Origin of the sequence: Shouchella rhizosphaerae (genome assembly GCF_036700015.1) — a bacterium.
GTDB classification, from domain to species: Bacteria; Bacillota; Bacilli; order Bacillales; family Bacillaceae_D; genus Shouchella; species Shouchella rhizosphaerae.
In genome coordinates this window covers 3394549-3625234 of the sequence record NZ_CP144921.1, presented here as the reverse complement: position 1 = coordinate 3625234, position 230686 = coordinate 3394549, and the positions used below count along the sequence as shown (strand labels likewise).

At 45.2% G+C, this 230686-nt stretch carries 234 protein-coding genes, 1 other RNA gene, 3 riboswitches and 2 other annotated features (2 of these 240 running past the window's edge); of the genes, 70 read left to right on the top strand and 165 right to left on the bottom strand.

Going from position 1 to position 230686, the window contains the following annotated elements:
• Both V5G21_RS17940 and ispG read left to right on the top strand, forming a co-directional pair.
• Window positions 1-147, top strand: the 3' end of a protein-coding gene (locus V5G21_RS17940) for a hypothetical protein (RefSeq protein ID WP_073304017.1). Its footprint begins 210 nt before the window's first position; 147 of the gene's 357 nt are visible here — the last part of the coding sequence; its start codon lies off the left edge, out of view; its stop codon occupies window positions 145-147.
• Between the two features lie 99 nt (window positions 148-246).
• A complete protein-coding gene (ispG, locus tag V5G21_RS17935) occupies window positions 247-1350 on the top strand; it encodes a flavodoxin-dependent (E)-4-hydroxy-3-methylbut-2-enyl-diphosphate synthase (RefSeq protein ID WP_011246552.1) in 1104 nt (367 codons plus the stop codon).
• Between the two features lie 41 nt (window positions 1351-1391).
• On the opposite strand, the gene V5G21_RS17930 is transcribed toward ispG, so the two are convergent.
• Window positions 1392-1814: a DUF4190 domain-containing protein gene (locus V5G21_RS17930; RefSeq protein WP_011246551.1), complete on the bottom strand. Its 423-nt coding sequence runs from the start codon at window positions 1812-1814 to the stop codon at window positions 1392-1394.
• A gap of 96 nt (window positions 1815-1910) precedes the next feature.
• On the opposite strand from V5G21_RS17930, the gene V5G21_RS17925 reads away from it, so the two are divergent.
• A complete protein-coding gene (locus V5G21_RS17925) occupies window positions 1911-2495 on the top strand; it encodes a 5' nucleotidase, NT5C type (protein ID WP_095255087.1) in 585 nt (194 codons plus the stop codon).
• Between the two features lie 202 nt (window positions 2496-2697).
• On the opposite strand, the gene V5G21_RS17920 is transcribed toward V5G21_RS17925, so the two are convergent.
• From V5G21_RS17920 to V5G21_RS17895, 6 genes are all read right to left on the bottom strand, one after another.
• Window positions 2698-2922: a DUF1540 domain-containing protein gene (locus V5G21_RS17920; protein WP_011246549.1), complete on the bottom strand. Its 225-nt coding sequence runs from the start codon at window positions 2920-2922 to the stop codon at window positions 2698-2700.
• 125 nt (window positions 2923-3047) lie between these two features.
• On the bottom strand, window positions 3048-3464 hold the full coding sequence (locus tag V5G21_RS17915) for a Fur family transcriptional regulator (protein WP_011246548.1): 417 nt from the start codon (window positions 3462-3464) through the stop codon (window positions 3048-3050).
• A gap of 46 nt (window positions 3465-3510) precedes the next feature.
• The gene (locus V5G21_RS17910; protein ID WP_338464993.1) at window positions 3511-4386 is read right to left on the bottom strand and encodes a metal ABC transporter permease; all 876 of its coding nucleotides are present in this window, start codon (window positions 4384-4386) and stop codon (window positions 3511-3513) included.
• The gene (locus tag V5G21_RS17905) at window positions 4379-5152 is read right to left on the bottom strand and encodes a metal ABC transporter ATP-binding protein (RefSeq protein WP_011246546.1); all 774 of its coding nucleotides are present in this window, start codon (window positions 5150-5152) and stop codon (window positions 4379-4381) included. Before V5G21_RS17905 ends, V5G21_RS17910 begins: the two co-directional genes overlap by 8 nt.
• A gap of 211 nt (window positions 5153-5363) precedes the next feature.
• Window positions 5364-6080, bottom strand: a complete 717-nt coding sequence (locus V5G21_RS17900) for a lytic transglycosylase domain-containing protein (protein ID WP_095316126.1) — start codon at window positions 6078-6080, stop codon at window positions 5364-5366.
• A gap of 237 nt (window positions 6081-6317) precedes the next feature.
• Complete coding sequence (locus tag V5G21_RS17895; RefSeq protein WP_011246544.1) at window positions 6318-7457, bottom strand: sensor histidine kinase; 1140 nt, start codon at window positions 7455-7457, stop codon at window positions 6318-6320.
• Between the two features lie 172 nt (window positions 7458-7629).
• Here V5G21_RS17895 and V5G21_RS17890 point away from each other — a divergent pair, with 172 nt between their 5' ends.
• A complete protein-coding gene (locus tag V5G21_RS17890; protein ID WP_063609677.1) occupies window positions 7630-7896 on the top strand; it encodes a DUF2624 domain-containing protein in 267 nt (88 codons plus the stop codon).
• Between the two features lie 86 nt (window positions 7897-7982).
• Here the strand turns inward: V5G21_RS17890 and V5G21_RS17885 are convergent, their stop codons facing one another.
• Together V5G21_RS17885 and V5G21_RS17880 are read right to left on the bottom strand one after the other, a co-directional pair.
• Entirely contained in the window at window positions 7983-8861 is an 879-nt protein-coding gene (locus tag V5G21_RS17885) for a deoxyribonuclease IV (protein ID WP_095236199.1), read from the bottom strand.
• Between the two features lie 16 nt (window positions 8862-8877).
• On the bottom strand, window positions 8878-10239 hold the full coding sequence (locus V5G21_RS17880; RefSeq protein WP_011246541.1) for a DEAD/DEAH box helicase: 1362 nt from the start codon (window positions 10237-10239) through the stop codon (window positions 8878-8880).
• Window positions 10240-10487: 248 nt separating this feature from the next.
• Between V5G21_RS17880 and vrrA the strand changes: the two genes are divergently transcribed.
• The 3 genes from vrrA (at window position 10488) to V5G21_RS17865 (ending at window position 12721) form a co-directional block, all read left to right on the top strand.
• Window positions 10488-11033 (top strand): VrrA/YqfQ family protein, encoded by a 546-nt coding sequence (vrrA, locus tag V5G21_RS17875; protein ID WP_160162509.1) that lies wholly within the window; start codon window positions 10488-10490, stop codon window positions 11031-11033.
• A 106-nt stretch (window positions 11034-11139) separates the two neighbouring features.
• A complete protein-coding gene (locus V5G21_RS17870) occupies window positions 11140-11631 on the top strand; it encodes a CarD family transcriptional regulator (RefSeq protein WP_035203984.1) in 492 nt (163 codons plus the stop codon).
• A gap of 145 nt (window positions 11632-11776) precedes the next feature.
• Window positions 11777-12721, top strand: a complete 945-nt coding sequence (locus V5G21_RS17865; protein WP_063609681.1) for a 4-hydroxy-3-methylbut-2-enyl diphosphate reductase — start codon at window positions 11777-11779, stop codon at window positions 12719-12721.
• A 50-nt stretch (window positions 12722-12771) separates the two neighbouring features.
• Here V5G21_RS17865 and V5G21_RS17860 read toward each other — a convergent pair whose 3' ends face one another.
• The 25 genes from V5G21_RS17860 to rpsU all read right to left on the bottom strand — a co-directional run bounded on the left by V5G21_RS17860 (window position 12772) and on the right by rpsU (window position 35717).
• On the bottom strand, window positions 12772-13893 hold the full coding sequence (locus V5G21_RS17860; RefSeq protein WP_095316127.1) for a Nif3-like dinuclear metal center hexameric protein: 1122 nt from the start codon (window positions 13891-13893) through the stop codon (window positions 12772-12774).
• Window positions 13890-14594 carry a tRNA (adenine(22)-N(1))-methyltransferase gene (locus V5G21_RS17855; RefSeq protein WP_179289576.1) on the bottom strand — a complete coding sequence of 235 codons (705 nt, stop codon included), beginning with the start codon at window positions 14592-14594 and terminating at the stop codon, window positions 13890-13892. The genes V5G21_RS17860 and V5G21_RS17855 overlap by 4 nt, the downstream gene beginning before the upstream one ends.
• Window positions 14595-14689: 95 nt before the next feature.
• The gene (locus V5G21_RS17850; protein WP_011246535.1) at window positions 14690-15073 is read right to left on the bottom strand and encodes a c-type cytochrome; all 384 of its coding nucleotides are present in this window, start codon (window positions 15071-15073) and stop codon (window positions 14690-14692) included.
• A gap of 264 nt (window positions 15074-15337) precedes the next feature.
• The gene (rpoD, locus tag V5G21_RS17845; protein WP_011246534.1) at window positions 15338-16459 is read right to left on the bottom strand and encodes an RNA polymerase sigma factor RpoD; all 1122 of its coding nucleotides are present in this window, start codon (window positions 16457-16459) and stop codon (window positions 15338-15340) included.
• Between the two features lie 32 nt (window positions 16460-16491).
• Window positions 16492-18303 carry a DNA primase gene (gene dnaG, locus V5G21_RS17840; RefSeq protein WP_011246533.1) on the bottom strand — a complete coding sequence of 604 codons (1812 nt, stop codon included), beginning with the start codon at window positions 18301-18303 and terminating at the stop codon, window positions 16492-16494.
• Between the two features lie 18 nt (window positions 18304-18321).
• Window positions 18322-18786 (bottom strand): YaiI/YqxD family protein, encoded by a 465-nt coding sequence (locus tag V5G21_RS17835; protein WP_011246532.1) that lies wholly within the window; start codon window positions 18784-18786, stop codon window positions 18322-18324.
• Between the two features lie 258 nt (window positions 18787-19044).
• Complete coding sequence (locus V5G21_RS17830) at window positions 19045-19860, bottom strand: pyruvate, water dikinase regulatory protein (protein WP_011246531.1); 816 nt, start codon at window positions 19858-19860, stop codon at window positions 19045-19047.
• Between the two features lie 24 nt (window positions 19861-19884).
• A complete protein-coding gene (locus V5G21_RS17825) occupies window positions 19885-20529 on the bottom strand; it encodes a helix-turn-helix transcriptional regulator (protein WP_011246530.1) in 645 nt (214 codons plus the stop codon).
• A 27-nt stretch (window positions 20530-20556) separates the two neighbouring features.
• Complete coding sequence (glyS, locus tag V5G21_RS17820) at window positions 20557-22638, bottom strand: glycine--tRNA ligase subunit beta (protein WP_095293622.1); 2082 nt, start codon at window positions 22636-22638, stop codon at window positions 20557-20559.
• The gene (glyQ, locus tag V5G21_RS17815) at window positions 22631-23518 is read right to left on the bottom strand and encodes a glycine--tRNA ligase subunit alpha (protein WP_035203976.1); all 888 of its coding nucleotides are present in this window, start codon (window positions 23516-23518) and stop codon (window positions 22631-22633) included. The genes glyS and glyQ overlap by 8 nt, the downstream gene beginning before the upstream one ends.
• 311 nt (window positions 23519-23829) lie before the next feature.
• The gene (recO, locus tag V5G21_RS17810; protein ID WP_011246527.1) at window positions 23830-24600 is read right to left on the bottom strand and encodes a DNA repair protein RecO; all 771 of its coding nucleotides are present in this window, start codon (window positions 24598-24600) and stop codon (window positions 23830-23832) included.
• Window positions 24601-24628: 28 nt separating this feature from the next.
• The gene (locus V5G21_RS17805) at window positions 24629-24772 is read right to left on the bottom strand and encodes a YqzL family protein (protein ID WP_011246526.1); all 144 of its coding nucleotides are present in this window, start codon (window positions 24770-24772) and stop codon (window positions 24629-24631) included.
• 199 nt (window positions 24773-24971) lie between these two features.
• Entirely contained in the window at window positions 24972-25883 is a 912-nt protein-coding gene (gene era, locus V5G21_RS17800) for a GTPase Era (RefSeq protein ID WP_011246525.1), read from the bottom strand.
• Window positions 25858-26274: a cytidine deaminase gene (gene cdd, locus V5G21_RS17795; protein ID WP_011246524.1), complete on the bottom strand. Its 417-nt coding sequence runs from the start codon at window positions 26272-26274 to the stop codon at window positions 25858-25860. The genes era and cdd overlap by 26 nt, the downstream gene beginning before the upstream one ends.
• A gap of 18 nt (window positions 26275-26292) precedes the next feature.
• Entirely contained in the window at window positions 26293-26682 is a 390-nt protein-coding gene (locus tag V5G21_RS17790; protein WP_011246523.1) for a diacylglycerol kinase family protein, read from the bottom strand.
• Complete coding sequence (gene ybeY, locus V5G21_RS17785) at window positions 26657-27139, bottom strand: rRNA maturation RNase YbeY (RefSeq protein WP_035203969.1); 483 nt, start codon at window positions 27137-27139, stop codon at window positions 26657-26659. Before ybeY ends, V5G21_RS17790 begins: the two co-directional genes overlap by 26 nt.
• Complete coding sequence (locus tag V5G21_RS17780) at window positions 27136-29307, bottom strand: HD family phosphohydrolase (protein ID WP_011246521.1); 2172 nt, start codon at window positions 29305-29307, stop codon at window positions 27136-27138. Before V5G21_RS17780 ends, ybeY begins: the two co-directional genes overlap by 4 nt.
• 37 nt (window positions 29308-29344) lie before the next feature.
• Entirely contained in the window at window positions 29345-30310 is a 966-nt protein-coding gene (locus V5G21_RS17775; RefSeq protein WP_011246520.1) for a PhoH family protein, read from the bottom strand.
• Between the two features lie 5 nt (window positions 30311-30315).
• Window positions 30316-31503: a sporulation protein YqfD gene (yqfD, locus tag V5G21_RS17770; protein WP_011246519.1), complete on the bottom strand. Its 1188-nt coding sequence runs from the start codon at window positions 31501-31503 to the stop codon at window positions 30316-30318.
• Window positions 31504-31521: 18 nt separating this feature from the next.
• Window positions 31522-31815: a sporulation protein YqfC gene (gene yqfC, locus V5G21_RS17765; RefSeq protein ID WP_011246518.1), complete on the bottom strand. Its 294-nt coding sequence runs from the start codon at window positions 31813-31815 to the stop codon at window positions 31522-31524.
• A 128-nt stretch (window positions 31816-31943) separates the two neighbouring features.
• Window positions 31944-32498 (bottom strand): hypothetical protein, encoded by a 555-nt coding sequence (locus tag V5G21_RS17760; RefSeq protein WP_035203961.1) that lies wholly within the window; start codon window positions 32496-32498, stop codon window positions 31944-31946.
• A 16-nt stretch (window positions 32499-32514) separates the two neighbouring features.
• Window positions 32515-33537 carry a flotillin-like protein FloA gene (gene floA, locus V5G21_RS17755; protein ID WP_011246516.1) on the bottom strand — a complete coding sequence of 341 codons (1023 nt, stop codon included), beginning with the start codon at window positions 33535-33537 and terminating at the stop codon, window positions 32515-32517.
• 3 nt (window positions 33538-33540) lie between these two features.
• A complete protein-coding gene (locus tag V5G21_RS17750) occupies window positions 33541-34905 on the bottom strand; it encodes an NfeD family protein (RefSeq protein ID WP_011246515.1) in 1365 nt (454 codons plus the stop codon).
• A gap of 158 nt (window positions 34906-35063) precedes the next feature.
• Window positions 35064-35522 (bottom strand): GatB/YqeY domain-containing protein, encoded by a 459-nt coding sequence (locus V5G21_RS17745; RefSeq protein WP_011246514.1) that lies wholly within the window; start codon window positions 35520-35522, stop codon window positions 35064-35066.
• Between the two features lie 21 nt (window positions 35523-35543).
• Window positions 35544-35717, bottom strand: coding sequence for a 30S ribosomal protein S21 (rpsU, locus tag V5G21_RS17740; RefSeq protein WP_011246513.1), 174 nt, complete (start codon window positions 35715-35717; stop codon window positions 35544-35546).
• 187 nt (window positions 35718-35904) lie between these two features.
• On the opposite strand from rpsU, the gene V5G21_RS17735 reads away from it, so the two are divergent.
• Together V5G21_RS17735 and V5G21_RS17730 are read left to right on the top strand one after the other, a co-directional pair.
• The gene (locus V5G21_RS17735) at window positions 35905-36831 is read left to right on the top strand and encodes a Na/Pi symporter (RefSeq protein WP_035203958.1); all 927 of its coding nucleotides are present in this window, start codon (window positions 35905-35907) and stop codon (window positions 36829-36831) included.
• 87 nt (window positions 36832-36918) lie between these two features.
• Window positions 36919-37851, top strand: coding sequence for an aldo/keto reductase (locus V5G21_RS17730; protein WP_011246511.1), 933 nt, complete (start codon window positions 36919-36921; stop codon window positions 37849-37851).
• Window positions 37852-37962: 111 nt separating this feature from the next.
• Here the strand turns inward: V5G21_RS17730 and deoC are convergent, their stop codons facing one another.
• Window positions 37963-38637 (bottom strand): deoxyribose-phosphate aldolase, encoded by a 675-nt coding sequence (gene deoC / locus V5G21_RS17725; protein ID WP_035203955.1) that lies wholly within the window; start codon window positions 38635-38637, stop codon window positions 37963-37965.
• A 157-nt stretch (window positions 38638-38794) separates the two neighbouring features.
• On the opposite strand from deoC, the gene V5G21_RS17720 reads away from it, so the two are divergent.
• Window positions 38795-40045, top strand: coding sequence for a dicarboxylate/amino acid:cation symporter (locus V5G21_RS17720; protein ID WP_063609686.1), 1251 nt, complete (start codon window positions 38795-38797; stop codon window positions 40043-40045).
• A gap of 46 nt (window positions 40046-40091) precedes the next feature.
• Here V5G21_RS17720 and V5G21_RS17715 read toward each other — a convergent pair whose 3' ends face one another.
• The 13 genes from V5G21_RS17715 to gpr form a co-directional block, all read right to left on the bottom strand.
• The gene (locus V5G21_RS17715; RefSeq protein ID WP_095255083.1) at window positions 40092-40856 is read right to left on the bottom strand and encodes a class I SAM-dependent methyltransferase; all 765 of its coding nucleotides are present in this window, start codon (window positions 40854-40856) and stop codon (window positions 40092-40094) included.
• A 114-nt stretch (window positions 40857-40970) separates the two neighbouring features.
• Entirely contained in the window at window positions 40971-42308 is a 1338-nt protein-coding gene (gene mtaB, locus V5G21_RS17710; protein ID WP_338464991.1) for a tRNA (N(6)-L-threonylcarbamoyladenosine(37)-C(2))-methylthiotransferase MtaB, read from the bottom strand.
• Window positions 42309-42319: 11 nt separating this feature from the next.
• The gene (locus V5G21_RS17705; protein WP_338464990.1) at window positions 42320-43066 is read right to left on the bottom strand and encodes a 16S rRNA (uracil(1498)-N(3))-methyltransferase; all 747 of its coding nucleotides are present in this window, start codon (window positions 43064-43066) and stop codon (window positions 42320-42322) included.
• Window positions 43067-43080: 14 nt separating this feature from the next.
• Window positions 43081-44028 carry a 50S ribosomal protein L11 methyltransferase gene (gene prmA / locus V5G21_RS17700; RefSeq protein ID WP_338464989.1) on the bottom strand — a complete coding sequence of 316 codons (948 nt, stop codon included), beginning with the start codon at window positions 44026-44028 and terminating at the stop codon, window positions 43081-43083.
• A gap of 23 nt (window positions 44029-44051) precedes the next feature.
• Entirely contained in the window at window positions 44052-45170 is a 1119-nt protein-coding gene (gene dnaJ / locus V5G21_RS17695) for a molecular chaperone DnaJ (RefSeq protein WP_035203938.1), read from the bottom strand.
• A 158-nt stretch (window positions 45171-45328) separates the two neighbouring features.
• Complete coding sequence (gene dnaK, locus V5G21_RS17690; RefSeq protein ID WP_095326038.1) at window positions 45329-47164, bottom strand: molecular chaperone DnaK; 1836 nt, start codon at window positions 47162-47164, stop codon at window positions 45329-45331.
• Between the two features lie 18 nt (window positions 47165-47182).
• Window positions 47183-47761, bottom strand: coding sequence for a nucleotide exchange factor GrpE (gene grpE / locus V5G21_RS17685; protein ID WP_011246502.1), 579 nt, complete (start codon window positions 47759-47761; stop codon window positions 47183-47185).
• A gap of 104 nt (window positions 47762-47865) precedes the next feature.
• Window positions 47866-48894 (bottom strand): heat-inducible transcriptional repressor HrcA, encoded by a 1029-nt coding sequence (hrcA, locus tag V5G21_RS17680; RefSeq protein WP_011246501.1) that lies wholly within the window; start codon window positions 48892-48894, stop codon window positions 47866-47868.
• 91 nt (window positions 48895-48985) lie between these two features.
• Entirely contained in the window at window positions 48986-50152 is a 1167-nt protein-coding gene (gene hemW / locus V5G21_RS17675) for a radical SAM family heme chaperone HemW (protein WP_338464987.1), read from the bottom strand.
• Between the two features lie 219 nt (window positions 50153-50371).
• Window positions 50372-52195 carry a translation elongation factor 4 gene (gene lepA, locus V5G21_RS17670; protein WP_011246499.1) on the bottom strand — a complete coding sequence of 608 codons (1824 nt, stop codon included), beginning with the start codon at window positions 52193-52195 and terminating at the stop codon, window positions 50372-50374.
• A gap of 70 nt (window positions 52196-52265) precedes the next feature.
• A complete protein-coding gene (locus V5G21_RS17665; protein WP_011246498.1) occupies window positions 52266-52613 on the bottom strand; it encodes a hypothetical protein in 348 nt (115 codons plus the stop codon).
• A complete protein-coding gene (locus V5G21_RS17660) occupies window positions 52610-53788 on the bottom strand; it encodes a stage II sporulation protein P (RefSeq protein ID WP_095316132.1) in 1179 nt (392 codons plus the stop codon). Before V5G21_RS17660 ends, V5G21_RS17665 begins: the two co-directional genes overlap by 4 nt.
• A gap of 98 nt (window positions 53789-53886) precedes the next feature.
• Window positions 53887-55005 (bottom strand): GPR endopeptidase, encoded by a 1119-nt coding sequence (gene gpr / locus V5G21_RS17655; protein WP_011246496.1) that lies wholly within the window; start codon window positions 55003-55005, stop codon window positions 53887-53889.
• A 195-nt stretch (window positions 55006-55200) separates the two neighbouring features.
• On the opposite strand from gpr, the gene rpsT reads away from it, so the two are divergent.
• Window positions 55201-55467, top strand: a complete 267-nt coding sequence (rpsT, locus tag V5G21_RS17650; RefSeq protein WP_011246495.1) for a 30S ribosomal protein S20 — start codon at window positions 55201-55203, stop codon at window positions 55465-55467.
• Window positions 55468-55550: 83 nt separating this feature from the next.
• Here the strand turns inward: rpsT and holA are convergent, their stop codons facing one another.
• Window positions 55551-56573, bottom strand: a complete 1023-nt coding sequence (holA, locus tag V5G21_RS17645; RefSeq protein ID WP_338464986.1) for a DNA polymerase III subunit delta — start codon at window positions 56571-56573, stop codon at window positions 55551-55553.
• 550 nt (window positions 56574-57123) lie between these two features.
• On the opposite strand from holA, the gene V5G21_RS17640 reads away from it, so the two are divergent.
• Window positions 57124-57261, top strand: a complete 138-nt coding sequence (locus tag V5G21_RS17640; protein WP_011246493.1) for a YqzM family protein — start codon at window positions 57124-57126, stop codon at window positions 57259-57261.
• A 109-nt stretch (window positions 57262-57370) separates the two neighbouring features.
• Here the strand turns inward: V5G21_RS17640 and V5G21_RS17635 are convergent, their stop codons facing one another.
• Genes V5G21_RS17635 through V5G21_RS17625 form a run of 3 tightly spaced genes read right to left on the bottom strand, consistent with a single transcriptional unit; the run spans window position 57371 to window position 60933 of the window.
• Window positions 57371-59677 carry a DNA internalization-related competence protein ComEC/Rec2 gene (locus V5G21_RS17635; protein WP_338464984.1) on the bottom strand — a complete coding sequence of 769 codons (2307 nt, stop codon included), beginning with the start codon at window positions 59675-59677 and terminating at the stop codon, window positions 57371-57373.
• Window positions 59674-60264 carry a ComE operon protein 2 gene (locus V5G21_RS17630; protein ID WP_035203931.1) on the bottom strand — a complete coding sequence of 197 codons (591 nt, stop codon included), beginning with the start codon at window positions 60262-60264 and terminating at the stop codon, window positions 59674-59676. The genes V5G21_RS17635 and V5G21_RS17630 overlap by 4 nt, the downstream gene beginning before the upstream one ends.
• 54 nt (window positions 60265-60318) lie before the next feature.
• Window positions 60319-60933 carry a helix-hairpin-helix domain-containing protein gene (locus tag V5G21_RS17625; protein ID WP_095236184.1) on the bottom strand — a complete coding sequence of 205 codons (615 nt, stop codon included), beginning with the start codon at window positions 60931-60933 and terminating at the stop codon, window positions 60319-60321.
• A gap of 79 nt (window positions 60934-61012) precedes the next feature.
• Between V5G21_RS17625 and comER the strand changes: the two genes are divergently transcribed.
• Window positions 61013-61843 (top strand): late competence protein ComER, encoded by an 831-nt coding sequence (gene comER / locus V5G21_RS17620; protein WP_095316134.1) that lies wholly within the window; start codon window positions 61013-61015, stop codon window positions 61841-61843.
• A 60-nt stretch (window positions 61844-61903) separates the two neighbouring features.
• On the opposite strand, the gene V5G21_RS17615 is transcribed toward comER, so the two are convergent.
• The 9 genes from V5G21_RS17615 to V5G21_RS17575 are packed head-to-tail and all read right to left on the bottom strand — an operon-like array spanning window position 61904 to window position 67802.
• A complete protein-coding gene (locus tag V5G21_RS17615; protein WP_338464982.1) occupies window positions 61904-62644 on the bottom strand; it encodes a class I SAM-dependent DNA methyltransferase in 741 nt (246 codons plus the stop codon).
• Complete coding sequence (locus V5G21_RS17610; protein ID WP_212929954.1) at window positions 62641-63498, bottom strand: CvfB family protein; 858 nt, start codon at window positions 63496-63498, stop codon at window positions 62641-62643. Before V5G21_RS17610 ends, V5G21_RS17615 begins: the two co-directional genes overlap by 4 nt.
• A complete protein-coding gene (gene rsfS, locus V5G21_RS17605) occupies window positions 63492-63827 on the bottom strand; it encodes a ribosome silencing factor (RefSeq protein WP_035204205.1) in 336 nt (111 codons plus the stop codon). Before rsfS ends, V5G21_RS17610 begins: the two co-directional genes overlap by 7 nt.
• A gap of 10 nt (window positions 63828-63837) precedes the next feature.
• Entirely contained in the window at window positions 63838-64422 is a 585-nt protein-coding gene (gene yqeK, locus V5G21_RS17600) for a bis(5'-nucleosyl)-tetraphosphatase (symmetrical) YqeK (RefSeq protein WP_011246485.1), read from the bottom strand.
• Complete coding sequence (locus V5G21_RS17595) at window positions 64403-64981, bottom strand: nicotinate-nucleotide adenylyltransferase (RefSeq protein WP_011246484.1); 579 nt, start codon at window positions 64979-64981, stop codon at window positions 64403-64405. The genes yqeK and V5G21_RS17595 overlap by 20 nt, the downstream gene beginning before the upstream one ends.
• A gap of 18 nt (window positions 64982-64999) precedes the next feature.
• Window positions 65000-65296, bottom strand: coding sequence for a ribosome assembly RNA-binding protein YhbY (gene yhbY, locus V5G21_RS17590; RefSeq protein ID WP_011246483.1), 297 nt, complete (start codon window positions 65294-65296; stop codon window positions 65000-65002).
• 18 nt (window positions 65297-65314) lie between these two features.
• Window positions 65315-66142 carry a shikimate dehydrogenase gene (gene aroE, locus V5G21_RS17585; protein WP_011246482.1) on the bottom strand — a complete coding sequence of 276 codons (828 nt, stop codon included), beginning with the start codon at window positions 66140-66142 and terminating at the stop codon, window positions 65315-65317.
• A 23-nt stretch (window positions 66143-66165) separates the two neighbouring features.
• Window positions 66166-67284, bottom strand: coding sequence for a ribosome biogenesis GTPase YqeH (gene yqeH / locus V5G21_RS17580; protein WP_073304003.1), 1119 nt, complete (start codon window positions 67282-67284; stop codon window positions 66166-66168).
• Window positions 67281-67802 carry a YqeG family HAD IIIA-type phosphatase gene (locus tag V5G21_RS17575; RefSeq protein ID WP_011246480.1) on the bottom strand — a complete coding sequence of 174 codons (522 nt, stop codon included), beginning with the start codon at window positions 67800-67802 and terminating at the stop codon, window positions 67281-67283. The genes yqeH and V5G21_RS17575 overlap by 4 nt, the downstream gene beginning before the upstream one ends.
• Before the next feature lie 391 nt (window positions 67803-68193).
• On the opposite strand from V5G21_RS17575, the gene V5G21_RS17570 reads away from it, so the two are divergent.
• From V5G21_RS17570 to thiD, 10 genes are all read left to right on the top strand, one after another.
• Window positions 68194-68334: a sporulation histidine kinase inhibitor Sda gene (locus V5G21_RS17570; RefSeq protein ID WP_035203910.1), complete on the top strand. Its 141-nt coding sequence runs from the start codon at window positions 68194-68196 to the stop codon at window positions 68332-68334.
• 489 nt (window positions 68335-68823) lie between these two features.
• Window positions 68824-71235 carry a Na+/H+ antiporter subunit A gene (locus tag V5G21_RS17565; protein WP_338464981.1) on the top strand — a complete coding sequence of 804 codons (2412 nt, stop codon included), beginning with the start codon at window positions 68824-68826 and terminating at the stop codon, window positions 71233-71235.
• Complete coding sequence (locus V5G21_RS17560; RefSeq protein WP_011246478.1) at window positions 71232-71666, top strand: Na(+)/H(+) antiporter subunit B; 435 nt, start codon at window positions 71232-71234, stop codon at window positions 71664-71666. Before V5G21_RS17565 ends, V5G21_RS17560 begins: the two co-directional genes overlap by 4 nt.
• On the top strand, window positions 71666-72004 hold the full coding sequence (locus V5G21_RS17555; protein WP_095255073.1) for a Na(+)/H(+) antiporter subunit C: 339 nt from the start codon (window positions 71666-71668) through the stop codon (window positions 72002-72004). Before V5G21_RS17560 ends, V5G21_RS17555 begins: the two co-directional genes overlap by 1 nt.
• Window positions 71997-73478 carry a Na+/H+ antiporter subunit D gene (locus tag V5G21_RS17550; RefSeq protein ID WP_095255072.1) on the top strand — a complete coding sequence of 494 codons (1482 nt, stop codon included), beginning with the start codon at window positions 71997-71999 and terminating at the stop codon, window positions 73476-73478. The genes V5G21_RS17555 and V5G21_RS17550 overlap by 8 nt, the downstream gene beginning before the upstream one ends.
• 4 nt (window positions 73479-73482) lie before the next feature.
• On the top strand, window positions 73483-73971 hold the full coding sequence (locus V5G21_RS17545) for a Na+/H+ antiporter subunit E (RefSeq protein ID WP_011246475.1): 489 nt from the start codon (window positions 73483-73485) through the stop codon (window positions 73969-73971).
• The gene (locus V5G21_RS17540; protein ID WP_011246474.1) at window positions 73964-74239 is read left to right on the top strand and encodes a Na(+)/H(+) antiporter subunit F1; all 276 of its coding nucleotides are present in this window, start codon (window positions 73964-73966) and stop codon (window positions 74237-74239) included. The genes V5G21_RS17545 and V5G21_RS17540 overlap by 8 nt, the downstream gene beginning before the upstream one ends.
• Window positions 74226-74648, top strand: coding sequence for a monovalent cation/H(+) antiporter subunit G (gene mnhG / locus V5G21_RS17535; RefSeq protein WP_095255071.1), 423 nt, complete (start codon window positions 74226-74228; stop codon window positions 74646-74648). Before V5G21_RS17540 ends, mnhG begins: the two co-directional genes overlap by 14 nt.
• A gap of 240 nt (window positions 74649-74888) precedes the next feature.
• Window positions 74889-75164, top strand: coding sequence for an HU family DNA-binding protein (locus V5G21_RS17530; RefSeq protein ID WP_011246472.1), 276 nt, complete (start codon window positions 74889-74891; stop codon window positions 75162-75164).
• Between the two features lie 17 nt (window positions 75165-75181).
• Window positions 75182-75280: riboswitch (TPP riboswitch) on the top strand.
• Window positions 75281-75365: 85 nt separating this feature from the next.
• Window positions 75366-76193, top strand: coding sequence for a bifunctional hydroxymethylpyrimidine kinase/phosphomethylpyrimidine kinase (gene thiD, locus V5G21_RS17525; protein WP_011246471.1), 828 nt, complete (start codon window positions 75366-75368; stop codon window positions 76191-76193).
• Here the strand turns inward: thiD and V5G21_RS21480 are convergent.
• On the bottom strand, window positions 76183-76413 hold the full coding sequence (locus V5G21_RS21480; protein ID WP_350006515.1) for a WYL domain-containing protein: 231 nt from the start codon (window positions 76411-76413) through the stop codon (window positions 76183-76185). The genes thiD and V5G21_RS21480 overlap by 11 nt on opposite strands.
• A gap of 350 nt (window positions 76414-76763) precedes the next feature.
• On the opposite strand from V5G21_RS21480, the gene V5G21_RS17520 reads away from it, so the two are divergent.
• Complete coding sequence (locus V5G21_RS17520) at window positions 76764-78425, top strand: BCCT family transporter (RefSeq protein ID WP_011246470.1); 1662 nt, start codon at window positions 76764-76766, stop codon at window positions 78423-78425.
• A gap of 75 nt (window positions 78426-78500) precedes the next feature.
• Here V5G21_RS17520 and V5G21_RS17515 read toward each other — a convergent pair whose 3' ends face one another.
• The 7 genes from V5G21_RS17515 to V5G21_RS17485 all read right to left on the bottom strand — a co-directional run bounded on the left by V5G21_RS17515 (window position 78501) and on the right by V5G21_RS17485 (window position 88965).
• Window positions 78501-79706, bottom strand: a complete 1206-nt coding sequence (locus V5G21_RS17515; protein ID WP_011246469.1) for a nitrate/nitrite transporter — start codon at window positions 79704-79706, stop codon at window positions 78501-78503.
• On the bottom strand, window positions 79703-81862 hold the full coding sequence (gene nasC, locus V5G21_RS17510; protein ID WP_011246468.1) for an assimilatory nitrate reductase catalytic subunit NasC: 2160 nt from the start codon (window positions 81860-81862) through the stop codon (window positions 79703-79705). Before nasC ends, V5G21_RS17515 begins: the two co-directional genes overlap by 4 nt.
• Window positions 81863-81973: 111 nt before the next feature.
• The gene (gene nirB / locus V5G21_RS17505; protein WP_011246467.1) at window positions 81974-84202 is read right to left on the bottom strand and encodes a nitrite reductase large subunit NirB; all 2229 of its coding nucleotides are present in this window, start codon (window positions 84200-84202) and stop codon (window positions 81974-81976) included.
• A gap of 23 nt (window positions 84203-84225) precedes the next feature.
• Entirely contained in the window at window positions 84226-84549 is a 324-nt protein-coding gene (gene nirD / locus V5G21_RS17500; protein WP_011246466.1) for a nitrite reductase small subunit NirD, read from the bottom strand.
• The gene (gene nirB / locus V5G21_RS17495; RefSeq protein WP_338464980.1) at window positions 84549-86990 is read right to left on the bottom strand and encodes a nitrite reductase large subunit NirB; all 2442 of its coding nucleotides are present in this window, start codon (window positions 86988-86990) and stop codon (window positions 84549-84551) included. The genes nirD and nirB (V5G21_RS17495) overlap by 1 nt, the downstream gene beginning before the upstream one ends.
• 41 nt (window positions 86991-87031) lie before the next feature.
• Window positions 87032-88405, bottom strand: coding sequence for a uroporphyrinogen-III C-methyltransferase (gene cobA / locus V5G21_RS17490; RefSeq protein ID WP_011246464.1), 1374 nt, complete (start codon window positions 88403-88405; stop codon window positions 87032-87034).
• A gap of 209 nt (window positions 88406-88614) precedes the next feature.
• Window positions 88615-88965 (bottom strand): hypothetical protein, encoded by a 351-nt coding sequence (locus tag V5G21_RS17485; protein WP_011246463.1) that lies wholly within the window; start codon window positions 88963-88965, stop codon window positions 88615-88617.
• A 387-nt stretch (window positions 88966-89352) separates the two neighbouring features.
• On the opposite strand from V5G21_RS17485, the gene V5G21_RS17480 reads away from it, so the two are divergent.
• The 3 genes from V5G21_RS17480 to sigK all read left to right on the top strand — a co-directional run bounded on the left by V5G21_RS17480 (window position 89353) and on the right by sigK (window position 90906).
• A complete protein-coding gene (locus V5G21_RS17480) occupies window positions 89353-89517 on the top strand; it encodes a hypothetical protein (RefSeq protein WP_160162508.1) in 165 nt (54 codons plus the stop codon).
• Window positions 89518-89656: 139 nt separating this feature from the next.
• Window positions 89657-89827: a hypothetical protein gene (locus V5G21_RS17475; RefSeq protein ID WP_011246462.1), complete on the top strand. Its 171-nt coding sequence runs from the start codon at window positions 89657-89659 to the stop codon at window positions 89825-89827.
• Window positions 89828-90198: 371 nt separating this feature from the next.
• Window positions 90199-90906 carry an RNA polymerase sporulation sigma factor SigK gene (gene sigK / locus V5G21_RS17470; protein WP_011246461.1) on the top strand — a complete coding sequence of 236 codons (708 nt, stop codon included), beginning with the start codon at window positions 90199-90201 and terminating at the stop codon, window positions 90904-90906.
• A gap of 21 nt (window positions 90907-90927) precedes the next feature.
• On the opposite strand, the gene V5G21_RS17465 is transcribed toward sigK, so the two are convergent.
• Window positions 90928-91890 (bottom strand): bile acid:sodium symporter family protein, encoded by a 963-nt coding sequence (locus V5G21_RS17465; protein ID WP_011246460.1) that lies wholly within the window; start codon window positions 91888-91890, stop codon window positions 90928-90930.
• Window positions 91891-91980: 90 nt separating this feature from the next.
• Window positions 91981-93153 (bottom strand): M20 family metallopeptidase, encoded by a 1173-nt coding sequence (locus tag V5G21_RS17460; protein ID WP_035204568.1) that lies wholly within the window; start codon window positions 93151-93153, stop codon window positions 91981-91983.
• Between the two features lie 122 nt (window positions 93154-93275).
• Here V5G21_RS17460 and V5G21_RS17455 point away from each other — a divergent pair, with 122 nt between their 5' ends.
• The 3 genes from V5G21_RS17455 (at window position 93276) to V5G21_RS17445 (ending at window position 96595) form a co-directional block, all read left to right on the top strand.
• Window positions 93276-94682 carry a YfcC family protein gene (locus V5G21_RS17455; RefSeq protein WP_011246458.1) on the top strand — a complete coding sequence of 469 codons (1407 nt, stop codon included), beginning with the start codon at window positions 93276-93278 and terminating at the stop codon, window positions 94680-94682.
• A 124-nt stretch (window positions 94683-94806) separates the two neighbouring features.
• Window positions 94807-95799, top strand: a complete 993-nt coding sequence (locus V5G21_RS17450; protein WP_011246457.1) for a lipoate--protein ligase — start codon at window positions 94807-94809, stop codon at window positions 95797-95799.
• Between the two features lie 181 nt (window positions 95800-95980).
• On the top strand, window positions 95981-96595 hold the full coding sequence (locus tag V5G21_RS17445; protein WP_035204566.1) for an NUDIX hydrolase: 615 nt from the start codon (window positions 95981-95983) through the stop codon (window positions 96593-96595).
• A gap of 10 nt (window positions 96596-96605) precedes the next feature.
• On the opposite strand, the gene V5G21_RS17440 is transcribed toward V5G21_RS17445, so the two are convergent.
• Window positions 96606-96749: a hypothetical protein gene (locus V5G21_RS17440; RefSeq protein ID WP_244153277.1), complete on the bottom strand. Its 144-nt coding sequence runs from the start codon at window positions 96747-96749 to the stop codon at window positions 96606-96608.
• A 180-nt stretch (window positions 96750-96929) separates the two neighbouring features.
• Window positions 96930-99752 (bottom strand): alpha-amylase family glycosyl hydrolase, encoded by a 2823-nt coding sequence (locus tag V5G21_RS17435; protein ID WP_051881221.1) that lies wholly within the window; start codon window positions 99750-99752, stop codon window positions 96930-96932.
• 486 nt (window positions 99753-100238) lie between these two features.
• On the opposite strand from V5G21_RS17435, the gene V5G21_RS17430 reads away from it, so the two are divergent.
• The 7 genes from V5G21_RS17430 to V5G21_RS17400 all read left to right on the top strand — a co-directional run bounded on the left by V5G21_RS17430 (window position 100239) and on the right by V5G21_RS17400 (window position 106399).
• A complete protein-coding gene (locus tag V5G21_RS17430; RefSeq protein WP_011246454.1) occupies window positions 100239-100850 on the top strand; it encodes a TetR/AcrR family transcriptional regulator in 612 nt (203 codons plus the stop codon).
• A 16-nt stretch (window positions 100851-100866) separates the two neighbouring features.
• Window positions 100867-101781: an ABC transporter permease gene (locus tag V5G21_RS17425; protein WP_011246453.1), complete on the top strand. Its 915-nt coding sequence runs from the start codon at window positions 100867-100869 to the stop codon at window positions 101779-101781.
• A gap of 16 nt (window positions 101782-101797) precedes the next feature.
• On the top strand, window positions 101798-102694 hold the full coding sequence (locus tag V5G21_RS17420) for an ABC transporter permease (RefSeq protein WP_011246452.1): 897 nt from the start codon (window positions 101798-101800) through the stop codon (window positions 102692-102694).
• Window positions 102684-103487 carry an ABC transporter ATP-binding protein gene (locus tag V5G21_RS17415; protein WP_095236176.1) on the top strand — a complete coding sequence of 268 codons (804 nt, stop codon included), beginning with the start codon at window positions 102684-102686 and terminating at the stop codon, window positions 103485-103487. The genes V5G21_RS17420 and V5G21_RS17415 overlap by 11 nt, the downstream gene beginning before the upstream one ends.
• A gap of 75 nt (window positions 103488-103562) precedes the next feature.
• On the top strand, window positions 103563-104393 hold the full coding sequence (locus V5G21_RS17410; protein ID WP_011246450.1) for an ATP-binding cassette domain-containing protein: 831 nt from the start codon (window positions 103563-103565) through the stop codon (window positions 104391-104393).
• A 3-nt stretch (window positions 104394-104396) separates the two neighbouring features.
• On the top strand, window positions 104397-105929 hold the full coding sequence (locus V5G21_RS17405) for an ABC transporter substrate-binding protein (protein ID WP_212929945.1): 1533 nt from the start codon (window positions 104397-104399) through the stop codon (window positions 105927-105929).
• A 20-nt stretch (window positions 105930-105949) separates the two neighbouring features.
• Window positions 105950-106399 carry a hypothetical protein gene (locus V5G21_RS17400; RefSeq protein WP_011246448.1) on the top strand — a complete coding sequence of 150 codons (450 nt, stop codon included), beginning with the start codon at window positions 105950-105952 and terminating at the stop codon, window positions 106397-106399.
• A 243-nt stretch (window positions 106400-106642) separates the two neighbouring features.
• On the opposite strand, the gene V5G21_RS17395 is transcribed toward V5G21_RS17400, so the two are convergent.
• From V5G21_RS17395 to V5G21_RS17385, 3 genes are all read right to left on the bottom strand, one after another.
• On the bottom strand, window positions 106643-106882 hold the full coding sequence (locus V5G21_RS17395) for a YrhC family protein (RefSeq protein WP_035204561.1): 240 nt from the start codon (window positions 106880-106882) through the stop codon (window positions 106643-106645).
• A 90-nt stretch (window positions 106883-106972) separates the two neighbouring features.
• A complete protein-coding gene (gene mtnN / locus V5G21_RS17390) occupies window positions 106973-107668 on the bottom strand; it encodes a 5'-methylthioadenosine/S-adenosylhomocysteine nucleosidase (RefSeq protein WP_011246447.1) in 696 nt (231 codons plus the stop codon).
• Between the two features lie 146 nt (window positions 107669-107814).
• Entirely contained in the window at window positions 107815-108651 is an 837-nt protein-coding gene (locus tag V5G21_RS17385; protein WP_011246446.1) for a Ku protein, read from the bottom strand.
• An 87-nt stretch (window positions 108652-108738) separates the two neighbouring features.
• Here V5G21_RS17385 and V5G21_RS17380 point away from each other — a divergent pair, with 87 nt between their 5' ends.
• Window positions 108739-110547, top strand: coding sequence for a DNA ligase D (locus tag V5G21_RS17380; RefSeq protein WP_011246445.1), 1809 nt, complete (start codon window positions 108739-108741; stop codon window positions 110545-110547).
• A 71-nt stretch (window positions 110548-110618) separates the two neighbouring features.
• Here the strand turns inward: V5G21_RS17380 and V5G21_RS17375 are convergent, their stop codons facing one another.
• From V5G21_RS17375 to cymR, 18 genes are all read right to left on the bottom strand, one after another.
• Window positions 110619-111242, bottom strand: coding sequence for a YrrS family protein (locus V5G21_RS17375; protein WP_050748964.1), 624 nt, complete (start codon window positions 111240-111242; stop codon window positions 110619-110621).
• A gap of 146 nt (window positions 111243-111388) precedes the next feature.
• Window positions 111389-111865, bottom strand: a complete 477-nt coding sequence (gene greA / locus V5G21_RS17370; protein ID WP_011246443.1) for a transcription elongation factor GreA — start codon at window positions 111863-111865, stop codon at window positions 111389-111391.
• Between the two features lie 52 nt (window positions 111866-111917).
• Window positions 111918-112562, bottom strand: a complete 645-nt coding sequence (udk, locus tag V5G21_RS17365) for a uridine kinase (protein WP_011246442.1) — start codon at window positions 112560-112562, stop codon at window positions 111918-111920.
• 24 nt (window positions 112563-112586) lie between these two features.
• Window positions 112587-113237 (bottom strand): O-methyltransferase, encoded by a 651-nt coding sequence (locus V5G21_RS17360; protein WP_011246441.1) that lies wholly within the window; start codon window positions 113235-113237, stop codon window positions 112587-112589.
• A 53-nt stretch (window positions 113238-113290) separates the two neighbouring features.
• Window positions 113291-114430, bottom strand: a complete 1140-nt coding sequence (mltG, locus tag V5G21_RS17355; RefSeq protein WP_011246440.1) for an endolytic transglycosylase MltG — start codon at window positions 114428-114430, stop codon at window positions 113291-113293.
• A gap of 130 nt (window positions 114431-114560) precedes the next feature.
• A complete protein-coding gene (locus V5G21_RS17350) occupies window positions 114561-114848 on the bottom strand; it encodes a DUF1292 domain-containing protein (RefSeq protein ID WP_011246439.1) in 288 nt (95 codons plus the stop codon).
• Between the two features lie 32 nt (window positions 114849-114880).
• Window positions 114881-115309 carry a Holliday junction resolvase RuvX gene (ruvX, locus tag V5G21_RS17345; protein ID WP_011246438.1) on the bottom strand — a complete coding sequence of 143 codons (429 nt, stop codon included), beginning with the start codon at window positions 115307-115309 and terminating at the stop codon, window positions 114881-114883.
• Window positions 115306-115578, bottom strand: coding sequence for an IreB family regulatory phosphoprotein (locus V5G21_RS17340; protein WP_011246437.1), 273 nt, complete (start codon window positions 115576-115578; stop codon window positions 115306-115308). The genes ruvX and V5G21_RS17340 overlap by 4 nt, the downstream gene beginning before the upstream one ends.
• Before the next feature lie 83 nt (window positions 115579-115661).
• Window positions 115662-118292 carry an alanine--tRNA ligase gene (gene alaS / locus V5G21_RS17335; RefSeq protein ID WP_011246436.1) on the bottom strand — a complete coding sequence of 877 codons (2631 nt, stop codon included), beginning with the start codon at window positions 118290-118292 and terminating at the stop codon, window positions 115662-115664.
• Between the two features lie 53 nt (window positions 118293-118345).
• Window positions 118346-118558: a binding site (T-box leader), on the bottom strand.
• Window positions 118559-118611: 53 nt separating this feature from the next.
• Window positions 118612-119688 (bottom strand): AI-2E family transporter, encoded by a 1077-nt coding sequence (locus V5G21_RS17330; RefSeq protein ID WP_011246435.1) that lies wholly within the window; start codon window positions 119686-119688, stop codon window positions 118612-118614.
• 94 nt (window positions 119689-119782) lie between these two features.
• The gene (locus tag V5G21_RS17325; protein WP_035204549.1) at window positions 119783-119962 is read right to left on the bottom strand and encodes a hypothetical protein; all 180 of its coding nucleotides are present in this window, start codon (window positions 119960-119962) and stop codon (window positions 119783-119785) included.
• Window positions 119963-119982: 20 nt separating this feature from the next.
• Window positions 119983-120171, bottom strand: coding sequence for a hypothetical protein (locus V5G21_RS17320; RefSeq protein WP_011246434.1), 189 nt, complete (start codon window positions 120169-120171; stop codon window positions 119983-119985).
• A gap of 12 nt (window positions 120172-120183) precedes the next feature.
• Window positions 120184-120654, bottom strand: coding sequence for a PRC-barrel domain-containing protein (locus V5G21_RS17315; protein WP_035204546.1), 471 nt, complete (start codon window positions 120652-120654; stop codon window positions 120184-120186).
• A 50-nt stretch (window positions 120655-120704) separates the two neighbouring features.
• Window positions 120705-122990, bottom strand: a complete 2286-nt coding sequence (locus V5G21_RS17310) for an ATP-dependent RecD-like DNA helicase (RefSeq protein ID WP_095294591.1) — start codon at window positions 122988-122990, stop codon at window positions 120705-120707.
• A 4-nt stretch (window positions 122991-122994) separates the two neighbouring features.
• Window positions 122995-123654, bottom strand: coding sequence for a tetratricopeptide repeat protein (locus V5G21_RS17305; protein ID WP_011246431.1), 660 nt, complete (start codon window positions 123652-123654; stop codon window positions 122995-122997).
• A gap of 39 nt (window positions 123655-123693) precedes the next feature.
• Window positions 123694-124788, bottom strand: a complete 1095-nt coding sequence (gene mnmA / locus V5G21_RS17300; RefSeq protein ID WP_011246430.1) for a tRNA 2-thiouridine(34) synthase MnmA — start codon at window positions 124786-124788, stop codon at window positions 123694-123696.
• 29 nt (window positions 124789-124817) lie between these two features.
• The gene (locus V5G21_RS17295; protein ID WP_095294614.1) at window positions 124818-125978 is read right to left on the bottom strand and encodes a cysteine desulfurase family protein; all 1161 of its coding nucleotides are present in this window, start codon (window positions 125976-125978) and stop codon (window positions 124818-124820) included.
• 33 nt (window positions 125979-126011) lie between these two features.
• On the bottom strand, window positions 126012-126431 hold the full coding sequence (cymR, locus tag V5G21_RS17290; protein ID WP_011246428.1) for a cysteine metabolism transcriptional regulator CymR: 420 nt from the start codon (window positions 126429-126431) through the stop codon (window positions 126012-126014).
• 282 nt (window positions 126432-126713) lie between these two features.
• On the opposite strand from cymR, the gene V5G21_RS17285 reads away from it, so the two are divergent.
• Window positions 126714-127976, top strand: a complete 1263-nt coding sequence (locus V5G21_RS17285) for a replication-associated recombination protein A (RefSeq protein WP_063609715.1) — start codon at window positions 126714-126716, stop codon at window positions 127974-127976.
• 157 nt (window positions 127977-128133) lie between these two features.
• Window positions 128134-128763 (top strand): RsfA family transcriptional regulator, encoded by a 630-nt coding sequence (locus V5G21_RS17280; RefSeq protein WP_063609716.1) that lies wholly within the window; start codon window positions 128134-128136, stop codon window positions 128761-128763.
• Between the two features lie 59 nt (window positions 128764-128822).
• Here V5G21_RS17280 and V5G21_RS17275 read toward each other — a convergent pair whose 3' ends face one another.
• Window positions 128823-129590 (bottom strand): tRNA threonylcarbamoyladenosine dehydratase, encoded by a 768-nt coding sequence (locus V5G21_RS17275; RefSeq protein ID WP_035204541.1) that lies wholly within the window; start codon window positions 129588-129590, stop codon window positions 128823-128825.
• Window positions 129591-129876: 286 nt separating this feature from the next.
• A riboswitch (SAM riboswitch) is annotated at window positions 129877-129979 on the top strand.
• Between the two features lie 132 nt (window positions 129980-130111).
• On the opposite strand from V5G21_RS17275, the gene V5G21_RS17270 reads away from it, so the two are divergent.
• Window positions 130112-131218, top strand: a complete 1107-nt coding sequence (locus V5G21_RS17270) for a 5-methyltetrahydropteroyltriglutamate--homocysteine S-methyltransferase (protein ID WP_073303976.1) — start codon at window positions 130112-130114, stop codon at window positions 131216-131218.
• 438 nt (window positions 131219-131656) lie between these two features.
• On the opposite strand, the gene ssrS is transcribed toward V5G21_RS17270, so the two are convergent.
• Window positions 131657-131836, bottom strand: a non-coding RNA gene (gene ssrS / locus V5G21_RS17265) — 6S RNA.
• Between the two features lie 201 nt (window positions 131837-132037).
• Between ssrS and V5G21_RS17260 the strand changes: the two genes are divergently transcribed.
• Window positions 132038-132343, top strand: coding sequence for a hypothetical protein (locus V5G21_RS17260; RefSeq protein ID WP_011246423.1), 306 nt, complete (start codon window positions 132038-132040; stop codon window positions 132341-132343).
• Here the strand turns inward: V5G21_RS17260 and V5G21_RS17255 are convergent.
• From V5G21_RS17255 to V5G21_RS17185, 15 genes are all read right to left on the bottom strand, one after another.
• Window positions 132338-133537: a homoserine dehydrogenase gene (locus V5G21_RS17255; protein ID WP_011246422.1), complete on the bottom strand. Its 1200-nt coding sequence runs from the start codon at window positions 133535-133537 to the stop codon at window positions 132338-132340. The genes V5G21_RS17260 and V5G21_RS17255 overlap by 6 nt on opposite strands.
• 59 nt (window positions 133538-133596) lie before the next feature.
• A riboswitch (SAM riboswitch) is annotated at window positions 133597-133707 on the bottom strand.
• 49 nt (window positions 133708-133756) lie between these two features.
• Complete coding sequence (gene aspS / locus V5G21_RS17250) at window positions 133757-135526, bottom strand: aspartate--tRNA ligase (RefSeq protein WP_011246421.1); 1770 nt, start codon at window positions 135524-135526, stop codon at window positions 133757-133759.
• Between the two features lie 3 nt (window positions 135527-135529).
• Window positions 135530-136810: a histidine--tRNA ligase gene (gene hisS, locus V5G21_RS17245; protein ID WP_011246420.1), complete on the bottom strand. Its 1281-nt coding sequence runs from the start codon at window positions 136808-136810 to the stop codon at window positions 135530-135532.
• A gap of 51 nt (window positions 136811-136861) precedes the next feature.
• Window positions 136862-137085, bottom strand: a binding site (T-box leader).
• Window positions 137086-137435: 350 nt separating this feature from the next.
• Complete coding sequence (locus tag V5G21_RS17240) at window positions 137436-138488, bottom strand: serine hydrolase domain-containing protein (RefSeq protein ID WP_235360824.1); 1053 nt, start codon at window positions 138486-138488, stop codon at window positions 137436-137438.
• Between the two features lie 159 nt (window positions 138489-138647).
• Window positions 138648-139661 carry a Gfo/Idh/MocA family protein gene (locus V5G21_RS17235; RefSeq protein ID WP_011246418.1) on the bottom strand — a complete coding sequence of 338 codons (1014 nt, stop codon included), beginning with the start codon at window positions 139659-139661 and terminating at the stop codon, window positions 138648-138650.
• Entirely contained in the window at window positions 139658-140380 is a 723-nt protein-coding gene (locus V5G21_RS17230; protein ID WP_011246417.1) for a ThuA domain-containing protein, read from the bottom strand. Before V5G21_RS17230 ends, V5G21_RS17235 begins: the two co-directional genes overlap by 4 nt.
• Before the next feature lie 36 nt (window positions 140381-140416).
• Window positions 140417-141424 (bottom strand): LacI family DNA-binding transcriptional regulator, encoded by a 1008-nt coding sequence (locus tag V5G21_RS17225; RefSeq protein WP_011246416.1) that lies wholly within the window; start codon window positions 141422-141424, stop codon window positions 140417-140419.
• Window positions 141425-141650: 226 nt separating this feature from the next.
• Complete coding sequence (dtd, locus tag V5G21_RS17220; RefSeq protein WP_011246415.1) at window positions 141651-142091, bottom strand: D-aminoacyl-tRNA deacylase; 441 nt, start codon at window positions 142089-142091, stop codon at window positions 141651-141653.
• 21 nt (window positions 142092-142112) lie between these two features.
• Window positions 142113-144320 (bottom strand): RelA/SpoT family protein, encoded by a 2208-nt coding sequence (locus tag V5G21_RS17215; protein ID WP_011246414.1) that lies wholly within the window; start codon window positions 144318-144320, stop codon window positions 142113-142115.
• Window positions 144321-144433: 113 nt separating this feature from the next.
• Window positions 144434-144949 (bottom strand): adenine phosphoribosyltransferase, encoded by a 516-nt coding sequence (locus tag V5G21_RS17210; protein ID WP_011246413.1) that lies wholly within the window; start codon window positions 144947-144949, stop codon window positions 144434-144436.
• The gene (recJ, locus tag V5G21_RS17205; protein ID WP_095236169.1) at window positions 144939-147296 is read right to left on the bottom strand and encodes a single-stranded-DNA-specific exonuclease RecJ; all 2358 of its coding nucleotides are present in this window, start codon (window positions 147294-147296) and stop codon (window positions 144939-144941) included. Before recJ ends, V5G21_RS17210 begins: the two co-directional genes overlap by 11 nt.
• Window positions 147297-147358: 62 nt before the next feature.
• A complete protein-coding gene (locus V5G21_RS17200) occupies window positions 147359-147661 on the bottom strand; it encodes a LapA family protein (protein WP_011246411.1) in 303 nt (100 codons plus the stop codon).
• Between the two features lie 15 nt (window positions 147662-147676).
• A complete protein-coding gene (secF, locus tag V5G21_RS17195; RefSeq protein ID WP_073303973.1) occupies window positions 147677-148612 on the bottom strand; it encodes a protein translocase subunit SecF in 936 nt (311 codons plus the stop codon).
• A complete protein-coding gene (gene secD, locus V5G21_RS17190; protein ID WP_011246409.1) occupies window positions 148602-149903 on the bottom strand; it encodes a protein translocase subunit SecD in 1302 nt (433 codons plus the stop codon). Before secD ends, secF begins: the two co-directional genes overlap by 11 nt.
• A 34-nt stretch (window positions 149904-149937) precedes the next feature.
• On the bottom strand, window positions 149938-150228 hold the full coding sequence (locus tag V5G21_RS17185) for a post-transcriptional regulator (RefSeq protein ID WP_011246408.1): 291 nt from the start codon (window positions 150226-150228) through the stop codon (window positions 149938-149940).
• 168 nt (window positions 150229-150396) lie between these two features.
• On the opposite strand from V5G21_RS17185, the gene spoVB reads away from it, so the two are divergent.
• Window positions 150397-151947, top strand: a complete 1551-nt coding sequence (spoVB, locus tag V5G21_RS17180) for a stage V sporulation protein B (protein ID WP_011246407.1) — start codon at window positions 150397-150399, stop codon at window positions 151945-151947.
• Between the two features lie 36 nt (window positions 151948-151983).
• Here spoVB and V5G21_RS17175 read toward each other — a convergent pair whose 3' ends face one another.
• Together V5G21_RS17175 and V5G21_RS17170 are read right to left on the bottom strand one after the other, a co-directional pair.
• Complete coding sequence (locus tag V5G21_RS17175) at window positions 151984-152223, bottom strand: hypothetical protein (protein ID WP_011246406.1); 240 nt, start codon at window positions 152221-152223, stop codon at window positions 151984-151986.
• Window positions 152224-152361: 138 nt separating this feature from the next.
• Window positions 152362-152826 carry a YetF domain-containing protein gene (locus tag V5G21_RS17170; RefSeq protein WP_011246405.1) on the bottom strand — a complete coding sequence of 155 codons (465 nt, stop codon included), beginning with the start codon at window positions 152824-152826 and terminating at the stop codon, window positions 152362-152364.
• Between the two features lie 134 nt (window positions 152827-152960).
• Between V5G21_RS17170 and V5G21_RS17165 the strand changes: the two genes are divergently transcribed.
• Window positions 152961-153341: a TIGR04086 family membrane protein gene (locus V5G21_RS17165; RefSeq protein ID WP_011246404.1), complete on the top strand. Its 381-nt coding sequence runs from the start codon at window positions 152961-152963 to the stop codon at window positions 153339-153341.
• A gap of 107 nt (window positions 153342-153448) precedes the next feature.
• On the opposite strand, the gene yajC is transcribed toward V5G21_RS17165, so the two are convergent.
• The 7 genes from yajC to V5G21_RS17130 all read right to left on the bottom strand — a co-directional run bounded on the left by yajC (window position 153449) and on the right by V5G21_RS17130 (window position 158491).
• Window positions 153449-153712 carry a preprotein translocase subunit YajC gene (gene yajC, locus V5G21_RS17160; protein WP_011246403.1) on the bottom strand — a complete coding sequence of 88 codons (264 nt, stop codon included), beginning with the start codon at window positions 153710-153712 and terminating at the stop codon, window positions 153449-153451.
• A gap of 45 nt (window positions 153713-153757) precedes the next feature.
• Window positions 153758-154909, bottom strand: a complete 1152-nt coding sequence (gene tgt / locus V5G21_RS17155) for a tRNA guanosine(34) transglycosylase Tgt (RefSeq protein WP_011246402.1) — start codon at window positions 154907-154909, stop codon at window positions 153758-153760.
• A 13-nt stretch (window positions 154910-154922) separates the two neighbouring features.
• On the bottom strand, window positions 154923-155951 hold the full coding sequence (gene queA / locus V5G21_RS17150; protein WP_011246401.1) for a tRNA preQ1(34) S-adenosylmethionine ribosyltransferase-isomerase QueA: 1029 nt from the start codon (window positions 155949-155951) through the stop codon (window positions 154923-154925).
• Window positions 155952-156029: 78 nt separating this feature from the next.
• On the bottom strand, window positions 156030-156233 hold the full coding sequence (locus V5G21_RS17145) for a DUF2905 domain-containing protein (RefSeq protein WP_011246400.1): 204 nt from the start codon (window positions 156231-156233) through the stop codon (window positions 156030-156032).
• Window positions 156226-157227 carry a Holliday junction branch migration DNA helicase RuvB gene (gene ruvB, locus V5G21_RS17140; protein ID WP_011246399.1) on the bottom strand — a complete coding sequence of 334 codons (1002 nt, stop codon included), beginning with the start codon at window positions 157225-157227 and terminating at the stop codon, window positions 156226-156228. Before ruvB ends, V5G21_RS17145 begins: the two co-directional genes overlap by 8 nt.
• Before the next feature lie 15 nt (window positions 157228-157242).
• Complete coding sequence (ruvA, locus tag V5G21_RS17135; RefSeq protein WP_011246398.1) at window positions 157243-157842, bottom strand: Holliday junction branch migration protein RuvA; 600 nt, start codon at window positions 157840-157842, stop codon at window positions 157243-157245.
• A gap of 130 nt (window positions 157843-157972) precedes the next feature.
• Window positions 157973-158491 (bottom strand): intercompartmental signaling factor BofC, encoded by a 519-nt coding sequence (locus tag V5G21_RS17130; RefSeq protein WP_011246397.1) that lies wholly within the window; start codon window positions 158489-158491, stop codon window positions 157973-157975.
• A 153-nt stretch (window positions 158492-158644) separates the two neighbouring features.
• Here V5G21_RS17130 and V5G21_RS17125 point away from each other — a divergent pair, with 153 nt between their 5' ends.
• Complete coding sequence (locus V5G21_RS17125) at window positions 158645-159019, top strand: hypothetical protein (protein WP_073303969.1); 375 nt, start codon at window positions 158645-158647, stop codon at window positions 159017-159019.
• 94 nt (window positions 159020-159113) lie between these two features.
• Here V5G21_RS17125 and V5G21_RS17120 read toward each other — a convergent pair whose 3' ends face one another.
• The 5 genes from V5G21_RS17120 to nadB all read right to left on the bottom strand — a co-directional run bounded on the left by V5G21_RS17120 (window position 159114) and on the right by nadB (window position 165318).
• Entirely contained in the window at window positions 159114-159950 is an 837-nt protein-coding gene (locus tag V5G21_RS17120; RefSeq protein ID WP_035204507.1) for a YhcN/YlaJ family sporulation lipoprotein, read from the bottom strand.
• Between the two features lie 78 nt (window positions 159951-160028).
• On the bottom strand, window positions 160029-161558 hold the full coding sequence (safA, locus tag V5G21_RS17115; protein ID WP_095316918.1) for a SafA/ExsA family spore coat assembly protein: 1530 nt from the start codon (window positions 161556-161558) through the stop codon (window positions 160029-160031).
• Between the two features lie 313 nt (window positions 161559-161871).
• Window positions 161872-162966 carry a quinolinate synthase NadA gene (nadA, locus tag V5G21_RS17110; protein ID WP_063609904.1) on the bottom strand — a complete coding sequence of 365 codons (1095 nt, stop codon included), beginning with the start codon at window positions 162964-162966 and terminating at the stop codon, window positions 161872-161874.
• Window positions 162957-163805, bottom strand: coding sequence for a carboxylating nicotinate-nucleotide diphosphorylase (gene nadC, locus V5G21_RS17105; RefSeq protein ID WP_304527615.1), 849 nt, complete (start codon window positions 163803-163805; stop codon window positions 162957-162959). Before nadC ends, nadA begins: the two co-directional genes overlap by 10 nt.
• A complete protein-coding gene (gene nadB, locus V5G21_RS17100) occupies window positions 163786-165318 on the bottom strand; it encodes an L-aspartate oxidase (protein WP_338464977.1) in 1533 nt (510 codons plus the stop codon). Before nadB ends, nadC begins: the two co-directional genes overlap by 20 nt.
• An 87-nt stretch (window positions 165319-165405) precedes the next feature.
• On the opposite strand from nadB, the gene V5G21_RS17095 reads away from it, so the two are divergent.
• Both V5G21_RS17095 and V5G21_RS17090 read left to right on the top strand, forming a co-directional pair.
• On the top strand, window positions 165406-166521 hold the full coding sequence (locus tag V5G21_RS17095) for a cysteine desulfurase family protein (RefSeq protein ID WP_011246390.1): 1116 nt from the start codon (window positions 165406-165408) through the stop codon (window positions 166519-166521).
• Between the two features lie 7 nt (window positions 166522-166528).
• Window positions 166529-167065 (top strand): transcription repressor NadR, encoded by a 537-nt coding sequence (locus V5G21_RS17090; protein ID WP_338464976.1) that lies wholly within the window; start codon window positions 166529-166531, stop codon window positions 167063-167065.
• A 16-nt stretch (window positions 167066-167081) separates the two neighbouring features.
• On the opposite strand, the gene pheA is transcribed toward V5G21_RS17090, so the two are convergent.
• The 4 genes from pheA to V5G21_RS17070 all read right to left on the bottom strand — a co-directional run bounded on the left by pheA (window position 167082) and on the right by V5G21_RS17070 (window position 170452).
• The gene (gene pheA, locus V5G21_RS17085; RefSeq protein ID WP_035204497.1) at window positions 167082-167957 is read right to left on the bottom strand and encodes a prephenate dehydratase; all 876 of its coding nucleotides are present in this window, start codon (window positions 167955-167957) and stop codon (window positions 167082-167084) included.
• Between the two features lie 15 nt (window positions 167958-167972).
• Window positions 167973-168416 (bottom strand): ACT domain-containing protein, encoded by a 444-nt coding sequence (locus V5G21_RS17080; protein WP_011246387.1) that lies wholly within the window; start codon window positions 168414-168416, stop codon window positions 167973-167975.
• Between the two features lie 185 nt (window positions 168417-168601).
• Window positions 168602-169888: a GTPase ObgE gene (gene obgE / locus V5G21_RS17075; protein ID WP_035204495.1), complete on the bottom strand. Its 1287-nt coding sequence runs from the start codon at window positions 169886-169888 to the stop codon at window positions 168602-168604.
• Window positions 169889-169906: 18 nt separating this feature from the next.
• Window positions 169907-170452, bottom strand: a complete 546-nt coding sequence (locus V5G21_RS17070; protein WP_160162507.1) for a Spo0B domain-containing protein — start codon at window positions 170450-170452, stop codon at window positions 169907-169909.
• Window positions 170453-170968: 516 nt separating this feature from the next.
• Between V5G21_RS17070 and V5G21_RS17065 the strand changes: the two genes are divergently transcribed.
• Entirely contained in the window at window positions 170969-171118 is a 150-nt protein-coding gene (locus V5G21_RS17065) for a YrzI family small protein (protein WP_082112011.1), read from the top strand.
• A gap of 30 nt (window positions 171119-171148) precedes the next feature.
• Here the strand turns inward: V5G21_RS17065 and hemY are convergent, their stop codons facing one another.
• From hemY to V5G21_RS17045, 4 genes are all read right to left on the bottom strand, one after another.
• Entirely contained in the window at window positions 171149-172525 is a 1377-nt protein-coding gene (gene hemY, locus V5G21_RS17060) for a protoporphyrinogen oxidase (RefSeq protein WP_338464975.1), read from the bottom strand.
• Entirely contained in the window at window positions 172522-173460 is a 939-nt protein-coding gene (gene hemH / locus V5G21_RS17055) for a ferrochelatase (RefSeq protein ID WP_011246383.1), read from the bottom strand. The genes hemY and hemH overlap by 4 nt, the downstream gene beginning before the upstream one ends.
• Window positions 173461-173464: 4 nt before the next feature.
• Complete coding sequence (gene hemE / locus V5G21_RS17050) at window positions 173465-174517, bottom strand: uroporphyrinogen decarboxylase (RefSeq protein ID WP_011246382.1); 1053 nt, start codon at window positions 174515-174517, stop codon at window positions 173465-173467.
• Between the two features lie 279 nt (window positions 174518-174796).
• The gene (locus tag V5G21_RS17045) at window positions 174797-176944 is read right to left on the bottom strand and encodes a transglycosylase domain-containing protein (protein ID WP_035204489.1); all 2148 of its coding nucleotides are present in this window, start codon (window positions 176942-176944) and stop codon (window positions 174797-174799) included.
• A gap of 298 nt (window positions 176945-177242) precedes the next feature.
• Between V5G21_RS17045 and V5G21_RS17040 the strand changes: the two genes are divergently transcribed.
• On the top strand, window positions 177243-177968 hold the full coding sequence (locus V5G21_RS17040) for a cytochrome c biogenesis CcdA family protein (RefSeq protein WP_011246380.1): 726 nt from the start codon (window positions 177243-177245) through the stop codon (window positions 177966-177968).
• Window positions 177969-178117: 149 nt separating this feature from the next.
• Here V5G21_RS17040 and V5G21_RS17035 read toward each other — a convergent pair whose 3' ends face one another.
• From V5G21_RS17035 to V5G21_RS17025, 3 genes are read right to left on the bottom strand one after another with little or no spacing between them, the layout of a single operon-like run.
• On the bottom strand, window positions 178118-178828 hold the full coding sequence (locus V5G21_RS17035) for an EcsC family protein (protein ID WP_095326886.1): 711 nt from the start codon (window positions 178826-178828) through the stop codon (window positions 178118-178120).
• A 25-nt stretch (window positions 178829-178853) separates the two neighbouring features.
• Window positions 178854-180080: an ABC transporter permease gene (locus V5G21_RS17030; protein WP_011246378.1), complete on the bottom strand. Its 1227-nt coding sequence runs from the start codon at window positions 180078-180080 to the stop codon at window positions 178854-178856.
• Window positions 180073-180810: an ABC transporter ATP-binding protein gene (locus tag V5G21_RS17025; protein WP_011246377.1), complete on the bottom strand. Its 738-nt coding sequence runs from the start codon at window positions 180808-180810 to the stop codon at window positions 180073-180075. Before V5G21_RS17025 ends, V5G21_RS17030 begins: the two co-directional genes overlap by 8 nt.
• A gap of 171 nt (window positions 180811-180981) precedes the next feature.
• Here V5G21_RS17025 and V5G21_RS17020 point away from each other — a divergent pair, with 171 nt between their 5' ends.
• From V5G21_RS17020 to V5G21_RS17005, 4 genes are all read left to right on the top strand, one after another.
• Window positions 180982-181407 carry an HIT family protein gene (locus tag V5G21_RS17020; RefSeq protein WP_011246376.1) on the top strand — a complete coding sequence of 142 codons (426 nt, stop codon included), beginning with the start codon at window positions 180982-180984 and terminating at the stop codon, window positions 181405-181407.
• Between the two features lie 284 nt (window positions 181408-181691).
• On the top strand, window positions 181692-182786 hold the full coding sequence (gene serC / locus V5G21_RS17015) for a 3-phosphoserine/phosphohydroxythreonine transaminase (protein ID WP_011246375.1): 1095 nt from the start codon (window positions 181692-181694) through the stop codon (window positions 182784-182786).
• Window positions 182783-183139 (top strand): YtxH domain-containing protein, encoded by a 357-nt coding sequence (locus tag V5G21_RS17010; RefSeq protein ID WP_011246374.1) that lies wholly within the window; start codon window positions 182783-182785, stop codon window positions 183137-183139. Before serC ends, V5G21_RS17010 begins: the two co-directional genes overlap by 4 nt.
• A 119-nt stretch (window positions 183140-183258) precedes the next feature.
• The gene (locus V5G21_RS17005; protein ID WP_035204480.1) at window positions 183259-183849 is read left to right on the top strand and encodes an HTH-type transcriptional regulator Hpr; all 591 of its coding nucleotides are present in this window, start codon (window positions 183259-183261) and stop codon (window positions 183847-183849) included.
• Between the two features lie 15 nt (window positions 183850-183864).
• Here the strand turns inward: V5G21_RS17005 and V5G21_RS17000 are convergent, their stop codons facing one another.
• Both V5G21_RS17000 and V5G21_RS16995 read right to left on the bottom strand, forming a co-directional pair.
• Window positions 183865-184482 (bottom strand): YpmS family protein, encoded by a 618-nt coding sequence (locus V5G21_RS17000; RefSeq protein WP_011246372.1) that lies wholly within the window; start codon window positions 184480-184482, stop codon window positions 183865-183867.
• 133 nt (window positions 184483-184615) lie between these two features.
• Window positions 184616-184717, bottom strand: a complete 102-nt coding sequence (locus tag V5G21_RS16995; protein ID WP_035204477.1) for a YjcZ family sporulation protein — start codon at window positions 184715-184717, stop codon at window positions 184616-184618.
• A gap of 360 nt (window positions 184718-185077) precedes the next feature.
• On the opposite strand from V5G21_RS16995, the gene V5G21_RS16990 reads away from it, so the two are divergent.
• Entirely contained in the window at window positions 185078-186115 is a 1038-nt protein-coding gene (locus V5G21_RS16990; protein WP_011246371.1) for a peptidylprolyl isomerase, read from the top strand.
• 41 nt (window positions 186116-186156) lie between these two features.
• Here V5G21_RS16990 and V5G21_RS16985 read toward each other — a convergent pair whose 3' ends face one another.
• The 5 genes from V5G21_RS16985 to V5G21_RS16965 all read right to left on the bottom strand — a co-directional run bounded on the left by V5G21_RS16985 (window position 186157) and on the right by V5G21_RS16965 (window position 190355).
• A complete protein-coding gene (locus tag V5G21_RS16985; protein WP_070104799.1) occupies window positions 186157-186435 on the bottom strand; it encodes a sporulation YhaL family protein in 279 nt (92 codons plus the stop codon).
• Between the two features lie 222 nt (window positions 186436-186657).
• On the bottom strand, window positions 186658-187617 hold the full coding sequence (gene yhaM / locus V5G21_RS16980) for a 3'-5' exoribonuclease YhaM (protein WP_011246369.1): 960 nt from the start codon (window positions 187615-187617) through the stop codon (window positions 186658-186660).
• Between the two features lie 90 nt (window positions 187618-187707).
• On the bottom strand, window positions 187708-189111 hold the full coding sequence (locus tag V5G21_RS16975) for a HAMP domain-containing sensor histidine kinase (protein ID WP_338464974.1): 1404 nt from the start codon (window positions 189109-189111) through the stop codon (window positions 187708-187710).
• A complete protein-coding gene (locus V5G21_RS16970) occupies window positions 189108-189788 on the bottom strand; it encodes a response regulator transcription factor (protein ID WP_011246367.1) in 681 nt (226 codons plus the stop codon). Before V5G21_RS16970 ends, V5G21_RS16975 begins: the two co-directional genes overlap by 4 nt.
• A gap of 246 nt (window positions 189789-190034) precedes the next feature.
• Window positions 190035-190355: a hypothetical protein gene (locus tag V5G21_RS16965; protein ID WP_011246366.1), complete on the bottom strand. Its 321-nt coding sequence runs from the start codon at window positions 190353-190355 to the stop codon at window positions 190035-190037.
• A 111-nt stretch (window positions 190356-190466) separates the two neighbouring features.
• On the opposite strand from V5G21_RS16965, the gene V5G21_RS16960 reads away from it, so the two are divergent.
• Window positions 190467-190646: a YhzD family protein gene (locus V5G21_RS16960; RefSeq protein ID WP_011246365.1), complete on the top strand. Its 180-nt coding sequence runs from the start codon at window positions 190467-190469 to the stop codon at window positions 190644-190646.
• Between the two features lie 147 nt (window positions 190647-190793).
• Here V5G21_RS16960 and V5G21_RS16955 read toward each other — a convergent pair whose 3' ends face one another.
• From V5G21_RS16955 to V5G21_RS16945, 3 genes are all read right to left on the bottom strand, one after another.
• A complete protein-coding gene (locus V5G21_RS16955; protein ID WP_035204474.1) occupies window positions 190794-191645 on the bottom strand; it encodes an HAD-IIB family hydrolase in 852 nt (283 codons plus the stop codon).
• A 154-nt stretch (window positions 191646-191799) separates the two neighbouring features.
• On the bottom strand, window positions 191800-192156 hold the full coding sequence (locus V5G21_RS16950) for a YlbF family regulator (RefSeq protein ID WP_011246363.1): 357 nt from the start codon (window positions 192154-192156) through the stop codon (window positions 191800-191802).
• 74 nt (window positions 192157-192230) lie between these two features.
• On the bottom strand, window positions 192231-193376 hold the full coding sequence (locus V5G21_RS16945; protein WP_338464972.1) for a DUF445 domain-containing protein: 1146 nt from the start codon (window positions 193374-193376) through the stop codon (window positions 192231-192233).
• Window positions 193377-193528: 152 nt separating this feature from the next.
• Between V5G21_RS16945 and V5G21_RS16940 the strand changes: the two genes are divergently transcribed.
• The 7 genes from V5G21_RS16940 (at window position 193529) to V5G21_RS16910 (ending at window position 198504) form a co-directional block, all read left to right on the top strand.
• Window positions 193529-193762 (top strand): YheE family protein, encoded by a 234-nt coding sequence (locus V5G21_RS16940; protein ID WP_338464971.1) that lies wholly within the window; start codon window positions 193529-193531, stop codon window positions 193760-193762.
• 36 nt (window positions 193763-193798) lie between these two features.
• Window positions 193799-193960, top strand: a complete 162-nt coding sequence (locus V5G21_RS16935; RefSeq protein WP_011246360.1) for a hypothetical protein — start codon at window positions 193799-193801, stop codon at window positions 193958-193960.
• 142 nt (window positions 193961-194102) lie between these two features.
• Window positions 194103-194966 carry a PucR family transcriptional regulator gene (locus tag V5G21_RS16930; RefSeq protein WP_338464970.1) on the top strand — a complete coding sequence of 288 codons (864 nt, stop codon included), beginning with the start codon at window positions 194103-194105 and terminating at the stop codon, window positions 194964-194966.
• A gap of 111 nt (window positions 194967-195077) precedes the next feature.
• Window positions 195078-196175, top strand: a complete 1098-nt coding sequence (locus V5G21_RS16925) for an ABC transporter ATP-binding protein (RefSeq protein WP_011246358.1) — start codon at window positions 195078-195080, stop codon at window positions 196173-196175.
• A gap of 279 nt (window positions 196176-196454) precedes the next feature.
• Entirely contained in the window at window positions 196455-196910 is a 456-nt protein-coding gene (locus V5G21_RS16920) for an RNA polymerase sigma factor (protein ID WP_338464969.1), read from the top strand.
• A gap of 1 nt (window position 196911) precedes the next feature.
• Complete coding sequence (locus tag V5G21_RS16915) at window positions 196912-198105, top strand: hypothetical protein (RefSeq protein WP_035204465.1); 1194 nt, start codon at window positions 196912-196914, stop codon at window positions 198103-198105.
• Between the two features lie 249 nt (window positions 198106-198354).
• Window positions 198355-198504, top strand: coding sequence for a YrzI family small protein (locus V5G21_RS16910; protein WP_082111792.1), 150 nt, complete (start codon window positions 198355-198357; stop codon window positions 198502-198504).
• Window positions 198505-198688: 184 nt separating this feature from the next.
• On the opposite strand, the gene V5G21_RS16905 is transcribed toward V5G21_RS16910, so the two are convergent.
• Genes V5G21_RS16905 through V5G21_RS16885 form a run of 5 tightly spaced genes read right to left on the bottom strand, consistent with a single transcriptional unit; the run spans window position 198689 to window position 203747 of the window.
• On the bottom strand, window positions 198689-200218 hold the full coding sequence (locus V5G21_RS16905) for an acyl-CoA carboxylase subunit beta (RefSeq protein WP_095294570.1): 1530 nt from the start codon (window positions 200216-200218) through the stop codon (window positions 198689-198691).
• A 14-nt stretch (window positions 200219-200232) separates the two neighbouring features.
• Complete coding sequence (locus V5G21_RS16900; protein ID WP_082369073.1) at window positions 200233-201021, bottom strand: enoyl-CoA hydratase-related protein; 789 nt, start codon at window positions 201019-201021, stop codon at window positions 200233-200235.
• Entirely contained in the window at window positions 201008-201220 is a 213-nt protein-coding gene (locus V5G21_RS16895) for an acetyl-CoA carboxylase biotin carboxyl carrier protein subunit (protein ID WP_011246352.1), read from the bottom strand. The genes V5G21_RS16900 and V5G21_RS16895 overlap by 14 nt, the downstream gene beginning before the upstream one ends.
• On the bottom strand, window positions 201217-202578 hold the full coding sequence (locus tag V5G21_RS16890; RefSeq protein WP_035204461.1) for an acetyl-CoA carboxylase biotin carboxylase subunit: 1362 nt from the start codon (window positions 202576-202578) through the stop codon (window positions 201217-201219). Before V5G21_RS16890 ends, V5G21_RS16895 begins: the two co-directional genes overlap by 4 nt.
• Window positions 202575-203747, bottom strand: a complete 1173-nt coding sequence (locus tag V5G21_RS16885) for an acyl-CoA dehydrogenase (RefSeq protein WP_095316147.1) — start codon at window positions 203745-203747, stop codon at window positions 202575-202577. Before V5G21_RS16885 ends, V5G21_RS16890 begins: the two co-directional genes overlap by 4 nt.
• A gap of 248 nt (window positions 203748-203995) precedes the next feature.
• Between V5G21_RS16885 and V5G21_RS16880 the strand changes: the two genes are divergently transcribed.
• The 3 genes from V5G21_RS16880 (at window position 203996) to V5G21_RS16870 (ending at window position 207169) form a co-directional block, all read left to right on the top strand.
• Window positions 203996-204544, top strand: a complete 549-nt coding sequence (locus V5G21_RS16880; RefSeq protein ID WP_011246349.1) for a LemA family protein — start codon at window positions 203996-203998, stop codon at window positions 204542-204544.
• A gap of 12 nt (window positions 204545-204556) precedes the next feature.
• The gene (gene htpX, locus V5G21_RS16875; protein WP_011246348.1) at window positions 204557-205432 is read left to right on the top strand and encodes a zinc metalloprotease HtpX; all 876 of its coding nucleotides are present in this window, start codon (window positions 204557-204559) and stop codon (window positions 205430-205432) included.
• Between the two features lie 195 nt (window positions 205433-205627).
• Window positions 205628-207169 (top strand): IS1182-like element ISBcl1 family transposase, encoded by a 1542-nt coding sequence (locus tag V5G21_RS16870; RefSeq protein WP_338464968.1) that lies wholly within the window; start codon window positions 205628-205630, stop codon window positions 207167-207169.
• Here the strand turns inward: V5G21_RS16870 and V5G21_RS16865 are convergent.
• From V5G21_RS16865 to V5G21_RS16830, 8 genes are all read right to left on the bottom strand, one after another.
• A complete protein-coding gene (locus tag V5G21_RS16865; RefSeq protein ID WP_338465527.1) occupies window positions 207117-208319 on the bottom strand; it encodes a PLP-dependent aminotransferase family protein in 1203 nt (400 codons plus the stop codon). The two genes, V5G21_RS16870 and V5G21_RS16865, sit on opposite strands and share 53 nt — an antisense overlap.
• Before the next feature lie 166 nt (window positions 208320-208485).
• Window positions 208486-210300, bottom strand: coding sequence for an ABC transporter ATP-binding protein (locus tag V5G21_RS16860; protein WP_011246346.1), 1815 nt, complete (start codon window positions 210298-210300; stop codon window positions 208486-208488).
• Window positions 210301-210314: 14 nt separating this feature from the next.
• A complete protein-coding gene (locus V5G21_RS16855; protein ID WP_035204459.1) occupies window positions 210315-212063 on the bottom strand; it encodes an ABC transporter ATP-binding protein in 1749 nt (582 codons plus the stop codon).
• 184 nt (window positions 212064-212247) lie between these two features.
• Complete coding sequence (locus V5G21_RS16850; RefSeq protein WP_011246344.1) at window positions 212248-213639, bottom strand: SpoVR family protein; 1392 nt, start codon at window positions 213637-213639, stop codon at window positions 212248-212250.
• 104 nt (window positions 213640-213743) lie between these two features.
• Complete coding sequence (locus tag V5G21_RS16845) at window positions 213744-215498, bottom strand: phospho-sugar mutase (protein ID WP_422397347.1); 1755 nt, start codon at window positions 215496-215498, stop codon at window positions 213744-213746.
• Between the two features lie 62 nt (window positions 215499-215560).
• Window positions 215561-217168, bottom strand: a complete 1608-nt coding sequence (locus tag V5G21_RS16840; RefSeq protein ID WP_011246342.1) for a glycerol-3-phosphate dehydrogenase/oxidase — start codon at window positions 217166-217168, stop codon at window positions 215561-215563.
• Window positions 217169-217233: 65 nt separating this feature from the next.
• Window positions 217234-217932 (bottom strand): DNA/RNA nuclease SfsA, encoded by a 699-nt coding sequence (gene sfsA, locus V5G21_RS16835; protein WP_011246341.1) that lies wholly within the window; start codon window positions 217930-217932, stop codon window positions 217234-217236.
• 58 nt (window positions 217933-217990) lie between these two features.
• Window positions 217991-219529, bottom strand: coding sequence for a bifunctional GNAT family N-acetyltransferase/carbon-nitrogen hydrolase family protein (locus tag V5G21_RS16830; RefSeq protein ID WP_011246340.1), 1539 nt, complete (start codon window positions 219527-219529; stop codon window positions 217991-217993).
• A 611-nt stretch (window positions 219530-220140) separates the two neighbouring features.
• On the opposite strand from V5G21_RS16830, the gene V5G21_RS16825 reads away from it, so the two are divergent.
• Complete coding sequence (locus tag V5G21_RS16825) at window positions 220141-220680, top strand: hypothetical protein (RefSeq protein WP_338464966.1); 540 nt, start codon at window positions 220141-220143, stop codon at window positions 220678-220680.
• 428 nt (window positions 220681-221108) lie between these two features.
• On the opposite strand, the gene V5G21_RS16820 is transcribed toward V5G21_RS16825, so the two are convergent.
• The 6 genes from V5G21_RS16820 to nagA form a co-directional block, all read right to left on the bottom strand.
• Window positions 221109-221840 carry a glycerophosphodiester phosphodiesterase gene (locus V5G21_RS16820; RefSeq protein ID WP_011246338.1) on the bottom strand — a complete coding sequence of 244 codons (732 nt, stop codon included), beginning with the start codon at window positions 221838-221840 and terminating at the stop codon, window positions 221109-221111.
• Between the two features lie 61 nt (window positions 221841-221901).
• On the bottom strand, window positions 221902-222537 hold the full coding sequence (locus V5G21_RS16815; RefSeq protein WP_338464965.1) for a fumarylacetoacetate hydrolase family protein: 636 nt from the start codon (window positions 222535-222537) through the stop codon (window positions 221902-221904).
• A 49-nt stretch (window positions 222538-222586) separates the two neighbouring features.
• A complete protein-coding gene (locus V5G21_RS16810) occupies window positions 222587-223759 on the bottom strand; it encodes a pyridoxal phosphate-dependent aminotransferase (RefSeq protein ID WP_082111795.1) in 1173 nt (390 codons plus the stop codon).
• An 18-nt stretch (window positions 223760-223777) separates the two neighbouring features.
• The gene (gene nfsA / locus V5G21_RS16805; protein WP_035204451.1) at window positions 223778-224521 is read right to left on the bottom strand and encodes an oxygen-insensitive NADPH nitroreductase; all 744 of its coding nucleotides are present in this window, start codon (window positions 224519-224521) and stop codon (window positions 223778-223780) included.
• Between the two features lie 165 nt (window positions 224522-224686).
• The gene (gene nagB, locus V5G21_RS16800; protein WP_011246334.1) at window positions 224687-225430 is read right to left on the bottom strand and encodes a glucosamine-6-phosphate deaminase; all 744 of its coding nucleotides are present in this window, start codon (window positions 225428-225430) and stop codon (window positions 224687-224689) included.
• Window positions 225427-226614, bottom strand: coding sequence for an N-acetylglucosamine-6-phosphate deacetylase (nagA, locus tag V5G21_RS16795; protein ID WP_011246333.1), 1188 nt, complete (start codon window positions 226612-226614; stop codon window positions 225427-225429). Before nagA ends, nagB begins: the two co-directional genes overlap by 4 nt.
• Window positions 226615-226749: 135 nt before the next feature.
• On the opposite strand from nagA, the gene V5G21_RS16790 reads away from it, so the two are divergent.
• The 4 genes from V5G21_RS16790 to V5G21_RS16775 all read left to right on the top strand — a co-directional run.
• On the top strand, window positions 226750-227472 hold the full coding sequence (locus tag V5G21_RS16790; protein ID WP_011246332.1) for a GntR family transcriptional regulator: 723 nt from the start codon (window positions 226750-226752) through the stop codon (window positions 227470-227472).
• Between the two features lie 190 nt (window positions 227473-227662).
• Entirely contained in the window at window positions 227663-229159 is a 1497-nt protein-coding gene (gene argH / locus V5G21_RS16785) for an argininosuccinate lyase (protein WP_338464964.1), read from the top strand.
• A gap of 24 nt (window positions 229160-229183) precedes the next feature.
• Window positions 229184-229888, top strand: coding sequence for a GntR family transcriptional regulator (locus V5G21_RS16780; protein WP_011246330.1), 705 nt, complete (start codon window positions 229184-229186; stop codon window positions 229886-229888).
• An 86-nt stretch (window positions 229889-229974) separates the two neighbouring features.
• On the top strand, window positions 229975-230686 hold the 5' portion of the coding sequence (locus V5G21_RS16775) for a sodium:solute symporter family protein (RefSeq protein WP_304450342.1). It continues 710 nt past the right edge of the window; 712 of the gene's 1422 nt are visible here — the first part of the coding sequence; its start codon is at window positions 229975-229977; the stop codon falls past the right edge of the window.

The following is a 230686-nucleotide window of genomic DNA, read 5'->3' as shown; positions in this document are numbered from 1 at the left end:
GTTGAACATTTGCATGGCCGCCAAGTCGACCGTCCAATCGAATCAATCATCGCAGACTTCCGCGAATTAAATGAACAAATGGAGCCAAACGCGCTTCAAGTCGGCCACCGTTACCGATTTCCTTTGTATGATGGTGAACCTGAGTGAATATCCTTGCCAGCCCTAGTTAATCATTGATAGAATAGAACAGACTCCATAGGAGACAAAAGATGGGCACAACTGCCCCTCAAAGGAGCGATTAGGTCTATGGCCGAGAGAGTTCACCGCAAAAATACGCGCCCTGTTAAGGTAGGAAACCTGACAATAGGGGGAAATGATGAAATTATTATCCAAAGCATGACGACAACAAAAACGCATGATGTCGAAGCGACTGTTGCGGAAATTAATCGATTAGAAGAAGCGGGCTGCCAGATTGTACGTGTAGCTTGTCCAGATATGCGAGCTGCAGAAGCAATCTCTGAAATAAAAAAACGCATCAATATCCCCCTTGTCGTTGATATTCATTTTAACTACAAGTTTGCGCTTAAAGCAATTGAAGGCGGCGCTGACAAAATCCGTATCAACCCTGGCAACATCGGCAAGCGCGAAAATGTAGAAGCAGTCGTAAAGGCAGCAAAAGAAAAAGGCATTCCGATCCGTATTGGCGTCAACGCCGGCTCGTTGGAACGCCATTTGCTTGAGAAATACGGCTATCCAACTGCTGACGCGATGGTCGAAAGTGCATTGCACCATATCCGTATTTTAGAAGAACTCGATTTTTACGATATTATCGTATCGATGAAAGCCTCGGATGTGCGTTTAGCAATCGAAGCTTATGACAAAGCGAGCAGAGCATTCGACTACCCGCTCCATCTAGGCATTACTGAATCAGGCACGCTTTTTGCCGGGACGGTCAAAAGCGCAGCTGGAATTGGTGCTCTTCTGCATATGGGTATTGGCAACACATTGCGGATATCGCTGTCGGCTGATCCGGTTGAAGAAGTAAAAGTGGCACGTGAACTTTTGAAATCGTTTGGCCTAGCTGCTAATGCAGCGACACTCATCTCCTGCCCGACGTGCGGCCGGATTGAGATTGATTTGATTAGCATTGCCAACGAAGTGGAAGAATACATTTCAAAAATTAAAGCACCGATCAAAGTCGCTGTTCTCGGTTGCGCCGTAAATGGCCCAGGCGAAGCCCGAGAAGCAGATATCGGCATTGCCGGAGCACGGGGCGAAGGACTTTTGTTCATGAAAGGCGAGATTGTCCGTAAAGTTCCAGAAGAAACAATGGTGGAAGAGCTAAAGAAAGAAATCGATAAACTTGCAGAAGAGCATTATGCAAAACAACGCGAAGCTCAGCCGAATTAAACCATTTAAAAGCCGACTCGGGTCCGAGCCGGCTTTTTCGTTTAAAAAAAGGGTGAAAAGATAAGCGTAGAGAGAACAGAAACAATGCCGATTGCGGTGGCCCAAATGCCTAACCCTCTTGCCCCTCTTGAAATGGCAACAGCGCCGCAAATAATGCCGGCTGTCCCTAACAATAATGGGACAAGAAACAAGGAAGTAAGCGAGAGGACGAGCGCCAACGTACCTATCCCTTTCCCCGCATCTGTTCGGTCTGTCTCTTCTTCTGTATCTTGTTCTCGCAACCTTTCGTCCGCCGAAAATTCACTTGCCGTTTCCTCGTTAAAACGGTTTTCATCCTGATTGTCCAGCAAGTAGTCTGAGCCTTCTTCGCCATCATGGCCATCCACATGCGTATTTAAAAAGGTTAGCGACGGATCATTTTCATCGACTAGTTTAACCGTTTCTTTCTGTTTGTTTTCTGCCAAAATGCTTCCCCCGCTTTCTTATGAAGATTGTCGTTAGTTTGCCGTAAAAGGAAACGATACATGCTGCCAAGTATTACTAAAAGAGGTGTAATTGTAATGAAAAAACGGATTGGACTCGATATTGACGGTACGATTACAGACCCAGCTACGTTTGTCCCTTATTTAAATAAAGATTTTAATAAGAAATTCACACTAGCTGATTTGTCTGAATACGACTTGACTAAAATCCTTCGCATTTCAGACAAAGAATTTTGGGATTGGATGGAAATAAATGAACCTACAATCTATGCTGAAGCAGAGCTCGCTTATGGTGCCAAACAGGCCCTTCTAAATTGGAGTAAAGAACATGAGCTCATTTACATCACAGCCAGACGTAAACACTTGACAGACGTTACGACCTCTTGGTTCGCGAATCGCCAAGTGCCTTATCACCATATTGAACTTGTCGGCAAGCATGATAAACTTGAGGCCGTTAAAGCGCAAAAGCTTGACGTTTTTCTTGAAGACAAACATGATAATGCCGTCATGATATCTGAAGAATTTGCGATTCCTGTCCTCTTATTCGATACGCCATACAACCAAATGCCAACCCCACAATCTGTCGTACGCGTGCGAAACTGGCAAGAAGCATATCATTGGATGGAACGCTGGCTTAAAAGCGGGAAGGCGTCTCCTATATAAAAGGGGGCTTGCTTGGCAAGCCCCTCAGACTGCAGACAAACGCTCGCATACTTCGTCGTTTGCCTCACTCATATGCTTTGAAACGGTCGTTTCATGTGCAAGAAAACCGCTGCTCATGAACCCCCGTTCTATTCGCATCTTCCCTCGGCCGCACTCCTCGTCTGACAAGCGTTTGAGCGGTTATTGACTTAGTTGGTAAGCCTTAGTGTTCTTTTTTTGGTTTGAAGGTTTGGCAACACGTCTCTGCGCTTTGTTCGGCATGTTCGTGTACGTCCTCTTTTGCATCGGCATGCCATTCACTACTTGCCTCGATATCATAGTCTGCTGCGTAAGGATCGGTTTCCACAAGAATTTCTTCAGCGCCGCATTTGTTTCCCTCTGCCCAAAAGGTGCAGTTAGATACTCGGCAATGGACAATTGGACTCATTGATTATCCCCTCCTGCTCTTAGCTTTCGCGCTAAAACAAGCCGGAATACATGGCAACGCTTGCCTATTTCTTAAACGACTTTCCTCCCAAACGTAAAAAAGCTTAAGGGCTCTCCCTTAAGCTTTTACTGCTGGCATTGTTCGCACATGCCGTATATTTCAAATTTATGTCCAGTAACATGGAAATGGGGAAATCGTTTTGCAAGCGACTCGTCCATTGGGCAATTGTGAAAATGCTCTGTTTTCCCACACTCTAAGCAGATAAGATGGTGATGATGGTCCGACGTTTCGCAACTGAATCGAAAACGTTTTTCCCCGTCCAGCTCTGTCGTTTCCAACAAACCAATCTCAGCAAAAAGGGAAAGGTTCCGATAAATGGTATCGAAACTTAGTCCTGGATAGCGGTCTTGCATTGCTTCCAACACCCCTCGTGCACTTAAATAACGGGAGTTAGCCGCAAACAGCTTTAGCATCTCTTCCCGCTTGCCCGTATACTTATACCCTTCTTCTTTTAGACGATTAAGTGCAGTTGATACATCCATGCAATCGACCCTCTTTTTAGACTTTCTTTTAGTTTAACGGATTTTTTTAAGCTTGACTAGGTGTGTTTCCCCTACCGAATAAGAATAAGCCTTTTTTGCGATTTCGCCCAAATGCTAGTGACAAAAGCAAAATGATGACAGCAATTATGACAATCGCCCCACCTGGTGCTATTTGCAGTTGGTAAGCAGCAATTAAACCGCCAATCACGGCCATTTCGCCAAAGGCAACAGCAAACACAAACAATTGTTTAAACCCTTTAGCAAAACGCATGGCGCTCGCAACAGGCAGTGTCATAAGCGAGGAAACAAGCAGAATCCCCACAACCCGCATCGAAGCGGCAATCACAAGGGCAACCATTACCATAAACACGAGATGGACCAGGCGCCGGTTAATTCCTGAAACAATTGCTTGCTCCTCATCAAATGACAAAAAGAACAATTCTTTATAAAAAAAGATCAGCACAACAAAAACGACAACCGTTATGATCGTGATCGTAATAAAGTCACTGCGATTGACGGCAATGACTGAACCAAACAAATAATTGAGCAAGTCATTGTTAAAGCCATTGGCCAAAGAAATAAAAATAACCCCAAGACCAATCCCAGCAGACATGATAATTGGAATCGCGATTTCTTTGTAATGGACGTATACTTGGCGAAGTTTCTCAATAAAAAGGGACCCGCCTACAGAAAATGCCATTCCTAAGTAAAGAGGGTTCGCCCCGCTCATAAATGGAAAGTAACTGCCAAGCAATAAGCTAAAAGCAATTCCTGAAAGGGTGATATGTGATAGAGCGTCAGCGATGAGCGACATCCGCCTGACCACTAGAAATACTCCTAGAAGTGGAGCTAACACACCGATGAGCATCCCTGTAAAAAAAGCATATCGTAAAAAATCATAAGTCAAGAACGCGCTAAACATGGGCAACTCCTTCATGGTTATGGGTTAGAAGTTGAACGTCATGCCCATAAAATTCAAGTTTATCGTTTTTGGCAACAAATTCATCTGACGTCCCATGAAAATGGATTGTTTTATTTAAGCAGGCAACTTCGTTTACGTATTGCGTCATTGCTCCAATATCATGGGAAATCAACAGCAATGTTTTCCCGTCTTCTTTATGCAGCTTTCTTAATAACCCATAAAAATCACTAACACTTTTGGCATCGACCCCAACGGTCGGCTCATCTAAAATAAGGAGTTCTGGGTCGCTCACAAGGGCTCTCGCAATAAAGACGCGTTGTTGTTGGCCCCCTGACAATTCACCGATGTTTTCATGCATATACTCTGACATGCCTACTTGGCGAATGGCCTCATTAATTTTGTCTTTATCCTGTTTGCGCAAAAAGCGAAACAACCCGACTTTGGCGTACAATCCCATTGACACTACTTCAAAAACAGTCGCCGGGAAGCCGCTAGAAAAGCTATTTGCTTTTTGGGAAACATAGCCGATTTTATCCCATTGTTTAAACTTGTCTTGTGGTTGATTGAATAAAGAAATGCTGCCTTCATCTGGGCGCAGAAGCCCAAGAAGCAATTTTACTAGCGTCGATTTCCCTGACCCATTGGGACCGACAATCCCTAAAAAGGCGCCTTTTTCAATTGTTAACGAAATATTGCTTAAAACGGGACGCTTCCCGTAATGAAATGATACGTTTTTTAACTCTGCCAGCGGAGCATAGCGGTCCATGTTTTCACCGTCCTACTTATTCAGAATGCTTCCGATTTAATCCTTCTCCTATTATAACGATTATTTTTTAAATGTCTAGAGAAAAAAACAATCGGTTGGACCATTAAAAAAAGAGCGCTAGGCGCTCTAAGACTGTAGACAAACGCTCGATACGTCGTCGTTTGCCCGATACACACGTTTTTCGTCCTTTCCATTCGACTCATGTTGCTTGTTACTCATCGCCTGCGTAAACGACGGCAGGTGCTCCATGTCGTTCTGCTGCCGTTTGGATCTTTACCGCATAACTGCTTTTTGCATCGCCGTTTTCATTGATATACGATTCTAAACCACCCATGCCGCGGTTATAGGCAGTCAATGCTTTATCCCAATCGCCATATTGATCATAAAGAAAATCCAAATATTCAACGGAAAGCTGAATCGCGTAGAATGGATCAAAAAGCAGGTCTTGGCGATATTCTACGCCAGCCATTTCAGCAATCCACGGAGCCGTATTAGTCATAAACTGCGCCATTCCATAAGCATGACCATATTTTGTCTTTGGACCGACCGCATTTGTATCAAACTGTTCTCCGCTCTCAACTTTGAGCAATTCATACACAAGGTAGGGATTCATTTGCTTTTGTTCTGCTAAATGAGCTAAATACATCCCCCACTCTTTTTTAAAATGGCCATCGCTGTCTTCATATAATTCATCCGCAAGCTTCATTGCTTCGGACCAGACTTGATGATTGTCTTCAAATGACAATTCTTCGGCAACAGCACCTGTTTCTTGCAACTCCTCTTCCATCGAGCCAAAAAGCTGCCTCATTTCCTCATTTTCCTTGGCCAGCTCCTTGTTTGTTTCGCGGTAATCATGTATAAGTAAAAAGGCGCCACCAACTAAAGCCGCTAAAGCAGCTGCCAACAGTACTTTCATTGTTCGCTTCACACTGTCTCACTCCTTTGTTCTTTGAACGCTGAAAGCATAAGCGATTGCGCCATCAGGAACAAGGAGACAAACAGTGGCTAGAAGCGGCAAATACCTAAAAATCAATTAAAAACCTTGCATTTCCTCCACAATACTCTCTCAAAGGGCGAATTGCTGCCTTATTTCACTTGATCCGCTCCAATAAAAGGCTCATTCAGGCTCGAAAAATGATTGGAACAAAACCAATAAATATCCTTTTTAAACTAATAATGGCAATATCATCTCAATTCGCGTCCCAACATTGGCTTCACTCTGAATATCAAATGTGCCTCCATGGTCTTCAATAATCTTTTTGCATAACGGGATACCGACGCCCGTGCCTTTTTCTTTTGTCGTAAAAAATGGTTTTCCAAGTTGGCTTAAAACAGTATCAGGCATGCCTTTGCCATTATCGATCAGCTCAATAACGACTTGCTCGCCAACTTCCCTGCTTCTTATTTCCAGCCGCCGTCCAGTTGACTGCTCTTCATAAGCTTCAATTGAATTGCGCAACAAATTAAGCATAACTTGCTTAAACATCGATTCGTTTACATGGCATATCGCAAACGTTTCTTCAATGTCAAGTTGAAATTCAACACTGTGCAGAGAGCATTCTGCCCGCATCAGTTCAGCAAGTGATTGGAGCAACTGTGCTGGCGATTGCCATTTACGGTCGTTCTTTTTGCGTGAAACCGATAGAAAATCTTCAATAATGACATTCATACGGTTTAGCTCTGAAATAATCGTATTGTAATACTTCTGAAAATCGCTCGTCAAATGGGATAATTGCAAAAAACCCTTAATGACAGACAACGGGTTCCGGAGCTCGTGGGCGACACTGGCAGCAATATGCGATACTGCTTGCATTTGATGTTGAAATGTGACTAATTCCTCGAATTTCCGTTTCACCGTCAAATCTTCTAAAAGCACATAGTACACAAAAGCATACGTCCCTCTCTCAGGAAATACAGTCACTTTGATTGTCGCATCGTCATCTTCATAACAGTTTTTAACAATCTGGTTGCCTCGCCCGACTGAGATGCTTAATTGTTCATTAATAAAATGCAGCAAATGATCAGAAACGCCTAACTCTGCCAGTGTTTGTTCTTCAAGGTCTTTTTCTGCCAAATCGGTGAGATGAACAAAGGATTCGCTCCAGTGGAGCTGTCGAAAGCACTCGTCTACCTTTAAGTAAGGAATATCCATTGCTTTAATAAAAGAAAACATTGAATGTGCGACGTCAGGCGGTTCTTTTATGTAAAGTAAATGGTCATCGTGTACATCTACGCTTTTTGCCATTTGCCGCACTTGGTTACTCCCTATAGGGGCTGCTTTTTGATTTTGGGAAAGCTTGCACATCCTTGCCCCTCCTTCTTCAGTAGTGATCCTTATCTAACAACCATGGCCGTAAACATTCCCCGCTACTCTATTCTTATTCGAGATAATGGCGTTTTTTCCTGTTTTTGTTCTAATTAAAATTCCCGATCATATAGTAACAAGACTTTCTTTATAAAGGGGGCGGTTTTGCACAGTGAATATCATTATGCAGCAGCTCATTAACCAAAAAATCAATTCGATTACTGAATCCGAATTTATTCAATTAGCGCACAAACATGGTTACCAAGTAACGCCAGCACAAACAAAAGCAATTTTCAAAATCATAAAGGCACAACGGATCGACATCGGAAACCGAGCACAAATCGACCAAATTTTAGAGAGGCTGCGAACGGAAACAGACCCGTATATTGCCGGTGTTGTCGACGAATTGTTTGAGCAATTTCAACATTATTTGGATTAACACAAAAAGCTCACGTCTTATATAAGAACGTGAGCTTGAAAAATTTTAGCCACACCGCCTATTAAAAAATCTTTGTGTTGGGAACTTTATTTTTCAATAGGATCTAGCAACTCCCGGCGCAACAAGGCAATTTCATGTTTGTATGGAGGCCTTTTATCTTTTTTGTCTTTGCCTATGAAAGGCGTTTCTAGAATTTTAGGAATGTCTTTAAATTGGTCATGATGGACAATATAATCAAGCGCTTTAAGGCCAATATGGCCATGGCCAATGTTTTCATGGCGGTCTTTCCGAGCACTGCGTTCATTTTTAGAATCATTGACATGGACGACTTTAATCCGTTCTGCTCCGATGATCCGGTCAAATTCATCAAGCACGCCGTCAAAATCATTGACAATATCATAGCCTGCATCGTGCGTATGGCATGTATCGAAACAAACCGATAAACGCTCATTGTGCGTGACGCCGTCTATGATTTTAGCAAGTTCCTCAAACGTACAGCCGCACTCAGACCCTTTCCCAGCCATCGTCTCAAGAGCGATTTGTACATCGCGCTTTTCAGTAAGAACTTCGTTTAAACCTTCAATGATCTTTTTAATGCCTTCCTCTGCCCCTGCACCTACATGAGCACCTGGATGAAGTACAATCTGTTTTGCACCTATCGCTTCAGTACGTTCAATTTCAGATCGCAAAAAATCAACGCCGAGGCGAAAGGTTTCTGGCTTTTGCGTATTGCCAATATTGATGATATATGGAGCATGGACGACAATGTTTGATAGGCCATGCTCCGCCATATGGGCTTTCCCCGCTTCAATGTTTAAATCCTCAATCGCTTTGCGCCGTGTATTTTGAGGCGCCCCTGTATAAATCATGAATGTCGTTGCACCGTAAGAGGCTGCTTCCTCACTCGATTGCAGCAACATTTTCTTTCCGCTCATCGACACATGGGAACCAATTAACAATGACATGAAATCTCCCTCCGTATTATTTCTCTTTACGCGCGTTTAAGCGTCTCTCCCGTTTTTTCTGTTTGGCAATAGCGGCTTTCGCTTTTTGTTTATACCCAGGCTTTACTTTTTTAGGCCTAGCTTTTGCCTTGCCGCCGGTCCGAATGGGCCGATTACCTGTTTGCTTTTCAACAGTGGCTTTCCCTTTGTCTGTTGGTTGCTTTCGATTGATCCGACCCGCTCCCACAGGAGGCTTAACGAGCTCTGTCCATTCACCATCTTTGAATTCCACAAATGAAAAAACAATCCCCCGACTGGCAAGCTTCGCACACGCCGCTTCATCACTTTGCTCATACAGCGACAAGGCAATGCCGTCTGCGCCAGCCCGCGCTGTCCGACCGACCCGATGGACATAAAAATCCAAGTCTTGCGGAAACGCGTAATTGATGATGTGTGTCACGCCTTTAATGTCAATGCCTCGCGCAGCCAAATCGGTTGCAACCAAATACTGGATTGATAAATCCTCAACCCGTTTCATTACTTTTTTGCGTTCCCGCGGTGCGAGGCCACCATGGAGGCAATCAACAAGTATATCCTCAGTAGCTAAAGCTGCTGTCACTTCGTCGGCTTGCTCTTTTGTATTGGTAAAGATGATCGCCAAATACGGGTTTAAGCCGCGAATAGTCTCTTTCAACACAGTCAACTTGTCCCGGTGGCGCACTGGAACAAGCTGGTGGGTAACACGCTCTGCCGCCAGCTTTTCTGGTTGAACATGAACATGCCGTGGGTTATTCATATATTTTTTTAAAAATGGTTGCAGCTTTTCAGGAACGGTTGCCGAAAAGACAAGCATTTGCAGGTCCTCGGCTAACCTTCCGGCAACCTTGTCCACGTCTTCTAAAAAGCCCATATCAAGCATCTGATCCGCTTCGTCAACGACAAGCGTCTTAGCCGTATATACAAGCAAGGAAGATGTATTGACAAGGTCAGCAATCCGCCCTGGCGTGCCGATGACAATGTGCGGTTGCTTAGTGGACAACCGCTGTGCTTGCCGTTTTCTGTCCGTGCCGCCAACGAAAAGCTGCGCATCTACTTGCCCGTCATAATAGACAATCAGCTTTTTTAACTCATCAAATAATTGGGCGCAAAGTTCTCGTGTAGGGGCAGTGATCACTGCCTGTACCTCGTTTTGCTCGATATCGAGCTGTTCGATGATCGGCAGTAAAAACGCAAATGTTTTTCCTGTCCCTGTTTGCGACTGGCCAATCACATCTTTTCGATTTAAAATCGCTGGAATCAATCGTTCCTGAATCTCGGTTGGACGCTTGACGCCAATAGCGCTCAATCCTTTGAGCAGTCGCTCGTTTAAACCTAAACGGCTAAAATGTTCAGCATTCATTTTTAACTCCTACTTTCCGTTCGATTGCAATACTTCATTTTACCACACTGGCATGTAATTCGTCCATTTGCATTTAAAGACACGATTTATACGACTGCTGCATAGGTTGCAGGTAAGAGACTATATAAAGATGGGGGAAAATTGACATGCACTCTTTTTTAGGCCCTCCCGCAAGTTCCCTTCCGATGCAACCGTTCCCGGCAACACCCAATCCCTTTTTTGGGCCTAGCTCAATGATGGGGTCAGGCATGGCACCAAGATTGGTCCAGTCTGCCGCCCGGCCTCTGGCAACCATTCCTGGGCAGGTGGCGCCTTCCTTTGCGACGCAAAGAGTCGGCGGTGGTTTATTATCGCGCTTATTTGGCGGCGCCGCCTCTCGTGTTGGCGCTGGCAGCTTTACAGCTGGCAGCAGGTTGTTCGGTAGTGGCATGAACTTAACCACGATCCTGAATAATACGCAACGTGTGTTAGGCATCACCCAACAAGTCGCACCGATGATCCAACAGTACGGGCCACTAATTAAAAATGCGCCGACGCTTTGGCGGATTTTGCGTTCTTCTTCTCAGTCGGCAGATGAAGATCCAACAGGCACGGAAGAAACAATAGAGCCAGAAGCCCAATCGACTGGCGGTGAAGAAACAGCCGAACTAAAAACCGCTTCTGCTGACAGTGAGGAAACAGAACGACAAGTTGACGTCGAAACGCAAGCCAAACCTTTAGACACAGCGGTGATTGTCACAAAAAGAAAGAAGCCTGCTGGAGATGAACTTCCAAAGCCTAAACTTTATGTGTAAAAATTTCGTTTTGGTTATTGACAAGTTTCTGCCCACAGTAGTATAATTTGAAATTTATCTTTAAATGTGGTATACTGACTTCTATCACTTGATTGGAGGAATGTCCATGTTTAAAGTTGGCGACAAAGTTGTTTACCCCTACCATGGTGCAGGGACGATCCAAGAGGTGGAGGAGAAAGATGTATTGGGTGAGACGCATTTGTATTTCATCCTTCATTTCCCATTGGTAGATATAACGCTTATGCTTCCAGAGTCTCGAATCGAGCAATCAGGGCTCCGAAAGGTCATTCCCTCCTCTGATCTTGAAAAGGTCGCAAAAGCATTGCAAAACGGGCCTGATACGCCGCCTTCAACGAGTCAATTTTCTCGAGATACGGAAAATTTATTAAAGACAGGCAGCATTATCGACGCTGCTCATTTAGTGTCGTCACTCTCGAAAAAACAGGCAGAACGGTCAAACGGACTCCATATCCAAGATCGCCATCATTTGCAAAAAGCACGGCAAGTGTTAGCCAGCGAACTTGTAGCGGTCCAAGATTTTTCGGAAGAACAGGCCTATGAATTTATTGACAACAATTTGCTCGATACCGCTAATTAAGCCATTATTGTTCGACGAAATCATAAGGCTTCCTGATTGTCAGGCTCCTTGATCTCCATTACAATAGAAGAGAAATCATCAAAACAGGGCTCTCACTTTTTTAGAAAGTAAGCAGCCCCGTTTTTTTAGGAGGCCTCTAAATTAAATGGACGTTTTAAAAATTTCGCCAAGAGGATACTGTTACGGCGTAGTGGATGCAATGGTGATGGCGAGACAAGCGGCGCAAAACTTGGACTTACCAAGGCCTTTATATATATTGGGGCAAATTGTTCATAATCAACATGTGACGGACGCGTTTAAAGAGGATGGCATTATTTCATTAGACGGGCCGAACCGCCTTGAAATTTTAAAAAACGTCACTCATGGAACGGTCATTTTTACAGCGCACGGTGTATCTCCTGAAGTTCGCCGCCTCGCTAAAGAAAAAGGACTGACTTGCATTGATGCGACATGCCCGGACGTGACGCGAACACATGATTTAATACGGGAAAAAGCAGAAGAAGGCTATCAGTTTATTTACATTGGAAAACAAGGTCATCCTGAACCAGAGGGGGCAATGGGTGTTGCTCCTGACTCTGTGCACCTTGTCGAGACAATGGAAGACCTGGAGCAGCTGACATTGGATGACCGTGACATTATTATTACCAACCAAACGACGATGAGCCAATGGGATGTAGCCGATATTATGAAGCGCGCTATGGAGCTCTATCCAAACGCAGAAGTACACAATGAAATTTGTTTAGCAACGCAAGTCCGCCAAGAGGCGGTTGCGGAACAAGCTTCTCAATGTGACATTGTGATTGTTGTCGGCGATCCAAAAAGCAACAATTCCAACCGATTGGCGCAAGTTTCCGAGCAAATTGCCGGTACACCCGCTTACCGTATTGGCGATTTGTCTGAACTAAAGCTAGAGTGGATCAAAGACGCCAAGAAAGTCGGTGTGACGTCAGGCGCGTCAACGCCGACACCGATTACAAAAGAAGTGATAACCTTTATCGAGAACTATGACCCAAATGATGAATCGACATGGGACACGGCGAAAAAAGTGCCGATCGAGAAAATCCTTCCAAAAGTGCGTGTCAAAAAATAATGTTCAACAAGCAAGCGACGCGAAAGCGCGGCTTGCTTGTTTTTTTATTCTCATAAAAATTGAAAAGGCTCTGTGCTCTGGGCAGAAGCGAATATATCAATGTGGTAGCCGTTTTCGCTCAATAGTGCTGCGATTTTCTCCGCAACGCCTTCTTTCATAATCGCCTCGATATGATGGCCAGCATCAATGACACACATGCCTGCCATTAATGCGTCTTGAGCAACGTGGTAATACAAATCTCCAGTGATGAGCACGTCTGCGCCAGCTCGTTTGGCTTGCATCACATACTTATTGCCATCGCCTCCGAGCACAGCGGCTTTTCTAATTTTCGTATCCAACTCACCAACAACACGGACCGTTTTTACACCTAGCGCCTGTTTAACAAATTCAACATATGAGGCTAGCGTATGGTCGCCCTCCACTTTTCCGATACGACCGAGTCCTCGTTGAAATTGTGGTTGATCAAGTGGATACAAGTCGTAGGCAGGTTCCTCATACGGATGCGCCTTAATCAAAGCCGCAATGACCTTGCCGCTCCTATTGGCAGGTACAATGGTTTCAATGCGTACTTCGCCTACTTCTTCTTCTTTCCCTATCGTGCCAATATAAGGGTTTGTTCCTTCTTGTGGACGAAAACGCCCAATTCCCTCCGCCGAAAAGGAACAGTGGCTATAGTGGCCAATGTGGCCAGCACCAGCAGCGCCAAGGGCCTCACGGATTTGTTTCGCATGGGAAGCCGGAACAAAAGCAACGAGCTTTTGCAATGTTTCTGTATAGGTCGGCGCCAGCACATTGCTATCTTTGAATTGAAGGCGTTCTGCAAGCAAATCATTAACGCCCCCTTCGGCCACATCAAGATTCGTATGGGCAGCATAAATAGTAATCTCATGTTCAATTGCTTTTTTTATCATTCTCCCCATCGGCGTGTCTACATCGATTTGTTTAAGAGGATGGAACAACAACGGATGGTGGGCCAGGATAAAGTCAACGTCCTTTTCAATCGCTTCATCGATCGTTTTTTCCAGTACATCAAGGGCGACCATTGCTTTTTTGACCTTTTTTTTCAGTGACCCAACCATTAAACCGTTTTTATCGCCTTCCAGCGCATAAGACTTTGGGGCAAACGACTCAAAGTATTGAATAAGCGTATTTGCTGCAATCGTGTTTTTCATTCTCCCAATGCCTCCTTCACAAGCTGCAACTTTCTTTCAAGCTTTCTTTGTTTGTCGCTCATTTCCTTTGTCTGTTTCCCTTTTTTTAGTTCCTCTAATACTTGAAGCCAGCTTTGTTGTTCACGGCGCCACTTTTTTTGAAAAGCCGACCCTTGTTCACGCCGCAAAATCGGGCCAAGCAGCAAGTCTGCTTCTGTAAGAGACGATGTGCCTTTTTCTGGCACCGCCACAATAATTTCATATATTTTGCCGTCTTCTTCTATGATTTCTTCGGCTGAAATCGAAAATTCGTGATGTGAAAGCCACTCCCGCACTGCATGGGCGGCGATATTGGGCTGAAGCACAAGGGTTTGAACACCTCGCAACTTTGTTTTGCCCTCTTCTAAGATCGAAGCAATTAACGGCCCACCCATACCTGCAATCGCAATAGCTTCAACCTTATCATCGCTTCTCAGTACTTCTAAGCCATTTCCTTTACGGACTTCTACCGCATCAGAAAGACCTGAGCGACTCACTTGCGCACAGGCCGATTGATACGGCCCTTCATTCAGCTCACCGGCAATTGCAGTCAAACCGGGGCACCGCAATGCCAGATAGCAAGGGAGGTACCCATGATCGGATCCGATGTCTGCTATGCGCTTAAAATGGTATAGGTAAGAGGCTACCCGCTCAAGGCGCAAGGATAGCTGTTTGTCATTCATTTTGGAACCCCCAATGTATACGGATTGCAATAAATCTCTAACCGTTCCTAAGAACGCTAAAGCGAAATGGAAAAAGAGCAAGGTTTCCCCTGCTCTTATTGGGAAGCGTCAAGCAAATACTCTGCTACGGCTTCAATTTCATTCTCTTGCAATTGGCCTCCGAAAGCCGGCATGCCGCCGTCTAGCCCATTGGTGACAATTTCAACAATTTCTTCATGAGACAAACGTCCCTCTAAATTATTGATAGCCGGAGCATTTCCGGTGCCTGATAAGTCATTGGCATGGCAGGCAATGCACGATTCTGAGACAACTGTTTCGCCGTATTCGATTGGATCATCAATCACGACTTCCTCTTGTGCCCCTTCTCCGCCTTCCTCAGCGATGTTGCGCATATGGTTGCCAACAGCTGAAAGCGCAACCATTAAAACGACACCAAGCAATGCAATAATGGCAAAAGGGATTAATGGGCGTCCTTTCATTAAAAGTGCTCTCCTTTCTAAGTTAGAGGTCTTTTTCTTATGTAAAAAAGCACGAATCTTCTTTAGTTTACTGTATATGGACACTTCTGAAAAGGGCTCGTCCCTATTTTAATTGAAAAACCAACAATTTGCCAGATGATACTATTAAGAAAATTTCAAATGGCGATTTGCATTTCCCTTTCATACCCAGTAAAATAGGAATTAAGCAAAATAGAATCGTTTGGCTTGCAAAGGGGCAAGCCAAACGATCAGCGATCTCTTTAATTAATCAAGAAAGTCTTTTAAACGCTTGCTGCGGCTAGGATGGCGCAATTTACGGAGCGCTTTTGCTTCAATTTGGCGAATTCGCTCTCTCGTAACGCCAAACACTTTGCCTACTTCTTCAAGCGTTCTTGTCCGGCCGTCATCAAGCCCGAAACGTAAGCGCAATACGTTCTCCTCACGGTCAGTTAGTGTATCGAGGACGTCTTCGAGTTGTTCTTTCAGCAGCTCGTACGCGGCTGCATCCGATGGCGCTAGAGCTTCTTGGTCTTCGATAAAGTCGCCTAGATGGGAATCATCCTCTTCGCCAATTGGCGTCTCTAGCGATACAGGCTCTTGGGCAATTTTTAAAATCTCTCTTACTTTGTCGGGGCTTAAATCCATCTCTTTGCCGACTTCTTCTGGGGTTGGCTCGCGCCCATAATCTTGTAAAAGTTGGCGCTGTACACGGATCAGCTTATTAATCGTTTCAACCATATGCACAGGAATGCGGATCGTACGGGCTTGGTCTGCAATGGCCCGTGTGATTGCTTGGCGGATCCACCAAGTGGCATATGTGCTAAATTTAAAGCCTTTGTCATAATCGAACTTTTCAACAGCTTTAATTAAACCCATATTGCCTTCCTGAATTAAATCAAGGAATAGCATGCCGCGGCCAACATAACGTTTTGCAATCGAAACAACGAGGCGCAAATTCGCTTCCGCTAACCGTTTTTTCGCCTCTTCGTCGCCTTGTTCAATTCGTTTAGCCAAATCGATTTCTTCTTCCGCTGAAAGCAATGGAACACGGCCAATTTCTTTCAAATACATACGGACTGGGTCATTTATTTTAATCCCTGGAGGGACGCTTAAATCATTTAAATCAAACTCTTCTTCGTCTTTGGCTACTTGTGCAAGCGATGGCACGTCGTCTTCACTTTCGTTCAAAAGTTCCACGCCTTGTTCACCAAGATACTCGTAAAATTCATCCATTTGGTCTGAATCTTGTTCAAACGCAGCCATTTTCTCTGTAATTTCGGCATACGTCAATGTACCACGTTTTTTCCCAGTTTCCACCAGTTGTTCTTTTACTTGATCGATGGTAAGGTCACCTTCTGTTACAGGACGCAACGGTTTGTCAGCCATTCGATCCCCTCCTTCCAAAATTAAACCATACATTACTGGCTTTGGAGCTCTTTTTTTAAGCGAATCAACTCCATTTGCAGTTTTGCCGCCCGGATTGGGTCTTGTTCAAACCGCGCAGCCTGCTGCTGTTCTTTCAGTTTTACCCATTTTGGGTATTGCTCAATCCGCTTTATATAATCAGCAAGCTCCTCGTCTGAACACTCATTTTTTAATGGTTGCATGAGCAAATATGCCGCCAGCTTTGCAAGCCTTCGATCTTCAAGGCTTTCTACAAAACGCTTCATGCTCGCATCAGGCTCTCTAGTTACAAATGAAAGCAAATAAGCATAAAGGGCTTGGTGTTCTTCGAGGTTAAAGCCAGTTCCTAGCTTTTCTGAGACGCGCCACACCATTTCCGTATCTTGGAGCATATAAGCTAGCAAGATCCGTTCGGCTTTGACATGAGCTGGTACAGGCCGTGCGCTTCCTTGCTTTCGGCCGGAAGTTGGCTTTTCCGCTCGCGGCAGCGCTTTAGGTGTCTCTTTTGTTTGTTTGAGTAGGCGTTCGGCCCGGCTTAACTCTTGGCGCAACACATCCATCGGCAGTGTAAAACTTTCTGCAAGTTGCTGCAAATAGTATTCTTGTTCGACAGAATGCTCGAGTTTTGCCAACATCTGTACGATTTCTTCGATATATTGGAGCCGATCTCCTTCATTTTGCATATTCTTGCCTTGCTTTAAATCCAACATTCGAAAGGCCATTACAGATAAACATTCGTTGTCGAGTATGCGCACAAATGCCTCTTCGCCATGCTGCTTCACATAATCATCTGGGTCGAGCCCTTCGGGAAGTAGGCAAATCGACACTTTGCAGCCAGCTTCCTCCAACACGGGAATCGCTTTGCGAATCGCTTCTCTCCCGGCACGGTCGCCATCATAACATAAAATGACTTCTTCTGCATTGCGGCGAAGAAGTTTGGCATGATCGCTGCTTAAAGCAGTGCCTAGCGTAGCAACAACATTTGTCACTCCAGCTTTCCAAGCGGCCATTACGTCAAATGCCCCTTCTACTAACAGGGCTTTGTTTTGTTTACGGATGCTCGGACGAGCTTCATGCATATGGAATAACGTCTTTGCTTTGTGGAAAATCGGCGTTTCCGGGCTGTTCAAGTATTTCGGTTGGCCTTCGCCAATGGCCCTACCGCCAAATGCCACTACGCTTCCTTGACTATCCGTAATCGGAAACATAAGTCGCTCGCGAAACAAGTCATAATAACCCGTTCCTTGTTTGCGTTTCGCCAAAAGGCCTGATTCTGCCATTACAGCTAAGTCAAGGCCATTTGTTTCAAAGATCACAGCGAGCGTTTCCCAATCATTAAGGGCATAGCCGATTCGGAAATGTTCAATCTGGTCTTGCGTGAAAAGCCTCTCTTGTGCATAAACACGCCCTGGAGCCCCTTCTTCTGTTAGCGTCAAAATGCTATGGTAAGTAGAGGCAGCGAGCTCGTGGCCTTTTTTCATTTGCCTGATGCGCGCATCTTCAGGTTTGTCCGTCTCTGTTTTTTGCATTTGCGGCAAAGCTATTTTTGCACGTTCTGCGAGGTGGGAGACGGTTTCAGAAAAAGACCAGCCCTTCAATTCCTGCAAAAAAGTAAACACATTCCCACCGGCTCCACAGCCAAAACAATGGTACACTTGTTTGTCTTCCGATACAGAAAAAGACGGCGTTTTCTCGTCATGAAACGGGCAAAGGCCTCCGTACTGACGCCCTTGCTTTTTTAGCTGCACATATTCGCCGATGACCTCAACAATATCACTTGCTTCCCTGACCTCTGTAAGTTTTTCATCGGGTATTTTCACAGCCACTAGGCAATCACCACAATTCTATTCCTTTGCTATCTTTTCAAGTACAGCATATAGAGCATGATAGAACGCGGCTCGGTCAGATGCTGTAAATTTTTTCGGGCCACGCGTCTTTTTCCCAGCTCTCCGGGCTTTCTGTGAGGTATGCCTCCATGCAAGCATAGCTGGCATTTCCTCCTCTTTATACACATGCCCACGGGGCGACAACACGATCACACCTTTTACAAGAAGGAGCGACGCTAACGCATGATCTTGCGTCACACAGACATCTCCGCGGTTGACAGATTGCAGCAAATAAAGATCTGCTGCTTCTTTACTCGTATCGACAATAGCCGTTTCTACATCCTTTGGCAAACTCATGGTATGCGCATAAGAATAAACAAAGACCATTTTTTTGCCGAATGTCCGCGCAAGTGAAATGACTTCTTCTTTTACTGGGCAAGAATCCGCATCAACGTAGACAGTCGTGTTAGATGGAATCACCATACACTATCATTCAACATTTTCAACAGATCTCCTTCTTCCTTGGCGAAAAAAATAAAAATGTGTCGAAAAAAGCGCTACAGCTATCCTTCCTTCAGTTCTATCATTGCCAAAAAAATAAGAATAAGTCTTGACTTTTTAAATTTATTTGTTCTCTTAGGATTTTATACATAAAAACAATGAAACATCAATGATAAAATCCCCAATGTTCAATTATACTTGATTGGGGATCATTTGAACAGTAAGAAATATCAATGCTACTTAATTTCGTTGAAACATGCTTGAAATTAAATTGGCTGTTTCTTCAACTGCTTTATTTGAAACATCGATAACAGGGCAATTGACTCGATCCATTACCTTTTTCGCATACTCGAGTTCTTCTTTAATACGATCGATGTTTGCATAGTTGGCTTCCGATTTAAGCCCGAGCGCTTTTAATCGTTCCGTGCGAATGCTATTTAGTTTTTCTGGGCTGATTTTTAAGCCAATGCATTTTTTGGAAGAGATTTTGAACAATTCTTCTGGTGGCTCGACCTCAGGAACAAGAGGGACATTCGCCACTTTTAGCCGTTTATGGGCTAAGTATTGAGAGAGCGGCGTTTTCGAAGTACGGGAAACACCGATCAGCACAATGTCGGCAAGAATAATACCACGGGGGTCCCGGCCGTCATCGTATTTGACCGCAAATTCAATAGCTTCAACTTTGCGGAAATAATCTTCGTCCAACCGGTAGATCAACCCAGGTTCATAGCGTGGCTTCGCATTGGTTAAGTCGGTAATTTTTGAAAGTACTGGCCCAATGATGTCCACCGTTTCTACATTCGCCGCCTTTGCGCTTTCCAACAAAAAGTCCCTTATTTCTGGGACGACAAGCGTAAACGCGATCAGCGCCTTGGCTTTGCGTGCAATTTGCACCACTTCTTGGATCGTCCCTTTGTCCTCTACATAGGGAATCCTTCTAAGCTCCACATTGGAGCCACTAAACTGGCTGACAGCAGCTTTTACAACAAGCTCGGCTGTTTCCCCTACGGAATCGGAAACAATGTAAACCACTAGGCGTTCTGTGTCGTTTGTCATAAGCGCGCCCCTTTTCTTTTGAAGTTACATTCCGTCTTTGCTGGCTAGATCAACAAGCAGCTGAGTAATATTGGTTTTGGTAATACGCCCCACCACTTCGAAACCTGATCCAGTGTCTACTTTTTTTACAATTGGCAATCCATCAATTTGCCGGGAGATGAGCTTTTGTGCGACTTCAATTACCGAATCATCCTTTTCACACATCGTAATGTTTGGCATTCGCGTCATAATGACACTCACAGGAATAGACTCAATCGACTGTCCGCCCATGCTTGCCCGTAGCAAGTCTTTTCGAGAAGCGACTCCAACCAATGTTGCATCGCTATCAACAATAAAAAGTGTGCCTACATCTTCTAAGAACATCGTGCAAATCGCTTCGTATACAGAAGCTGATTGCTCAATTAAAACGGGCCTCGATTGATAATGGTGAACTTTGATTTCCTGGAGTTTATCGGCAAGAACGGGGCTTTCACTTTTCCCCGTATAAAAGTAGCCTACCCGAGGCCGGGCGTCCAGGAACCCGGCCATTGTTAAAATAGCCAAGTCTGGACGTAGAGTCGCCCTCGTTAAGGATAGACGTTCTGCAATGTGTTCGCCGGTAATTGGGCCATTTTCCTTTACAATATCGACGATTTGCTGTTGCCTAGTTGATAATTCGATTGGACTCACCTCTTTTTTAAGCCAGTGCCAATAATCTTAGGCCGAGAAGACGATCTTTTGAAAATCAGCATAGGACTGGATTGATTTCGCCAATCGGTCAAGCAGCGCAAGGCGATTATTGCGAGTGGCTTCATTGTCAGCCATCACCATCGTATGGTCAAAGAACGTGTTGATCGTGGCACGACACTGAGCCAACGCTTGATAAGCGGCATACGCATCTTTGACCTTCCAAGCCTCAGCCAAGCCGAACTCGACCTCTAGCGTAGCAGCAAGCAAGCGTGACTCCGTTTCATTTTCAAACAGATTTTCGGAAACGAAAACACCTTTTGGCGCTTTTTTAGCCAAATTTGTGACACGACTCAAGCTTTCGGTCACTTCTTTAAACTCCCGGTCTTCCGCACGTTCAGTTAACAGCCTTGCCTTGGCGAACATCGTATAAACATCGACAAGCGGAGCGGCAAGCACCGCATCAACAATATCATAGCGAAAGCCAGCTTCTAGCATGACATGCTTCAAGCGATTCGCAAAAAAGCTGATTAATTCCTGCTTGGTCGTTTCGACTTTTTCTGTCATAAACCCTTTTTTTGCAATGGAATCAAGCGCATGAACAGCCATGTTTTCAAGTGTCAAAGGCATTTCAGTTTGGAGAAGAATGTGGATGATCCCCGTTGCTTGGCGGCGCAACGCATACGGATCTTGTGAGCCAGTGGGGATTAAGCCAATGGAAAAACAAGAGACGACCGTATCGAGTTTGTCGGCAAGCGCCAACACTGCACCCGCTTCAGTTTCAGGCACTTTGTCCCCTGCATAGCGAGGCAAGTACTGCTCATAAATCGCTTTCGCTACTTGAGGGGTCTCTCCTGCTTTTTCCGCATATTCCTGACCCATTCTTCCTTGTAGTTCTGGGAATTCGCCAACCATGTAAGTCACAAGGTCGAACTTGGCAATAGCGGCAGCACGCTCCACTGTTTGCCTTTCTTGGGCACCCAAGTTCGCCTCACCTGCAAGCCATTTGGACAATTCGCCGATACGGGCTACCTTTTCGCCCATTGTACCAATCGCTTCATGAAAAACGATGTTGTCTAGTTTAGCGTTTGCTGCCTGAAGAGAAATCTTTTGGTCTTCATGATAAAAAAAGGCAGCATCAGACAAGCGAGCACGCAACACTTTTTCATTGCCCTTGGCGACATTTTCAATATATTCTTCATTTCCGTTTCGCACTGTAATAAAGTACGGAAGCAAACGGCCATCTTTCGCTTCTACTGGAAAATAACGCTGATGTTCACGCATCGTTGTAATTAATACTTCTTTCGGCAAAGCTAAAAACGAATCGTCAAATGAGCCTGATAGCGCAGTTGGATACTCGACTAATTGTGTCACTTCTTCAAGAAGCGCTTCATCTATTGGCACAACCCAGCTATGCTCTTCCTCCATTTGCTTTAACTGACTTACAATCGCTGCTTTTCGCTCTTCGGCATCGGCAATGACATATTGACGTTTCAGGGCGTCCGCATACTCGATTGGATTGTCTAATGGAAAGTCAGCCCCTAAAAAACGGTGTCCAGTCGTGTTTCGACCTGTTTCGATACCGTTAATTGAAAAAGGAATGACGTCCTCGCCATAGAGAGCGACAAGCCACTGGATCGGCCGAGCATAGCGAAGGGAGTAGGTGTTCCAACGCATGCTTTTTGGAAATGTTAAGCCCGTAATCAATTCTTTAAGTTCCGGCAATAGCACGCTTGTTTTTTCACCCTTTTTATGTGTTTTGGCAAACACATAATCAGTGCCATTTACCGCTTTTATTTCCAGCTGGCTCGTTTCTACTCCTTGTCCTTTCGCAAATCCAAGCGCCGCTTTTGTCCAAGCGCCGCTTTCGTCTTTGGCAATTTTTAAGGCAGGCCCTCTCGATTCATCATGTATATCAGGCTGCCGGTCCGCCAAATCTTCAACGAGTATAGCCAGCCTTCTTGGCGTAGCGTAAGAGTGGATTTCTCCGTACGAAAGGCCTTTATCATCAAGCCATGCTTGCACTTTTTCAGCGAGCTGTGTAATGGAAGGCGTAACAAAACGAGCCGGTAACTCCTCCAATCCTAGTTCAAGTAAAAATGGCTTATTCATCGTGGGCGTCCTCCTTTTTAAGCATAGGAAAGCCAAGCTTTTCTCTCTCTTCATAGTACTTGCGCGCCGCTTTTCGAGCGAGTGTGCGAACCCGGGCAATATAGCCGGTTCTTTCTGTTACGGAAATGGCGCCCCGAGCATCAAGCAAGTTAAAGCTATGGGAGCATTTTAAAATATAGTCATACGCAGGAAAAACAAGATCGCGCGCTAGCGCTCTTTCTGCTTCTTTTTCATAAGTAGAAAATAAATCAAACAACATATCTACATCAGAAACTTCGAATGTATACGTAGAATGTTCATACTCTGGCTGTAAAAAGATATCGCCATAGGTGAACCCTTCGACCCACTCCAAGTCAAATACATTTTCTTTATCTTGTATATATGTGGCCAATCGTTCTAATCCATAAGTAATCTCTGCAGAAACAGGATTGGCCTCCATGCCGCCTACTTGCTGGAAATACGTAAATTGGGTAATTTCCATCCCATCTAGCCATACTTCCCAGCCGAGGCCCGCACACCCGAGCGTTGGGTTTTCCCAGTTGTCTTCTACGAACCGAATGTCATGTTTTAAAGGATCGATGCCTAATGCCCGAAGACTATCCAAATATAACTCTTGGATGTTCAATGGAGACGGCTTCATAATGACTTGAAACTGGTGGTGTTGGTAAAGCCGGTTCGGGTTTTCACCATAACGCCCATCAGCAGGACGTCGGGATGGCTCCACATACGCAACATTCCAAGGCTCTGGGCCAATGGTGCGCAACAACGTATGGGGGCTCATCGTGCCTGCCCCTTTTTCGGTGTCATACGCATTTAAAATAATGCAATTTTGTTTCGCCCAGAATGATTGGAGCGTTAAAATCATTGTTTGTACATTCATTGATCAACTTCCTCCTTTTTCAGCGTAGAAGACAAAAAAGCGCCCCTACGCCTATTGGCGTAGGGACGAGGTTCACCCGCGGTTCCACCCTACTTATTAAACGCTTAAGTGCGCCTCGGACATCAGCCTGAGAGGCCTCAACTTCATATAAGCGTCTAATCTCTTTCTTCCGAATGTGCTCAGGAAGCGCCTCCAACATTTTCTGGCTCTTTGGCTTCCACCCTCCCAAAGTCGCTATAAACCAGACGGCAAATGCTGTTTTTTTCCGTCACTGCACCTATAATCGTATCCACATTATACGCTTGCTCCCCCTACTTGTCAACGTCACTGCTTAAGCCGCCCATTTTGTCTAGTTGGCTAATAAAGCGGCGCGCTTTTAACTGTACCCCCACATACTCATCGTAGTAGGTGCGGATCATCCATTCCAACCGCCGCTTCGTTTCAGCTTTCACAGAAATGGTGCCTACTTTCGTCAAATCGACGTAATAAAGCACTCGAAACAACTTGGCAAATGGTAGAGTGATTGGGAAAGCGCGCTCGTCTTTATGAATACAATTGCTGCACAAAAAACCAGCATAAGCAACTGAAAAAGCAACAGGATCACGGGTCTCCGAGCGGCAACAGGCACAGCAATCTAGCTCCGGTTTTGCTCCAGCTAGTGGAAGCATCTTCATATCCATGATTCGTGCAATTATTTCCGCGTCTTGTCCGGTGTTGATTTGCCGCAACGCCAGCAGAAGCCAATCAAATAAAAAGAACGTCGGTTTGCGCTCTTCCGTCAGTTTGTCGACAAGTTCCGTTATATAAGCCGCATAAGCCGATTTAACGATATCAAATTGCAGTTCTTTAAATGAATCGACGGCCTCCCCCTGGCTTAAAGAGGGAAGACCGTTTCCTTGAAAATATAAGTAACTTCCATAAACAAACGGCTGTGTGACAGCGGCAAAGCGACTGTTAGGCTTTTTTGCCCCCTTCGCCAAAACAGCAAGTTTGCCGTCTTCTTTTGTAAAAAGAGTTACGATTTTATTCGTTTCGCCGTAATCAATTGATTTTAGCACGATTGCATCTTGTTTTTTTAACATGGTCCATCCTTACAGCAAGCAACAGGATTTAAGATAAGGTTGAATCCGATAAATCATCTGGTTCATAAGCCGTTTCTTCTTGCACTTCCATGTCCCGCTCCAACTCTTTATGAAGCAGGTATGTTTCAACGTTGCCCGTTTGCGAAAACACTTTCCATGTTAGAACAAGCATGTTAAACGCCTCCCTCTCCTTAAGTCTTCGGTTGTATCATTCCCTTATCCGCATCGCCCATTCGATGGAAATATTGTTAATTGCCTGCGCTTGACTTTTTTAATTTGGTTAATTTTATCAGATTGTTTGTTTAATCATAAATCAGGCGACATAAAAAAACAATGGTCAAACGCCCAGTTTGAACCCATTGTTTTCCCAGTTAATATTCATTTTCATTAAAACCATAATCCTTTAATTGAGACGGTCGGTTACGCCAGTCTTTTTGGACTTTCACCCACAGTTCCAAATAGACGCTAGAACCAAGCAGCGCTTCAATGTCGCTTCGGGCAAGCTGGCCGACTTCTTTTAGCATGGCACCATGTTTGCCAATGATAATGCCTTTTTGCGACGAACGCTCGACGATGACAGTGGCGCCAACATATACTTTGCCATTGTCCCGCTTTTTGATTTGTTCAATGACTACAGCGACAGAATGTGGAATTTCTTCCTTCGTCAAATGAAGCACTTTCTCGCGAATAAGCTCAGCAATTATAAACCGTTCTGGGTGGTCCGTCACTTGGTCTGCCGGGTAATATTGCGGCCCTTCTTCCATGTGCTCCACAATTTGTTCGACAAGCGTTGGCACATTATTCCCTTCCAATGCGGAAATCGGGATAATTTCTGCAAATGGATAACGATCTTTGTACAAATCAATCACTTTAAGCAATTCTTCTGGAGAAACTTTATCAATTTTGTTAATCAATAAAAACACCGGTGTTTTCGTTTCCTGAAGTCGTTCGATAATATACTGTTCACCAGGGCCGAATTTCGCATCCGCTTCCACCACGTATAAAATCAAATCCACTTCGCGGAGCGTATTTTTTGCGACTTTCATCATAAAGTCGCCTAGCCGGTGTTTCGGTTTGTGAATGCCAGGCGTGTCCATAAAGACAAGTTGCGCGTCGTCTCGTGTCAACACGCCTTGCACTTTATTCCGTGTTGTTTGCGGCTTGTCTGACATAATGGCAATTTTCTGGCCAATCACCCGGTTTAAAAGGGTTGACTTTCCAACATTTGGCCTGCCAATAATGGACACAAACCCTGATTTAAATGTTGTTGTTTTTTGCTTCATATAAATCCTCCGCTTTAAAAAATCCAGGCAGCAATTCTTCCACTGTTGTTTGTTTCACATTTCCTTTTAAGTTACATAAATACACAGGCATTTCTGGTGGACACAATTCGGCCAGCACTTGCCTGCATGCACCGCACGGCGAGACTGGTCCTGGTGTGTCTGCTGCAACTGCCATTGCTTTAAATGGCTTTTGCCCCGCTCGATATGCTTTAAACAAAGCAGTCCGCTCAGCGCAATTCGCTAAGCTATATGCTGCATTTTCAATATTTCCCCCTAAGACAACTGAACCGTCTTCAAGGAGCAAAGCCGCTCCTACAGCGAACGATGAATAAGGGACGTAGGCGTCCTTCCTTGCTGTGATCGCATGTTGCATTAATGTTTCGGCATCCATTTTAGCACCGACTCCTTCTTACTGGAATAATTCGAGCAAGTACGGAAAAAAGATCATCACTCCTATTACCGCAGCAAAGATACAGAACACGAACACACTGGCGGCAGCAATGTCTTTTGCACGCTTTGCTAAAGGGCGGTATTCTTCCGTCACTAAGTCGACGGTACGTTCAATTGCCGTATTCATCACTTCCAATGACAATACACCGCCGACCACAAGCAAAAGCACGAGCCACCGCTCAATGGAAACAGACAACGCCCAAGCAGCAATCAATACAACCGCCCCACTAATTAAGTGGATACGCATGTTTTGCTCATGCTTAATGACATCAATGAGCCCTGCGCTTGCATAACGGAACGAATGCAAAAAGCGGCGGATTCCTTTATGATTCCGATCTCCCAAGCCCATAGGATTGTAAAATCTCCTCTTGTTTAGTGAACATTTGCTTTTCCTCTTCCTCGTTCATATGGTCGTAGCCAAGCAAATGAAGAAAGCCATGAACAACAAGAAAAGCAAGTTCCCGTTCAAACGAATGGCCATAATCAGCAGCCTGCCTCTCGACATGGGGGACTGAAATGACGATGTCCCCTAACAAATTAGGTAAGCCCAGCTCCTCATGAAAGGTTGGATCAAAATCGCCTGTCTCATCATTTAAAGCAAATGACAGTACATCCGTCGGGCGGTCAATCCCTCGATGTTCGCGGTTTAACTCGTGAATGTCCTCTTCCGTAGTAAATGTCACCGACACTTCGCTTTGCTGGGACAAGCTCACTTCTTGCGCAGCATGGTTTAGGACGTCTTTAACTAGTTGCAATTGCTCGCTTGAAAGAAACTGCCCTTCATCATTTAATTCCACATCAATCATGGTTTTTCTCCTTTAGGCTTTTCTTCTGGATACTCGATTCGTTGATGGAATGTGCCATTTAACGTTTCACATAAGGAAACTTTAATGGCGTTTAATTCGGCTAGCGTCAGATCGGACTCATCAAACTGCCCATCCTCCAGTTTATCTTTAATAATTTTATCTACCAAGTTTTCAATTTTATCAGGGGTCGGTTTTTGCATAGAACGAACTGCTGCTTCTACACTGTCCGCAATCGAAATAATTGACGTCACTTTCGTTTGCGGTTTTGGCCCAGGATAGCGAAATTGTGATTCTGGCAAAGGTTTTTCCGCATCCTCATTTGCTTTGTGGTAAAAAAACTTCAGCAAGCTTGTGCCATGGTGCTGTTCGGCAATGTCAACAATCTCCTTAGGCATCTTATGTTGCCTAAGCAATTCTGCCCCATCGTAAGGATGGGAAATGATAATGGTCTTGCTAAGTTGGGGCGAAATTTTATCATGTGGATTTTCGCCTTTAAGTTGGTTTTCAATAAAGAAGTGGGGCCTCCGTGTTTTCCCGAGATCATGGTAATAAGAGCCAACACGGGCTAACAACCCATTTTCCCCGAGCACCTCGCAAGCGGCTTCAGCCAAATTGCCGACAACCACACTATGGTGGTATGTCCCGGGAGCTTCAGTCAAGATTTTCCGCAGAAGCGGATGGTTCGGGTTCGAGAGTTCGATTAACCTTGTAACTGATAAAATCCCAAAAGCTGTTTCAATAAATGGCAACAATCCAATTGTCAGCACTGCAGCTACAAATGCAGACAAAAATGCTGCTGAAAAATGCAAGCCAATCTCCATTACATTTAAATGGATGCTTTTCATTAATAATAGCGCAAGTACCGTGATAATATTCGCGCAAGCAACAAACAGACCGGCACGCAAAATCCGCGTAGCTTTGTTCGTGCTATTTAAAAAGTAAGTAGCCGTTAAACAGCTTATAAATATATAGAAGCCATACGTAAATGAAAATGTGCTCGTCGAATCGTGATTGTAATAAACACTGCCAATAATCGCAAACAAAAAGCTAGAAACAATCGCGATTTTTGGCTGCAACAATAATGTAAGGAGCATTGCTCCTGCTGCAGCTGGGACAACAAACCCAAATCCGTTTATCATCAATAGGCTCTCTAAGTAACTCGATGTTTTCATTAATGCCACAATCACGGTAAAGACGATCGCATACATGAGCAAATGGGAGTTGTCAGTGGCAACGGTCGTTTGCGAATCGTTTAAAAAATAGGCTAAAACCGCGATCAAAATGCAAACAAATAGGGCTAGCCCTATGTATGGATAAATGATTAAAGAATCATCAAGCAAGCCGACAAGGCGGAGCTGTTCGTAAACTTGATGGTTAACGATGTCCCCTTGTTTTACAATTAGCTCCCCTTCGCGAATGAGAACAGGCTCGATCGCTTCAGATGTTTCCTGCCTTAATCGTTGTGTTGCTTCAGCATCATATGTAACATTGAACACAATTGCCATGTCAACAATTTCAGCGACAGCATGGCGCACATCAGAAACGAGCGTCGAAATGCTATCAATTTGGTCTCGCGCTTCTTGTTTTACCTCCTGCAAATCGCCAACGCGAATTTGTTGGCTCATCGTTTCATGAACTGTATTTACCGAGGTGTCAAGGGCTAATTGAAATTGGGCATCCGTAGCCTCAAGCAAGGCGACGATCGTTTCATCTTGCAAATCAGCATTTGTGGTATCAGAGAAATCAGCGCGCACACGTTCAACTTGATCTTCAAGAGGCACGTCCTGGTCATCGCTGTCCTCCTCTCCTTCCAGCTCGGCTGAGTCTCCCCTCACACTTCCAATTACGCTAAAGATATCATTGACTTGCTGAACTCTGTCTTCTTCGTATTTTGTATTGTGCTTCATTTGGGAATCAATGCTGGCGATCGCTTCTGTCCTTCGCTGCTCCGTTGCCGCTTGGTCCACTACCGTCATAGGTGCACGAATATCTTGCTCCGCTGGCTCGGACAAATTTACGTTTAGCCGCTCTGGTATGACGTTGTCTAACATCGATACATAAATCAGAACGCCTAGTATTGCAAGAATGGTTACACGAATATAAGGTTGGTGTTTTATTTTTCGCCACCATGCACGAGTGGAAGGCGCTTTACGTTTGTCTGCAGCCATAGCTGGTCACCTCGCTTTCTACCCAAAAACGTTTTGGTTACTGCTCGTTTTCTGTATGTTCATACGCCTCAAGGATTCGTTGGACAAGCAAATGCCTGACCACGTCGCTTGCTTGCAAGTAAACGAAACCGATGCCTTTCACGGTTTTCAGCTTTGCCAATGCTGCTTGTAAGCCAGACCGCTTGCCTTTTGGCAAGTCCACTTGTGTCAAGTCCCCGTTTATAACCATTTTCGAACCAAAACCTAACCGAGTAACAAACATTTTTATTTGCTCTTCGGTTGTGTTTTGGGCCTCGTCCAAAATGACGAATGCATCATCCAGTGTACGCCCTCGCATATAGGCAAGCGGCGCAACCTCGATCGTCCCTCTTTCCATTAACCTTGCTGTATGCTCCACGCCTAAAACTTCATGGAGTGCGTCATAAATGGGACGCAAGTAAGGGTCCACTTTTTCTTTCAAATCCCCTGGCAAGAAACCAAGGCTCTCTCCGGCTTCAACAGCAGGCCTAGTCAAAACAATTCGTTGCACATGGCCCTCTTTTAAGGCAGCAACAGCCATGACGACAGCTAAATAGGTTTTGCCCGTCCCCGCTGGGCCGACACCAAAAACCATGTCATGCTTTTTAATCGTCGATACATAGTGCCTTTGGCCAAGTGATTTTGCGCGGATATTTTTCCCTTTTACAGTCGTTGCAATATTTTCGTCGTATAAATCATGAAGTTCCTCCAGCTTGCCAGCCGCTTCTAGCTGTACAGCATACAAGACATCACGCTCACTTATTTGCTGTTGCCGTTCCACCACTTGTTCAAGCGCTTGAAGGACATTGGCGGCACGCTCGATTTCACTTGCTTCACCAATCGCTAATATTGCTTCGCCTCTTGTAACAAGTTGGATCGACAACTCTTCCTCCAATCGTTTCAAATGCTGGTCATTTGGCCCGTATAGCGCTTGTGTAATACGAGCGTCTTTTGCGCCTAGCTGGATTAAAGATGTTTCAGACAATCGCCTCAGTCTCCTTGGATAATTGGTTTTTCACGTGCAATTTCTTCTAGAACTTGGTAATGAATCATTAAAGAAACTTTATCATTTTCGACCGCTTCTTGCAAAACATGTTCAGACATGATTTCCGCATCTTCTGGAATTTTCTCTCTTAACTCCCGGCGCGCTTCCTCTTTCGCGACTGCAACAGCTTCCTCTTTTGTATACGTGCGAGTAAATTCCAAAGTTTCACGCTGATCGATCGTACGGAACTGAATCGGCAAACGATAGCCAAACAAAGACCACTCCGTCTCCTGTTCAAACGTCTCATACGTCTCATAATCCGGTTCTTTTATGTTCCAAAAAGGAATCTCTATGTCCCCTAATACAAGCATACGCTTGCTTTGTTGCTCGCCTGTCAAAGAAGCAAATGTGTTTTCGAGTGGAACAGTTACAGAAGAAGTATACCATATTTCACCGATTACCGATGCTTTTGCCGCTACAGTCTGTTCTTTTCCTTCAGCGCCAATAAATCCGGATACAAGCAATTCGCCTTCTTCTACAAAATCATTGGTTTTCTTCACCGCTTTGCCATCTTCAACAAACATTTTATGGATGACCGCTTTCTTTGCGGCAACAAGATGACGGGGACTCAACAACTCAGGCGCTTCTTGGCGTACTTGCTCGACTACCTCAAATTCAAAGGTCGTCCCTTTTTTGCGCACTCCAATCCATGTGGCCTCATCGATATACTCCGTTACAATGCGTTGCACTTCGTCGGGTTGGGGTAATTTAAACTGAAAAGCGCCTCGTTTAATGCCAATTTCGTCGATCACTTCCCTCAGCTCTTGTTCGACGTGGGGGGACGCTCCTTTAATGTGAATCCCCCATACCATGCTCGACGAAAACAACATGAGCATGAAAAAGGCCACCATCCCAATGGCAAACCCGGCGCGGATTTTTACTTTTTTCATAAAAAAAGGCAAACCAGATCGTTTTGTAAAGGTTGTCTTACATCCAGAATGCCGAAAGAGAACACGGATTTTTGCAATATCGTTCAACGCTACATCAAACTGAATGTTGTCATTGCCTCCATGCCGGACATTCCAGACATGGATGTTGTTCTTTAGGCATGCATTCAGTAGCCTTTCTGGATATTGGCCAGCCACTTCTACCGTAACAGACCCAATAAATGATTTAAGGAAATCATTTCGCATCTCCGTCTGGCTCCTTTCTTAACGGTTCTTTTTGTCATCAATGAACAGCACTTCATCGATCCGCCCTTCCAACAATAACTCTTCGGGCAAAATCGTTTTTAATACAAACCCATCTCCTTTTATTAGCAACTGACCTTGCTTTAAAAGAAGGCGAAGCTCCTGGTTCGAAAAACGGAGTACACCTTGATGGTTTTCAATGTAGATATGCAGCTGGCCGATCATTGTGATTCGCGGCAAATCCATGAGGACATCAGCAGGAAGCTGCATGTGATGGGCAATCCAGTTTTTCATTCGGCTCGTCATCTTTTTCATTTGGCAGCCCCCTCTCCTAACGAGTCTATGAATCAATGAAGGGAAATAGCACAAAAAACCGCAGCCCTATAGGGGGCTGCGGCGAGGTTGCCGACAAAGTCGACAATATCAAGCTGAAATGCTGTTTATTAATACTGTCTACGAGGGTATTTTGCCAATTTCCTTCCTTTAGGCGGGCCTAAAATTTCCGCCAAAACAACTGCTTTCATCGCTTCCTTACCAGAAAGATGAGACAGATTTAAATCAAGGGGGTCACCAGCATTCGCCTCGTCCCTTTTTTTAGAAGCTAAATCCTGTTCAGCCTCTTTAAACCTGTTGACACGTTCTTGCAATTGGCGTCTGCGCTCCTGGAGTTTTTCTGTTTTCTCCAGGGCGCGCTCACTTGCTTCAACACGTGCAGGTTGAATGTCTGGTTTTGGTTGAGCAGGCGGAGCAGATTCTTGCGGAAAATAGTCTTCCCAGCGTATTTCCTGCTGCTTCGGCTGTCTATGATCGACGCGAGGCTGCGTTTGTACCGGTTCTCGTTGCGGCCGTTGTTCGACAGGAGGCTGTTCTGATTCTTCGCCTCTATTGTTCTGTTGTTGAGTCGCCTGACCGATTCGCGAGAAAAGGCTGACCAGTCCACCAACAAGTATAATCACAAGGAACGGATTGGCAAACAGAAAATCAAATAAACCGGACATTCAATTCCCCTCCTGTTTATTTGTCGACGTTGCGGTTGCGAGGGTCATTTTTCGAATGCTGTTCCTCTTTCGTTCCAGATGCTTTGCTGATCGAATCTCTCATATCCGTATCCGCCATTACATTTTGGTAATTCATATAATCCATGACGCCCATATGGCCTTGACGGAGTGCTTCGGAAAGAGCCATTGGCACTTCTGCCTCTGCTTCCACCACTTTCGCGCGCATTTCTTCGACGCGCGCCTTCATTTCTTGCTCTTTCGCTACAGCCATTGCACGGCGCTCTTCTGCTTTCGCTTGAGCAATGTTTTTGTCTGCTTGCGCTTGGTCTGTTTGCAATTCTGCACCGATGTTTTTGCCGATATCAATATCCGCAATATCAATCGATAAGATTTCAAAAGCTGTTCCTGAATCAAGCCCTTTTGAAAGAACGGTCTGAGAAATCATGTCAGGATTTTCAAGAACTTTTTTATGATCGTTTTGTGAACCGATCGTTGAAACAATGCCTTCGCCGACACGGGCAATAACCGTATCTTCACCGGCGCCACCGACGAGGCGATCAATGTTGGCACGAACAGTGATTCTCGCTTTCGCTTTCACTTCAATTCCATCCATTGCTACACCGGCAATAAACGGCGTTTCAATGACTTTCGGGTTTACACTCATTTGCACAGCTTCAAGAACGTCACGTCCAGCAAGGTCAATTGCTGCTGCACGTTCAAAACTTAAATCAATATTGGCACGCTGGGCTGCAATCAAGGCATTAACGACACGGTCGACGTTCCCCCCTGCCAAATAGTGCCCTTCCAATCGGGATGTATCCAAATCAAGGCCCGCTTTCACTGCTTTAATGAGCGGGTTGACGACACGCGCTGGCACAACCCGACGAAGCCTCATCCCAACAAGTTCAAAAATACCGATTTTCACTCCTGCCGCAATGGCGGATATCCACAGTGCGACTGGCACAAACGTAAACAAGATCGCAATTAAAATGATTGCAAGTGCAATGGCAATCAAAACGAAAATCGTTGAATCGTTCATCATCTAGTCTGTCTCCTCCTTCTTTAATGACTGTACCGGCTCTACTTTCCGCACAACAACACGGGCACCGGATACATGAATCACTTTAAGTGAACTGCCTTTCTCAATATAGCCCCCTTCAGAAACCACGTCAAGCCGCTCGTCTCCAATTAGAGCAATGCCGGCTGGTCGAAGGACGCTGAGCGCTTTGCCTTCCATTCCAATAAGTGCTTTGTTCGTTTCTGCAGAGAGATACCCTTCTGCTGCTGTCGTTTGGGCGGATAAGACAAGCTTTTTCCAAGGTCCTTTGTCCCCAAAGAATACGAACAAGACAATGACCGCCACTATAGACACAAACAAGGCAATGCCGACTGAAAAAACCATGACCGTCGTCGAAAAAGAGGCCATAAAGAATCCGCCGACAATTAAACCAATTCCTAGAAGGCCAAATATGCCGAACCCTGGCGCCATAAATTCCACACCAAGTAGCACTGCTCCGATAACAACTAAAATGAGGGACTCCCAGCCAGCAAAACCGGCAACCATGTGGCCAAAAAAGAACAGTAGCAGTGCGCTAATCCCCATAGTGCCAGGAATGCCAAACCCTGGCGAATACAGTTCCATAATTAAGCCTAAACTGCCAATCGAAAGCAAGATCGGAATGACAATTGGATTCGTCACAAACCTAGCAATCTGTTCAGCAATGCTCACATTCGCTTCTGTCACATGGACTTCCTCTTCATCGTAGCCCAAATAATCAAGTACACCTGCTAAATCATCCTTAATGGCTTCAGCATAGCCAACTTCATATGCCTGTTTGGCGTTTAGCGTCAGATAACCGGAAGGGAACCCTTCTACATCAAATTCAGCATTTGCCATCGCCTCGGCATAATCAGGATTCCGCCCGCCTTCAGGGCCATGTTCACTAGCGGCAGTCTTCATGCGGCTGATCCAAAGAGACTGGGTTTTCTCTTCTGCTGCATTGCCAGCCCCATCAATCACGCCAGCAGACCCAATTTGGCCATTCGGTACCATGATGATTTCATCTGCATTTAAAGCAATATAAGCGCCTGCTGAAATGGCTTCACTATTGATAAAGGCAGTAACAGGAATATCAGTGCTATTAATAATATTGGCGATATGGCCAGCTGCGTCGACAGCGCCTCCTGGGGTGTTAATATTCAGAATGATATGGTCCGCCCCGTTTTCTTCAGCCTCTGAAAATGAGCGCTCAAGAAAGGCTTCAAGGCCCCGTTCGACCGTTTGTTCAATCGGAATTACATAAATGGACGCGTTCTTTGAGTCGGCTTGGTTGGCAAGCACCTGAAACGGCAAAAGCACACACGCCAGCAGCCAGGACACTAAGGCGAATTTCATCCACTTGCCCACTCGTCTATCCTCCTCCTTTTCCAGGTATTACTTTATGTACGATTCCATTCGCCTAAAGGTTTCAGTTCCTTCATAAAAAAGTGTATCACGCCATCCTGAGAAAACCAAACAATTCTATTATTAGGATAGTAAAAAACCTCTGCTTAACAGCAGAGGTTTTATTGGTTCGATTCATTCGTTAAATGCTTGATAACAAGGCGATTAACGAGGGCACCATCGGCTTTGCCTTTTACTTTTGGCATGATTGCGCCCATGACTTTCCCCATATCAGCTTTTGAGGTAGCATTTGTTTGTGCAATTGTCTCTTTTACAATTGCTTCTAATTCATCGTCTGACAATTGCGCAGGCATATATTCGTTCAGCACGGATAGCTCCGCTTCCTGCTTTTTTACTAGATCTTCACGATTCGCTTGTTGAAATTCATGGAGGGATTCTTTACGCTGTTTGACTTCCCGGCTAAGAACAGCTAAGCTCTCGCTTTCAGCCAAATCGCGCCCAAGCTTAATTTGCTCGTTTTGCAATGAGGACTTCACCATACGGATGACAGAAAGCCTGTCTTTATCTCTATTCTTCATCGCAGTCTTCATATCTAGGTTTAACCTCTCAAGAAGATCCAAGGGAAACCACCCTCTCAAAAATTAGAACTTGCGTTTACGAGCCGCTTCAGATTTCTTTTTACGTTTTACACTTGGCTTTTCAAAGTGCTTGCGTTTTCTTACCTCAGCTAACGTTCCTTCTTTAGAGAGTGATCTCTTAAAGCGACGAAGTGCAGCATCAATCGATTCGTTTTTGCGAACACGAGTTTCTGCCATTTTATTTCCCTCCCTCCGAAAACAACCAAACTCAACACGTACATAAAGCACGTCTGCTTAACATTATAATACAGTGGCTCTTTTTAAGTCAACTGCAATCCGCAAACTTCCGCTTTCGCCTATCCCAGCAAAAGTTGCTGTCATGTTATTTTCACTTGTCCATATAGTGTAAGGACGAGGTGGTTGCATGGGAAAAGAACTGTTTACAGTCATGGCTGTATTTATTACGCTTTTTCTGTTCGGCATGTTCATCTTGCGAGCCGGATTATTACAGATAGGGGTAGAAAAAGTCCAAACGCTTTTGTTGAAAGCGACTGACTCCCCTTGGAAAGGGCTGATTGCAGGTACACTTATCACAGCGCTTTTTCAGTCAAGTTCTGTTGTAATGGTGCTTTTAGTTGGGCTTGTTGCTGCTGGCATCATTTCATTCAGGCAAACGATCGGTGTCATTTTAGGGACAAATATCGGCTCTTGCTTTACATTAGAACTGGTTGCCTTCCAACTATCCGACCTGGCAGTGCCGCTGCTGCTATTCGGGCTCGTTTTGCTTATGTTCAAAAGTGCGGCCTCCTACACAGCAGGATGTGTTTCATTTGGAATTGGCTGCATTTTTTTAGCGATGACAGGGCTAGAATCATTGGCAGATCCACTCGCCTCTTTCCCTGTCACTCATCACTTTTTTCAATGGACAAACGACAGCCACTTAACAGGCATCGGAGTCGGTGCTATTGTGACGACCATCATTCAGTCCAGTACAGCTACCATCGGCATGGCAATGGGCTTTATCCAAGATCAAGGACTTTCAATGGAATCTGGAATCGCTATTATGCTCGGCGCCAATATCGGCACTTGCTTAACCGCATACATTGCAAGCATCGGCGCAGGGCACACGGCTAGGCTTGTAGCCCATGCCCACATTTGGCTCAACTTATTGGGGGCGGTTTTGTTTTATGCTTTGATCCCTTACTTGGCCGATGTGTCCTATTTGCTTGCAAAAACGGCTAGCGTCCAATTGGCCCATGCAAGTACGTTGTACAATATTGCTTGCTCACTCCTTGTCCTCCCTTTCACAGCTAAATTTGCCCAGTTTGTCGAACATGTGGCAAAAGGATGACTTCTTTCTTGCATGTCCATGTCTTCGTTTTAAGGGGCGATTATAAGGGAAATAGCATGAAAGAACTATTTTTAAGGAGGAGATTGAATGAAACAGTCGATTCTCGGAAAATCAGGGCTACGCGTCTATCCGATTGGTCTTGGCACCAATGCTGTTGGCGGGCACAACCTTTACCCGAACTTAAATGAAAACGCTGGTAAAGACTTGGTGCGACAAAGCATTGAACATGGCGGCAATTTTCTTGATACAGCATTTATTTATGGCGAAGGGCGCTCAGAAGAATTAATTGGTGAAGTTCTGCAAGAGTTTAAGCGAAGCGATGTCATTATTGCCACCAAAGCTGCCCATAAAAAACAAGGCAACGATTACGTATTTGATCATTCTCCGTCCTTTTTAATAAAATCAGTCGATGAGGCGTTAACACGGCTGCAAACGGATTATATTGATTTGTTTTATATTCATTTCCCTGATGAATCAACACCAAAAGATGAGGCCGTCCAAGCATTGGCTGAATTAAAAAAGGCAGGGAAAATTCGAGCAATAGGTGTGTCGAACTTTAGTTTGGAACAATTAAAAGAGGCAAATAAAAACGGGGATGTCGATGTTTACCAAGGCGAATACAATTTACTGAACCGGGAGGCAGAAGAGACGATTTTTCCGTACGTCACAGAGCACCGAATTTCATTCGTCCCTTATTTTCCACTCGTATCAGGCTTGCTTGCTGGTAAATATAATAAAGAAACCACTTTTCCTAGCGGCGATTTGCGCAATTCACAAAAGCATTTCCAAGGAGAAACGTTTAAGGAAAACATCGACAAGGTCAACAAACTACAGCCTATCGCCGACAACCATGGCGCCGACATCGCCCATGTAGTGCTGGCTTGGTATTTGACGCGTCCAGAAATTGATGTTGTCATCCCTGGAGCAAAACGTGCTGAACAATGGATAGCTAACAAAAAGGCCGCTGACATCCAGTTAACAGACACAGAAAAAGCGTTTATAAGCGACTTGTTTTCTTAAAAAGACACAACAAAGGCGGAGTATCTCTCCGCCTTTCAGACTGTAGACAAATGCTCGTATACTTCATCATTGGACAGGCATATCCGTTAGAGCACTTAGCGCCTTTGTGTATTAGTAGCCGCTACTTCCTGTGGCACCTGTTACGATCGCTACCCCTGCACTTGCGCCAATACGAGTGGCACCTGCTTCTACCATCGCATTCACAGCTGCTAAATCACGAATACCCCCGGAAGCTTTCACACCGACATCCGCACCGACAACTCGGCGCATTAACGCAATATCTTCCACCGTAGCTCCTCCTGTTGAGAAGCCTGTAGACGTTTTGACATAATCGGCTCCTGCTTGAACAGCAAGTGCACATGCACGCTCTTTTTCTTCGTTCGTCAACAAGCATGTTTCGAGAATGACTTTTGTCAGTGCTTTATCTTTTGCAGCATCGACAACCGCTCGAATATCATTTAACACCATTTGGTCTTGTTTATCTTTAAGAGCCGCAACATTGATAACCATATCGACTTCAGTGGCGCCATTGGCAATCGCGTTTTTTGTTTCAAACGCTTTCGTTTCAGGCGTTGATTGGCCTAGAGGAAAGCCAATTACTGTACAAACTGCAACATGTTTGTCCTCTTTCAATTGTTCAGCGGCGAGTTTTACCCAATAGGGGTTAATGCAGACTGAGGCAAATTGGTATGTTTGTGCTTCTTTGCATAATTGGAGAATTTGTTCCTTTGTCGCATCTGCCTTAAGCAGTGTATGGTCAATCAACCTTGCGATATCGGTTGCCATTGAACCCACCCTTTCCTGATTTGTACGTGCCTAGCTATCATACCATGAAAAAAGACAAAACGAACAGCCAACTAGACGAGCAATTGGCGATTGTCGTTTTGTCTTTTCCTATGTATGATTAGAGAGCAGCCATGTACATTTGTAAGGAGAAATGATGATGAGACAATTTTTACAGCAGTACCGCTTTTCACTGATTTTACTAGGAGCCGTTGCTATAGGAGGGGCATGTGGCGTTTATTTTGGGGAAGATGCGACAATCGTTCGCCCATTTGGCGATTTATTTTTAAACTTCATGTTTATGATGATCGTCCCACTTGTGTTTTTCAGCATCTCCTCAGCGATTGCAACGATGAACGGGATGAAGCGCTTAGGAAAAATCATGGGCACTATGTTTGCAGTCTTTTTTGTGACAGCGGCAATTGCCGGCGTTTTGGCACTTTTTGGGTCTTCCCTTGTCCCGCCTTTATCAGAGACTGAAACAGCTTCGTTGCAAGGAGAGCTCTCTTCTTATACGCCTGAAGAGGCGAATGAAGAGTTCAATTTGCTTGAAGAGCTTGTCCAAACAGTCACAGTCCCAGACTTCGCCGATCTCTTTTCGCGAAGCAACATGCTACAATTGATTGTTCTATCTGTATTTGTTGGTTTGGCCACTACAGCCATTGGTGAACAGGGCAAGCCGTTCGCCCAATTTTTGCGTTCAGGTCAGGCTGTCATGATGAAAATTATTTCTTATATTATGTATTACGCTCCGATCGGTTTAGGATGTTATTTTGCCGCAATTATTGGCGAACTCGGAAGCCAACTTCTTGGTGGATATTTACGCGTACTCCTCCTATATATCGGCATTACAGCGGTTTATTTTTTTGGCTTTTTTACTTTATATGCATACGTTGCCAGCGGCAAGCTTGGCATCAAGACATTTTGGAAACATGCAGTCGCCCCATCGACAACTGCACTGGCCACATGTTCAAGTGCAGCGAGCATTCCCGTTAATTTGCAGGCAGCAAAACGGATGGGCGTCCCCAAGGACATTGCTGAAACAGTGATTCCCTTAGGAGCTAATACCCATAAAGACGGGTCTGTGATTGGCGGTGTTTTAAAGATTGTCTTTCTCTTTACGCTATTTGGTAAGGAGATGGCAAGCCCTACCGCGGTTTTAAGCATCTTGGCAGTCGCTTTTTTAGTTGGCGCCGTGATGGGAGCTATTCCTGGCGGCGGCCTTGTTGGTGAAATGCTTATTCTTAGCATTTTTGGCTTTCCACCAGAAGCATTGCCGCTAATTGCTGTCATTTCAACGATTATTGACGCCCCGGCTACACTGCTTAACTCATGTGGCAACACCGTTTGTTCGATGTTGACTGCCCGTTTTGTTGAAGGGCGACAATGGCTCAGTACCCAGCGATCATAAGTGCATACGAGCATGGCGCAAGGATCCCCTTGCGCCATGCTGCTTTTTAGTTTTTTTGAAGCTCAAGCAAAATCGATTGCCCACAAAAAGTAGAGACCGCTCCGTCTACTTCTTTGATCGCATATGCTTGTTTCTCTCTTTCTCCTGCCGCTAACATCCACTTTCCTAGATCACGTTTTTTTGCTTCATTCAACTGCACCCTCGCTGTCCAGTCATGAAAATCAAATTGCTTGCAAAACGTGTGCAGCTGTTTAACGGTAAAACCCGCTTCTTCTGCCATTTTTAACCATTCTGATTTTTTATAAGCGCGAACATGGCTCGGATCGCGGTATGTTTCAAGCTTATTATAAAAGCGGTCAAGGGCGTCTTCCTCTAAGGCAACATTATCGAGCAAATAGAGCCGTCCTCCTTCTTTAAGGACCCTGTAAGCTTCCCTTAAAAAAGCAGAGACTTCGTCAAAATGGTGGGCGGCAATGCGGCAAACGGCTAGATCAAATGCAAAAGCGGAAAATGGTAGCTTTTCAGCAGTAGCCTCGACAAATTCAATATTGGTTAAGCGATTTGTTGCTGCTACGTTTTGAGCGGCAGCTAGCATTTCTGGCGTCACATCGACAGCTATGACGTTTTGCACATAAGGGGCAATCGTTTTAGCAGCATGCCCCGCCCCGGTCGCGATATCAAGTGCCGTCTTCGCTTTGCTGTTGCTAATAAGCGCCTTTAGCAGTTCCAAATCTTCTCCTTTTGCGTGATTCTTGCTTGTTACATAGGCATTCGCATTCGGTCCAAACGTATCTCTTGCTTTTTGTGTCATGCCTTCCCCTCCTTTTGCTTTTAGTATAAAACGCGCTGGTAGGGAAAGATATTCGGAATAAATGATCACCCTCTATAAAAAAAACGCATCCCGGAATTTTCCGGAATGCGTTTTTTACACAATTTGCTTGTAATCTTCTAAAACGCGGACGAATTCGCCATGGTTATATGGATAGCCCGCCTCTTTGATTTTTACGCGCACCAATTTTCCAATCATCGTTTCATCAGCTTCTAGTTTTACTTTTAAATAGTTATCTGTATAGCCGACAAACAAGCCGCTTTCAGGGTTGTCTTTATCTCGCTCTTCTGGAATGACTTCAAGCACTTCATTCTCAAAACTTGAGGCATATTCTTTCGCTAATTGGTTTGACAGTTCAATTAAGCGGTGCACACGTTCATTTTTTATGGCCTCATCGATTTGGTTTGTCATCCGAGCAGCTGGCGTACCTGTGCGCATCGAATAAGGAAAGACATGCAATTCACTGAACTTATGTTTGGCGATAAAGTCGTATGTTTCTTGGAACTCTTCTTCTGTCTCGCCAGGAAACCCAACAATGACATCGGACGTAATCGCAAGCCGTGGAAGGGCTTGTTTTAACTTTTCAATCCGTTCTTCATAAGCGGCCATCGTATACTTCCTGCGCATCCGTTTCAGCACCGTATCCGATCCAGATTGGAGCGGAATGTGCATATGGCGGACCACTTTGCTTGATTTGCCGATCACCGCAATGACCTCGTCGGTTAATTGGCTCGCCTCAATCGACGAAATACGAAGCCGTTTCAGCCCCTCTACCTTTTCCAAATCCTCTAACAAGCGGGCAAGGCTATAATCCTTCAAATCTTCGCCATAGCCGCCAGTATGAATGCCAGTCAACACGATTTCTTTGTAGCCAGCATGAACAAGTTGCTGGGCTTGGCGCACGACTTCTTGTGGATCGCGGGAACGCATCAACCCTCGCGCCCAAGGAATAATGCAAAATGTGCAGAAATTGTTACAGCCTTCTTGAATTTTTAAAGACGCCCGTGTCCGATCCGTAAATGAAGGCACATCCAATTCTTCATATACCCGTGATTTCATAATATTGCCGACAGCGTTGATTGGCTGCCGCTCTTTTTTATATTGGTCGATGTAACCAAGCATTTTCGAGCGGTCTTGCGTACCGACAACAATATCGACCCCAGGAATGGCCATCACTTCAGCAGGAGACGTTTGCGCGTAACAGCCAGTTACGCAAATAACAGCGTCTGGGTTTTTGCGAATCGCGCGGCGAATGACTTGCCTGCTTTTTTTGTCACCTGTATTGGTGACCGTACATGTATTAATGACATAGACGTCTGCAGTCTGTTCAAACTCGACTTTTTCATAGCCTTCTTGTTTAAACAGCTGCCAAATCGCTTCCGTCTCGTAATGGTTTACTTTACAGCCTAATGTATGAAACGCAACAGTTGACAACTGGATTCACCTCATAATTCAAATTGGTACGAAAGAGCAGCTAACACGTACATAGCAGCCGTTTCAGTACGGACAATGCGAGGGCCTATGCTGCAAGAGACCGCGCCCTTCGCCGACAAAAGCGCTACTTCCTCACGAGTCAGCCCGCCTTCAGGACCGACAATAACCAAAAGAGACATGCCTGGTTTGAGCATAGCAAAGGCGCGCTTTAAGTTTGCCTTTTCACCTTGCTTCGCTTCTTCTTCATCACAAACAATGCAGACATCGTAATGAGTAAGGGCCTCGGCAACCACTTTTAGCGGCACAGGCTTGGCCACGTTTGGCACGAAAAGGCGATGTGCTTGTTCTGCGGCTTCCTTAGCAATCTTTTGCAAACGCTCCGTTTTTTTTGCACCCTTCTTTTCATCCCATTTTACTATAGATCGACTCGCAGAAAAAGGCGCGAATGCGTACGCGCCGAGTTCTGTTCCTTTTTGGACGATGGTTTCAAGCTTATCGCCTTTCGGCAGGCCTTGCGCGACCGTCACACGGATTGGCAATTCTGTCTCGTTGTCCATTTCGTTGAGAACGGTGCCTTTGACGCTAGATGGGTCGAATTGCGAAAGCTGAACAAGCACGGCTTTGCCGTCTTCATTGACGCAAATGACTCCATCGCCTGCTTGCATACGCATCACTTTTGTAATGTGCGCGGCGTCGTCGCCAGTTATTTCGACAACTTCATTTGTCAACTGTTCATTTTTAATAAAGTAACGCTGCATGCCTTTGCACCTACCTACGCTTGGCTGGGTTTTTGCGCAACAATCGCTACCCAGTCGTCCAATTCGTTCACTTCCTGAATCAGAAAACCTACTGCCTTTAATGCCCCTTCGACAGCTTCTCTTTTGCTAGAGATGATTCCAGAAGTTAAAAAGAGCCCGCCTCGTTTGACAACACGGTAAGCATCGGCCGTAAACTGCAAAATGACTTCTGCTAGAATGTTGCTAACAAGCACATCAGCGCTTTCGCTAGCAACATCGTCTAGGAGGTTGCCTTGCTGCACATGCACGAAGTCACTAGCGCTGTTTAGGGCGACATTCGCCTTCGCGTTATTCACAGCAACCTCATCCAAGTCCAACGCTGTAATAGACTCGGCGCCGAATTTCCATGCAGCAATTGCAAGTATACCTGAACCGGTGCCAACATCGATGACTGCATCCCCTTGCTTGACCGCATGCTCAAGTGCTTGAAGCGACAGAATCGTTGTTGGATGTGTCCCAGTGCCAAACGCCATCCCTGGATCTAATTCGATGACGATTTCCCCTGGACGGGCGCTATACTCTTCCCATGTCGGCACAATGGTGACTTGCTCCGTTACTTGAACAGGGTGGTAAAAGCTTTTCCATGCCGTTGCCCAGTCCTCTTCTTTTACTTCTGTATAATCCATTGTCCCGTGGCCAATGTCAATTTGAAAGGAAACGAGATTATGGACGCGCCTTCTCACTTCAGCAATCGTTTCCTTAAAAGTGGCGCCCATTGGAAAATAGGCTTTAACCATTACACCTTCATCGGGGTAATCCTCCGGGGAGAGCTCATACACTTCCCCATACTTTACACTCCACTCTGTCACAAGGTCCTGGGGATCCTCAATCGCTACGCCTGCGGCACCTAATTCATGGAGAATATTTGATACAGGCTCCACCGCTTCCTGCGTCGTATGGACGCGAAATTCAGCCCATTTCATTTGTTCGGCCACCTCGCTTGATTTCAATCGCCTTTGAAAGCACGGCGCAGTTTGTCAAAAAATCCGTCATTTTGCTCCTCTGGCCTTCCGCCGCTCATACCGGCAAATTCACGCATCAATTCTTTTTCATTTTCAGTTAAATTTTTCGGCGTTACGACACGAACTTGCACATGCTGATCGCCTTGGCCGCGCCCATGCACATTCGGCACTCCTTTTCCTCTCAGGCGGAAACTAGTGCCTGTTTGCGTGCCTGCTGGAATTTTTAATTTAACTTTCCCTGTCAAAGTTGGCACTTCAATTTCATCCCCTAGGGCAACTTGTGGAAAAGTGAGCGGTACTTCACAATAAATGTCTTCTCCATCACGTTCAAAAAATTCATGTGGCTTCACTTGGAAGACAACGTAAAGGTCGCCTGGAGGACCCCCGTTTGCCCCAGCTTCACCTTGTCCAGCTACGCGGAGTTGTTGCCCATTATCAATCCCTGCTGGCACTTTGATATTGATTTTTTTGCGTTTCCGCACTTTGCCTTTGCCGCTGCATGTAGCACATTTTTGCTTAATGATTTTCCCAGTTCCTTCACAATAGTTACAAACACGGCGATTAACAACACGGCCAAATGGCGTGTTTTGTTCAACATTCAGTTGACCTGACCCACCGCAATGGGAACAAGTATCTGGCTTTGTACCTGGTTTGGCCCCTGATCCATGGCACGTACCGCATGTTTCCTCACGGGGGATTTCAATTTCGGTTTCCTTGCCAAATACTGCTTCTTTAAACTCCAATGTCATCGTATATTGAAGGTCATCCCCTTGGCGCGGGGCATTTGGATTGCGGCGCCCACCTCCACCGCCAAAAAACATATCAAAAATGTCGCTAAAACCACCAAAATCGCCACTTGCGCCGGCTCCTCCAAATCCTTGGTTTGGATCAGCATGGCCAAACTGGTCATAACGGGCTTTCTTTTGTGGATCGCTCAATGTATCATAGGCTTCTTTTACTTCCTTAAATTTCGCCTCAGCGTCCTCTTCCTTGTTGACATCAGGGTGATATTTTCGTGCTAGTTTTCGATATGCTTTTTTTACTTCTTCTACTGATGCATTCCGGTCTACGCCAAGCACTTCATAGTAATCTCGTTTGCTCACGTGCAGTTTCCCTCCCGACTGAAGCTGTCTGTCGCTTCACGTTTTCTCACATAACGTTCATCATACCACCATATAAAGCGCAGTTGCAATCTCGGCGCTTTTTTCAGAGAAAAAAGCCAAAGCCACTACTGACTTTGACTTTCTTCCATTAAGCAAGCTTATTTTTTGTCGTCGTCGTTCACTTCTTCGTAATCTGCGTCAACAACGTTGTCGTCTTGCTTATCCGCACTTTCATTGCCGCCGTCTTGTTGAGCTTGTGCCGCTTGTGCTGCTTGCTCATACAACTTTGTCGTCAAAGCAGTGACGATTTCTTGAAGTTCGTCCTTGGCAGCTTTAATGTCGTCTGTGTTGTCGGCTTCAAGTGCTTTTTTCAACTTGTCTTTTGCTGCTTCGGCTTTGTCTTTTTCTACTTGATCAACATTGTCGCCTAAATCTTTTAGCGTTTTTTCAGTTGAAAAGACGAGCTGGTCTGCTTCGTTACGCAGTTCTACTTGCTCGCGACGCTTTTTGTCTGCTTCTGCATTTGCTTCGGCTTCTTGTACCATTTTATCAATTTCTTCTTCTGATAGGCCTGAAGAAGACGTGATTGTAATCGATTGTTCTTTGTTGGTTCCAAGATCTTTCGCCTTAACATTGACAATACCGTTAGCGTCAATATCAAATGTCACTTCAATTTGCGGCACTCCCCGTGGTGCTGGCGGAATGTCTGATAATTGGAAACGGCCAAGCGTTTTGTTGTCGGCAGCCATTTCCCGTTCCCCTTGAAGCACATGAATATCAACAGAAGGCTGATTGTCAGCAGCTGTTGAAAACACTTGTGATTTTGATGTAGGAATCGTTGTGTTGCGTTCAATTAGTTTGGTGAATACGCCGCCCATCGTCTCAATTCCAAGAGACAATGGTGTAACGTCAAGAAGCACAACGTCTTTAACATCACCAGTCAACACACCTGCTTGCACTGCAGCTCCAAGCGCTACTACTTCGTCAGGGTTGACGCCTTTATGAGGGTCTTTGCCTGTTAGCTGTTTAATTGCCTCTTGTACAGCCGGAATACGAGTCGATCCACCAACAAGGACGACTTTGTCGATGTCTGATGCGGACAGACCAGCATCAGAGAGCGCACGGCGTGTTGGGCCAAGCGTCCGTTCTACGAGGTCGGCAGACAACTCATCGAATTTCGCACGAGTCAATGTTAACTCTAAGTGCTTAGGACCTGTGGCATCGGCAGTAATAAATGGCAGCGAAATTTGCGTTTGCGTAACGCCAGATAAATCTTTCTTCGCTTTCTCAGCAGCGTCTTTCAGACGTTGCATCGCCATTTTATCTTGCGACAAGTCGATGCCGTTTTCTTTTTTAAACTCTGCTACAAGATGATCCATGATCACTTCATCAAAATCATCGCCGCCTAGTTTGTTGTCACCAGAAGTAGCTTTTACTTCGAAGAAGCCGTCGCCTAGTTCAAGGATGGAAACGTCGAACGTACCGCCGCCAAGGTCATAAACCAGAATCGTTTGGTCATCTTCTTTTTCAAGACCATATGCAAGAGCTGCAGCTGTCGGCTCATTGACGATGCGGTCCACTTCAAGGCCAGCAATTTTGCCTGCGTCTTTTGTCGCTTGACGTTGGGAGTCATTAAAATAAGCTGGAACCGTAATGACCGCTTTGGTAACTTTCTCGCCAAGGTATGCTTCTGCATCGGCTTTTAACTTTTGTAAAATAATCGCTGAAATTTCTTGAGGGGAGTAACTTTTCCCTTCAATGTCTACTTTGTAATCAGTACCCATATGACGTTTAATGGAAATGACCGTATTTGGGTTAGTGATCGCTTGGCGCTTTGCCACTTCGCCCACGAGACGCTCTCCGTCTTTAAAAGCGACTACAGAAGGCGTTGTCCGGTTGCCTTCTGGGTTTGGGATAACCGTGGCTTCGCCGCCCTCCATTACGGCCACACAAGAGTTTGTTGTCCCTAAGTCAATACCAATAATTTTGCTCATGCGTCGTTCCTCCAAGTCCTATTGATTTACTTTCACCATTGAGTGTCGAATCACTCGGTCTTTTAGTTTGTACCCTTTTTGAAGTTCCTCAACAATTTGGTTCGGCTCATAGCCTTCCTCTGACACTTGCATCACTGCTTGGTGGAGATGTGGGTCGAACAGCTCACCTTCTGTAGGAATCGGTTCTACCCCTTCTTGTTTTAATGCTTCTTCTACTTGGCGGTACACCATTTCCATTCCTTGGAGCAATTGCTTTGCTTCTTCATGTTTAGGTTCGACCAACAAAGCGCGTTCGAAGTTATCAAGCGCAGGGAGCAGTTTTTCAATAAAGCCTTGGGCGCGGTATTTTGCCTGCGCCTCTTTCTCCTCTTTTGTGCGACGGCGAAAATTTTCATAATCAGCACGAACGCGAGCGAGACGGTCTTTCAATTCATTTAGCTCTATTTCAAGAGGGTGAACCTCTGGCTCTTCTTGTTCTTCAACTTCAGTTCCGCTATTGTTTTCAGTCTCTTCTTGCTCAGCGGAATCGCCGTGGCCGTCTTCTTTTGTTTGTTCTGTTTCTTCTGTTTGCAGTTCCTCGTTCTTCTCTTCTGCCACGTTTGTTCACCTCCTGTAAAATCATCGTCTATAGCTTGCGGGCTTTGGACATTTGCCCGCGCCTTCTATGTATAGCAGCAGAGGACTGCTGCGTATACGAAATACTAACGTTCAAAACCAGTTAACCGTTTTGTCAAGTCTTTCGACAAGGAGTCAACCACTTTAATCATCCGCTTATATTCCATTCTTGTCGGTCCGATCACGCCTAGCGTCCCGACATGGCGGCCGTCAATGGCATAAGATGCTGTAATGACACTGCAAGACTCGAACGCTTCCAGTTCGTTTTCTTGGCCAATCGAAACATGGAGCCCATCTGTTTGTTGTGCGCGCAGCCACTTTTGCAATAAATTTTCCTCTTCAAGTGCTTTATAGAGAAGCCTCATTTTCTCAACATCTTGAAATTCAGGCTGTTCCATTAAATTGGTTTTCCCTGAAAAGAATAGTTTCTCTCCTGAAGCAGGAACCATTGACTGCTGAAGCATATGGAGAATATGTTCGTAGTTATTGATATGCGCTTTAAAAAGTTGGGCAAGCTCTGTATTCAACTTCCGTTGCAAAGAAGACAACGGCGTGCCAACAAGGCGCTCATTTAACAAATTGACCGTCCGCTCTAAATCGGAAGGCGTCACATTTTCATCCACTTGGACAAGCCTGTTTTCAACATGCCCGTTTTCGCTTACAAGGATCACAACAGCCTTTTGGTTGCTCATCGGGATGATTTGTATATGGCGCAAACGTTCATTTATCGATTCTGGGCCAAGTACAATCGACACATAGCTAGTCATTTCTGACAAAATACGCGCCGATTCTTGGAACACCTCTTCCATTGCCTGGAGCCTGGCTGTTGTCAGCCTGGAAAGGCCAGCTCGCTCAGCTACAGTCAAACGGTGCGGCGACAATAAATGGTCGACATAGTACCGGTACCCTTGTTGAGAGGGGACACGGCCAGCTGAACTATGGGGTTTTTCCAAAAATCCCAGTTCTTCGAGATCAGCCATTTCGTTCCGAATCGTTGCTGGACTGTATGGGATATCCTCTCGTTTCGAGATGCTGCGCGAACCAACCGGCTCAGCAGAGCGAACATAGTCGTCAACGATCGCATGTAACACCAACAGTTGTCTTTCCGTTAACATCCCAGCACCTCCTGTTAGCACTCAAATGCAACGAGTGCTAATACTATTGATACACTATCAAACAGGTGTCCATTTGTCAATGAAAAAACGCTCAATGATCGCCTTGCAGCTCGCTGTCTTCTAAAACAGCCACAAACAATGCAAATGCTTCATTCCCAAGCAACAACCCATTTTCTGTCAAACGAATCACGTGGTCGTTTTCTTCTAGAAGCCTTTTTCGTTTCCCTTCTGCGATTTCTTTGGCAAACAGCGACTCCACGTCTAGCCCATAACGCGCAAAAAAATCAGCTTTATTTATACCGCTACGAATACGAAGCCCTAAAAAAACAGCCTCTTCTAAACACTCGGCCCGACTGACGACATGGGTCCGCAACCGCGGCTCTCCAGTAGCCCACACAGCTTCAATATATTTTGCAACGGGATTGATATTTTGGTAGCGCACTTGATTTTCATAGCCAGAAGCACCGGCGCCAAAACCGGCATATGGTTCATTGCGCCAATAGACAAGATTATGTTTGCTCTCATAGCCAGGTTTGCCGAAATTGCTAATTTCATACTGGTCAAGCCCAGCTGCGGCTGTTTTTTTCTTAAGCAGCTCATACATCGCTACATCATCGTCTTCAGGGGGCAAGTGGAGCTGCCCTTTTTTGTAACGGTTATAAAAGACAGTTTGTTTTTCAATTTTTAATGCATAAGCGGAAATATGTTCTACGTCTAAGGACAAAGCGCGATCGACTGAGCGTTCAAAGTCGGCAACTGATTGGTTTGGCAAGCCGAGCATTAAATCAATAGAAAGATTGGTAAACCCTAATGAACGCGCCTTGCGAACAGCCTGCTCCACCCCTTCGGGCGAATGGGTTCGTCCAATATCCGCTAACAGCTTTTGGTTGAATGTTTGCGCGCCTATGCTTAAGCGGTTGACACCGTAACGTTTCATAACTCCGAGCTTATCTTCATCGGCGCTGTCTGGGTTCACTTCAACCGTCCATTCTTCCAGTGCGCTTAAATCGAAAAGGCTCTCTATCGCTGAAAACAGTCGTTCTAGTTGTATAGCCGTTAACGCTGTCGGCGTGCCACCACCAACATAAATCGTTTTCACTAGGCCATCTCTTCGACGGGCACGGGCTTGTTTCATTTCTTCAATTAAAGCGTCAATGTAGGCATCCACAGGCTGGTTTTCAATAAATACTTTATTAAAATCACAATAATGACAGATATGTTCACAAAATGGAATATGCACATATAGCGAGTGGCTCACGCGTCTCTCCTCCTTGCTCATTTAAGTGTCCTTTCCTCAAGCCTACCCTTGGAGGAGGCGTAGCAGCCCCAGCAAATTTGTAGCAAAAGGAATTGATTTGACAGAAAAAAGCCGACCTCCTAAATACAGAAGGTGGCCTCTACGTATTTTCATTTAGAGGTCGGCTCTTTTACGGCTGGAAGCGGACAATTCTATAAGGGCATCATGCACAAGTATTGCTTACTTGTCGTCCATGCGCAGTACAGCCATAAAAGCTTCCTGTGGAATCTCGACGTTTCCAACTGCTTTCATTCGCTTCTTGCCTTCTTTTTGCTTCTCAAGAAGCTTTCGTTTACGCGAAATGTCGCCGCCATAACATTTAGCTAACACATTTTTGCGGATTGCTTTGATCGTCGAACGAGCGATAATTTTTGTGCCAATACTTGCTTGGACAGGCACTTCAAATTGCTGGCGCGGAATTAACTCTTTCAGTTTTTCGACGATCACTTTCCCCCGTTCATATGCCGAATCGCGGTGGACAATGACGGACAGAGCGTCAACTTTCTCGCCGTTCAATAAAATGTCCATTTTTACTAATTTTGATTGCCTGTAGCCGATTAGTTCATAATCAAAAGAGGCATACCCTTTCGTATTCGATTTCAATTGATCAAAGAAATCGTAGACAATTTCCGATAAAGGGATCTCATAAATGATTTGTACGCGGTTTTCATCCAAATACTGCATGTCCACAAAAATGCCGCGCTTGCTTTGGCAAAGCTCCATGACTGCACCAACATAGTCATTAGGCACCATCACAGTCGATTTGACATACGGCTCTTCGACATGGTCCATTTTTTGGGGATCAGGCATATTTGTCGGGTTGTCAATTTGGATCGTATTGCCGTCTGTAAGCGTCACATGGTAAATAACCGATGGCGCTGTCGTAATTAAGGAAATCCCAAATTCCCGTTCAATCCGCTCCTGAATAATTTCCATGTGAAGCAATCCTAAAAAGCCGCAGCGGAAACCAAAACCAAGTGCTTGTGACGTTTCTGGTTCATACTGGAGAGAAGCATCATTCAGCTCGAGGCGCTCCAATGCCTCGCGTAGATCGTTGTAATCATTTGTATCGATCGGATAAAGGCCGCAATAGACCATTGGATTCATCCGCCGATAGCCAGGCAATGCCTCTTGTGCTGGATTGACGGCGCTTGTTATCGTGTCGCCGACACGAGAGTCGCTGACATTTTTGATCGCTGCTGTTAAAAAGCCTACATCACCTACAGTTAATTCTTCGCATTTGACTGCTTTTGGCGTAAATACGCCAACTTCATTCACTTCAAATTCCTTCCCTGTTTGCATCATCCTAATTTTTTCACCAGGGCGAACAGTGCCCTCGACGATACGGATATAAGCAATGACGCCACGGTATGGATCATAGAGCGAGTCAAATATTAACGCTTTAAGCGGTGCTGTTGGATCGCCAGCAGGGGCAGGCACTTTCTCAACGACCTGTTCCAAAATGTCTTCAATGCCGATGCCATTTTTGGCAGAAGCCAATACAGCATCGGAAGCATCAAGGCCAATGACGTCTTCCACTTCTTTTTTCACACGTTCTGGCTCTGCGCTTGGCAAGTCGATTTTATTAATAACAGGCAAAATTTCCAAGTCATTGTCTAATGCCAAGTAAACGTTGGCGAGCGTTTGCGCCTCAATTCCTTGGGCGCTATCAACGATAAGAAGCGCCCCTTCACAAGCAGCGAGGCTGCGGGACACTTCATAAGTAAAATCGACATGTCCTGGCGTATCAATTAAATGAAAAATATACTCGTTTCCGTCTTTGGCTTTGTATTTCAATTGGACTGCGTTCAGCTTAATCGTTATGCCTCGCTCGCGTTCCAAGTCCATTGCATCAAGCGCTTGTTCTTTCATTTCACGGTCAGTCAATGCCCCGGTCCTTTCAAGGATGCGGTCTGCCAATGTTGATTTCCCGTGGTCAATATGGGCGATAATCGAGAAGTTTCGGATTCTCGACTGCCGCTCAAGTCGTTGGTCGTTGTTCATTTTTCTTGACTCACCCCTAAAATGCGTACATGTACACTGCCCCTTATTATAGCAAGCCAATGGCGGCGCTTCAATAAGAGCTTTCAGCGGATTCGTCATGGCGTTCGCTTTCTTTATTGATTCCATTACGTACTGCTGTCATCAGCCCCTCTAAACCGCTTCTCGCCGCAGACTCAGCTCCACTTGCAAGCGTTAATCCCAATTCAGAAAAAAAGTTCGTCGTGCCTGCAAATTCTGCGTCTGCTACTGTAGGTGTAGGAGGAGTGGCCGGAATTTCCTTAACAGGCTCTTCCTTGTTCAACTCAAGTGGTTTAGTTTCGCTTAAGCCGGCGTGTTCGCTCATAAGCTGGACTCCGAGCATCATGCCAAACAGCATACATACAATAAGCAACACCCCGAATTTCCCTAAGCGCTTCATTCGTTCTCCCCTTCTTTCTCGTTATAGTAGTAATCTGCGAACACTTCAGCAAACGCATCGATTGAACGGTACGCTTCTTCAAGCGAGTTATCGACACCACCAATTTCAAGCAAAATCGAATTGGCAAACAAATCTTGGTTAAACCGCCCGTTTGTACTTGCTCCACTCTTTTTAAAGACGCCTCGGCTTAATGACGGGTAAATTTCCTCTAGCTTTTTATGAAGCTCATTTGCAATTTGCAAATTCGATTCAAAATCAGCGTAGTTTTGACCGACTACAAAGAATGGACGCGCAAATGTTTCGCCATTGATCGTCACTGTTGTTTTATCTCTCCGGATCGAATCCCTGTGCAAGTCAAAGAAATACATTAAGTCGTCGTTGTCAGCTTTCGCCGACTTAATAAATTCACGAGAAACGTCATAAGAAGCCTCATATCCTAATCCACGTTCCACTAACGTTGCCTGGACATCGCGCTCCTCTACTTGGGCGTAAATGCCATGTTGTTCCAACGCTTGCTTTAAGCGATCCGCTACCATTGTCATATTGATCTCCTTGTGCGTCGCTTTATTGGCGTTTTCTGTATCCTCCATCTCCAATTCAGGAAAGAATGATTCATACGTATGCGTTGTGCCAATGTACACATCGACCACTTTGTCTTCGTCCGCTTTGTTTGCTTGCTCCGCTTCTTTTTTCTTGGCTGCTTCCTCTTCCGCCTTTTTACGGTCAAGCGCCTCTTGTTTTGCTTTCTGTTCGCTGGCGAGCAAATCGTCCGGTGGCGATGATTCAACAGGCAAACTTGTATAATCAGTGCCTTCACCGGCAATATGAATGGTCGTGTCAAACAATGAAAAACCAGGAAGCTCACGACCAAGCAGGCTCCTTGGATCATCTGGGTTAATGCTTGTCGTAATCGCAAAAAACAACGAGCCTAACGAAAACGACTCCCTTTCTTCGTCAGGCAACGCTTCCGTAAAAACGCGGTTTTCTGTGCCCATCAACTTTAGGAAATGTCCCCCGCTTAACGTGGTTGTCCAATTTGCCAGCGCACGGGAAGAGAATGTTTTGCTTGGCCCCGATGACACCAATACACTCGTGCAAAGAAAGACCGCCATCAACGTAATGACCAAGCTAGCTGCAATACGCATAAAGCGCGAATGTGATTGGCCTTGTTTCATATTTGACGACCTCCCTGTTGTGCTTGTCCTTCCATCTTATGTATCAAGGAGAGGCCATAGAACAGAAAAGAAAGCAGGCGAGTGCCTGCTTTCTTTTATTAATGAGTATAAGCGCCGACGTTTTTTTGATCGACTTGGCCATGCAAAGCTGCATTTAGCCCGCCAGCTACCACATGGGCCATGTCTTCAATAAAGACGTCTATTTCTTTTGGTGTTACCATTAAGTTATGGCCAAGAGGGGCGAGCACTTCTTGGATCAATTGCCGCTTTTCAGGGCCTTCAAGCCCTCCGACCATCCCCATAATGGCTTGTCTGCCCTTTTCATCAGGCAAATCTTCATCGGTTAGTTGCCGCTTTTCGCCAAACATCATCCCAGCTGGCGCTAACCTTTTTGACGGCTTGTTGCCTTCACGCATTTCTTTGCCCAAATGTTTCATCACATAATCAATCGCATCCGACGTAATCGTCACAGCGTCTACAACCGTAGGAATACCGATTGCAATAACGGGAATGCCTAGTGTTTCTTCGTTCATTGCTTTGCGGTTGTTGCCGACGCCACTCCCTGGATGGATGCCTGTATCTGCAACTTGAATGGTCGTATTTACCCGCTCAATGGAACGAGAAGCAAGAGCGTCAATGACAACGACAAAGTCCGGTTTTGTTTTTTCAATAACGCCGAAAACAATGTCGCTTGTTTCAATCCCAGTCGTCCCCATCACGCCTGGTGTCAATGCACTTACTGGTCGGTAGCCCTCCTCTATTTCTTCGGGAGCCAATTGAAACAAATGCCTAGTAACCAGTAATTCTTCCACCGCCAATGGCCCTAGCGCATCAGGCGTCACATTCCAATTGCCCAATCCAACAACTAAACAAGTGTCCGAGTCTTTAATTCCTTTATTGCGTAAAAAAGCAGCAAACTCTTTTGCAAAGACGCGTTCGATATTGTCTTGGAGGGCCGTGTCTTTTTTCCTTATTCCTTGCGCTTCAAACGTTAAGTAATGACCAGCACGTTTATTTAACCGTTTCGCGCCTTCCTCCCCGATTTCTACAGTAGTAATTTTAACGCCTTCCACCGTTTCCTCTTTTACCACTACGTCCGTTACCGCACTTGAACTTTCTTGACCGGCTTTTTCACGTTGTTCTTCAACCGCCATTTCATGTGCTTCAAGCGCTAAATCCGTTCTAATTTGAAATGGTTCCATATTTAAATCAGGCATCCAAAACCGCCTCCTTTTTATCAGTGGACTACTTGTATTGTCTCTCACGCGCGAAAAAACATTCGCCCCTTTTGCAAGCTGTTTCCCTCGTTTGTATTGCAATGGGCTTCTAGTTTTGATAAAATGCAGATTGTTGTACTAGCGCTTAATGATGGCTATAAGTGGAATAAGCCATTTAAGTTGGAGGTGAAATAAATGCCAAATATTAAATCTGCGATCAAACGTGTGAAAACAAACGAAAAACGCCGCGCACAAAATGCTGCGCAAAAATCAGCGCTCCGCACAGCAGTGAAACATTTTGAAACTGCTGCAGCAAATGGGGATGTAGAAAAAGCGCAAGCTGCGTTTGTTGAAGCATCGAAAAAGCTTGATAAAGCCGCTACAAAAGGTCTTATCCATAAAAACGCTGCATCCCGTCAAAAGTCGCGCCTAGCGAAAAAACTGAACGGATTGTCTGCTTAATAAGACTTGCTAGATCTCGGGCATTGCCCCGTGATCTTTTTTATGGCAAAAACAAAAAGCCTTAGACGCTAGTCTTAGGCTTTTTACGTGCTTGCCAATCGCAGCAGCAACAGCTCGACGGCCAACTCTTTATCGGCCTGCCCTGTCTTAATGGCATAGTCAGTTTCTTCGCAAACGATAAGAGCTTGTCTTAATTGCTTGGTCGTTAACGCTTTGACTTGCTGCATGGCGAGCTTTACTACATAAGGATGCAATTTAAGCTGTGATGCCATCTCTTTTTGCGTGTACCCTTTGGCTAGCCTCGTTTTCACCTGGAAAAATTGCCGAAATTGCCGCGTCAACAACGCCAGTATGGCCAGCGGCTCTTCTTTTTGCCTCAACAGCTGGTGGTAAAGCCGGACCGCGTCACCAGCACGGCCTTTCGCCGTGTAGTCAATAACAGTAAATACACTTTGTTCCACTGTCTCAGCAACGAGTTCGTCGACAATGCTTGCTGTGACTGGGTCCCCGTCTTTGCTATACAACATGCACTTCTCCAATTCACGGTGCAACAACATCAAGTTAGGGCCTGTACGCTTATACAGCAATTGCTTCGCGTCTTGCTCGATCGCAACGCCCTCCTGTTTAGCTATCGCCTCCATCCACGCAAATGTTTCCTTTTCATCAAATGGATTCACATCAATAGCGCTCGTTTGTTTTTTTAATTTTTTGGTGATTTTCTTGCGTTCATCTAATTTTTCATACGGCGCGACAACGACAAGCACGGTTTCTTGTGCAGGCGAGTCGAGATAGGCTTCCAGTGCGGGAATGTCATGCTCCAGTTTTGTCGCTACTTTCTGGCTCGTTGCCAAATAAAAGTCTTGGATCACAACAAGTTTCCGCTTTGAGAAAAACGGAACAGTCTCCGCTTCCTCCACCACTTCCCCTAGCGGCGTATCTTGTAAGCGTAAGCGAATATCATTCATTTCGCCTTCTTCCCCTGCAAATAATGCTTCGCTTGCTTTTTGTAAAAATTGCTCGATTAAATAACGTTCTGTCCCATACAAAAAGTATACCGGTGCCATTGTCTCACTCGACAATTGGTTCATTTCCGTAATGATGCTCATATCCAACCTATCCCCTATATTCCTGACCTGTTCATGTTTATTTTAACATATTTCCGAAAGAAATCTCCCTCTTCGTAGCATAGCCTAACGGATAATATCGGTTGCGATGAACGGGTTATTTGTCGATAGTAAAGGGAAAGCCAATTGCCCGAAGTTTTATCGACAAATGCTTGATAAAGTAGCTCTTGAACAACGGGATTCGCTTATTAGCCATTGCCTAATAAAAGATAACTCTTGGAATAAGAGGGTTCGCTTGGTCTCTTTCGCCAAAAGGGGCGATCACCCAAGAAGCCCCTCTTTAAGCGACCTGGATAGCCTTTATTGCCCATAAAGCAAGAGGCAGGCCATTCCGCCTCCCTCTTTGCTAGTTAATCTATAATGAACGCATGCCGCCAAGAACCCTAGGTATTCTAATAGCATGCGGGCAACCCTATCGTCTATGGCATTGTATGCATGTAAAAAGGAAATGGTGCTTTTTTTAGACGCTTTCAGACAGCCTTTTCATTTTTAGGCGAATCGCGTATACTAGACGTAGACAAGGAGGTGCCTTATGAACAAATTCGAACAGGACGTTCAAGATAAAGCAAATGACATCGTCCCTTCAGGTATCGGCTTTATTGCTTCATTTGCTTTTTTCACAATCATCTTCCTTATCGCCAATATTGTCGATGTGGCAAGCTATTACTAATGGATCGATTCAGACTGATCGGAAACGCTTGTCAGCCGAGGGGAACAACGAAGGATGCGAGCGTTTTCCTATAAAGTCTGGGGCAGATTATTTTCTGCCTTTTTTATGTTCACGGTTTTAGCATCGTCTCCACCGCCTCAATTTCCCCATTGCTAAGCGTCAGTTCAACCATTCCATGTAGATCTGTTCGCCACACGATCATATTCGCCCTTTCTAGCCGCTCAACCACTTCAGGGTGAGGGTGGCCAAAGCGGTTTTGGGGCCCTGCCGAGATGAATGCATAGCGCGGTGCCACTTGGCTAATAAACGGTTCTGTCGTAGACGATAAACTGCCATGATGGCCAACTTTTAGCACATCTGCTTGTATGCCGGGATACGAGCGCATAAGCCTCTGTTCTCCTGTCTCTTCCAAATCTCCAGTGAATAGAAACGTCACCCCTTCAATTTCAGCAAATATTACGATAGAACCGTCATTTCCTGTAAAGTGTTCTCCCTCTGGTGGATGCAACACATACCAATTCTCAGCAAGCACCTCGTTTGCTCTCGTAAAGTGGAGGTTGGTTGGCGATGCGTGAATGTTTTCGAGGAGCTCAATTTCAGTTTCCTTTTCAACTGGCCCTTTCGGATAAATAACCTGTTCGACATTGATTTCATTCAACAAACCAGTTGCCCCGCCAATATGGTCGTAATCGCCATGTGTTAAAACAAGCATGTCTATTTTGCTGATGCCTTTCGCTTTTAAAAATGGAGCAATGACATCACTGCCTGGGTCGAACGTGTTTTTCCGTTGCTGCCAGTCTTCTTCCTCGCCATAAACTGCCACTCCCCCAGTATCGATCATATAAATCCCTTTTCGGTAAGGGAGCTCAATCAAAAAACTATCGCCTTGGCCGACATCAATCATCGTCACAGCTGCTTTTGACTGAACGTAAGGCGCAACAGCTCCAACGATTAAACAGGCAACAAAAGGCAAAAAAGCGATCGGCAAAGGCCATTTTTGTTCCTGCCAATGGACAAAAGCAAAAGCAAGAGCACCATACATTGCGACTACAAGCCATACCGGAGGTTTCCCAAGCACAAGCTGAAAAGTAGATTCACTTAGCTTAAGAAGAGTTGGATGAACAAACGTCAAAAGCGATTCGAGCAATCCAATAAACAGATTTACTTGCTCAGGAAGCCATACAAACGCAATCAGAGAGAGGAAACTAAAGGGAAGAACGATAAATGAAACAAGTGGAATATACACAAGGTTGAGGAGAAGGCTGAAAGGTGACCATTCATAGAAATGGAAAAAGATAAGCGGCAATCCGGCAAACTGGGCAATTGTTGTGACCGTGCACATTTGCCGTAAATACCCTCCGTTTGCGGTTTGAATCGTTTTAGCCGAGAAAATCAGAGCAAACGATACGAGAAACGAAAGTTGAAAACCGAGTTGGAACAGTTTGTAAGGATCCAACAACAGATAGAGGAAATAGATCGTAGCAAAACCGAATAAGGGGTGAATTCGCCATTTGCGTAAGGCAAATAGAAAAAACACGAATGCCATTGCGGACGCGCGTACTACCGGAGGCGCCGCCCCGGCGAGAATTGCAAAAATAGGCAAGAGAATAAGCATGAATAGTGCGGCACGCTCACGCGTCAAACCGATGCGGATACAGATAAAGAAAGCGGCTCCAGTCACCAAGCCAACATGCAAGCCAGAGATCGCTAGCAAGTGGATAATGCCAAGCGTTGAGTAAGCTTCAATCACGTCTTCTTCTACATAGAAACGCTCTCCAAGAGTAAGCGCCAACACAATGCCTCCTGCTTCTTCTGGAAAGGCAGCAGCCGCCTCGTGAAGCAATTGTGCTCGAAATGCCTGCAAATGGGTCAATAACGAAAGCCCGTCCGGGCGTTTGCATACAAAGGACCCAGACTCTGCCTCCAACAGCCAGTGAATTCGTTGCTCATATAAATAGCGGCTATAGTCAAATGCATAACGGTTGCGCGGAGGCGCTGGCTCGCTCAACTTTCCATTTACGCGGCAATGGTCTCCTGGTAATAATTTTCCTAAACGTTGCTCGCTTTCTGATTGCAAACGGCTTGCTAATTGCAAGCGCTCCCCGGCCGTTGTTTCAACGACTACCCGGAAGCGATTGCCATCAAGGCGAGGTGTTTCTTTTACCACTACAATAAACGCCGTTTCCTCACCTGAAAGCATGCTGACGTTGCTTTTTTTGTGCACAGTCGCCACACTAGCAAACAGAAGCAACGGCAGTACAAATGCCGTCACCGCTGCTAGCCAGCCGCTCCGCCAAGCCGCGGGCAGGAGAGCGATTGCTCCTATAAACAAAGCGACAGCAACGCCAACATGGCTGCTTAAAACGAACACAACAGCTGCGCTCGCTGTGAGCAAACTGATGCACAGGCGGTTCATTTCTCTTCTGGCACATCATTGCTTGCTGAGAAATACAAGTTCTTTGTTCGCTTTACATAGGCATCCAATTCTTCTTCGCTTGCCCCTAACCGTTCAATTTCTTGCAAAAGCGCTGTTGTTAAGGCAAGCTTCTCATGGAACTGTTGATCAATGGCCGCTTCGTCTAGTTCCACTTCTATGCATGGAATGCCCGCTTCGTTGAACAACTCTTCTGCATAAGGATGGTTTTTATAGTCCTTTGCATAATAAACGCGGGCAATGCCAGCTTGAATCAGCGATTTGGTACAATGAATGCAAGGAAAATGTGTAATGTAAATTTCCGCGCCAGCGGTCGGCACACCAAATTTGGCGCATTGCAGCAACGCATTTACCTCTGCATGAACGGTACGGATGCAATGGTTGTCGACTACATAACAGCCTTTGTCAAGACAATGGTCTGACCCGGAAACAGAGCCGTTGTAGCCGCCTGCAATAATCCGCTTGTCTCTCACAATTGTGGCGCCTACTTTTAAACGTGGGCATGTGCTTCGCAGCGAAAGCAATTTGCTTTGCGCTAAAAAATATTGATCCCATGAAATACGTTCCATTGCTTTTCCCCTTTCGCTTAAATTGTAGAAGCGATCGCCAACATAAGTCAATCTTTACTTCACCCGAATCAATGGTTCAAGTGCTTCGAATGTTTTTTCGCCGATCCCGCTCACATTCATTAGCTCTTCAACTGTGGCAAATGAGCCGTTTTCTTCCCTGTATCCAATGATCGCTGCCGCTTTTGACGGGCCGATTCCTTGTAACGTTAGCAAATCTGCTTCAGTGGCTTCATTTATATTAATGGTGTCTTCATGATCTGTCTCATTCATTTCAACAGCAAGAACCGGCCCTGCCCCTTCGTCCTCACCTTCTTTTGGCACATACACAACCATTTCATCTTCAAGGCGCAAAGCTAAATTGACCGCCTCACGGTTGGCGCTGTCCGTAAAGCCACCTGCTTTTTCAATTGCTTCAAATAAACGGCTGCCCACCTCCAACTCGTACACGCCTGGCGAAGCTACCATTCCTTTTACGTCGACGACAAGAACGCCATCCCCTGCTTCCTCTTCAAGTTCTGTTTCCTCGCTTTCCTCTAACCATGGCGGTATCTCATTGATAGTGTCATTTTCCCCTTGAAAGTCGACAAACACCAAAACGACGACAATGAGTGTACAAATCGTGACTCCGCCCCCATACAAAGCATACTTTTTTATCGGGAACGTCTTCATAAATTCCTCCTTTTTGGAATGATGAACAGGCAGGTTGGCATACGTTCATGAAAGAGCAGCTATCGAGGAGTGTGAGAATATGAATGTCGGTTTTATTGGTACAGGAAGTATGGGAAGTTTATTAATTGAATCATTTATTGATGCCGGGGCGCTGAAACAGACGAATATTTCCATCATTAACCGTTCCCCTGAAAAAGCGGCTGCGCTGAAAGCAACGTATCCAGGGATTACGGTGTCTACTTCTCTTGAAGAGATTGCCTCTACATGCGAGTGGCTGTTCCTTTGTGTGAAGCCAAAGGAAATGCCCGCATTGTTTCACGCCCTCCAGCCCCATGTGGCTACTGATCAAATCGCCATTTCGATTACTAGCCCTATTTCTGTTGAGTCCCTTGATGCGGCTTTGCCTTGCAAGACATGCCGTATTATCCCTAGCATTTTAAACCGTGCTTTGTCTGGATCAACTTTAGTGACATTCGGGAATAAATGTACACAGGAAGACCAAGCAAATTTATTGCGTTTTGTATCGGCTGTTTCAGAGCCTTTGCAAATCGAAGAGGAGATTACTCGTGTGGCGTCCGATATTGTCAGTTGCGGCCCTGCGTTCTTTTCCTTCCTTGCGCAACGATTTATCGATGGCGCGGTAAGCGAAACGTCGATCTCACAAGAAGAAGCGACCGAGTTGACGACTTCAATGATCATTGGCTTAGGAAAATTATTGGAGAGTGGTCATTACACGCTTCCCGCATTGCAAAAACGAGTTTGCGTCCCTGGGGGAATCACTGGAGAAGGCCTTGCTGTTTTAGATGATGAATTAGGGGATGGTTTTGGTTCTCTGTTCAAACGCACACACGAAAAATACGCAACTGAAAAAGAAAAGCTATTGGCGGAAGTTTTATACGAACCAAAGTAAAAAAGCAGGAGGTTTGGCTTTCCCTCCTGCTTTTTTCGTGTTATTTTGCCTTTTTCCTGCTTAAACTTTTCGACAAGAGAAAAACAACCGTTCACTCTTGCTTGTCGGTGGTTCATTTGTAAAGTCCGCGGTCACGGTTAGATCAGCGAATCCAGCCTGTTTCAGCATTACTTTATACATTTCTACTGTATACGTTCGCTCAAAATGCGCTTCTTCCAGCCGTTCATATCGTCCATCTTGTTGCCGAACAAAAAACGTCAGTTCGTGTACGACACTTAAGGGATCTTCCCCTGCAAAACTATGCCAAATGTATGAAACTTCTTCATCTGCTTGAGCGTACACTTCTCCAGGAAAGGCTTCCATGCGTGTAGGAGAATGGACATCAAAGAGAAGCAGGCCGCCCTTAGTTAACAGGTTATAACAAGCGGCAAAAGTGCGTGTCACACTGTCCTCGTCTTGTAAGTAGTTTAATGAATCGCAAAAAATCGTCACGACATCAAATGAACCAACTGGCGGCAAATCGCTCATATCGCCTTGATATAACAGAGGTTGGTAACCTGCTTCCTGCAATTTGGCCTGCGCTACCGCAAGCATTTGTTCTGAAAGGTCAACCCCTACTGCCGTCAAACCACGTTCATGCATCTCTAACAGCCATTCCCCTGTACCGCAGCCTAGATCTAGCACTCGGTTAGCCTGAACGCCGTACATGTTGCATGTGCGTTCAAAATAAGTGGCCCACTTTGTGTAATCAACATGACTCATGAATGCATCGTACCAGAAAGATAAATGGCTGTAGCTCATTCCTTTTCCACCCGATACGTAAAACCGTCACGCTGTTCGACTTTGCCGTCTTTGATCAGTTTGCCAAGCGCCCGTTTAAATGCCGCCTTGCTCATACCAAAACGGGCTTTAATGTCTTCAGGAGGCGATTTATCCGTATAAGGCATTCCGCCTTTACGTTCTGCCAAAAAAGCGAGAATGCGGTCAGCGTCTTCTTTTTGTTGTTCTGTACGAAGAAGCCGTTGCGTTATATTCACACGCCCATCGTCTCGTACAAATTGGACACGGCCGTGAATCGTCTGTCCAAGGCGGGGAACTTCAGCAGCTTCATCTTGATGGAGGAAACCGACAGGACCATTTTCAATGAGCAACGCTGCCCCTTCATCAAGAAAGTGGTAAACCACGCCTTTGACTTCTTTATTTAACCATGATCGATCTGCCGCAATTGCTTGGGAAGTGACAGGCGACCCTTTGACCAACTTGCCCATTAGTCGCCCTTTTTTATCCCACGTCAATGAACAAAACAATCGATCCCCTGCCGCTGGCCACTCACGCCGATCAAAAGGCAATTCATCCATCGACACAAATAAGTCCCTTGAAATTCCGTTATCGACAAAAACGCCATGCCCTTGACGCACGCTGACAACCTTTAGCCAGCCCATTTCATCGTTTTTAATAATCGGTTCGTGCATCGTTGCTGAGAGTCGATTTTGATGGTCATGATATAGAAACACACACACTTTTTCTTCCAACTCGAGAGGCTTCGTCGCCTCGTTTTGATGGAGAAGGATATCGGTATGCCCATCACTTAAGAAATAACCAAATGGCGCTTCCCGTACAACAGCCAAGTCCGCCGTAATCCCTGGCTTTAGCATTCGTTCAGTACCTCTTGCAAATCGACTTGAGCTGCGTCCCCCCACAACTTCTCGAGGTTGTAATAGAGACGTTCGTCTTTATGGAAAATGTGGACGACAACATCACCAATGTCAATCAGCACCCAACGGGCTACGTCGTACCCTTCTAGCCGTTTAATGTCAAGCCCAGCTTCTTGGGACACTTTTTTCAATTCATGGGCAATTGCTTGCACTTGCTTTTCAGAATTTCCGTGGCAAATGATAAAATAATCGGCAATTGGTGAAATGCCTCGCATATCTAGTGCGGTAATTTGCATCGCTTTTTTGTCGTCTAGTGCGGCAACCGCCATTTTTAAATGTTCATTCAAATTCCATTGCTCCTTTCTGTTTATAAAAAGCGTTATAAGCGGATACGGTTTCCGGGTGGATGAGCTGTTTTCTATCTAACAATAAAAACATCGTTTGCCTAAGGGCAAAACAACAAGCTGCGTCTAAACTTTCCTCAGCTAATTTTCTCGCTTGTTCCACACCTGGAAAACGCCGGTTTGGTTCAATATAATCGGCAACAAATAAGACTTTTTCCAACAAACCCATGCCGGCACGCCCCGTTGTATGAAAACGGATTGCAAGCAAAATGTCTTTATCTTTAACGCCTAATTGATGTTCTGCAAAGTAGGCTCCACAAGGGGCGTGAAGCAGCTCGTTTCCGTATTCGCCCCAATGAGGCTCATGTAGCTTGTTTCGAACAATGTCTTGCATCGTTTGTACATCGTGGTATTTACAAATATCATGAAGAATCGCTGCAAGTTCAGCCTTCGATTCATCAGCACCATATTGCTTAGCAAGAGCTAGCGCCGTATCCCGAACGCCGAGAGTGTGGGTATAACGCACATCGGTCAAATGCTGTTTGACTTCATGGAGTGCTTCATTCGTTGTTATCGCCATAAAGATTCCGCTCCTCAATCAATTGTTCAACTGCCGGCGTAACAAAATAGCGAATCGGTTTGCCTTTTGCAAGCCGTTCCCTTATTAGCGAAGAAGAGATGTTGACTTCGACAAACGGGACGAAATGGACGTCCGGCTGGCTTTTCGCGCTTGCACCAGGACGGTTAAAGGCAACAAACGTCACCAATTGTTTCAGTTCATCGATTCCACGCCATTCTGGCAACATATTGACCATATCGCCCCCAATCAAAAAAAAGAACTCATCGTCAGGGTAGGTTTGCTTCAACTCGCGAACTGTATCAATTGTATATGATTTTCCTTTGCGGATTAGTTCGATGTCACAAACTCGAAAGCGCTCCTCTTGAACGAGAGCAGCTTTCACCATGTCGTATCGGTCTTTGCCAGACGTTAAACCGGCACGCTCTTTATGGGGAGGTGTCGACACAGGCACAAACCAGACTTCATCCAATTTGACTGCCGTTAATGCCTCTTGCGCGATAAGCAAATGGCCGAGATGAGGAGGGTCAAACGTGCCGCCAAATAATCCAATCCGCTTCACTCTTACCTCACTCCTCTGTTACCGGCCAGGCAACTCGATCTGTTTGTTTTCTTTTGACGGTTTATAAAGAATGATCATATTGCCAATGACTTGCACGAGAAAAGAGCGTGTTTGGTTGACAATTTCTTCCGCAACGTGATGTTTATCATCAAGGCAGTTTTGCAATACGCTAATTTTAATTAATTCTCGTGCTTCGAGGGCTTCGTTGATTTGCACAATCATGTTTTGGTTGATGCCCCCTTTGCCGACTTGAAAAATCGGCTGGACCGCATGTGACTTGGCCCGTAAAAACCGCTTCTGTTTATTTGTTAACATTTGCTAGTACCTCTCCCATTAAGTCAAATGCATACGAACAACGCGTTCCATGCATTTGCGGTTTGGTTTGCGCCCTGTCCAGTGTTCAATGGACAACGCTCCTTGATTGACAAACATGCCAATGCCATTTAAAATCCGGTTTCCTCTTTGTTTCGCTTCTTGCAAAAGCGCTGTCTCATATGGGTTATAAATTAAATCACTAACAATCGTTGCTTGCTTAAGACGGTCTAAAGCGATCGGCTGTTTGCTCGTATCAGGGTACATACCGACTGAAGTCGTATTAATTAATACGTCGTATGTTCCGAGCGTTGATTCCGCCTCGTTAAGCGGGATTGCCTCAATAGTCAAATGGCTAAACAGCTGCGCCAGCTCCTGGGCTTTTTCCGCCGTCCGGTTTGAAACAGAAATAGTGGCACGTTGTTTGCCGAGGGCGTGGATTACAGCCCTCGCCGCGCCTCCTGCACCAATGACAAGCACACGCCTTCCTGTAAGCGATTGGTCGCTTACAACCGGCAGAAGGGATTCGATGTAACCATCCGCATCTGTGTTTTTGCCGACCCAACGGCCGTCCTGACAAACGACTGTATTGACCGCCCCCATCGCTTCGGCATCTTCATCAATTTCGTCTAAATAGTCGATGATTGCGACTTTATGGGGAATGGTTACGTTAAACCCGTCGATGCCTTGCGCTTTCATTGTACGTATAGCATTTCCCAATTCCTGAGGAGAAATGTCATAGGCACAATAAACAGCGTCTAACCCCATATCTTTGTAGGCTGCTTCATGCATGACTGGGCTTTTGCTATGGCCTAGTGGATGACCAATTAAACCAAATTGGCGGGTCATTTCCTCCACCTCCTGCTCCCTTTTTACGTATGGATAGAACGGCGAATCGCTACGCCGACTTCTTTTGGGGCGTGTGCTTCAACGATGGCGCCTTCCGTCTGAATCCGAATCCATCCTAACCCTGAGAAGACAATATCCATTGGCTCTTTGCCAACTTTAAACGAATGCTTCACGAGTGGGCGAACTTGTTCACCGTCTTCTTTATACGGAGGGACAAGCAGTTCGCCTCCATGCTTGCTGTACAAGTCATCTGCTTTTTCCATTTTGGTGCGGTGAATATGCAAACGATTTGCCGCATAAACAATAAACGAGGAAGGGGCCCCCTTTACAAAATCAAATCGGGCTAAGCCCCCTAAAAAAAGGGTCTGTCCTTCTTTTAGTTGATACACAATTGGTTTGATTTCTTTTTTGGGCGTAATTTCCTTTAGCCCTTTTACACTTAGCAAATGGGCATATTGGTGGCGATTAACCAGTCCAGGTGTATCCACCAACGACTTGCCATCGCCTAGAGGAATATCAATCATCGCCAGTGTCGTCCCTGGAAAGTGAGAAGTCGTAATCATCGCTTCACCCGTTTGTCCATGCATAGCGAGGATTCGGTTGATAAACGATGACTTGCCAACATTCGTACAGCCAACGACATAAACATCTCGGCCTCTTCGCATGTCGTCAATCGTTAAAGCGACATCATCAATCCCTTCCCCGGTCACAGTACTCATTAATTTTACTTCAAGTGGCTTTAACCCTAAGTCACTCGCTGATTTTTTAAGCCAGTTTGTCAACTTGTTGCGGTTCGTCGATTTAGGAAGAAGGTCAACTTTATTAGCCACAAGCAACACAGGGTTTTTACCAACAAACCGTTGGGCACCTGAAATCCAACTGCCATAGAAATCGACGACGTCAACAACTTTTACAATTAATGCCTTTTTATGGTGAAGGGACGCAAACATCGCTTGAAAATCTTCATCGCCAATTGAAACCGGCTCAATTTCATTGTAATGTTTAAGCCTGTAACACCGTTTGCAAACTACTACGTCTCGCTTTAAAGCCGATTCTGGTGCGTAACCAAGCTTTTTCGGATCTTCCGTTTGAATGGAGACACCACAACCTGAACAGTGCCATTCTTCCTTCGATTCCGTCATGCCTCATCCTCCCAATGTATGTAGCCTTTTCTTCTCATCCATTTTAATACAATCCGTTCAACACGTCGATTTACTTTTGTCATCCAACCATCGGTGCTTGCAACTGGCACGACCAAAATCGTATACAGCCCCGCACGGTTACCGCCGAGAACATCTGTGAATATTTGATCACCAATAACGACTGCTTCATCAGTACGAACCCCCATTTGTGAGCACGCCTGCCTAAACGCTCTTCTCATAGGCTTTTTAGCGCTATGGATAAAAACCACTTTCTCAGGGTCACAAAAAGTTTTTACCCGCTTTTCATTGTTGTTTGACACAATCGTTACGTGTAAGCCTGTTTTTTCCAGTTCTTTCAACCATTGTTTGACTTCTGGTGTCGCGCCTGGCCGGTGCCATTCAACTAAAGTATTATCTAAATCGGTAATGACCGCTTTTATTCCACGGTCACGGAGCGCATTCAAGTCAATGTCATAAATGCTTTTTACGTATTGATTAGGGAGTAACTCGCTGAACACATCAGCACCTCATTTCTAAACATTCCACATTCACTAACCAATCATCAACTATACCGTTCATCCCCCATTTTATCAAACAAAACCCTTTTTTATAAAGCTTCTTATTCATGATTCGACAAAAACCATTACGAACGAAAAACTTTTCGACAAATACACCCATGCCCATTCCTGTGGATAACTTTGTTCACTTTATAAACACTTGTATATTAGGAGTTTGAGACAAAAACCCACAAAATGCTAACAGGTTATCAACGAGTCCATGTGGATAAACGAACGGTTGTTCTAGTTCCTGATACATGATAGGATTTGATTAATCATATAAGTGATTGTTAAGGTCGCGGTCATTTCTATCGACGAGGAGGTGAACCTGCTGACGCTTTAGCGGGGGACAATGGAAAATTTATCGGACGAGTTGCTAATCGAAACGTACCATAAAGCCATTGAGCTTGAACTTAACCAAGACTTCATTGATTTGATTCACGATGAACTCCTTAGGCGTTCATTAACGGACAGGATTAAACTCTCTTCATAAAGATTGATAGAAATCGCCCGCCTTGTGTGCCTTGAAGAAAAAGACGACTTTTAAAAGTCGTCTTTTTCTTCTGTCTCTTTTGGCAAAAGCTTTATATATTCACGCGGCGCAAATTCAACTGAATCATACCCTTGTATAGTAAAGCCTTCCCTTTTTTCTTTCCACGTATCCTGATCCAGCCACCAACTGCCTAGAAAAATGAACGTAAATACGCCCCCACATAAGATCCCTTTCGTTTGAGTTCGAATGAAACATCCCCGCCTTCTTTTTTTACATATAGCGTGGTCTGATTAAGGGTCGATTTATACATTTTAAAAATTAATAACAAAAAATTTAGGCTCCCCTTACGTCTTCTATCCTATTTAATAGATAAGTCAAACATCGTAAATCCTTGGTATACTAAGGGTGCACGGCTTTTTTTTTTGCGTTATAATGGCTGAGATCGTACTAAATCGATTGTTCCTATTTTCATTTCAAAGGAGGTCAGGCATGTCCAGTTTACATATCGCCATCCTCATTCCATTTATGATGGCTATTCTTATACCAATCATTTACCCGTATACAAAAAAAATCCATACTGGTTGGTTCGTTCTATTGGTTCCAACTGCCCTTTTTCTGTACTTTTTAACGTTTTTACCGACAACGATGGAAGGCGGTTACGAGTACGTCTCCCTTTCCTGGGTTCCCTCACTCGGGATTAATGTCGATTTGTATGTTGACGGCCTTAGTTTATTATTTGCCTTGTTAATTACAGGGATTGGTGCATTGGTCGTATTGTATTCCATTTACTACTTGGACAAAGTGTCAGAACGCCTTCATCACTTTTACGTTTACTTGCTCATGTTTATGGGGGCTATGGTTGGCGTCGTATTGTCCGATAATTTAATTGTTTTGTATATCTTTTGGGAACTAACCAGCCTTGCTTCAGCGCTGCTTATTAGCTATTGGTTCCATCGCAAAGCGTCCGTATATGGTGCCCAAAAATCAATGTTAATCACCGTGTTCGGTGGCTTTGCAATGCTAGCCGGCTTCTGTATTCTCTACGGTATGACAGGCACATTCAGTGTCCGTGACATCATTGCGCAAACAGAAGGCTTGGCCGGTAGCACACTCTTTTTAGCGGCGATGATTTTAGTACTGCTTGGCGCTTTTACTAAGTCAGCGCAATTCCCGTTCCATATTTGGTTGCCTGATGCAATGGAAGCGCCTACTCCGGTGTCCGCCTATTTGCATTCAGCCACGATGGTAAAAGCGGGCATTTATTTAGTAGCCCGGTTAACGCCTGTGTTCGGCGGCGACGCTGTATGGTTTTGGGCATTGGTGATTGCAGGGCTTGTTACACTGACGTACGGATCGATTACGGCTGTGCGCCAAAAAGATTTAAAAGGGATCTTGGCTTACTCAACCATCAGCCAACTAGGGCTGATTATGAGTTTGCTTGGAGTTGGGTCGGCTGCCCTTTATATGGAATCAGGAGAAGGGGCCGTCTTTTATTCACTAGCTATAACGACTGCAGTCTTCCATTTGCTAAACCACGCGACTTTTAAAGGCAGCTTGTTTATGGCAGTTGGCATTATCGACCATGAAACCGGCACTAGGGATATCCGCAAATTAGGCGGATTAATGACGATCATGCCCATCACTTTTGCGATTTCAGCAATAGGGCTGGCTTCCATGGCTGGATTGCCGCCATTTAACGGCTTTCTATCAAAAGAAATGTTTTTTACGAGCTTGCTACGGGCAACTGAGGGCGATTTCTTTTCATTGGGAACGATAGGCTTTCTGCTTCCTGTTATTGCTTGGATTGCTAGTGTATTTACGTTTCTGTACTGTGCGGTCACATTTTTCAAGACGTTCTTCGGAAAATTCGAGCAAAGCCATTACGAAAAAACCGTACATGAAGCTCCTTTCGGAATGCTGATTAGCCCAGTGATCCTAGTAGCCTTAGTTGTTACGCTCGGTATATTTCCAAACATCGTCGCCCAATCGCTTGTTGCTCCTGCTGTCACTAGCATACTCCCCCGTTTTTCTGTGGACGAGCTTGACATCAAATTCTCGCTCTGGCACGGGATTAATACAGAATTGCTAATGACATTGGCTATCATTTTTTGCGGAAGCGTACTCTTGATCACGATGAAAAAATGGTCGCAGTTTAACATCTATAAACGTGAAAGAGACCCACTCCATTGGTTTTACGATCAAGGCTTAGACGGTCTTATTCACTTTTCGCAAACTGTCACAAGAGCGCAAATGACAGGGTTGCTAAGGGATTATTTTGTTTATATGTGTGCGTTTATCCTTTTGCTCCTCGGTTGGACATTTTGGTATGCTGATGCATGGTCTTTTAACACAAGTACTGTAGCGACAACTCCGTTTTTTGTCTATATCGTAACAGCAGTGTTTATAGTGACCACTTTGTGCCTACCGTTTATTCAAAAACGGATGACATTGATTATCTTTGCAGGAATCATCGGCTACATTATGGCACTCTATTTTGCGATGTTTCGCGCACCGGACTTGGCGCTTACACAGCTTTTAATTGAAACGGTAACGGTTGTCCTATTAATGCTCGCATTCAGGCACTTGCCAGAAATGGCGCCGGAAAAGGCGGCTCCTTCAAAGAAACTGGGCAATATTTTGATTTCAGCCGCTGTCGGGGTGACCATTACGGTTGTTGGTATTAGCGCTTATTCGCTAGGCACCGATGCTAATTTTTCTTCGATCTCCGACTATTACATCGAAAACGTTTATAAACTTGGAGGCGGAACCAATATGGTAAACGTCATCCTCGTTGATTTCCGGGGACTTGATACGATGCTTGAAGTCCTTGTGCTTGGCATTGTCTCACTTGCCGTCATCATGTTAATCAAACACCGCTTTAAAGGAGGGGAAGATGTGTGAAGTATTCCAAATCCCATGACGTGCTTCAGCAAACGCTTATTACTGTAGCCGCCTATTTTATTCTCGCCTTTGCCTTTTACTTGTTTTTTGCCGGACATAACGATCCAGGTGGGGGGTTCATTGGCGGGTTAATGGCCGCCTGTGCCTTTATTCTTATTTATGTCGTTTTTGACCGTAAAAAAGCCCACGAAGCGATCAAGATTTCATTTGTGCCATTTATTGCGATTGGCTTGTTGCTGACTGCTGCGGTTGGTTTTATCGGCATCCTGTTTGGCCAAGCCTACTTGGAACATTTCTTTGATTACTTCCATTTCCCTTTTTTCGGTAAAGTCGAATTAACGACAGCGTTGCCTTTCGACTTAGGTATCTTTTTTGTAGTCGTAGCGATGGCAATGGTTGTAACCCTAACGATTGCGGAGGATAAAGGCTAATGGAAATTTTAATGTTTATCGTCATCGGCGTTCTTTTCGCGATCGGCACTTATCTTCTGCTAACACGTAGCTTGCTTCGCGTGATTGTGTCGTTAATGATTCTTTCCCATGGCGCCCATTTGCTGCTTTTGACGATGGCTGGTCTAAATGCCGAAGCTCCACCACTTGAGCATATGGCAGACGGCGGCTACACAGACCCGCTCCCGCAAGCGCTTATTTTGACAGCGATTGTCATCAGTTTTGGAATCACTGCCTTTCTTGTAGTGCTTGGCTACCGGACATACAAAGTGCATAACACCGACGACTTAGAGAAATTAAGGGGTTCTGCCGATGAATAATATGCTAATCATTCCTGTTATTTTGCCATTTGCAATTGGAGCAACGTTGATTTTATTTGCCAACTATCGCAAGATGCAGCGCTTCATTAGCTTGCTTGCCTCTATTGCGATATTGGCAAGCGCGCTGTTTCTTGCATATGACGCTTATACAAATGGCATTACCACACTCGAGTTCGGAAATTGGAATGCCCCATTCGGCATTGTATTCGTATCAGATTTGTTTTCCACATTTATGGTACTTCTCTCTGCTATTATCGGGCTAGTTTGTTTGCTTTTCGCCTTTTACACCATCCATCCTGAACGGGAAAAGTTTTATTTCTACCCCTTTTACTTCTTTCTGTTGACTGGAGTAAACGGCGCTTTTCTCACTGGGGATTTATTTAACTTGTTTGTTTTCTTTGAAGTGATGCTGTTGTCATCCTATGCGTTAATCGTTATTGGAGGAACAGGCTACCAATTGCGAGAATCGTTTAAGTATGCAGCGATCAACGTATTTGCTTCCATCCTCTTTTTAGTTGGCGTCGCCTACCTTTATGGGATTACAGGCACGTTAAATATGGCCCACTTAGCAGTTCGGATCGGGGAAATGGAACAAACAGGGGCTTTGCAAGTGGTAGCGATGATTTTCTTTATTGTATTTGCGATGAAAGGAGCGTTATTTCCCCTTTATTTCTGGCTTCCCCGCTCTTATTACGGGCCGCCAGCTGCGATTGCCGCCCTGTTTGGCGGATTGTTGACGAAGGTTGGCATTTATGCGATCATCCGAACATTTACGCTCATTTTTACAAATGATCCAGGATTTACACATACGTTTATTTTATGGATTGCAGGATTGACGATGTTTTTTGGCGTCCTTGGAGCCGTATCGCAATTTGATTTCAAACGGATTCTTTCCTACCATATCATTAGCCAAGTAGGTTATATGGTAATGGGCCTTGGCCTCTATACACGAGCCGCTATTGCTGGGGCAGTCTTTTACATTGCTCACCATATCATTGTCAAAACAGCACTTTTTCTGTTTGCTGGAGCAACACAAAAAGTGACAGGCACAACCGATATTAAGCAAATGGGCGGCTTGCTGAAGACGCACCCTTGGCTAGCGTGGCTCTTTTTAATCTGCGCATTATCCCTTGCTGGGATTCCTCCTTTGAGTGGCTTTTTCAGCAAATTCCCGCTCATCTTGGAAAGCTTAGTGATCGAAAGTTACGGGATTGCCTTTGTCGCGTTGCTCGTCGGCTTATTGACGTTGTTTTCAATGATCAAGATTTTTGTATATGCGTTCTGGGGAAAACAAGCACATACAGACGAACAGGCCTCTATTTCCGTAACAAAACTCTTGCTGCCAATCGTTCCCCTGGTGATGTTAACGATTGCCCTAGGCGTTGCTGCTGAACCTGTATTTACTTATTCGCTTGCTGTAGCAGACCAGCTACTCAATCCGGAAATTTACATTCAATCTGTTTTGGGAGAGTGAGAAAATGGCGTTTCAATTAATCATAAATACGTTAGTTGCGTTTTTGTGGATGCTCTTTCAAAACAGTTTTACCGCCCAAACTTTCGTTTTTGGTTATGTCATAGGGATGCTTGTCGTTCTTTGTTTAATCCGTTTTAAAGGCCGCTATTTTTACATGCTTCGCGTTTGGTCTTTTTTAAAGCTAATGGGTGTGTTTGCCAAGGAATTGACGGTTGCCAACCTGGATGTTGCCAAAATTGTCATCAGCCCTAAAATGAACATTGCTCCTGGGATCATTGCCGTGCCAACTGAACTGGAGACGAGGGTGGAAAAAACATTGTTTGCCGTCATGATGACATTGACACCAGGAACGATGTCGATTGAGTTTTCAGAAGACGGTCGCTACATTTTTGTCCATGCCTTAAATGCCGAAGACAAAGATGGGCTGGTTAAGCAAGCAAAAGATACATTTGAGGCTGGCATTTTGGAGGTGACCCGTCGCTATCATGTTTAATTTGTTGCTCTCTATTGCTTTAGTCATACTAAGCCTAGCCGCGCTCCTTTGTTTTGTCCGTGCCCTTCTTGGACCAACCAATCATGACCGCATTGTGGCGCTTGATACCGTTGGCATCTTATTAATTGGCTTTGTCGGCATCTTAATGATTCTTCAAGACACACGCGCCTATACCGAAATTCTTCTCGTCGTAGGCATTCTCGCTTTTGTAGGCTCAGCCGCCATGGCGAAATTTCTTGAAAGGGGGAATTTGTTTGACGACGATTGAATGGCTAATCGCAGTTTTGGCATTACTAGGATCTATTTTCGGCTTCCTTTCTGCTGTCGGCATCGTTCGATTGCCTGATGTGTACTCCCGTCTCCATGCGACGGGAAAAAATTCGACATTTGGCATTATGATGATCATGGCCGCTGTATTCCTCTACTTTTTTGTATTAAAAGGCGAGTTTATTGGCAAGTTGTTGTTAACGATTCTATTTGTGTTTATTACGGTGCCGATTGCAGCATTAATGATTTCTCGATCCGCTTACCGTATAGGCATTCCGATGGACGCTTCCACTGTTTGTGATGAAATGAAGCCTTTTTATGACAAAGAAAAGAAAACATATGCGAACAACAGCAAACAGACAACAAATGAAAATCCTACAAAACCATTACCTACAGAAAATAGGCCCTAAATAAAAGGACACGTTTGATGACAAGAATAGTGCTGAATTTGGGGAAAAACGTTACAAAGTGATTAAAAATCAGGTGTTCAGCCTTATTTTGGCCTTTAAGTCTTGACACAACAAGGATTCATGAGTAAATTAAGGGCAGGCATTGTCGCTATAAGCCGCACACAGCGAATATAGCAATATGTTGGTCTGTAAGAAGAAAAGAATGAAACAACTTTACGATAAGAAAAGGAGTTTTTTAAGATGAACAAAACAGATTTAATCAATGCAGTATCAGAACAAGCAGAAATCTCTAAAAAAGACGCTTCCAAAGCAGTTGACGCTGTTTTTAATGGCATTACGGAATCACTCGTAAAAGGAGCAAAAGTACAACTCGTCGGTTTTGGTAGCTTTGAAGTCCGCGAGCGTTCTGCTCGTAAAGGCCGCAACCCGCAAACTGGCGAAGAAATTGAAATCCCAGCAACAAAAAACCCTGCTTTCAAGCCAGGTAAACAGTTAAAAGACGCTGTTAACGAGTAAAACAACAGCAAACACATAGATTCCACTAGGGGTGCTTCGTGCTGAGAAAAGGTTCGCCTTTAACTCTTCAACCTGATCTAGTTCATACTAGCGTAGGGAAGTGGAAACGTAAAAAATACATTTGTTTTTTTTACATTACAACAGTCGCCTCCACAAGTACGGGCGGCTGTTTTTTTATTTTAGACAGAAAGGATGATGGCGTTGTCGACGATTTATCGCGCTTTAACGATCGCTGGAACCGATCCTACAGGAGGAGCTGGCATTCAAGCCGATCTCAAGACGTTTCAAGAACTAGAAGTGTATGGAATGAGCGTGATTACCTCGCTAGTGGCGCAAAATACGACAGGTGTGCGGGCTATCCACCACGTACCCCTTGAATTCATCGACCAGCAGTTCCAAGCGGTTGTCGATGATATTTACCCAAGCGCTATTAAAACAGGCATGATCGCGCTCCCAGAAATGATGGAACTCCTGCAACAACAACTAAATTCCCACAAAAACGTCCCTTATGTTTGCGACCCAGTGATGATGGCCAAAAACGGCGACCCATTGCTAGAAAAGCATGTGCGCGCTAAGCTTCGCGAGACACTTGTGCCTTTAGCAACAATTGTCACACCTAATATTGCTGAAGCGGAAGATTTAATTGACATGCAAATTGATGATATTGACGATATGGAAAAAGCAGCCATACGGATTGTTAAAGAATTAGGGGCACAAAGCGTTGTTGTAAAAGGGGGAAGTTTAACAGGCGATGCGGTTGATGTGTTTTACAGTAGAGAGACTGGATTGTTTAAATTGGATGCGCCCCGTACGGATACAAAACACACACATGGGACAGGCTGTACCTTCTCAGCAGCGATTTGTGCCCAATTGGCTAAAGGCATAGCGCTATTGGATGCAGTCCAAAAAGCAAAAGCTTTTACAGCAGATGCCATTACTTGGTCTTTACAAATTGGGAATGGCTATGGTCCAACCAACCATTGGGGTCATCGACTTAATGGGTTACCAGGCAAAAACGTTAACCAATAAGGGAACGATTCCCGCGTTTATTTGTCAACCAAGCGCATGAGAGAATATGGTCCAGTGCAAAGGCTCGATACGCATTTTTTAAATGGCAATAACAAAAAACATGCGTCTCGGTAACGGTGTATACTGTAACTTCCCTTTGGGTTAGCTTTTTATTTTTTGCTTCATAGATGAGTTCTACCCGCCCTTGCTCAGTAGCAGCTCTGTTTAATAACCGGATCATCATAATCACACTCCTTTTGATTATTATTATAACGATCGAACGAATGTTCGTCAACAAAAAAACAGAATGTTTGTTCGTTGTATTTTCTCCCGCATCTTACTAAGAAAGATGCGGGCTTTCTGTTTTAACAATCATTCATTGTGGGTAAATCCTCCTTGCCTCTCATTCCTTCTTCCTAAGCTCAACTATCTATTTTCATCGCTTTTTGTTCGAGTTCATAGACGCATACATGGGAGTTAAGTATAATGGGAAAAGTATTTGGAAATCACCTCCCAGGTTATAAACGCGAATAAATGGGTAAGTAAAGTTTATTCCGTCATCACAGTTGATTTAAAACAAGGAGCGCATCAATGAATTCAAATGACACACGAACGAAGATTGACCCCGTATTTTACTGGGTGCTTGGCATCCTCCTTATCTTTATTGTTGTTGGCATCTCTGCTCCAGCGCGCCTTGAAGCGATTACAGCCGCTGCCCAGGCCTTTATCGCCGATCGGTTTGGCTGGTATTATTTAATCGTCGTTACCTTCTTTTTGCTTGTATGCCTCTTTTTTATCTTTAGCCCTTATGGAAAGATACGTTTAGGCAAAGATGAAGACCGTCCTGAATACAGTTACTTAACATGGTTTGCTTTCTTATTTAGCGCAGGACTCGGCGTCGGGCTTCTGTTTTTCGGAGCTGCCGAACCAATTGCTCATTATGCAGTGAGCTCACCGACTGTAGAAGAAGGAACGGGAGCAGCTGCGCTAGAGTCCATGAAGTACGTATTTCTCCATTGGGGTTTTCATGGTTGGGCCATTTATGCAATTGTGGCGATTTGTTTGGCTTACTTTAATTTCCGCAAAGAACAGCCTGGCCTGATTAGCGCAGCGTTGTCGCCATTAATTAATCCAAATGGCTTCTTTGGCAAAACGATTGATGTGATCGCTATTATTGCCACATTGTCAGGAATTGCAACGACGCTCGGATTTGGGGCCGCTCAAATGAACGGCGGCATTTCCTTCCTGACAAACTTAGAAAACAGCTTTATGCTCCAGTTAGCGATTATTGTTGTGATTACCGTGCTCTTTCTTATTTCAGCAAGTACAGGGCTTGATAAGGGAATCCGCATTTTAAGTATTGTCAATATGACACTTGTCGTGCTTATGTTGCTGTTTTTCGCCGTGTTTGGTGCAACCATGTACTCGTTAAACCTTTTCACAAATACACTTGGCCAGTACATACAATCCTTGCCTGAACTTAGTTTTACGATTGCGCCAAACAGTGCAGAACACCGTGCTTGGATTAACGCGTGGACCTTGTTTTATTGGGCCTGGTGGATGGCATGGTCCCCTTACGTTGGTACATTCATTGCCCGCGTATCGCGAGGACGGACACTGCGAGAATTCGTCATTGGCGTACTGCTAGTCCCATCGCTGCTAGGCTTTGTTTGGTTTTCATTTTTAGGGGGGACATCGATTGCTGCCGAGTCTTCGGGGGCTGCCGCTATTTCAACATTAGCTGATGAAGAGATGTTGTTTGGCGTGCTAAGTACAATGCCCTTTAGTACCATTACATCCTTTATAACGATCTTTTTAATCGCTGTATTTTTTATTACGTCAGCTGATTCAGCCACATTTGTGCTAGGTAGCCAGTCTACAAAAGGATCATTAAATCCAGCTAACAAAATTAAAATAACATGGGGCCTGTTAATGTCAGCAACGGCCGCTGTTCTTCTCTATAGCGGCGGCCTGCAAGCATTGCAAAACACAATGATTGTCGTGGCGTTTCCTTTTTCGATTATCATCGTGCTTATGGTCATTTCTCTTTTAAAAGCATTGCGCCAAGAAAGACTAAAAGAGCAGGTCAAAGAGCGGCGGCTACGTCGTGAACTCGTTGAGCTCCGCAACTTCAAAAACAAGCATGAACGTGAAGAGAAAAAACGTTTAAAACAGGAACAAAAAAAACAGCACAAACGTGCCGTGCCAAAAAGCAATCACCAGAAAACCAAACCACCAAAAAAGAACGATTAACAATCGATACAGACAAACCGTCACCAATAAAACAGAGGCCAGCGTTCGCTGGCCTCCATTTTATCTTCAAGTCGCTTAAATAGACGTCGTCTGCTTTGTCTCTGTCCACGCCTTCTTCCATGAGTGCTGAGCAAACAGTAACAGCCCAAGGGCGAAACAGGCAGAAAGGGCGAACAGAAGAAATCCGCTAGCGTACGTCCCCGTTATATCCTTAAACAAGCCGAGAATATTTGGCAAGAAAAAGCCGCCAACGCCTCCAGCAGCTCCAACGATGCCAGTTACCATGCCGATTTCTTTATGGAAACGCTGCGGGACAAGTTGAAACACAGCACCGTTGCCCATGCCGAGGCAGCCCATGCCTATAAATAACACAGTAAGAGCAAACGCAATCGGCGGGAGAAAACTAACGGCAAACATACAAAGGGCTACGCCAACAAAAAGCACAGTAAGCAAGCGAGCACCGCCAATTTTGTCTGCAATCAACCCGCCAATTGGGCGCAATAAGCTGCCGGCAGCAACGACAAGTGTGACAAACTCCCCTGCTCTGACCCCTGAAACAGCATACTGGTTTACAAAGAAATAGCTTAAAAAGCTTGACAAGCCTACAAATCCACCAAATGTAACACTGTAAAGCAAGCAAAAGTACCATGTATCACGCTCTTGGAATACACGGAAATACGCTTTTAACGGCTTTGGAGCTGGCTGGTTTGGTGGCTCCTTCGCCATCAGGATGTAAGAGATGAGCACAAGGGAAAGAGGAATAAGCGCTAGTCCCATCACCCCATTCCAACCAACAATTTCTGCCAGCCTTGGCCCGAACAATGTAGCAAATAAGGTACCACTATTTCCGGCTCCTGCTATGCCCATTGCTACTCCTTGTAAATGAGGGGGGTACCACCGGCTAGCCATTGGCAGCGAAGCAGAAAAACTAGCACCCGCAACGCCAAGCAGCAGCCCGATCGCGATCAATTCTGACAAGCTCGTACCAAATAGCCAGCCCCACAACAGCGGTACCATCGTTACAACCATGCCTGCTATGCTCGTCTTTTTTGGCCCATAACGATCTGTCAAAATGCCAACAAGGATGCGGAAAACAGAGCCTGCTAAAATCGGAATCCCGACAATGAACCCAATTTGTGAAGCACTCAAGCCAAAATCAGCAGTAATGTATGCGCCAAGGGCACCAAGCAATACCCAAATCATAAAGCTTACATCGAAATATAAAAAAGCGGAAAACAACGAAGGCGCATGCCCGCTTTTGCGTAACTCAGAAAGTTTCATGTTCCCAACACTCCTTCCATTTGCTCATGAACAACTAATGGTTCAGCCCTTACTGCGCTGACTTTAAAAGCTGGCATGCGGCAATCAGGGTCTAAATTGCCTGTAATTATACGATTGACGTTTTGTTTGCCACTCCAGTGAAAAGGGACAAATACAGTATCTTCACGAATCGTTTCCGTAAAGTGACAACGGACGATCATACTGCCTTGTTTGGTAGTCAGCTTGATAAGCGTTCGATCAGCAATTCCATGCTTTTTAGCGGTTTCTGGATGCATTTCTACAAAAGATTCAAAGTTTCGTGCCATAAGGGAGGCGCTATTTCGTGTCTGTACGCCAGTCAAATAGTGAGCAAGCACTCTGCCCGTCGTTAAATAAAGAGGGTAATCTCGACTTGGTTTTTCTTTTGGTACAGGCGCGTCGTTCGGAACAACGGTCATAAGCGCTTTTTTGTTTGGCCGATAAAAACAATCCGTAAATAACAGTGGCGTCCCTGGATGTTCTAGGCTAGGGCATGGCCAAAAAATCCCCTTTTCTTTCCTAAGCCGCTCATACGTAATTCCATAGTAATCAGCGATTCCACCTTTGCTGGCCATTCTTAATTCAGTAAAAATGTCTTCCGCGCAGGAATAGGAAAAATCAGTTCCTTTGCCAAGAACAGCCGCAATGTTACAGATAATTTGCCAATCATGGCGGGCTTCCCCATAAGGAGGCATACTGGCTTCACGCAGTGTCACTCTGCCTTCGACATTTGTCATCGTGCCTTCATCTTCCAAATAAGAAGTGGACGGCAAGATCAAGTCAGCAAGCTGAGCTGTTTCAGAAACAAATAAGTCGACAGCGACCAGAAATTTCAGCTTTTTTAAAGCATTTTTGACAAAATCGGCCTGTGGATGGGATACGACCGGATTGGAGCACATTAAAAACATTCCGGTAATTTCCCCCTTGTCTGCTTTTTTCATCATTTCAAAAGCCGAGACACCCTTCCTTGGCAACTGTTCAGGTGAAATCCCCCAAATAGCGGCAATATGAGCGCGATGCTCTTCATTTTCGATTGAACGGTATCCTGGAAGCTGATCGGCTTTTTGACCATGTTCCCTTGCCCCTTGGCCATTACTTTGTCCTGTAACCGCGGCAAATCCACATGAGTGTTTGCCTAACTTCCCTGTAGCGATTAGAACATTCAGGAAATTACGGACAGCCATGGAGCCGTTTGTTTGCTGCTCAACGCCCCTTGCCGTAAAAATCATCCCTGTTCTTGCCTTAGCAAACGTTTCAGCAGCCTTGGTGATCACATCGCCGCTGACCCCTGTTTGCTCGGCTATGTTTTCAAGTTTGAGCTTGGCAATATGGGCTTTGACTTCCGCAAACCCTTCAACCCGTTTTTGGATGAAAGCGGCATCTTCGTAGCCACCTTCTAAGATACATTTCAATAACCCATTTGCTAAAGCAGCGTCTGTACCAGGTTTTAGCTTTATATGCAAGTCAGCCAGCTGTGCAGTTGCCGTTTCCCTTGGATCAACGACGATAAGAAAAGCGCCGTTCTTTTTCGCTTGTTCAATGTAAGGCATCAGCGTTGGTTGGCATTCAGCTAAATTGGTCCCTACCAACATCAGACATTCCGCAAACAGAACGTCTTCAAGGGAATTGGTTAAGCCTCTATCTATTCCAAATGCTGTTGTAGCAGCGGAGGCAGCAGCCGACATACAGAGCCGGCCATTATAGTCAATATGCCTTGTTTTCAAGGCTACACGGGCAAACTTACCGAGCAAATATGCTTCTTCATTTGTAATTGAGGCGCTTCCATATACGGCCATTGCATCATGCCCATCTTCTTGCTGAATTGCTTGAACGTTTTCGGCGATTTGTTTCAGTGCTTCATCCCAACTAATCGGCAGCCATTTTCCATTTACTTTGGCCAGCGGTTGTGTAAGCCGATCGGGATGAAAGGCGTGTTGGTGAGCATTCAGCCCTTTTACACATAAACGGCCTTTTGACGTGGGGTTCTCTATGCCAACAACGTCGTATGATGTTTCCTGTCCATGCTTACGCTCAATCAATTGCATCTTGCATTGTACACTGCAAAAAGGGCATTGGCTGTTATAGACGATTTTACGATTAGGCGGTTGTCTTTTTTCTTGCAAATATCCCGACTGCATTCGAGTACAATCCCTCCACTCCAAATTTTTATCTCTTTAAACGACTGGCATTCGTTCCGCATGCTCATGGCTAACTGCCGTTATTTCCGCTAGCTGTTTATTTAATTTTGCCTAGCAAGCAGCGTCAAACACGACTTCGCGAACATGGACCGCGCCTTTACGGACAAGCCAAGCATGGATATTTTCACTGTACTGCGCTGATTGCCTAAAGTATTGCAGCAAAGCGCAAACAAGTTGAAAGGTTCCTTCAACGGAGTCGTTCGAACAAAATAATTCAGAACCAATCGCTACTTCCCAATTTAATGGCGACCGAGAGAGACGAATAGCAGCGAGCTCGTGTCGACGAGCAGCTAACGTAACGCATACTTCTGTTTCCGCAGGAAAAGGCACACAGTTAAATAAATCGAGCAGTCTTTCAGCCAAGTGCCTCCCTTCCGGCCAGTTATAGTGGCTGTCATCAATAGCAACCTGCAAACGCTTGCCTGCCAAAACAGCAGGAGGCATATCAAGCTGTTCAAAGACGTAAGGCAGTTGCTTTTCCGTCAACCCTTTCAGCTGCACTTGGTTGCGTGCTGAAAAATCAATTCTCGGCACTTGCAGTTCCTCAGCCATTAGGGCAAATTGTTTTAATTGGTCAGTGCTCAATCTACCAGCAATGTGTGGAAGTGTAATCGTATAACTGCCATCGTTTTCTTGTTTACCATTCCGTTCCTTTGGTGCTCCCCCAGGAAAGAACAATCCGGCATAATAAGCAGACACTTCTCGGCAGACTCGGCACCCATTTTTGTTTTTCCAACCTAGCTTTTCGCTCATGTCAGAAAACACAACGAGCCGTTTCTCGGCGATTGATTGGGCGACTTGTTGTTCGGTTAGCGACGTGCATGGGCACAACGGTTTTCTTTCGGCTATATCGACAGTCGCTTGCAACTGTCCATGCTTAAAGCTTTCTAGCATAGCGGCCACTCTGACCTCGCATCCACCGCATGAACTTGCCGCTTTCGTTCCCGCTTTTATCTGTGCAATTGTGTGCTGTCCGGCTGCCATTGCGCTCATAATGTCGCCCTTTGATACAGCATTACAATTGCAAATGAGATGGGAAGCTGGCAGAGAGGCTAGCTCTCGTTCAAATGCTGTTCCATCTTCTGTTAATAGTTGCGTCTTCTCGTCATCTGACAATGGCGTGTTTGCCCGAATCAACTGCAACAGCTGGTCGCTTTGTCGCGTATTGCCAAACAATACTGCCCCGGCAAGGCAATCCTCTTTAAACAGAAGCTTCTTGTACTGACCCGTAATTTCGTTTAAAGTTTTCAAAACAGTACAAGTGCCAGAACAGGTTGTTTCGCCTGCAGAAAAGACGTTTACTCCTGATATTTTCAATTGCGTCGCTAACACAGTGCCATTATAATACAGGCCTGGCAGTCCACAAAGCTCACGGGCCAGCACTTTTGCTTGTTCATATAAGGGGGCCACTAACCCATAGCTGATTCCGTTATGTTCGGCACATTCGCCGACGGCATACACACCTGAAACGTCCGTGCGTAGACGATCATCAACAACAATTCCTCGCTTTGTTGGAATGTTGCTTTCCTTGGCAATGGCAATGTTCGGCTGGACGCCAGCTGCCATGACAACAAAATCAGCAGAAAGAGTCGTTCCATCATGAAAAAGAAGACCTGTTACCCGCTCCTCGCCGCTAATTTCCGCTGTTTGTTTTTGTAACAAAAAGTGAATCCCTTTGCTCTCAAGGCTCTGTTTCAACAGCCGGGCTGCCGTTTCGTCGAGCTGGCGCTCCATAATTCGGTCAGAAAGATGAATGACGCTTACGTCGACGCCTAAATGAGCCAGCCCTTGGGCGGCTTCAAGACCAAGCAAACCGCCCCCAATGACAGCCGCTTTTTGGTAACGAGTCGACCATTCAGTTAACCGTTCACAATCACGGATTGTGCGAAAAACAAATACGCCTTCTTTCTCCACTCCTGGCACTGGAAGGACAAAAGGTTCCGAACCAGTAGCGATCACTAGCTTGTCGTAAGCAAGTTCCCCTTTGTCGGTATATACTTTCTGGGCAACGGGATCGATTCTGGTCGCTTCCTCACCTAATCGCAGCTCAATGCCATGGTCAACATACCATTGGAACGGATGGATACCAATGCTGTGAAGCGTCTGTTTCCCTTGCAAAACGGAGGAAAGCAAGATGCGGTTATAGCTCGGGCGGTCTTCTTCTGATAGAATCGTAATCGCAAATTGGCGCGGAGCAAGTTTTAACACTTCCTCTACCACGCGGACGCCTGCCATGCCATTGCCAATAAGGACGAGGCGCTGTCTTGACTCCGAGCCCATCCAATCACTCCTTTTAACAAGCATTAAATAAACACGTAAATATTATCTCCTTCAACTTTCACAGTAAAACAAGCTACATTTCCTTGGTCTCCACCTTGCGCGCTGCCCGTTTTCATGCAAATTTTCCAATCATGTAGCGGGCAATAAACATAATTTCCACTAACGATGCCTTCGGACAGTGGCCCGCCTTTATGAGGACATTTATTGTCAAGGACCCGGACGGAACCATCCTCTTGCATAAATAAAGCAAGCTCCCTCCCTTCGATTTCAACTTTCTTGCCTAAACCGACCGTCAGCTCATTTCGGTTAGCGACAAACACTTTTCTACCCGCTTCCACGAATGCCATCACATACCTCCTCCCTGTTTAACAGCAATTTTTTTCTTTTCAAACAATTGATTCTGCTTTTCTTCACTCTCAACAATTTCCGTCCACGGATCTTTGTGCCTAGATAGCGCCATTTCCATCCGTTCGATTAGCGCTGCTCGTTCGATGCTGTCGTCGAAAATCACTTTTTTAATTGATTCAAGCCCGACTCGCTCAATCCAATGGGAAGTCCGTTCTAAATAGGTGGCTTGTTCCCGATAATATTGCAAAAATGCACTGATCGTTTCCATTACTTCTTCATTCGTTTCCACTTTGCAAAGCAGCTCAGCGCTTCTTAAATCAACGCCTCCATTCCCGCCTACATAGATTTCCCATGCTCCTTCTACACCCACAATTCCAACATCTTTTATTCCTGATTCCGCACAATTACGCGGGCAAGCGGAAACAGCCATTTTTACTTTATGGGGCGTATTCAGGCCCTCATATTTTTTCTCAATTTCGATTCCAAGGCTAATCGAGTCCTGTGTGCCAAAACGGCAAAAATCTTCACCAACGCACGTTTTGACTGTCCGCAATGTTTTGCCATACGCATAGCCGGAGCGCATCCCTAAATCACGCCATACGTTAGGCAATTTTTCTTTTTCGACGCCGAGCAAGTCGATCCGTTGACCGCCGGTGACTTTTAATAAAGGGACATTGTATTTTTCAGCAACATCAGCGATTTTCCGCAGTTGTTCTGGATTGGTCACCCCGCCATACATCCGAGGCACAACAGAGAACGTGCCGTCTTTCTGGATATTGGCGTGGACCCGTTCATTAACAAACCGTGAATGAGCATCATCCGTATAATCAAGGGGGCTAATGAGACCTAGATAGTAGTTGAGAGCGGGGCGGCACTTTGAACAGCCTTCCTCTGACTTCCAACCAAGCACGCTCATGACTTCTCGAACATAGGACAAGCCCATTTCCCTGATCGAGGCTACCACTGCTTCATGGGTTAATTCCGTACAGCCGCAAAGAGGTTCTGGTTTTGCCATTATGTCCGTTCCTGTTGTGAGTGCCAACAATTCAGCTACTTCCGGCTTGCAGCCACCACAAGACCTTGACGCATTCGTACATTGCCTTATTTCTGCTACCGTAGAAAGCCCCTGCTCTTTAATTGCACAGACAATCTCGCCTTTGCTTACACCGTTACAGCCGCAAATCGTTTCTTCGTCTGCCATTGTAGCTACTACTGATGGACTGCTGTCATTCGTCTCAGATGGGAACAGTGCCGCTTTACTTATGGCCGAAATGTCTTCCCCAGACCGAATGAGAGAAAGAATTCGATTGGCATCATTGGTGTCGCCAAATAAGACGGCCCCTACAACTTGGTTGTTTTTAACAACTAGCTTTTTGTAGACTCCAGCAAATTCGTCATGGATACGAATCGATTTCGTCTCGTCTTGATCGCGAAACGCCCCTGCGGAAAAGACATTTACCCCTGAAACTTTTAATTTAGTGGAGACGATTGACCCTTTATAGCCGCTGACCTCGTTGCTCGTATTTGTACAGATGTGTTCAGCAAGCACTTTGCCTTGTTCGTACAAGGGAGCAACAAGCCCATAAACGATACCACGGTGTTCAGCACATTCACCAACTGCATATACATCTTCTTCGCTAGTTTCCATATAATCATTGACGACGATTGCTTGATTGACTTTAAGTCCTGATTGCTTAGCCAATTGAACATTCGGACGAATGCCAACAGCCATAACAACTAAATCAGCTTTTATACTTGTTTGGTCACTGAAGGAAATGCCCTTGACCCGTTTGTGGCCATTGATTTTGACCGTTTTCTTATTTAAATGAAACTGCATCCCTTGTTGTTCAAGCTCAGCCTTCAACATCTTTCCTGCATCTGAATCCAGTTGCCGGTCCATTAAATGATCGGCAATATGGATGACATCAACGTCCATTTTTAAGTTCAACAGGCCTCTAGCTGCTTCAAGGCCTAGCAGCCCTGCACCAATGACCACCGCTTTTTGATACGATTTCGCAGCATTGATCATTGATTCGCAATCGGCGATGTTGCGAAACGCAATGACACCTTCTTTCTCTGCTCCAGGCAAAGGGAGCATAAACGGGTCGGAGCCTGTGGCAAAGATCAAACGGTCATAGGTCCGTTTAATGCCACTGGCGCTCCACACTTCTTTTTTGCGACAATCAACTCGTACGACTGCGTCACCTGTAAACAATTCAATTTGGTTTCTTTCATACCAGTCGTAGTCGTTTAAGACGATGTCGCTTACACTTGCGTCGCCTTGAAGAACAGACGACAACAATATTCGATTGTAATTTGGATGGGGTTCTGCACCGAAAACAGTGAATTGAAAACGGCTAGGCTCTCGTTTAATGATTTCTTCGAGTGTGCGGATGCCCGCCATGCCATTGCCAATTAAAACAACCTTTTCTTTATTCACATCTCAAAACTCCTTTTTTTAAAAAAATCCAATTACCTCGTTTAAGACATTGTCTGATCGAGTGGTTGATTGTGCAGAACGACAGAAGCGTACATCGAAAGAGACTTAGCATATGCTTGAACTTGATCGCTCGTCGTTAAAATAGGCAATACAGCTTCATTTGCACATTCTGCTAAAACGAGTCGCAAATCATCAATTTCTTGCTCTGTTTCACAAAAGGCATGAGTTAAGTGGCCTTCTTCTAGCAGACGACGAATCGCAACAGTTATTTTTTGTGGTAACAAGCGGCGGTTAATGGCATCTGTACCAATCACGACAGGCGAAAGAGTTGATTTTTTCGAATAACGCGCCAATTGCAAACCGAGTGAGCGAGCGATTTGCTCCACCTCCTGTGTTCCCGCCATAAGTTGCCCTTGTACAGAACGAATATCATAGCCTTTCTCGCCAAGCTTTGCTAAAAACGCGAACAACACCTCCTTGGCAAAAAACAAGACTGCTTGATTTTTACTAGTTTGAAGCACAGCAGCGATGTCCGTATCAGTAACAATTTTCCCCTTGTTTTGTTGGAGGGGGGCCGCAAAGACATCCGCCCCTTGCGCCCGCAACGTTCCCGTCATTTCAGTTTCTCCTCTTAGCGAAAGTATTCCCATGCCAGAAAGGGGCTTGTGCTCAAACCATGATACAGCCCCACGGACACCGACAACATCGCCGATTAAAATAACAGCAGGATTCGCCAAGTTAGCGTTAGCGACATTGGTCACAATCGTTTCTAGTGTTCCTTCCACGGACCGCTGTCGACTGTATGTGCCCCACTCGACAATGAGCACAGGCGTACCGGCTGGTTTTCCATGTGTCATTAACTGGTCAACAATGGCAGCTAATTGTTTCATGCCCATATAGATCATTAGCGTGTCAACCGATTGAGCAAGTGCTCGCCAATTAGGGGGCTCTTTTTTTTCGTCTCTGTCGCGATAAGCAGTTACGACTGCAAATGAACTGGAAAGCGTTCTATGGGTTGCCGGTACACCTGCATAAATAGAAGCGGCTGTACCCGCTGTCACACCAGGGACAATCTCAAATGGAATGTGGTGAGTTTTTAAATAGGCAGCTTCCTCTCCTACTCTGCCGAATACGGCAGGATCGCCCCCTTTTAAGCGAACAACCGTTTTTCCTTTTTTTGCGTGGACAAGCATTTCTGTTTGGATGTCTCCTTGGCGCAACACATGTTTACACGGCTGCTTGCCTGCATACACCAACTTGGCATGATCGCTAACTTCCATGATGAGCGCAGGATTGGCAAGCCTGTCAAAAATCACAACGTCAGCTTGTTGTAATACCTTTCGTGCTTTAACAGTCAACAGTTCGGCGTCTCCAGGCCCTGCACCGACGAGGTACACCTTTCCTTGTATGGACATGTAAAACTCCTTTTTGATACCTAAAATGATTTCCCCTAGTCTAACGTGGATCGTTTTTCTACTGGCACCGATTGTAATATTTTGTGACATACTAACGTTCGACAAAAGTCGCCGCTGACCCGAACAGCATTATCCCGCTTCTAAATGAAAAACAGGGCTAAGCATGGCTTAGCCCCGTGTTCTTATTTTTGACTATTTCCTTACAACCGTTAACCTTGAACCTCTGGATTTTTTTGGACTTGAGAAACGTTTTTCTTATTGACTAAAGCTAAAATGCCGGCAATAAGCAAGAAAATAAAAGCTAGCGTAAAAAACAATCCATTTAAAAAGAAGCCTGTAACAGAAATAATAATTAATGCAATACCGCTAATGACTCTTAACTTAGGTGCCCATGATAAAAATCCTAAAGCAATCGCTAAAAAGGATAGCCAAAACACAGAGGAACCATCATTTGCCATTGCTTCTTCTCCAAAAGCAACCCCACCAGCCGTCACAAGAAAGCCACTAATGATTCCACAAATGCCTCCGAGAATAGACAGAACTGCAATCCACGTTTTCATTGAAAACCTCCTAAAGTTAGATAAATATTGTAACAGTTCACGTTCCATTTTACATGCATTTACTTATTTTTTCCATTGTTTATTTAAATTTTTCCATGTTTTTATCAATAAAGGTCCGGCCAAAAAGGCTTAACAACTTACAGTAACATATTGCTCTTTCCATGACGAAATGCTTTTATCCTCCTCGTTCTCCCAGGGGGCTGGCGAAAAAATCACAGGACAGCTCTCTCCTCTTTTAGCTGTTCTAACATCAAACAATATTGTTTATTTTTATTAACCATCCAAGAATCAAGGCTTTTCTCACCATTACTTAAGTTCTAATTTAGATTCACCACTACCCCGTCCTTTTACATCATGCTAAAATTCCATATATAGGGGAGTGTTTATATGTATAAAATCATTTGCAACAATAACGGCAAACTAAAAGATTTATGTGAGTCTAACAGTACAGTTATTAAAACTTTCTTGTGTTACAAAGAAGCTAAGCGCCTGGCTGAGAAATTAAACTCAAATACCACTCCTGATTTTATCTGGACCGTTGTAGAAATCTAAAAAAGACGAGCATTAGCTCATGCGCCTCACTGGTTTAGAAATGCTTCGGTTAACAATTAAACCCGTTGACTTCCCTCCTCGTTGAAACCAACTTTCTCGTGTTTTCGTAAAACATAGAGAAAATGAGGAGGAAGAAAAAATGGACAACGAGTACGTAGTCGGCTGGGGCACCCTTGCCTTAATTAATGCTGGCCTTGCACAAGGAAAGAACCGAACAGGGCTCAATTGGTTCTTGCTTTCACTGTTGCTAGGACCAGTGGCCACATTAATCTTGCTATTTGTCGAAAAGCGTCCGAATCCGAATGATTAACACATGGGAAATGCAACCCATTTTATAAGATGGAGCTTCTATCTTCGCTAAAACATACCAAAAGTGCAGAGTACATTGCTGCACTTTTTTTCGTTCGCAGCTGTTTTAAGAAATACCTTAACCACAGCGTCTCGTTACCACGTACCTCATTCTTATTAATTCTCTTTTGATTATTTTAGGTAGATAGCCACCACTTACTTCTCCTCTAAAAAAGGTCAACCTATCTGTTAATCCGTTTCAATCGATTAAACATTGGCCCTATCCCCTTTTCCTATAGCCACGCAACCGGACCGTCAGCAAAACATTCCTTCGTACAGACACAACCAAGCCCAGTGTTGCATAGATATAACCATTCTTGTGGAGGTGAGCTTATGTCCGGCATCCTCGCTGCACTCACATATTTTATGAAAGAAGTGTTTGTTTTTGTTTCCTATGTCAAAAACAACGCTTTCCCGCAGCCATTAAGCAAAGAAGACGAAAAAAAATACTTAGCCCGGATGGCAGAAGGCGATGCTTCTGCACGGAACATGTTAATTGAACATAATCTTCGCCTTGTTGCCCATATCGTCAAAAAATTTGAAAACACAAGGGAAGATGTCGAGGATTTAATTTCCATTGGCACAATCGGCTTGATTAAAGCCATTGAAAGTTATTCCGAAGGCAAGGGAACGAAATTAGCGACGTACGCGGCACGCTGTATCGAAAATGAGATTTTAATGCATTTGCGGGCTTTGAAAAAAGTTAAAAAGGACGTTTCTTTGCACGATCCAATCGGTACAGACAAAGAAGGCAACGAGATCACACTGATCGATATTCTCAAGGATGACGGCGAAGACATCGTTGATGTCTTGCAGACGGAAATGGAAAAAAAGCAAATTTACGAGTACATTCATGTGCTCGATGAACGTGAAAAAGAGGTCATTATTGGCCGATTCGGTTTGAATATGGAGGAAGAGCGGACACAGCGGGAAATTGCGAAAGAATTAAATATTTCCCGTAGCTATGTCTCCCGGATTGAAAAACGGGCGTTAATGAAACTGTTTCATGAGTTTTACAAACATAGTCGTGGCCGCAGTTAAATAAACAGAGATGCCTAAATATCAGGCATCTCTGTTTTTCGCGGCGTTATATTGATTGGTAGAGCGCTTAGGCGCCAGCGACTGCCATTTTCCAAACGAAGCCGCCAATATTTGTTGAAACAATGTCCCGGCAATGACAGGCAATGTGGCAGCTGGTGGAAAGTAAACAATCGCAATCGCTGCCCCGACACCGATATTGCGCATTCCTGAAAGCAGCATCATGCTAACCTGGTCCTCTTTAGGAGAGCCTGTCGCCTTTGCAAAATATAACCCTGTTAAGTAGCCGATAATGGCCAAAGCTAGTACCGTTGCAACAATCATGGCCAGTTTTATATCAAGCGCCAAAAAATAAGGTGCTGCGACTGAACTATTTAACAGGATGACCGCAAGTAAGCCAAGCTTTGTAAAGGGCGCGCCGACTACGTGTATGACGTCGACCCATGCCGGTTTTGTAGCGTTAATAGCCAATGCGGCAAGGGATGGCGCCACGACCATCCAAAAGACGCCCATAAAAATCCCGAATGTATCAAGGGGCAGCTCGGTTCCGAGAAACACAGCTAGCGTTAACGGTATGAAGATGGGCGCAACCAATGTGTTTGCCAAAATTAAACAAAGCGCCAACGACCGGTTTCCCTTATAAATCGAAATCCACATGAGGGAAACGATGCCTGTAGGAATGGAAAAAGCGAGCAAAAGGCCTGTTTGTGTCCATACGTCATCTGGAAACAACAAAATGCCAGCAATATAAGCACAAAACGGCAAAATGAGCTGCAGCGAGACAAAAGTTAGAAAAAAGGATCGTGGGAATCGAAAGACTTGCTTTATTTCCCGCGGATGGATTGTAATGCTGTTTGCAAACGACATACAGGCAAAAATCCATGGCACCAAAAAGGCTGCAGGTGCGAGCATTTGATTCGCAAGTACGCCAGCAATAACAGCTAGTGGTGTCATGGCTGGGAGCCACTTTTGTAGGAATTGGTTCATCGCTTTGTTCTCTTTCTATTTTCCGCTCGTACTCGCCGTTTGATGAGGCTCATTGCTTCTTGCATAGCGCTTCTCCTTTCGAACGCTCTCTTACTGTTTTTCTTTCCACGTTTTATATTCTTGTTTAATTGTTTCTAGAAGCGCTTGATCAGTCAACACATCAAAGGCCGTATGCGCCATCGTTTTTGCGCCAAGCATCAGCCCTTCAAATCCTTGCTCGCTTAATGCGGCATCACGGAATTCAGGCGTATGGCACGCATAACCGCCATCTGTAATTTTCACGTACGGATGGATGGCAGGCACGCGCTGGCTGACATTGCCCATATCCAACGAGCCTCCAAGTGTTTTTTCGCGAATATCGTCGACGCCAACGCCCAACGCAACCAAATTAGCGGTAAATTGTTTGGATAGCGCTTCATTTGTATTCATATCGTCATAGGAAAACTCGTAGAACGAAATTTCCAACTGTGCGCCAGTCGCAAGAGCTGCTGCCTTCGCACAGTTTTTCACCTTTTCAAGCAAAGGTTGAAGCGTTTTTCGTGATGCAGCGCGCACATAAAATTGTGCTCTGGCAAAATCGGGAACGACATTTGCAGCCTGTCCCCCTTCTGGGATAATGCCGTGTATACGCACATCTGGCGTAACATGCTGCCTAAGTGCATTGATTTGGTTAAATGTCGCTATGACTGCATCCAATGCATTGATTCCCTCATGGGGGCTAGCCGCTGCATGGGCCGCCTTTCCAAAAAAGTCGAACTGAATGGCGTCCATTGCCAACGAAGTTCCGCTTTCCTCATAATGGGCATTCGGATGGACCATCATGGCTACGTCAAGATCATCAAACAATCCTGCGTCTGCCATGGTCACTTTCGCTCCACGTGTCTCTTCCGCTGGTGTGCCATAGACATATATCTTGCCCCCTGTTTTATGCAAAACGTCACTGAGACCAATCGCCGCTGCAGCCGACATCGTGCCAATTAAATTATGGCCGCAAGCATGGCCAATTTGCGGGAGGGCATCATATTCAGCCATAAAGCCCACTTTCGGCCCAGGTTGGCCGCTGTCAAATGTCGCTGTAAAAGCCGTTTCTAACCCGCATGTTCCCACTTCTACTGTAAATCCATGTGATTTTAATAAGTCAGTCAATGTTTTGCAAGCAATAAACTCTTCATGTCCAAGTTCTGGATTGTGGCCAATATGCTGGCTTACTTCCCAAAATGTTAAACGAAGCTGTTCCAGTTTTTCACTAATTTGTTCTTTCATTTGGTTCTCCTCGATTCATCGTATCTTTATTCGCTACTTGACATTTATCTATTATACTTTATATTAAAATAAAGTTAAATATAAATTCATATGAATATTTATACCGATAGGAGCTTTCAACAATGGAACAGAAAGACACCAGCAACTCAGAAAAGACAGCACCAATTTCGAAAGTCCCCCATACGTACGCAATTTTGTTTGCAATGATTGTCCTGGCAGCGTTAGCCACGTACTTCGTTTCTCCAGGCGCGTTTGAGCGGGTTGAACAAGACGGACGGACACTCCTTGTCGAAGACAGTTACACGCCCCTTGAAGCGAGTCCTGTTACCCCATTTGAAATGTTTCAAGCCATTCCAACAGGCCTTATGGATTCTGCACAAATTGTTTTTTATATTTTTCTAGTAGGTGGCACGTTCGGCGTTATTTTAAAAACGGGAACGATTGACGCGACTGTTTATAGTTTGATTGGCAGGCTACAATCAAAAGGGATTTATTTAATTCCAGCGATGATGATTGTTTTTTCCATTCCTGGCGCGACGATTGGCATGTCTGAGGAAATTATTATATTTGTACCAATTGGCATTGCCGTAGCGAAAGCTCTTGGATACGACACCATCACTGGAACAGCTATGGTCAGCCTCGGTGCTATGGCCGGTTTTGTCGGAGGCATGATGAACCCGTTTACTGTCGGCGTTGCCCAATCGATTGCTGAATTGCCTCTTTTTAGCGGGATCGCTTTTCGTTTCGCTGTATTTTTGTTGTTTCTAGGCTCTGCGATCTGGTTGGTTGTCCGCTATGCTCTGAAAGTAACAAAAGATCCGTCTGCTAGCCTTATGTATGGCTTTGAATCTGGGAAACAGGCAAGCGCACAAGCAGCCCCGCGTTTTTCTGGGCGGCACGCCTGTGTGCTAGCAATTATTGCTGTCGGTTTTGCCCTTAATATGTATGGTGTATTCCAATGGGACTGGTATTTAACAGAAATGGCAGCTATCTTTATTATTATTGGCTTTCTCGTCGGCCTCACTGGCGGACTTGGCGTAAATGGTATGTTTACCGCCTTTACGGACGGAATGAAAATGGTCACATTCGGCGCTCTCGTCGTTGGTTTTGCCAGAGCGATTTTAGTGGTAATGGAACAAGGCCAAATTATGGATACACTTGTTTATCAGCTTTCCAATTGGATTAGCGTCATCCCTAGCCAACTGACAGTTATCGGCATGTTTATTTTGCAGTTGATTATTAACTTTTTTATTCCATCAGGAAGTGGACAAGCAGCAGTCACGATGCCGTTAATGACCCCTCTTGCCGACATGTTGGACATCCAACGGCAAGCAGCTGTACTGGCGTTCCAGTATGGAGATGGCATCATGAACACCATTAACCCCACTTCTGCGCCGCTGATGGCCTTTCTAGCAATAGCTGGCATCCCTTATTTACGGTGGGTGAAATTCATTTGGAAACTTGTCGTTATTTGGTTTGTGATTTCAGCGATCGCTTTGCTAGTCGCTGTAGCGCTTAATATCTCCTAAAAGATTCGTCTGCCTGTTTGCCGCTAGCCGTTTGCTAGCGGCTTTTTCCATGCGAATAACTCGATTTCCAGGGGCCAAATCAGTATACTAAAGGAGATCGTCACACGAAAGGAGACATGAACCAATGAAATTCATTGACAATGCAGGCATTACAGATCCACGAATAAACTTAGCGATTGAAGAGTGGGCGCTAAAAAACTTAGACCCAGAAGAAACATACCTTCTCTTCTATATAAATGAGCCTTCGATCATTATTGGCAAAAACCAAAATACGTTTGAGGAAATTAATTTAGATTATGTAAACGACAACAACCTCCATGTTGTTCGGCGTTTATCAGGCGGCGGCGCGGTCTACCATGACTTGGGCAATTTGAATTTTAGCTTTATCACGAAAGATGATGGCGATTCCTTTCACAATTTCAAAAAATTCACTGAGCCCGTTGTTCAAGCACTGCAAAAACTTGGCGTAAATGCGCAATTAAGTGGACGAAATGACCTTCAAGTAGGCGAACGTAAAATTTCCGGCAATGCCCAATTTACGACAAAAGGCCGTATGTTTTCCCATGGCACGCTCATGCTCAACTCAGAGATTGAAAACGTCGTTTCCGCGTTGAAAGTGAAAGATGACAAAATTAAATCAAAAGGAATCAAATCGATTCGCAGCCGAGTAGCCAACATTGCTGAATTTTTAAGTGAGCCACTGACAATGGAAGAATTCAAAACGATGCTGTTGCGTTATATTTTTAATACGAAGAGCGGCGCCGTTCCTGAACATACATTAACAGAGACAGAATGGGAGCAAATCCACGCTTTGTCAAAAGAGCGCTATCAAAACTGGGATTGGAATTATGGCAAATCGCCTGCCTTTGACATTCAACGCTCCAAGCGTTTTCCGATCGGTTCGATCGATTTGCGTTTAAATGTGAAAAAAGGCGTCATTGTCGAATGCAAAATTTATGGTGACTTTTTTGGCGTAGCAGACGTGGCTGAACTGGAAAACAAGCTTGTCGGCAAACGCTACGATGCGGACGAACTTAGAGATGCATTAAACGACACGGAAATTAAAGCTTATTTTGGAAACATCGATAAAGAGGATTTCTTATCATTAATCTATTAAAATTCTGTAGCAAAAAAAATGGCGGCCTTTAAGGCCGCCCAATTGGGGAGAGAGACAAGAAAGAACAATTCGGAAGCAAGGGTTGCATCCTTTCCTTGTTTCTAATGTACTTCACTTCTTTCGTTTTTGCAGCACAATTGTCATAAGATCTGACACATTACTTTTGATAAGGAGAATACCGGTGTTAACAATTGATGAGATTAAAGCCAAATTGAAGGCAGCGGACACATGTAACAAGCAAGTGGGAAGAGAAGCAGCCGTCCTTCTTCCCCTCATTACGATCAATCGGGAACTCCATATCCTCTTTCAAGTCCGGTCTTTGGCTTTAAGAGCTCAACCTGGAGAAATCTGCTTCCCAGGAGGAAAGATTGAGCCATCGGATCATGATGCAAAAGCAGCGGCCATTCGCGAATGCACGGAAGAGTTAGGCATTGACGAATCGGACATTAGCGTCATCGCTGCCCTTCCTCCTGTACACACGCCACAGCGCACATTCATCTTTCCGTTTTTAGCAGAAATTTCGTCAATAGAAGATATTTCTATTAACGATGCAGAGGTTGATAGCTGGTTTACTATTCCAGTCGCTTATTTACTCAGTCATCCCCCATTGCAAGGCTATATGAATATAACGGTCCAACCAGGCAAAGGCTTTCCGATTGAAAAGATAGCAAACCGAGATGCTTACGAAGGGCGGATCTACCAAATGCCAGAATACTTTTACGAATACAACGACTATATCATTTGGGGGTTGACAGGCCGGATATTAAAACACTTTCTTGACATGCTTGAACCATGAGTAGGTATGGTTAATTGACATAGCGAGCTATCCTTTGATTGCAAAAGCTGAGAATGTTCATCCCCGTTGGAGCAAGATCTTTCCCAACTTTTGCTGGGTTGGCTTTGCCTGCTTGCAAATAAATGGTCATAATTCGTTTTATTGATTTTTCCATTGCCGTTCACGCTTTGAGTATGATGGTTGGTGTTACGTTAAGGTCAAGGCTGTTTTCAACTCAACAAATAGCCTTGACCTACACAAAAACCGAGCTATTTTCCGATATCGCCTTTTTGCGCCGCCCCCACCTCTTTTGTCAGCGTACCCAAGGCGGTAGTAGGTTCCAAGCGGTCCCTTCCTAAGGCGTGCCCCTGACTATCACGCCATCTGCTAATGTATTTATTCCTGAATGGAAGACGTAGTCTCTTCCCTGATTGTTATCCCATTGTCCACGCCCATTATTAAAAGCTGCCCTGAGCTGGCTTCCCTCTTCTGCTTCAATTGTTATTTTTGCGTAGCCTTCATACTCCGACGAATTTAGCGGCACCCCTGGCAAAGTGGTCCAAGCTTCTTGGTTGAGAGAGTAATGAATGTGTGGATTGGTCCAACTAGTCTTATAGTAAATCGTAATGTCATTTGCTTGGACAGGTTTTTCGGAATGCCATTCCCCATCAAACCACCCGTCTTGGTCTCGATAAAACCCCTCCTCTCCAGGCCCTGGCCATTGATTAGCGCCAGCATCTTTAAATAACACGCGCGCACTTTCTGCCCCTTCGATTGTGTACTTATACCAGCCATTCTCGACAAGCTCCATTTCTGGCGCTGAACCCCATGATGGTTCCTCCACTTTAGGCTCTGTTTCGTAATAGTAAATGTGCGGTGTCCCCCATGTGTCAGGGTTTTTGAAGTAAGCGGTTAGCCCTGGCGATTTTATAAACGTATACATTTCTTCAGTAGAGCCGAATTCGTTCTCCGCCTTGAGCTGAAGCGTTACCTCTTCTCCGGCTTCCGTCCCTTCCCCAATCGTAATGGCATCGCCATCCATAAAGGATTGTTCGGCAGCTCCATTAACCGAGTATGCCCCTTCTCCTACGTTTTGCACGTGAAGCGTCACCTCTAACGAATCACCGGAAAAGGAACCGCCAGGCGGATCAGCAAAAACGTGGGGATAAGGCGGTACCTTCGTAAAGGTATATTCCGCTTCCGCTTCACCTGCTTCATTTTTTGCAAAAAGCCGCAATGTCAGCGACTCATCAATAGCCAAGTCACTCCCGATGGTCAGCACCTCCCCATCGGCAAAGGGTGTTCCCTTTTCCTTCGGATCAGAACCGTCGATTGTATATGCGCCCGACTCCGCTTGCAGCACACTGAGTGTGACTTCAAGTTCTTCACTAGAAAACTCCCCGCCTTGAGGCGAAGCAGATACGGAAGGAATCGTCTCTCCTTCGGTTTCCACTAAAATGACGCCATTTTGATGGGCTGCAAATGTCGCTTTCCCGTTTTCAACGACCGTGCTGTCTCCCGTATAAAAGTCACGGACTGTCTGCCCGTCGGAAAAAACAGAGGAAACATCAATCGTCGTTTCACCCGTTGCCCCGACTGTCACGACAACACGATCATCGACCCCATCCTCCACGTAGGTGCGGCTAAATGTATACGGATTTGTGCCAATTTGCTTGTGCGCTCCTGCCCCTATCGCTAAATGGTTATTTCGAAATTGCCCCATCTTTTGCCAATGGCTTAATACATCCTCATGCACAGAATCCCAGTTCATCGATGAACGTGTGCCTTGCTGGGGATCAGATCCAGTCGGCCCAAATGGCCGTGCTGTCTCATCGCCATAAAACAATTTGACCCCGCCAGGAAGGAGCATTAAATACGTGCCGCCATCAACTAGGCGCTCCCGTGGATATAAGTGCGTATCATGCTGAGAAAGATAGCTTAGCACATTGAAAGACGCGTCCATATTGATCTGATTTGCATAGTGGGAAAAAGTGTCTTCCATTGTGTCCAATCGGTAAGCGGGACCGTTCCCATGTTCCCCTTGGAATGTAAAATTAATGATTGAATCGAATCCGTAATCAAAGTATTCGCTTCGTCCGACACCATGGCCCCACACTTCGCCTACCATCCAAAAGTCATCCGTCCAGCTCGCCCCTGGTGCATCTGGGTTTTCTTCACGCCATGACCACAGCGCTTCATTCGCTGCATCCTTTAACTGCTGCCAACGGAACAACTCCACATGTTTGGCCGTGTCGATACGAAAGCCATCAATTCCAAATTCCTCGACCCAAGCGGCGAGCCATTGCACAATATAATCTGCCGGAGCTATGTCTAGATCACGGCGTAGGTCGCTCGCAGTTGGAACGATCCAGTCCTCATACCCCTCTCGTCGCTCTTGGCTCCACTTCGTCTCTAACAAGGGAGGCAAGCCGACACTATGTGTGAGCTCCGTCCGGAAGTCGGGCAAACCGGCTAAGCACATTGTGGTTTCACTGTTTCCACACGATTCATATCCGCCAATTCCTGCGCGAACCCAAGGTCCCCACCATGTGCTCCACGCCGAAGCATCATCATAATGAATATGGTTGTGGACATCGTGCCAAGTTTGCCCTTCACCTGGTGTCCAATCCTCGGATACGCCTGGATTTCCGAAGCCATATTCATTCATATCTTTAATGGTGTTGTAGCCTGGATGGTTCATCACCACATCTAAGACGACGCGAATTCCTTGTTCGTGGGCTGTGTTGACGAACTCTCGCATTTCCTCGACTGTCCCCATATTTTGATCGACCGTCGTATAATCCAACGCATAATAGCCATGGTATGCATAATGAGCAAAATCGCCATCTGAGCCGCCGCCGACCCAGCCATGGATCTGTTCATAAGGAGCCGAAATCCAAATCGTATTGATCCCTAGATCTGTGAAATACCCTTCATTGAGCTTATCGGTTAACCCTTGGAGATCCCCACCATGAAACGTTCCGATGTTTTGGCCCCAAGCGTCTTTTTGTGGCCGGCCATATGAATCGTTATTGCCTCGATTACCGTCGTTAAAGCGGTCAGTAATAGCAAAATAAACCGTTGCATTATCCCATGAAAATGGTTTCTGGTCGCTGTTTTGCGAAGCATATGCGTCATTCACAGAGGAAGTAGATAACAAAAATGAAAACGTTACCATAACTATACATGCTAAAAAAACTTTTGTTTTCCTTATATTAATCAAGATTTTTCCTCTCCTTTGCCATTTTTAAGCAAACGTTTGCACAAACAGACAAAAAACAAGTGGAGCCCACCTTCAGAAAACGCTTTCAAATCGAAAACCAACCAGCCACTCAATATCCTTTAAATAAGCAAGATTGAGCCAGTATGGATAGAGAACATTGCTTTTTCTTCCCACTCCTCCTTTCATTTTCTATTCATTCTAAATTGATTTTTCTTAAAAATCAATAGATCTCTCTATTTTTCTTTTGTGTGGATACAGTTGCTCTAGATTTTATTGAAGGCACGCTCATTTTTATTTTAATCCGTCTAACAGTTCGCTCGCTTCTCCACCACTCAGCTTTCCTCATAGAACAAAGTGCTTGACTTCTCAAACCCGAGTAAATATATTAGGTTTATCAGATAATTGACTGACGCATCAATCAGTAATAAAAAGGGGATGTTTATGAGCACACTTGATAACAGGCGCCATTTAATGGAGGCTGCCTTGGCGCTTTTCGCCCAAGAAGGCTACCACAAAACGAAAGTATCCGACATTGTCAAACAAGTCGGCGTTGCCCAAGGCACTTTCTATTGGCACTTTAAAAACAAAGAGGAGATTGTTTTATGCATTTTGCAAGAAGGCGAACAAGCACTCTTGAATGTCATTCGCTCTGGATACCGCCAAACAGAAGGAAATGTCGATGATATGGTTGAATCTTCGCGGCGATTAATGACCGACCTCTTCTCTTTTGCGCAAGCAAATCCAGATTATATGCGGTTGTTGTTCAAAACAGGGCAAGATGCAGAAGAAAAAATTTGCCGGCATATCTCCCATACGCTCATCGCTATTGAAGAAGCGTTCGAACGTAACATTAAACGGGCCCAAGAACTAGAGATGTTGCCAAAAGATAGTTCCAGCAAAAGACTTGCTGCTATGCTCGTTAGTTTAGTGCTCGGAACACTTGAGCGTTGGCTGTTTTCGGAATCACCCCATTTAGACAATATTGCAGCTGAATCGTTGGCAGTTGAAATCGTTTCTTTTGAATTTTTTGGGCTACTCGGCAAAACAAAGTGAGTGGAGGTGACCTTTTTTGGGATTTTTGAAAAAAGTCGTCGTGCAAGTCATACCGAGCTTGCTCATTTTAACATTGATCATTTTTTTCCTTGTTTATGTTGCTGGTGATCCTGTGTCCGTGATGCTTCCTGAAAATGCGACTGCGGCAGACCGTGAAGTGTTACGTGAAGCCTTAGGTTTAAATGAACCTTTTCACGTGCAATATTTGCATTTTTTAAGTGACCTTCTCCGTGGCGATTTTGGGATGTCCCTGCAATACCAGCAGCCAGCCATTGACCTTGTGTTCAGCCGTTTGTGGGCAACGTTAGCTCTGTCGATTGTAGCGATGCTAATCGCGATTGCGATTTCCATCCCCCTAGGCATTTATGCTGCCATTAAGCGGAATACGTTTGTTGATGTACTCATTTCAGGATTGTCGATTGTCGGCAAGGCGATGCCTAATTTTTGGATTGGGATTATGCTGATTCTCTTTCTAGCTGTCGCCATTCCCATCTTTCCCGTTTCAGGCGCAGCGACACCGCTTCATTTTGTATTGCCAGCCTTTACGCTTGGCATCGCCCTAGCGGCGGAAATGACGCGGCTCACACGGGCTAGTATTTTGGAAGTAATCGACCAAGAATATGTCCAAACAGCGAGAAGCAAAGGTCAAAAAGAGAGCATTGTCATTTTTAAACATGTGTTTTTAAATGCGTTAATTCCCGTTATAACGATCATCGGTCTACAATTTCCACAGTTGATTGGCGGTGCCATTGTTGTCGAAACCGTTTTTTCATGGCCAGGGGTTGGCCGCTTGTTGCTTTCCTCAATGGGAGTAAGCGATATGGCAGTCATTCAAGCCATTGTATTTGTCATTGCGCTCATTACGATTGTTGTAAATTTATTGACCGATTTGCTTTATCGCGTGCTTGACCCACGCATTAAATACAACTAGGCTAGGAGAATCGTTCATGGAGGCTACTTCTAAACAAAAGAAAGCGAATCAGGCTCGTTTTTTTGCCCACCTCTCTCCTTTAGGCTTGGCAGGGTTGGTCACTGTTTTCCTAATCGCCGTACTTGCTATCTTTGCACCGTGGATTGTTCCTCACGATCCTTTTCAAATTGATGCGACACAACGCCTAATCCCGCCAGCATGGATGGAAAATGGCTCCAGCTTGCATTGGCTCGGCACCGACCATCTAGGGAGAGATGTGCTCAGCCGTCTTATTTACGGAGGACGTGTTTCCCTTTTTGTCGGCATCGTCTCTGTTGTGATTGCTGGTTTCATTGGTCTGACACTTGGCCTTGCCTCTGGCTATTTAGGCGGTTGGCTCGATGCACTCATCATGCGCTTTGTTGACGCTATGCTTGCCATTCCAACGTTGTTGCTTGTCCTTGTAGCAATGGTAATGCTTGAACCGTCGATTGCCACACTCATTTTGATCATTGGACTGACAAGTTGGGTTCAGTATACTCGCGTTGTCCGTGGGGAAGTGCTTAGTGTAAAGGAAAGGGAGTTTGTCCAGTCTGCCAACACGCTTGGAGCAAGCAACACTTATATTGTTCGAAAACATATTTTGCCAAACGTTTTGTCTTCTTTTATTGTGATCGCGACCATTGGGATCGGCACAGCCATTTTAACAGAGTCCTCTCTTAGTTTTCTTGGCTTTGGCGTCCAGCCCCCTGACATCACTTGGGGAGGAATGCTAAACGACGGGCGCAACTATTTAGCCACAAGCTGGTGGGTTGCGACATTTCCTGGTATAGCGATTACAGTCACCGTTCTTTCTTTTACCTTTCTAGGAGATTGGTTACGGGACTTATTAGACCCACGCTTCATACGAGGAGGCATAAAGGATGACAAATAGCCCTTTGCTTCGTGTAAAAGACCTTGTCGCAACATTTGCTTCTGGCAGCGACTTCAAACCAGTTGTCAATGGCCTTTCCTTTCATATTTATCCGGGTGAAATTGTAGCCATTGTCGGCGAATCAGGTAGCGGTAAAAGTGTGACCTCTCTTTCAATTATGGGGCTGTTAAATCGAAACGCCACGATCAGCGGATCGATCCTTTATGAAGGACAAGAGTTACTGACTATGTCGGCAACTGAACGCAGACGGTTACGTGGCAAAGAAATGTCGATGATTTTCCAAGAGCCGATGTCCTCTTTAAATCCAATGCTGCGCATTCAGACGCAAATTGCCGAAGTGCTTAAAATCCATAACCGTAGCTGGAGTAAATCAGCGATTGCTAAAAAAGTCATTGATTTGCTTGAACAAGTGGACATTCCAAACCCTGAAGAAACAGCAAAACGCTTTCCACACCAATTGTCTGGAGGCATGAGGCAACGGGTGATGATTGCCATCGCCATCGCCTGTCAACCAAAATTGTTAATTGCAGATGAACCGACAACAGCACTCGATGTCACGACGCAAGCACAAATCTTAGCGCTTATGAAACGGTTAAACAAACAAAACGGCACTGGAATCGTATTTATAACTCATGATTTAAGTGTCGTCGCTGATATCGCTGACCGAGTTCTTGTAATGCGCACCGGCAAAATTGTCGAAGAAGCGACGGTGTTTGATTTATTTGACAAACCGCAACACCCTTATACACTTGGCCTGTTAAAGGCAATGCCGACATTAGACACAAGTTTTTAGTCCTTAGCCCATTCTTGGCAATCCCCCAAGCTTGGCCAATGGATTGTCAGTATCCAGGAAAGGAGGAAACAAAAAATGGAACCGACGAGTGAATCGCTTCTTGATGTACGTCATCTAAGCAAAACATTTCCATTGAAAAAGAGCAAAACAAACAAAGCATCTTCCTTTAAAGCAGTAGATGACGTCAGTTTCCAAGTTTTTAAAGGAGAAACATTGGGGATTGTCGGCGAGTCAGGCAGTGGAAAATCAACGGTGGCAAAAATGATTTTGCAGCTCTTGGAACCAACTAGCGGGGAAATTTATTTTTTAGGGCAAAACCTTGCCAACCAGTCAAAAGCGGAAAGCAAAGCGACTAAAAGGCGTATGCAGGCAGTGTTCCAAGACCCCTATGCGTCGTTAAACCCGAGAATGAGAGCTAAGGAAATTGTCACAGAACCGCTCATTCTCCATAAGCAATTAAACAAGAAAAAACGGGACGACAAGGCGCTAGAATTGTTGCATGAGGTTGGTTTAAGCGAACAGCATTTAAATCGGTTCCCACACGAATTTAGCGGTGGGCAGCGCCAACGGTTAAGCATTGCCAGAGCGATCGCCTTAAAACCAGATCTCATCATATGTGATGAGGCTGTCTCTGCCCTTGACGTCTCGATCCAAGCGCAAATTTTAAAATTGCTCAAGTCCCTGCAAACATCATATGGGCTCTCTTATATTTTTATTGCCCATGGATTGCCGACTGTGAAACAGCTTAGCAACCGTGTCGCGATTATGCATAAAGGCAAGATTGTCGAGATCGGAGAAACAAACGACATTTTCCAGTCGCCGAAACACACTTATACAAAATCACTGTTAAAAGCCGTGCCGCCCTCTCATCCTAGAGACAGGCACAAACCATCTATTGGAGGATAAAACATGAAAAAACCAGTTTCTTTTATAACCATTTCTGCTGTTTCACTGGCGCTCCTTGCTTCCTGCGGTTTTGAAGATCCTGATGCAAACGAAACAACCAATGACGATACAGCGTCTGGCAATGGCCAGCTGACGATTGCTAACCCTGCCGACATCACTACGTTTGACCCTCATAATAATAGCGTCATTACGACTTCGGCTGTACTCGTAAATGTATACAGTAAGTTGTTAAAACGGGATGAAGCAGGAGAAATCATTCCTGAGTTGGCGGAGAGTTGGGACACGATAGATGATGTAACTTGGGAATTCCAATTACGTGATGATGTTACTTTTCATAACGGCGATCCATTTACCGCGGAAGATGTGAAATTCTCATTGGAACGAGTTGCCAACGATACGACGCTCCAGCAATATGCCACATTTAGCCAAATTGAAAACGTGGACGTAGTGGATGACCATACCATTCAAATTACAACTGCTGAACCTGACCCACAATTGCTCAGTCGCCTCTCTACTCCAGCAGCAAGCATGTTGCCAAAGGACTATTTTGAAGAAGTAGGCGCTGATGAGTTTTTCAAAGCCCCGGTTGGAACAGGACCATTTCAATTTGAATCTTGGCAACAAGATGAGGCTGTTGTATTAAGCAAATATGAAGGCTATTTTGAAGGTGAGCCAAATTGGGAAACTGTTCGCTTTAGCGTGGTGCCCGAAGACTCAACCCGTGTATCTGAACTTCTTACCGGCGGCGTCGATATCGCCTTCAATATTCCTACCGCTGACATGGAACGGATTGACAACAATGATGGCACCCATATGGCATTAGAACCGATTCAACGTGTGATCCAAATTTGGCTGTCTAATGAGGAAGGAGAAACTACAGCTGACCCGGCAGTAAGAGAAGCGATTGATCTGGCTATCGACAATCAGGTGATTATCGATGAAATTCTTCAAGGCAGCGCTACAGCCACACGGACTCATATCACGCCCGGAAACTTTGGCGCTGATCTATCTTTGTATGACACGTACGAGTACGATCCAGAACGAGCAAAAGAAATTCTTGCTGATGCTGGCTATGAAGATGGCGTAACAATCAATATGTCTGTTAATAATTACTATACGGAAATGGCGGAAGTGGTTGGCGGCATGCTAGCCGATGTCGGCATTACAGCCAATATCGAACTAATTGAACAAAGCCAGTTTGCCAACCGATTATTTAACGGTGAATTAGAAGAAGCGATCTTTGTCGGCTGGGGAAATGACATGTTTGATGCAAGCGTGCTCGATTTCTTTAAAGAAGAAGGGGTCGCCCCTTATACCAACCCTGAAATTGAACAGCTGCTTGAAGATGCTGCCTATAATATGGATGAGGAAGAACGTGCCGACCAATATCAACAAGTTCAACAACAATTAGCTGAAGATCGCGGCGCTGTTTATTTATTCCAACTTCAAGGCCGCTACGGGGTGAGTGACCGTTTGGATTACAAACCAAGACTTGATGAGCTCTATTACGCAAACGAAATCAAATTGGCCGAATAAGGCATAAGGAGAATAAACTCATGGACCTTCCAGCTTTATCGCAATGGGAAGCTTTTATGGTGGAAACGTTGCTTGCCAAAGGCATGGAGCGACAAACACTCATTAACTTGCTGAAAGCAAAAGATGCGGAAACACTGAACAACTTTGATGACACCTTCGATTATCATGAACTGATTACAGCTGCAGAAACAGCTTTCGACAACCTTACGCAAGCAGTGCAAGTAGGCTACACCATTAAGTTTGTGTCGAAATTCGGAATTAAACGCTTGCTTGGTTTAAAATATGGACTGGAGGAAGGCATCGACTACCAAATGGCAGACGACCGGTTTGACAATCTTACGCTCACAGCGGCACAATTAGCTGAATTTAAAGCAATGTTGTCGCCAAACTGGAAAGTGTTTAACGAAATTAATGGAAATGGGACTTTTACCGTCTCCATTCTCCATGCAACCCTTGTACACAACACCTAACCTTTTCAAAATGAAGCCCTAAGCTTTTTTGCTTAGGGCTTCAGACTGTAGACAAACGCTCGCATACTTCGTCGTTTGCCTCACTCATATGCTCATGAACCCCCGTTCTATTCGCATCTTCCCTCGGCTGCACTCCTCGTCTGACAAGCGTTTTCTATCAGTCTGAGGGCGGTTATCGACTTTGTCGACAACCTCAAGCCCTAAGCTTTTTTGCTTAGGGCTTCATTTTACGTGGTTGTTGTCTTATTCATGTTTTTTCAATTTTCGTTTAGCCAAGTAAGAAAGGCCAAAGCAACAACCGGCAAATACAATAGCAGCTCCAATAATGCCTGAATATATTTGTACACTTGCATCATGTATTTGGTAAGGCTCAGGCAGCCAAAAACCAATTGTCAAAAATAAACCCGCCCCTAAAAACAACAAGCAGAACAACTGATAATCATGCTGATCCTGTTTCAAACGTTGAATCGTCTTTTCGTCCATTAGACTGCCTCCTCTCCTACTGCTCTCCTTTTCTATCTTAACAGATCAAAAGAAGTTCGAAAGGCGAAGACTTTTGCTAATAGAGGAAAATTATGCTGATAAATGGTCGAGCATCAACATCACTTGTTTAGCAGAATTGACAGCTGATTTTTCTAAAAATGTATCGTATGACATCTTTGCGTCTTGGCCAGCCACGTCAGATAATGCCCGGATAATGACAAATGGAGTCTGGAATTGGTGGCATACTTGAGCGATCGCGCCAGCTTCCATTTCTGCACAATAAGCAGCAGGAAATAGCGTTTTGACTTCATTTACACGCGTTTCTTCCCCCATAAAGGAATCACCTGTCACAATCAGCCCCTCTTCTGAATGGAAACCTACTTTTTGCGCGGCTGTCTTCGCCGCTGCGATTAAGGTTGCATCTGGCAAATACGCTGGCACCATTCCTGGAACTTGTCCATATTCATAGCCAAACACAGTTGCGTCAACATCGTGGTAACGCACCTCCGTTGAAATGACAAGATCGCCAACAGCCATACTTGCGTTAAGGCCACCTGCTACGCCAGTGTTGATAATGGCATCAGGTTGAAACCGATCATTTAATAGCGTTGTTGCCAGTGCAGCGTTCACTTTTCCAATTCCACATCGTGTTAAGACTACTTGCACAGCGCCAATTTGGCCTTCTGTAAATTCACAATTGGCAATCGTTGTCGCTACACGGTTTTCCATTTTATCTCGTAAAAAGTTAACTTCTTCTTCCATTGCGCCAATGATACCGATTTTCACAGCCACTCTTCCCTTCTATTGGACAATTTCTTTTCCAGTATACACACCTTTAAGGAAGATTTCACGACTTAAAACTGAAAAAACCAGCTGGCAATGCCGGCTGGTTTTCTTTGTCTTGATTGACAAAGCGTTTTCGATCCGTCTGGTTATGCGTTTTTCTTCGTTGCTGTTTTTCGTTTTGATGCAGCTGCTTTTTTCCGTTTCGGCTTTGTCCGCTCTAATGACGCCTCTAGCGCTGACATTAAATCGGTCACATTCGTGTCCCGTTCGGCTTCTTTTGGTTCCGAAACAACCATTTTGTTTCCTTGCTTTTTTTGTTCAATTAGATCAAAAAGCTGCTCCCGGTATTCATCCGTGTATGACTCTGGGTCAAATTCACTGGTAAGCTGGTCAATTAAAAGCAACGCCGTCTTTAGTTCTTTTTCTTCTACTTTAGGCGCTTCTGGCAAATTAGGGACATCAGCAAGCTTCCGCACCTCATCAGGAAAATAAATCGTCTCCATCATTAAGGCGTTGCCGTACGTACGGACAATTGCCAAATGTTCTTTCGCGCGAATGATAATTTTGCCAATGCCAATTTTTTTAGAATCAGCAAGCGCCCTTTGCAACAATGCGTAGGCTTTGGAGCCACCATCCCCTGGCGCTAAAAAATAAGAACGGTCAAAATAAATCGGGTCGACTTCCTCCAATTGGACAAAATCAAGAATTTGCACCGCTTTGTCTTCGTTGTCTTTTCGAAACTGCTCAAGTTCTTCTGCTTCAATAACAACAAATTTGTTTTTCGCGTATTCGTATGCTTTGACAATATCGTCTGCCTCTACTGCTTCCTCGCAGTGGCGACACCTTTTCTCATAAGAGATTGGCGTATGGCACTTTTTATGGAGCTGACGCATTTTGATGTCTTTGTTTTCGGTTGCCGTGTGCAGCTTAACAGGAATATGAACAAGCCCGAACTGGATGCTGCCTTTCCAAACTGTATGCATGATTTCACCTCACTCTTACTATACGGCGCAAACGCCATTAATATCACAGGAAAGGTTTGGTTACTCTATAGCTAGGAGGTAGCGCAAATGAAACCAATGAAACTGACGGAGACGACCGCATTTCCTCAGTCAACAGGCTGGGTTGCAGAGCCTAAATACGATGGCTATCGTTGCCTTGTCTCCATTACAGACACGAGCATTGAGCTAATAAGCCGTAACGGGCGATTGCTAAACCACGCTTTCCCTGAAGTTGTAAGTGCTTTTGAAGAAAGGCGAACAAAACTTTCAAACGAGTTGCCGCTCGTATTAGATGGAGAGCTTGTTTGTTTGCTGAATGGCTACGCAAGTCATTTTCCTGCCGTCCAAACCCGTTCGCGCATGAGCAATGTTCATGTAATCGAAAAGGAAATGGTAAGCAGGCCTTGCCAATGGATAGCCTTTGACATACTGAACCAACCTAATGTTCCTTATCGAGAAAGGCGCAAACAGTTGTTATCATTCTGCAAACGTGCCGACATTCCCGCCCTCACTCCATTAGGCGGTGTCCCGACACTTGGTGTGGTTGAGTCGACAAGCGCTATTCAAGCGCTCCTTACGACCGTTAAACGTTATAATGGCGAAGGGATTGTCCTTAAAAAACAGCTAAGCCCCTACAATCAAAATATTCGTTCAAAAGATTGGCTAAAACTGAAACATTACCGGCTTGTACCTGTTCTTGTTACATTTTTTGATGCCACGAATGGCTATTTTCACGGCAGCGTTTATCACCAACAAGGGGCGTTAAATGAAGTCGCTATTTTTAAGCACGGCCTTTTGCCAGACGATGCCAAAACGTTAGCCAATTTTTTTAGAACAAAAGGAACGGCTGAAAAAAATGGGTTTCGCCTCGCTCCATCAATCGTCGTTGAGCTCGCTTGCATTGGCCTTTCTGGTGGACAACTCCGTGAAGTCTCCTTTGTCCGCTTTTTGCATCATGCTGATCCAAACGACATCACCATGACCACGCTGTTTCATGGTCTGTACCCATTGCCAGATATTGTAGAGACGACAAGTTTGGATAAACCGTTATGGGAACAGGTCACAAAAGCGGATTACCTTCATTATTTGCAAGCTGTTATGCCTTTTATGCTGCCTTTTTTATATCAACGAGCGCTTACTGTTATTCGGTTTCCCCATGGGACGTTTGCAAATGAGCGTTTTTACCAGAAACATATTCCAAATTATGCGCCTGCTTATGTCAACTCAGCTTGGTTAGAAGACATTTGTTATATTTTGTGCAACAATCCAGAAACGCTTATATGGCTCGGAAACCAACTGGCGTTGGAACTCCATATTCCGTTTCAAACGATTGAATCAAGCAAACCAGATGAAATTGTCTTTGATCTCGATCCACCTAGCCAAGATCAGTTTGGCCTTGCCCAGGAAGCAGCACTGGACATGAAACAAATTTTCAATCGATTTCAACTCCCCTTTTTTTGCAAAACGACTGGAGGAAAAGGCCTGCAAGTACACATTCCATTGGAAAAACAGACCCTTACTTATGAGGAAACAGGCCGCTTCATGAAATTTGTCGCAGATTTTCTCTGCCAACAAAAGCCAGGCAAGTATACGACGGAACGACTCAAAAAAAAGCGACGGAACCGTCTCTATATCGACTACGTTCAGCATGCTTATAACAAAACGGTCATTGCCCCATACTCCATGAGAGAGACCGGCTTTGCCGCCGTTCCTTTGCGAGAAGACGAATTAGCATCGCCAACCCTTTCGCCTCAGCAATTTTCATACGTTGATGTGCTTAGGCGCATCCAACAATTTGAGAACCCGTTTATTGGCTACGAACGAGAACGAGTAAGCAAAGAACGCTTTATCCAATTGCTCGATGAGATTGGCATATAGCAAAAAACGGATGCAGCATGCATCCGTTTCAGACTCATTTATTCGGTCTACGCGAATTGTTAAAGTAGACGCTAGCGAGGGTCTGTAGCTGATTCGCTCGACGAGACAACCGTCCAACCAACATTGTCTTCCCATTGAAGGTGTACATCGTAATAGGTGCCTGTGTTGTTATCAAGCAACACGCCTCGGGCACTTGTAGTCGAGCCGCCATTTCCTAACCACATAAGTGTTGAATTCGATTCGTTTAAACCTGTGGCCAAATAAAGGGCTGACTCCATTTCGTTCCAGTTTTGACTACCTCTTGTAAAGTCATTCGGTGACGGGTTTTCCTGTTGCGTAGGAACAGTATCGCCTTCTGTTTCTTCCGTTTCTTCGTCTTCTGTTTGTTCTTCTTCGTCGTTTTCCTCACTGCTATTTTCGTCTTCATTATTTTCTTCTTCGGAAGCATCGTTGTCGCTGTCGCCGTCATCATTGGCTGCTGTACTTCCTTCTTCATCGCCTTCTTCAATCGTTTGGCCATCTCCAGATTGACCTGAGCTGCTTTCTTGTTCATCCACAGCAGCTTGATCGGAACTAAACCAATTTACTGCAAGATTGCCACCAAGAAAGAGGATCAGCACAGTAACAATGATAATAGCAATGTTTAGGATTCGATTAATACGTTTACTTCTGCGATATTCAGATCGCCGTCCCATCAAATAACCTCCTCTTTCCAACGTTCTTTTTCCATTATAGCTTGTTTCAGTTGAACTTCAACCTTCCTTTTGTCGGAGATTGACGAAAAATCATGTGAAAAAAAAGAGTCCTCTTGTTACAAGTGCAACAAGAGAACTTCTTATATCTAGCGGATTTCAAGGATTTCGACTTCCATTTCCCCGCCTGGCGTATTCACAACTACACGGTCATTAACTGTTTTACCTAACAAACTTTGCGCCATCGGAGAGTCATTTGAAATTTTCCCCTCAAAAGGATCTGACTCCGCTGAACCGACAATCGTATATTCTTCTTCTTCCCCATCAGGTAGTTCCATTAAGCGAACTGTTTTTCCTAATGAAACAACATTGCCATCTACTTTTTCATTTTCAATCATGACGGCATTGCGAATCATTTTTTCCAGCTGGGCAATCCGGCCTTCAACAAATGCCTGGTCTTCTTTGGCAGAATCATACTCGGAGTTCTCCGACAGGTCGCCAAAGCTACGTGCGACTTTTATACGTTCAACGACTTCTTTACGTCGTGTTGTAATCAAATAATGTAGTTCTTCTTCAAGTTTTTTCTTGCCTTCTGCGGTCATGTAATGTTTTTTCTCTTCTGCCATGCTATTCACTCCTCATTAATATATACAAAAGGACGGTTGGGACTGGCTTTTTTTAAGCATCCAACTTCTTTTGTTCAATAATTGTGCGAATTTTTGTTGCCATTAAATCGATCGCGACTTTGTTTTGCCCGCCTTCTGGGATAATTAAATCGGCATAACGTTTTGTCGGCTCCACAAACTGCAAATGCATGGGCCTCACGACCGAAGTATATTGGTCAATGACTGAATCAATTGACCGCCCGCGCTCCTTTGTATCGCGAACAAGCCTACGAATGATGCGGATATCAGGATCCGTGTCGACAAACACCTTTATATCCATCATGCTTCGTAAACGTTCGTCTTCAAGAATCAAAATTCCTTCTAGGATAATGACATCTTTCGGCTCAATTTTTGTAACCTCTTTTGCCCGTGTATGATTGGCATAATCGTAGGAAGGCTTAAAAATCGGGGACCGATCGGCCAGTTGCATAAGATGGGCATAAAGAAGCTCATTGTCAAATGAAAGCGGATGGTCATAATTCGTTTTTAAACGCTCTTCAAATGTGAGATGATCTTGATTTTTATAATATGCATCTTGTTCAATCAAGACAATGGATGACTGGCTGAACTGCTTAAATATTTCTTTGGCGACCGTTGTCTTCCCAGATCCAGTGCCGCCTGCTACGCCAATGATCACAGGCCTCATGCTTGATTCCATTCGTCTTCCTCTCCTATGTTGCTGTTAAGTTCGTATCTTCATGCTGCACGCCATTCCATCGCCAATTGGCAAAATGCGCGTCGTAAAATCGGGATGGTTGGACAACCATTCATTGTAGCGTTTGATTTTGATCGCGAGCTTCTGCAAACGTTTTGGTTGCGAAGACAAGTCTTCTTTTGCGACAAGGCCTCGAAACAAAATATTGTCACTGATCACAAGCCCCGAATCTGCTAACTTCGGCGTATACAATTCAAAAAAAGTTTGGTATTGCCCTTTTGCAGCATCAATAAATAATACATCAAATGGAGTGGAATGTACAACGAGATCAACTCCATTGGTCGCATCCCCATGGATAAGGTGAATTCGGTCTTGCAAGCCAGCACGCTGTATGTAAGCTTGTGCTTGATGGAAGCGAACATCATCCCGTTCGATTGTCGTAATCTGCGTTTGCGGAAGCGCTTCCGCCATTCGAATAGCCGAATAGCCGATTGCTGTTCCAATTTCTAAGATGGTTTTTGGTTGTTTGGCGACAAGCAGCAAAAGCATAGCTTCCAGTGCCACGAGTTCCATAATCGGCACGTTGTTGTCCTTTGCATACTGCTCCATTTCCAGCACAAGCGGCGAACGTTTTGGTAGCAGCGACGTTACATAATCATGTATTTCTTCGTTCATCATGTGTAGGCCATTCCTTTGCAATGAAAAAAGCAAGGGAGGCTAGGCTCCCCGCCCTACTCATTATTTTCTGCTTCTTCCCATTCATGACGGTAGGCATCACGTGCTTCTAGATGCTTGTTGTAATCTTCATTGTAGATGATTTCACCGTTGTAACGGGCATAGAAATACAGGTAATCAGTGTCATTCGGGTCAGCAGCAGCTACAAGTGATTGTTCCCGGACTGTAGCAATCGGTCCAGGCGGCAACCCTTCATATCGATACGTATTATACGGTGAATCGATGTCAAGGTCATCATAGGTTGTCATATAAATATGCTCGCCTTGGGCGTATGCAACGGTTGGGTCGACTTGCAGCTTCATATTTTGCTCTAATCGGTTATGAAGGACGCCAGAAATTTCAAAGCGGTCTGGTGCCTCTTTTGCTTCCCGTTCAATAATGGATCCAATCGTCAGCAGCTCATGGAAGGTGTATTCGCTGTTTTCAATCAAGTCGGTATTGTTTTGATAAATTTGTTCCATTTGGTCAAGCATCGCTTCAATGACCGTTTTTACAGGAGGCTGTTCCTCTTCAAATGGATAACTGGCGGGAAACAAGTAGCCTTCCAGAGGGTGATGAATCTCTTCGTTTAAAATTTCATCTGTCAGCATGTCATAGTCGTCGATAAGCTCTTTGACATATTCTTCATCATCTATAACAGCCATTACTTCTTCTTGGGATGTTCCAGTAAACTCGGCAAGTCTTTCGCTTAAGCTTGCTAAGTTAAGGCCCTCAGGAATAGTAATCGTCGAGGCAGCCTCCGCCACGACTCGGCCATCTTTTAAACTTGCAATAAGCTCATCCACGCCCATTGATGTGTTTAATGTATACGTTCCTGCTTGGAAATCCGATTCATTTTTATAACGGGCGTAATAACGGAAAAACGTTGCATTGCGGATTAATCCTTCTTCTTCTAGAATGTCCGCAATTCCGCTTGTCGAAGTTCCGACAGGAATCGTTACTTCTATATCGGTGCCTTTCCCTTCTTCGTCCATTGGTTTTAAAGCGGTTGTTAAGTAAAAATAACTAAATATGCCGGCGGCCAAGATCACGGCAAACAGAATTAAAACACAAATAAACACGATCTTACGGACGGTTTTGGCTTGGGATGCACGTTCCTGATAAAGCTCTGAATGCTGTTTCGGTTGCTTTGTCATTTATTGCCTCCTTACCCGTCCCATTATACTACAAAAAATGCTAAAGTCATCCTTTATCGCCTTCATTTTTACAGCATTCGCCCTTTATTCTAAAGCAAACCCGTGCCACATTCAGCACGGGTTTGTGGTTTTACTCTTCCTCTTCAGAGAAAGTATTAAGCATCTCTTCGATCATGTCCCATTCTTCGTCCGTCTCAACGGGATAAAACGAAATATCATTGTCTTCGTTTTGCTGTTCTTCATAACGGAACGCAAACACTTCGACTTCCTCTTCGTCATCCTCTTCTTCCCCGACTGGAACGAGTACCATATACGACTTTTCTGTTTCGTCAACTGTAAAACGGAACAATTCATCAAATAGATGTTCTGTGCCATTCTCATCTGGAATGACAAAACGCTCTTTTTCTTCTTGAGCCATTTTCTTTCCCTCGCTTTGCTAAATGGTTTGTTCTATGTCAGTGTGTGGCTTTGGCGGTCTAAATATCCTTGTAAAATGAATACAGCAGCCATTTTGTCTACAGCTTTTTTGCGTTTTTTTCGACTTACATCTGCATCAATTAAAACGCGCTGAGCTGCAGCTGTTGTAAGACGTTCATCCCATAAAACGGTCTGCACATTGCACTGTTGTTCAAGTGTTCGCGCGAATGTCTCACTCCGTGTGGCGCTTTCGCCAACCGTGCCGTTCATGTTTTTAGGATAACCAATCACCACTTTTTGGACGTCATTCTCTTTGATCAGCTGAGCTAGTGCTTCAAAATCACGGTTTGGGTCGTCTTCAGATCGTTGGATCGTCGGCAGTCCTTGCGCTGTCCACCCGAACGCATCACTAATGGCGACACCAATTGTTTTTGTCCCTACGTCTAAGCCGATTGTTTTCATTTGTTTTCCTTGCCATGGGACCGCAAGTACGACTTCACAAGCGTTTCAATTAGCTCGTCTCGTTCTAATTTGCGGATTAGCGTGCGGGCATCTTTATGCCTAGGAATGTAGGCTGGATCACCAGACAACAGATAGCCGACGATTTGGTTAATCGGGTTGTACCCTTTTTCTTCAAGCGCATCATAAACAGACAAGAGCACTTCTTGGACATCTGCGTCAAAGGAATCATCATTAAAATTGAATTGCATCGTATTATCCATTGAACTCAACTAGCTCTCACCTCTTTTAGCGTTCTTTAGACGAAATGCGCGTCGTTCTGTCGTCTGTCCTATTGTACAACAGAATCGACCATTTAGGAAATTGATTTCACGTATTCATGCACATAGGCAAGGGCTTCGTCCAACTTGGCAGGATCTTTTCCACCAGCTTGCGCCATATCAGGACGGCCACCGCCACCACCGCCTGTACGAGCGGCAACTTCTTTAATTAATTTGCCGGCATGGAAGCCTTCCGCAATAGCCGGTTTTGTAACACCAGCGACAAAGGCAAGCTTGTTGCCTGTTTTTGCTGCAAGGACAATTACTGCTTTTTCGTGTGCTTGTTTAAGCGTATCCACCATAGAACGGAGCGCTTCCGTGTCTTTTGCATCAACTTGGGCTGCAATAACGGCAACACCGCCAATTTCCTTGACTTGGTCATTTAAATTTCCAGCTTCAGCTTGCCCAAGCTTAGCGGTTAACGATTCGTTCTCCCTTTGAGCTTTCCGCAACTCTTCTTGCAAGCTTTCAATTCGCTGCGGCACGTCAGATAATCGCTTTGCTTTTAAACGTTCCGCCGCATCTTTTAAAATCGCTGTTTGCTCTGACAAAAACTGATAGGCGCCTTTTGACGTCACTGCTTCAATACGGCGCACACCTGCGCCAATACCGGATTCGCTTGTAATTTTAAACAATCCGATCTCAGCTGTGTTGCGTACATGGCAACCACCACACAATTCTAGGCTGTAATCGCCAACACGGACAACACGGACTTCGCTGCCGTATTTCTCCCCAAACAATGCCATTGCGCCGGCCGCTTTTGCTTCTTCTAAACGTTGAATCGAAATGTCAACTGGCAACGCCTGCCACACTTTTTCGTTAACAATTTCTTCAATTTGCTGAAGCTCATTCGGCGTCACTTGCCCAAAATGGGAAAAGTCAAAGCGCAACCGTTCACTCGACACAAGCGACCCTGCTTGATTGACATGTTCGCCTAAAACGTCTTTTAACGCTTGGTGGAGCAAATGGGTAGCTGTATGATTTTTAACAATATCGAGTCGTTCCCTTACTTCTATACGGGCGCTTGCTTGTTGGCCAGTGGAGATTTCGCCAATTGTCACTTCAGCCGTGTGCAGATGTTGGCCATTTGGCGCTTTTTTCACATCTTTAACTACAGCTTGTCCTGTGTCGGTTACAATCATCCCTCTATCTGCCACTTGCCCGCCGCTCTCAGCATAAAAAGGCGTTTCATCAAGAAAGAATTGGATGACATCCCCTTGGACGGCTTGCTCGACTTTCTCTTTGCCGCGGACGAGCGTCGTAATGACTGCATCTGTCTCCGTATGTTCATAGCCGACAAACACACTTGGCGTTTTCACTTCGCCAAAGACATCTTCCTGAACGGACATCGATGCGCTTTCCTGGCGAGCCGCCCGCGCTCTCTGCCGCTGTTGTTCCATTTCCTGGTCAAAGCCAGCACGGTCAACTGTCAATCCTTCATCATGGACATACTCTTCCGTTAAATCAATTGGAAAGCCATACGTGTCATAAAGGCGAAATGCGTCCTCACCTGCAATGGTTTCCTTGTTGGTGGCCTTTGCTTTTTCGATGATGTCGCTTAAAATCGCAAGGCCTTCGTTCAATGTTTCATGGAAACGCTCTTCTTCGGTGCGAATGACCCGTGCAATAAAGTCTTGCTTATCTGCAACTTCAGGATAAAAGTCTTTCATGATCGCACCAACAACGGGCACGAGCTCATACATAAACGGGCGGTCAATGCCAATTGATTTTGCAAAGCGGACCGCGCGGCGCAACAAGCGGCGCAACACATAACCGCGACCTTCATTAGACGGCAACGCCCCGTCGCCAACTGCAAAAGCAACCGTTCGAATATGGTCGGCAATCACTTTAAAAGCAGTATCTGCTTCCTTGTATGTTGTACTAGCCAGTGCTTCCGTTGCCTCAATGATTGGCATAAACAAATCTGTCTCAAAGTTGGTCGGCGTGTCTTGGATCACAGATACCATCCGCTCCAGACCCATGCCTGTATCAATGTTTTTCTTTGGCAATGGCGTGTATGTACCATCTGCGTTATGGTTGAACTGGGAAAAAACCAAATTCCAAATCTCAAGGTAGCGTTCATTTTCACCACCTGGATACAACTCTGGGTCATTCGGGTCATCGCCATACTCAGGTCCCCGGTCATAGAAAATTTCTGAGTTTGGACCACTTGGGCCTTCGCCAATGTCCCAGAAGTTCCCTTCTAAGCGGATAATCCGTTCTTCAGGAAGACCAATATGTTGATGCCAATAGCGGTAAGCCTCTTCATCTTCAGGATGAACGGTCACAGAAAGGCGTTCTTGCGGAAACCCGATCCATTTTTTATCGGTCAAAAATTCCCACGCCCATTCAATCGCTTGCTCTTTAAAATAATCGCCGATTGAAAAATTGCCAAGCATCTCAAAAAATGTATGGTGTCGCGCCGTTTTTCCGACGTTTTCGATGTCGTTCGTACGAATCGACTTTTGCGCGTTGACAATACGCGGGTTTTCGGGGATCACCCGTCCGTCAAAATACTTTTTTAATGTGGCAACGCCACTGTTAATCCATAGCAATGACGGATCTTCAAAAGGCACAAGGGAAGCACTTGGCTCTACAGAATGGCCTTTCTCTTTAAAAAAGTCAATGAACATTTGGCGAACACTTGCCGAACTTAACCGTTGCAATATGAATCACTCCTTATGTATTTATCAGCACATAAAAAAACTCCTCCCTAGAAAGAAGGGACGAGATGTCTGTTCACGCGGTACCACCCTCATTATGGCGCGATTGTAGCGCCACCACTTTCATACCTTTAACGCAGGAAAATACGGTGGGTTTTGCCCACAGCTCCAGAATAGCGTTCCGCATCTCTTCGCCAGCGCTTTTTTCAGCCAAGAAAGCGCTTCTCTTTAGACGGGCTGACACGTACTCGTTCTATCAACGCAATAACCGTTTTCCGGTATATCTTTTTCAGCACGATTATAGCGTTCAAGGATACAAATGTCAATCGTGCTGGATATCGCCTTTAATGGACTGACGAATATGGACGACCGTCACCTTTAAAATCGCCGCAACTGGGACGGCAATGAGCAAACCAACAATGCCACCAGCTTCCACGCCAATTAACAGTGCAATAATGATGATCATTGGATGCAAATGAACCGTCCGGCCGACAATGACCGGCGATAGCAGATTCCCTTCAATTTGCTGAATAATGACTAATGCAATCACTGTATAAAGACCGAGCGTCGTTGATTCAAGAAGAGCAGCACCGACTGCTGGAATCGCGCCAATAATCGCGCCGAAATAAGGGATAAAATCGGTCGCACCAACAAAAAAACCGAGCACAATTGGATAAGGAACGCCAAGAATCCACAGAGCAACAGTCGAAAGCACGCCAACACAAAAAGCGACTAGCAGCTGACCACGAACATAGGAACCAAATGTCCGATCAACATCGTTTGCATAGGCTGTCAACCCTTTTCGCCATTTTCTTGGCGTTAAGTAAAAAGCAACCCGTTTAAGGAGCTCGTAGTCTTTTAAAAGGTAAAACACTAAAAAAGGAACGACGATCCATGTCATGAAGGACTGTAACATCCGGATAATCACTTGTTCGATCTGGTCAAGCCCCGCTTTTGCGAACGATTCAATTTTCACACTCCATTCGCCGACATGGTCGTCAAGTGGGTTTGGTAAGTTTTCCGCCGTACGTTGTAAGTTCAACAGTGACTTTTTCACTTCAGCCAATTGCCCTGGCAGTACATCCATGGCTTCTTTTACCTGTGCCGCAAGTGCGGGTAATCCCCAAAAAAGCATAGCGGCAATTGCAAGAATAAATGCTAAAAACAACATAAACGTGGCAAGTGCTCGCGGCAATCCGAGACGAACAAACCACTCAACAATGGGGTGAAGCAAATAGGCCGATACAAAAGCAACACAAAGCGGTCCGAGCAATGTCGCCAAAATGTCCCACACTGGCCGTAAAAATAACACTACTTGGCCTACCAGCAACAACAATAGCACGATCAGTAAATATTTCGTCCATTTCAACACGTCTGTTTGCAGCCGTTCCCGCTTCATGACTCCCACTCCTTTTGCCTCTCCTCCCTAGCTTGCGCAAAACAGTGGCTTCGTAATCAAAAAAAGCGGCCCTATTGCGGCCGCTTTTTCTTGTCTAGGCAAACATGCGTTTGAATCTTTTTCTCGCTTTTTTCCAAGTACGGGCATTCATCAGGTTAGCTTGCATTACTGGCTCTATAAATTGCCGGATTCTCCGCTTTGTTTTCCGGTCATTTAATGAATACCATGCAGCGCCAACGCCGATGGCCATTAATGGAGCGATTGACTTCCGCAAAAGGCTCACCTCCGCTTAGCTTACATGTTTAGACGACGTTCTTCCGTTTCAAACAAATCGTCAAGTGAGCTGAGCGAACCGTCCTCCTCTACTTGGTGAAGGAGCAACGTGTCTTTCACTAAACTCATCTCAATGAAACAATTCCAACAATAGTATTGGTTTGTGCCAATCTTTCCGATGTCTTTTCGGTGGCAGTTAGGGCAACGCATAGAGGGCCTCCTTTACAGAGACAGAATGGCCCGTTCTTTACTGATTACTAAATGTTGGCCTTTAACGACTTTCCGGCCTTCCTTTATATCAGACAGCCAGCCATCTGTCACTTCATACCCTATGATCGTGCCCAATTCGACGTTGAAATATACATCTTCTACCAATCCGAGCGTTTCCCCTTCCTCGGAAAGAAGCGGCTTCCCTTTGAAACGGCGTCGCCCTGTGTGAATAGGGTGGAGCATTTTTTGCTCGCGGTTGAACGGCTTTAAAGCCTGTTCACCAGCGATCATAACCGCTTCCTGACCAGCGTGAGCAATTTCACCAATCGGCAAAAAAGCATGCTGTGCAAACAAATGTGTTCGTTTCACCGTTAAGCCAACGACTTCTTTGCCATCAAACAGAGCATCCACGACCCGGCCATGTTCATGGCCAGTTGTATTGCTGATAACAGGAAGCCCTATAAGCGCTTGAACTGTTCGCAAAGAAACACCGCCTTTCCGAACAGTCTTAAGTTATGCATATGTAGCTTCCTCTATCCCCGGTGAACGTTACCAGTACGTGAAAGCAATAGTTGAAGGCGCTCCTTTAATTTGGAATGGCGGTGCTCGTCTGCATGTTTAATCGCCTGTTCCATCGTTTTTCGATCGCCACATAAGAGCAAATACTGCTTGGCCCGGGTAATGCCTGTATAAAGCAAGTTCCGCCTCAGCATGCGCATGTAGCTCGACACGACTGGCATCACCACAATCGGAAATTCGCTTCCTTGTGCTTTATGAATAGAACAGCAATAGGCATGGGTTAGCTGTGAAAAGTCTTTTTTCTCATAGGTGACTTCCAGTCCGTCAAAGGAAACCACTAGCTGATCTTTTTTTTCCGTCGTCTCTTTAGCGTAGAAAACAGCAACAATTTCTCCTCTATCGCCGTTGTATACGCCTTCCTCTGGATTGTTGACTAACTGGAGGACCATATCGCCTTTGCGAAAAACAACATCCCCAAACGGCAGCTCTCTGCGGCCTTCTTTTGCCGGATTAAATAGGGACTGAAGCATCGTGTTTAATTCATTGATCCCTGCCTGCCCGCGGTACATGGGTGCCAGTACTTGGATCTCCTTAGCACTGTAGCCTTTCTTCATGGCGTTTTCACAAATTTGCCAAACTGCTTGTTGCACTTGGTTCGGCTGGCAAGGAAAAAAGACGCGGTCTGCCTTTTTCGTTAAAAAATCACTTGGAAGCACGCCATCTTTCATCGAGTGGGCAAGCTCAATGATGGAAGAGCCTTCAGCTTGCCTGTAAATGTCCTTTAATTGGATTGTTGGAATAACGTCTGCTTCTAAAAGGTCTTTTAATACTTGGCCAGGCCCTACAGAAGGCAACTGGTTTTCATCCCCTACTAACACGACTTGCATGCCTTTGGGAATCGCTTTAAATAACTGATTTGCAACCCAGGCATCGACCATCGACATCTCATCGACAATTAGCAGTTCCCCTTCAAGCTGTTCATGGTCGCCTTTTTCAAAGCCGGTCGCACTGCCTTTCCAGCCGAGCAAGCTGTGTATCGTGCTTGCAGGCAGTTCCGTTGCTTCAGCCATCCGTTTGCTGGCTCGACCAGTGGGCGCAGTCAACTTAAGGGGGAAAGATTTGTTTTTGTAAGCAGCCACTTCAAGAGAAAGCCCATGAAGCGCAGCATAAGCTTCCACAATTCCTTTAATGACCGTAGTCTTTCCTGTTCCAGGCCCTCCTGTCAGCAACAACAACGGAGAACGAAGAGCAGTGGCAATCGCTTCTTTTTGCGTGTTTGAATACGTAACAGCATGTGTATCCTCAATGTGCCCGAGTGTTTTTTCAATGTCTGCTTCAGTGAATTCTTGTGTCAGTTCTTGGCTTAAAATTCGGCGGATGTTGGTGGCAATGCCTTTTTCTGCATAATACAATGACTTCATGTAGATGCGGTCTTCTTCACGAACGAGCATGCCCTCTTCATTCATTTCGATGAGGATGGTCTCAAGCTCGGAAGCGTCAATTTGGACGTTTGGGCTCGATAATAATGCAGTCCCCTCCGTAATGAGCGCTTCCTCCTGCAAGTATAAATGTCCTTGTTGCATACAACATTCCCGGAGCAAATAAAGCAGCCCCGCCCGCAAACGCTCTGGATGGTTCCCAGTTAAGCCAATCGCCGCCCCTAATTGGTCTGCACGGCGAAAGCCGACTCCTTCTACATCCTGAATGAGCAAATACGGGTTGGTGCGGATAACATCAAGTGCTTGCAATTTGTACGTTCGGTAAACACTCATCGACAACTCTGTGCCAAACCCGTATTGGGACAGTTGGATAATGACTTGCTCCGCGCCTTGTTGCTCAAGAAGTTGGTTATAGAGCATCGTCGCTGTATCTTCTTTTAGCTTCGGGATGTTGTTTAATACCGTTCGATCTTCAATAATAGCTGAAATGGCCCTTTCACCGAGAGCGTCGACAATTGCTTCCGCTGTCTTTTTGCCAACGCCAGGGAAACGGTCGCTTGACAAAAACCGAATAATTCCGCTTTTCGTCTGTGGCAAATCGCGCCTAAACGTTTCCACTTTGTATTGGAGGCCAAAGCGTGGATGTTCAGCGACTTGCCCGAAAAATAAATAGGTCTCCTCTACTTCCAGTTCAGGCAAATGGCCGACAACCGTTATTTTGCGCCCTTCTATTTGTTCATTCGTCTTTTCAATCCGCGTCATCGCCACTGTATAATCGTTTTCTTCATTGCGAAACAACACATGAACGACTTTTCCTTTAACAAAACCTTTCTCCAGCGTTTTTTCCCCAACATTATCCATAGCTTCACCCTTTTTCAAGTGTCGCTTCAATAAGCCGTTTGCCGTTGCCAGCGAGAAGATGGCCCGGTTGGTGGGCAAGCGCTTGGTTAAAAGAGGCAAGTGCTGCTTCAGCTTCATCAGACGCTGCCTGGACAACCCCTAAATTGTAATAAGCATCAGCATGACTAGGATCAAGGGCAATTGTTTTTTCAAACAAAGGACGGGCTTCGTCCAGCAGCTCCAGCTGGGCTAAGCACAGCCCATATTGAAAAACAATTTCGCTGTCTTCACTACTTAATTCATATGCTCGGCTTAGGTTAGCCTGTGCATGAGCAAGCTTCCCTTCGCTGTAATAGCTCATGCCTAGCATGTAAAACAAGTCTGCCTCATTCATGCCACCAGTAAGCGCTTCAGTAAACGCTTGAATCGCTTGCTGGTGGTTTTCTTGCTGATAATGGACACAGCCTATCCCGTAATAGGCAACAGTCGCATCGTGGTCGAGCTCCAGTGCTCGCTCATAAAAAACGAGCGCACGCTCAAAGTCATTGAGAGCTGCTAGCAAGTTCCCCATGTTGATATACCCTGTCGGTTCTTTTGGATTTTCTTCAATGTAGGCAGCAAACTGTTTTGCCGCTTCTTCATAGTTCCCTTTTCGCATGAGCTCAATTCCCGCTTGATTATCCATCGTCCTTCCCCCTCCGAAAGCTAAAAAGGAAAACGCGGTTTACGCATTTTCCCGGTGAATTTTGTCAATCACGCCGCCACCAATGCAACGATCTCCTTCATACAACACAACCGCTTGTCCTGGCGTAATCGCGCGTTGTGGCTGGTCAAACTGAATAAACGCACGGCCATCTTCCTTCGGAAATACAGTAACGCCTTGGTCTTCTTGACGATATCGAAATTTTGCTTTGCATGTAAATGGGCTCGTTCTTTCTTCTTTGGCAATCCAGTTCATGTCAGTAGCCCAGAGCCCATCTGAGTATAGTCCTGGATGATGATAGCCTTGACCGACAATGAGTACATTTCGTTCCAAGTCTTTGTCAATGACAAACCACGGCTCCCCAGCGCCACCAATGCCAAGCCCTTGGCGCTGGCCAAGCGTATAGTACATAAGCCCATCGTGCTGCCCTTTATCAATGCCGTCCATTGTTTCCATCCGTCCTGGTTGTGCTGGGAGAAAGGTTTGCAGGAATTCTTTAAAATCACGCTCGCCAATAAAACAAATGCCAGTGCTGTCTTTTTTCGTTGCTGTTGCAAGCTCTGCCTCAGCAGCAATTTTTCGCACTTCCGCTTTTTGCAAATGGCCAAGAGGGAACATCACTTTTGACAGTTGTTTTTGGCTAAGTGCATTTAAAAAATACGTCTGGTCTTTATTAGCATCTGCCCCTTTTATTAACCTATATTCCCCGTCCAATTCCTGCAATTGGGCATAATGGCCCGTCGCGACATAGTCAGCGCCGAGGGAAATCGCATGGTTTAAGAATGCTTTAAACTTAATTTCTTTGTTGCACATAACGTCAGGATTTGGCGTTCGTCCCGCTTTATATTCTTCTAGAAAATACGTAAACACTTTATCCCAGTATTGTTTCTCAAAATTAACTGCGTAGTATGGAATGCCTAGCTGTTGCGCTACTCGCTCAACGTCCTCATAATCTTCTGTGGCCGAACAAAAGCCTGAATCATTGCTATCATCCCAGTTTTTCATAAAAATCCCAATGACATCATAGCCTTGTTCTTTCAAAAGCAAAGCTGTTACAGAAGAATCTACACCTCCAGACATGCCGACAACGACACGTGTATCTTCTCGTTTTTTCATATTGGTTCCCCACTTTCTATTGCTCGCCGCTATTCAATGAACGCCTTTTTCCCTTGCTCAGACAAGACGCAATCCGCGATTTGCTCAAACGCATAAGCCAACTCTTCCTTTGAATTGGTCATGCCAAAACTAAAGCGGATCGCTTCTTTGACACGATGGCTATCTTTTCCATACATCGCTTGAATGACATGAGAAGGTTGAAGCGTCCCTGCCGTGCAAGCAGAACCTCCAGACGCAGCAATGCCTTGCAGGTCTAATTTCATCAAAAGCGCTTCTGTAGACGCACCTGGAAAACAAACGTTCAAAATGTGATCAAGCCGTTCCCCACTCTCGCCATTTTCCAGCACTGCTACACCGCGCCGCTCCATCGTTTCAAAAAACATTGCCCTGTATAATTTGTAGCTTTGGCGACGCTGCTCACGTTCAGCGTATGCTTGGTTGAAAGCATGAGCAAAACCAACAGCACCGGCGACATTTTCTGTGCCTGCCCTGCGTTTCCGTTCTTGCTCGCCCCCATGCAACAGCGGTTCTAATTCGATGCCTTCACGTACAAACAAACAGCCAATCCCTTTTGGCCCATTTAGCTTATGGCTTGCAATGGTCATCAAGTCTACGGCGAGCTCGTCCGTATTGAGCTCATATAGCCCAGCTGCTTGAACAGCATCGGAATGAAAAGCTGCTTGATGCCCTTTTAGCAGCTCGCCAATTTCTTTAATCGGTTGCACTGTGCCAACCTCATTGTTCGCAAACATGATGGAGACAAGGATCGTTTCTTCGGTTAACGCATTTTTCAATTGCGCAAACGAAATTTGCCCATTTTCATTGACAGGCAGCTTTGTTATCGAAAACCCTTCCTTTTCCAATTCCTTCAGCGTATGCAGGACAGCATGATGTTCAATTTCTGAAGTGATGATATGCGTGCCTTTTTCACGGTTGGCACGGGCAAAGCCAATAAGCGCTAAATTATTCGCTTCTGTACCGCCGCTCGTAAACAGCACCTCATTGCTGTTAGCGTTTAGCAATGACGCAATTGATTCACGGGCTTCGATTAACGCTTGTTTCGCTTGGCGTCCAAACTGATGGATGCTTGATGGATTACCAAAAACCGTAGAAAAATAAGGCATCATCGCTTCCAACGCTTGGGGATGCAACACTGATGTGGCTGCATGGTCTAAATAAATTTGCTTCATGAGTGGCACCTTCCGTCCCCTTGCTCCGTTGTATTAAATATAAAACATATAGTACTCTTGTTCTCCATCTTCCTTAAAATTGGCTAAGTCGGCAAGAGTCGTTTTATCGAGCACTTCCTTGACTGCGTCCCGTATTTTTATCCATAAATCGCGCTTGGCAGGCTCCTCATCTTCAAGCACTTCAACCGGACTAATCGGTCCTTCTAACACACGAATAATATCGCCTGCTGTAATATCTTCGGCATCTTTAGCCAGCATATAGCCACCATAGGCACCGCGAACACTTTTAACGAGCATCGCATTGCGGAGCGGCGCAATCAATTGCTCCAAATAATGCTCTGATAGTTTATATTCCTTAGCAATAGATTTCAAGGAAACAGGCCCTTCCCCTGATTTCTTAGCGAGTGCCATCATAATCGTCAATCCATAACGTCCTTTTGTCGAAATTTTCACGTCAATCCCTCTTTCATCAAAATAAATGCTGTATGATCTGGAAAATACTCCGTCTTTCACTTCATGTATTTGACAATCCGTTCTCGTGATCCGCTTTTCAATGTTGCCTATTCCTACTTGGCAAGCGCTAAATTTTCCTTTATACCCTTGACATTATAGCATGTTTTCATACTGGATTGATAGAAGTTCGCAGAATCGAGAAGGCACGGGCATTTCGTTCATGGACAGTTCTGCTTGTCTGAGCTACACTACGTAAGACGAGGAAAAAGAGGAGGGACACTCATGAAAAGACAACCGTTGGCCTATCGCATGCGCCCTACTTCTGTCGAAGAAGTGATTGGCCAGCATTCTTTGCTTGGGGAAGGCATGATGTTATCGAGAATGATTAAAGCGAACCAGCTTTCCTCCATGGTGCTTTATGGTCCGCCAGGTACAGGGAAAACGTCGATTGCCCGAGCGATTGCAGGGTCGAGCGGCATGCATTTCCGCATGTTGAACGCCACTGTCCATCATAAAAAAGATATGGAGACGGCTGTCGAGGAAGCCAAGATGTATGGCTCGCTCCTTTTAATATTAGATGAAGTCCATCGCCTTGATAAAGCAAAGCAAGACTTTCTGCTCCCCCATTTAGAGAGCGGTCTATTGCTTTTAATTGGCGCTACTACTGCCAATCCTTACCATTCAATCAACCCAGCGATTCGTAGCCGCTGCCATATTTTTGAATTGGAACAGCTCGAACCTGATGATATTGAAAAAGCGCTGCGCCGTGCCCTCGCAGACGAAGAGAGAGGCCTTGGCCATGAAAAAATCGATATCGCCCCTGAAGCACTCCGCCATTTGGCATTGGCTTGTGGCGGCGATGTCCGCGCTGCCCTTAATGCGCTTGAGCTTGCTGTCCTCTCCACACCTAAACAGCCAGATGGCACACGCTCTGTCACACTCCGTTCCGCCGAACAGAGTATCCAGAAAAAAAGCATTCAACATGACAAAGATGGCGATGCCCATTATGATGTGCTGTCTGCTTTTCAAAAGTCGATCCGCGGAAGCGACGTGAATGCAAGTCTTCACTACTTGGCACGCTTGTTAGAAGCAGGCGACCTTATTAGCATCCATCGCCGTCTGCTCGTTATCGCCTATGAGGACATTAGCCTTGCCAATCCCCAAGCGGGGCCTCGAACGCTTGCAGCCATTGAAGCATCAGAAAGGCTCGGACTGCCTGAAGCACGGATTCCTCTTGCCAACGCTGTGGTTGAACTTGCCCTTTCTCCAAAAAGCAACAGTGCCTATAAAGCACTTGATGCCGCTATGGATGCACTGCGAAAAGGTGGCAGTGGTGAAGTGCCTCGCCATTTAAAAGATGCGCATTATAAAGGAGCGCAACAATTAGGCAGAGGCAGCGACTATAAATACCCTCATGACTATAAAGATGGCTGGGTCAAACAACAGTATTTGCCAGACAAAATTGCCGATCACCGTTATTATGAGCCAAAGCAAACAGGGAAATTCGAACAAGCGCTTAGCGAAATGTACAAAAGACGAAGCTAAACATGTTTCATCCCTTTTTTCTGCCAACATCGATTGCCTAGTTACGATGACGTGATTGTCCATTCTCGCAAACAAGATCTTTTTTAGCAGGCTAGTATAAAATGGCGCAACTCTGGCAAAAGTAAAGCCATAAGCACTGCATGAAGGAGATGGACAAATGAAAACGAGACAAGATGCATGGTCCCATGAAGATGATGTGCTTCTTGCTGAGACTGTTTTAACGCATATTAAAGAAGGAAGTACACAGCTAAAGGCATTTGACGAGGTTGGGGATGCTTTAAACCGGACCTCTGCAGCGTGTGGATTTAGATGGAATGCTGTTGTACGGCAAAAATATTTAAAGCAAATCGATTCCGCCAAACGGGAACGAAAAGAACGGAAACGAGCGCTTTCAGCCAGTTATTTCTCTCAAGCTCGTATTGGAAAAACAGAAAGCCCGTCTAGAACGTTTTACCAAACAGCAACAGTGGATGGTGGAGCGGTGACGCTTGAATCTATTATTGGCCAACTCAAACAATTGGCACAAACCGAGCCCGCGTCCTCACGCTTAGAATTAGAGAACAAACAGTTACGCGCTCAATTGGAAGAAAAGACTGCTAAATTAAACGAGCTAGAAACAAAGCTACAACGAAATAAACAAGAACATAGTATGATTGAAGAAGATTACCAGTCGTTGATTTCGATTATGAACAGGGCGCGCCGCCTTGCAATTTTGGAAGAAGACGAACAGGATCATCCTGCTTTTCGGATGGACGCTAACGGAAACTTAGAGAAACTATCAAAGTAAATTCGCTTCTTGTTTAAAGGATGAAAGCTCCTACGTTTTTTAGCGTAGGAGCTTACTAGTTAAGAACGTCGGTTAATCTCTATGCCTTCTAGTAAACAAGTGATGACATGTCCCGCCATGATCAAGCCTGATACAGACGGCACGAACGCATTTGAAGACGGCGGTAGTTTCGCTTTGCGGATGTTTCCTTGTTCAGCCGTTTCAGGTACAATTTCCTTACGGATGTCTTCCCTAATTTGGATCGGTTTCTCATCTGAAAAAACAACATTGACGCCTTTATGAATCCCCTCTTTTCGTAACCTCGTACGAATTACTTTTGCAATAGGGTCATAGCTTGTTTCGGAAATATCCGCAATCCTTAAACGAGTTGGGTCCATTTTATTGGCGACTCCCATGCTGGATATAATCGGAATGCCCCGCAGCTTACATTGTTTAATCAAATGGATTTTATAAGAAATGGTGTCGCTGGCATCAATGACGAAGTCAAGTTTATGTGAAAAAAACGATTCATACGTTTCCTCGGTATAAAACATTTTTCTTGTAATTACTTCACAATTTGGGTTGATGTCACTTATCCGCGCAGCCATCAAATCAACTTTCGGCTTGCCAACTGTTGAGAGCAATGCATGGATCTGGCGATTTACATTCGTAATATCGACATCGTCTTTATCAACGAGCACAATTTTACCGACGCCAGAACGGGCTAGCGCTTCTGCCGAAAAGGATCCGACTCCTCCTACCCCTAACACAGCAACTGTACTGCCTTTTAGGCGCTCCAGCCCATCATGGCCGATTGCTAACTCATTTCTTGAAAACTGGTGCAACATCGATGTCCACTCCTTTTGTGCCTTTGTACTGACTGAATGATCATACCACAAAATGAACGCAATCCGCCTGCTCGTATGTGATTTTTTTCTCGCATTAAGAGAAAAAGCGAAAAACCGATACCGGAAGAGATTAACGATTGCACAAATTTCTAAATGCGCCTAAATCATTTCTTAACTACAAGCCGGTTTCTAATTAAACTGCCTAAAATCTAAATTTTCCTTGCATTTTTTTAAAAGATATACTAGAGTATTAACCATTAACCCTTTACAAAAATAAATATGTTTTTTCTTATCCAGAGAGATGGAGGGATTTGGCCCTTTGAAGTCTCAGCAACCGGCCTTTGGCAATGGTGCTAATTCCAATAGGTAATGTACCTAGGAGATAAGAAGTTCGTTGTCTATAGTACGAGGACCTTCTTTATTCTAGAAGGTCCTTTATTATTTGGCCGGTACAACTGAGTGGAGAAGTGGCAAGCATCACTTTGGGTAACCATTCTTTAATCAAAAGGAGAGAAATGAGGATGACAAGCATTGCTGTAAAACCACCATTTAGGGCAGACCACGTTGGCAGTTTACTGCGGCCAGAACGTATCCACCAAGCGAGAAATGACTGTAAGGAAGGCACCATTACGGCCGCGCAATTGCATGAAATAGAGACACAAGAAATCAAACGAATTGTCGATAAGCAAATTGAAATTGGCTTGGAGTTGGTGACGGACGGGGAATTTAGGCGTCGTTTCTGGCATACTGATTTCCTCGAACATTTGAATGGCGTAGAAGGGTATGTTCCAGAAGTCGGCTATATTTTCCAAGGCAATGAAGAAACGGAAAGATACAACGTCCGCAACGTAGGAAAGGTTTCATTTAACCATGATCATCCCCATGTAAAAGACTTTATTGAATTTAATAAGATTGTCGGAGGGCGTGCAGTCGCGAAGCAAACCATTCCGAGCCCAAATCAATTGTTTAATATTGGCATTCGTGATGAAACGATCTACCCTGATATTGAGGAATACGCAAAAGATATTATTCAAGCCTACCGTGATGCCGTGAACGCTTTCTACGAGGCAGGTTGTCGTTATTTGCAATTTGATGACGTCTATATTGCTGGCCTTTCGTCGCCTGACATTCCATTTAATGATGGAGCATACTCAAGAGAATATTTAATTGATTTAGCACTCCGTGTCGTAAATGGCGTTTTGGAAGAAAAACCAGACGATCTCGTTGTGACGACTCACCTTTGCCGTGGCAACTACCGGTCTAACTGGGCTTTTGAAGGCAGTTATGCCCTTATTGCTCCGACTTTATTTGCAAAAGAGAAAGTGAATGGTTTCTTTTTAGAATACGATGACGATCGTTCTGGAGACTTTAAACCACTGGAGCATATTCCGAACGGCGGGGCCCGCGTTGTTCTTGGACTCCTCACCTCTAAAAATGGGGAATTAGAAGATAAAGAATCAATCATTGGCCGCATTAATGAAGCAAGCCAATATGTACCGCTAGAACAACTCTGTTTAAGCCCTCAATGTGGCTTTGCTTCCACTCATCATGGAAATCTTTTAACCGAGGAACAACAGTGGGCAAAATTAAAATATATCGTTGATATTGCCAAAGAAGTTTGGGGATAAGGACGCGTTTCAATCAAGCACGATCGGAATTTCTCTCTTTTTCACGCTTCCCCTGTTTTTTACTTGGACATCGTTCCGTTTAAAACCAATTCAGAAAGTATACATCTTATAAAAGCCCGGCATAGGCCGGGCTTTAGTATGTCTCGTTTATCTCTGTCATATGTCTTTCATCCACAAGAGAACCGTTAATCAGCAAGTCTGAGAGGGGACTCCCTTTTCGGCTATCGTCTTTATATAGCTTGAGCATATAGTCACGAACTTGGCCTCCATTTTGCCGGTAGCCAACTTTGAATTTTTCTAGAGAAGCCGTGATATTCCCTATAAGCTCAAGACCGACCTTCTCTGGAATACACTAGCCAATCATCCTTGAGATTTTGATTTCTTTCGCCGTTAGAAAGCCAAACCAAAAAAGCACCCACAAGGGTGCTTCATCGTCACAATTATCCCGACTATGCCGTAAGAACTTGGTGCTTTGAACCTGCAAGGCAGGTGGGTGCTTCGCATTGGCCTTTTTACGTCCCCAGCTTGCGGGGCATGTAAGCGAGCCAATAACGGCAAGCTCCCTTTTTTAAGGTGTTGGCTCAAAGTAAACAATTCCTACGAACATCTCAGGATAATGTTTGTATAGCCATTATACTCTTTTTTTAAACGCTTCTCAAGTATTCACGGAAAATTAAAACGTTTTTCCTACGGCTTTTTCAGTGATTGTGAGATTCGAGAATTGTTTTTAGATGTGCTATGGTAATTGTACATTGTCTTTTTGCTTGCCCTTCTTTACTGGGCAACGTTTACGCAGTTTAACCAAAGGAGGGATCGTCCATGTCAAAGCTGGCAACGCACCGCTGTATTGAAGTTCGCCAGGAAATTGGATTACTCAAAAAGCAGATTGTCGAAACGTCGTTTGATTTAGCACTTTATCCTGACCGGATTGAAACAGAAAACGCTTCGTTCCCTATTGGTTCTGTTTTCGACATTTCCTACCGGCTGCCGAGTGGAGAAAGCCAGCTTGGTTTTCTTTATTTGCATACAAGCCAAGGCGTTGTTACGTATAAAATTAAGCAAAATCCCGAATCCTTTATTAAAGCGTTCAAAAAACTTGTCCCTGAAACAAAATTCCGCTCATAAAGCATGTGCCTGTTCCTGTTTAAATACATGCTCCCCACCAATTACTTGATACGACTGAAAAGGAACTTCCAAAAGTGGCGCCGTCACTAAAAGGACATCGCCTTCTTTTTCGCGGCGGCGCTCCCACACATGAATATTGCTGGAAACGTCACTGACATCTGCCCCAGTAGGTACAAACCAAAGCTGCTTTTGCAGTTGAGGCATATTCGATGCAGGCTGGGAAAGGACGGTCCTACGCAGACGCTTGCCTTTCTCATGTAGAATAAAGTCTTCGACAGCGCTATTGGCTGTTGCCTCTTGCCCTGCTCCTGGGCCAGCAAAAAACAATTGCTGAATGTCTTTGCCTTGTAACAGAACCCCATTGGCCACACCGTTTACGCCCGCTAATAGATGTGTTTCCTCTACAAAAGCAGGCTTCACAGAACCAGTTATGCTGCCGTCTTGTTGTAAAAAAGAGGTGCCAACAAGTTTTAAGGCAAACTGGTTTTCTTTTGCCACCCGTACATGCCATGGTTCAATCCCGCCGATTCCTTGGCGTTCAAATGCCGATATGTCGACCCATTGGCCAAAACAAAGGCGCGCCAGCAAAGTCAACTTATACAGGGCGTCATAGCCTTCTACATCGGACGTCGGGTCTGTTTCTGCATAGCCAAGCCGCTGCGCTTCATCTAGAGCTTGTTGGTAGGTTTTGCCACTGTCCATTTCAGTGAGAATAAAATTGGTTGTGCCGTTTAAAATGCCTGATATCCCATTAATCGCAGTTGTCGCCAATGCACTTTGCAACACATTCACAATCGGGATCGCTCCACAAACCGCAGCGTCGTAGCCGTAATAGGCACCAGATGAAAGGGCGACCGCCTCTAGTTCTTTACCGTGTAAGGCGACAAGCTTTTTATTGGCGGTCACTACAGATACGCCTTCTGCTAGCAAGCTTTCCGTATATGTTCTGGCCGGTTCGACAACATTTGTTACTTCAAACACAACATCATATGTAGCAGCCTCCCTGAAAAGATCCCATGATGACGTAACGAGTTTGGCCCCTTCGCTTTGCCTTTGCTTAGACTGATCTTTTACTAAAATGGAGACAAGTTCAATCCGATCACTTACCATCTGTTGGAGCGCTCTTTGTGTACTGGTGATGCGCTCGTAAATGCCAGTCCCTACTGTCCCAAATCCAATAATGCCTATTTTCACCGTCTTCACCCTTTCTCCATTGAAAAAACCCCTTTTCAGATAAGAAAAGGGGTTCGCCTCACTTATCTTTCAGAACAAAAGCTGCTCTGCTGAATGTAGCACCGTGGTTTACAAATAAACTGGTTGCCGGGCTTCATTGGGTCAGGTCCCTCCGCCACTCTTGATAAGTTCTTATTCATTTTTATATTAGGCACATTATAAGCAGAGGCCACGTATTTGTCAACTGCGCTTGCTAATAATGGACAAGTTTAAATCAATCAGCTGTTCAACGCTCACTTTGTTTGGCGCTTCGGTTAGAAGGTCGCTAGCGCTTGCCGTTTTTGGAAAAGCAATCACCTCACGTAAATTGCTTTTGCGTGCAAGAAGCATGACGATTCGGTCCAGACCTAAGGCAATGCCGCCATGTGGAGGCGTTCCATAATCAAATGCTTCAAGCAAAAAGCCAAACTCTTCTTTAGCCGCTTCTGAACTAAAACCAAGGAGCTTGAACATTTTTTCTTGCAGTTCCCGTTCATAGATGCGCTGGGAGCCGCCGCCAAGCTCAAAGCCGTTTAAGACAAGGTCATATGCTTCGGCACGTACTTGCTCTGGATGGGTTTCCATCAGGTCCAAGTCTTCCGCTTTCGGGCGTGTAAACGGATGATGGAGCGCGACAAACCGTTTTGCTTGTTCGTCATATTCGACAAGTGGAAAATCGGTTACCCAGAGGAAGTGAAACGCGTTTTCGTCAATTAGCTGAAACTCCTTTCCAAACTTTAAGCGCAGCGCGCCCAATGCATGAAACACAACTTGCTTTTTATCGGCTCCGAAAAAGAGCAAATCGCCTGCTTCAGCGTCCATTGCCGCAAGCAATGCAGCCGTTTGCGCCTCATTAAAGAATTTGGCAATCGGGCCCTTTATCCCTTCGTCATCGACTTTGAGCCAAGCCAACCCTTTTGCCCCATAAGGCTTGACAAAATCAGCTAACGCATCAATGTCTTTTCGTGAAAGCTTATCAGCCCCGCCTTTCAGTGTAAGGCCTTTAATAATGCCGCCTGCTTCTAACGCGCCTTTAAACACTTTAAACTCCGTGTCTTTGAGCACGTCAGACAGTTCGATCAGTTCCATGCCAAAACGAGTGTCAGGCTTGTCAGAACCGTAGCGGTTCATCGCTTCCTCGTACGTCATCCGCGAGAAAGGCCGTTTTAGCTCAAGCCCGTGTGTTTCTTTCAGCAATTTTTCCATCATGGCTTCAGTCATCGCCAAGATATCCTCTGTATCAAGAAAGCTTGTTTCAATATCGATTTGCGTAAATTCAGGCTGCCTGTCTGCGCGCAAATCTTCATCACGGAAACAGCGGACAATTTGGAAGTACTTCTCAAAACCGGACACCATCAACAGTTGCTTAAAAATTTGCGGCGATTGTGGCAGCGCATAAAACTGGCCATGATGGACGCGGCTCGGCACCAAATAATCGCGCGCTCCTTCTGGCGTGCTTTTGGTTAGCATCGGCGTCTCAATCTCCAAATAGCCATCTGCATCAAGAAAATCACGAACGCTTTTCATGATTTTGTGACGCATCGCGAACGCTTCTTGCATATCAGGGCGACGCAAATCCAAATAGCGGTATTTCAAACGGACGTCTTCAGCTGCATCCGTGTCTGCTTCAATTTGGAATGGCAAAGATTTTGAGACATTCAGGATTTCGAGCTCACGAACGTGAACTTCGATAGCACCAGTTGCCAGCTTGTCATTAACGGCCTGTTCATTCCGTTCCACCACAATGCCTGAAACGGCGACAAGATACTCATTGCGGACACGGTCAGCTGCTTTCAACGCTTCTTCACTGACTTCCGGACTGCACACAACTTGGACAATACCAGAGCGATCACGAAGATCTAAAAAAATCACCTGGCCTAAATCACGGCGCCGCTGCACCCACCCTTTTAGTTGAACCTGTTGGCCTGCGAGTGTTTTGTCAAGTTGGCCACAATGATGTGTACGTTTCATCTCCTAGTTTCCTCCTCGTATCTGTTCTTGTAAAAATGATGTCAAATCGCTAATGGCGACTACCGTTTGTTCTCCAGTTGCCATTTGTTTAACGAGCGCTTGTTGCTTCGCGATTTCGTCTTCGCCAATGATAATTGTATAAGACGCTTGATAACGATCAGCCGCTTTAAGCTGTGCTTTCATTTTTTTGCCTAAGTAGTCTTTATCAGCACGAATGCCTCCATCGCGCAACCGTTGCAACAGTTGTGGCCCTAGGCGGCTTGCTTCATCGCCGAGAGTAACTACATACGCATCGAGGCTTTGCGGTACTGGCAAGTCGACATTCTCCGCTTTCATCGCTAATATAAAGCGTTCGATGCTGAAGGCAAATCCGATGCCTGGCGTCTCTGGCCCGCCAAATTCCTGGACAAGTCCATTGTAGCGCCCGCCCCCGCATAGCGTTGTAATTGCTCCGAATCCTGGAGCAGTACTAAGCAATTCAAATGCGGTATGGTTGTAATAATCCAACCCACGCACAAGCGTTGGATCGACTACATAAGGAATGTTCAGCAAGTCGAGCGTTTCCTTTAGCGACTGAAAATACGCACGTGACTCTTCATTTAAATAATCTAAAATCGACGGTGCTGTCGCCATAAGCGGATGCTCTCTATCCTTTTTGCAATCGAGAATGCGCAATGGATTTTTTTCAAGTCGCATTTGGCAGTCGCTACAAAATTCATCAATTGATGGCTTAAAGTGGGCAATTAATGCTTCCCGATGTGCCTGACGGCTTTCCGAATCGCCAAGTGAATTGATGACCAGTTTCAAGTTGACAAGGCCAAGTTTTTTGCAGATAGCGATGAGCAATGCTAGCACTTCCGCATCTAGTTGGGGGCTCGCGCTGCCAAGCGCCTCTACGCCAAATTGGACAAATTGACGCATACGCCCTGCTTGTGGGCGCTCGTAACGAAACATCGGCCCTGTGTAGTACAACTTCGTTGGCTGTGCTGGGGATGCATACAGTTTATGGTTGACATAAGAACGAACGACTGCCGCCGTTCCCTCAGGCCTTAGTGTTAAGCTGCGACCGCCGCGGTCCGAAAAGGTATACATTTCTTTTTGAACAATATCGGTCGTATCGCCTACACCCCGTGAAAAAATTTCGGTATGTTCAAAGATCGGCGTACGGATTTCTTGATAATGGTATGTTTCGCATGTTTCCTTAGCAACTTGTTCAATGTACTGCCAAATTGCTGCGTCATCTGGCAAAATATCTTGCGTCCCCCGTGGCAGCTGAATCGACATCTCTCATCTCTCCTTTTCCATAAAAAAACTCCCGTCCCAGATGATCGGATCATCTGGGACGGGAGCATATCCCGTGGTACCACCCAAATTGAGGCATAAAGCCCCCACTTTTGTCTGTTAACGCCAGCTACGCCCTTTCCTACTAAACCAGTGGTTGTTCAGAAAGAATCCTCAAAGGTGTTCATTCGTTACGGTAGAAGAGGCCGCTTTCAGCCTAGGCGGCCCTCTCTTTGCATCTATTGCCCTTAACTACTATGCCTTATCATTGGTTTTATCCCATTTTTCAGTTGTGATGGTAACAAAACGGCAGGCGTTTGATGCCGCCTTTTTTGTGCGCTTATATGCTTCAACAATAACTCTAAGATGTTTATAACTATACGAATTACACAGACCGGTGTCAACCGTTAATTGCGATTTTGCTGTTTTTTATACATCGGTAAGGAATGTTGCTCGATACCTGTTTCCAACGGTTTCACTAGATCCCAGACTCCTATTGGGGTAGGAATCTCTTTTTCCCATTGCGTGTAAAACGGCACTGGATAGTTGCTACTAGTCCGCATGTAACCGCCCCTTTTCCCAACGTTTTTGTTAGGATAGCCATTCCAAGGCCGTTTTAAACGTATTTTCAAAAAAAGAGGCATTGATAGATTAAGTCATGGAGCGCGGGGCGAATACGGCGAATCGCATGATTGTCTCTTCCTAAATGGACACGGTTCGTTAAAAAAATGACCGCAAGTTCAGCAACAGGGTCAAACCATATGCTTGTGCCTGTAAAACCAAGATGGCCATAGGAAAACGGGGAAAAAAAGCGGCCGCAAGACGAGTTGGTCTGTGCTCCTTTTAGGATCCAGCCGAGTCCCCGGGGTTCTTCCATACCAGCGCTAAAATGTTGCCGTGCATAGCGGAGAATGTCTGGGTCAAATAGCAAAGGGGTTGCTGTTTGCATTTCACCAGCAAATTTTTCAATGTCACTCACTGTCGAAAAAAGCCCTGCATGGCCACTGACGCCCCCCATGGCAAAAGCATTCTCATCATGGACTTCACCGCATTTAGGGCGCCCTAACCAATGATCCCATTCCGTTGCTGCGTAACGAGTAGCAGGAAATCGGGGACAAAACTGTGTTTCCTGCATGCCAAGAGGAGTGTATATCCATTCGTTTGCAACCCGTTGCAAACTCTTTCCGGTTACTTGTTCGATGATTGCTCCAAGGGCAATAAAACTTAAATCGCTGTAAACGACGCGGGTTCCAGGTGTGTACGTAGGCGCTTGGTGGCAAACACGGGCGATCGTTTCGTGATAATTAAGCCCCTCCTTATAAAAGGGAACGCTGGCAGGAAGCCCTGCTGAATGGGTCAGCAACTGAAAAATGGTTACATTTTCTTTCCCATTAGCGCCGAAAGGAGGGAGCACCTCTGCTACGGGCATATGGAGGGAAAGGCGCTTCCTTTGCCATAACTGTAAAATGAGCGGCAACGTGCAAACAACTTTTGTTAAAGAAGCTAAATCAAAAACCGTATTGATGCTCATCGGTTGCCTGTCTGGCCATAGCTGGCGATAACCGATCGCGCCCCGGAAAAGCAGGCGGTTTCGATGAATCACACTAATAACAGCCCCAGGAAGCCGTTCTTTGTCGATTTGCTCTTGCAAAAAAGTGAACATGGTGCTGCCTAGCTCCACCGTTTCTCCCCCTTTTTGCTTTAGATTACCACAAAAAGAGGCATCTCCGTAAAGCAAAAGAAGTCTCCTTCCCTTCATCCAAGGATGAAAGGAGGAGACTTCAGAAAGTTGGGGCCGGTTTCGGATCAACCGGAATGGGCCCTCGCGATTGAGCGAAGCTTACTTACTCTGTTTATAAATTTGTTCGATGATGCTTGAAACGAGGCGGGCCTCATTCGGTTTCACGATCAGTTCTGTTCCACTCGTGCAGGCAGCGACAAAATGCCGTGCTTGTGCTAGCCCTTCATCGCTTTCTCCGGAAATCCAGTCCGCCACGGTAGTCGTCATCATTCCTTGAGAAGCATGGTTGACAGCATAAGGAAACACGTTTACGCCACCTTGAGTGCCAGAGATGCTTAACGTTTCTTTGTCTTCAGGAACATTGGCAGCCCATGACGTTTCAAATAGCATCGTCGCGCCGTTTTTAAATTTAATATAAGCAGTGGCGTGGTCTTCGACATCAATGGTCGTTGCATCGTACAATCCCCATTGATTGACTTGGTCAGGATCGCGGCTGACCATTTCGTACGTTTGGCCGTGAACACTTTCTATTTCTGGGAAATCAAGGAGCCAAAGTGCTAAATCTAACAAATGGCAACCGTAATCCATTAGACACCCTCCGCCTTGAAGGGATTTATTGGTGAACACGCCCCATCCAGGGACTTTTCTCCGCCGCATCGCTTCGACACGCACAACTAGAGGGTCGCCGATTCCTCCAGAGGCAATTAGGCGTTTGGCGGCTTGCGATTCCTTTTTAAAACGGTAATGGTAACCGACTTGCAATACACGCTTCGCTTTCTCGGCTGCGTTGACCATGTCCTCACACGCTGCATCCGTAATGGCCATCGGTTTTTCACAAAATACGTGGACACCAGCTTCAAGTGCGGCAACGGACATCTCATGGTGAAACTTGTTAGGCGTACAAATAATAACGGCATCGACACGTTTGAACAGTTCCGCTGCCTCTTTTGCGACAAAAGGAATCGCAAACTGGTCGGCAACTTCTTTCGCTCTGTTCTCATTAACATCATAAACGCCAGCAAGTTCGACTCCCTCGATTTTTGAAAATGCAGGGATATGCCTGCCTGATGCAATGCCACCGACGCCAATAAACCCTAGTTTTAATTGTATCATTTGCTTCCCCCTGGAACAGGCTCAAGAGGCTTGGCGTTTCCGTAAGCAGGATATGCCCGTTTCGTCGGTGCTGCCCAGCGAACGGCATTTTGAATGACCCGTTGGACATGTTGATTTTTAAAGGTAGGATACGTTTCATGCCCTGGACGAAAATAAAAGATTTTGCCGTTTCCTCTCGTGTATGTACAGCCGCTACGGAACACTTCGCCGCCCTGGAACCAGCTAAGAAAAACGATCTCATCTGGATTTGGAATATCAAAGTGCTCGCCATACATTTCTTCCTTCTCTAGTTCAAAATATTCATCAATGCCTTCTGCAATTGGATGGCTTGGGCTCACAACCCAAAGGCGCTCTTTTTCATCCGCCTCACGCCATTTTAAATCGCACCCTGTCCCCATCAATTTCTTGAATATTTTCGAGAAATGGCCTGAATGAAGGACAATCAAGCCCATTCCCTCAAGCACCCTTTTATGAACGCGTTCGACTACTTCATCCGCTACTTCGTGGTGAGCAATATGCCCCCACCAAACAAGGACATCGGTTTGGTTTAACAGTTCTTCTGTCAAACCATGTTCAGGCTCGTCTAGTGTTGCCGTTGAAACTTGATGTTCTTTGCCTAAAAAATCAGCAATGACTTGGTGAATCCCGTCTGGATAAACGCTGCGCACAGCTTCATCTTTTTGTTCATGCCTAAATTCATTCCAAATGGTTACATTCATTGTATTTCCCCTTCCTGGAATCGTTCCCAGTAATCGTTAAGTTGATTTCCGCGCCAACAGCGGCGCCTCCAAATATGTCGCTAACGGTGGTGGACTCTCTTTTCGCAACAAAGCGAGCATACGTTCCATTGCTGCCCTGCCCATTTCCTGCACAGGCTGGTGAATCGTCGTCAACTCGGGTTCAATCAAAGTAGCATGCGGTTGATTGTCAAAGCCGACAATCGCTAAGTCATCAGGGATTTTCCAGCCAGCAGCTTTTGCCTCAGCGATTATTCCAGCTGCCACTTCATCGCTTCCTGTCAAAATGGCATCAGGCCGGTTAGCTAAGCACACCATTTGTTTGAATATATTTCTGCCGTCCTCAAGGGAATGTCCCAAAAACAAACATTCGCCATACATGTGCATCCCGGCTTCTTCCATTGCCTGACAAAACCCTAAATAACGATCTTGGGCAAGTGGCGAAATAACGGCATCGGATTCCGTTTTTGTGATCGGATTGCAATAAGCAATTTGCTTATAACCTTTTTTTAACAAATGGACAGTTGCTTCGTACATCGCTTTACTCTGGTCAATTGTCACTACTGGTACTCCATCAGACTGCCGTGGATATTCATTGCAAATGACAATGGGCCCATAATCCGTATAGGGGGCAATCGTTTCCCAATCATTAACGAGCGAAGCAAGAATAAGGCCATCGACTTGTTTGGTTCGCAAAAGCTGCAAGAAATGGAGCTCTTGGTTTGCAGAACCTCTTGTGTTGCATAAAATAAGCCTATACGACTGTTCAGCAGCGACCTCGTCCATCGCGTCTACAATTGCACTAAAAAAAGGGTTTACGATTCGTGAAACAAGGACAGCAATTGTCCGTGTTTCTGTTCCCCTAAGGCGTTGAGCCGATGAATTCGGTAAATAGCCCAGCTCCTTCATTGCTTGTTTGACGGCTTTCCGTTTTTCCTCATCCACATAAGGCTGATTGTTCATTACACGGGAAACCGTTGACCGTGACACACCAGCACGAAGGGCCACATCTTTAATTGTGGGCATTGATCCACTCCTTTATTGAAAACGTTCTCATTTCACTTTTATTGTACTTGTTTCTCCCTTCATGTCAACCTTCATTTATAAAAAAGAGCCTGCCAACTGGCAAGCTCCGGACTATCGTTGCAAACGCTCGTATACATTTTCGTTTGTGCAAGTATCGGCTCGCAACACTCGTCTTATTCGGATCCCCCTTAAATGAAGATGTCAACACGATTAAGACGACAAGCGCTTACTCGCTTTCAACTAAAATCGTTACCGGCCCATCATTAATTAACTCTACTTCCATCATCGCCCCAAACTCGCCCGTTTCCACAACAAGGCCGAGCTCTCGCAAATAGCTGTTAAAACGTTCATAAAGCAGCTTTGCCTTTTCAGGCTTAGCAGCACGCATGAAATTAGGACGACGTCCTTTTTTACAGTCTCCATAAAGCGTAAATTGTGAAATCGATAAGACGGAACCGCCTTGATCGAGTACCGATTCATTCATTTTGGCAGAGCTGTCTTCAAAAATGCGCAAATGGGCTACTTTTTCCGCACAAAAACGTACGTCCGCTTCTGTATCTTCTTGATGAATTCCAACTAAGAGGACAAGGCCTGGCCCAATGTCGCCTACTGTTTTTTGGTCGACTCGAACACTGCCCCGTTTCGCTCGCTGGACTAGTACTCGCACTTTTTCTCACCTGCCTCGACTCTAATGGGTTACCCTCCGCACAGAGTAAATGTCTTTTAACTGTTTAATTTTGTCGACCACTTTTTGCAAATGAGCGATATTGGAAATAGAAATGCTCATTTCAATCGTCGCCATTTTATGCTTATGGTCAGAACGCCCAGAAATCGTATTTATTTGCGTGCGCGTTTCTGTCAATGTGTGCAACACTTCATTTAACAGACCGTTGCGGTCAAATCCAGTAATTTCAATGTCGACATTATACGACTTGCCCTGCTGCTCATTTCCTTCCCATTCCACTTCAAGCAAACGGGACGAATCTGAATCGGCTATGACATTCGGGCAATCTTCACGGTGAATGGAAACGCCACGGCCTTTCGTAATGTAGCCGACAATCTCATCTCCTGGCACTGGCGTGCAACATCGTGCTAGGCGGATAAGCATATTGTCGACCCCTTTTACATGCACGCCAATTGAATTTGTCCGCTTGTTTGGCGAAACCGTTTGGATTTCATTTAACACTGCATCAAGGGATTGTTGCTCCTGCTCGCTGTCTTTTGCTTTGCGTTGTTTTTCAGTAAGGCGATTGACAATTTGTTTAGCGCTAATTCCGCCATAACCAACTGCTGCATACATATCTTCTTCGCCAGCAAAACTGAACTTGCTAATCGCTTCTTGTAAATTTTCCTGCGTTAAAATGTCTTTTACATCGAAATCAAGCGCCCGTATTTCTTTTTCGATTGCTTCTTTCCCTTTGACGACATTTTCTTCGCGTTTCTCTTTTTTGAACCACTGTTTGATTTTGTTTTTAGCATGTGACGACTTAGTAATTTTCAACCAGTCATGGCTTGGCCCATATGAGTGTTTCGACGTCATCACTTCGACAATGTCACCCGTTTTTAGTTCATGGTCAAGGGGGACCATTTTGCTGTTCACTTTCGCACCGATACAACGGTTGCCGATCTCACTATGGATCCGATAAGCAAAATCAAGAGGAACCGATCCCCGGGGCAATTCAATGACGTCTCCTTTTGGTGTAAACACAAACACCATATCAGAAAACAGGTCCATTTTCATAGATTCCATAAACTCTTGGGCGTCATTTGTGTCTGTCTGCGATTCAATCACATCACGGAACCACGTTAATTTATCTTCAAACGAATAGCGATTGCTTGAGAGTGTTTTCCCTTCTTTATACGCCCAATGGGCGGCAACACCATATTCAGCTACCCGGTGCATGTCCTCTGTACGGATCTGCACTTCCAGCGGGTCTCCGTTCGGTCCGACTACGGTTGTATGCAGCGACTGATACATATTTGCTTTTGGCATGGCAATGTAATCTTTAAAGCGTCCTGGCATGGGGCGCCAGCACGTATGAATGACGCCAAGAACCGCATAACAGTCTTTAATGTTTTTAACAATAATTCGTACAGCTAGCAAATCATAAATTTCATTAAATTGTTTGTGCTGAATCACCATTTTGCGGTAAATGCTGTATATATGCTTTGGCCGGCCTGACAATTCTGCCTGTACGTTCACTTCTTTAAGTTGGACTTTGATTTTGTCCATCACTTCTGTCAAATACTCTTCCCGTTCAGCACGTTTCCGTTTCATTAAATTGACAATACGGTAATACTGCTGTGGATCCAAATAACGAAGCGCTGTATCTTCCAGTTCCCATTTAATCGTTGAAATTCCAAGACGATGTGCCAATGGAGCAAAGATCTCTAACGTTTCGTTTGAAGTAATCCGCTGCTTCTGCGGTGGCATAAATTTAAGTGTCCGCATATTATGGAGACGGTCTGCCAGTTTAATCAAGAGGACGCGGATATCTTTCGCCATAGCCATAAGCATTTTCCGGTGGTTTTCGGCTTGCTGCTCCTCTTTTGATTTATATTTAAACTTCTTTAATTTTGTTACGCCGTCAACTAGCATAGCGACTTCCTCGTTAAACGCTTCTTCCAAATCGTCGACTGTTGCTTCGGTATCTTCAACGACATCATGAAGAAAAGCGGCGGCAATCGTATTCGGATCTAATTCAAGCCCGACAATAATGCCAGCTACTTGGACTGGGTGTAAAATATAGGGCTCTCCCGATTTACGGTACTGACCACTGTGTGCCTTTTCAGCAAACTCGTACGCTTTTTCCAAAAAGACAATATCATCTTTTGTCAAATACGCACGCGCTTTTTCGAGCACCTGATCAATTGTCATGAAATCACCTTTACTCATTCGACAAGTTTTCTTTCTATTATCCGCTACTCGTTCAGTGTTGTAAAGGGAGAGCGGCTTAGAAATTGCAAAAAGACCGGTGTGCCGATTCGCACAACCAGTCTGTAAGCGATTTATTCGTAAGACATTAATGAAAACAAGTCGTACTGCTTTAGTTTATCGCGGCCGCCTATATAAGCCAATTCGATCAAGAAGGCAATCCCGACCACTTTCCCGCCAAGTTGCTCTACCATTTTAGCCGTTGCCTCAATCGTACCCCCTGTTGCGAGGAGGTCATCGGTAATGACGACGCGTTGGCCTGGCTGGATGCTGTCTTTATGGATGGTTAAACAGTCTTTTCCATATTCAAGACCATAGTTGGCTTCAATGACTTCCCGAGGCAATTTGCCTTTTTTCCTAACAGGGACAAAACCGATTTCAAGTTCAGTCGCGATTGGGCAACCAACAACAAAGCCACGTGCTTCAGGGCCGACAATGACGTCTGCTTGTTTTTCTTTTGCATAAACGGCAAGTTCTTCAACGGCGCGCTTGTAGGCTGTGCCGTTTTGCATCAACGTCGTAATGTCTTTAAAGCGTATGCCCTCTTGCGGCCAATCTTCGACAATTGTTATATATTGTTTATAATCCATTTAGGATCGACTCCTCTTTTGTTTCAGCGCTCCCTTCGATGGCAGCCTGGAACCATTCTTTTAACTGTTGATAAGAAGCAAAAACAAATTCATTCTCAAGCCATGCTTTTTCCTGCTTGGCTTGGTAGGTCGGCGATGCAGTCAACGCTTTTTTTTCAGGGTTTTCTACTGCTTCAACGATGCCGTCGTCAAGCTTGATAAAACCAAGTTCTAAAAATACAGTGGTCATAAATTCGACCGTGCGGGCTGACCAGCCTTTGTGCTTTTCGAGCTTCGCGCCGAGTTGATTCAGTGAAAAGCGTTGGTTTTTCTTAATAAAACCATAATACCATTTGAACTGCTCGCGGTTTGGATTCGTTTGAAAAAACGATTCTTCTTCCTCAGAGAACACAACATAAACACGGCTTGGCTCCCCTTTCTTAGAAAAAAGACTTTCCAGTTCAACCCGGTTGCTAGGCAAATCGAGCAACACGACGTAAGCTTCAAAAAAGGAAGGCGCTTGCCGGTAATCATATACGGGTACGTCCAACCCAAGTCTTTCTTTTGTCCCTTCTTGAAAGGAAATAGCGACGAGTTTTTCACGAGGCAAGTCAAGCAACCGGCTGTTTAAGCGGTTTGGCTGGATGCTGCGCCAATCAAATAGTTGCCACTCCAATACGGCAAGATCGTCAATAATAAGTTGTGGCTTTACTTTTCCGTTCCATTCATTCAACGATACCGTTCCGATGGCAGATAACTTTGCATGTGGCGTGATCTCTTCAAACAAATGCCCCATTCTAAAGGCAATTCCGTCAAGCGGCTTTTGGGCGCCAGTAAATTGGATTTTTAAATGGTTTTGGTTGCTGCCAATCCGGCGCATATCGGAAATATGCGCACCCTCAACAAGTACAATCGGTTTTCGGTTGGCAACGCCAAACGGGGCAAGTGCCTGCAACTCGCCAATCACTTGAACGGTTACATCCTCCACTTCTGCAACGAGGTCTATATCCGTGGCTGGCGTAAGCATGTCGTCCGTTAGTGTCTCCTTGGCTTGCTTGATTAAACGAGAACGTAAGTCGTCAATGTCCTCGGTTTTAAGTGTCATCCCTGCCGCCATCGGGTGTCCGCCAAAATGAGGAAGTATATCCCGGTTATTCGCCAATTCTTGGTACATGTCAAACCCTTCGATGCTTCTGGCTGAGCCTTTCGCAAGTCCTGAAGATTCGTCAATGCTCATGACAATTGTCGGACGGTAAAACTGCTCTACAAGGCGAGAAGCGACAATCCCGATGACCCCTGGATTCCAGCCTTCCTTCGCTACAACGATGGCATGGGGGATCTTTGTGCCATAGGTTGTTTCCACAAGGCGAATCGCTTCTTCTGTCATTTTGCTAACAATTGCTTGCCGTTCTTTATTGAGGCTATCGATTTCTGTGGCTAGCGCTTTTGCTTCTTCTTCATCATCAGCAAGGAGCAGCTCAACAGCTGGATTAGCAGAATCGAGCCGCCCTGCTGCATTTAGACGAGGGCCAATCGCAAAGCCGATATGGTCGGCATCCATTGCTTCCTGCTTCATGCCGCATACTTCCTTTAAGGCACGGATCCCAGGGCGGCCGCTTGATTCAATCGCGCGAAGCCCCTTTTTGGCCAGCAGCCGATTTTCATCAATGAGAGGCACCAAGTCGGCGATCGTGCCGATCACAGCGTAATCGAGCAGCTCTTCAGGCAGGCGCCCGAGCAAAGCGTGTGCAACTTTAAAGGCAACGCCTACGCCGGCAAGCTCTTTAAATGGATACGGGCAACCAGGCTGCTTAGGATTAATGATCGCCAATGCTTCTGGCAAAACCGGCGGCGGCTCATGGTGGTCAGTGATAATAAAATCCAGGCCGATGTCTTTGGCATGGGCAGCTTCATTCAAAGCAGAAATGCCTGTATCGACTGTTATCACTAAGTGATAACCTTGCCTTTTTGCAAAGTCTAGCGCTGGGCAATTGGGCCCGTATCCTTCTGTAAAACGGTTTGGTATATAGTAATCACAGTCCGCGCCATACGTTTGTAACGCTGTTAGCATCACGGAAGTCGAACTAACGCCATCAGCATCATAGTCCCCAAAAACAAGAATGCGTTCTTTTCGTTTGACTGCGAGGGCAATTCGTTCAATCGTTTCCTCCATCCCTTTCAACAAAAAGGGATCGTAAAACGTCGGCTCTTCGTAGTGTAAAAAGCGCTTGGCCGCCTGGACGGTTTGGATTCCCCGGCGTACAAGAAGACGGGCCGTTAACATCGATACACGCAGCTCGTCTGCGAGCTCTTGCGCCAACAGCTCGTTTTGTTCTAAAATGCGCCATCTTGTTTTTGATTGCAACATATGTAAAAAACACCCCTCGACCATCCTATTATACAGGAGGGGCTAAGGGGTGACAACGCATTTCAATGACTCTGTTTTTTCATGTCTTTTTTTTGACGGCTGCTTTCATCTGGTTGATCTGCATTTGCTTGTTTTGCGGTACGCAGCCGCTTGATTTCAGCATTTAATTGCATTACTTTCATTAGGGACATCATCCCTGCGACAATCGCTCCTAGTAGCACCGAGCCCAAAATGACTAGAATCAATGGCCACTGTGCTTTTACCACTAACAGATTAACTGGTACGCTTTCCACATTTAACACCGCAAACACAGCAATGATAATGGCGGCAATAATGCCGATAATAAACGCTGTCTGTGCTTTCATGTCAATCCCCTCCGCTCAAATGTACTCTTCTTCCGTTTTCTTTGGTTTGTTTTTTAGTTTCTTTTGCCGCTTCCACTCCCAGACAAGCCATATTTGCGCACAAAGGAACATCGAAGAATAAGTACCGGCAATCAATCCAATGACAAGAGCCAATGAAAACGAGCGGATCGCTTCGCCGCCGAAAATCAGCAATGCCACAGCAGCAAATAGCACGGTCAATACCGTATTGATCGAGCGTGTTAACACTTGAAGCAAACTTTTGTTTACAATTTGCGCCAAGTGCTCAAAGCTTTTAATTTCCTTCTCCTTGTTAATATTTTCCCGCATTCGGTCAAACGTAACAATCGTGTCATTGATTGAATAGCCAACCACAGTAAGCACTGCCGCTATAAAAGGCACATTAATTTCAACTTGGAACAAGCTGAACAACGCAATAATGATAAAGGCATCATGGAGCAAGCCAATAACCGCTGAAACACCATATAGGAAGTGAAAACGGAAACCGATATAAATGACAATCCCTAATGAAGCGATCAATACGGACAAAATCGCATTGCGAGCAAGCTCCTGGCCGACGAGAGGCGACACTGTACTGACGTTAGGCGAATGGCCGTATTTGTCTTGGAAATAAGTTTGAATCGCGGTAATTTCATCTTTGGAAAGTTCCACTGTAAACCGAGCAGTCGCACTTTGGCTTTGCTCGCCTCCAAGTGTAATATTCGGCGTGTACGATTCATTGATTGCTGCAAAGTCGTCCAGTAATTGTTCTTGCGTCAATGTCTGATCCGCTTGAATTTCCACATTCGAGCCACTTTCAAAATCAACGCCTAAGTTTAAACCAAACGTAAGCAACAACACAATGCCAAGGACAATTGACAAGCCCGAGCCGATAAAAAAACGTTTTCGGTGTTTTGTCAAATCGACATTCCACTTTTCTGGATTAAAGCTCATCAATTTCACCTCTTTTCACGCCAAACCAGCCAGGCCGTTTATTTAAAAATTTGCTGTTCACCCAAAGGCCCAGCAATACTCTGGAACCATAAACGGCCGTTAAAAAGCTGACAAGAATGCTAATAATGAGCATGACCGCAAAACCTTGCACGGAGCTCGTACCAAAATAAAACATAACCCCTGCCGCAATCAACGTCGTAATATTGGCATCAAAAATCGTTGCAAACGAGCGCCTGCTGCCGACTTTAAAGGCAGATAAAATCGATTTCCCTGATTTAATCTCTTCCTTAATCCGTTCATAAGTAATGATATTCGCATCGACAGCCATGCCAACCCCAAGCACGAGTGCAGCAATGCCTGGCAAAGTTAACACAGCATTCATTGCATTAAAGACGACAAGCACCAAAAATGTATAGATGCTTAGTGTAATGACAGCAATGATTCCTGGGAAGCGATAGTAAACCACCATATACAAAAAGATCAGCGCAACCCCAAGGGAGCCAGCAAAAATCGTTTGGTTCATCGCTTTTTCTCCTAGCGATGCACCGACAGATGTAGAGTAGATCTCATTTAATTCAACAGGCAAAGCGCCTGCATTTAATATTTCAGCAAGAAAGCGTGTTTCCTCCGTTGTAAAATTCCCTTCAATCATTACGTCTCGTGTATGTAACGGGGCATTAACGGACGCTGCTGACATGTATTTAGGGTCTTGTTTTTTTGATTCTTCTGCAAAGCTATCGCCTTCTTCGAAGTCAAGCCAGATGACGAGCAAATTCTCTCCTAGTGGACGTTCAGAAATTTCACGTGTGATTTCGCCAAATTTGTCTGCATCATTTAGCGTCAACGTCACAATCGGCTGATTCTTTTCTGGATGTACCGATGCGCTGGCACCATTTTGGGTTAAATCGCTGCCATCAAGAAGCACGTTGTCATCGACGTCACGGATCGTCAATTCTGCGCCAGTCGCCAAAATGTCACGTGCTGTTTCTTGGTCTTCAACACCAGCTAACTGGACACGGATCCGGTTTTCTCCTTCAATTTGAATGTTCGGTTCTGAAACGCCAATTGTATTTACCCTTTCATTCAATGCAGTCGTTGTTGCTAAAAGCGAATCCTGATTAATTTCATCGCCTTCATTCATGGGCTCCACTTCGTAAAGCACTTCAAAGCCGCCTTGCAAGTCAAGCCCAAGGCTGACGTCGTTTACAACAGGCTTTGCAAAATAGGCGATTCCAGAAGCAAACAACGCAATAATGAGAAAGAAAAGCGCAATTTTGCCTTTTTTAACCATAGTCTGTTTATCCTCCTACGCAATCTCGAATCTGTTACTTTTCGGCTGTTGCTTGCTCAAATGTTTTGAACCAGTCAATCGGCTCCTTATACGCATGGACTGTCAACCATGTCATGTACCCCTGGGGCTGAATCGACAGAAGTTCATCAACAAATGCGTAGAAAGGCGTAAATTCTTTTTTACGACGAAGCTTGTCCACTGCATAATTCCACAACTCATCTTTTGTGACACGATTGTAACCAAGCTCGTGGAACTCTTCCTGTTTAATGGAAAGGAGTGGTTCGACGTCTTCCCGCCAACCATCAAACTGTTGTTTCATGCCCATATACATACCCTCTCTTTATAACTTTAAGTATACATATACTAACAAATTATTGCTATTACGGCTATGAAATCGAATGAACTTCATTTTGGGAAAGGCTTGTCATGTCCTGTCCATTGCCGCATAGACATGTATAAAACGCGGTAGACCAGCAAAGAAGGCGGGATTGCCATGAACAAGCAAACCTTTCTAAAAGGCACTTTTATTTTAATTGCAGCAGGCTTTATCACAAAATTACTCGGTTTCATTAACAGAATTGTCATGGCAAGAATGATTGGTGCTGAAGGCGTAGGCCTTTATATGATGGCTGTGCCGACCATGTTGCTACTCCTAACGTTAACGCAACTTGGCCTTCCAGTGGCGATTGCAAAGCTTGTTGCAGAAGCAGAAGCAAAAGGAGAAGTTGGCAAAACCAAGAAAATTCTCGCCGTTGCCCTTGCCATAACAGGTTCTTTGAGCATTGTTTTCACAACGGCGATTCTCGCCCTCGCTCCACTCGTTGCCCAAACGTTATTGACGGACGCCCGCGCCTTGTATCCGCTCTTGGCCGTAGCGCCGATTGTGCCAATCATTGCTGTTTCTTCTGTGTTGCGCGGCTATTTCCAAGGACGCCAAAACATGAAGCCAACCGCTTATTCCCAAGTACTTGAACAAGTTGTACGCATCAGCTTAATTGCCGTCTTTACAGCCGCCTTTATGCCTTACGGACTGGAGTATGCTGCCGCTGGAGCAATGATTTCTGCTGGCTGTGGGGAACTTGCTTCCCTCTTGTATATGCTGTATTTGTTTAAATCACACAAACCGTTCCGACTTCGCCGCCAGTTTTTTTCGACTGTGAAATCAGGACGGAAAACAGCTTCCCAGCTCCTTGCCATTGCCTTACCTACCACAGGCAGTCGTCTAATTGGTACAGTCGCGTTGTTTTTTGAACCGATTGTTGTTGCCCAGAGCCTCGCTTTGGCTGGAGTAGCAACCATTGTCGCAACACAGCAGTACGGCTTGCTCGTCGGCTATGTCATGCCGCTACTCACATTACCAACCTTTATTACGTATTCCCTTTCCGTTTCGCTATTGCCGAGTTTAAGTGAAGCAGCAGCAAATAAACAAAAAGTCCTTATTCACCACCGTTTAGAACAAGCTTTACGAATGGGGCTTTTGTCAGGAGGCATTTGCGTTGTCGTTCTTTATGTATTTGCTAGTGAACTGACCGTGCTTATGTACAACGCTCCACACGCTGCCTCGCTATTGCAAGTTATGGCGCCATTTGCTCTCTTTTTGTACTTGCAAGGCCCCCTTGCTGCTGCCCTGCAAGCATTGGATTACGCCAAAGCTTCCATGGTTAATAGTTTTATTGGCGCCATCGTTAAAACGCTTGCGATTTTCGCTTTGGCTTCTAGCCCGAGCTTTGGCATAATGGGAGCAGCTTTGGCTATTGTAACTGGTTTTGTACTCGTGACGCTGCTCCACATTGCTACACTTGCCAAAACGACGGGATTTGTGATCCACGCTGTTCCCATGTTGAAACTAGTGCTGCTCATCGTCATCACTGGCTATGCAGGCATGCAAATAGACACCTATTTATTCAACGGATTGCCTTACGCAGCAAAAGCGCTCGCCAGCATCGCCATAACTTGCATGATTTATGTATTTGGCATTCTTGCCCTTAAGCTTCTCAGCAAAGAGGAACTAAAACGCCTTCCGTTTATCAAAAAGTTTATGTAAGAAGCGCTTTCCAAACAAAAGCGCTCCTTCTTTGTATTACCAGAATAATAAGCCCGCTAAGGCAAAGCCAGCAATTGCGCCAAGAGCAACCGGGTAACCCCAGCCCCAGCCCCAACCCCAGCCGTAGCCAAAGCCGCGGTTGCCAAGAGGCTGTAAGTAGACGTGTTTGTTGTCTACTCGTGTGATCCGGCCATAATGGCGCCTGCCATTATGTTCTGTAATGACGACACATTTGCCTATATGCTGTTGGCACATGCGATAATAATTTTCTGCCATGTGTATTGTCCCCCTCTTAAAAATCCGTACACAATAGCATATGAGAAGGAACAATAGCCGTGTCCACTCGTGTCACGAGTGCAACTACCTATTTTTATCGGCCAAAGCAAACGGGTGGACATGTGATCACTACGTTTTTCAAAAAGAGTCAATAAAAAACGATTCTTTGCCTTTAAGCGAGCAATAAGCAATTTTTTTAATATCGCGGTAGCCGAGTTTGCGCAATTGCTGGCGAAGCCATAGCTCTGTTTGACGTAGTTCTCGCAAATGGTCATGCTGGATCGTCCCATCAATGATTAATGGTAAAGGCATGGCCAATGCGGGTCCTTCTTTCTGTAAAGGAGGTGCTACTGTAGGGGGCTTGCTTGTGTGCTGTAGTTTGCCCGACTCGCCTGTCTTTCGTTTCAATACGGCTGCTATCACCAGCAGAAAGATCGGCAAAAGCACCCATAACGACCAAAATGCAGCAATTGCTTCACCGGCAAACAAGGCGAGTGCCAATTCGAAAGGGCCTTGCTGTGTTTGTGTTGTTTCGTTTTTGTATTGCTTGATCAGCACAAGTGCCGCGTAAGTAGCTGCAGCGCGCACAATCATGGCATCCATGCATAGGTCTCCCCCTCTCCTTACATTTCTTATTTGCTACTATGCCCTAAGGGGTTGCTTTTATCCTTTGTCATAGACATGTTCCCTGATTGGCAAGCATACGAATAGAAAAAACGGTACGAGGGGGACATAGAATGGAAAGCAGACGTTTTTTTCCAGCGGTATGTATTGGCACATTCGTGAGTATATGCATTGCCGTCGCATTCAGTATACTCATGGCTACATTGCTTTATTTGACTTCACTGACTGAACAGTCTGTTCATTGGGTAATGGTGGGGTGCGGTTTTTTAGCCTTGTTTGTAGGTGGCTTTTTTTCAGGAGCTAAAGCAAAAAACAAAGGCTGGCTAGCAGGCGCATTTACAGCGTTTTTGTTTGTCGCCATTCTGCTGGCAATCAGTTACTTAGGCTATAATGAATCCATCACCTCCAACCAGATGCTCCTCTTTGCAGGCTATTGTGCCATTGCTTCTTTAGGTGGTGTGTTTGGTGTCAATTTTTCAGGCGGGAATTCATAAGGAACTCTTGCTCCTTCACACACAAAAAAGCCCATCCCTTTATTTGAGGGCGTGAGCTTTTGCTTAAAAAGGCGCCTCCCGCTACTTAAGCTAGGCGCTTTCTTGTATTAATCTGATTGCACCACTTCGCGGATCGCGTTACGATCATACGTAAGTTTGCGGTTGTCGTTCACCAACAACACAACAACAGATTCGTCAATCGAGTCAATGACGCCGTGCAACCCGCCGATTGTAATGACTTTATCGCCGCGCTGTAAATTTGCGTGCATTTCACGCACACGTTTTTGTTGTTTTTGCTGAGGACGGATCAGCAAAAAATAAAATAGCACGATAATCGCGATAAACGGAAGCATACTGACAAGTAATTCCATGAAACACCCCCCTTTCCTTGCTTTAACGCCACCTTTTCTAGAGAACTAGAAGTTGCGTGCGTTTTCCTTGTTAAAGCCGTATTCCTCAAAAAACTGCTCGCGAAAATCAAGAAGGCAGTCATCCATAATCGCTTGGCGAACTTGCTTCATTAAATTTAAAAGAAAATAAAGGTTGTGGTACGTCGTTAAACGGAACCCAAATGTTTCTTCGCATTTAATGAGATGACGAATATACGCCCGCGAGTACGTACGGCACACATGGCAGTCACACTTTTCATCGAGGGGACTGAAATCACGCGCGTACTTAGCATTACGGACAACCAATCTTCCCGCACTTGTCATGCAAGTACCGTTTCTCGCTATTCGGGTCGGCAAGACGCAGTCAAACATATCAATGCCCCTTATCGCCCCGTCAATGAGTGAATCTGGCGAGCCGACTCCCATTAAATACCTAGGTTTATCTTCCGGCATTAATGGCGTTGTGAACTCAAGCACATGATTCATGACATCTTTCGGTTCTCCGACAGACAGTCCACCTACAGCGTAACCTGGAAAATCAAGCGCTGTCAAATCATTTGCACTCTGTTTGCGCAGATCTTCGTATTCACCGCCTTGAATGATACCAAATAACCCTTGAACACTGTCTTTGCCTGAACGTTTGTGTTCGGCAAGGCACCGTTCTGCCCAGCGGCTTGTCCGTTCGACCGAAGCTTTCATATAGCTATGGTCGGCAGGGTAAGGTGGACATTCATCGAATGCCATCATAATGTCCGATCCAAGCACATGTTGGATTTGCATCGCTTTCTCTGGCGAAAGAAACAGCTTTTCACCACTCAAATGATTGCGGAAATGGACGCCTTCTTCCGTGATCTTGCGTAAATCACTAAGGGAAAAGACTTGGAAGCCACCAGAATCCGTTAAGATCGGCTTATCCCAATTCATAAACTGATGAAGGCCGCCAGCTTCCTTAATAATCTCTTCTCCCGGGCGAAGCCATAAGTGGTAGGTGTTGCTTAAAATAATTTGTGCATCCATTGCTTTCAAGTCTTCTGGACTCATCGTTTTCACAGTCGCCAACGTACCTACCGGCATAAACATCGGCGTTTCAATCGTGCCATGAGGCGTATGGACACGACCGAGCCGAGCGCCAGATTGCTTACATGTTTTTATGTGTTCATAGGTGATTGCTGCTGTCACTATTTGTCTCCCCTTACGGTCGTATAAACATTGCGTCGCCGAAGCTAAAAAATCGGTAGCGTTCTTTTATGGCGTGTGCATAAGCATCCATTAATGCCTCTTTGCCTATCAATGCGCTAACAAGCATGACAAGCGTTGATTTTGGCAAATGGAAATTCGTCAACAACCCGTCAATTGCCTGGTACTTATAGCCAGGATAAATAAAGATCGACGTCCAGCCAGATGCCGCTACAAAGGCGCCATGATCGCTATAGATCGTTTCAAGCGTTCTTGCTGAGGTTGTCCCAACTGCGATAATGTTGCCGCCATTCTCCCGGGCAGAAGCCAGCGTGTGGGCCGCTTCTTCTGTCACCTGGTAATACTCGGCATGCATTTGGTGGTCTTCAACAGAACTAGCGCTCACTGGGCGAAATGTCCCCAAACCGACATGAAGGGTAATATACACAATTTTTACGCCTTTTGCTTCGATCTCTAAAAGCAATTGCTCGCTAAAGTGAAGGCCAGCCGTTGGCGCAGCGGCCGAACCTATCTGCTTCGCATACACAGTCTGGTAACGGTCGGCATCTTCTAGCCGTTCTTTAATATAAGGAGGCAATGGCATCGTCCCTAGTTCCTCCAACAATTCATAAAACACACCACTGTAGCGGAATTCGAAAATCCTCCCCCCTTGGGGTTGGACTGCCGTGCATATCGCTGTTAACTTTCCGTCGCCAAAGCTAACCTCTGTCCCTATTTTTACTCGCTTTGCTGGCTTTACAAGCGTTTCCCAACAGTCGCCTTCAAGCTGTTTTAGAAGCAACAGCTCGATGACTGCTTTCGTTTCTACCTTTTCGCCTAAAAGGCGGGCAGGCATCACTTTCGTATCATTTAAGACAAGGCAATCTCCTGGCGAAAGCGCTTCAATCAAATCAGGAAACATCCGGTCGCTTATCGCTTTTGTTTTTTTGTCAACCACAAGCAAACGGGAATTCGTCCTAGTCTTCAAAGGAGTTTGGGCAATTAATTCTTCAGGTAAATCAAAATCAAATTCATTTACGTCCATGTCATCACCTATCTATCTTACGCATTCCAATCAAACTTTTCCTAGCATACATGCGTTTTTCATTTAGCGCAAGCACTTCTAACGGCGGAAGAGTGAGAAAAGCAGGGAAAGAACAATGCTAATAATAATGCACGTCATGATCGGAAAGTAAACAGTCGTTTGCCCGCTTTTAAACAAAAAATCCCCTGGCAATTTGCCGATTGGCAAAAAGCGGCCCAACACTTGCCAAAGAAAACCGACAATGAGCAACACTGCGCCAATCACCATTAATGTTTTACCCATTTTGCTTTTCCACTCCATAATGAGCATAACAAGCCGGCGTCGCTATCCGCCCCCGAGGCGTCCGCTGGATAAAGCCAATTTGCAGCAAGTAGGGCTCATATACTTCCTCAATCGTTGCCGCTTCTTCGCCAATGGTCGCCGCAATCGTTTCTAATCCAACCGGGCCCCCATTAAATTTTTCAATCATGCCTTTTAACAATTTATCGTCAATATGGTCTAGCCCTAACGGATCGACATGGAGCTGTTCAAGGGCGGAGCATGCCCTTTCCAACGAAATAGCAGCCTCCCCTCCTACTTGGGCAAAATCACGAACGCGACGGAGCAGGCGGTTTGCAATCCGAGGAGTCCCTCTTGACCGCCGCGCCAATTCAAGCGCTGCAGACGGCTCAAGCGTCGCTTGAAAAACGGTGGCGGAACGTTCCACAATTTGAGCCAGTTCTTCAGGTTTGTAATACTCAAGCCTTGCCATTACGCCAAAACGGTCGCGTAACGGGGACGAGAGCATTCCTGCACGTGTTGTCGCGCCCACTAACGTAAACGGCGGCAAATCTAATCGAACCGATCTAGCAGTTGGGCCTTTGCCAATGACGATATCTAGACAAAAATCTTCCATGGCCGGATACAGCACTTCTTCAACTGTGCGGTTCAAGCGGTGGATCTCATCAATAAACAAAACGTCTCCTGGCTCAAGGGCGGTTAAAATCGCGGCCAAATCGCCAGACCGCTCAATTGCCGGGCCGGAAGTAGTCCGCAACTCGCCGCCCATTTCCGCCGCAATAATCGCCGCTAGCGTCGTTTTCCCAAGGCCTGGCGGTCCGTAAAGCAGGACATGGTCAAGCGCTTCTTCGCGCATTTTTGCTGCCTCCATAAACACAGCAAGGTTGTGCTTAACCGTTTCTTGCCCGATATAATCGGCCAATCTTTTTGGCCGTAACCCTTGCTCGCTCTGTTCTTCCAACTCCGTTGCTTCAGCGGAAACAATTCGTTCTTCCATTGTCATCCCCCTTACTTAAGGACGTTTTAACATAAGCGCAAGCGCACGCCTAATATATTCATCTGTTTCCAGCGTTTCCGCTTTTAACTGTTTTTCCACTTTTTTCAGCTCTTTTTCAACATAGCCCAAAGCACGCAACGCTTCTAAAGCATCCTCAAGCTGTGGATTTTTTTGCTGTTTGTCAGCGCCAGCAGCAGGTTCCAGCATTGGTGCCATATCATCAAGCTTCCCTTTTAAGTCAAGAATGATTTGTCTTGCTGTTTTTTTGCCGACTCCAGGGAAACGGACAAGCAGCGCCTCATCTTCTTGTTCAATTGCATGGATAATATCTTCTGGTTCTCCAGAAGCAAGAATGGCGAGCGCTCCTTTTGGGCCAATGCCAGAGACATTTAAAAGCTTTTCAAACAACAAACGTTCTGTCCTTGTTGTAAACCCAAATAGGCGTTGGCTGTCTTCGCGAACATAGTGGTGTGTCGGGACCACTACCTCCCGATTTAAATCGTTTATAAAACGGTAAGGGTTTGCACAGTAAATTTGGAACCCAATCCCGTTGGCTTCGACCACGAGATAAGCAGGTTCAACTGCAACCAAATTCCCTTTAATATAGTCAATCACAAGCATTCTCCTCTGCATGGCCAAAAAGCGAACATTTATTTCTATTTTAGCATAGCAGATAGCTTTCCGTCATTAAGTTGCTACTAAGCCAGCAAGTGGGTAATGCGATAGCCAGTGCTGCAGCTGCCCATTATCGCCATTGTGCTAACAGGTTTTGCAAATGCTCAAGGCTTTCAATCCGGATGCCTTGTTCAAGCGCCGCAACATCCGATTCGCTTAGCTTTGCTGCCTCAATTTCGCTATAACGTGTGACAATCTGTCCAGCTTCTTGTGCTCCTGTGTAAAGCACGATCCCCCTATCGGCATCTATGCCTAAATAGCCATCCTCTTTTACTTCGGGTGAAAGGTCAAGAATGGTTTTCCGAAAGTGGACAAAGTGGTTGCTTTGGTCAACAAGCTGCCATTCTTCGTATTCCGCCCAAAAGTCGTCAATCGCCCAAATGGTTTCCTCAACACGCTCTGTTCGTATATTTCCATCAGCGAATACGGTTTCACGTAATACTTCCGTGGCATTAGGCGGATTTGCTACTTGGGGAGAATCATTAGACGCGTCTTCGCCAAGAATGATAAATGTTCCTAGTAGCAAAGCGAATGAGGCAGCTCCAAGAGAAAACGGAAGCCAATGTTTGTGGACAACTTGCTTTAACATCATGAACATCCCTTTCCAATCATACTATTGCTTTATCCTCGGCATTTAGCTTGTAATCTATACGAAAATGACACAGGATTTTCATAAAAATTGCCAATAAAAGCGCATGGTTATTGTTAGAATGAAAAGAGAAATTATAAGGAGGGAAACATATTGAGAAAATTAGCTGGAGTGGTCACGGCCTGTTTGCTTTTTTTTATTTTGACAGCTTGCGGGGCGCAAGAAGATAGTGGGCAAGAAGATAACAGTACTGCGGAATCAAGTGAAACCGTTGTCATTAAAGCAATGAACTGGCAGTTTGATAAAGAAGAATATGCGGCTGGCGCTGGTGACGTGACGGTGGAACTTAAAAATGAAGAGGGGAACCACGGCATCGTTATTGTCGGGGCTGATAATGGATCCGATCTTGTCATTAGCGGTTCGGACTCAAAAACCGTCACACTTGAACCAGGGGAGTATGAAATCCAATGCAACATTCCATGTGGTCCTGGCCACGAAGAAATGGTCTCGACTCTGGTTGTTTCTTAATTGCTATGTAGCTCCCCATTACTGGGGAGTTTTCAGTCTGATGGCGGTTATCGACTTTGTCGACAACCTCGCTCCCCATTACTGGGGGGTTTTTTTACTTATTTTGAAACGGGCGCTTTGCTGCATTGCCTAAATCGCGCATCATGTCTGTAAACGTGTCTCGGACATCATCAAAAGCAGCGCCTGAGCGCAATTTATCGTCCATTTTTCGCATATTTTTATAAATGTTGTTATCTGTACTAACAACAACATTTTTGCCTTTGCCGGCCAATTTGCGGACACGGTTTTCGACATGCTGTTTTACATCGTCTGCTTTTTCGTCTTGCTCATAGCCTACAACAACGTCGTCGCGATTAATAATAACGCGGGCTTCCCGAACACCGTCAATTTTCTCAACTTCTTCGCGGATCTCTTCTACCCGGTCGCCATCATAATTGCGATGGTAACGGACTTCTTCCGTTTCCATTCCCTGCCGCATGTTTCCGTCTTGGTTCGTAGAACGCTGTGCGTTTATGCCGCGGTTTCCATCTTTGTTCGTTGTAGCTCGTTGGAAATTCATGCCGCGGTTGCCGTAGTCTGCTCTTCGATTAAGAAAACCATTTTCGTCAACCATTCCTGGACGGTTGTTCCCAGTTATACCACGAACGTAGCCATTGCGTCCTTGATTATACTGGTTAGTCCGGTTCATGCGTTGGTTTTTATTTGAAAAGCGATTGTCGTCAAAGAATGTTTTATCATTCGTGTTGTACGCATTCGGCCCATAATACGGATAGTTGCGGTTGTTGAAGTTGTTGTCCCCATTCAGATTGGCTTCTTGATTGCGGTACGTGTTTGGCTGCATTCCAGCGCGGTTGTTGTCTTGTGTTCCGCAGCCTGCAAGCCCTGTTAGAAGCACGCTCGCGCAAATAAACGATAAAGCTGTTTTTTTCAATGGAAATTCCCCCTTTCGGTCTTAGTATGTACCAAAAAGGGGGAACTACGCTGTTAGATTATGGCTGTCAAAAAGCCGTTAATCTTGTTGGTCTTCTTCTTCGTATGCGTTTATTTGTTCCTCCGGCTCGTATTCCTGCTCTTGCAAATACGGGCTTTGTGGATGTGCCCATTGCTGTGGCTGGGCTGCATAAGGCCCCGTTAAAAAGGATGGAGCTTGGTTCATGTAATGGGGCTGCTGGTATAATTGGTCATCAAGCTGGCCGACAGGCGGCTGCCTATAGGGTCCTGCCTGTTGGTTTAATGTTCCTGGAGCAAAAAAAGGTGTTTGCGGAGGCGGATAGCTGTTTGCTACTGGCATTTGCGGCAAAGCAGCTGGCTGCCACCCTGGATAGCTCTGGAATGGTGCAGCATCGCCGATTTCTCCTTGATAAGGAGAGTAGCGATATTGTCCCCAATTAATGTCCATTTGCTGAGAAAATGGTTGCGCCCCGTTGCTTTGTCCCCAGTTCATCTCTACTTGGTGGGCATATGCTTGTTCTTGGTTCCATCCTTTATTTTCCTGCTGTGGCCAAGGGGTAAAGTTTGTGTTTTGTTGCCCTTGAAAACCTTTGTTTTGATTTTCTTGGATCGGATAGCTTTGTTGATTCGGTCCCCCGCTTTGTTGCACAAACGGGGCGTTGCTTCCCCACGGAGACTGCTGACCATGAATGCCGCTTTTTGAGCTTCCCTTATGTGCTTGTGGCTGTACTCCATTCCATTCGCCCGCCTCGTTGTCTTTTTTATCCTGTGGCAACGGCTGATGTTTGCCTGCGCTTTCTTGCTGTTTAGGCCCATGCGACTGAGCTTGGAGCTGCGCATTTTCTCCATATGCTTGTGGCTGAAATATTTGTGGCTGATAGGACTGCGGTTGGTTTGCTTGTGGCTGGTATGACTGTGGCTGATAGGACTGCGGCTGATTCGCTTGTGGCTGGTATGACTGTGGCTGATAGGACTGCGGCTGGTTTGCTTGTGGCTGGTATAACTGTGGCTGATAGGACTGCGGCTGATTCGCTTGTGGCTGGTATGACTGTGGCTGATAGGACTGTGGTTGATTTGCTTGTGGCTGGTATGACGGCGGTTGATTCATTTGCTGGCTGTAAAGCTGTTGGTTTGGTGCGTAAGACTGCTGGTACATATTTGCTTGTGGTGCAAACTCTTGGAATGCATTTCCTTGGCAAGGTGTACAAGGCGGCTTTGGCGGAAGCGGCGGATATTCTGGCGGTTTTGCTACACCTTGTTGTGTTTGGCCATAATAGGGCGGCGCTGGCGCGACATTTGTCGCTTGCGTTTTCTCTGATGCCTTCAGCTCCGGCTTTTTAGGTGGTTTAACGGATTGTTCTTTCGCTTTTTGCTGCTTCTTATCTACTTCTTTTGCTTTCGGCGTCGTCTTTTTCTGTTCTTTCCGGACAGCAACTGATCCAGCAGGCACTTTCACTTTCATGCCTGGCATCAACATTTCAGGGTTGGTTAAATTCGGATTCGCTTCTTTTAAATGTTCGTAATCGACTTCATACTTCTCCGCTAATTTCCATAAAGTATCTCCCTTTTGGACAATATGGATTCTCACAGGCTGTTCCCTCCTTACTAGGCATTCATCCTATAGACTATGCAAGAGCATAAAATCGGTTCACATGCAACGTTCCCCAATACTTATGTGTAAACTGCTCGGCCTAGACCAAAAAAATCAATCAAACGGTTTGAAAACCCTTGTCAGACAGGGAGTGAAACCGGGAAGGGATGCAATTAGGACGAGAGTTCGTGAGCCACTGCTTCTTGTTTTAAAACGCTCGTTTCACAGTGTAAAGTATACAGAGCGTTTACAAACCTAAAAGAGCGGTTCAATGTACGCTCTTTTAGGTTGTCGCTCCAATCATTAAACTTTAAACTGTTGCCAGCATCCGCGCTAAAGCCGTTCTTGCTTCCTCTGCGACATCTTCGGCGACCGTAATTTCAAATTGGCGTTTGCCTTCACGCAGCAAATCCAGTGACCAAGCAAGATGATCCAAATCAATGCGGTTCATTGTTAAACAAAGGCACATAGTTGAGTGAAGAGAAAACACTTGCTTATCGGGATGCTGTTTCGCTAAACGATTGACCAAATTCATTTCCGTCCCAATTGCCCAGGATGTTCCTGGCTCCGCCTGTTTTAATGTTTCAATAATGTAGTGTGTGCTCCCGGCTTTATCAGCAGCTTGCACAACTTCGTGTGTGCACTCTGGATGAACAATCACTTGTGTATGCGGAGAGCGGTCACGCACGTTTTTAATTTGCTCAACTGTAAATTTTTCATGAACAGAGCAGTGCCCTTTCCATAAAATGACGATGATTTCTTCTATGTTCGCACCAGGGGGGAGTTCGAGTTCATGTGTATGAGGATTCCAGACCGCCATTTTTTCTAAAGGAATCCCAAGTGCAAAAGCTGTGTTTCTCCCCAGGTGTTGGTCAGGCAAAAACATTACCCTTGGCTTTTGAGCAAACGCCCACTGCACCATGTTTTTAGCGTTTGATGACGTTACGCATGCGCCACCATGGCGTCCGCAAAACGCTTTAATTTCAGCGGTGCTGTTGACATACGTCAGCGGCAAAATCGTGTCTCCGAATCGTTCCGTCAGCGCTTCCCAAGCACGCTCTGTTTGGGCGATCGAAGCCATATCGGCCATCGAACAGCCAGCGGCAAGATCAGGCAGGATCACATGCTGCTCTCGACTCGTTAGCATGTCTGCTGTCTCCGCCATAAAGTGAACACCGCAAAAAACGATATTGGCCGATGACGTTTGGCCGCACAGTTGCGCAAGTTGCAATGAATCGCCGGTGAAGTCAGCAAATTGGATAACGTCCTCTCGCTGGTAATGGTGGCCTGGTATGAGAAGGTCATTGCCAAAAAATGCTTTTGCTTCGCGAATACGGGCTTCTTTTTCAGCACTTGACATTTCGCGATAGTGATGGGGCAATCTCGCTGGTTGCATTACTTGCATTGTCCTTCCCCCTTTTGTATAAGCATGCTCAAATCGAGTGCAACAACTGAATGTGTCAAAAATCCAAGCGACAGAAAATCAACGCCAGTATTGGCAAATTGCCGCAAATTGGCCATCGTTATCCCTCCTGAGGCCTCCGTCTTTATTCCAGCTGGGACATAGGCCAAGTAAGTCCTAATCGCCTCTGGCGTCGCGTTATCAAACATGATCACATCCGCTTGCGCGGCGACTGCTTCTTTGACTTCGTCTAAAGTCGTCGTCTCTACTTCAATTTTTGCCATCGGCCCAGCATAAGCCCGGGCTTTTTCGATTGCGGCAGCAATGGACGTGCAAGCGGCGATATGGTTTTCTTTTAACATGAGGGCATCGTCAAGGCCAAAACGGTGGTTGGCTCCTCCTCCTATCCTGACTGCAAATTTGTCAAACATTCTAAGCCCTGGCGCTGTTTTTCGGGTATCGCAAACACGAATGCTTGGATCGCCTAATTCTTCCACTGCTTTTGCTGTCAGTGTGGCAATGCCGCACATACGCTGCAATAAATTGAGCAATACCCGTTCACCCGATAATAGCGATTTGACCGGCCCTGTAAAGCGAGCCAATTGCTGCCCTCGTTTCACTTGCTCTCCATCGCGAACAAACAGTTCGACTTCAATGTCAGAATCGAGCAAAGCGTATAGCTGGTTGACCACTTGTGTCCCTGCAAAAATGCCTTCCCCTTTGGCAACTATAACGGCCTCTGCTCTTTCAACAGTGAACAGCGCTTCAGCTGTACGGTCTCCATAACCAATGTCTTCTGCCAAAAATCCCCTTAACTGCTGATCAAGCTTGAGCGGGTTCATATTCTCTCTCCTCTGTTTTCACGAATGCTTTATTCTGTACAGAAAAACAAATCGAGCGCTTCCGCCATTGTTCGTCTGCTGACGGATAGTCGCTGCGCCTATGGGTGCCTCTTGTTTCCGTACGCAACAAAGCTGCTTTTACAACAAGCGTAGCAAGCTCATACAAAGTACCCGTTTCTAGATCGTCAACGTGCACAACCGTTTTCTTTGGCATTTGTTGAAACGAAGAAAGCCAATTAGCCACTGTTTGCAATCGATAGGCGTCGCGTTCAATGCCTGCATAGGCGCTCATCATTTTTTGCAATTCGCTACGTTCAGGAATCCCGTGTATCAATGCCTTATTCGGCTGTGGCTTAACCGCTCCCGCTTTTGTTTGTGGATCGGCCAACAAAGCCGCTGCCACTGCTTGCCCGTAAACAAGTGCTTCGACGAGTGAATTGCTAGCTAAACGATTTGCGCCATGAACACCCGTACAAGCTGCTTCGCCTATCGCGTACAACCCATTTACCGACGTGCGCCCCAATCGGTCTGTCTCAATGCCACCGCATAAAAAATGGGCGCCTGGTTCAATCGGGATTAAGTCTTTGCGAACATCATAGCCATTTCGCTGCAGGCGTTTAAAGATCGCAGGAAACCGACTTGGAAAATCATGCAAATGCCTAGCATCTAAATAAACATTCTCGCCAGATTGCAACGCTTTATGTAATGTGGCCGCTACAACGTCCCGCCCTTCAAGTTCCCCTTTTGCCCATTTTCCCATTAGCCGATGGCCTGCCCGATTGACCAAGTAAGCACCTTCACCGCGGACTGCTTCGCTAATAAGGCTCGGTTCTTTTCCTTTTAAAATCGTCGGATGGAATTGCATGAACTCAAGATCTTTAAGGACAGCGCCAGCCCGATAAGCTAACATTAACCCGTCTCCTGTTGCTCTCTGCTCATTGGAACTATTTTCATACAATTGGCCAGAGCCGCCAGTTGCTATAACCACACAGTCGCCGTAAAAAGCGTGATTAACGGTGCGAACGCCTTGGATTGTTTGATTTTTCACAATCAACTCCAGCACATATTGGTTTTCGTACACATGCACGTTTTCACTGAGTGTCCGCCATAATGTTTCGACAACTGCTAAGCCTGTTTGATCTTGATAAGCATGCAAAATGCGCCGCTTGCTATGGGCTGCTTCATGGCCAAGGACATATTGGCCAGCTGCTTTTTCAAACGGCACCCCTAAAGCATCGAGCTCTTTAATCATTGCTGGAGCCTGCCGAGCGAGCTCAGACGCACGCTTAAACGCATTAAAACCGCTGCCTGCGACAAACGTATCTCTCGCATGGAGTGTCGGATGGTCGGTTTCGCCTACTGCCGCCGCAATCCCCCCTTGAGCCATACAAGAATTGCTGTCCAACCTGCCCGCCTTCATTAAAAGCGATACTTCTGCTTTATCTGCTAATTTGTGGGCAGCCATTAGTCCAGCTATACCGGCGCCAACAATAATAACTGATTTCTTTTTCATAGACTCACTCACTTTACAGTTGTCTTGTCACCTATATTTACATAAACTAATAGAAAACACAACCTTTTTTTAAGAATGGAGATTGCCATGTATTATTTAGACTATAGCGCTACTACGCCGCTTTCGCCCCTTTGCTTAGACGTATATCAAAAGACAGCCCAATTGGCTTTTGCCAATTCAAATAGCCTCCATACTTTTGGGCTTGAAGCAAGAGCGATCCTTGAACAGGCGCGTACGAAGTTTGCATCATTGCTTCGCCTTACAGAAGAAGAACTGTATTTTACTGGGTCGGGTTCTGAAAGCAATTTTTTAGCGATTGTCTCATTAGCATTCGCTTACCGTAATAAAGGTCAGCACCTTGTCTCCACCAAGACGGAGCACCCTTCTGTCCTTGAAGCATTGCACTACTTAGAGAAACATGGATATGAAATCACCTATGTACCTGTAACGGAAGAAGGAAACGTAACAGTCGAAGCGCTTCGTGCTAGCTTGCGTCCTGACACCGTGCTTGCCTCGATTGCTGTCGCTTCCAGTGAAATTGGCACAGTCCAAGACATAGCTCACCTTAGCAACGTCCTACGCTCCCGTGGTATACTGTTTCATAGTGACTGTGTACAAGCATTAGGAAAAATCGAAATTGATTTTTCATTGCTTGATGCAGCAAGTTTTTCGGCTCATAAATTGTATGCTCCGAAAGGGACAGGTGCTGTGTATTTGTCGAAACGTCTCCATTGGCGGGGTTTTTACGAACAAGCCCGTCATGAATCAGGATTTCGTCCAGGCACAGTGGACACGCCAGCAGTTGCTGCCTTTGCCTCTGCAGTCGAACACGCTCTTTCAATTCGGAAAACAAGGATGGCTGAGCTAGCGGAACTACGGGATACAATCATTCGCCAGCTGACTGCAACAGGGCATTTTCAATTAGTCGGTTCTAAAAAAGAGCGCCTGCCTTTTCATATTGGCATGCTCGTCAAGGGATGGAGCGGGCAGCAATTTATGCTTGAATGCGACCGGGCTGGTTTTGCGATTGCCACTGGTTCAGCTTGCCAAGCTGGCCAAACCAGTCCGCCTCTCTCCCTTTTGGCGCTTGGTTTGACAAACGAGCAAGCTGACCGCTATGTGAGGGTTACGTTAGGAGAACCGACGACGGAAGATGAAGTCGGTATGTTTATTGAACACTGTACCAAGATTGTATGTAGGTGAGATAAAGATGAGAAAAGAGAAAAAATTAAAGTCAGAAGAGCGGCGGGCTGCGATTGTTGAGTGGCTAAAAAAGGAAAACGCCCCGTTAAAAGGCAGTGATCTCGCCAAGCGGGCAGGTGTCAGCAGGCAAGTCGTTGTCCAGGACATGTCGCTTTTGAAAGCGAAAGGGGAACCGATTTTCGCTACCGCACAAGGATACATGTACTTGGCCCCGGCTACCAAACAGAAAGTCCAGCGTTTGATTGCCGTACAGCATCGTCCTGAAGATACACGGGAAGAACTTTACACTTTTGTAGACCACGGCCTTACTGTCATCAACGTTTCGATTGAACATGCCATTTATGGTGAATTAACGGGAGCCATGCATATTTCCAACCGCCATGAAGTTGACGCTTTTTGCGCAACACTTGCTAAAACGAAAGCAAGCCTTCTGTCTGAACTGACAGAAGGCGTCCACCTCCATTTAGTAGAAGGACAAAACGAAGCACAAGTGGAAAAGGCGATCGCCGCGCTCCGAGAAAAGTCGTTTTTGTTAGAAGAGTAGCTAGGCGCTACTCTTCTTAATTAATCGATGCTGTCGCCTTTGAACTGTATGTCGCATAGCTGCCAAGGACTTCAACTTTACAGCCAAGTGCAGTAAGCTCAGCAATCGCTCCTGGCACTAGGACGTCATCCATTAACTGGTCGATGTCAATCAGGAAAAAGTAATTTCCGAGGCCGGTTTTTGTTGGGCGTGATTCGATTTTGGACAAATTCAACTTTCGCCAAGCAAAAGCGGACAACACTTGATGGAGGGCTCCGGCAAAATCAGACGGCAGCGTTACCATCAATGTTGTTTTGTCTCCTGTATGCTCTGGGCCTACTATGTGAGGAGCTTGTTCCTTTTTAGCCGTTAGCACGATAAAGCGCGTCCGGTTATGTTCGAAATCATGGATGTCTCCTTGAGCTACAGCTAATCCATAAGTCGAAGCCGCTTGCGCGTTGGCAATGACACAAGCATCTGCATCGGGGTTTTCAGCGAGCCAAGCGGCAGCCGAACCAGTTGAATCGGCATACTCGATTTCAATTTCAGGATAGTTTTTTTGCAGAAATTGATGGCACTGGGCAATTGCTTGTGGATGGGAAACGACTTTCTTAGGAACGAACGTTTCCCGGTCTTTGTTTGGCGAAAACAGCAAATGTTGCGCGATTTCCAGAGATATGCTTGCTACGATCGGCATGGGCTTATGGTGGATTAAATAATCGAGCGTAATATTCACAGTTCCTTCAATCGCATTTTCAATTGGCACAACTGCATAGTCAATCCCTTTTGCAAATGCGAGATCCAGCACTTTGGGGATGGTTTTCAGTGGAACTAACTCTTCTTTCGGAAACAGGCTGTATGCTGCCATTTCCGTAAACGTGCCTTTCGGGCCTAAAAAACCGACTTTTTTCACAAAAACGCTTCCTTTCTATGATCCTGAACCAACTAGTTCCACCCGTTCAACAGACTCAAGCGCCTCCATCCGTTCAAACAGTTCGTTTATGTCTATTTCAATCGGGGCTGTATCGACAGATAGGGTTATATTTGCTCTGCCTTGCAAGGGGATCGTTTGGTTAATCGTTAAAATATTGGCTCCGGTATCGGCAACAATGTTTAACAATTGCGATAAGGTGCCAGATCGATCTGCAAGGTTGATAGAGAACGTCATGATTCGTTCTTTTGCAATGGCATGGAACGGAAAAATCCCATCTTTGTATTTGTAAAATGCACTCCTGCTTAAACCGACACGATGGACAGCTTCATTGATTTTGCGGACCTTCCCCGCAGAAAGAAGCGCCTTGGCTTCAAGCGTACGCTGCATCGCATCTGTGAGCATATCTTCCCTGACCAGATAAAACTGCTTTTTCGACATTGGCACGCCCTCTCCTTCGGGCAGTTTTTAGGGCTGTGTAAAACGCCCTTGCTACATTTGATTATAAAAGATGTGTGTCTTTCGTTTCAACAAATCATTTAGGGGAAGGTAGCAGAAGCAATTGGATATAGCTTTACTCCTTTTAAAAAAGGCCAGTACAGCATAGACTGCCTGGCCCGACTAACTCATTCGACAAACTCGAATTCAAATTTCATAATACGGACTAGGTCGCCGTCTTTTGCGCCTCGCTTCCGCAACGCTTCATCAACGCCCATTTTCCTCATCCTCCGGGCAAAGCGGCGTACAGATTCTTCCCTAGCAAAATCAGTCATTTTAAAGGCACGCTCCAGTTCAGCTCCCGATAATTCAAACACGCCATCGTCTCCACGGGTGATTGTAAACGGCTCAATTGGCAATTCATGTTTATAAAGCACTCTGCCCTCTACTTGCTCTTCGCTGTCATGCAATGGAAACTCTGGCGCATGCTCCAATTCATCAGCAATCGCTAGCATCAATTCACGGACACCGTCTTTCGTGATCGCCGAAACTGGAAAAATTTTCGTTTCCTCGCCAAGTGCCTCTTTAAATCGCTTAAGGTTTTCATTTGCTTCTGGCATGTCCATCTTATTAGCAACCACTAATTGGGGGCGCTCCGTCAACCGGTAATTGTACTGGGATAGTTCTTCATTAATTTTGTGATAGTCTTCCACAGGATCACGCCCTTCCATTGCCGACATATCTACAATATGGACAATGACGCGCGTCCGCTCAATATGCCGCAAAAATTGGTGACCGAGCCCAACGCCTTCATGGGCGCCTTCGATTAAACCAGGCAAATCTGCCATGACAAAACTGCGCCCGTCCTGTGCATCCACTACCCCAAGGTTTGGTGTAATCGTTGTAAAGTGGTATTCAGCAATCTTTGGTTTAGCAGCCGACACAATCGACAGAAGCGTCGATTTTCCGACACTAGGAAAACCAACCAATCCAACGTCGGCAAGCACTTTTAATTCAAGGAGCAAATTCCGTTCTTCCCCTGGCTCGCCATTTTCTGCATGGTCTGGAGCAGGGTTGGCAGGTGTTGCAAAACGGACATTTCCCCGCCCCCCTCGACCACCTTTAGCCACAACAGCCCGTTGGCCGTGTGTAGTCAAGTCAGCAAGGAGCGCCCCTGTCTCCTCGTCGGTTACCATCGTACCAGGAGGAACTTTCACAACTAAGTCTTCGGCCTTTTTGCCGTGCATGTTTTTAGACATGCCGTGCTCGCCCCGTTTTCCTTTAAAATGTTTGTTGTAGCGGAAATCCATTAATGTCCGCAAGCCTTCATCCACTTCAAGGATAACACTGGCACCGCGGCCGCCGTCTCCTCCGGCTGGTCCGCCGTCAGGCACATATTTTTCTCTTCGATAAGCCACCATGCCGTTCCCGCCGTCTCCACCTTTGGCGTATACTTTCACTTTATCGACAAACATCTTCGTTCACTCCATTTCCTAATTGGAAGCTGTTGCATCCAGTAAAAACGTTACTGTATAACCTGCTTGTTCTTGCCTAGTTACGTCGACGACGACTGAAGGAGGCATCTCGCTAAAGCAGTTGGAGATACTGTCATTTCTGTATATATGCCCTTGATAGTCAAGTTCGATTAAACAGTTTTGGTCAAAAAACGTGTACGTAACAAAAACGGAACTAGGCCCATCTAGCTGCGGCCATTCAGACAGCAGTGAAAAAAAGCGGGCAAAACATGTAGAAAAAGCATTATCATATTTTGCCAAGTTTAAAAGAGGACCGTCCACTTCGTATGCAATCTCATAAGCTGATTGGTGCCATTTTTGCTCAAGTAAAACAAGCGCTGTTTTTGGCATCCCCATGTTGCACAGGCGGCTCTCATTTGTCGTTTGTTCAACCGCCTCCTCAAGAACAGCCTCAGCCCGCTCCTGATTGCCGATCGCCAAGTTCCCTTTTATTAGCTGGAGCACATTCAGCCAGTCATGGCGAATAGATCCCAATATGCGAATCAATTCGTCGTTGCTCCTCATTTCCATACGTCCCCTTCTACTCACAATTTCCCTGCATATCTTTTCAATTGTACCACACTGTTATGCCGTTTTCATAACGGAATCAGGATGTCTTTTTTTCGTGCTTGTACCTAATTTATTTGCTTTTCTGAAAAAAGCCTTTACAGTTTTGTCAACAACGAATATAATAGAAAAGGTGTTCAATCAAACGCAAAGGAGATGAACAAAATGACAACAATCATGCCATTAACCATTCAACTGCATCGTTCTTTTTGTTCACCCACTATGTGCGTTTTTGCATTGGCTTCAACAGTTTGAGCTTATAAGCAATCGCAGGGTGATAGCCCTGCTTTTTTGACTGCAGGGAGACATCTGCGGTTTTTTTGTGGGCAAAAGCTGGGAAAAATTGAGAGGGGGATAAAAATGTATGGTTTGTTCCAAAAACTAGGAAAAAACACAAAGCAATCGATTTTAAATAAGCAGGTGCCAGGTTCTACCTAATGACTGCACCTTCAGAGGAAGGAGGCGATTTCGTAGATGACGTTTTCATTTATTTTTTTTACGATAAGCATTAAAAAGCGCAAGCGCCCGGAGTATTCCCGCGCCGAACTAGAAGCTTTTATCCATGCCGAAAAAATGGAGCAGGAATACGAACAGCTAAAAACACGCTATTTGCATCACCTTTAATTAATGAGAAAAACGACGTAGGGCTTTGCCTTACGTCGTTTCGTTCATTAGTTGCTTCGCGCATGCCTGCCCTTGGTCAATACAATCAGGCACACCTACTCCGCCAAAATAAGCACCCGTCACGTACAAGCCTCGATGTTTGGCACAGGCTTTTTTAAAGCGTTCAATCCGCTGAAGATGGCCAACTTGATATTGAGGCATCGCCTTTTTCCAGCGCGTGACACGATAAAAAGTGGGTCGGGTACGGATCGCCATGACGTTCTGCAAATCGGCTAAAACAGCATTTACAATGGTCTGATCATTTGCTTCTACGATTGCCTCTTCGCCTGGCCGGCCAACATAAGCGCGCAACAACGTTTCGCGAGAAGGGCTTGTATGAGGCCATTTTAAATCGGTCCATGTGCAAGCAGTAATCGTTTCATCGCCTCCTCTGGCGACAACAAATCCTGTTCCTTCATGCTCATTGTCAACAGCGCCCTCAGGAAAGATCATGGCGACAGTGGCGCATGAAGTCGCCTCGATGCTTCCAATATCGCTAAACGGGTTAATCTCTACAAACAATTTTGCCGCTTGTTGTGGCGGAATCGTAACAATCACAGCATCATACCGTTTTTGGGTACCGTTAACAAACACGGTAAAAGCCCCGTCGTCGAGCACATCAATCCGTTCTACCGCTGCATTTAAATGAACAGACCCAGGGCGAAGCTGTTCGGCAGCAGCCTCCAGCACCGACGCCAACCCGGATTTGACTGTTAAAAACATTCCTTGCTTTTTCGCCTGCTTACTTGTTGATTTTGTTGCGGCTACCCCTTTTAAAAGGCTGCCGTATTCTGCTTCGTATTGAAGGAAATGAGGAAATATCGCTTTCATGCTTAGTTCATAAATATTGCCGCCGTAGATGCCGCCGAGCAAAGGCTCAATGAGCGAATCGACCATTTCTTTTCCTAAGCGGTATTCAAAAAAAGCACCTGCTGAGACGTCTTCTCCTGGTTTTGCAAATCGCGGCTTCTCATATTCTTTTAATAAATTGCGTTTCCCTTCATCCGAAATCAGTTTCGTTTCCAAAAACGCATCTATGTCTGTCGGAATGCCTAACACCGTATTTTTTGGAGTCGGAAAAAGCGTACCGCTCTTTAAAATATAGGATTGCCCCACTTCATTGCGAACAAGGGAATCGCCAAGGCCTACTCGCTGAATGAAATGAGTCATGCTCGCTTTTCGCTCTAAATAAGAGTCAGCGCCTCCCTCTATTACAAAACCACGGTCTTTGTACGTAACAATTTTGCCGCCAACTTGATTGGAAGCTTCATATACATCGTATTGTAAGTCGCTATGATCATGGAGCCAGAGTGCAGCTGACAGCCCTGTCGCTCCAGCTCCAACGATGGCAACACGCTTTTGCTTCATTTGGTCACCACAGCCGCCAGGCGTTTTGTCACTACATCGGCGAGCGCCTTTAAGAAACGAGTGTCTGCATTTGGCATCGGCGGGCGCAAATAGCGAACGCCTAGTTCGTCTGTAACCAACTTGCATTCATAATCATTGTCGTAAAGCACCTCCAAGTGCTCTGCCACAAAGCCGACTGGACAGTACATAAAGGTTTTGTAGCCTTTTTTTGCATATAGTTCCCGTGTTAGGTCTTGGACATCCGGCCCAAGCCATGGCTCAGGGGTGTTCCCTTCGCTTTGCCACCCAATTTCATAATTCGGTACATTGGCCATGTCCGCAAGCAAGTCTGCCGTTTCCCGCAATTGCTCTGGATAAGGGTCATTTGCTTGAATGATTTTCTCCGGTAAGCTATGCGCGGAAAAAATGACACAAAGGTCATCAATAGAATCGGCCTTCTTCATTTCATTTTCAATTTGCTCTTTCCAAAACTGCAAAAATCCCGGCTCTTTATACCAGCTTTCGATTGTATAAATTGTAGGCCCGCCAATTCGGTCCGCTTCTTCCTGAGCGCGCTTATTGTAAGACTGCACGCTAAACGTAGAAAAATGAGGCGCAAGGACAATCGAAACAGCCGTTTCTATGCCATCGTTCTTCATTTTTTGAACCGCATCTTCAATAAACGGATCAATGTGTTTAAGGCCTAAATAAGGCACAAAAACGATGTCTTCTTGCTGCTCATTTAAAACAGCAGCAAGCCCGTTTGCTTGCTCATCCGTAATGCGAGCCAAAGGGCTTGTGCCCCCAATTGCTTCATAGCGTTCCTGCAAATCAGCAAGTGCCTCTTCTGAAGGCTTGCGTCCGTGGCGAATATGTGTGTAATACGGTTCGATTTCTTCTTTCTTGCGCGGCGTGCCATAAGCCATGACAAGCAATCCAATTTTTTTCTTCTCCATTGTCCTATCCTTTCTGTTGTTTTTTTTCTGATGAGTACTCGTGAACAAACGCAGTGAGTCGTCTCAATGTTTCAGGTTTCACTTCTGGAAAGACGCCTTGTCCAAGATTAAAAATAAACCGATTTGACTCCATGCCTTCATCTAGAATAGCTTTGGCTTCCGCCTCAATTACAGGCCATGGCGCAAGCAAAAGGGAAGGGTCCATATTGCCTTGCAATGTTTTGTTAATGCCAAGGCGTCTCGCTTCCGAAACAGTCGTACGCCAATCAATGCCTATCACATCAACTGGCATGTCTTTCCATTCGGACAATAAATGAGGGGTTCCGACTCCATGTAAAATGAGCGGTACACCCTCTGTCTGAACTTCAGCCAGAATTCGCACCATCACCGGTTTAATCAATCGTTTATAATCAGCAACGCTCACGGCGCCAATCCAGGAATCAAACAACTGAATTGCTTGGGCACCAGCTTGTATCTGTGCTTTTATGTAGTCGATTGTCATCTTCGCAAGCTTGTCCATTAGACGCTGCCATGCTTCCGGTTCTGCATGCATAAATGCTTTTGTTTTATGGTAATTCCGAGAAGGCCCGCCTTCAATCATATAGCTAGCAAGCGTAAACGGTGCACCGGCAAAGCTAATCAATGGCACGTCAAGCTGTGTGCGCAACAGCTTAATCGTATCAAGGACATGTTTCACATCATGTTCAGGATCAATTTCCCCTAAGCGCTCAACATCACTGAGGCCGTGGATTGGATTGTCAATCACTGGTCCAATTCCAGACTTTATGTCCACTTCAACGCCGATAAAAGGAAGCGGTGTCATTATGTCTTTGTACAAAATAGCCGCATCATTGTTGTATTGGTCAACTGGCAGCTTTGTCACATACGCGCAAAGCTCCGGATCATGGGTAATATCGAATAACGAATGCGTTTCTTTAATTTTCCGGTATTCAGGTTGCGACCTTCCTGCCTGCCTCATATACCACACAGGCACATGGCCATGTTTTTCCCCTTTGCACGCTTTCAAGAACGTGTCATTAAATGTTTTGGTGTTCATCTTTTCCACCTTTCATGCATCTGGCGTGACAAATCGTTTTCCATTTTACGCGAAACCTATTTAAAATTCGATTAATCTGCCTATACTCGATCTCTTCCTCTACTACTATAATAACCTCACTGCTTTTTGTATACACCTATAGGACGATTGTCACGAAATTGAGCTATTCTAAAAAAAGCCGTGATCTTACGGCTCAAATGAATGTTGCTTTCGTTCATTCCCTAGTTTTATGAGATTTGCCCCATCTATAAAAACAAAGAAGCCGCTACAGGAGCGGCTTTAGAATGAAAATGAAAACGAAGGTTCGAGCGCTTCAGAAGCAGCCCCTTCGGTATCCGTTTCTAGGTCATAGGTGACCACTTGGTATTTCGGCAAAGAGAATGGATTCATTTTTCCAATCGTAAAATGAGGTTCTGTTAATTTGGAAGCAACTTGTTTCTTGGAATCACCGTCGACTTCATACACATTAAAGGCAATACGCTCATCTTCAACCGCGTCCCATTCTAACTGAACACTTATTAAACCTTTGCCGCCAATCGTGTATTGGGCCGTGAAACCTTCAATCTTTTCCATTGCTAGCGGAGAAGCTAAATCAGCAGTACCTTCAGGCTGTTCGAACGCCGTTGCCTGCAATGAAGCAGGAAAGGAGTTGACCATTTCTTTGAACAACCGTGTCGGATAGCCACTTCCCCCGGCGAAGTATTGGCTTTCGTTTGTTTGGTCATACCCCATCCAAACGGCACCAACCACTTTTGGCGTATAGCCAACAAACCACACATCGCTGTTTGCCCCGGCAACTGCCTCGTATCCTTGCGTTCCTGTTTTACCCGCAACCGCAGACGTAGTTGCAGGTCCACTTGCACCTGTGCCAGCAGCCATGACATTTTCCAGCATTCTTGTCATCGACCATGCTGTTTGGGCACTAATGACTTGTGTTTCAACAGGCTTAGCACCGCCGATACGTTTGTCATTGCTGTCATAGATGTCTCTAATCACATGAGGTTCAATAATTTGTCCTTCATGGGCAAATGCTCGGTAAGCACGTACCATCTCATAAGGAGTTACCCCTTCTCGCAAGCCTCCGAGTGCCAAGGAGAGCTGCCTATCAGGCAAGTGAAAGCCGAACTTTTTGAGCGTTGACACAGACTCCTGAATGCCGATTTCATTTAAAAGCCATACTGCTGGAGCGTTGGAGGATGTGGTCAGTGCTTCATACATCGTCATTTCGCCACTATATTCGCCATTTACATTTTTAGGTGTATAGCCGTCATCGTACTGAAGCAATTCATCGCGCAGCAACGAATAAGGCTGATATATGCCACTTTCTAATGCCGGAGCAAACACCGCTAACGGCTTAAATGTTGAAGCAGGCGCCCGCTTTACATTCACGCGGTTTAAGCCGCGCCGCACATAATCACGGCCCCCTTGGACAGCGAGAATGCCGCCTGTTTCTGAGTCCATAAACATCATAGCGCTTTGGGCGTCTTTGTTTTCTTCTGGGAAGAAACGATCGTTTTGCAGCGCCTCATATGTTTTCTTTTGCAACTCCAAATTCATTGGAACCACAATCCGGTACCCGCCAGTTAGCAGCTCTTCGTGGCTAATGTTGAATCGCTCACTCGCTTCATCCATGACCATATCAATGTACGTATACAACGACTCATCCACCGTTTGCTCTTGTCTGTCGGTTTCCAGCGGTTGGCTCTGCGCTTCCTCAGCTTCCTCAGTGCTTAAATACCCTTGTTGCGCCATCACCTTTAGCACTAAATCACGTCTCTCTTTGTTGCGCTCCGGTTCATCAATTGGCGAAAATGCGCTTGGTGCATTCACGACAGCTACAAGGGAGGCTCCTTCATAAATGGTTAATTCTGAAGCTGGCTTGTTAAAATACAAATGGGCAGCTGCTTCAATCCCATAAGCGCCGTGGCCAAAATAAACTTGATTTAAGTACTTTTCCAATATCTCGCTTTTGCTGTAACGCCGCTCTAAATTCATCGCGATAAGCACTTCATTTGTTTTCCGTAGCCATGCTTTTTCGTTGGAGAGAAACAAATTTTTAGCAAGTTGCTGTGTAAGGGTGCTGCCCCCCTCTACTTTGGCACCTGCTAGAATATCACGGTAAAGGGCACGGCCAATCGCTTTAAAATCAATGCCCTGGTGTTCATAAAAGCGGGAATCTTCCATTGCGACAAATGCTTGTTGAACAAGTTCAGGGACTTGTTCAATTGGAATCACTTCACGATTTTCCATATATAAGTTCGTGATGACGTTGCCGTCGGTATCAACGATTACACTTGAATTATTCATCATTAGCTTTTCTTCATCGATTTGGTACGTGCCCGCCAATATGGCGACGGCAAAGATTAAAAAGGAAAGCACCATCATTGCTGCTACGATGCCAGCCGCTAGTGCGAGTTTTTTGACCATCCGATGACCCCCTTTAGGCCACTGGCATTTGCTTGACCTTTAGCACAAGCACGTAAACGTTGCTTGCCAATGCTTCAATTATCATACCGGAAAATACAAAAGCGCGCACAGTCATTCGTGTTTTTACAACTTATTTCGCAATTATCCACGCAAACTTCATAACTTCCCCCTATTACGCTTGTTTTCATTGAGCCCATTCGTGATTTTTTGACAAAACCCTTCGCGCTTCTTCCTAAGCATGTTACACTTGAGCTAGCATATTATATGGATAGACGAGTTTAAGGCAAGAAGGAGTGTCATGTTCATAATGGAAGTCACTGTAAGCGTTGCATTTCTAGCAGGACTCGTTTCTTTTTTTTCACCCTGCATATTCCCGTTGCTGCCTGCCTATTTATCTCAATTGACTGGATCAGCGGTTTCTGCCGGTGCGGTTTCTGCCCCCCGCCGTGTCATCCTATCGCGAAGCCTTGGCTTTATCGCTGGATTTACTATTGTCTTTATGTTGTTCGGCCTAACAAGCACGGCAATCGGCCAATTGTTTATGGGCAACCGTTTTTTGCTTGAGCGAATCGGTGGCATTATTATTATTTTATTCGGGTTGCAAATGGCCGGGCTTTTGTCAATCCGTGCTTTGTTTACAGACAAACGCTTGCAGGCAAAACCAAAGTCGGCGGCAAGCTTTTCAAAATCGCTGTTGCTAGGATTCTTATTTGCAGCAGGATGGACGCCTTGCGTTGGTTTGGTTCTGTCAGCGATTTTGGCACTTGCTTCGACAACAGGCAAGCTCTGGGACGGCACATTCCTGTTGTTTGTTTATTCAGCAGGGCTTGGCATTCCTTTTTTGTTGATTGCCCTTCTTTGGTCCCGCTCCTTACATAAAATGAAGCGACTGAACAAGTATTTGCCAACGATCCAGAAAGTGAGCGGATACATGATGATTGTCCTCGGCCTTCTGTTGTTTACTGGCCAATTTTCCGCCCTTGCTGCTATTATGTCCCGTTATACCCCGTCATGGCTCGGGTAACACCATACCATATAAGGGGCAAAGCCGACAAAATCACTCAGACTGATAGAAAACGCTTGACAAGCGAGACGAACAACGAAGAATCGAGCGTTTGACTACAACCGAAAGGGAGCGCCACGTGGCGCTCCCTTTGTTGTTTCACCGTATCGTTATTGCGTATTTAAGCGATTGAGCCAGCGCATGCGATAGACGTTCATTGCTGTTTCTTCTAGCTTTTCGAGCAATGTATGGTTGACTGCTCCACCAACAACAGCCCCGAATCCAGGAATAAGCTGAAACATTTTTGGCACATCGATATAATCGCGATAGCGCAACTGCAGTGCTTGCCAATCAGTCGCTAGGAGACGTTGTTCTAAATGGTCGCTTATCGCCTCCAACAATTCGGCTCTATCGTCGCCAGACGAATAAGCGAGTTGAAAAATGAGCAAAATCAGTTGACGTTCCGACTCTTCCTTAGGCGAATATCCATATGCCGCGGCCGTTGCAAACAGTGCTTTAAATTTAATGGAAAGCAATAATGGAAAATCACTTAAGCCTAAAAGCACGCCCCCCGCTCCAGTGCCAATCCCTTCAAAAACAGCAGTTCTCCGGTATAGTTGGAAAAGGCGACGCACTTCGTCGTCGCACTCTTTTAACGTCATTGGTTTTTCCTCAGGCTCTTTTGTCACGAACGTATTCCCTGCAAGCACAGCTTCAATCGTTTTTTGGACGCAAATCGTTGCTGTCTGGTGGTAAACCCCGGGAAGCCTGTCGTTGATTTTATTTTGCCATTCCTTTGTTTTAGATGAAAGACGTGATGGCCGCTTTTTCATTTTACGCTGCCAGCGCCTTAGCTCCTCTTCCACTTCTTTTTCATACATGAAATCACTCCTTATTTCATGTATATTACCGAATACGCCGGTATTTTCCTCTTTTGCGATGAATGAGCGTCTGGCTGCCGTAAAATGCCAATACACCAGTAGCAACAAGTGTAAGCAAGCCGAAAATGACTGAAGTAGAGACCAAGACAATGAGGGCAAATACAAGCACAAGCACGGCCAACAATCGCAATACTAACTGCGACATAGCCGTTTTTTGCTCCCCTGGCCGAATCGGGTACAAATCGACCCACGTACTTGTAGCATGATGAAAAGACAACGTCGAAAGCTGCATCATCGTCATATGGGTAAACAAGAAAGCAACCCCAACTTGCATCCAGCCCGAAGGAAGAATGTAAAGGATAAGGGAACCTACTAGCAATAAACGGACATACGTTCCAAGATAATCATTGGCACGAATAAACGACCGGGCATATAAGTACTGGTAAACAGCACGCTTGTCGCCGCCAAGCAGAGGAATTGCCCATTGCATATAGGTCCTTGCCCGTACTTTTTTCCGAAGTTGAGGCACATCTGTAAAGGCATTGGCAATCCGGTAAAAAAACAAAACCATTCCGCTTTCGATTTCAATTAAACGATCCCATTTTAGTACATGCTTTGTTTTGAGCATCCGGAAATAAAAGACGTACAATAACGCCATCAACAAAAGCAATGCAAGCGTGAGCCAGTAAGGCGCTTGATCAAACAGCAAGTACGCAACAGCCGTGTTCAACAATAGCCTTAAAACGATATGCGAAGCTCGTTCTCCTCTGGATGTTAGACGTTGTTCATACCACACCGCTAACATATTCCATGCTTTGACTGCTAGCAGCAAGACAAGCGTTACCCAAAAAACAGTTCCGCTTCCGCCTCTTGCTGTAAACATTGGCCCGCTTGCCATAAACAACAACACAATATAGCTTGATTGCCAAGCAATCGAATAAGCAATGGAACGGGCAAAATAAGGACGAAGCCGCTCTTCATACGGCAACAAAAAGACAATATCGGCGGGCTTGACAAACGTGCGGATATGGCCAGCTGTCAGCCTCCAGGCAAATAGTACGGTAAGCAGCTCTGCTACAGGAAAATCGGCCGGCATTGTTTCAATAAATTGCTGGTAGTAGACCGTTAAAAACAAAAACAAAAAGAAAACCGAACCGACAAAGCCGCTGTTTAAAATTAGCTTTAAATAGCCTTGCGCTTCCCTCCAGTAGTTGTGGCAGCGGTCTGCCCACAATGATTTGCCGTCAATCATGGCGCTCTTCCTTCGTCATTTCAATATAAATGTCATCAAGCGTTGCGTCTGGTTTGCCGATTGCCTCGCGCATGTCGGCAAGCGTACCAGCCAAAACAACTTGTCCTTGGTGTAAAATGACAAAGCGGTCGCAATAGCGTTCTGCTGTAGCAAGAATATGGGTAGACATTAACACAGCAGCGCCCCTGTCCTTCATTTTCGAAATCCAATTTAAAAACGATGTAATCCCTACCGGATCAAGACCCACAATGGGCTCATCGACAACATAAAGAGACGGCTCTGTCAAAAAAGCGCTCATAATCATCACTTTTTGGCGCATTCCTTTTGAAAAATGGTTCGGATACCATTTTTTCATTTTCGCCATATTAAATTCGTTTAACAGCCTTTCAGCCCTTTCTTCAAAAACGCTGTCATCGATTCCATAAGCGACACTCGTTAAACGCAAGTGCTCCCACAATGTTAACTCATCATACAGGAGCGGCGTTTCAGGTATGTAGGCAAAAGAGCGTCTATATGTGTCGGCATCATCGGCAAAAGCAAGTCCATTTATTCTCACGTCCCCACTCATCGGGTCCATTAATCCTAAGACATGTTTGATGGTGGTGCTTTTCCCAGCACCATTTAACCCGATCAAGCCGACAATTTCTTGCTTGTTTACAGTAAAAGACACATCATGCAAAACCGGTTTTTTTGGCGAATAACCGCCGGTCAAATGTTCAATTGTCAGCACGTCCTAATCACTCCTTGAAGTAAGTGTAGCAAATTTTTTTACATCGCGCACTTTCTATGGACAGCCATACCCCTTTCCACACCGTCGTCCTGTATTCCTTTATTGAAAAGGCGTTGCTTCTCCTTTTTATTGCAGGTAAACTGGCTGTATATTAAATGATGAGGTGATAGTATGTCCGGTAATTGCGTATTTTGTAAAATTGTCCAAGGAGAAATTCCTGCCGTCAAACTCTATGAAGATGACGAGATTGTTGCCTTTTTTGACATTTCGCAAGTGACAAAAGGACACGCATTAGTTATCCCTAAAGCACACCATGCCGATATTTTTAGCCTGCCTGAGAAAACAGCAGCAACGTTGTTTGCGGCAGTGCCAAAGCTGGCTTCAGCCTTAAAAGCAGAGTTCGCTCCTGCCGGGATGAACATCTTAAATAACAATGGCGAGGCTGCCGGGCAAACCGTCTTTCATTACCATCTCCATCTCCTCCCCCGGTATGGCGAGACAGGTTTATATGGCTCATTATGGAAAGAAGCTACTGTAGGAACACCGGATATGGAATCATTGCAAGCGTCCGCTGAAAAGATAAAAATGAATTTTTAAATGAAGAGTCTTAAAAGGTGTCAGGCTGTAGACAAACGCGCCAACCGTCGTGTTCGACAAGCGTTTTCGAACAGCCTGATTGACTTTGTCGACAGCCGATCACGTTCGAAAAAACGGTGCAGCAACATACGCTATAAAACTAAGCTTTTAAAGCTTGGCTTGGTGGGAGAAAGTCATTTTTTCATAAAACTTTTTTGGAAAAATGCACATGATGACGCCAAACTGTGGTATGATTCTGATAATAACACACTTTAAAGCAATAAAGATACTAGGAGTGGTCAGCCTTGAACGATGTGCATAACTTTAACGCAGGCCCTGCAGCTCTTCCAAAACAAGCTTTAGAAAGAGCGCAAAAAGAACTGGTCAATTTTGACGGGACAGGCATGTCGGTCATGGAACTGAGCCACCGCGGCGACACGTATGACCGCATCCATACTCATGCGATTAAGAAAATAAGGAAATTGTTGGATGTTCCTGATGACTATCACATCCTGTTTTTGCAAGGGGGCGCCAGCTTACAATTCCCAATGGTGCCGATGAATTTTCTTGATTCGCAAGCAACTTATATACTGACAGGAGCATGGTCAGAAAAAGCGCTCGCAGAAGCCAAACATTTCGGCAAAACAGTCATTGGCGCATCGGGAAAAGACGGCAATTATAAACAAATTCCTGCTTTAAACCAGATTAGCGAACATGCACAAGATTCGTATGTCCACATGACATCAAATAATACGATATATGGAACCCAGTGGCATGCCTTTCCCAATACGAAAGCGCCACTCGTGTGTGATATGTCAAGCGACATCTTCTCGCGCCGCATCCCCGTAAACCAATTTGGCCTAATTTATGCCGGAGCCCAAAAAAACTTAGGCCCTTCAGGGGTAACGCTAGTATTGATCCAAGATGCGTTTTTGCAGCGAGCTAAAAGCGGCCTTCCTGCAATGTTGTCTTATGATACGTTTGTTAAATCAAATTCCCTTTACAATACACCGCCTGTGTTTTCGATTTATATGCTCGGTCTAGTCCTCGACTGGCTAGAAGAATCTGGTGGTTTAACAGAAATCGAAAACAGGAATAAAGCAAAAGCGCAACTTTTATATGAGGCGATAGATGAAAGCGACGGTTTTTACATTGGCCACGCCGCCCAAGATTCACGCTCAAACATGAACGTCACGTTTACATTAGCAAATGATGCGTTGACTTCTGTGTTCTTACAGGAAGCGAAAGAAGCAGGGTTTGTCGGTCTTAATGGTCACCGTTCAGTTGGAGGGCTAAGGGCTTCCATTTATAATGCTGTTCCTTACGCCTCTTGTGAAGCGCTTGTTGATTTTATGAAACAATTTAAAAATAAACATGCCGAGAAAGGAGCCACCGTATGAAAAAATGTTCCTTGGTAGCCGGAATCGCTGTAGGCTTTGTCTCTGCTGGTCTTGCTACTTTGTTGTCAGCTCCACGCAGTGGCGGGGAAACGCGGGCATGTTTGCAACAAACATACAACTCTAGCAAAGATTGTCTTCAAACCATTTCCTTGCAAGCGAAACAAGTCGCCAGCCACACGGCAACAGTCGTCGATTTAGCTAAATCTGTCGGTAAACAAACTGCTTCCGAACTTAGCCAATCGATTGAGCAATGGAAGACAGAAACGAAACCGGCAACCGAAGCATTACAACGCCACATCAATGAAGCGCAAGCATCCATTAGCCAGTTAAACAAAGACAAATCCCGTGCCTAAACATGCGTTTAAGCACGGGGATGCTTTTTTCCTGAAAATTGGCTCTTTATTTATTGTCGATTTTTCGGCATAATATAAGAAAATATATAAAGATAACATTTGTTTAACAAGTTTTCGGAATGGAGGAGATGGATTTGAACCACCCATTAAAAGAATCGATTGTCTTTAGCCATAAAATGGCGTTGTTAAGCAAAGCCCTCTGGAAATCTGTTGAAAAAGATTGGCAAGCATGGATTAAACCATTCCACCTTAATTTAAACGAACACCATATTCTTTGGATTGCCTATCAGCTTAATGGCGCCACTATTTCAGACATCGCTTCACACGGTGTTATGCATGTCTCCACCGCCTTTAATTTTTCAAAAAAACTTGAAGCAAGGGGATTGCTTTCATTTTCAAAGAAAAAAGACGACAAACGGAATACGTACATTTGTCTAACAGACTCTGGCCGACAACTGTTCCTTGAGACGATGAGAGCCTTTAATGAGCATACGTACCATGTCTACCAAGGAGCGGTGCCGATGAAAGAACTTTATGGGAAATTTCCGGAATTCTCTGAGCTTATTTGTATTGTCCGCCATATTTATGGCACGGAGTTTATTGAGCAGTTTGATGCCTGTCTAACTGATTTCCAAAATGATGTTGAAGAAAAAGACGGCCATTTAAAACTGGCTTCTGCCAACCTCTTCCCCTTGCAACCTGCAAAATAAAAAAACGGCGGATAATTAATTATCCGCCGTACTATTAGAGCGCACCAAACCTAACTCGATTTCATCATGAGCTAAATCAACTTTGTTGAACCGCAAGCCATATGGCAATGTCTCTTTTATTTCGCTTGGATGTAACAGCACACTTTCTTCTGAAGGGTAAATTGTTACCCACTCAGGCAAATCAGCGAGTTGGGAAAAAATCCGTAATGCATAGGCTGGAGAAATTTGAAGCGCACCTGCGTTTAAATGTTCAGCTTTTAATAAAAGCGACCCATCCTCACGCACTTCAGGCGCAAATCTCATCGATAAATCAACGTCTCCAATGAAAACATTTACTTCTCCTGTCAAATAAACACCGTCTTCCGCTAAGTGAAAAGCAAACGGCACGTCTTCTCCAGACTTTGTCAAATCTGCTAGCAGCATATTCATTTGGTCACGGTTAAGCTGAATGGACAACATGTCGCCGCTTGTCCCCTGTTGTTCAGTTGCCGGCAAACGCGCCTCCTCAGAGCCTGCGAATAAATAGATGAAAAACACAATAATGGCCGTTGTTAGCAATACAAACAGGCTAGCCGCAACAAAAAAGCCGACTTTGTAGAATCGGTCTGTCTGCGTCACTCTTTTTTGCTGCATCCCCTACACACCTTTCATTAGCTTGTCCACAAGAAAAAGCATCTGTTTACCGTTATACCCTTTTTTACCCGTTTTGAATAGTCCCTTTTTCATGGAAAAGCCATCCGGGGGAGAGCCGGATGGCATGAGCGGACTAGCAAATCCAAGATGCACCAATAATAACTAGCAAAATGAAAAGCACAACAATTAAGGCGAATCCGCCGTGGTACCCGTATCCTCCGCCTGCATAACTCATGTACATTTCCTCCTTTGATAATTTCACAAGATATTTGATAAAAGCATATTAGAGGGATGCCGCCTGATTGGGGCCAAGCGCACTGTTTGACCTGTAATTTTTGAAAAACCATACGATAAATGGCGCAATTTCGCTTTTTGCTTGGCTTTCAAACAGCTCCTCTATGCTTTGTTACCATATCCTATGCAAAAACAAATTATGGGTACTGGGCAATTTGCCCAATTTCATTCCTTATCCGGCGATTGTTGGCAGCACGTATTTATGGTATAGTATGGTTTGTGAACCTTGATAAACTAGCTGTTTGCCTACGGACAAGCAGTTTGAAAAAGAAAATTCGTGATCACCGAGGAGTGTGCCTGAATGAAAAAGTTGGTATTAGCAGCAGTAGGTGCTGTCAGCTTAACCGTCTTTGCTGGTTGTAGCGATGACAGCGAAAACGCAGTAGTGGAAATTGATGGGGAAACAGCTCTCACAAAAGATGATCTATATGATTCTTTTAAAGAGACGCAGCAAGCCCAACAGCAGTTTGTCAACCAAATGAGTACAGCATTGCTAACACGTGCTAGTGAGGACATGGACATTAGCGATGATGAAATAAATGAAATGATCGAAGATTTAAAATCCGATTATAATGTGGAGTCTGATGAAGACTTAGTCAACTTCTTTACGAATTCCGGCTATCCGCTTGATAATATTGATCAATTAAAAGAAGAACTCATTGTGCCTGAAATCGCCATGAAGCAACTTAGCGCAGAAGGCGTAGACACATCAGACGAAACCCTTCAAACTTATTTTGAAGAAAACCAAGAACAATTTGAACAGATTACAGCGCGCCATATTCTTGTAGAAGATGAAGAAACAGCAAATGAAGTCAAAGACCGCTTAAACGATGGCGAAGACTTTGCTGAGTTGGCCGAAGAATATTCTACGGACACGCAATCGGCTGCCAACGGCGGCGACCTTGGTACCTTTGACCGAGAGCAAATGGTGCCTGAATTTTCAGAGGTTGCCTTCAGTTTGGACGTGAATGACATTAGTGATCCTGTCGAATCGCAGTTTGGCTTCCACATCATTGAAGTAACAGATAAACTCGATACTTTTGAAGACAACCGTGACTTTGTCTACGACCAAATCATCTCCGAGCAAGGGAAAGATTTTACTACTGTTTTAGGAGAGCTGATTGACAAATACAATGTGAAAATTAACGACGAGGAATTCGATGCCATTGTCACCCAGTACACAACGCCAATCGAAGAGCCTGCCGTTGAGGAAGAACCTGCTGACGGAGAGAACGGAGAAGAACCTGCTGACGAGGAAAACACAGAGGAAGATGAGTCTGCTGAAGATACAGAAGCAGATACCTCTAACGAAAACAACAGCGAAGATACTGAAGAATAATAAAGAAAGAGCAAGCAACAGCGCAATGCTGTCGCTTGCTCTTATTTCTGTTGTGCTTCCCTGCGAGCTTTGGCGGCCTCCAAGCGGGCCATGTAAACATTTCCCTCTTGCTCGATCCACTCCTGGTCAGCCTCGTTTTCTTCCTTCATTGTTTTTACCCACATATATCCGCTAAACAAAATGCCGATAATCAAACCATACATCCACCAGGGGCTGCTTGTTATGACTGATAGTAGTGAAGTTTGAGTCACAATGAAGACAATCGCTAAGACGGCAACAGCTCCCAGAGCAATGAACTGGCTTGTCTTTTTAGGTTTCATCGTATCGTCCATCCTTCCACATCCGTTTTGGCTTTCTAGTAAAACGTATGCATGGGAAAAATAGAATAGAACCGTAGAGAGGATCAAAGTCGACAAAACCATCGAGACTGATAGAAAACGCTTGTCTGCCGATGTCCCAATCCGTGTGAAACCGAGAATAGCGTTCATGAATGACGGGATTCCAAGCATGGGAACGAGGGTATTAGGTTTAACCGTTGGAACCTATAACTCTATTGGCTTTTTATGAAAGCTCGGTTTATAAAAACTGCGATTATCAAGAGCCATAACCCGTTCCGAAAACTCTCCTGGCTGTACCCGTTCAAGCGCCCGATCCATCATATTAATCTTCGCATCAATATTATCAATTAAATGGAGAACTTCCGCCTCCCTCACTACAGGGGTTTTTGGACTGCCCCATTCCCCTTTCCCATGGTGACTTAAAATAAGATGCTGAAGAATAAGAACCTCTTCCCCGTCAATTTCTAGCTCTTTGGCAGCTTGAGCAATTTCATTGGACATGATGGAAATATGGCCAAGAAGCTTTCCTTCTAACGTATAGGTAGTATCAATCGCGCCAGATAGCTCACGAACTTTGCCTAAATCGTGCAAAATGATGCCTGCGTAAAGCAAGTCTTTGTCAAGAGTTGGATAAAGCTCTATTAAGCTTTTGCCAATCCGTAGCATCGATACGACATGGAATGCCAAGCCGGACATAAACTCATGATGGTTTTTTGTAGCCGCTGGCGATTCTAAAAATGCCTGTTGGTGTTTTTTTAGGAGAAAGCGTGTAATCCGTTGGATATGGGGATTATGGATTTCAAAAATGTATTGATTGACTTCATCGAGCATATCATTTGGCGCCAAGGGAGCTGATCGGACAAAATCATTTAAGTGAACGCCATCCATCGCTGATGTTGGGCGGATGCTGGCAATTTTAAGCTGAAGCCGCCCCCGATAGTCAATCACGTCTCCTTGGATATGGACAATTGTTTTATTGACAAAGGTCGCTTCATCTTCTGGGGAAATCCCCCAAAGTTTAGCCTCAATTTCACCGGTATGGTCGCCAAGAATCAACGTCAAAAAAGGCTTTGAGTTGCTAGCGATTTGTTTTGTGGCGGTTTTAATTAATAAATAACCATCTACCGCTTCCCCCACTCGATGATGTCTAATGCCTTTTGCCATCGTCTCACCTCTTAAGCTTCTAATCTTCCTTTCAGTATAGCATACGATTCGCTTTAAAGGGGTTGAAAACAAAAAGAGCGCACCCATAGGCTAGCGCTCTTTTTTGTCAGCTTTTGCTTCTTTTCGCCGTTCTTTCCGCTTTGGTTCAATAGGCTTAGGCTTGATTGTCTTCGGCAACGTTATGGTGAATCGGACGCCATCATCGATATTTTCCACTCGTGCACTCCCCCGATGAAGCTCCGCTATTTGCTTGACGATTGCCAGCCCGAGTCCAAATTTGCCTTTATTGCCTTTATAAAAAGGGTTAAATAGCTTAGTCAAATCAGCGTCAATCGGTTCTCCTTCATTTTCGACAATGAGATAACAGTTCCTCTCATCTTGTTCAGCGCGAATATACAAGCGATGCTTCGCATAACGCAACCCGTTTTCAACGAGGTTTTCCAACAACACTTCGCATTGTTCAATGTCAGCTTCGACAATGACTTCTGCCCCTTCAACGGAAATGGTTACATCATCGCGCTGGTAGCGGAACCGTTCTTCAATCTGGTATGCTAGATTTCCGAACGGGAATGGCCCAACGTTAAGCTGATCTTTCTTCATTTGGTCGAGCTTTGTGTAATAGAGCATGTCAATTACGCGGCGTTCCATCCGGTTTGCCTCTTCCGTGATGACGTCCATCGTTTGCTCCAAATTTTCTTTTGGCAAAATCCCGTCTTTCACAGACTGGGAGTAGCTTTTAATGACCATAATTGGCGTTTTGAGCTCGTGGGATGCATGTTGGATGAATGTCTTTTGCGCTCGGTCATAGCTATTTAAGTTTTGCCGCATCCGTTCAAATTGGTAAGATAGGCGTTCGAAATCCTTATCTCCCTCCCACCGCAATGGTTCTTGCCAATTACGGTTGGCAATTTGCTCAAGATGGTTCTCAAGCACGGCAAGAGGCTGGCGCAAATAATGCTTTAGCCAAATCGCCGGGAACAAACTTAAGGCACTTGCTAACAACAATAAGTATAGCAGCCGCTCCCATAAACGGTTTACCATCTCGTCACGGTATGTGTCCCACATATACGTGACAAGGAATTGACTGTCCGAGATTTTGGTGATTACATAAAATAGCGTTTGTTCATCAATTGTGGTTTCATAACGGCCATGCTGTCCCTTTTGTTCTAAAGCATTCTGGACTATTTCATTATTCACTTCGTAAGGGGGAACTAACCGTGGGTCAATATAGCTTACACCAGCTTCAGATAAACGAAATGAATAAGAAACCGTTGAACGTTGCTCCCTGGCCTGGTAAAACCCTGGCTGGAACGGAAAGTAGTCATTCTCCCCAGAAAGAAGCTGCCTAACATCGTTTTCAATTAAACGGTACGTTTCCTCGGTAAGCGTTCCTCTGATCGAAAGTGGGTAAACAATGGTAATCGAAAGGACAACAAGCACAATTAACGAAACGAATGCTAGCCATATTCGTTTCGTCAAGTTGATTTTAATCATGAAGACAAAATGCGGTATCCGTAACCATAGAGCGTTTCTAAGTGGATACGCGGCATTTTTTTACGGACGCGGCGGACTACATCGTCCACTGCCCGTTCTGAACCAAAATAATTTTCGCCCCAAACATGCTCAATGATTTTTTCCCGAGAAAACGCCTTGCCAATATCAGCAGACAACAGCAACATTAAATCCATTTCTTTTGTCGTTAAATCAACCGTGTCATTATTGGCCTCTAGATCGACAATCGTGCGGCCGATTGGGTCAATGCTGTAGTTGTTCAGCTCAATTTTTTGCGATTCTGCTGACGACGTACCGTAAACACGATTAAGCAGCTTTTTTACACGGATAATCAGTTCCTGTGGCAAAAACGGCTTTGCCAAATAATCATCGCTGCCCATCTCAAGACCAAGCACACGATCTAAGTCTTGGTCACGTGCAGAAATGAAAATAACTGGCGTGTCTTCTTGCTCTTTAATAGCTTTCAAAACTTGGTAGCCGTCGGTCCCAGGCAACATAATATCCAATACCCACAAATGCGGTTTATCCGGGACCGCCTCAATAGCAGCATTGCCGTCGAGAAAAACGGTGACGTTCCATCCTTCCTTTTGCAAATAAGCCTTTAATACCTCTGATAAATTCGCTTCATCTTCTACTAGGTAAATATTATATGTTTCCATCTGCAATCCTCCTAACAGCTCCAGTCAATTTCATCTACAATTGTGTCTAAAAGCTTGTCCTCTTTAGGTTTTCACTTTCAGTTACCTGCCCATAAACAGGAAATCCCTAACCATTTATCGACACCTTCAAGTGGTATAGCTTTATTTTACATAATTTCGTTTTAAATCGCGAACTTTCCGCTGAATTTACGTAATCTTCCTCACTCTCAAGAAATATGTAAAGGCATGCCCTTAGCTGGAGCATGCCTATAACAGAGCAATAGCAGCAAGGGCTGCAAGCGGTAGCACCCAGCGACGCCAGCCAAATGGCCTGACACCAAAGCCGTAAGGCGGGTAGCCATAGTATGGATAGCTATACGGATAGCGCATTTCCATTGCGCTAGAAAATCCTTCTAATTGGGACAAGCGTATTGGTTTTTCATTCTCGTCAACTGGATAAAGGACATGGGCATTCTCATTGTCAACATATTCAATAATGGCTTCAAGTTCGACGCCGTCATGTGCCGTCAATTTGACGGGATAATTGGTGTACCGCTGGCATAATGACTTAATTGTTTCTACTGACATCCACTATTCCCCCTTTGCCGATATTGTATTCAGTCATGAAAAATAGGTGAATGCACACTTTTTTTCATGCTATACTAATGGAAACGCTATCAAACAAAAGGAGGCGAACCAATGGTTTACTATTTGACTGCTTTTCAAAAAGACAGTTCAGAAGTGTTAAATGAACGGTTTGAAGCAGCAACGGACGATGAAGCGATCCGAACAGCCACATTACGGTTAAAAGAAGCGCAGGCGGAAAAGCTCACCCATCGGTTGACGAGAAGCGGCAAGCTGCTGTTATTCTGCCGATAGAAAATACCGCCCTTTTCTTAAAAGAGCGGCTACGGAATGTTGCCCTATTCCAGACAGTGAAGATGCGAATCGATGAGCATCTGCGCAAAAAATAACAATGCCTGTTGAGCGATTTCTATCGTCTGTACCCTACGACAGAGATGGACCCTAATCCACTTGTAGCCGTAGTTGCTTTCGGAACAGTTCATGGACCATAAAGGCAAAGCCGTCTTGGTCAACATTCCGTGTGACCCAGGAGGCTTTTTCTTTTAGTTTTCCACTGGCATTGCCCATCGCTACCCCGAGGCCTGCCATTTCTATCATGTCAATATCCTCCTCACCAATGCCAATCGCTACAACATCTTCCATCTCCATGCCTCGCTGTTTCGTAAGCCATTGCAATGCCCGTGCTTTTCCAGCACCAGCACCAACAAATATGCACTCTTTCCTGTTTATGCGGCTCATTTCAATGCTTTGGATCTCTTTCTGTAACACTTCGCAAATATGGTCCAAGTCTGTACTGTTTTCACATTTTACGGAGATATTAAGCGGCCCGCTCCCTTCTTTCAGAACTTGCTCATAAAGGGAATCTACATAAGTGGTCGGGTACATTAACTGTTCACCAGGAGAACTGAATGACATTCGTGCAAGCAAGTTTTGTTTTTGCAAGGGCCGAGTCGCCACAGCGTGGTCGCCATATAATAGGCGGGCATCACAGTCGAAACGTTCAAGGATATGGCAGAAATCTAGTGTTGTATCCATTTCGAGCTGGCGATTAAACCATTCATTTCTATCTGTATCTGCCACAAGCGCTCCTCCATGAGCGATTACCATGCCATCAAGCTTTAATGCTTTTGCAGCCTTTTGTGCCCGTGAAAAAGGCTGTGATGTCGTCAGGACAACTGTGATCCCTTTATACTTTAAATAATTGATCGCCTCTTTCGTCCTCCTGCTTATCTTCGAATCTTTGCCAAAAATGGCTCCATCAATATTGACCGCCAGCAGTTTATAGGCCTTCACATCCATTCCCCCTTCAATTCTCTTGATGTACTGTGAACTTGCCTCATTCTGTACTAGTATTATGATGACGAGGAAAAAAGTAGAACTGGCTGTTTGCCGCTTGCGGACCGGCCATAAAAAAACGACCTGCCTTGTTCGGCAGATCGTAAAAAACTTATTGCTCTTGTGGCGGTTCGCCATAAATGCGCTCAAGTGGCTCGGTAATGATTTTGTTCAAGTCTGTAATAATCACACTTAACCGTTGCTCCGCATCCATCAATTTTGAAATCAATTCATGCTGGGAAACGAGTTCAAATTGCTGCTGTGCTTGTTGCGCTTCTTCCTCGCTAATTTGCACGCCTTGCATTTGCTTTTGCTGCAAATCGAGCTGAAGCTTCCGGAAATTTTCAAGCATTTTTTTAGCGATGTCGTCCGCATCAATTTGCCGATGCAAGTCGTAAAGCGACTTAAATTCTTGCGTTTCTGCTAACGCTTCTTTTAGCTCGTGCGCTTTATCATACGCATTGCTCATTCATTATCACTCCTAAAGGCTAGTCTCACCGACTATAACATGAAGTCGACCGTAAATCACGCCATATGGGCCAATTAATAGAAAAAATGTACGATAACGGCTTGAATGAGGCCGACGATTCCGCCAATCAAGCCGCCGAGAAGGGTAATCATATGCAATTCCCGTCTCGTAATGTTCATTATTAATTTTTCTAAATGCGCCATTGAGAACGAGGCTACTTGCTCTTCAATCACTTCCTCCAGACGGAGCTTGCTAAGGATATCGGCAATATGTTGTTCCATGTAAACCGTTACCATGCCGACAATGACAGGGACACCCCGTTCAACGAGTGGTTCTGCATATGGCGTTGTCCATGTACTTAAAGGCGCGTTATACCAATTTAAAACAGGTATCTTTCCTTCAAGCTCTTCTGCAGCTTTATCAACAAACTGATCGACATAGTTCTCTGCCTGAAAAGAAGCAAGCGGTCTGTTGAGCATACGGTGCCACTCCGTTTGAAGCAAGCTTTGTACCGTTTCCTTTGTCTGTTCATCATGAAGGAATTTTTTAATTTCAGGCAACACATATTCCGTCAACTTATCAGCAGAAAAAAACATGGATACCATGCTGCCGACTTTTCCTTTTGTCGTCAAAAACTGTCTCACCATTGCACCAATCCGCTGCTCGCCTTCTTCACTGTCAATATAAGCTGTTGCCCGTTTTAACAACAAGGCTGACGCCTCTGGAAGCCAGTCCGTTAAACGATCCTGCAATTCTTGTGGGACGACGCTTTTAATAGACACTTCCTTGTTTTTTTGTAAATAGCGTTTGAGGCGGTCCTTCAGCCATGATTTGGATTGGACGACAAGCTGTTCACGGCCAATATCTGCTTGAAACAGCGACTTTAAAATCGACTCAACGGTTCGTTCGCTCCTAAGCCAGTTCGCAAGCTGTTTTTTTAGCCAATTGGTTAGTTCAGCTGCAAAAGCGGTACTGCCAAATTTTTTGCCGAGCCCCTCAGCTGTAAGCAAATGATTGGCGACAATATTGCCAAGCTGGACGGCAAGTTCTTTTTGTCGCCGAGGCAGTAAGCCAGGTGTAAAGGGAAGTTGCCATTTGCCAATTGAGTATGCCCGATGAGGGCGGAATAACATGCGGATTGCAAGGGCGTTTGTCGCCGCACCTACAATAGCGCCGACGACGGCGAGTAAAAGTACTAACCATATCCAGTGCACAGTCATATGCCTGCTTTCTAAAGCCAGCAGGCTTCCTCCTTTTTCCAGGAATGCGGACCTAAATCCATTGTTCTATTATAGCTGATTTTTTTTGATCATGAAATGCCACCTATGGTACACTCTATGTAAGCCCTTACATAAAAATGGAGGTGTTTTCTGTGCTTGTCCATTTCCAATACAAGCCTCTTTCTGTCCACGGCCGTAAACAAAAATGGAGTTTTTCTTGCTATTTTGAAGGGCGCTTTGTCGCTGGCACGTACCACTATGACGGCTCAATTTTGTGGCAAAACGCCCCTCATGACATAAATAAACAGTTGCAATTAGAAAAATCGATCCATGATTTAATGCTTTACCATGTGTATGAAGCAGAACAGCATATTAAATCATTTTGACTCTTTTGGTGCATGTTAATACCAGGAGGGATGATGATGCCAAACAAAGAAAAACGGGACTCTGAGGCGCGGGCAAAATTTGAACTGGACGTCGACCGATATGTGAATGAAGGTTTACATGGAGGAACCGTTAACCCCCGCTCAGGCGGACGGATTGAAGAAGATGTTCCCCAAGAAAAACAAAGCAAGCGCTCTTAGTTTTTTATAGCCCAACAAACACAAACCGCAGCCAGCAGCGCTGGCGGTAAGGGAAGAGACGTTTAGAAGCGTGAAAAGAAGCCTCCGAAAGGCTTCTTTTTTGTTATACTAGCCTAAAAAGACCTGGAAAGGTACGTGAACGATGATCACTGAACTAAAAATACAATTTGCCCATGCCTTATGGAAACCAGGGGACAACCTGTCGGATCGTTGGGCGCTGCAATCAGAAAACCGTGATACGGTTTCTTTTAACCGCCAAAAGCTAACAGACAGAGAGCAGCTATTGTTGTCTTTGCTTTTAAGTGAACCTCTGTCTCCTCCTGCTCCACAAACAAAAGAAGAAAACGCATGGCACGCTTATTTGTTCGGCGACGGGCAACAGCCGCCAACAGAAGAAACCATTTGCGCTGTTCATTTTCAATTGGAAAAGCCTCTTGAAGACTTTGCCGCTTTTCGTGAAGCGGTTCTTAATACATTTCCTCCATATACTTGTTTCGTATGGCAAAACAGCATGTCCGGCATGTTGTTGTTCCCTTCGGCCGCAGAGGATGTTGATTTAGATGCAGTTGTCGAATTGATTGAAACAGACTTTTACATCGGGATCTCGTTCATGGTCGGCACACCAGTGGAAGGACCAAAAGCAAAGGCGGCATGGCGATTTGAAAGCGAGTTGTTTGCTTGCTGTAAAGACGATCAAACCAAAAAGAAGCGCCACGTATTGCAAGCAGCGGAAGCTGGTTTAGCTTACTTACTAAAGCAAACCCCTTCGCTCGAGCTCGAAAAGCTGCGCGCTCATTTTCTTCCTCAGGAAATTGTTGACGACAAAGAGCTGGTAAGGACGGTACGCGTATACTTACTGGAAAATATGAATAGCACAAAAGCGGCTAAAACCCTCCATTTGCACCGCAATAGCTTGCAATACAGAATCGACAAGTTTGTTGCCGTCACTGGAATTGATATACGCACTTTTCCAAATGCCGCCTTTGTTGCTTTGCTGCTTCCATAACCCGCGGCATGCTGCACAGGTTGACCGTTATTTTTTGTGCACTTTTTCCATAGCGCCATCATTATGAAAGGGGTTACAATACAAACAATAACTAAGGAGGGGAAACGACAAATGGCTTCGATTCAATTAAAAAATGTGTATAAAGTATATGATGGGGATGTTACGGCTGTTACAGACTTCAACTTAGACATTGAAGACAAGGAGTTTATTGTTTTCGTCGGCCCATCAGGCTGTGGTAAATCCACTACATTGCGGATGATCGCTGGGCTTGAAGAGATTTCCCAAGGCGACCTTATCATTGGCGATAAACGAATGAATGATGTGGCTCCAAAAGACCGGGATATTGCGATGGTTTTCCAAAACTACGCATTGTATCCACATATGAATGTATATGATAATATGGCATTCGGGCTTAAACTGCGCAAATTTAAAAAAGAAGAAATTAAAACCCGCGTACATAATGCGGCGAAAATCCTTGGCCTTGAAGAAATGCTTGACCGGAAACCAAAAGCAATGTCCGGCGGGCAACGTCAACGTGTTGCTCTTGGACGGGCGATCGTCCGTGATCCGCAAGTGTTTTTAATGGACGAACCACTGTCCAACTTAGACGCGAAGCTTCGTGTGCAAATGCGTGCTGAAATTACAAAATTGCATAAGCGCTTACAAACAACGACCATTTATGTAACCCATGACCAAACAGAAGCGATGACGATGGCGACACGGATCGTTATCATGAAAGATGGCTTTATCCAACAAATCGGCACACCGAAAGATGTGTACGACAATCCGGAAAATATTTTCGTCGGCGGTTTTATCGGCTCTCCATCTATGAACTTTATTTCAGGCCATTTAGATGGAAGCGATTTCGTAGTCAAAGAGCAGCGCATACGCGTCCCAGAAGGGAAAATGTCTATCTTACGGGAACAAGGCTTTCAAGATAAAGAACTGATTCTCGGCATTCGCCCTGAGGATATTCATGATGAGCCCGTATTCATTTCTTCCTCACCAGACACGAAAATCAATGCGTTGATCGATGTAGCGGAATTGACTGGTGCTGAAATGGTGCTTTACTCATCGATTGACGGCCAAGAATTCGTCGCTCGTGTTGATTCACGGACAACAGCGAAAAGCGGCGATACGATTGAGCTTGCTTTTAATATGAATAAAGCACACTTCTTTAACCCAGAAAACGAACAACGCATTCGCTAAAACGTTTCCACTTCTCATGATAAAAAGTCACTAAGCGGCCTTGCCTCTGTACGTAACAGGGGAAGGCCTCTTTTTGCTACATAATGACTGCTTCCCTTCAAGCATGCTCGCTTCCACTATAAATCCTCTTTTCTTGAAGGCCGTCCCATTGCTTAAAACTTTTTTATCAATGACCAACAGTTTCGTTCATTGAAACGTTCTCTTTATGAGAGGGAAACATTGAATCTCGATTGAATGTACAATGAACGGAGGACAGATGCAGAATAGGTAGGTGACATATTGGCGACATTTGAAGATTTACATGGAGATTTACGGCGCTTCGCTTATTCAATTGCCCGCCATGAACACGAAGCCAATGACTTGCTTCAAGACGCGTTCGAGAAAGCACTGGTACACAGCGAACTTGAACAGTGGCCGCGCCATAAACAAAAGGCATGGTTTTATCGAGTGATGAAAAACGAGCTAATTGACCAGCGCCGCAAGCTCCAACGAGAAACGGAGTGGGAAGAAGCAAACGAACCAGCCTTTCAAGCTGCTGGCCTAACAGCGATTGAAACAGCGGACTTGCTTCGCTCCCTCTCCCCTATTCAAAGTGATATTGTTTTCAAACGCTATTGGATCGGGCTTTCCAGCAACGAAATTAGCGAACAAACCGCGTTAACGGCATCAACCGTACGCTACCATTTAGCGCAAGCAATCAAGACGCTGCGCAAACAATTAGAGGAGGATGATTGAAATGGGAATGACGATTGGAAATGTCGGATTGTTAAACATGGTGAATGCTACCGAAGAGAGCATTCGCGATATTGAAAAAATCGAAAATGTCGGACTTGTAATCTACGCAAAAGAGACAGCGCCTCTCCTTTCAAAATTAACTATCAACAACATCGGCCAGACATTGGAAACTAGTTATCAAGCACGCATCGTCAACGGTCGTTTGCTCATTGATTCCGCCTTTTTGGAGGCGATGCTCGAACCATGTACCTTTCTAGTGAACGGCCTGGTTATAGTCGCAAAGGATGTGACGGTCGAGCAGCTCAAACAGGCAGTCTGCCAAATCGTTGTGCACGGTAGCGTTTATGCTCCTCCCGCTCTAAAAGGGGCCGTCAACCTTCTGTTAAAAACGGTCTCTGGTTCCGTTGAAACGTACACAGACCACTTGCCTCAAATTGAAACCACTAGCATTCAATTGACCAATAGCTACCTAAAGGCACTTCCACCTGGCCAACTTCTTATCGTCAATGGCAAGCTCGAATTGGCGCCTGATCTTGACATGGCCTTGTTTTCAGACAGAATTGCACGTCTCACCATTAACGGAAAGGCGCTTCTGTATGCCACACAAGAACAGGGTTTTTATGAGAAGGCTTCTATTGTAGGCAAAGTGGCGATTGTTCCCTCTGGTTTTCAAGTAACGACGGGGACACTGCGCTTAGATGAACATTCGATCAAACGGTTTAGGGGCAGCTCACTTTACACCACCAAGCCGTTGCTGTTACAAAAGGGCATTTCCAGAGAACAATTGCAGGCAGCTTTCACCGCTATTCACTCAACTTCCTACATCGTCTGCCATGAGGAAATTGAAGACTTAGTGTACGAACGCTTGGATCGATTTGAAACAGACGTTCTTTCCTATTCTGGTGCCTTTCGTTTCATTGAAAAAGAGAACTGGCAACAAGAAGACGTTGAGTGGTTGGAAGCAAATACGACGATCGTTGTCGACGACACATTAACCATTACAGAAAAAATAGCCGAGAACGTTCTAAACGAAAAAATTGGCACACTTGATTTATTTGGCTCAGTCTACACAGCTGACGCTGCCCAAAAAGCATTGCTGCAAAGCAAACTGCGGACACCTGAAGGAATCCTCGTTGACCAATCCAATCAAAGTGCGAAAAATCGCATGGGAAACATTGGAGAACTTACCCTTTAAAACAAGGTAAAATCGATAGGCTTTTAATTCACAAGCGTAGGCAAGCAGCCCCCTCCCCTGCACTCTTTATTTAAAAGAAGCAGGGGTTCGTTTCACCCACGTGTTACACAAGTGAGAGCCTTTTGTGCAGAGAAACGTTCAATCGGATTCGTCATGAAAAGCAAGCCTGGAAAAACCAAGTGAAAATAGCTGGCAACGACGAAAAGGAAGGAAACGCATACCGTTACTAGAAAGGAGGCCGCAAAAACAATGACATTTTCATTCCTTTTTTTCACGATTACCATTAAAAAGCGCAAGCACTTAGACTATTCACAAGCCGAACTGGAAGCGTTTATCCATGACGAAAACATTGAAAAGCACTTAGAAGCGATCAAAACGCGTTATTGGCACCACCTTTAATTGAACGAGTAAAAGAGACGAAATGACGCCTACTGCTGTAACGTGCCCGTCCTCTAAATACCTCTGTCCGTATACGAGAAGAAGCGATTGTTTCGTGATCATCGATCCATACGAAAAAGGCCCATAAGACCGTCACTGGCCTTATCGGGCACAAGGGGATTTATTATTGTTCAAGCGCTCCGTCTTAAACGGGATAAACAGGATGTTTTCGTTCGCTAAACACCATCCGCTTGCTTTCATAAAAAGCAAAGCGCTGCCCCAATTCTTGTCGTAAGTCATTGCCGTTGACAACCCCGTCGATGACTAGCTCTGAAGCAAGGCGATAAACATCGATATCTCGTTTATATGCTTCACGTTTTTCCTCTATAAATGCTTTCCGCTCCTGTTCCCCAAGTTCAGCAATTTTGTTTGCATATACGGCGTTGACCGCTGCTTCTGGCCCCATCACCGCAATTTGTGCTTGCGGAAGGGCAAGGCAACAATCTGGGTCAAAAGCAGGCCCGGCCATTGCATACAGTCCGGCCCCGTATGCTTTTCGAACGATGACGGAAATTTTCGGTACAGTCGCTTCAGCCATAGCGGCAATCATTTTTGCACCATGGCGGATAATGCCAGCACGTTCGACTTTGGTGCCGATCATAAAACCTGGAATGTCCGCTAAAAACAAAAGCGGCAGCTGAAAAGCATCACAAAGAGTAATGAAGCGAGCGGCTTTGTCAGCTGAGTCTGGAAACAATACTCCACCTTTTGCCTTTGGTTGATTGGCGACAATGCCGATCGCCTGCCCGTTTAACCGGGCAAAGCCAGTGATGAGTTCTGGAGCGAAGTTTCGCTTGATCTCAAAAAAACTGTCGTTGTCGACAAGGCGCTCGAGCAAGTCATACATATTAAATGGTGCATTTTGATTTTGCGGGATCAAGTCTTCGATTGTTTTTGGCACATCTTTCGGCGGGCGCGCCTCTTTACTAGGCGGCTTCTCTTTATAGCTTGGCGGCAAATAACTTAAATAAGCACGCGCCTGGGAAATCGCGTCTTCCTCGTTTTTGGCTAGAATATCACCACAGCCTGACACACTGCAGTGCATGCTGGCGCCGCCCATTTCTTCAAGCGTGACATCCTCGCCAATAACCATTTGTGCCATCCGCGGCGAACCTAAATACATGGAAGCATTTCCGTCCACCATAATAACAACATCGCAAAATGCAGGAATGTACGCGCCGCCCGCAGCTGAAGGACCGAAAAGAATACAAACTTGCGGAATTCTTCCTGACAGTTTTACTTGATTGCTAAAAATACGGCCTGCCCCTCTCCGCCCTGGAAACATCTCAACTTGGTCAGTAATTCTTGCACCAGCTGAGTCAACCAAATACAACAGCGGCACGGACAATTTTTCTGCCGTTTCTTGAATACGGATGATTTTCTCAACCGTTCGCGCTCCCCAAGAACCTGCCTTAACGGTCGAATCATTCGCCATCACACAAACAGGCTTGCCGTCTATCGTACCCATTCCGCAAATGACTCCGTCTGCTGGCAGACCGTCCGCTTCACAGTTAGCAAACAAGCCGTCTTCAGTAGTCAAGCCGTCATCAAGCAACAACTGCAAACGCTCCCTGGCAAACAATTTGCCTTTCTTCGCATTTTGTTGATGGTATTTCGTATGGCCGCCTTTAAAAATTTCCGTTTCCTTCGCCAATTTGGTTTGCTCAAATGTCATCTCGCTCTCAACTCCTATTTGCCTTTGTAAACGGGAGGGCGCTTTTCTTTGAATGAAGCAAGCCCTTCTAATCGATCTTCGGTTTGCAATGTCTGCAAATATGCTTCGCGTTCCACAGCCAAAGCGGCTTCAAGAGGAAGGGCTGCCCCTTCGTTGATTGCCTTTTTTGCTGCTTGCAACGCAATCGGGCCGTTGCTCGCCATCTCGACCGCCAACTGTGAAGCAGCTGCGGATGTTTTTTCTCGAGGCAGTGCCCATTCGCACAAACCGTATTTACGGGCTTCTGTTCCAGTTAAGCGCCTTGCCGTGAAAATGAGTTCCTTTGCCTTTCCTGGGCCAATTAAACGAGGCAGCCGCTGCGTCCCCCCAGCTCCTGGAATAATCGCCAATTTGGTTTCGGTCAAACCATAAAAACTGTCTTCAGCAAAAATGCGGACATCGCAAGCAAGACACAGTTCCAACCCACCGCCAAAGGCACTGCCCCCTACGTCGGCAATGACGGGCTGTGGAAGCTTTTCCACCCGTGCAATCACCTCACCTATCCGCTTGACCGCATAAATGGCCTCGCTTTCTGTCATGTTTGCCCGTTCTTTTAAGTCAGCGCCGGCACAAAACGCTTTTTCGCCTGCGCCAGCTAAAATAACAACACGGATGTTGTGCTCTTGTGCAACCCAGTCGCAAGCCGCTTCGAGCTCATCTAAAAGCGCAAGCGAGAGCGCATTGGCTGCTTGTGGACGGTTTAACGTAATACGGGCAATTCCATCGTGAGCTGCTGTCTGCACAAGCGTTTTACTCGAGCTCAATCAAAACGTCCCCTTCGTTGACAAACTCCCCTTCTGGCTTGACGATCGCCTTGACTTTCCCTGCGCGTTCTGCCTCAATTGGAATCTCCATTTTCATTGATTCTAAAATGGCGACTTCATCTCCAGCCTTCACTTCGTCGCCTTCTTTTACAGTAACTTTCCAAACGTTCCCTGCCATTGTCGCTGTAATATGGTTCATGCTTCTCTCTCCTTTATGAAAAGTTCTTCTTTATAATCATTTATAAAAGATGTAGGCGTGTTGCCTTCAATAAAAGCTTGGTGATCGCATATTGCCCGCAAAAGAGGCAGATTGGTTTTTACCCCTGTTATGTCATAGTCATTGAGCGCTTCCTTTAATCGAGTAATCGCTTCAATGCGCGTGCCCCCTTTAACAATGAGCTTAGCGATCATCGGATCATAAAACGGGGTAATCACGCTTCCTGCTTTCACCGGACATTCATGGCGGATAAAAGGTTGTTTCGGAAGAGAGATGTCCTTTATCATCCCAGGCGAAGGGAAAAAGCGTATTGGGTCTTCTGCATAAATGCGGACTTCGATCGCATGGCCGCTGCCTCTGAGCTCATGCTGCTGCCACGGCAGCACATCGCCATTTGCTATCCGCAATTGCCATTCCACAAGATCAATGCCAAAGACTTCCTCTGTCACTGGATGTTCGACTTGCAGCCGTGTATTCATTTCCAAAAAGTAATAATTTCCGTCGCTGTCTAGCAAACATTCAATTGTGCCAGCATTTTCATAACCGATGGCGGCAGCTGCTTTTTTCGCCATTTCCTCCATCGCCTCACGAGTCGTTTGGTCTAAAAAAGGAGATGGCGCTTCTTCAACAACTTTTTGATGTCTCCTTTGAATGGAACATTCCCGCTCCCCAAATGCGAGGATATGGCCATCGCTGTCAGCGAGCACTTGAATTTCAATGTGACGCGGCCGCTCAAGCAACTTCTCCAAATAAAGAGAGCTGTCGCCAAAAAACATACGTGCTTTCTTTTCGTTTCGGGCAAAAGCTGCTTCGATTTCCTCTTCATTCCGGCACACGTCAATGCCGATGCCGCCGCCACCTGAAGCGGCTTTGACCATAACCGGAAAGCCAATTTCCCTTGCTTTCGTCTTTGCTTCTGCTGCTGAGGCAAGAGCGCTACTTCCTGGAATAACAGGGATGCCCGCTGCCTCCATCGTCTTTCTAGCTTGCAATTTATCGCCCATCAGCGCAATTGCCGTTGCTGAAGGGCCAATAAAGGTTAGCCCATTGTCCTTACAGGCGGTCGCAAATGAAGCTTGCTCGGACAACAGCCCGTAACCGGGATGAATGGCATCAGCTTTTGCTTGTTTGGCAACAGCCAAAATCTGTTCTTGGTTTAAATAGCTCTCCTGGACACGTGAACCGCCAATGCAGTAGGCCTCGTCGGCAAGCGTGACGTGTTCTGCATTGCAATCAGCTTCTGAATAAACAGCGATAGTCTTTACGCCAAGCTTTTTGCATGTACGGATAATGCGCGAGGCAATTTCGCCACGGTTGGCAATTAATACTGTATTGATCACCGTTTCGCCTCCTTTTGCTGTAAAGCTGCTAACCCTAAATGCCTAGCAATGACAAGGCGTTGGATTTCCGAAGTGCCTTCGCCAATTTCCAATAGCTTGGCATCACGGAGCATCCGTTCTACTTCATATTCGCGCATATAGCCATAGCCGCCATGAATTTGCAAGGCCTGGTTGCATGTGCGTGTTGCCATTTCAGAAGCGAACAGTTTGGCATAGGCCGCTTCTTTGCCAAACGGTGCTCCTGCATCCTTTAAAGCAGCTGCCTTGTGCACCATATTACGAGCAAGTTCAATTTCCATCGCCATATCGGCTAGCTTAAATTGAATCGCTTGGAATGAGCCGATCGGCTTCGAAAATTGTTTTCGTTCTTTCGCATAGGCTAACGCCCGGTCAAAGGCAGCTTGGGCAATGCCGACTGCAAGGGCTGCAATTGAAATTCGCCCACCATCCAACGTGTAAAGGAATTGACTGAAGCCTTTTCCAGGATCGCCAAGCAAATTGCTTTCAGGGACACGGACATCTTCAAGGACAAGTTCACATGTGTTTGAAGCGCGGACGCCCATTTTGTCGTAAGGAGCCGTAATCGTAAAACCAGGTGTATCTGTTGGTACAATAAACGCTGAAATCCGTTCTTTGCCGTTTGATTGCGTTCCGGTAACGGCAGTAATGATAACGGTTTGCGCGTACATCGCATTCGTGATCCAACATTTCTCACCATTAAGAATATAGTCGCCGTTTTCAAAGACAGCTTTTGTCTGCGTCCCACCCGCGTCAGAACCAGCATTTGGTTCTGTTAACCCGAATGCACCAAGGGATTCGCCTTTTGCAAGTGGAACTAAATAGGTTTGCTTTTGTTCTTCTGTGCCGTAGTAGAAAATCGGACTTGCACCAAGAGATACCGCTGCAGCATAACTCAAGCCGGTACCGCCGCATGCGTAGCCGATTTCTTCGACAGCAAGTGCATAAGAGACCGTATCTCCTCCTGACCCGCCGTATTTTTCGGGGAACGGCAAACCGAGCAAGCCAAGCTGCCCCATCTTTTTAAAAATCGTCTCTGGAAAACGCGAATCTCGATCTAGCTCTCGCGCCAGTGGGGCAATTTCCTTGCGGGCAAATTGCCTAACCATGTCTTTAATCATTTCTTGGTCTTTTGTCAGTCTGACTGTCATGGCATGCTCTCCTTCTTTTCATAATCTGAGCGACCGTTCAGGAAAAGCCAACTTTTAGAAATGAAAGCGTTACCAAAATCGTAACGTACTCTTTTTCGTAAGTCAAATCCTTTCTGTTTATCCTATTTGCCCCATCCAGTGGCTATGCTGTTCTTTTCACGCCATCCATGCTAGACTTTTTTTATGAAAAACGAAACTTCGACTTTTGCTGTCCGTAAATGGTATTAAAAGAAAGGTGGTACATAGAGATGATTATTCTTATCATTGTCATCATTGCTGTTATTGGGCTTGCTTGGATTGCTAGCTACAACTCACTCGTCAAGCACCGAAATTGGGCCGAGGAATCGTGGGCACAAATTGATGTGCAGTTAAAACGACGCTATGATTTAATTCCAAATCTCGTTGAAACCGTAAAAGGCTACGCCAAACATGAACAGGAAACGTTGACTGGCGTCATTGAAAAACGAAACGTCATTGCCCAGCCGAATGCGAGCCGCCACGAACGTGTCGAGCAAAATGCTGAGCTAAACGGCATGCTTAGGCAATTATTTGCCCTTGGGGAATCGTATCCCGATTTAAAAGCGAACAAAAACTTTTTGCAGCTTCAGGAAGAGCTTGCTGGAACAGAAAATAAAATTGCGTACGCCCGTCAAGCTTATAATTCAACTGTGATGCGCTATAATACTAAGCTGGAGTCGTTTCCATCCAATCTGATTGCTAATATTCATTCTTTTATGCGCATGGAACTCCTTGACATTCCTGATGAGGAAAAAGAACCGGTAAAAGTGCAATTTTAAGGAGGGGAGCCATTGTTTCATATCCAGATTGCCCGCAATAAACGAAAGACGGTTTTTTTGGTCGCCCTCTTTATTGTTTTTGTTCTCTTGATCGGCGCCGCTATTACGTACGTGCGTGCCGGCGATTACGTGAGCGGCGCTATTTTTGCCGCGGTCATCGCCGGAGGCTATACGATTTTTATGATTTCCACAAGCACCAATGTTGTCATGCGCATGAACCACGCCCGTGAGATCACTTCATCAACGGAACAGCCGTTTTTATGGCACACCGTCGAGGGATTAGCCATTGCAGCGCGGATCCCAATGCCGCGAATTTTTATTATTCAAGACAAAAGCCCGAATGCCTTTGCAACAGGGATTTCGCCAAAATCGGGCGCTGTAGCCGTCACTTCCGGATTGATGGAGCGCCTCTCCCGCGAAGAAATTGAAGGTGTGCTTGCTCATGAAGTGGCCCATATTCGCAATTATGATATACGCTTATCTACCATTGCCGTCGCTCTCGTATCGGCAATCGCCATATTGAGCGATCTCGGCATGCGTTTTTTCGTGTTTTCTGGAGGACGTAATAAAGACAACAAGCATCCGCTTATTCTCATCATTGCGATTTTCCTCGTCTTGCTTTCGCCGCTTGTGGCCACGATGATGCAGCTTGCCATTTCCCGCAACCGCGAGTATTTGGCTGATGCGAGTGCAGTAGAGTTGACCCGCAACCCTGTAGCGTTAGCAAGCGCACTGGAAACTATTACGAATACGCGTATTCCTGTGGAAGAAGCATCGTCTTCAACCGCATCGCTATACTTTGCGGACCCGTTAAAAAAGAAAGCCGCGTCGTTATTTTCAACCCATCCGCCGCCAGAAGAACGGATAAAACGATTGCGGAATATGTGAACGATCTTCAGATTGATAGAAAACGCTAGTCAGCCGAAATGAACAACGAAGGATGCGAGCGTTTGCCAAAAGAAAGACAGCCTCGTCTTGGACGAGGCTGTCTCAGCCTGTCGACAAAGTCTCGGTTTTACCGAGACAGTCGACAGGCTTTTTTGTACAATAAAAGAGAGAAAAAAAGGTACAGGGTGAGGAAGAATGTTGTCCAAACAGTTGGAAGATAAGCGAATGCAAATGGAAATGGTCTGGATTGAAAAGCTGGTGCCAGAGGATCATCTCGTCCGGAAGCTTGATGCGGCGATTGACTTTGATTTCATTTATGACCTTGTCGAAGACCTTTACTCAAAAGACAGGGGCCGGCCGAGTGTTGATCCCGTGGTGTTGATCAAAATGGTTTTCATTCAATACATCTTTGGCATTCGTTCGATGCGCCAAACGATTAAAGAAATCGAAACCAACGTGGCCTACCGTTGGTTTTTAGGATTTGGCTTTGAGGATAAGATCCCCCACTTTTCTACGTTTGGGAAGAACTACGTTCGTCGTTTCCGGGACAGTGATGTGTTTGAACAACTCTTTTATCGGATTCTGAAACAAGCTATGGACAAAGGATTTGTGAGTCCAGAGGTGGCTTTTATCGACTCGACTTCCATTAAAGCCAACGCCAATAAACGAAAGCATCGCAAAAAGGTCGTACGCACCGAGACGCGTGCCTATCAAACTCAACTAGAAGAAGAAATCAATGGGGAACGGGTGAAAAACGGAAAAAAGCCCTTACCTCCCTCGCAAAAAGACCCGTCGAGGGAGGTCAAGGAAAGTACCACCGATCCTGAGAGCGGTTATTACGTCAAAAGCGAGCGGGAAAAGATGTTTGCCTACAATTTCCATACGGCTTGCGATGCCAATGGATTTGTTTTAGGAACGATCGTAAAACCGGCGAATGTCCACGATAGTCAGGTTTTCCACGAACTGTTTGATCAATTGAAAACGAAAGTGTGCCAACCAAAGGTTGTCGCGGTGGATGCGGGGTATAAAACGCCTGCCATTGCCAAAAAACTTCAAGAAGAAGGCGTTCATCCCGTCATGCCATATAAACGCCCGATGACCCCTAAAGGCTATATCCGGAAAAACGAGTTTGTCTATGATGAATACTACGATTGTTTTCTTTGTCCCCAAAACCAGGTGCTTTCTTACCGAACAACGAATCGAGAGGGATATCGTGAATATATCTCCGACCCTCGGATTTGTGAGTCGTGCCCACTGCTCACCCAGTGCACAAAGAATCGGAATCACCAAAAGCTCGTCCTTCGCCATATTTGGCAGGATGCCTTGGATGAAGCAGAACATCTGAGGCATACTGAACGGAACCGAGACATCTACGCCAAGCGGAAAGAAACGATTGAGCGTGTCTTTGCCGATCTGAAACAGAAGCATGGTCTGCGTTGGACCAACCTGAAAGGGTTGGAAAAAAATGCAATGCAGGCGATGTTTGTTTTTGGTGCGATGAACTTGAAAAAATTAGCCACCTGGAGTTGGAGGAGGAATCTTCCTCCAACTCCAAAGTCTCCAATATCCACCCATCTCTTTATCATCAAAAAAACGCCTTTGAGAATTATTTTCTCAAAGGCGTTTTGTCTACGATCTGAGACAGCCTCGTCTTGGACGAGGCTGTCTTTTGCTAAGCGATTAGTTAGTTCAATAGCAATGACTTCTCTTTCGCTTCTTCAAAAATGCCGAGCATAATGCCCATACCTTTTTCAATTTCTGCATCAGTTGCATGAGTGAAGTTAAGGCGCAGTGTATTTAATTGCGGGGCTCCTGCATAAAATGGCCGTCCTGGTACATAGGCCATTCCCTTTTCTACAGCGCGTGGCAGCAAAGCTTCTGTATTAATGTGCGGTTCTGCCTCTACCCATAGGAACATGCCGCCTTCTGGTTCGATAAACTGAATCGAGCCGCGCTCTTTCGCCTCTTTCAAACAATCAACCATGACATTCTTCCGGTGTCCGTACAACTCACTAATGTTATGAATATGACCATCAAAATCGAAGTCGCGGCATAGATGGTAAAGTGCCTGATGGCCAATCGAGTTGGAGTGCAAGTCATTGGCCTGTTTCGCTTGCGCCATCATGCGGATAATTTGGTATGGGCCCGTTATCCAACCCGTCCGCAAAGCAGGAACGGCCGTTTTGGAAAACGTACTCGTATACAACACATGGGAGCCATCATCAAGAGCCGCAATTGGCGTATAGCCTCCTGGAGTAAATTGGATGTCGCCGTATGGATCGTCTTCAAAAATAAGAACATGGTGCTTACGCGCTAAGCCCACTAGTTCTTTGCGCCGCTCAAGCGTCCAAACACGGCCTGTCGGGTTTGAAAATGTTGGAACCACATAAATGACTTTAGGCTTATATTCTTTTATTTTTCGAACTAAATCGTCCATCATCATTCCGTCTGCATCACATTTAACAGGAATAATTGTCGCTTCGTACGACTGAAAAACTTGCAATGCAGCTAAATAAGTTGGCTCTTCCGTAAAAATGACGTCCCCTGGTCCGATCATCACGCGGGAAAATAAATCGATTGCCTGCTGCGAACCAGTCGTTAATAACATCTCATCAGCGGTTAAGCCTGTTATGCCTTTTTTCTCCATCCGTTCGAGAATGACTTCGCGCAAAGGCAGATACCCCTCTGTTTCTCCGTATTGCAATGCCTTATTTCCACTTGCAAACACGCGGCTAAATGCTTCTTCAATCGCCTTTAGCGGAAATAAGCCATCATCTGGCAAGCCTCCTGCAAAGGAAATGACGTCCCCCCGGTTCACCACTTTTAATATGTCTCGTACAGCTGATGACTTCAAATGGCGAACCCTTTGTGCAAATGCATATTTCATCTCTAACACCCCGGTATCTCTTAATCTTTTTCTCTTTTTTTCGTCCACTCACCAAAAAATCTGATTAATTGAATGACTTCTATTCTACTCCTCTTTTGACGAAAAAGTCAATCAATTTATCCGTTGAAAAAAAGCTTTCCTCCGGCAAAGAAGGAAAGCTTCTTTTTTAATCCTTGATTGCAGCATATTGCGACTTGACGAGGCCAAAATAGGTCCCTTTCTTTTCCATCAGTTGGTCATGGGTACCTTGTTCAATCACATTGCCATGTTCAAGGACAATGATGTTGTCGGCATCGCGAATCGTTGAAAGGCGATGGGCAATCATGATCGCCGTTCTACCTGCCAACAGCTTTTTAAGCCCGTTTTGGATTTTCACTTCGGTTTCTGTATCGATGCTGGCGGTAGCCTCATCCAAAATTAAAATACGCGGATCGGCAATTAACGCCCGGGCAAAGGAAAGAAGTTGCCGTTCCCCTACAGATAGCACATTCCCTTGTTCTTCGACTTCAGTTTGGTAGCCTTGTTCCAACTTTTCGATAAAGGAATGGGCTCCGATTGCTTGAGCTGCTGCTATGATTTCTTCGTCTGTGGCTGAAGGATTGCCAAAACGAATGTTATCCATGATTGTGCCTGCGAAAATAAACGTGTCTTGGAGGACATAACTGACATGTTTGCGCAGATCGGCAAGGCGAATGTCTTTTAAATCAACGCCATCTAAGTGAATCTCCCCGGAAGTCGGATCATAAAAACGGCTCATCAAGTTGACAATCGTTGACTTGCCAGAACCAGTATGGCCGACAAGAGCGACTGTCGTGCCAGCATGAAAGGTAAGATCAACGCCGTTTAATGCCCGACGTTTGCCGTCGTAAGAAAACTCCACTTCTTTAAAGACGATTTCTCCTTTTATGTCCGTAAGCGGCTGTGCATCTGGCTTATCTTCCACATTCGGCTTTTCATCGAGAAATTCAAAAATCCGCTCGCTCGAAGCCATGCCGACAAGAAGCTGGTTGTACACTTGCCCTAAACGGGAAATTGGTTCCCAAAACATGCCGATGTAAAAAGCAAAAGATACAAACACGCCTAATTCTAATGTACTCGCATCACTTTGGATTAAAAACGCGCCATACCAAATTAATATCGCTCCTCCAAGCGCACTTGCCATTTCAACAAATGGTCGGAACAATGCGTTCATCCGTGTAGCCTGGCGCCAGCTCTCGTAGTTTTGGCTGTTCACTTCGTCAAAGAAATCCATGTTTTCATGTTCTTGGGCATAGGCTTGTGTCACGCGAATACCTTGAATGCTCTCATTCAAATGGGAATTCAGCCTAGATTGGCGCAAACGCACGGTTTGCCAAGCACGGCGAATTTGCCGGCGCAGTTTCGTTGAAATAAAAAACATAATCGGCAAAACGATGAGAATGACAACCGCAAGTTCTGGGCTGAGCGAGAATAAAATCACCACAATCCCAACAAGCATGACCGCATCCATCAATAAATTAATAACGCCGTTTGTAAACAAATCTTGGAGAGAATTCACATCATTGATTACTCTTACAAGAATCGAGCCAGCTGAACGCTGGTCATAAAATCGATGGGACAAATGCTGGATATGGTCAAACAGCTTTTTGCGAATGTCAAAAATAACGTGCTGGCCAAGCTGGTTCGTCCAGCGGATACGGAATAAATTGGCCACATAGGCGAATAGATACAAGCCTAAAACAATGCCTGCATAAAGCACCATATCGGCGGTGGTCGCTAACCCTTTTTCCAGCCTGTCGACAGCGAATACACCGATAAATATTGGGATAATCAGCCGCACTGCCGTCGCCAGGAGCATAACAAAAATCGTTTTTGGCAACAGGCTTTTTGCGTAAGGCGCCAAAAACGAAAATAGACGCGTCATTTGTTTCCAGTTAAAGGGCTTTTCAATAATTTCCTCAGTTGAATAGTGAAAACGAGTTTTCCTTCTTGCCTGTTCCATGCCTGGTCACATCCTTACGCTTGTTGCAGCACATATTGTTGATCTTGGTTTTGGATATCGTAAATCCGTCTGTATAGCCCTTCTTCCTGTAGAAGGCTTTCGTGGTCTCCGTCTTGAACAATGCTCCCGTCTTCAAGAACGAGAATCTTGTCACAATGCTTTACAGATGATATCCGATGGGCAATGACAAACGTTGTTCGCCCCTCCATTATTTCTTTTAGCGCTTGCTGGATTTTCATTTCTGTTTGCATATCAACAGCGCTTGTCGCATCGTCTAGAATAAGAATGCTCGGGTTTAAAATCATCGCCCTGGCAATGGCAATTCGCTGCTTTTGCCCTCCAGAAAGACCGAGGCCCCGTTCGCCGAGAATCGTGTCGTATCCGTCTGGAAGCGAGCTGATAAAGTCATGTGCATCGGCACGCTTAGCCGCCGCTACGATTTCTTCCATCGGAACATCAGGGTTTCCATAGGCAAGGTTGTCACGGATAGAAGAAGAGAACAAAAACGTTTGTTGAAGCACGAGGCCGATATTGCTCCTCAGTTCCTTCACATCATATTCTTCTACCGGTTTGCCATCAATGAAAATGTCACCCGCTGTTTTTTCATAAAAGCGCATGATAAGCTGGATAATGCTTGATTTTCCTGAGCCTGTTGCACCGACAAGCCCGATTGTCGACCCTTTAGGTGCATGGAAAGAGATATCGGTGAGCGCATTTTTGGCTTTGTTGTTATAGCGTAACTCGACGTTTTTAAAAACCACATCGCCCTCAAGCTTCGTATATGAGCTTGTTTGCTCTACTCCGTTTTTCCGCTCCTCTTCATCCAATATTTCAAGCAAACGTTCACCTGACGCTTTTGACTGTGAAAACGTGTTGATAATAAATCCAAGGTTCATAATGGGACCAATTATGAACCATACAAGGCTAAAGAAAGCCGTTAATTCGCCGGCCGTCAATTGGCCTTGTACCGCTAAATAACCGCCAAAACCAAGAAGAAGCACAGCAGACGTGTTGCCGATGAATTCCATTAACGGAAAATACGTTCCCCATACATTAGCGACTTCTACGTTTTTTGCACGATAATCGTCATTTTGTTTATGGAAACGGTTTTTTTCTGTGTCTTCCTGGGCAAGGGCTTTGACCGTATGCATGCCGCTTACATTCTCTTGCACTTTTGTGTTGAGCGAAGCTAGTGATTTACGGACACGCCGAAATCCCGGATGTACCCGTTTATCAAACTTGTAAACAACGACACTTAAAAACGGCAATGTCACCATTGTCACAATTGTTAAAGGCACCGAATAGTAAAACATAACGATCAGCGAAAAGCCGACAAGCAGGACAAAGTTGACAAGCTGAGCGCAGCCAAACGAAAGAAAAAAGCGGAATGCTTCCACGTCCGCTGTTAGCCTTGACATCAAATCGCCGGTTTTAGCATTGTCGTAATAAGTAAATGGAAGGAATTGCAGTTTTTTATAAAGCGCTTTCCGAAGACGATAAACAGCCCGTACGCCAAATAAATCACCAAAATATTGGTTGATGTACGTGGCAATTCCTTTTACTGCCATGATTAAAATTAAACCGATCGCCAAGTAAGGGATAATGCCGTATTCTCCGCCGCTAATACCAACATCAATGGCGATTTGCAAAACAACCGGATAAACAACCGTAATTGCTGTCACAAAAAACAATGCGATCAAAGAAAACACAAAAAACCTTTTATCTGGAAGATAAAACGTTGCCAGACGCCTAAAAGTCTCCACCGTTACACCACCTCTTAAAGTCAATGCTTAGAATTACGAAATACCGTAGAGTCGTAAAATCTATCTTACTCTGAAACGAAACGACCGTCAATTAATATATCGATCATTTTGAAATTTTTTTGTATGCCTATGTAACGTAAAGACATTCGCTCACGTTGCACAAAAAAAGGGCTATCTGCTGCCCCTATAAATACTTGCGGTGCATTTTGCCGCCGTCGTAAATAAAAACAATCTGTTTTTCATTAATTTCTGTTTCCAAATGAACGGTGCGGCCCCATAGTTGATAAAGATAAGGAAGGACTCTCTCTAAATGGCCAACATCAAGTTCAATTCCTTCAAAACGATGGGTAATATACAGCTCCCCATTTTTTAAGTAATCGCCATCCGTTACTACCAGGTACGGAAAGCCGCCATTGACCCGCGATTTAGTAATGTGGTCACGTACACCTTCCCAAGCTTTGTCGACAACCTTATAGTCGGAACCTTGTTTTTGGAATAAGTACATGTCTTCCCGGTGGACGAGCTCTTTTGTTAAATAGTTGCGGATAAAGGACGTATCCGATTCAATTTCACGGACTTCAAAGATTTTCTCTCGCCCGCTCCCTGGCTTAATCCCTTGTTTGCGCTGCATTTCCTCTGTTGGCTCGTTGTAGCGTTGTTCAATATCCTCAAAAATTTTCAACCCTAAGTAATAAGGATTAATGGATGTTTTCGATGGCTGGACAACAGCAGCGTTCAACTTCGCAAATTCAACGGCCTCTTCGCTCGTTAAATCCATTTCTCTAATGATCCGTGCATGCCAAAAAGAGGCCCAGCCTTCATTCATGATTTTCGTTTCCAATTGTGGCCAAAAATAAAGCATCTCTTCGCGCATCATTGTCAAAATATCACGTTGCCAAGGTTCCAATTCCCTGCTATGGTGTTCGATAAAACGAAGCACATCTTTTTCAGGGCTTTCAGGAAAACGTTTCTTTTTTGGAGCCGCTTCCTTTTTCGGTTGCTCTTCTAAATTCCACAAATCCTCGTATTCAGAAGCTCGTGGCTTTTCAAATGTCAATTCGCTGCTCTCCACTGGCTTGACAAGCCCAGGATCAATATGCTCTTGAATCGCCAAAACAGCATCAAGAAAATTTTCAACTTGCTCTTTGCCATGAATATGTTCATAGTGGGCAACCCGTTCGGCGGTTGCGCTCATGCTCTCTACCATATCGCGCCGTGTATTGGAAAAGCGAATGTTGTTTTTAAAAAAGTCACAATGGGCCAACACATGGGCCACAATAAGCTTGTTTTGGATCAAACTATTGCTGTCTAACAAAAAGGCATAGCATGGATCAGAATTAATCACGAGCTCATAAATTTTGCTTAACCCTAAATCATACTGAAGTTTCATTTTGTGGTATTGCTTGCCAAACGACCAATGGTTATACCGTGTTGGCATCCCATAAGCACCAAATGTGTAAATGATATCCGCTGGGCAAATTTCATAGCGCATTTCATAAAAATCAAGGCCAAATCCTTTAGCAATTTCAGTAATTTCTTCAATCGCATACTGCAGTTCTTTCCGATTGTCAGACAACGCGCTCCCTCCTTCGTTGTCTTCCTATTCTATGAACAGCAGCAGGGGAACATGAACGAAGAAAAAACCCTTGGCGTACAGCAAGCCTGTACGCAAGGGCAATGTTAAGAAATAAAAGCTTCCATATAAGACATGACCGCTTGTTGCAACTGAGTCAGTTTTTGTTCGCTCTCTTCATTGCTAGAGCCGACAACACCAAAATAAAACTTCACTTTAGGTTCTGTTCCAGAAGGACGCACACAGAACCACGAACCGTCCTCAAGTGTGTACTTCAGTACATTCGATGCTGGCAACTCAATCGCTGTCCGTTCTCCGGTTGCTGTGGCAAGCGCTTGTCTCGATTCAAAATCTTCGACTGTTGTAATGAGCTTGCTAGCCATATGTGTAGGCGCTTCTTGACGGAGAGAGGCAAGAATAGAAGCAATTTTTTCTGCCCCTTCTTTTCCTTTTAACGTTAATGATTGCAACCCTTCACGGTAATAGCCGTACTTGCAATAAACTTGCTGCATTGCTTCATAAACCGTCATGCCTTTACGCTTATAATGGAGTGCCAACTCAGCAGCAAACAGGCAAGCTTGTATAGCATCTTTATCGCGGACGAAATCACCTATTAAATAGCCATAGCTTTCTTCATAGCCGAACAAAAATGTATGTTCACCAGAACGTTCATATTCGCCCATCTTTTCGCCGATAAACTTGAAGCCTGTTAATGTATCGATGGTTGTCAGTCCGTAAGCATCAGCAACTGCTCGGCCTAGTTCAGACGTGACAATCGTCTTGAGCACTATGCCATTTTGCGGAAGCGTCCCCTTTTGCTGGCGTGTTTCGAGAAGATAGTCAAGCAAGAGCGCGCCAGTTTGGTTTCCAGTCAAGACAACGTAGTTTCCCTCGTCATCTTTCACTGCAAGCCCTACTCGGTCTGCATCCGGGTCTGTAGCAAGCAAAAGATCTGCCTCTTGGCGCTCCCCATAGTCCATCGCCAATGTAAAAGCTGCATGTTCCTCTGGGTTGGGTGAAGAAACAGTTGAAAAATCAGGATCAGGTTGCTCTTGTTCAGCCACCACTGTAACGTTTGTAAACCCGCTTTCTTTTAGGGCGCGCCTAACCGCAACATTCGCTGTGCCATGGAGCGGTGTAAACACAATGGCCAACTCATCGCCATACTGCTTGTCCATTTCAGGCTGAAGCAAAATCGTCTTCAATTGATCGTTATAAGCATCGTCAATTTCAGTGGAGATGATCTCGTATAACTGTGCTGCTTTCAATTCCTCTTCATCGCCAACTTCAATAGCCAATTCATCTTCGATTGATTGCACACAAGCAACAAGCTCTTCTGCAGGGGCAGGCGGGAATTGGCAGCCATCTGAGCCGTATACTTTAAATCCATTATATTCAGGCGGGTTATGAGAAGCGGTAATGACAATGCCCGCTTCAGCCCCGAGATAACGGACGGCAAACGACAATTCTGGCGTTGGCCGCAAACTTTCGAAAACGTACGCTTTAATGCCATGAGCGCCTAATGTGATTGCTGCTTCATGAGCAAACTTTGCCGACTTATGGCGGGAATCAAAAGCGATCGCCACTCCTTTGCTTTTCGCCGTCTCACCTCGTTTTTCAATAAAGCGGGCCAGTCCTTCGGCTGCTTTTCGAACAGTATATGTATTCATCCGGTTTGGTCCTGGCCCAATTTCCCCACGCATGCCTCCTGTCCCAAAGGCAAGTTCCCGGTAAAAACAATCTTCAAGCGCCTTATCATTATCCAAAATGGCGTCCAATTGTTGACGCACATCTGGTTCTAATTGTGCAAATTGGTTCCAGCGTTCCACTTTCTCCACAATATTCAAAAGAGTCCCTCCCATAAAAACTGCTCTACGCTATCATTTTACACAGCATTCCACTGGTTTGCCAGCAAAAAAACGGCTTACCTGCTTGCAGGCTTGATCAAGGCATCCAATTCCACTCGGTATTGCGCTTCCTGCTCTTCGCTCCAATTAAAGCGATCACGCATGTAGCGAAAAACCGCTTCCTGGACATGTAACGCTTCTGTTTTATTAAAGTAGAACATCGCCGTGCGCCTGACTAAAAAGTCTGCGGGCGTAACCGCCATTTCTTCTTCAATCGAAAACAGCAGCTGTGCAAAAATAACCGGCGGCAACCCAAATAAACGTGCTTGTTTTTTATAAGACCAAAAGCGTGCATAAATGGCCCCTACATTCGAACCATACATATCGACTAATTCTTGTGCCTTTTCTTGGCTGATTCCATACTGCACCCCTTCAGCGAGGCGCTTTTCTTTATAATTGTCAAATTGGTCAACGCTGCCTGCATAGCCGCCAGAAAGGGTGACTGTATCCGTTTCGCACGGAGAAAAAGGGCCTGCTTTTTTGGCGATACGGTCAAGAATTTGCTGGGCCAATAAACGATAACCAGTGGTGTGTCCACATACGACTGTTACAAGGCCAGAAGCGGATTCAAACCAGTCATTTTTCCTGATCGCTTCATGCTTTTTTTTATTTGTTTCAATCACAATTGGCCGTTTAACATGCCATGAGGCTTCAATATCATCAGGTGTAATCTGTACTTCCTGAAACGTCTGATTGATTTTCGCCAACATGACCTCTCGTTCGTTTTTGTCCTTTTCATCGCTGTCCGTCAAAGACAATACGACTTTCTTGCCCCTTGGCGCCAGACTAATCAGCTTTTTGTCGTCCAATTCCAAATAAACAACTTGGTCAATCGCAAGCAGCTCTTTTGGAATGACCATATAAACATCAGTCATATAGCCAATCGTCTTTGCCGACATAGACCGGTCTTGCTCCCGTAGAGTATCTGCCTCAATCCCTGTCGCATTAATAATCTTTTTAGCGAACACTTTATAAGCTTCGCCAGTCAACTGATCGATCGCAACCACACCGACAGCTTTCCCATTTTCATAGAGAAATGTCTCTGCTTTCATATAATTGAGCGCCATTGCTCCCCTTCTAGTTGCTTCTTTTAATAAGTCAAATACGAGCCGTGCATCGTCCCGCCAAAATTCTTGGTAGAGAACAGCGCCTTTGATCGATTTGTCAGAAAGCAAAGGCGCAAGGCGATTCAGTTCTTTTTTTGATAAATGTTTGCGCTTTTCCTTTCTTGCTAAGTCTGATATACGTTCAACTACCTTTGAACCAAAAGAATGCCTGCCAAACATGCCGACTTTAAAAGCAGGAAGCAGCAAAGGAAGCTGTTTCATTAAATGCGGAGCATTTTCATGCAAAATCAAGCGCTCTTTGACATATTCTCCGTGCCATTTCATGTCAAGCTGGTGGGCCTGCCTACTCTCATTATGAAAAAGGGTTGACCAGGCACCTGAAGAACCTGAAGCAAAATCGGCTCGTTCAATTAAAACAGTCTTCATTCCCCTGACTACTGCATCAAGGGCGATGCCCGCTCCTGCAACCCCGCCACCGATTACTAGTAGATCGAAGACATCCCCTTCCAGCTGCTGTATATACTCACCCCGCAATTCACTTGAAAAAGAATGAACCATCTACAACTCCCCAATCTGTTTGCTCACTTTCCTTATCATAGCATTTTTTCACAATAACAGAGAAGTCAGACGACAACCGGAATCCGATTTTTTAAACAAATGTTCTGTTTGGATAGTTCAGTGCTTACAGCGCTAATGAACACACCTTTATCGTTTGCCTCCTTAATCGCTTTGGCAAAATCAGCGTCTATGCTGCTTTCCATTTCCACCGTGCTAATGTTGCTATGTTGAGAGACAAACAGAACCGCACTCTCATACTCGGGCAACAAATTCAAAGCAGTCAATTCCCGGACATGTTTTGCGCCCCTTTTTGTGACCGCATCTGGAAAAAACCCTTTGCTGCCCCGAGCAAGCGTTACACTCTTTACTTCAAGCACCAGCGTGCGTCCGTTTTTCGAGAGCAAAAAATCAAAGCGCGATTGGCCTATTGTTGCTTCTCGTTTTTCTAACTGCCAGCCACTAAATGCTTCAAGCGATTGGGAGGCTAGCGCTTCTTCTACTAGTTGGTTGGCAAAAGTCGTTTTTAATGAAACAAGGTCACCGCCAGGCGTCTCACATAGAACAGCTGTCCACGCCGTTTTTCGCAACGGGTCAACAGCAGGCTCCGCCCAAATGATGGCGCCTTCTACTAACAATTCACGCAAACGTCCTGGATCAGGCAAATGGGCCAGGACGTTCTCCTCTGTATCAGTCCGCTTTAACTCGACAACAAAACGATTGGGGCGATGAACGAACTGCATTTTCGTTAATGGCGGCAAGCGCATGGTGATTCTTCCTTTCTATTTAAGACACATTCGACCTGTCTGCTCAGTCTGCTTTCACTTATTGTTTATAAACAACATGATAAATGTCATCACGGCGGTCACGTAATTGATTGACGCTGCCAGAACGGCGGTGGCGCCGCAAAATTTCCAAATCCACGTCTCCTACTACGACTGTTTCAATATTAGGGCTGCACTCCCCTACGATGCCGTCCCGTGGGAACGTGAAATCAGACGGCGTGAAAATGCCAGACTGGGCATACTGAATATCCATATTGGCCACATCAGAAAGATTGCCGACTGTGCCAGAAATGACGGTGTAAATTTGGTTTTCAATCGCTCGTGCCTGGGAACAGTAACGGACACGCAAATAGCCTTGGCGGTCATCTGTACAAAATGGCGAAAAGATGATGTTCGCCCCTTTGTCGGTTGCAATACGGGCCAATTCTGGAAACTCAATGTCATAACAAATTTGAATGGCAATTTTGCCGCAGTCTGTGTCAAATACTTTTACTTCATCGCCGCCGCTAATCCCCCAGAAAAGTCGTTCGTTTGGGGTAATATGGAGTTTATATTGTTTTTCAATTGTTCCATCACGGCGGAATAAATAGCTGATATTATAAATCTTCCCTTCTTCTTCTACATAATGGGACCCACCTATTATATTAACGTTGTAGCGAACAGCAAGCGTCGTAAACAGCGCAATATATTCCTCTGTAAATTCCGTTAAACGACGAATCGCCTGGCTTGGACTTTTCTCGGGAAGAAAAGATAATAGCTGAAGCGTAAAAATTTCAGGAAAAACAGCAAAATCGGATTGGTAACTAGCTGCTACATCTGCATAGTACTCACATTGGACAGCAAAATCATCAAATGAAGCAATTTTTTTCATCTCGTATTGGATCGTCGTAATCCGCACAGGGAAAGACGTTTTGAAACGCCTTTTCGGCGTAGATGGCTGGTAGTCAATGTTATTCCATTCCATCAATGTCGCATACTTCATACTCGCTTTGTCGTCAGTCAAGTAATTGGCATTAACTCGTTTAAGGGAAAAGCCATTAATCACTTGGAACGTTAAAACCGGGTCATAAATATTATGCATGGTTACTTGGTCTACATATTCCCGTGGGGAAATTTTGTCCGCATACTTGTAGTAGTTTGGGATGCGCCCACCAATAATAATGCTTTTTAAATTTTTTTCCCGGCACAAATCTTTCCGCGCTTCATATAGACGGCGGCCAATTTTCATGCGGCGAAAATCAGGGTGCACCATGACTTCAATGCCGTATAAATTGTAGCCATCAGGATCATGGTTGGTAATATAGCCTTGGTCGGTAATTTCGTCCCAAGTGTGCTGGTCGTCGTATTCATCAAAATTGATAATCAAACTAGAACATGAGCCAATGATTTGCCCATCGTATTCGACGCAAAATTGGCCCTCTGGAAATATGGAAATATGGCTCTTTAATTCTTCACGACGCCACGGCTCCATATTTGGAAAGCATAGTTTTGACAAATTTATAATATCGTTAAAATCCTTTTCTTCGATATGGCGAAGAATGATTTTTTTTTCGAACTTAGACACATCAATTTCTTTCATGCTGCTCACGCCTTTCTCATTTGAACATGTCAATCATTCCGTAGTTTACCTCTTTTTCAGCTGTTTGAATAGTGTTTTTCCCCGTTCAAGTAAACAAGGCAATTACCACGGTAATAGCGAGTGCTTCGGTAAATGAATAAATTGGTTTTTCCAAGATCACGATAGCAACAAATTCACCTTTTTGAAAGGTTTAGCATTTCGTTTCCAACGACCAATTGAAATGATGAATGCTAAGTCATTTTTGGTATTTCTCTCGTTATACTTTTTTAATTCCTCTTTCAGTGCTTCGCCATTATTAAATTGGACAAATGCCCCTTCATTGCCACAGAAGGCTTACAAAGATGGATACAACGATTAATGTGATTGTAAACCCAATGTTGGAAGATTTATCTAACGCGGTTTTAAGTTTAACAGTATCCAAAATCAGAGAAATGAAGTAAGGATTGACTAGATTAGTACAGGAGATCTAATACAACATACGAAACACTATGTTACACTTAGTTTGCCTAAATCACAAAATAGACAATGTTCCTTCTTTAGCTAACAAGCAGGGTAGATGAAGAGAAGTCATACTCATCAATCAGGAAAATTTTTGAACGGGGAGAGGATGGATGATGGAGCTGGAGTATATAAGAGATTATGTGATGTACACAGCAATTTTCGGCATGTTTAGTTTTATTTGGTTCGGGTGGGCACAGGAGAATCCCAGAAAAAACTGGCGTAAGTATATGGGAATTGCTTCTGGAATTGCGTTGCTAGTATGCTTGATTGGCGTGTACTTGAGTGTGACGAACTGGGAGGAAGCTACTGCTTTGTCAGAAATGAATGCTTTAACTACTTATATCATTGTTTTCTATGCCCAATTAATCATCGGAGGTCTTGGAGCTTTCTTATTGACTCGAAAGAAAAAAAAGGATTACGTTGCTCCGTGGATTGCTTTTCTAGTAGGTGTTCATTTTTTCTGGCTAGTAAACGTCTTTGACGATTTTGGTTTGTATATTTTAGCGGTGCTTATGATAATTATTGCCGTTATATCACCACGGCTGTCCAAAAGATGGGGAGTTACCAGCAGTGCAATCACTGGCATTGGATCTGGCACCGTTCTATTTTGTTTCGCCATATTGGGATTGATTCGCTATCTTTTGGCATAAAATAATTATAAACTGTAAGTATAACTAATAAATGGAATATGCTACATGAACAATATCCTTATTAAAAATAGACTATCGAATCATCAGTCTTAACCTTAATTATTGATGTAATTACACTTAACTGGAAGGAATGGAGCCAAGGCTTTGGCAAAGGTCTGGCCACATATTTGCATACAAATTGTTTGCCGGCTAACGGGTTGGGGGATTTAGTAGTCGGAGCGTTCACATGGTGTGATCCCCATTTCCAGTTGGTAAAAAGCGATAAACTATCACCAGGAGCCATTCACAAGCCGGAAACGGGGCATATTAAAAAAAAATAGATAAAAATGCATAGCTATTGAATGAGCAATAGGGTAATCGAAAAAGCATTCTTTTCGTAAAGAAGCACGAATCAGTTTTAAGCAACTGCCCGTTTGTTTGTTGCCCTCTTACATAAACTCTTCACGAAGATGGAGCGCTCGTGTCGGAAAATCTGTAAAGACGGCTGGACAGCCCCAAGAAAATAACTTTTTCAAAGTTGTGGTGTCATTGACAGTAAAAGCCCGAACCGCAATATTTGCCTGTTTCATTTCTTCGATCAATTCTTTTGATACGTACATACTGTCTAAATGGTAGCCTTTTGCCCCTAACTGCTTCAGATAGCTGGTTGCTTTAAATAAAGGCCCTTTTACAAGTGCGGCCGTTTCAATGAAAGGTAAATGGGCTTGCAACTTTGCTAGCAACATATGGTCAAATGAAGAAACAACAAGACGCTCTTTAAACCGGTTATCGTGAATGAGCGGCAAAATCGCATCAATGACGCGTTCATGCGGCTGGCCATACCCTTTTATTTCTAGATTCAAATGGAGAGAAGGATAACTCGCTGCCCAGTCGAGCAGTTCAGACAAGAAAGGGATGCTTTCTTGTTTTTGGTACGTTTGCTTGGCAGCTGCATTCAATTGTTTCAACTCATTGGCCATATATTGGCAAACAGGGCCTTGCCCATTGGTTGTTCGGTTGACCGTGCGGTCGTGAATCACAACCGGCACATCATCTTTCGTTAATTGGACATCAAATTCGATGCCGTCTGCTCCTGCTTTTGCCGCTTGCTCAAAAGCCTTCAGCGTGTTTTCCGGATAAGATCCAGACGCACCACGGTGGGCATAAATTAACGTTTTCATCCATGCACCTCCTTTCCGTTTACGTTCTTCAAAGGTTTGTTTTAAAAACAAAGGGAGGTGTTTATTTTTTACTTTCCATTCTTACAAAAAAAGTCCCCTTTGTTTCTCCTTGACATGCAAGGTTAAATTGATCGCCATCAGCGATTGCCCCGACACCTTCTGGCGTGCCTGTAAAAAGCAAATCGCCCTTTTTTAAACCAAAAGCAAGATGGCATTCTTGGACAATTTCATTAAATGAAAACAACATATTCTCCGTATTGCCTAGCTGGACGACCTCGCCATTTCGTTCGAGAGAAAAGTTGAGGCTTTTGCTTTCTTGTTCACCTGGAAACGGGAAAAATGGCGTTAGGATGGCAGAGTTGCGAAACCCTTTGGCACGGAGCCAAGGGTGCCCTTTTTGCTTTAGCTTGCTTTGCAAGTCTCGCAACGTTAAATCAACACCTATGGCCATCTCCGTGACGACATCATCAAGTGTATCTCCATCCTCCATGTCTTTGGCAATTTTCAATACAATCTCGGCTTCATAATGGATGGCCCCTTTGTCACTTGGATAAAGAAGCGTCCTTCCGTCAGCCAACACAGCTGCGCTTTTAGGTTTGCCAAATAACAACGGTTCCGTCGGCACTTCGTTTCCTAATTCTTTCGCATGGTTGGCATAGTTACGGCCAATGCAATAAATGCTCGCAATTTCCTCCATTCCATCCCCCTCTGTGTCATTACACCGACGACACGGTTTCATTGTCTTATTAAAACAGATTTAAGTTGCCCACTCGTGCGATCGCCTCACGCAATGTCGTTTTGTCAGCGAGGAGCCCGATACGCACATATCCTTCTCCATACTGGCCAAACCCGTTTCCTGGAGCGACGACGAGATGGGCTTTGTCAAGAAGCAGTTCACTAAATTCCTCGGACGTATAGCCTTTTGGTACAGGGAACCAGGCAAAAAACGAACCTGATGGTTGTTCAACTTGCCAGCCAATTTCCTGGGCTGCCTCCCAAAGGGCTTCGCTCCGTTCTTTGTACAGACCAACCAGCTCGTGTACACTGGATTGATCGGATTGCAACGCGCAGGCAGAAGCTGCTTGAAGGCCGCCGAAGAGACTACAATGGTAATGATCTTGCAACTCTTCTAGCATCGCAACGATTTCCTTATTGCCAAGCACGAAACCGACACGCCAGCCTGCCATATTGTACAATTTCGACATAGTAAAAAGCTCTACGCCTACATCCTTTGCCCCCTCTTGCTGCAAAAAGCTGCATGGCGTGCCATTAAACCCGATTGCACCGTAAGCAAAGTCATGAATGACCGGAATACAGTGCGAACGGGCAACAGCGACCGTATCGGCAAAAAAGCGCGCGTCAGCTGTCGCGCCAGTTGGGTTGTTAGGATAATTTAGAAACATCATTTTTGCTTTATCCAACACATCAGAGCCTAGCTCATGATAATCTGGCAGAAATCGGTTGTTCCTTAACAACGGCATTGGTTTCGCTATTGCTCCCGTTATCGCGATGCCTGACAAATAGTCTGGATAGCCTGGATCAGGTACGAGCGCCATGTCCCCCTTATTTAATAAACATTGGCATAACTCAACAATGGCCGTTTTTGTTCCTGGCACAATGGCGACCTCGGTTTCAGGGTCCAACTCCACGCCATACTGCTGTTTGTAATAAGCAGCAATTGCTTCCTTTAAAAACGGATACCCACGAAAAGGGCCGTATCGATGAAACTGCGGCTCGCTGCTTGCCTCACGCAGCGCCTCAACAATAAAGGCAGGAGTCGGCTGATCGTGGTTGCCTTGGCCTAAATTTATGAGATCATTATGTTCTTGAGCCAATCGTTGTGCTTTGTTTACTAATTTCGCAAAAAATTGACTTGGCAGCTGTTCCATCATTTTTGCTTGCTGTATGTCCATCGCCATCCCCCCACTCACTGTCTGTTATTCCTGTTGCAAAAAGCCCTTTTCTTTCAAGAAAGCATCCAAATGAGGCCGCTTCCGTTCTTTTGTGTAAGCCGCCATCGATGCTGTCCAGCCATTGGTTCGTTTGCCATTCGTGCGCTTCGCATAATAAGCGCTCATTGTTTCATCATAGGCAGAAAGGGCATCTTCCTGATCGCTTTGATATGTTTCTTGGTGGAGCACAGCTTTTAAAGGCAGGCGCGGCTTTTGCCCAGGTTCACTGTCAGGCTCGCCTATCGCCATCCCCATTACTGGGAATACATATGTAGGCAAATGAAGCGAGTCGCTTACTTCCTTTGGTTGATTGCGGATTCCGCCAATCATGACACCGCCAAGGCCAAGCGATTCAGCGGCAAGCATAACATTTTGGGCAAATAAAGCGGCATCCACAGCGCCAACGAGAAGTTGCTCCGCCCCACCGACGTCAAATGAAACGTGATGCTGTTTGCTGGCACTTGCATGCCGTGAAAAATCTGCGCAAATGACAAAAAACACACTACACTCCTTTACCCAACGTTGGCCGCCTGTTAAATCGGCGAGTGTTTCTTTACGAGCAGCATCCTCCACAGTTATAACGGAGTACGCTTGCACATGATGGGACGTCGACGCCCACTGCGCCGAGCTGATAATCGTTTCAATTTGCTCCTTTGTGACGCGCTTATTTGTAAAAGCGCGAATCGACCGATGACTGGTCATAAGCTTTAGCACATCATTGCTTTCCATCTCCACCACCACCTGTTTCATTTTTTTGCTGATAATGGTAGTGTACTAAAAATGCCGAAAAAGAGGAACTATTAGCGGCAGGATCAGCCGATTTTCTTACTAAATCATACAAAAAGAGAACCGTATCAATGTTGCGCCGGCTCTCTTTTCTTAACCAAAGTTATTCTACAAGTGTGCTTTTTGCGTATAAACGCTTGCCGCTTCTTCGTCGGCAATGACTGTGACATTTGGATGCTTGTTTAATATAGAAGCCGGGAACGCCTCAGTTACTTCATCTGAGCATAATTTGGCGAACGCTTCTGCTTTTGCTTTCCCGGAAATAAGCAACAAAATTTCTTTCGCTTCCATAATCGTTTGAATCCCCATTGTAATCGCTTGTTTCGGCACATCTTCTAAAGTTGGGAAATACCTAGCATTGGCTTTGCGTGTTTCTTCGGCCAGCTCGACAACATGGGTTTTGCTCGAAAATGGCGTCCCTGGCTCATTAAAACCGATATGGCCATTGCTGCCAATACCGAGAAGTTGAATGTCAATTCCGCCCGCGTCGGCAATCATGTTTTCATAAGCACGGCATTCTTCTTCGAGGGACGGAGCCATTCCATTTGGCAAATGCGTTTTTTCTTTTGGAATATCGATATGATCAAACAACCGTTGCTCCATATAGTGGCGGTAACTATTTTTGTCCTCAGCAGGCAAGCCGACATATTCATCTAAATTGAACGTTTGCACATGTGAAAATGATTGGCCGTTTTCCTTTGCTTTTGCAATCAAAGCGGTATACGTATTTTCCGGTGTGCCCCCTGTCGCAAGTCCGAGCGTTATTTTCGGAGACTGCTGAATTCGCTCAAACAAGAGTGCTGCTGCTTTTTGGCTCATTTCTTCATAATTTTTTACGTGAATAATATTCATACGTCATCCTCCTTGCCATATGCTTTTTTCCCTAAACAGTAGGTGTACAACACGTCGCCCTCTTTCGTGAGCACAGTAAAATCGCCATCTTTCCCAGGCACCAATGACCCTTTTTTCGCGTCAATGCCAATTTTTTTCGCTGGGTTGTAGGAAGCCATTTGCACCGCTTGTTCCAATGAGCAGCCAGTATAAGCAACCATATTTGCTACCGCCTTGTTCATTTGCAAAACAGAACCGGCGAGCGTGCCATCAGAAAGCGTCGCTCTTCCACCGTTAACAGAAACGTCCTGTCCCCCTAAATCATAAGCACCGTCAGGCAACCCTTTTGCCCTCATCGAGTCAGTAATAAGTAGACATTGGTCTGTGCCCTTTGCTTTCCAGGCCAGCTTCACCATTTCTGGATGGATGTGAATGCCGTCTACAATCAATTCAATGTCGAGTTCATCAAGGAGGAGCGCCCCACCAGCTACACCTGGTTCACGATGATGCAAAGGACGCATGCCATTGTACATATGCGTAACTTGGTTTGCACCTGCTGCGACAGCTTGCTCCATTTCAGTATAGACAGCATCTGAATGGCCAATTGACGGATTCGCACCTTCTGAACGCAAATAGGCTGCCAACTCACTTCCATTTCGTTTTTCCGGTGCGTAGGTTACTTGTTTAATCATGCCTTTTGCTAAATCGATCCATTTTTTCATGATTGGTACGGATGGTTCTACAATGTACTCGAGAGGCTGTGCGCCTTTTTTCGTTTCATTAATAAAAGGCCCTTCAATATGTAGGCCGACAATCTCTGCTTCTTTATCCGCCCGTCTATAAGCGACTACATTTTCAATCGCAGCTTCAATGTCCTCATGTTTTTGGGTAATGGTTGTCGCAAGAAAAGCGGTCGTCCCTTCGGCTGGCAAGTTTGCTGCCATTGTTTGCAACGCATCCTTTGTACGGTCCATTACATCGGCACCATAGCCGCCATGTATGTGCACGTCAACAAAGCCTGGGACAACAACGGCATCAGCTGGAACCGTTATCTGGACTGTATCTTTATTCTTATAATCGGCGCCGTCGCCAACACCGACCGCGGTAATTTTGCCATTGTCGATTGCCAGAAAACCTTTCTCGTATTTACGACACCCTGGTTCCCCTGTGATCAACTGCCCCCCTGTTACAACGATACTTGCCATGCGATCACCTTCCTCGTTTCATCATTCCCTTTGTTTCTTTTAGTATACGCTCTAGTCGTTTAGTTGTCTATACCAATTACAACGAAAAAAAAGTTATGGTATACTGATTTTATCATATGTTCGGAGGATAAAGGCATGATTGACAAACAGTCTCCTATTCCGATTTATTTTCAAATTGAGGAGCTTATTAAAAAGCAAATTGCCGACGGGATTTTAAAACCAGGCGAAGCGTTGCCATCTGAGCGAGAATTTGCTGACATGTATGGCATTAGCCGCATGACTGTTCGCCAAGGCATTAACAATCTAGTCCAGCAAAAAAAACTATATCGGGAAAAAGGGCGAGGCACATTCGTATCGTGGCCTAAAATTGAACAACCACTCTCTAAAATGACCAGTTTTACAGAAGATATGAAAAGCCGCAATATGGAGCCTGGTTCAAAGTTGCTTTCTTTTAAAACCACTAAAGCGGATGAACCGATTGCCAAAGTGCTCGCGGTTGAGGAAGGCACCCCTATTTATGCCATTAAACGTGTGCGCCTAGCAGATGAGTTGCCTATTGCCTTGGAACGGACTTATATTGCTTGCGAGCTCGCCCCACATTTAACCGCTGACACATTGAATCATTCGCTTTACTCCTACTTTGAACGGACATGCGGCTATTCGATTTCTGACGCAGAACAGACAATCGCAGCCGTCCTCGCTGACGAAGAAGATGCCCGGTGGCTTACGGTGCCTGCCGGCTCCCCGCTTTTGGCGATTCGCCGGCAAACAAGACTGGAAGACAATCGTGTATTAGAAGCCGTTTATTCCCATTACCGTGGTGACCGCTACCACTTTGTAACGAAAATGGTACGTTGATGTTGTATAAAAAAGACTTAAGGCGCCTGACTCATTAGCAGGCGCCTCCTCTTTATGCTCAAATAAAAAAATTTCGTTGTTTTTTTCAGAAAAGTATTGACAGTACAATTTGTTGCTGCTAATTTAGAATCAACTACAATTTGTACGGACATTATAACATACGTACATATCTGGAAGGTTGGTGATCTCTTTGGTTGGTCGGTTAAAGGAAAGTCCCTCACAGGAAATGATTGACTTATTGTTTAAGCCAAGTATTCGCTCCGATTTAAAACACCACTATTCATACTTGCTAAAAATTAACAGTGTCCACTTATTTATGCTAAAATCGGAAGGTATTATCTCAGATGAAGCAGCCAGTAAAATCCATTCCGTCCTGACCCACTTGCAGGTGACAGGAAAAGAGGCATTGTCGATCAATCCTGCTCTTGAAGATTTATATTTTAATGTGGAAGCTTATATTATCGAGCAAACAGGACCAGAGATAGGGGGACAAATGCACACAGGAAGAAGCCGCAATGATATTTTGGCGACTGTGACCCGTATGCGAATTCGCGAAGAAATGCTCGAAATTTACGAACTAGTCTGTACACTAAGGCGAACATTAATTGATTTAGCCACTGAACATACTTCAACGTTAATGACTGGTTACACACATTTACAGCCAGCTGAACCGATTACGTTTGCCCATTACCTTTCCGCACTGTTGCACGGATTCGAGCGGGATTTCACACGCCTGTATAACTGTTATGCCCACATCAACAAAAGCCCGCTTGGTTCTTGTGCCCTTGCCTCAACTACGTTTTCGATTAACCGAAAGTTCACGATGGAGTTATTAGGGTTCGCCGATTTGCTTGAAAATTCGCTTGACGGCATCGCCTCTAGAGATTATGCATTAGAAGCACTTTCAGCATTAAGCATATTTAGTAACTCATTAAGCCGCTTCGCACAAGACCTTTATACGTGGTGTTCTAATGAATTTGGTTATCTTGAAGTCGGTCATTCAGTAGCAGTTATTAGCAGCATTATGCCGCAAAAAAAGAATCCCGTTACGCTCGAGCATATTAAAGCGAAGGCTGGACATATTCAAGGCGCACTTGTATCCTCCCTCTCAGTATTAAAGAATACCCTTTATTCGCATTCGCGGGATACAAGCATGGAAAGCATGAAATACACATGGGAAGCAATCAATGAAACGAAAGCAGCCATTCGGCTTATGATCAAAACCTTACAAACGCTTACCGTTCATAAAGACAATATGGCCGCTACTACTCGACAAAACTTTAGTACTGTGACTGAGTTAGCAAATGCGCTAGTAAGACACTACCACTTTTCGTTCCGCACCGCCCATCATATCGTTGCTGAAATTGTCAACGAGACACTGAATCAAGGGCTGGGATCTGATAAAATAGAAGCAAGTACAGTTGAACGTGCTATCAAACAGGTAACAGCAAAAACGGTTTCTGTCACCAAAGAATTTGTTGAGCAGGCCCTTGATCCGGAGCGAAATATTTCCCTTCGGACCGTACGCGGCGGCTCAGCCCCTGTTGAGGTTGCACGGCAATTACAGCAGCTCGAACAGACACTAGCATCAGATCACCAAAAAATCAGTGATTTGAAACAGGCTCTGCAATCTGCTGATCAACTATACAAACGCTACGCTGCGGAACTCGAAAGGGGGGCGCAGTAGTATGAATGAGTGAGGCGAGCCGACGTGATTGATGAAGAAAGCAGCATTCCCCTTTATTTGCAATTAAAAGATCTTTTTGTTGAAAAAATAGACAGCGGCGAATGGCAAGAAAATGCGAAAATTCCAGACGAACTTACATTGGCGAGTCAGTACCGGTTAAGCCGCTCAACCGTTCGCCAAGCATTGTTAAAACTCGTTGATGAAGGGCGTTTGACCCGAAAACAAGGAAAAGGGACATTTGTGAATGAGAAAAAAATCCAAACGCCTGTGTTTAGTTTTTATTATCCTGAAAAATTCGGTAAAAAACATACCGTTTTGTCAGCTCAAGAACTAGCTTGCTCGGCGACAGTCCAGTCGGCATTGGAACTATTTCCTGGCGAACTTGTCTATGAACTTATCCGTCTACGCTATTTTGAGGATGAAGTTGTCGCTGTGGAAACATCTTATTTACCGAGTGCAGCGGTTCCTGGTTTGTTGCAGAAAAACCTTGAAGGCACGCTTTATGAACTATTGATTACTCAGTACAACTTGCAAATCCAAGCATATGACACCACGGTAGAACCGGTCATCCTAACCCAGTTGGAAACCGAACGCCTACAAGTTGAAGGCAACGGACAGCCTGCATTAAAAATTACAAAAATCGGCTCAACATGGAATAAAAAGCGCTTAATTCTCACGAAAAGCATTTTCAGAGGCGACCGCTGTAAACTCATGTTTCACCATGAATAGAGTCGCCCATCTAAAGCTTTGTTGCAATAGAGCTTTAGATGGCGTTATTTTTTACAGAATATTCAATTATCTGAGGAGGGGTTTGTGTGGATGTATCGATTTGGGTAATTGTGGCAAACATGATTGTGCTCTTAGGGGCCATCATCTTTTCCTTTTATATTAGCAAACGTACTCGGAACAACGAAGGCTGGGCTGTTGGCGGGCGGGCTTTGCCTGTCTATGTCGTCATTTTAACACAGTTCGCGACGGCTTCTGGCGGCGGCATGCTTGTTGCACAAGTCGGGATCGGCTATGCTTTCGGTTGGAGCGTGATCACTTATGGCTTGTTCACAGGAGCGGGAGTTCTTGCCTTACTGTTTCTTGCGAAATGGTTGCGCAAAAACGATTTTATTAGTCTCCCTGATATTTTCAAAAAAATATATGGCACTCACCCGTTCTTGATCACGACAATCACATTTATGACAATGGTTGTCCCCTTTGGTTGGCTGTGTACACAATTAGTTGCTTTCGGCCGATTGTTTTCAGAATTGACTGGCGTTGAACCTTGGCTGTTAATGCTTATCTTCACAGTCATTTGCCTTTTATTCATTATCCCAGGAGGAATGGTATCTGTTGCCTGGACAGACTTGATTTTTGGGATTCTCATGCTCGTGATGGCGGTCGTTGCTTCTATTTATGCGATCACATCAGCCGGCGGTTGGTCAGCGATCGTACAGGCAGTCCCTCAAGAGAATATTGGCATTGAAGGCTTTTGGTCCGTTGGGCTTCTAACAGTGCTCTTTTGGTCATTATCGCTCA

What these genes read in the sequence shown, in the direction of transcription:
- V5G21_RS17615 (WP_338464982.1), bottom strand. Translation starts at nt 62,644, where the DNA reads ATGAGCTACAGCCATTTATCTTTCTGGTACGATGCATTCATGAGTCAT.
- greA (WP_011246443.1), bottom strand. Translation starts at nt 111,865, where the DNA reads ATGGCAGAAGAGAAAAAACATTACATGACCGCAGAAGGCAAGAAAAAA.
- glyS (WP_095293622.1), bottom strand. Translation starts at nt 22,638, where the DNA reads ATGAATAAGCCATTTTTACTTGAACTAGGATTGGAGGAGTTACCGGCT.
- V5G21_RS17805 (WP_011246526.1), bottom strand. Translation starts at nt 24,772, where the DNA reads ATGCTTGTTCTAACATGGAAAGTGTTTTCGCAAACGGGCAACGTTGAA.
- V5G21_RS16965 (WP_011246366.1), bottom strand. Translation starts at nt 190,355, where the DNA reads ATGTCAGTAGAAACAATTAAGTCATTATGCCAGCGGTACACCAATTAT.
- V5G21_RS17780 (WP_011246521.1), bottom strand. Translation starts at nt 29,307, where the DNA reads ATGGCTGCAGACAAACGTAAAGCGCCTTCCACTCGTGCATGGTGGCGA.
- V5G21_RS17790 (WP_011246523.1), bottom strand. Translation starts at nt 26,682, where the DNA reads ATGGGCTTGGGAGATCGGAATCATAAAGGAATCCGCCGCTTTTTGCAT.
- V5G21_RS17130 (WP_011246397.1), bottom strand. Translation starts at nt 158,491, where the DNA reads ATGTTAAAGCAAGTTGTCCACAAACATTGGCTTCCGTTTTCTCTTGGA.
- V5G21_RS17215 (WP_011246414.1), bottom strand. Translation starts at nt 144,320, where the DNA reads ATGAGTAAAGGTGATTTCATGACAATTGATCAGGTGCTCGAAAAAGCG.
- V5G21_RS17320 (WP_011246434.1), bottom strand. Translation starts at nt 120,171, where the DNA reads ATGCGTTGCCCTAACTGCCACCGAAAAGACATCGGAAAGATTGGCACA.
- sigK (WP_011246461.1), top strand. Translation starts at nt 90,199, where the DNA reads ATGTCCGGCATCCTCGCTGCACTCACATATTTTATGAAAGAAGTGTTT.
- V5G21_RS16810 (WP_082111795.1), bottom strand. Translation starts at nt 223,759, where the DNA reads ATGGCGATGGACATACAGCAAGCAAAAATGATGGAACAGCTGCCAAGT.
- deoC (WP_035203955.1), bottom strand. Translation starts at nt 38,637, where the DNA reads ATGGCAACCGATATCGCAAGGTTGATTGACCATACACTGCTTAAGGCA.
- V5G21_RS17860 (WP_095316127.1), bottom strand. Translation starts at nt 13,893, where the DNA reads ATGAAAAACACGATTGCAGCAAATACGCTTATTCAATACTTTGAGTCG.
- V5G21_RS17455 (WP_011246458.1), top strand. Translation starts at nt 93,276, where the DNA reads ATGGAACAGAAAGACACCAGCAACTCAGAAAAGACAGCACCAATTTCG.
- lepA (WP_011246499.1), bottom strand. Translation starts at nt 52,195, where the DNA reads ATGAACAACGACCAACGACTTGAGCGGCAGTCGAGAATCCGAAACTTC.
- V5G21_RS17610 (WP_212929954.1), bottom strand. Translation starts at nt 63,498, where the DNA reads ATGCTAAAGCCAGGGATTACGGCGGACTTGGCTGTTGTACGGGAAGCG.
- secD (WP_011246409.1), bottom strand. Translation starts at nt 149,903, where the DNA reads ATGGTTAAAAAAGGCAAAATTGCGCTTTTCTTTCTCATTATTGCGTTG.
- hemE (WP_011246382.1), bottom strand. Translation starts at nt 174,517, where the DNA reads ATGAACACCAAAACATTTAATGACACGTTCTTGAAAGCGTGCAAAGGG.
- queA (WP_011246401.1), bottom strand. Translation starts at nt 155,951, where the DNA reads ATGGACGTAAATGAATTTGATTTTGATTTACCTGAAGAATTAATTGCC.
- V5G21_RS17895 (WP_011246544.1), bottom strand. Translation starts at nt 7,457, where the DNA reads ATGTGCAAGCTTTCCCAAAATCAAAAAGCAGCCCCTATAGGGAGTAAC.
- recO (WP_011246527.1), bottom strand. Translation starts at nt 24,600, where the DNA reads ATGTTAAAAAAACAAGATGCAATCGTGCTAAAATCAATTGATTACGGC.
- nadC (WP_304527615.1), bottom strand. Translation starts at nt 163,805, where the DNA reads ATGAACCCGCTCAAGCTTGATCAGCAGTTAAGGGGATTTTTGGCAGAA.
- yqfD (WP_011246519.1), bottom strand. Translation starts at nt 31,503, where the DNA reads ATGCGAAATGATTTCCTTAAATCATTTATTGGGTCTGTTACGGTAGAA.
- hrcA (WP_011246501.1), bottom strand. Translation starts at nt 48,894, where the DNA reads ATGTTAACGGAAAGACAACTGTTGGTGTTACATGCGATCGTTGACGAC.
- V5G21_RS17515 (WP_011246469.1), bottom strand. Translation starts at nt 79,706, where the DNA reads ATGAAACTTTCTGAGTTACGCAAAAGCGGGCATGCGCCTTCGTTGTTT.
- V5G21_RS16975 (WP_338464974.1), bottom strand. Translation starts at nt 189,111, where the DNA reads ATGATTAAAATCAACTTGACGAAACGAATATGGCTAGCATTCGTTTCG.
- V5G21_RS16790 (WP_011246332.1), top strand. Translation starts at nt 226,750, where the DNA reads ATGATTGACAAACAGTCTCCTATTCCGATTTATTTTCAAATTGAGGAG.
- V5G21_RS17420 (WP_011246452.1), top strand. Translation starts at nt 101,798, where the DNA reads ATGGAGGCTACTTCTAAACAAAAGAAAGCGAATCAGGCTCGTTTTTTT.
- prmA (WP_338464989.1), bottom strand. Translation starts at nt 44,028, where the DNA reads ATGAAATGGGCTGAATTTCGCGTCCATACGACGCAGGAAGCGGTGGAG.
- V5G21_RS17305 (WP_011246431.1), bottom strand. Translation starts at nt 123,654, where the DNA reads ATGGATAATCAAGCGGGAATTGAGCTCATGCGAAAAGGGAACTATGAA.
- nagB (WP_011246334.1), bottom strand. Translation starts at nt 225,430, where the DNA reads ATGAATATTATTCACGTAAAAAATTATGAAGAAATGAGCCAAAAAGCA.
- V5G21_RS16880 (WP_011246349.1), top strand. Translation starts at nt 203,996, where the DNA reads ATGATTATTCTTATCATTGTCATCATTGCTGTTATTGGGCTTGCTTGG.
- ruvB (WP_011246399.1), bottom strand. Translation starts at nt 157,227, where the DNA reads ATGGAAGAACGAATTGTTTCCGCTGAAGCAACGGAGTTGGAAGAACAG.
- V5G21_RS17405 (WP_212929945.1), top strand. Translation starts at nt 104,397, where the DNA reads ATGAAAAAACCAGTTTCTTTTATAACCATTTCTGCTGTTTCACTGGCG.
- V5G21_RS17005 (WP_035204480.1), top strand. Translation starts at nt 183,259, where the DNA reads ATGGAGGAGATGGATTTGAACCACCCATTAAAAGAATCGATTGTCTTT.
- dnaK (WP_095326038.1), bottom strand. Translation starts at nt 47,164, where the DNA reads ATGAGCAAAATTATTGGTATTGACTTAGGGACAACAAACTCTTGTGTG.
- nfsA (WP_035204451.1), bottom strand. Translation starts at nt 224,521, where the DNA reads ATGGAAAGCAATGATGTGCTAAAGCTTATGACCAGTCATCGGTCGATT.
- mltG (WP_011246440.1), bottom strand. Translation starts at nt 114,430, where the DNA reads ATGACAAAGCAACCGAAACAGCATTCAGAGCTTTATCAGGAACGTGCA.
- yqfC (WP_011246518.1), bottom strand. Translation starts at nt 31,815, where the DNA reads ATGAAAAAGATGACGAGCCGAATGAAAAACTGGATTGCCCATCACATG.
- rpoD (WP_011246534.1), bottom strand. Translation starts at nt 16,459, where the DNA reads ATGGCTGACAAACCGTTGCGTCCTGTAACAGAAGGTGACCTTACCATC.
- V5G21_RS17440 (WP_244153277.1), bottom strand. Translation starts at nt 96,749, where the DNA reads ATGGAAAAATCAATAAAACGAATTATGACCATTTATTTGCAAGCAGGC.
- V5G21_RS17665 (WP_011246498.1), bottom strand. Translation starts at nt 52,613, where the DNA reads ATGAAGCGCTTAGGGAAATTCGGGGTGTTGCTTATTGTATGTATGCTG.
- V5G21_RS16925 (WP_011246358.1), top strand. Translation starts at nt 195,078, where the DNA reads ATGGCTTCGATTCAATTAAAAAATGTGTATAAAGTATATGATGGGGAT.
- V5G21_RS17230 (WP_011246417.1), bottom strand. Translation starts at nt 140,380, where the DNA reads ATGAATGTAACCATTTGGAATGAATTTAGGCATGAACAAAAAGATGAA.
- V5G21_RS16860 (WP_011246346.1), bottom strand. Translation starts at nt 210,300, where the DNA reads ATGGAACAGGCAAGAAGGAAAACTCGTTTTCACTATTCAACTGAGGAA.
- V5G21_RS17430 (WP_011246454.1), top strand. Translation starts at nt 100,239, where the DNA reads ATGAGCACACTTGATAACAGGCGCCATTTAATGGAGGCTGCCTTGGCG.
- V5G21_RS17760 (WP_035203961.1), bottom strand. Translation starts at nt 32,498, where the DNA reads ATGTCCGGTTTATTTGATTTTCTGTTTGCCAATCCGTTCCTTGTGATT.
- floA (WP_011246516.1), bottom strand. Translation starts at nt 33,537, where the DNA reads ATGAACGATTCAACGATTTTCGTTTTGATTGCCATTGCACTTGCAATC.
- nagA (WP_011246333.1), bottom strand. Translation starts at nt 226,614, where the DNA reads ATGGCAAGTATCGTTGTAACAGGGGGGCAGTTGATCACAGGGGAACCA.
- V5G21_RS17855 (WP_179289576.1), bottom strand. Translation starts at nt 14,594, where the DNA reads ATGAATGACAAACAGCTATCCTTGCGCCTTGAGCGGGTAGCCTCTTAC.
- V5G21_RS17545 (WP_011246475.1), top strand. Translation starts at nt 73,483, where the DNA reads ATGGCGTTTCAATTAATCATAAATACGTTAGTTGCGTTTTTGTGGATG.
- obgE (WP_035204495.1), bottom strand. Translation starts at nt 169,888, where the DNA reads ATGTTTGTCGATAAAGTGAAAGTATACGCCAAAGGTGGAGACGGCGGG.
- V5G21_RS17270 (WP_073303976.1), top strand. Translation starts at nt 130,112, where the DNA reads ATGACAAGCATTGCTGTAAAACCACCATTTAGGGCAGACCACGTTGGC.
- V5G21_RS17885 (WP_095236199.1), bottom strand. Translation starts at nt 8,861, where the DNA reads ATGTCATTGTTAATTGGTTCCCATGTGTCGATGAGCGGAAAGAAAATG.
- V5G21_RS17850 (WP_011246535.1), bottom strand. Translation starts at nt 15,073, where the DNA reads ATGAAAGGACGCCCATTAATCCCTTTTGCCATTATTGCATTGCTTGGT.
- V5G21_RS16985 (WP_070104799.1), bottom strand. Translation starts at nt 186,435, where the DNA reads ATGAAACCTAAAAAGACAAGCCAGTTCATTGCTCTGGGAGCTGTTGCC.
- V5G21_RS17735 (WP_035203958.1), top strand. Translation starts at nt 35,905, where the DNA reads ATGGGAAAAGAACTGTTTACAGTCATGGCTGTATTTATTACGCTTTTT.
- V5G21_RS16915 (WP_035204465.1), top strand. Translation starts at nt 196,912, where the DNA reads ATGGGAATGACGATTGGAAATGTCGGATTGTTAAACATGGTGAATGCT.
- nirB (WP_011246467.1), bottom strand. Translation starts at nt 84,202, where the DNA reads ATGGGCTCGGAGTCAAGACAGCGCCTCGTCCTTATTGGCAATGGCATG.
- V5G21_RS17360 (WP_011246441.1), bottom strand. Translation starts at nt 113,237, where the DNA reads ATGATGAACGAAGAAATACATGATTATGTAACGTCGCTGCTACCAAAA.
- V5G21_RS17295 (WP_095294614.1), bottom strand. Translation starts at nt 125,978, where the DNA reads ATGAAGCAAATTTATTTAGACCATGCAGCCACATCAGTGTTGCATCCC.
- V5G21_RS17260 (WP_011246423.1), top strand. Translation starts at nt 132,038, where the DNA reads ATGTCAAAGCTGGCAACGCACCGCTGTATTGAAGTTCGCCAGGAAATT.
- V5G21_RS17555 (WP_095255073.1), top strand. Translation starts at nt 71,666, where the DNA reads ATGGAAATTTTAATGTTTATCGTCATCGGCGTTCTTTTCGCGATCGGC.
- V5G21_RS17175 (WP_011246406.1), bottom strand. Translation starts at nt 152,223, where the DNA reads ATGGCAGAAAATTATTATCGCATGTGCCAACAGCATATAGGCAAATGT.
- gpr (WP_011246496.1), bottom strand. Translation starts at nt 55,005, where the DNA reads ATGCCTGATTTAAATATGGAACCATTTCAAATTAGAACGGATTTAGCG.
- V5G21_RS17145 (WP_011246400.1), bottom strand. Translation starts at nt 156,233, where the DNA reads ATGGGTAAAACATTAATGGTGATTGGCGCAGTGTTGCTCATTGTCGGT.
- V5G21_RS17865 (WP_063609681.1), top strand. Translation starts at nt 11,777, where the DNA reads ATGGACGTTTTAAAAATTTCGCCAAGAGGATACTGTTACGGCGTAGTG.
- V5G21_RS17730 (WP_011246511.1), top strand. Translation starts at nt 36,919, where the DNA reads ATGAAACAGTCGATTCTCGGAAAATCAGGGCTACGCGTCTATCCGATT.
- V5G21_RS16990 (WP_011246371.1), top strand. Translation starts at nt 185,078, where the DNA reads ATGAAAAAGTTGGTATTAGCAGCAGTAGGTGCTGTCAGCTTAACCGTC.
- rpsU (WP_011246513.1), bottom strand. Translation starts at nt 35,717, where the DNA reads ATGGCAGAAACTCGTGTTCGCAAAAACGAATCGATTGATGCTGCACTT.
- recJ (WP_095236169.1), bottom strand. Translation starts at nt 147,296, where the DNA reads ATGTTGCAATCAAAAACAAGATGGCGCATTTTAGAACAAAACGAGCTG.
- V5G21_RS17090 (WP_338464976.1), top strand. Translation starts at nt 166,529, where the DNA reads ATGAGAAAAGAGAAAAAATTAAAGTCAGAAGAGCGGCGGGCTGCGATT.
- hemH (WP_011246383.1), bottom strand. Translation starts at nt 173,460, where the DNA reads ATGGAGAAGAAAAAAATTGGATTGCTTGTCATGGCTTATGGCACGCCG.
- nasC (WP_011246468.1), bottom strand. Translation starts at nt 81,862, where the DNA reads ATGCAGTCGGGATATTTGCAAGAAAAAAGACAACCGCCTAATCGTAAA.
- V5G21_RS17185 (WP_011246408.1), bottom strand. Translation starts at nt 150,228, where the DNA reads ATGGGCATGAAACAACAGTTTGATGGTTGGCGGGAAGACGTCGAACCA.
- V5G21_RS21480 (WP_350006515.1), bottom strand. Translation starts at nt 76,413, where the DNA reads ATGATCCGGTTATTAAACAGAGCTGCTACTGAGCAAGGGCGGGTAGAA.
- V5G21_RS17165 (WP_011246404.1), top strand. Translation starts at nt 152,961, where the DNA reads ATGGAAAGCAGACGTTTTTTTCCAGCGGTATGTATTGGCACATTCGTG.
- V5G21_RS17385 (WP_011246446.1), bottom strand. Translation starts at nt 108,651, where the DNA reads ATGCATACAGTTTGGAAAGGCAGCATCCAGTTCGGGCTTGTTCATATT.
- V5G21_RS17565 (WP_338464981.1), top strand. Translation starts at nt 68,824, where the DNA reads ATGTCCAGTTTACATATCGCCATCCTCATTCCATTTATGATGGCTATT.
- V5G21_RS17635 (WP_338464984.1), bottom strand. Translation starts at nt 59,677, where the DNA reads ATGAACCGCCTGTGCATCAGTTTGCTCACAGCGAGCGCAGCTGTTGTG.
- V5G21_RS17550 (WP_095255072.1), top strand. Translation starts at nt 71,997, where the DNA reads ATGAATAATATGCTAATCATTCCTGTTATTTTGCCATTTGCAATTGGA.
- udk (WP_011246442.1), bottom strand. Translation starts at nt 112,562, where the DNA reads ATGGAATCAAGCATGAGGCCTGTGATCATTGGCGTAGCAGGCGGCACT.
- nadA (WP_063609904.1), bottom strand. Translation starts at nt 162,966, where the DNA reads ATGCAAGTAATGCAACCAGCGAGATTGCCCCATCACTATCGCGAAATG.
- secF (WP_073303973.1), bottom strand. Translation starts at nt 148,612, where the DNA reads ATGAGCTTTAATCCAGAAAAGTGGAATGTCGATTTGACAAAACACCGA.
- era (WP_011246525.1), bottom strand. Translation starts at nt 25,883, where the DNA reads ATGAAGCAAAAAACAACAACATTTAAATCAGGGTTTGTGTCCATTATT.
- aroE (WP_011246482.1), bottom strand. Translation starts at nt 66,142, where the DNA reads ATGACCCGCCAATTTGGTTTAATTGGTCATCCACTAGGCCATAGCAAA.
- yqeH (WP_073304003.1), bottom strand. Translation starts at nt 67,284, where the DNA reads ATGACGGAATCGAAGGAAGAATGGCACTGTTCAGGTTGTGGTGTCTCC.
- V5G21_RS17415 (WP_095236176.1), top strand. Translation starts at nt 102,684, where the DNA reads ATGACAAATAGCCCTTTGCTTCGTGTAAAAGACCTTGTCGCAACATTT.
- sfsA (WP_011246341.1), bottom strand. Translation starts at nt 217,932, where the DNA reads ATGCGCTTGCCGCCATTAACGAAAATGCAGTTCGTTCATCGCCCCAAT.
- V5G21_RS16945 (WP_338464972.1), bottom strand. Translation starts at nt 193,376, where the DNA reads ATGACTGTGCACTGGATATGGTTAGTACTTTTACTCGCCGTCGTCGGC.
- V5G21_RS17520 (WP_011246470.1), top strand. Translation starts at nt 76,764, where the DNA reads ATGAATTCAAATGACACACGAACGAAGATTGACCCCGTATTTTACTGG.
- yhbY (WP_011246483.1), bottom strand. Translation starts at nt 65,296, where the DNA reads ATGTTAACAAATAAACAGAAGCGGTTTTTACGGGCCAAGTCACATGCG.
- V5G21_RS17880 (WP_011246541.1), bottom strand. Translation starts at nt 10,239, where the DNA reads ATGAATGCTGAACATTTTAGCCGTTTAGGTTTAAACGAGCGACTGCTC.
- V5G21_RS17870 (WP_035203984.1), top strand. Translation starts at nt 11,140, where the DNA reads ATGTTTAAAGTTGGCGACAAAGTTGTTTACCCCTACCATGGTGCAGGG.
- V5G21_RS17640 (WP_011246493.1), top strand. Translation starts at nt 57,124, where the DNA reads ATGAACAAATTCGAACAGGACGTTCAAGATAAAGCAAATGACATCGTC.
- V5G21_RS17910 (WP_338464993.1), bottom strand. Translation starts at nt 4,386, where the DNA reads ATGTTTAGCGCGTTCTTGACTTATGATTTTTTACGATATGCTTTTTTT.
- V5G21_RS17200 (WP_011246411.1), bottom strand. Translation starts at nt 147,661, where the DNA reads ATGAAAGCACAGACAGCGTTTATTATCGGCATTATTGCCGCCATTATC.
- cobA (WP_011246464.1), bottom strand. Translation starts at nt 88,405, where the DNA reads ATGTCCATACAAGGAAAGGTGTACCTCGTCGGTGCAGGGCCTGGAGAC.
- V5G21_RS16870 (WP_338464968.1), top strand. Translation starts at nt 205,628, where the DNA reads ATGTTGTCCAAACAGTTGGAAGATAAGCGAATGCAAATGGAAATGGTC.
- ybeY (WP_035203969.1), bottom strand. Translation starts at nt 27,139, where the DNA reads ATGATTGATGTGGAATTAAATGATGAAGGGCAGTTTCTTTCAAGCGAG.
- V5G21_RS17570 (WP_035203910.1), top strand. Translation starts at nt 68,194, where the DNA reads ATGGAAAATTTATCGGACGAGTTGCTAATCGAAACGTACCATAAAGCC.
- V5G21_RS16865 (WP_338465527.1), bottom strand. Translation starts at nt 208,319, where the DNA reads ATGAAATATGCATTTGCACAAAGGGTTCGCCATTTGAAGTCATCAGCT.
- V5G21_RS17705 (WP_338464990.1), bottom strand. Translation starts at nt 43,066, where the DNA reads ATGCAGCGTTACTTTATTAAAAATGAACAGTTGACAAATGAAGTTGTC.
- V5G21_RS17435 (WP_051881221.1), bottom strand. Translation starts at nt 99,752, where the DNA reads ATGGTAACGTTTTCATTTTTGTTATCTACTTCCTCTGTGAATGACGCA.
- V5G21_RS17275 (WP_035204541.1), bottom strand. Translation starts at nt 129,590, where the DNA reads ATGTTGCACCAGTTTTCAAGAAATGAGTTAGCAATCGGCCATGATGGG.
- V5G21_RS16830 (WP_011246340.1), bottom strand. Translation starts at nt 219,529, where the DNA reads ATGAAAGAAATTGATGTGTCTAAGTTCGAAAAAAAAATCATTCTTCGC.
- V5G21_RS17210 (WP_011246413.1), bottom strand. Translation starts at nt 144,949, where the DNA reads ATGGATTATAAACAATATATAACAATTGTCGAAGATTGGCCGCAAGAG.
- V5G21_RS17035 (WP_095326886.1), bottom strand. Translation starts at nt 178,828, where the DNA reads ATGTATGAAAAAGAAGTGGAAGAGGAGCTAAGGCGCTGGCAGCGTAAA.
- V5G21_RS17830 (WP_011246531.1), bottom strand. Translation starts at nt 19,860, where the DNA reads ATGACAAACGACACAGAACGCCTAGTGGTTTACATTGTTTCCGATTCC.
- V5G21_RS17040 (WP_011246380.1), top strand. Translation starts at nt 177,243, where the DNA reads ATGTTCATAATGGAAGTCACTGTAAGCGTTGCATTTCTAGCAGGACTC.
- V5G21_RS17395 (WP_035204561.1), bottom strand. Translation starts at nt 106,882, where the DNA reads ATGGACGAAAAGACGATTCAACGTTTGAAACAGGATCAGCATGATTAT.
- V5G21_RS17380 (WP_011246445.1), top strand. Translation starts at nt 108,739, where the DNA reads ATGAAACCAATGAAACTGACGGAGACGACCGCATTTCCTCAGTCAACA.
- V5G21_RS17045 (WP_035204489.1), bottom strand. Translation starts at nt 176,944, where the DNA reads ATGGTCAAAAAACTCGCACTAGCGGCTGGCATCGTAGCAGCAATGATG.
- V5G21_RS17485 (WP_011246463.1), bottom strand. Translation starts at nt 88,965, where the DNA reads ATGAAAACGTGGATTGCAGTTCTGTCTATTCTCGGAGGCATTTGTGGA.
- V5G21_RS16930 (WP_338464970.1), top strand. Translation starts at nt 194,103, where the DNA reads ATGATCACTGAACTAAAAATACAATTTGCCCATGCCTTATGGAAACCA.
- V5G21_RS17925 (WP_095255087.1), top strand. Translation starts at nt 1,911, where the DNA reads ATGAAAAAACGGATTGGACTCGATATTGACGGTACGATTACAGACCCA.
- rsfS (WP_035204205.1), bottom strand. Translation starts at nt 63,827, where the DNA reads ATGGCGGTTGCCGCACTAGACGACAAAAAAGCGATGCAAATTACCGCA.
- V5G21_RS16910 (WP_082111792.1), top strand. Translation starts at nt 198,355, where the DNA reads ATGACATTTTCATTCCTTTTTTTCACGATTACCATTAAAAAGCGCAAG.
- V5G21_RS17065 (WP_082112011.1), top strand. Translation starts at nt 170,969, where the DNA reads ATGACGTTTTCATTTATTTTTTTTACGATAAGCATTAAAAAGCGCAAG.
- V5G21_RS17835 (WP_011246532.1), bottom strand. Translation starts at nt 18,786, where the DNA reads ATGGTGATTCCATCTAACACGACTGTCTACGTTGATGCGGATTCTTGC.
- V5G21_RS16885 (WP_095316147.1), bottom strand. Translation starts at nt 203,747, where the DNA reads ATGACAGTCAGACTGACAAAAGACCAAGAAATGATTAAAGACATGGTT.
- holA (WP_338464986.1), bottom strand. Translation starts at nt 56,573, where the DNA reads ATGAGCATCATTACGGAAATGAACCAATTGTCGAGTGAGACAATGGCA.
- V5G21_RS17235 (WP_011246418.1), bottom strand. Translation starts at nt 139,661, where the DNA reads ATGATACAATTAAAACTAGGGTTTATTGGCGTCGGTGGCATTGCATCA.
- V5G21_RS17915 (WP_011246548.1), bottom strand. Translation starts at nt 3,464, where the DNA reads ATGGATGTATCAACTGCACTTAATCGTCTAAAAGAAGAAGGGTATAAG.
- V5G21_RS17020 (WP_011246376.1), top strand. Translation starts at nt 180,982, where the DNA reads ATGTCCGGTAATTGCGTATTTTGTAAAATTGTCCAAGGAGAAATTCCT.
- V5G21_RS17000 (WP_011246372.1), bottom strand. Translation starts at nt 184,482, where the DNA reads ATGCAGCAAAAAAGAGTGACGCAGACAGACCGATTCTACAAAGTCGGC.
- V5G21_RS17030 (WP_011246378.1), bottom strand. Translation starts at nt 180,080, where the DNA reads ATGATTGACGGCAAATCATTGTGGGCAGACCGCTGCCACAACTACTGG.
- V5G21_RS17660 (WP_095316132.1), bottom strand. Translation starts at nt 53,788, where the DNA reads ATGAAACAAGGCCAATCACATTCGCGCTTTATGCGTATTGCAGCTAGC.
- aspS (WP_011246421.1), bottom strand. Translation starts at nt 135,526, where the DNA reads ATGAAACGTACACATCATTGTGGCCAACTTGACAAAACACTCGCAGGC.
- V5G21_RS16840 (WP_011246342.1), bottom strand. Translation starts at nt 217,168, where the DNA reads ATGGTTCATTCTTTTTCAAGTGAATTGCGGGGTGAGTATATACAGCAG.
- V5G21_RS17280 (WP_063609716.1), top strand. Translation starts at nt 128,134, where the DNA reads ATGAAAACGAGACAAGATGCATGGTCCCATGAAGATGATGTGCTTCTT.
- V5G21_RS16895 (WP_011246352.1), bottom strand. Translation starts at nt 201,220, where the DNA reads ATGAACCATATTACAGCGACAATGGCAGGGAACGTTTGGAAAGTTACT.
- V5G21_RS17310 (WP_095294591.1), bottom strand. Translation starts at nt 122,990, where the DNA reads ATGGATAATGTTGGGGAAAAAACGCTGGAGAAAGGTTTTGTTAAAGGA.
- V5G21_RS17475 (WP_011246462.1), top strand. Translation starts at nt 89,657, where the DNA reads ATGGACAACGAGTACGTAGTCGGCTGGGGCACCCTTGCCTTAATTAAT.
- glyQ (WP_035203976.1), bottom strand. Translation starts at nt 23,518, where the DNA reads ATGAATGTACAAACAATGATTTTAACGCTCCAATCATTCTGGGCGAAA.
- V5G21_RS17720 (WP_063609686.1), top strand. Translation starts at nt 38,795, where the DNA reads ATGAGACAATTTTTACAGCAGTACCGCTTTTCACTGATTTTACTAGGA.
- V5G21_RS16845 (WP_422397347.1), bottom strand. Translation starts at nt 215,498, where the DNA reads ATGGGAGGGACTCTTTTGAATATTGTGGAGAAAGTGGAACGCTGGAAC.
- V5G21_RS16960 (WP_011246365.1), top strand. Translation starts at nt 190,467, where the DNA reads ATGGTTTACTATTTGACTGCTTTTCAAAAAGACAGTTCAGAAGTGTTA.
- V5G21_RS16970 (WP_011246367.1), bottom strand. Translation starts at nt 189,788, where the DNA reads ATGGAAACATATAATATTTACCTAGTAGAAGATGAAGCGAATTTATCA.
- V5G21_RS17450 (WP_011246457.1), top strand. Translation starts at nt 94,807, where the DNA reads ATGAAATTCATTGACAATGCAGGCATTACAGATCCACGAATAAACTTA.
- V5G21_RS17630 (WP_035203931.1), bottom strand. Translation starts at nt 60,264, where the DNA reads ATGGAACGTATTTCATGGGATCAATATTTTTTAGCGCAAAGCAAATTG.
- V5G21_RS17095 (WP_011246390.1), top strand. Translation starts at nt 165,406, where the DNA reads ATGTATTATTTAGACTATAGCGCTACTACGCCGCTTTCGCCCCTTTGC.
- V5G21_RS17350 (WP_011246439.1), bottom strand. Translation starts at nt 114,848, where the DNA reads ATGGCTCAAGAAGAAAAAGAGCGTTTTGTCATTCCAGATGAGAATGGC.
- V5G21_RS17330 (WP_011246435.1), bottom strand. Translation starts at nt 119,688, where the DNA reads ATGAAGCGGGAACGGCTGCAAACAGACGTGTTGAAATGGACGAAATAT.
- hisS (WP_011246420.1), bottom strand. Translation starts at nt 136,810, where the DNA reads ATGTCGATTCAGCTGCCACGGGGGACGCAAGATATTTTGCCAGATGAC.
- hemY (WP_338464975.1), bottom strand. Translation starts at nt 172,525, where the DNA reads ATGAAGCAAAAGCGTGTTGCCATCGTTGGAGCTGGAGCGACAGGGCTG.
- V5G21_RS17715 (WP_095255083.1), bottom strand. Translation starts at nt 40,856, where the DNA reads ATGACACAAAAAGCAAGAGATACGTTTGGACCGAATGCGAATGCCTAT.
- V5G21_RS16825 (WP_338464966.1), top strand. Translation starts at nt 220,141, where the DNA reads ATGATGGAGCTGGAGTATATAAGAGATTATGTGATGTACACAGCAATT.
- V5G21_RS16820 (WP_011246338.1), bottom strand. Translation starts at nt 221,840, where the DNA reads ATGAAAACGTTAATTTATGCCCACCGTGGTGCGTCTGGATCTTATCCG.
- vrrA (WP_160162509.1), top strand. Translation starts at nt 10,488, where the DNA reads ATGGCACCAAGATTGGTCCAGTCTGCCGCCCGGCCTCTGGCAACCATT.
- V5G21_RS17460 (WP_035204568.1), bottom strand. Translation starts at nt 93,153, where the DNA reads ATGAAAGAACAAATTAGTGAAAAACTGGAACAGCTTCGTTTAACATTT.
- V5G21_RS17625 (WP_095236184.1), bottom strand. Translation starts at nt 60,933, where the DNA reads ATGAAGACGTTCCCGATAAAAAAGTATGCTTTGTATGGGGGCGGAGTC.
- V5G21_RS17920 (WP_011246549.1), bottom strand. Translation starts at nt 2,922, where the DNA reads ATGAGTCCAATTGTCCATTGCCGAGTATCTAACTGCACCTTTTGGGCA.
- comER (WP_095316134.1), top strand. Translation starts at nt 61,013, where the DNA reads ATGAATGTCGGTTTTATTGGTACAGGAAGTATGGGAAGTTTATTAATT.
- yhaM (WP_011246369.1), bottom strand. Translation starts at nt 187,617, where the DNA reads ATGGCAAAAGGCATTAGACATCATCGAGTGGGGGAAGCGGTAGATGGT.
- spoVB (WP_011246407.1), top strand. Translation starts at nt 150,397, where the DNA reads ATGAACAAGCAAACCTTTCTAAAAGGCACTTTTATTTTAATTGCAGCA.
- V5G21_RS17225 (WP_011246416.1), bottom strand. Translation starts at nt 141,424, where the DNA reads ATGCCCACAATTAAAGATGTGGCCCTTCGTGCTGGTGTGTCACGGTCA.
- nirD (WP_011246466.1), bottom strand. Translation starts at nt 84,549, where the DNA reads ATGGCATTCGTGGAAGCGGGTAGAAAAGTGTTTGTCGCTAACCGAAAT.
- V5G21_RS16935 (WP_011246360.1), top strand. Translation starts at nt 193,799, where the DNA reads ATGCCAAACAAAGAAAAACGGGACTCTGAGGCGCGGGCAAAATTTGAA.
- yqeK (WP_011246485.1), bottom strand. Translation starts at nt 64,422, where the DNA reads ATGGCGATAACAACGAATGAAGCACTCCATGAAGTCAAACAGCATTTG.
- V5G21_RS16950 (WP_011246363.1), bottom strand. Translation starts at nt 192,156, where the DNA reads ATGAGCAATGCGTATGATAAAGCGCACGAGCTAAAAGAAGCGTTAGCA.
- V5G21_RS17375 (WP_050748964.1), bottom strand. Translation starts at nt 111,242, where the DNA reads ATGGGACGGCGATCTGAATATCGCAGAAGTAAACGTATTAATCGAATC.
- V5G21_RS17410 (WP_011246450.1), top strand. Translation starts at nt 103,563, where the DNA reads ATGGAACCGACGAGTGAATCGCTTCTTGATGTACGTCATCTAAGCAAA.
- V5G21_RS17400 (WP_011246448.1), top strand. Translation starts at nt 105,950, where the DNA reads ATGGACCTTCCAGCTTTATCGCAATGGGAAGCTTTTATGGTGGAAACG.
- V5G21_RS17070 (WP_160162507.1), bottom strand. Translation starts at nt 170,452, where the DNA reads ATGAGGAGCAACGACGAATTGATTCGCATATTGGGATCTATTCGCCAT.
- nadB (WP_338464977.1), bottom strand. Translation starts at nt 165,318, where the DNA reads ATGAAAAAGAAATCAGTTATTATTGTTGGCGCCGGTATAGCTGGACTA.
- cdd (WP_011246524.1), bottom strand. Translation starts at nt 26,274, where the DNA reads ATGGATGCCGAAACATTAATGCAACATGCGATCACAGCAAGGAAGGAC.
- V5G21_RS16815 (WP_338464965.1), bottom strand. Translation starts at nt 222,537, where the DNA reads ATGGAGGAAATTGCGAGCATTTATTGCATTGGCCGTAACTATGCCAAC.
- rpsT (WP_011246495.1), top strand. Translation starts at nt 55,201, where the DNA reads ATGCCAAATATTAAATCTGCGATCAAACGTGTGAAAACAAACGAAAAA.
- V5G21_RS17480 (WP_160162508.1), top strand. Translation starts at nt 89,353, where the DNA reads ATGTATAAAATCATTTGCAACAATAACGGCAAACTAAAAGATTTATGT.
- mnmA (WP_011246430.1), bottom strand. Translation starts at nt 124,788, where the DNA reads ATGAAAAAACGAGAAGATACACGTGTCGTTGTCGGCATGTCTGGAGGT.
- V5G21_RS16905 (WP_095294570.1), bottom strand. Translation starts at nt 200,218, where the DNA reads ATGACATTTGAGCAAACCAAATTGGCGAAGGAAACGGAAATTTTTAAA.
- V5G21_RS17540 (WP_011246474.1), top strand. Translation starts at nt 73,964, where the DNA reads ATGTTTAATTTGTTGCTCTCTATTGCTTTAGTCATACTAAGCCTAGCC.
- V5G21_RS17080 (WP_011246387.1), bottom strand. Translation starts at nt 168,416, where the DNA reads ATGTCGAAAAAGCAGTTTTATCTGGTCAGGGAAGATATGCTCACAGAT.
- yajC (WP_011246403.1), bottom strand. Translation starts at nt 153,712, where the DNA reads ATGGAATTACTTGTCAGTATGCTTCCGTTTATCGCGATTATCGTGCTA.
- V5G21_RS17905 (WP_011246546.1), bottom strand. Translation starts at nt 5,152, where the DNA reads ATGGACCGCTATGCTCCGCTGGCAGAGTTAAAAAACGTATCATTTCAT.
- ispG (WP_011246552.1), top strand. Translation starts at nt 247, where the DNA reads ATGGCCGAGAGAGTTCACCGCAAAAATACGCGCCCTGTTAAGGTAGGA.
- V5G21_RS17285 (WP_063609715.1), top strand. Translation starts at nt 126,714, where the DNA reads ATGAAAAGACAACCGTTGGCCTATCGCATGCGCCCTACTTCTGTCGAA.
- V5G21_RS17465 (WP_011246460.1), bottom strand. Translation starts at nt 91,890, where the DNA reads ATGAACCAATTCCTACAAAAGTGGCTCCCAGCCATGACACCACTAGCT.
- V5G21_RS16995 (WP_035204477.1), bottom strand. Translation starts at nt 184,717, where the DNA reads ATGAGTTATGCAGGCGGAGGATACGGGTACCACGGCGGATTCGCCTTA.
- V5G21_RS17170 (WP_011246405.1), bottom strand. Translation starts at nt 152,826, where the DNA reads ATGGATGCCATGATTGTGCGCGCTGCAGCTACTTACGCGGCACTTGTG.
- V5G21_RS17010 (WP_011246374.1), top strand. Translation starts at nt 182,783, where the DNA reads ATGAAAAAATGTTCCTTGGTAGCCGGAATCGCTGTAGGCTTTGTCTCT.
- ruvX (WP_011246438.1), bottom strand. Translation starts at nt 115,309, where the DNA reads ATGAAAACAATCGGCTTAGACGTAGGGACAAAAACAATTGGTGTCGCC.
- V5G21_RS17530 (WP_011246472.1), top strand. Translation starts at nt 74,889, where the DNA reads ATGAACAAAACAGATTTAATCAATGCAGTATCAGAACAAGCAGAAATC.